This window comes from Micromonospora sp. NPDC085948, assembly GCF_040686315.1.
Taxonomy (GTDB): domain Bacteria; phylum Actinomycetota; class Actinomycetes; order Mycobacteriales; family Micromonosporaceae; genus Micromonospora.
The window spans coordinates 1-226,703 of sequence record NZ_JBFBJW010000009.1 but is presented as its reverse complement, the minus strand read 5'-3'; the positions used below and the strand labels follow the sequence as shown (position 1 = coordinate 226,703).

At 72.7% G+C, this 226,703-nt stretch carries 207 protein-coding genes, 4 pseudogenes and 2 riboswitches (1 of these 213 running past the window's edge); of the genes and pseudogenes, 104 read left to right on the top strand and 107 right to left on the bottom strand.

Annotation, left to right across the window (positions count from 1 at the left end; genetic code table 11):
- The 6 genes from AB0O48_RS23285 to AB0O48_RS23260 form a co-directional block, all read left to right on the top strand.
- Positions 1–785, top strand: the 3' portion of a protein-coding gene (locus tag AB0O48_RS23285) for an SLC13 family permease (protein WP_365068284.1). 424 nt of this gene lie to the left of the window's left edge; the window shows 785 of its 1,209 coding nt (coding positions 425–1,209); its start codon lies beyond the left edge, outside the window; the stop codon is at positions 783–785.
- A 118-nt stretch (positions 786–903) separates the two neighbouring features.
- Positions 904–1,059, top strand: a complete 156-nt coding sequence (locus AB0O48_RS23280; protein ID WP_357249022.1) for a lasso RiPP family leader peptide-containing protein — start codon at positions 904–906, stop codon at positions 1,057–1,059.
- A gap of 19 nt (positions 1,060–1,078) precedes the next feature.
- The gene (locus AB0O48_RS23275) at positions 1,079–1,708 is read left to right on the top strand and encodes an ATP-binding cassette domain-containing protein (RefSeq protein ID WP_357249019.1); all 630 of its coding nucleotides are present in this window, start codon (positions 1,079–1,081) and stop codon (positions 1,706–1,708) included.
- Complete coding sequence (locus tag AB0O48_RS23270) at positions 1,705–2,574, top strand: ABC transporter permease (RefSeq protein ID WP_365068281.1); 870 nt, start codon at positions 1,705–1,707, stop codon at positions 2,572–2,574. Before AB0O48_RS23275 ends, AB0O48_RS23270 begins: the two co-directional genes overlap by 4 nt.
- Before the next feature lie 8 nt (positions 2,575–2,582).
- Positions 2,583–3,728, top strand: a complete 1,146-nt coding sequence (locus AB0O48_RS23265) for an asparagine synthase-related protein (RefSeq protein ID WP_357249013.1) — start codon at positions 2,583–2,585, stop codon at positions 3,726–3,728.
- Positions 3,725–4,006: a PqqD family protein gene (locus AB0O48_RS23260; protein WP_357249010.1), complete on the top strand. Its 282-nt coding sequence runs from the start codon at positions 3,725–3,727 to the stop codon at positions 4,004–4,006. The genes AB0O48_RS23265 and AB0O48_RS23260 overlap by 4 nt, the downstream gene beginning before the upstream one ends.
- A gap of 67 nt (positions 4,007–4,073) precedes the next feature.
- On the opposite strand, the gene AB0O48_RS23255 is transcribed toward AB0O48_RS23260, so the two are convergent.
- The 6 genes from AB0O48_RS23255 to AB0O48_RS23230 all read right to left on the bottom strand — a co-directional run bounded on the left by AB0O48_RS23255 (position 4,074) and on the right by AB0O48_RS23230 (position 12,392).
- Positions 4,074–5,000, bottom strand: a complete 927-nt coding sequence (locus AB0O48_RS23255) for a nucleotidyltransferase family protein (protein WP_357249007.1) — start codon at positions 4,998–5,000, stop codon at positions 4,074–4,076.
- Positions 4,997–5,857 (bottom strand): hypothetical protein, encoded by an 861-nt coding sequence (locus AB0O48_RS23250; RefSeq protein WP_365068278.1) that lies wholly within the window; start codon positions 5,855–5,857, stop codon positions 4,997–4,999. The genes AB0O48_RS23255 and AB0O48_RS23250 overlap by 4 nt, the downstream gene beginning before the upstream one ends.
- An 83-nt stretch (positions 5,858–5,940) precedes the next feature.
- Positions 5,941–8,634, bottom strand: a complete 2,694-nt coding sequence (locus tag AB0O48_RS23245) for a fibronectin type III domain-containing protein (protein ID WP_365068277.1) — start codon at positions 8,632–8,634, stop codon at positions 5,941–5,943.
- Positions 8,635–8,938: 304 nt separating this feature from the next.
- Complete coding sequence (locus tag AB0O48_RS23240) at positions 8,939–9,769, bottom strand: MerR family transcriptional regulator (RefSeq protein WP_357248998.1); 831 nt, start codon at positions 9,767–9,769, stop codon at positions 8,939–8,941.
- A 48-nt stretch (positions 9,770–9,817) separates the two neighbouring features.
- Entirely contained in the window at positions 9,818–11,419 is a 1,602-nt protein-coding gene (locus AB0O48_RS23235) for an asparagine synthase-related protein (RefSeq protein ID WP_357248995.1), read from the bottom strand.
- 4 nt (positions 11,420–11,423) lie between these two features.
- Entirely contained in the window at positions 11,424–12,392 is a 969-nt protein-coding gene (locus tag AB0O48_RS23230) for a DUF5715 family protein (protein WP_365068274.1), read from the bottom strand.
- Between the two features lie 198 nt (positions 12,393–12,590).
- Between AB0O48_RS23230 and AB0O48_RS23225 the strand changes: the two genes are divergently transcribed.
- A complete protein-coding gene (locus tag AB0O48_RS23225; protein WP_357248989.1) occupies positions 12,591–13,304 on the top strand; it encodes a PIG-L family deacetylase in 714 nt (237 codons plus the stop codon).
- On the opposite strand, the gene AB0O48_RS23220 is transcribed toward AB0O48_RS23225, so the two are convergent.
- Genes AB0O48_RS23220 through AB0O48_RS23210 form a run of 3 tightly spaced genes read right to left on the bottom strand, consistent with a single transcriptional unit; the run spans position 13,301 to position 15,946 of the window.
- Positions 13,301–14,104, bottom strand: coding sequence for an isocitrate lyase/phosphoenolpyruvate mutase family protein (locus AB0O48_RS23220; RefSeq protein ID WP_365068271.1), 804 nt, complete (start codon positions 14,102–14,104; stop codon positions 13,301–13,303). The genes AB0O48_RS23225 and AB0O48_RS23220 overlap by 4 nt on opposite strands.
- On the bottom strand, positions 14,101–15,135 hold the full coding sequence (locus tag AB0O48_RS23215) for a cytochrome P450 (protein ID WP_365068269.1): 1,035 nt from the start codon (positions 15,133–15,135) through the stop codon (positions 14,101–14,103). Before AB0O48_RS23215 ends, AB0O48_RS23220 begins: the two co-directional genes overlap by 4 nt.
- Complete coding sequence (locus AB0O48_RS23210; protein ID WP_365068267.1) at positions 15,128–15,946, bottom strand: winged helix-turn-helix domain-containing protein; 819 nt, start codon at positions 15,944–15,946, stop codon at positions 15,128–15,130. The genes AB0O48_RS23215 and AB0O48_RS23210 overlap by 8 nt, the downstream gene beginning before the upstream one ends.
- A 176-nt stretch (positions 15,947–16,122) precedes the next feature.
- Between AB0O48_RS23210 and AB0O48_RS23205 the strand changes: the two genes are divergently transcribed.
- Positions 16,123–16,809 carry a hypothetical protein gene (locus tag AB0O48_RS23205; protein WP_357248977.1) on the top strand — a complete coding sequence of 229 codons (687 nt, stop codon included), beginning with the start codon at positions 16,123–16,125 and terminating at the stop codon, positions 16,807–16,809.
- Positions 16,810–16,882: 73 nt separating this feature from the next.
- On the opposite strand, the gene AB0O48_RS23200 is transcribed toward AB0O48_RS23205, so the two are convergent.
- From AB0O48_RS23200 to AB0O48_RS23160, 9 genes are all read right to left on the bottom strand, one after another.
- Positions 16,883–17,086 (bottom strand): hypothetical protein, encoded by a 204-nt coding sequence (locus tag AB0O48_RS23200; RefSeq protein ID WP_357248974.1) that lies wholly within the window; start codon positions 17,084–17,086, stop codon positions 16,883–16,885.
- A gap of 94 nt (positions 17,087–17,180) precedes the next feature.
- Positions 17,181–17,957, bottom strand: a complete 777-nt coding sequence (locus tag AB0O48_RS23195) for a hypothetical protein (RefSeq protein WP_357248971.1) — start codon at positions 17,955–17,957, stop codon at positions 17,181–17,183.
- A gap of 24 nt (positions 17,958–17,981) precedes the next feature.
- Positions 17,982–18,683, bottom strand: a complete 702-nt coding sequence (locus AB0O48_RS23190) for a hypothetical protein (protein ID WP_365068265.1) — start codon at positions 18,681–18,683, stop codon at positions 17,982–17,984.
- 64 nt (positions 18,684–18,747) lie between these two features.
- Positions 18,748–19,266, bottom strand: coding sequence for a 2'-5' RNA ligase family protein (locus AB0O48_RS23185; protein ID WP_365068263.1), 519 nt, complete (start codon positions 19,264–19,266; stop codon positions 18,748–18,750).
- Positions 19,267–19,344: 78 nt separating this feature from the next.
- The gene (locus tag AB0O48_RS23180) at positions 19,345–19,800 is read right to left on the bottom strand and encodes a hypothetical protein (protein WP_357248962.1); all 456 of its coding nucleotides are present in this window, start codon (positions 19,798–19,800) and stop codon (positions 19,345–19,347) included.
- A 295-nt stretch (positions 19,801–20,095) separates the two neighbouring features.
- Complete coding sequence (locus AB0O48_RS23175) at positions 20,096–20,287, bottom strand: DUF397 domain-containing protein (protein WP_365068261.1); 192 nt, start codon at positions 20,285–20,287, stop codon at positions 20,096–20,098.
- A complete protein-coding gene (locus AB0O48_RS23170; RefSeq protein ID WP_365068259.1) occupies positions 20,278–21,045 on the bottom strand; it encodes a DUF5753 domain-containing protein in 768 nt (255 codons plus the stop codon). The genes AB0O48_RS23175 and AB0O48_RS23170 overlap by 10 nt, the downstream gene beginning before the upstream one ends.
- A gap of 156 nt (positions 21,046–21,201) precedes the next feature.
- On the bottom strand, positions 21,202–21,807 hold the full coding sequence (locus AB0O48_RS23165; RefSeq protein ID WP_357248955.1) for a response regulator transcription factor: 606 nt from the start codon (positions 21,805–21,807) through the stop codon (positions 21,202–21,204).
- Positions 21,804–22,955, bottom strand: a complete 1,152-nt coding sequence (locus tag AB0O48_RS23160; protein WP_357572752.1) for a histidine kinase — start codon at positions 22,953–22,955, stop codon at positions 21,804–21,806. The genes AB0O48_RS23165 and AB0O48_RS23160 overlap by 4 nt, the downstream gene beginning before the upstream one ends.
- A gap of 132 nt (positions 22,956–23,087) precedes the next feature.
- Between AB0O48_RS23160 and AB0O48_RS23155 the strand changes: the two genes are divergently transcribed.
- Positions 23,088–23,960, top strand: a complete 873-nt coding sequence (locus tag AB0O48_RS23155) for a hypothetical protein (protein ID WP_365068256.1) — start codon at positions 23,088–23,090, stop codon at positions 23,958–23,960.
- A 94-nt stretch (positions 23,961–24,054) separates the two neighbouring features.
- Positions 24,055–25,800, top strand: a complete 1,746-nt coding sequence (locus AB0O48_RS23150) for a DEAD/DEAH box helicase (RefSeq protein WP_357248948.1) — start codon at positions 24,055–24,057, stop codon at positions 25,798–25,800.
- A gap of 74 nt (positions 25,801–25,874) precedes the next feature.
- Here AB0O48_RS23150 and AB0O48_RS23145 read toward each other — a convergent pair whose 3' ends face one another.
- Together AB0O48_RS23145 and lon are read right to left on the bottom strand one after the other, a co-directional pair.
- Positions 25,875–26,279: a DoxX family protein gene (locus tag AB0O48_RS23145; protein WP_357248946.1), complete on the bottom strand. Its 405-nt coding sequence runs from the start codon at positions 26,277–26,279 to the stop codon at positions 25,875–25,877.
- Positions 26,280–26,414: 135 nt separating this feature from the next.
- Positions 26,415–28,745 carry an endopeptidase La gene (gene lon, locus AB0O48_RS23140; RefSeq protein ID WP_357248943.1) on the bottom strand — a complete coding sequence of 777 codons (2,331 nt, stop codon included), beginning with the start codon at positions 28,743–28,745 and terminating at the stop codon, positions 26,415–26,417.
- Positions 28,746–28,941: 196 nt separating this feature from the next.
- Here lon and AB0O48_RS23135 point away from each other — a divergent pair, with 196 nt between their 5' ends.
- Together AB0O48_RS23135 and AB0O48_RS23130 are read left to right on the top strand one after the other, a co-directional pair.
- Positions 28,942–29,547, top strand: coding sequence for a response regulator transcription factor (locus tag AB0O48_RS23135; RefSeq protein WP_357248940.1), 606 nt, complete (start codon positions 28,942–28,944; stop codon positions 29,545–29,547).
- A 141-nt stretch (positions 29,548–29,688) separates the two neighbouring features.
- Positions 29,689–30,036, top strand: a complete 348-nt coding sequence (locus tag AB0O48_RS23130) for an Lsr2 family protein (protein WP_357248937.1) — start codon at positions 29,689–29,691, stop codon at positions 30,034–30,036.
- Between the two features lie 127 nt (positions 30,037–30,163).
- Here AB0O48_RS23130 and AB0O48_RS23125 read toward each other — a convergent pair whose 3' ends face one another.
- On the bottom strand, positions 30,164–31,405 hold the full coding sequence (locus AB0O48_RS23125; RefSeq protein ID WP_365068249.1) for a hypothetical protein: 1,242 nt from the start codon (positions 31,403–31,405) through the stop codon (positions 30,164–30,166).
- Positions 31,406–31,689: 284 nt separating this feature from the next.
- On the bottom strand, positions 31,690–32,571 hold the full coding sequence (locus AB0O48_RS23120) for a DUF2726 domain-containing protein (protein WP_365068246.1): 882 nt from the start codon (positions 32,569–32,571) through the stop codon (positions 31,690–31,692).
- Positions 32,572–32,733: 162 nt separating this feature from the next.
- On the opposite strand from AB0O48_RS23120, the gene AB0O48_RS23115 reads away from it, so the two are divergent.
- From AB0O48_RS23115 to AB0O48_RS23090, 6 genes and pseudogenes are all read left to right on the top strand, one after another.
- A complete protein-coding gene (locus AB0O48_RS23115; protein WP_357248928.1) occupies positions 32,734–32,925 on the top strand; it encodes a hypothetical protein in 192 nt (63 codons plus the stop codon).
- Positions 32,922–33,236: an Asp23/Gls24 family envelope stress response protein gene (locus AB0O48_RS23110; protein ID WP_357248925.1), complete on the top strand. Its 315-nt coding sequence runs from the start codon at positions 32,922–32,924 to the stop codon at positions 33,234–33,236. Before AB0O48_RS23115 ends, AB0O48_RS23110 begins: the two co-directional genes overlap by 4 nt.
- 1 nt (position 33,237) lies before the next feature.
- Complete coding sequence (locus tag AB0O48_RS23105; protein WP_357572745.1) at positions 33,238–33,759, top strand: DUF6286 domain-containing protein; 522 nt, start codon at positions 33,238–33,240, stop codon at positions 33,757–33,759.
- Positions 33,756–34,316 (top strand): hypothetical protein, encoded by a 561-nt coding sequence (locus tag AB0O48_RS23100; protein WP_357248919.1) that lies wholly within the window; start codon positions 33,756–33,758, stop codon positions 34,314–34,316. Before AB0O48_RS23105 ends, AB0O48_RS23100 begins: the two co-directional genes overlap by 4 nt.
- Before the next feature lie 34 nt (positions 34,317–34,350).
- Positions 34,351–34,581 (top strand): annotated as a pseudogene (locus tag AB0O48_RS23095) (hypothetical protein); the annotation flags it as partial.
- Positions 34,563–35,666, top strand: a complete 1,104-nt coding sequence (locus AB0O48_RS23090) for a DUF4037 domain-containing protein (protein WP_365068241.1) — start codon at positions 34,563–34,565, stop codon at positions 35,664–35,666. The pseudogene AB0O48_RS23095 and the gene AB0O48_RS23090, both read left to right, overlap by 19 nt.
- 106 nt (positions 35,667–35,772) lie before the next feature.
- On the opposite strand, the gene AB0O48_RS23085 is transcribed toward AB0O48_RS23090, so the two are convergent.
- Positions 35,773–36,696 carry a TerC/Alx family metal homeostasis membrane protein gene (locus tag AB0O48_RS23085; protein WP_365068324.1) on the bottom strand — a complete coding sequence of 308 codons (924 nt, stop codon included), beginning with the start codon at positions 36,694–36,696 and terminating at the stop codon, positions 35,773–35,775.
- Positions 36,697–37,013: 317 nt separating this feature from the next.
- Here AB0O48_RS23085 and AB0O48_RS23080 point away from each other — a divergent pair, with 317 nt between their 5' ends.
- Complete coding sequence (locus AB0O48_RS23080; protein WP_357248913.1) at positions 37,014–37,406, top strand: FKBP-type peptidyl-prolyl cis-trans isomerase; 393 nt, start codon at positions 37,014–37,016, stop codon at positions 37,404–37,406.
- 168 nt (positions 37,407–37,574) lie between these two features.
- Here AB0O48_RS23080 and AB0O48_RS23075 read toward each other — a convergent pair whose 3' ends face one another.
- Positions 37,575–37,961: an STAS domain-containing protein gene (locus tag AB0O48_RS23075; RefSeq protein ID WP_365068237.1), complete on the bottom strand. Its 387-nt coding sequence runs from the start codon at positions 37,959–37,961 to the stop codon at positions 37,575–37,577.
- 156 nt (positions 37,962–38,117) lie between these two features.
- On the opposite strand from AB0O48_RS23075, the gene AB0O48_RS23070 reads away from it, so the two are divergent.
- Positions 38,118–39,134, top strand: a complete 1,017-nt coding sequence (locus AB0O48_RS23070) for an SMP-30/gluconolactonase/LRE family protein (protein ID WP_357248907.1) — start codon at positions 38,118–38,120, stop codon at positions 39,132–39,134.
- Between the two features lie 57 nt (positions 39,135–39,191).
- On the opposite strand, the gene AB0O48_RS23065 is transcribed toward AB0O48_RS23070, so the two are convergent.
- Positions 39,192–40,460 (bottom strand): Ig-like domain-containing protein, encoded by a 1,269-nt coding sequence (locus tag AB0O48_RS23065; RefSeq protein ID WP_357572742.1) that lies wholly within the window; start codon positions 40,458–40,460, stop codon positions 39,192–39,194.
- A 669-nt stretch (positions 40,461–41,129) separates the two neighbouring features.
- Between AB0O48_RS23065 and AB0O48_RS23060 the strand changes: the two genes are divergently transcribed.
- Both AB0O48_RS23060 and AB0O48_RS23055 read left to right on the top strand, forming a co-directional pair.
- Complete coding sequence (locus tag AB0O48_RS23060; RefSeq protein WP_357248901.1) at positions 41,130–42,083, top strand: sugar phosphate isomerase/epimerase; 954 nt, start codon at positions 41,130–41,132, stop codon at positions 42,081–42,083.
- Positions 42,084–42,103: 20 nt separating this feature from the next.
- Positions 42,104–44,191, top strand: coding sequence for a PQQ-dependent sugar dehydrogenase (locus AB0O48_RS23055; RefSeq protein WP_357248898.1), 2,088 nt, complete (start codon positions 42,104–42,106; stop codon positions 44,189–44,191).
- A gap of 96 nt (positions 44,192–44,287) precedes the next feature.
- Here the strand turns inward: AB0O48_RS23055 and AB0O48_RS23050 are convergent, their stop codons facing one another.
- The 4 genes from AB0O48_RS23050 to pdhA all read right to left on the bottom strand — a co-directional run bounded on the left by AB0O48_RS23050 (position 44,288) and on the right by pdhA (position 49,728).
- Complete coding sequence (locus AB0O48_RS23050; protein ID WP_365068322.1) at positions 44,288–45,967, bottom strand: right-handed parallel beta-helix repeat-containing protein; 1,680 nt, start codon at positions 45,965–45,967, stop codon at positions 44,288–44,290.
- Positions 45,968–46,103: 136 nt separating this feature from the next.
- Positions 46,104–47,543, bottom strand: coding sequence for a dihydrolipoamide acetyltransferase family protein (locus AB0O48_RS23045; protein WP_357249648.1), 1,440 nt, complete (start codon positions 47,541–47,543; stop codon positions 46,104–46,106).
- Complete coding sequence (locus tag AB0O48_RS23040) at positions 47,528–48,532, bottom strand: alpha-ketoacid dehydrogenase subunit beta (RefSeq protein ID WP_357572788.1); 1,005 nt, start codon at positions 48,530–48,532, stop codon at positions 47,528–47,530. The genes AB0O48_RS23045 and AB0O48_RS23040 overlap by 16 nt, the downstream gene beginning before the upstream one ends.
- Positions 48,529–49,728, bottom strand: coding sequence for a pyruvate dehydrogenase (acetyl-transferring) E1 component subunit alpha (gene pdhA, locus AB0O48_RS23035; RefSeq protein WP_357249642.1), 1,200 nt, complete (start codon positions 49,726–49,728; stop codon positions 48,529–48,531). Before pdhA ends, AB0O48_RS23040 begins: the two co-directional genes overlap by 4 nt.
- Before the next feature lie 106 nt (positions 49,729–49,834).
- Between pdhA and AB0O48_RS23030 the strand changes: the two genes are divergently transcribed.
- Both AB0O48_RS23030 and AB0O48_RS23025 read left to right on the top strand, forming a co-directional pair.
- Complete coding sequence (locus AB0O48_RS23030; RefSeq protein ID WP_357249639.1) at positions 49,835–50,308, top strand: Lrp/AsnC family transcriptional regulator; 474 nt, start codon at positions 49,835–49,837, stop codon at positions 50,306–50,308.
- 74 nt (positions 50,309–50,382) lie between these two features.
- A complete protein-coding gene (locus tag AB0O48_RS23025; RefSeq protein WP_357248895.1) occupies positions 50,383–52,551 on the top strand; it encodes an acyltransferase family protein in 2,169 nt (722 codons plus the stop codon).
- A 19-nt stretch (positions 52,552–52,570) separates the two neighbouring features.
- Here AB0O48_RS23025 and AB0O48_RS23020 read toward each other — a convergent pair whose 3' ends face one another.
- From AB0O48_RS23020 to AB0O48_RS23005, 4 genes are read right to left on the bottom strand one after another with little or no spacing between them, the layout of a single operon-like run.
- Complete coding sequence (locus AB0O48_RS23020) at positions 52,571–53,542, bottom strand: DNA primase small subunit domain-containing protein (protein WP_357248892.1); 972 nt, start codon at positions 53,540–53,542, stop codon at positions 52,571–52,573.
- A 36-nt stretch (positions 53,543–53,578) separates the two neighbouring features.
- Positions 53,579–54,871, bottom strand: coding sequence for an acyltransferase (locus AB0O48_RS23015; RefSeq protein WP_357248890.1), 1,293 nt, complete (start codon positions 54,869–54,871; stop codon positions 53,579–53,581).
- Positions 54,872–54,892: 21 nt separating this feature from the next.
- Entirely contained in the window at positions 54,893–55,867 is a 975-nt protein-coding gene (locus AB0O48_RS23010) for an NAD(P)-dependent oxidoreductase (RefSeq protein WP_357248887.1), read from the bottom strand.
- Positions 55,868–55,890: 23 nt separating this feature from the next.
- Entirely contained in the window at positions 55,891–56,766 is an 876-nt protein-coding gene (locus AB0O48_RS23005) for a glycosyltransferase (RefSeq protein ID WP_365068319.1), read from the bottom strand.
- A 209-nt stretch (positions 56,767–56,975) separates the two neighbouring features.
- Between AB0O48_RS23005 and AB0O48_RS23000 the strand changes: the two genes are divergently transcribed.
- The 3 genes from AB0O48_RS23000 to AB0O48_RS22990 are packed head-to-tail and all read left to right on the top strand — an operon-like array spanning position 56,976 to position 60,163.
- Positions 56,976–58,535, top strand: a complete 1,560-nt coding sequence (locus tag AB0O48_RS23000) for a glycosyltransferase family 39 protein (RefSeq protein WP_357248881.1) — start codon at positions 56,976–56,978, stop codon at positions 58,533–58,535.
- 43 nt (positions 58,536–58,578) lie between these two features.
- The gene (locus tag AB0O48_RS22995; protein WP_357248878.1) at positions 58,579–59,310 is read left to right on the top strand and encodes a histidine phosphatase family protein; all 732 of its coding nucleotides are present in this window, start codon (positions 58,579–58,581) and stop codon (positions 59,308–59,310) included.
- Positions 59,294–60,163, top strand: coding sequence for an NAD(P)H-hydrate dehydratase (locus tag AB0O48_RS22990; RefSeq protein ID WP_357248875.1), 870 nt, complete (start codon positions 59,294–59,296; stop codon positions 60,161–60,163). The genes AB0O48_RS22995 and AB0O48_RS22990 overlap by 17 nt, the downstream gene beginning before the upstream one ends.
- Positions 60,164–60,228: 65 nt before the next feature.
- Here the strand turns inward: AB0O48_RS22990 and AB0O48_RS22985 are convergent, their stop codons facing one another.
- Positions 60,229–61,035, bottom strand: a complete 807-nt coding sequence (locus AB0O48_RS22985; protein ID WP_357248872.1) for an SDR family NAD(P)-dependent oxidoreductase — start codon at positions 61,033–61,035, stop codon at positions 60,229–60,231.
- Positions 61,036–61,181: 146 nt separating this feature from the next.
- A riboswitch (ZMP/ZTP riboswitch) is annotated at positions 61,182–61,271 on the top strand.
- 19 nt (positions 61,272–61,290) lie between these two features.
- On the opposite strand from AB0O48_RS22985, the gene AB0O48_RS22980 reads away from it, so the two are divergent.
- Entirely contained in the window at positions 61,291–62,727 is a 1,437-nt protein-coding gene (locus tag AB0O48_RS22980; RefSeq protein ID WP_357248869.1) for a glycine hydroxymethyltransferase, read from the top strand.
- 120 nt (positions 62,728–62,847) lie between these two features.
- On the opposite strand, the gene AB0O48_RS22975 is transcribed toward AB0O48_RS22980, so the two are convergent.
- The 10 genes from AB0O48_RS22975 to AB0O48_RS22930 form a co-directional block, all read right to left on the bottom strand.
- Positions 62,848–63,099 carry a hypothetical protein gene (locus tag AB0O48_RS22975; RefSeq protein ID WP_357248866.1) on the bottom strand — a complete coding sequence of 84 codons (252 nt, stop codon included), beginning with the start codon at positions 63,097–63,099 and terminating at the stop codon, positions 62,848–62,850.
- 173 nt (positions 63,100–63,272) lie between these two features.
- Complete coding sequence (locus AB0O48_RS22970; protein WP_357248863.1) at positions 63,273–63,590, bottom strand: antibiotic biosynthesis monooxygenase family protein; 318 nt, start codon at positions 63,588–63,590, stop codon at positions 63,273–63,275.
- Entirely contained in the window at positions 63,587–64,837 is a 1,251-nt protein-coding gene (locus tag AB0O48_RS22965; RefSeq protein ID WP_365068317.1) for a beta-ketoacyl synthase N-terminal-like domain-containing protein, read from the bottom strand. The genes AB0O48_RS22970 and AB0O48_RS22965 overlap by 4 nt, the downstream gene beginning before the upstream one ends.
- 23 nt (positions 64,838–64,860) lie before the next feature.
- Positions 64,861–66,135 carry a beta-ketoacyl-[acyl-carrier-protein] synthase family protein gene (locus AB0O48_RS22960; protein WP_357248860.1) on the bottom strand — a complete coding sequence of 425 codons (1,275 nt, stop codon included), beginning with the start codon at positions 66,133–66,135 and terminating at the stop codon, positions 64,861–64,863.
- A gap of 115 nt (positions 66,136–66,250) precedes the next feature.
- Positions 66,251–66,655 carry a cupin domain-containing protein gene (locus AB0O48_RS22955; RefSeq protein ID WP_272611493.1) on the bottom strand — a complete coding sequence of 135 codons (405 nt, stop codon included), beginning with the start codon at positions 66,653–66,655 and terminating at the stop codon, positions 66,251–66,253.
- On the bottom strand, positions 66,648–67,403 hold the full coding sequence (locus AB0O48_RS22950; RefSeq protein ID WP_365068221.1) for an SRPBCC family protein: 756 nt from the start codon (positions 67,401–67,403) through the stop codon (positions 66,648–66,650). The genes AB0O48_RS22955 and AB0O48_RS22950 overlap by 8 nt, the downstream gene beginning before the upstream one ends.
- Positions 67,400–68,842 carry an acetyl-CoA carboxylase biotin carboxylase subunit gene (locus tag AB0O48_RS22945; RefSeq protein WP_357248854.1) on the bottom strand — a complete coding sequence of 481 codons (1,443 nt, stop codon included), beginning with the start codon at positions 68,840–68,842 and terminating at the stop codon, positions 67,400–67,402. The genes AB0O48_RS22950 and AB0O48_RS22945 overlap by 4 nt, the downstream gene beginning before the upstream one ends.
- A gap of 19 nt (positions 68,843–68,861) precedes the next feature.
- Positions 68,862–69,374: an acetyl-CoA carboxylase biotin carboxyl carrier protein gene (gene accB / locus AB0O48_RS22940; RefSeq protein WP_357248851.1), complete on the bottom strand. Its 513-nt coding sequence runs from the start codon at positions 69,372–69,374 to the stop codon at positions 68,862–68,864.
- Positions 69,371–71,089: an acetyl-CoA carboxylase carboxyltransferase subunit alpha gene (locus tag AB0O48_RS22935; protein ID WP_365068217.1), complete on the bottom strand. Its 1,719-nt coding sequence runs from the start codon at positions 71,087–71,089 to the stop codon at positions 69,371–69,373. Before AB0O48_RS22935 ends, accB begins: the two co-directional genes overlap by 4 nt.
- Positions 71,086–71,424 (bottom strand): TcmI family type II polyketide cyclase, encoded by a 339-nt coding sequence (locus AB0O48_RS22930; protein WP_357248845.1) that lies wholly within the window; start codon positions 71,422–71,424, stop codon positions 71,086–71,088. The genes AB0O48_RS22935 and AB0O48_RS22930 overlap by 4 nt, the downstream gene beginning before the upstream one ends.
- Positions 71,425–71,868: 444 nt before the next feature.
- On the opposite strand from AB0O48_RS22930, the gene AB0O48_RS22925 reads away from it, so the two are divergent.
- From AB0O48_RS22925 to AB0O48_RS22905, 5 genes and pseudogenes are all read left to right on the top strand, one after another.
- Positions 71,869–72,666 (top strand): BTAD domain-containing putative transcriptional regulator, encoded by a 798-nt coding sequence (locus tag AB0O48_RS22925; protein ID WP_357248842.1) that lies wholly within the window; start codon positions 71,869–71,871, stop codon positions 72,664–72,666.
- Positions 72,667–72,756: 90 nt separating this feature from the next.
- A pseudogene (locus AB0O48_RS22920) lies at positions 72,757–73,074 on the top strand (TcmI family type II polyketide cyclase); the annotation flags it as partial.
- A gap of 151 nt (positions 73,075–73,225) precedes the next feature.
- Positions 73,226–74,575: an NAD(P)/FAD-dependent oxidoreductase gene (locus tag AB0O48_RS22915; RefSeq protein WP_357248839.1), complete on the top strand. Its 1,350-nt coding sequence runs from the start codon at positions 73,226–73,228 to the stop codon at positions 74,573–74,575.
- Positions 74,576–75,798: 1,223 nt separating this feature from the next.
- Positions 75,799–76,080: pseudogene (locus AB0O48_RS22910) on the top strand (hypothetical protein); the annotation flags it as partial.
- A 334-nt stretch (positions 76,081–76,414) separates the two neighbouring features.
- Positions 76,415–77,572: a low temperature requirement protein A gene (locus AB0O48_RS22905; protein ID WP_357248836.1), complete on the top strand. Its 1,158-nt coding sequence runs from the start codon at positions 76,415–76,417 to the stop codon at positions 77,570–77,572.
- A gap of 20 nt (positions 77,573–77,592) precedes the next feature.
- Here the strand turns inward: AB0O48_RS22905 and AB0O48_RS22900 are convergent, their stop codons facing one another.
- Positions 77,593–78,342, bottom strand: a complete 750-nt coding sequence (locus AB0O48_RS22900; RefSeq protein WP_365068212.1) for an Asp/Glu racemase — start codon at positions 78,340–78,342, stop codon at positions 77,593–77,595.
- The gene (locus tag AB0O48_RS22895; protein WP_357572393.1) at positions 78,339–79,166 is read right to left on the bottom strand and encodes a hypothetical protein; all 828 of its coding nucleotides are present in this window, start codon (positions 79,164–79,166) and stop codon (positions 78,339–78,341) included. The genes AB0O48_RS22900 and AB0O48_RS22895 overlap by 4 nt, the downstream gene beginning before the upstream one ends.
- 253 nt (positions 79,167–79,419) lie before the next feature.
- Here AB0O48_RS22895 and AB0O48_RS22890 point away from each other — a divergent pair, with 253 nt between their 5' ends.
- Positions 79,420–79,626 (top strand): hypothetical protein, encoded by a 207-nt coding sequence (locus AB0O48_RS22890; protein WP_306271566.1) that lies wholly within the window; start codon positions 79,420–79,422, stop codon positions 79,624–79,626.
- A 68-nt stretch (positions 79,627–79,694) separates the two neighbouring features.
- Here the strand turns inward: AB0O48_RS22890 and AB0O48_RS22885 are convergent, their stop codons facing one another.
- Complete coding sequence (locus AB0O48_RS22885) at positions 79,695–80,060, bottom strand: helix-turn-helix domain-containing protein (RefSeq protein WP_357248828.1); 366 nt, start codon at positions 80,058–80,060, stop codon at positions 79,695–79,697.
- Between the two features lie 96 nt (positions 80,061–80,156).
- Here AB0O48_RS22885 and AB0O48_RS22880 point away from each other — a divergent pair, with 96 nt between their 5' ends.
- Positions 80,157–81,059, top strand: a complete 903-nt coding sequence (locus tag AB0O48_RS22880) for an NAD(P)-binding domain-containing protein (protein WP_365068206.1) — start codon at positions 80,157–80,159, stop codon at positions 81,057–81,059.
- 90 nt (positions 81,060–81,149) lie between these two features.
- On the top strand, positions 81,150–82,109 hold the full coding sequence (locus AB0O48_RS22875) for a TIGR03557 family F420-dependent LLM class oxidoreductase (protein ID WP_357248822.1): 960 nt from the start codon (positions 81,150–81,152) through the stop codon (positions 82,107–82,109).
- Between the two features lie 126 nt (positions 82,110–82,235).
- Here AB0O48_RS22875 and AB0O48_RS22870 read toward each other — a convergent pair whose 3' ends face one another.
- The 5 genes from AB0O48_RS22870 to AB0O48_RS22850 form a co-directional block, all read right to left on the bottom strand.
- On the bottom strand, positions 82,236–83,753 hold the full coding sequence (locus AB0O48_RS22870; protein WP_357255700.1) for a hypothetical protein: 1,518 nt from the start codon (positions 83,751–83,753) through the stop codon (positions 82,236–82,238).
- A 173-nt stretch (positions 83,754–83,926) separates the two neighbouring features.
- Positions 83,927–86,023 (bottom strand): amino acid transporter, encoded by a 2,097-nt coding sequence (locus AB0O48_RS22865; protein ID WP_357255702.1) that lies wholly within the window; start codon positions 86,021–86,023, stop codon positions 83,927–83,929.
- An 87-nt stretch (positions 86,024–86,110) separates the two neighbouring features.
- On the bottom strand, positions 86,111–86,512 hold the full coding sequence (locus tag AB0O48_RS22860) for a PH domain-containing protein (RefSeq protein ID WP_365068201.1): 402 nt from the start codon (positions 86,510–86,512) through the stop codon (positions 86,111–86,113).
- Between the two features lie 374 nt (positions 86,513–86,886).
- Positions 86,887–87,657, bottom strand: coding sequence for a DUF5995 family protein (locus AB0O48_RS22855; RefSeq protein WP_357255706.1), 771 nt, complete (start codon positions 87,655–87,657; stop codon positions 86,887–86,889).
- A gap of 135 nt (positions 87,658–87,792) precedes the next feature.
- Positions 87,793–90,687 carry an AAA family ATPase gene (locus AB0O48_RS22850; RefSeq protein WP_365068197.1) on the bottom strand — a complete coding sequence of 965 codons (2,895 nt, stop codon included), beginning with the start codon at positions 90,685–90,687 and terminating at the stop codon, positions 87,793–87,795.
- Between the two features lie 193 nt (positions 90,688–90,880).
- Here AB0O48_RS22850 and AB0O48_RS22845 point away from each other — a divergent pair, with 193 nt between their 5' ends.
- A complete protein-coding gene (locus AB0O48_RS22845) occupies positions 90,881–93,043 on the top strand; it encodes an adenylate/guanylate cyclase domain-containing protein (RefSeq protein ID WP_357572387.1) in 2,163 nt (720 codons plus the stop codon).
- Here AB0O48_RS22845 and AB0O48_RS22840 read toward each other — a convergent pair.
- Together AB0O48_RS22840 and AB0O48_RS22835 are read right to left on the bottom strand one after the other, a co-directional pair.
- Complete coding sequence (locus AB0O48_RS22840) at positions 93,027–93,590, bottom strand: YciI family protein (RefSeq protein WP_357255712.1); 564 nt, start codon at positions 93,588–93,590, stop codon at positions 93,027–93,029. The two genes, AB0O48_RS22845 and AB0O48_RS22840, sit on opposite strands and share 17 nt — an antisense overlap.
- A gap of 55 nt (positions 93,591–93,645) precedes the next feature.
- The gene (locus AB0O48_RS22835) at positions 93,646–94,506 is read right to left on the bottom strand and encodes a class I SAM-dependent methyltransferase (protein ID WP_357572386.1); all 861 of its coding nucleotides are present in this window, start codon (positions 94,504–94,506) and stop codon (positions 93,646–93,648) included.
- Between the two features lie 101 nt (positions 94,507–94,607).
- Between AB0O48_RS22835 and AB0O48_RS22830 the strand changes: the two genes are divergently transcribed.
- Together AB0O48_RS22830 and AB0O48_RS22825 are read left to right on the top strand one after the other, a co-directional pair.
- Positions 94,608–97,892, top strand: a complete 3,285-nt coding sequence (locus AB0O48_RS22830; protein ID WP_357572385.1) for a BTAD domain-containing putative transcriptional regulator — start codon at positions 94,608–94,610, stop codon at positions 97,890–97,892.
- 57 nt (positions 97,893–97,949) lie between these two features.
- The gene (locus AB0O48_RS22825; protein ID WP_357572384.1) at positions 97,950–98,672 is read left to right on the top strand and encodes a hemerythrin domain-containing protein; all 723 of its coding nucleotides are present in this window, start codon (positions 97,950–97,952) and stop codon (positions 98,670–98,672) included.
- A gap of 42 nt (positions 98,673–98,714) precedes the next feature.
- On the opposite strand, the gene AB0O48_RS22820 is transcribed toward AB0O48_RS22825, so the two are convergent.
- The 4 genes from AB0O48_RS22820 to AB0O48_RS22805 form a co-directional block, all read right to left on the bottom strand.
- On the bottom strand, positions 98,715–99,281 hold the full coding sequence (locus AB0O48_RS22820) for a dienelactone hydrolase family protein (protein ID WP_357255720.1): 567 nt from the start codon (positions 99,279–99,281) through the stop codon (positions 98,715–98,717).
- Positions 99,282–99,336: 55 nt separating this feature from the next.
- Entirely contained in the window at positions 99,337–100,443 is a 1,107-nt protein-coding gene (locus AB0O48_RS22815) for a nucleotide disphospho-sugar-binding domain-containing protein (protein WP_357255722.1), read from the bottom strand.
- Positions 100,444–100,484: 41 nt separating this feature from the next.
- Positions 100,485–101,792 (bottom strand): phenylacetate--CoA ligase PaaK, encoded by a 1,308-nt coding sequence (paaK, locus tag AB0O48_RS22810; protein ID WP_357255726.1) that lies wholly within the window; start codon positions 101,790–101,792, stop codon positions 100,485–100,487.
- A gap of 78 nt (positions 101,793–101,870) precedes the next feature.
- Positions 101,871–102,320, bottom strand: coding sequence for a MarR family transcriptional regulator (locus AB0O48_RS22805; protein WP_357255728.1), 450 nt, complete (start codon positions 102,318–102,320; stop codon positions 101,871–101,873).
- Between the two features lie 135 nt (positions 102,321–102,455).
- Between AB0O48_RS22805 and AB0O48_RS22800 the strand changes: the two genes are divergently transcribed.
- The 7 genes from AB0O48_RS22800 to AB0O48_RS22770 all read left to right on the top strand — a co-directional run bounded on the left by AB0O48_RS22800 (position 102,456) and on the right by AB0O48_RS22770 (position 108,992).
- Positions 102,456–103,676 carry an MFS transporter gene (locus tag AB0O48_RS22800; RefSeq protein ID WP_357255730.1) on the top strand — a complete coding sequence of 407 codons (1,221 nt, stop codon included), beginning with the start codon at positions 102,456–102,458 and terminating at the stop codon, positions 103,674–103,676.
- A 142-nt stretch (positions 103,677–103,818) separates the two neighbouring features.
- The gene (locus AB0O48_RS22795; protein ID WP_357572382.1) at positions 103,819–104,577 is read left to right on the top strand and encodes a class I SAM-dependent methyltransferase; all 759 of its coding nucleotides are present in this window, start codon (positions 103,819–103,821) and stop codon (positions 104,575–104,577) included.
- A gap of 149 nt (positions 104,578–104,726) precedes the next feature.
- The gene (locus tag AB0O48_RS22790; protein WP_357255734.1) at positions 104,727–105,203 is read left to right on the top strand and encodes a CrcB family protein; all 477 of its coding nucleotides are present in this window, start codon (positions 104,727–104,729) and stop codon (positions 105,201–105,203) included.
- Entirely contained in the window at positions 105,200–105,562 is a 363-nt protein-coding gene (crcB, locus tag AB0O48_RS22785; RefSeq protein WP_365068184.1) for a fluoride efflux transporter CrcB, read from the top strand. Before AB0O48_RS22790 ends, crcB begins: the two co-directional genes overlap by 4 nt.
- Before the next feature lie 78 nt (positions 105,563–105,640).
- On the top strand, positions 105,641–106,165 hold the full coding sequence (locus AB0O48_RS22780; protein WP_357255738.1) for a PadR family transcriptional regulator: 525 nt from the start codon (positions 105,641–105,643) through the stop codon (positions 106,163–106,165).
- The gene (locus tag AB0O48_RS22775; protein WP_357255740.1) at positions 106,162–106,842 is read left to right on the top strand and encodes an ABC transporter ATP-binding protein; all 681 of its coding nucleotides are present in this window, start codon (positions 106,162–106,164) and stop codon (positions 106,840–106,842) included. Before AB0O48_RS22780 ends, AB0O48_RS22775 begins: the two co-directional genes overlap by 4 nt.
- Complete coding sequence (locus tag AB0O48_RS22770; protein WP_365068179.1) at positions 106,839–108,992, top strand: FtsX-like permease family protein; 2,154 nt, start codon at positions 106,839–106,841, stop codon at positions 108,990–108,992. Before AB0O48_RS22775 ends, AB0O48_RS22770 begins: the two co-directional genes overlap by 4 nt.
- Positions 108,993–108,995: 3 nt before the next feature.
- On the opposite strand, the gene cobA is transcribed toward AB0O48_RS22770, so the two are convergent.
- The 12 genes from cobA to cobN all read right to left on the bottom strand — a co-directional run bounded on the left by cobA (position 108,996) and on the right by cobN (position 125,483).
- Positions 108,996–110,711, bottom strand: a complete 1,716-nt coding sequence (cobA, locus tag AB0O48_RS22765) for a uroporphyrinogen-III C-methyltransferase (protein WP_365068176.1) — start codon at positions 110,709–110,711, stop codon at positions 108,996–108,998.
- Positions 110,708–111,304 (bottom strand): precorrin-8X methylmutase, encoded by a 597-nt coding sequence (locus AB0O48_RS22760; protein ID WP_357255746.1) that lies wholly within the window; start codon positions 111,302–111,304, stop codon positions 110,708–110,710. Before AB0O48_RS22760 ends, cobA begins: the two co-directional genes overlap by 4 nt.
- Entirely contained in the window at positions 111,301–111,570 is a 270-nt protein-coding gene (locus AB0O48_RS22755) for a 4Fe-4S binding protein (protein WP_357255748.1), read from the bottom strand. The genes AB0O48_RS22760 and AB0O48_RS22755 overlap by 4 nt, the downstream gene beginning before the upstream one ends.
- Positions 111,567–113,312: a precorrin-3B C(17)-methyltransferase gene (cobJ, locus tag AB0O48_RS22750; RefSeq protein WP_357255749.1), complete on the bottom strand. Its 1,746-nt coding sequence runs from the start codon at positions 113,310–113,312 to the stop codon at positions 111,567–111,569. The genes AB0O48_RS22755 and cobJ overlap by 4 nt, the downstream gene beginning before the upstream one ends.
- On the bottom strand, positions 113,309–114,628 hold the full coding sequence (gene cbiE / locus AB0O48_RS22745) for a precorrin-6y C5,15-methyltransferase (decarboxylating) subunit CbiE (protein ID WP_365068315.1): 1,320 nt from the start codon (positions 114,626–114,628) through the stop codon (positions 113,309–113,311). The genes cobJ and cbiE overlap by 4 nt, the downstream gene beginning before the upstream one ends.
- A gap of 5 nt (positions 114,629–114,633) precedes the next feature.
- On the bottom strand, positions 114,634–115,785 hold the full coding sequence (locus AB0O48_RS22740) for a cobalt-precorrin-5B (C(1))-methyltransferase (RefSeq protein WP_357255751.1): 1,152 nt from the start codon (positions 115,783–115,785) through the stop codon (positions 114,634–114,636).
- On the bottom strand, positions 115,782–116,615 hold the full coding sequence (gene cobM, locus AB0O48_RS22735) for a precorrin-4 C(11)-methyltransferase (protein ID WP_365068170.1): 834 nt from the start codon (positions 116,613–116,615) through the stop codon (positions 115,782–115,784). Before cobM ends, AB0O48_RS22740 begins: the two co-directional genes overlap by 4 nt.
- Positions 116,612–117,424, bottom strand: a complete 813-nt coding sequence (gene cobI, locus AB0O48_RS22730; RefSeq protein ID WP_357572379.1) for a precorrin-2 C(20)-methyltransferase — start codon at positions 117,422–117,424, stop codon at positions 116,612–116,614. Before cobI ends, cobM begins: the two co-directional genes overlap by 4 nt.
- The gene (locus AB0O48_RS22725) at positions 117,421–118,776 is read right to left on the bottom strand and encodes a cobyrinate a,c-diamide synthase (protein ID WP_357255757.1); all 1,356 of its coding nucleotides are present in this window, start codon (positions 118,774–118,776) and stop codon (positions 117,421–117,423) included. The genes cobI and AB0O48_RS22725 overlap by 4 nt, the downstream gene beginning before the upstream one ends.
- Positions 118,770–119,381: a cob(I)yrinic acid a,c-diamide adenosyltransferase gene (gene cobO / locus AB0O48_RS22720; RefSeq protein WP_357255759.1), complete on the bottom strand. Its 612-nt coding sequence runs from the start codon at positions 119,379–119,381 to the stop codon at positions 118,770–118,772. The genes AB0O48_RS22725 and cobO overlap by 7 nt, the downstream gene beginning before the upstream one ends.
- A gap of 76 nt (positions 119,382–119,457) precedes the next feature.
- Entirely contained in the window at positions 119,458–121,716 is a 2,259-nt protein-coding gene (locus tag AB0O48_RS22715) for a VWA domain-containing protein (RefSeq protein WP_365068313.1), read from the bottom strand.
- Positions 121,717–121,814: 98 nt separating this feature from the next.
- Positions 121,815–125,483 carry a cobaltochelatase subunit CobN gene (gene cobN, locus AB0O48_RS22710; protein WP_365068165.1) on the bottom strand — a complete coding sequence of 1,223 codons (3,669 nt, stop codon included), beginning with the start codon at positions 125,481–125,483 and terminating at the stop codon, positions 121,815–121,817.
- 330 nt (positions 125,484–125,813) lie between these two features.
- Positions 125,814–125,943, bottom strand: a riboswitch (cobalamin riboswitch).
- A 280-nt stretch (positions 125,944–126,223) separates the two neighbouring features.
- Between cobN and AB0O48_RS22705 the strand changes: the two genes are divergently transcribed.
- Positions 126,224–126,484 carry a DUF5919 domain-containing protein gene (locus tag AB0O48_RS22705; RefSeq protein ID WP_357255763.1) on the top strand — a complete coding sequence of 87 codons (261 nt, stop codon included), beginning with the start codon at positions 126,224–126,226 and terminating at the stop codon, positions 126,482–126,484.
- Positions 126,481–127,320, top strand: coding sequence for an inositol monophosphatase family protein (locus tag AB0O48_RS22700; protein WP_365068162.1), 840 nt, complete (start codon positions 126,481–126,483; stop codon positions 127,318–127,320). Before AB0O48_RS22705 ends, AB0O48_RS22700 begins: the two co-directional genes overlap by 4 nt.
- A 216-nt stretch (positions 127,321–127,536) precedes the next feature.
- On the opposite strand, the gene AB0O48_RS22695 is transcribed toward AB0O48_RS22700, so the two are convergent.
- A complete protein-coding gene (locus AB0O48_RS22695; RefSeq protein ID WP_357255766.1) occupies positions 127,537–127,872 on the bottom strand; it encodes a hypothetical protein in 336 nt (111 codons plus the stop codon).
- 119 nt (positions 127,873–127,991) lie between these two features.
- On the opposite strand from AB0O48_RS22695, the gene AB0O48_RS22690 reads away from it, so the two are divergent.
- From AB0O48_RS22690 to ileS, 6 genes are all read left to right on the top strand, one after another.
- Positions 127,992–128,573: an RNA polymerase sigma factor gene (locus AB0O48_RS22690; protein ID WP_357255768.1), complete on the top strand. Its 582-nt coding sequence runs from the start codon at positions 127,992–127,994 to the stop codon at positions 128,571–128,573.
- A complete protein-coding gene (locus AB0O48_RS22685) occupies positions 128,566–129,279 on the top strand; it encodes a hypothetical protein (protein ID WP_357255770.1) in 714 nt (237 codons plus the stop codon). Before AB0O48_RS22690 ends, AB0O48_RS22685 begins: the two co-directional genes overlap by 8 nt.
- A gap of 67 nt (positions 129,280–129,346) precedes the next feature.
- A complete protein-coding gene (locus AB0O48_RS22680; RefSeq protein ID WP_357255772.1) occupies positions 129,347–129,886 on the top strand; it encodes a hypothetical protein in 540 nt (179 codons plus the stop codon).
- 19 nt (positions 129,887–129,905) lie between these two features.
- A complete protein-coding gene (locus tag AB0O48_RS22675; protein ID WP_365068156.1) occupies positions 129,906–130,718 on the top strand; it encodes a metallophosphoesterase in 813 nt (270 codons plus the stop codon).
- Positions 130,719–130,738: 20 nt separating this feature from the next.
- Positions 130,739–131,401, top strand: a complete 663-nt coding sequence (locus AB0O48_RS22670) for a hypothetical protein (protein WP_357255776.1) — start codon at positions 130,739–130,741, stop codon at positions 131,399–131,401.
- A gap of 279 nt (positions 131,402–131,680) precedes the next feature.
- Positions 131,681–134,827, top strand: coding sequence for an isoleucine--tRNA ligase (ileS, locus tag AB0O48_RS22665; RefSeq protein WP_365068153.1), 3,147 nt, complete (start codon positions 131,681–131,683; stop codon positions 134,825–134,827).
- A 19-nt stretch (positions 134,828–134,846) separates the two neighbouring features.
- Here ileS and AB0O48_RS22660 read toward each other — a convergent pair whose 3' ends face one another.
- Positions 134,847–135,743, bottom strand: coding sequence for an aldo/keto reductase (locus AB0O48_RS22660; protein WP_357255779.1), 897 nt, complete (start codon positions 135,741–135,743; stop codon positions 134,847–134,849).
- A 79-nt stretch (positions 135,744–135,822) separates the two neighbouring features.
- Positions 135,823–137,091, bottom strand: a complete 1,269-nt coding sequence (locus AB0O48_RS22655) for an MFS transporter (RefSeq protein ID WP_357255780.1) — start codon at positions 137,089–137,091, stop codon at positions 135,823–135,825.
- A 161-nt stretch (positions 137,092–137,252) separates the two neighbouring features.
- On the opposite strand from AB0O48_RS22655, the gene AB0O48_RS22650 reads away from it, so the two are divergent.
- Positions 137,253–138,242 carry a LacI family DNA-binding transcriptional regulator gene (locus tag AB0O48_RS22650; protein WP_357255782.1) on the top strand — a complete coding sequence of 330 codons (990 nt, stop codon included), beginning with the start codon at positions 137,253–137,255 and terminating at the stop codon, positions 138,240–138,242.
- A gap of 58 nt (positions 138,243–138,300) precedes the next feature.
- Here AB0O48_RS22650 and AB0O48_RS22645 read toward each other — a convergent pair whose 3' ends face one another.
- Positions 138,301–139,425: an FUSC family protein gene (locus AB0O48_RS22645; protein WP_357255784.1), complete on the bottom strand. Its 1,125-nt coding sequence runs from the start codon at positions 139,423–139,425 to the stop codon at positions 138,301–138,303.
- Positions 139,426–139,538: 113 nt separating this feature from the next.
- Positions 139,539–140,165, bottom strand: coding sequence for a TetR/AcrR family transcriptional regulator (locus AB0O48_RS22640; RefSeq protein WP_357255786.1), 627 nt, complete (start codon positions 140,163–140,165; stop codon positions 139,539–139,541).
- Positions 140,166–140,231: 66 nt separating this feature from the next.
- Here AB0O48_RS22640 and AB0O48_RS22635 point away from each other — a divergent pair, with 66 nt between their 5' ends.
- Positions 140,232–141,395 carry an FAD-dependent monooxygenase gene (locus AB0O48_RS22635; protein WP_365068147.1) on the top strand — a complete coding sequence of 388 codons (1,164 nt, stop codon included), beginning with the start codon at positions 140,232–140,234 and terminating at the stop codon, positions 141,393–141,395.
- Here the strand turns inward: AB0O48_RS22635 and AB0O48_RS22630 are convergent.
- Positions 141,392–141,832 (bottom strand): NUDIX domain-containing protein, encoded by a 441-nt coding sequence (locus AB0O48_RS22630; RefSeq protein ID WP_357255790.1) that lies wholly within the window; start codon positions 141,830–141,832, stop codon positions 141,392–141,394. The two genes, AB0O48_RS22635 and AB0O48_RS22630, sit on opposite strands and share 4 nt — an antisense overlap.
- Positions 141,833–142,006: 174 nt before the next feature.
- On the bottom strand, positions 142,007–142,987 hold the full coding sequence (locus tag AB0O48_RS22625; protein ID WP_365068143.1) for an adenosine deaminase family protein: 981 nt from the start codon (positions 142,985–142,987) through the stop codon (positions 142,007–142,009).
- A gap of 237 nt (positions 142,988–143,224) precedes the next feature.
- Between AB0O48_RS22625 and AB0O48_RS22620 the strand changes: the two genes are divergently transcribed.
- The 6 genes from AB0O48_RS22620 (at position 143,225) to AB0O48_RS22595 (ending at position 147,625) form a co-directional block, all read left to right on the top strand.
- Positions 143,225–144,013 carry a DUF3153 domain-containing protein gene (locus AB0O48_RS22620; protein ID WP_365068140.1) on the top strand — a complete coding sequence of 263 codons (789 nt, stop codon included), beginning with the start codon at positions 143,225–143,227 and terminating at the stop codon, positions 144,011–144,013.
- Between the two features lie 145 nt (positions 144,014–144,158).
- Entirely contained in the window at positions 144,159–144,494 is a 336-nt protein-coding gene (locus AB0O48_RS22615; protein WP_357255689.1) for a hypothetical protein, read from the top strand.
- 11 nt (positions 144,495–144,505) lie between these two features.
- The gene (locus AB0O48_RS22610) at positions 144,506–145,114 is read left to right on the top strand and encodes a glycine zipper family protein (protein ID WP_357255687.1); all 609 of its coding nucleotides are present in this window, start codon (positions 144,506–144,508) and stop codon (positions 145,112–145,114) included.
- Entirely contained in the window at positions 145,111–145,809 is a 699-nt protein-coding gene (locus tag AB0O48_RS22605) for a carboxypeptidase-like regulatory domain-containing protein (protein WP_365068136.1), read from the top strand. Before AB0O48_RS22610 ends, AB0O48_RS22605 begins: the two co-directional genes overlap by 4 nt.
- Before the next feature lie 27 nt (positions 145,810–145,836).
- Positions 145,837–147,141 (top strand): phage tail sheath subtilisin-like domain-containing protein, encoded by a 1,305-nt coding sequence (locus tag AB0O48_RS22600; protein ID WP_365068133.1) that lies wholly within the window; start codon positions 145,837–145,839, stop codon positions 147,139–147,141.
- A gap of 1 nt (position 147,142) precedes the next feature.
- Positions 147,143–147,625, top strand: coding sequence for a phage tail protein (locus AB0O48_RS22595; RefSeq protein WP_357572371.1), 483 nt, complete (start codon positions 147,143–147,145; stop codon positions 147,623–147,625).
- Positions 147,626–148,192: 567 nt separating this feature from the next.
- On the opposite strand, the gene AB0O48_RS22590 is transcribed toward AB0O48_RS22595, so the two are convergent.
- Positions 148,193–148,459: a hypothetical protein gene (locus AB0O48_RS22590; protein WP_357572370.1), complete on the bottom strand. Its 267-nt coding sequence runs from the start codon at positions 148,457–148,459 to the stop codon at positions 148,193–148,195.
- Between the two features lie 490 nt (positions 148,460–148,949).
- Here AB0O48_RS22590 and AB0O48_RS22585 point away from each other — a divergent pair, with 490 nt between their 5' ends.
- The 10 genes from AB0O48_RS22585 (at position 148,950) to AB0O48_RS22540 (ending at position 157,724) form a co-directional block, all read left to right on the top strand.
- Positions 148,950–149,132, top strand: a complete 183-nt coding sequence (locus tag AB0O48_RS22585) for a hypothetical protein (RefSeq protein WP_357572369.1) — start codon at positions 148,950–148,952, stop codon at positions 149,130–149,132.
- Positions 149,132–149,998 (top strand): hypothetical protein, encoded by an 867-nt coding sequence (locus tag AB0O48_RS22580; RefSeq protein ID WP_357255680.1) that lies wholly within the window; start codon positions 149,132–149,134, stop codon positions 149,996–149,998. Before AB0O48_RS22585 ends, AB0O48_RS22580 begins: the two co-directional genes overlap by 1 nt.
- Positions 149,995–151,587, top strand: a complete 1,593-nt coding sequence (locus AB0O48_RS22575) for a contractile injection system protein, VgrG/Pvc8 family (protein ID WP_365068127.1) — start codon at positions 149,995–149,997, stop codon at positions 151,585–151,587. The genes AB0O48_RS22580 and AB0O48_RS22575 overlap by 4 nt, the downstream gene beginning before the upstream one ends.
- On the top strand, positions 151,587–151,925 hold the full coding sequence (locus tag AB0O48_RS22570) for a hypothetical protein (RefSeq protein WP_357255676.1): 339 nt from the start codon (positions 151,587–151,589) through the stop codon (positions 151,923–151,925). Before AB0O48_RS22575 ends, AB0O48_RS22570 begins: the two co-directional genes overlap by 1 nt.
- Entirely contained in the window at positions 151,922–152,356 is a 435-nt protein-coding gene (locus AB0O48_RS22565; RefSeq protein ID WP_357255674.1) for a GPW/gp25 family protein, read from the top strand. Before AB0O48_RS22570 ends, AB0O48_RS22565 begins: the two co-directional genes overlap by 4 nt.
- Positions 152,353–155,004, top strand: coding sequence for a putative baseplate assembly protein (locus AB0O48_RS22560; protein ID WP_365068123.1), 2,652 nt, complete (start codon positions 152,353–152,355; stop codon positions 155,002–155,004). Before AB0O48_RS22565 ends, AB0O48_RS22560 begins: the two co-directional genes overlap by 4 nt.
- The gene (locus AB0O48_RS22555) at positions 154,985–155,500 is read left to right on the top strand and encodes a phage tail protein (RefSeq protein WP_357572366.1); all 516 of its coding nucleotides are present in this window, start codon (positions 154,985–154,987) and stop codon (positions 155,498–155,500) included. The genes AB0O48_RS22560 and AB0O48_RS22555 overlap by 20 nt, the downstream gene beginning before the upstream one ends.
- Entirely contained in the window at positions 155,497–156,426 is a 930-nt protein-coding gene (locus tag AB0O48_RS22550; protein WP_357572365.1) for a hypothetical protein, read from the top strand. The genes AB0O48_RS22555 and AB0O48_RS22550 overlap by 4 nt, the downstream gene beginning before the upstream one ends.
- Positions 156,423–156,884 carry a hypothetical protein gene (locus tag AB0O48_RS22545; protein ID WP_357255667.1) on the top strand — a complete coding sequence of 154 codons (462 nt, stop codon included), beginning with the start codon at positions 156,423–156,425 and terminating at the stop codon, positions 156,882–156,884. Before AB0O48_RS22550 ends, AB0O48_RS22545 begins: the two co-directional genes overlap by 4 nt.
- 72 nt (positions 156,885–156,956) lie before the next feature.
- On the top strand, positions 156,957–157,724 hold the full coding sequence (locus AB0O48_RS22540; protein WP_365068118.1) for a hypothetical protein: 768 nt from the start codon (positions 156,957–156,959) through the stop codon (positions 157,722–157,724).
- A gap of 64 nt (positions 157,725–157,788) precedes the next feature.
- Here AB0O48_RS22540 and AB0O48_RS22535 read toward each other — a convergent pair whose 3' ends face one another.
- Positions 157,789–158,163: a cupin domain-containing protein gene (locus AB0O48_RS22535; protein WP_357255664.1), complete on the bottom strand. Its 375-nt coding sequence runs from the start codon at positions 158,161–158,163 to the stop codon at positions 157,789–157,791.
- A gap of 111 nt (positions 158,164–158,274) precedes the next feature.
- Positions 158,275–159,408 (bottom strand): LacI family DNA-binding transcriptional regulator, encoded by a 1,134-nt coding sequence (locus AB0O48_RS22530; RefSeq protein ID WP_365068114.1) that lies wholly within the window; start codon positions 159,406–159,408, stop codon positions 158,275–158,277.
- Positions 159,409–159,743: 335 nt separating this feature from the next.
- Here AB0O48_RS22530 and uxaC point away from each other — a divergent pair, with 335 nt between their 5' ends.
- The 5 genes from uxaC (at position 159,744) to AB0O48_RS22505 (ending at position 166,445) form a co-directional block, all read left to right on the top strand.
- Positions 159,744–161,177 carry a glucuronate isomerase gene (uxaC, locus tag AB0O48_RS22525; protein ID WP_365068111.1) on the top strand — a complete coding sequence of 478 codons (1,434 nt, stop codon included), beginning with the start codon at positions 159,744–159,746 and terminating at the stop codon, positions 161,175–161,177.
- Positions 161,174–162,478, top strand: coding sequence for an enolase C-terminal domain-like protein (locus AB0O48_RS22520; protein WP_365068108.1), 1,305 nt, complete (start codon positions 161,174–161,176; stop codon positions 162,476–162,478). The genes uxaC and AB0O48_RS22520 overlap by 4 nt, the downstream gene beginning before the upstream one ends.
- Complete coding sequence (locus tag AB0O48_RS22515) at positions 162,469–163,959, top strand: mannitol dehydrogenase family protein (RefSeq protein WP_365068105.1); 1,491 nt, start codon at positions 162,469–162,471, stop codon at positions 163,957–163,959. Before AB0O48_RS22520 ends, AB0O48_RS22515 begins: the two co-directional genes overlap by 10 nt.
- 114 nt (positions 163,960–164,073) lie before the next feature.
- Positions 164,074–164,802 (top strand): HD domain-containing protein, encoded by a 729-nt coding sequence (locus tag AB0O48_RS22510; RefSeq protein WP_365068102.1) that lies wholly within the window; start codon positions 164,074–164,076, stop codon positions 164,800–164,802.
- A 149-nt stretch (positions 164,803–164,951) separates the two neighbouring features.
- Positions 164,952–166,445, top strand: a complete 1,494-nt coding sequence (locus tag AB0O48_RS22505) for an FAD-binding oxidoreductase (RefSeq protein WP_357255652.1) — start codon at positions 164,952–164,954, stop codon at positions 166,443–166,445.
- A 102-nt stretch (positions 166,446–166,547) separates the two neighbouring features.
- On the opposite strand, the gene AB0O48_RS22500 is transcribed toward AB0O48_RS22505, so the two are convergent.
- Both AB0O48_RS22500 and AB0O48_RS22495 read right to left on the bottom strand, forming a co-directional pair.
- The gene (locus tag AB0O48_RS22500; RefSeq protein WP_357255650.1) at positions 166,548–166,895 is read right to left on the bottom strand and encodes a barstar family protein; all 348 of its coding nucleotides are present in this window, start codon (positions 166,893–166,895) and stop codon (positions 166,548–166,550) included.
- Positions 166,896–166,955: 60 nt separating this feature from the next.
- Complete coding sequence (locus AB0O48_RS22495; RefSeq protein ID WP_357255697.1) at positions 166,956–167,327, bottom strand: ribonuclease domain-containing protein; 372 nt, start codon at positions 167,325–167,327, stop codon at positions 166,956–166,958.
- Positions 167,328–167,723: 396 nt separating this feature from the next.
- Between AB0O48_RS22495 and AB0O48_RS22490 the strand changes: the two genes are divergently transcribed.
- Entirely contained in the window at positions 167,724–168,545 is an 822-nt protein-coding gene (locus tag AB0O48_RS22490) for a hypothetical protein (protein WP_357255648.1), read from the top strand.
- A gap of 241 nt (positions 168,546–168,786) precedes the next feature.
- On the opposite strand, the gene AB0O48_RS22485 is transcribed toward AB0O48_RS22490, so the two are convergent.
- From AB0O48_RS22485 to AB0O48_RS22460, 6 genes are all read right to left on the bottom strand, one after another.
- Positions 168,787–169,356, bottom strand: coding sequence for a peroxidase (locus AB0O48_RS22485; RefSeq protein ID WP_365068097.1), 570 nt, complete (start codon positions 169,354–169,356; stop codon positions 168,787–168,789).
- Between the two features lie 123 nt (positions 169,357–169,479).
- Positions 169,480–169,764 (bottom strand): hypothetical protein, encoded by a 285-nt coding sequence (locus AB0O48_RS22480; RefSeq protein ID WP_357572357.1) that lies wholly within the window; start codon positions 169,762–169,764, stop codon positions 169,480–169,482.
- Entirely contained in the window at positions 169,761–170,102 is a 342-nt protein-coding gene (locus AB0O48_RS22475) for a DUF559 domain-containing protein (protein ID WP_365068310.1), read from the bottom strand. The genes AB0O48_RS22480 and AB0O48_RS22475 overlap by 4 nt, the downstream gene beginning before the upstream one ends.
- Before the next feature lie 79 nt (positions 170,103–170,181).
- On the bottom strand, positions 170,182–170,730 hold the full coding sequence (locus tag AB0O48_RS22470) for a hypothetical protein (RefSeq protein WP_365068094.1): 549 nt from the start codon (positions 170,728–170,730) through the stop codon (positions 170,182–170,184).
- Between the two features lie 183 nt (positions 170,731–170,913).
- Entirely contained in the window at positions 170,914–171,555 is a 642-nt protein-coding gene (locus AB0O48_RS22465; RefSeq protein WP_357255640.1) for a TMEM175 family protein, read from the bottom strand.
- Between the two features lie 47 nt (positions 171,556–171,602).
- Positions 171,603–173,381, bottom strand: coding sequence for an ABC transporter ATP-binding protein (locus tag AB0O48_RS22460; RefSeq protein ID WP_357255695.1), 1,779 nt, complete (start codon positions 173,379–173,381; stop codon positions 171,603–171,605).
- A 94-nt stretch (positions 173,382–173,475) separates the two neighbouring features.
- Here AB0O48_RS22460 and AB0O48_RS22455 point away from each other — a divergent pair, with 94 nt between their 5' ends.
- Complete coding sequence (locus tag AB0O48_RS22455) at positions 173,476–173,907, top strand: MarR family transcriptional regulator (protein WP_357255638.1); 432 nt, start codon at positions 173,476–173,478, stop codon at positions 173,905–173,907.
- A gap of 90 nt (positions 173,908–173,997) precedes the next feature.
- Entirely contained in the window at positions 173,998–175,782 is a 1,785-nt protein-coding gene (locus AB0O48_RS22450; protein WP_357255636.1) for an N-acetylglutaminylglutamine amidotransferase, read from the top strand.
- Positions 175,783–175,792: 10 nt separating this feature from the next.
- On the opposite strand, the gene AB0O48_RS22445 is transcribed toward AB0O48_RS22450, so the two are convergent.
- Positions 175,793–176,926 carry a glutamate--cysteine ligase gene (locus tag AB0O48_RS22445; RefSeq protein ID WP_357255634.1) on the bottom strand — a complete coding sequence of 378 codons (1,134 nt, stop codon included), beginning with the start codon at positions 176,924–176,926 and terminating at the stop codon, positions 175,793–175,795.
- A 127-nt stretch (positions 176,927–177,053) separates the two neighbouring features.
- Between AB0O48_RS22445 and AB0O48_RS22440 the strand changes: the two genes are divergently transcribed.
- Entirely contained in the window at positions 177,054–178,409 is a 1,356-nt protein-coding gene (locus AB0O48_RS22440) for an FAD-dependent oxidoreductase (RefSeq protein WP_357255632.1), read from the top strand.
- 107 nt (positions 178,410–178,516) lie between these two features.
- On the opposite strand, the gene AB0O48_RS22435 is transcribed toward AB0O48_RS22440, so the two are convergent.
- Positions 178,517–181,153, bottom strand: coding sequence for a discoidin domain-containing protein (locus AB0O48_RS22435; protein ID WP_357572352.1), 2,637 nt, complete (start codon positions 181,151–181,153; stop codon positions 178,517–178,519).
- 309 nt (positions 181,154–181,462) lie between these two features.
- Positions 181,463–182,662, bottom strand: coding sequence for an ROK family transcriptional regulator (locus AB0O48_RS22430; RefSeq protein ID WP_357255628.1), 1,200 nt, complete (start codon positions 182,660–182,662; stop codon positions 181,463–181,465).
- Between the two features lie 237 nt (positions 182,663–182,899).
- Between AB0O48_RS22430 and AB0O48_RS22425 the strand changes: the two genes are divergently transcribed.
- The 4 genes from AB0O48_RS22425 to AB0O48_RS22410 all read left to right on the top strand — a co-directional run bounded on the left by AB0O48_RS22425 (position 182,900) and on the right by AB0O48_RS22410 (position 187,499).
- Positions 182,900–184,198, top strand: coding sequence for a sugar ABC transporter substrate-binding protein (locus tag AB0O48_RS22425; protein WP_357255627.1), 1,299 nt, complete (start codon positions 182,900–182,902; stop codon positions 184,196–184,198).
- Between the two features lie 70 nt (positions 184,199–184,268).
- Positions 184,269–185,261: a sugar ABC transporter permease gene (locus tag AB0O48_RS22420; protein WP_357255625.1), complete on the top strand. Its 993-nt coding sequence runs from the start codon at positions 184,269–184,271 to the stop codon at positions 185,259–185,261.
- On the top strand, positions 185,254–186,093 hold the full coding sequence (locus AB0O48_RS22415) for a carbohydrate ABC transporter permease (protein WP_357255623.1): 840 nt from the start codon (positions 185,254–185,256) through the stop codon (positions 186,091–186,093). Before AB0O48_RS22420 ends, AB0O48_RS22415 begins: the two co-directional genes overlap by 8 nt.
- 29 nt (positions 186,094–186,122) lie before the next feature.
- Complete coding sequence (locus AB0O48_RS22410) at positions 186,123–187,499, top strand: GH1 family beta-glucosidase (RefSeq protein ID WP_357572350.1); 1,377 nt, start codon at positions 186,123–186,125, stop codon at positions 187,497–187,499.
- 82 nt (positions 187,500–187,581) lie between these two features.
- On the opposite strand, the gene AB0O48_RS22405 is transcribed toward AB0O48_RS22410, so the two are convergent.
- Positions 187,582–188,178, bottom strand: a complete 597-nt coding sequence (locus AB0O48_RS22405) for a nucleotidyltransferase family protein (RefSeq protein ID WP_365068081.1) — start codon at positions 188,176–188,178, stop codon at positions 187,582–187,584.
- Positions 188,179–188,289: 111 nt separating this feature from the next.
- Here AB0O48_RS22405 and AB0O48_RS22400 point away from each other — a divergent pair, with 111 nt between their 5' ends.
- The 8 genes from AB0O48_RS22400 to AB0O48_RS22365 all read left to right on the top strand — a co-directional run bounded on the left by AB0O48_RS22400 (position 188,290) and on the right by AB0O48_RS22365 (position 196,056).
- On the top strand, positions 188,290–188,787 hold the full coding sequence (locus AB0O48_RS22400) for a 2Fe-2S iron-sulfur cluster-binding protein (protein WP_357572400.1): 498 nt from the start codon (positions 188,290–188,292) through the stop codon (positions 188,785–188,787).
- Complete coding sequence (locus tag AB0O48_RS22395; RefSeq protein WP_357572348.1) at positions 188,784–189,767, top strand: xanthine dehydrogenase family protein subunit M; 984 nt, start codon at positions 188,784–188,786, stop codon at positions 189,765–189,767. The genes AB0O48_RS22400 and AB0O48_RS22395 overlap by 4 nt, the downstream gene beginning before the upstream one ends.
- Positions 189,764–191,854, top strand: a complete 2,091-nt coding sequence (locus AB0O48_RS22390) for a xanthine dehydrogenase family protein molybdopterin-binding subunit (protein ID WP_365068077.1) — start codon at positions 189,764–189,766, stop codon at positions 191,852–191,854. Before AB0O48_RS22395 ends, AB0O48_RS22390 begins: the two co-directional genes overlap by 4 nt.
- Positions 191,855–191,881: 27 nt before the next feature.
- Positions 191,882–192,247, top strand: a complete 366-nt coding sequence (locus tag AB0O48_RS22385) for a metalloregulator ArsR/SmtB family transcription factor (protein ID WP_357255614.1) — start codon at positions 191,882–191,884, stop codon at positions 192,245–192,247.
- Positions 192,247–192,888 carry an SRPBCC family protein gene (locus tag AB0O48_RS22380; RefSeq protein ID WP_357255611.1) on the top strand — a complete coding sequence of 214 codons (642 nt, stop codon included), beginning with the start codon at positions 192,247–192,249 and terminating at the stop codon, positions 192,886–192,888. Before AB0O48_RS22385 ends, AB0O48_RS22380 begins: the two co-directional genes overlap by 1 nt.
- A gap of 61 nt (positions 192,889–192,949) precedes the next feature.
- Positions 192,950–193,459 (top strand): NUDIX domain-containing protein, encoded by a 510-nt coding sequence (locus tag AB0O48_RS22375; protein ID WP_357255609.1) that lies wholly within the window; start codon positions 192,950–192,952, stop codon positions 193,457–193,459.
- Between the two features lie 193 nt (positions 193,460–193,652).
- Positions 193,653–194,462: an SAM-dependent methyltransferase gene (locus AB0O48_RS22370; RefSeq protein ID WP_365068072.1), complete on the top strand. Its 810-nt coding sequence runs from the start codon at positions 193,653–193,655 to the stop codon at positions 194,460–194,462.
- A 22-nt stretch (positions 194,463–194,484) separates the two neighbouring features.
- Positions 194,485–196,056, top strand: a complete 1,572-nt coding sequence (locus tag AB0O48_RS22365) for a nucleotidyl transferase AbiEii/AbiGii toxin family protein (protein ID WP_357572345.1) — start codon at positions 194,485–194,487, stop codon at positions 196,054–196,056.
- Positions 196,057–196,188: 132 nt separating this feature from the next.
- On the opposite strand, the gene AB0O48_RS22360 is transcribed toward AB0O48_RS22365, so the two are convergent.
- The 3 genes from AB0O48_RS22360 to AB0O48_RS22350 form a co-directional block, all read right to left on the bottom strand.
- Entirely contained in the window at positions 196,189–198,135 is a 1,947-nt protein-coding gene (locus tag AB0O48_RS22360; protein ID WP_357255693.1) for an ABC transporter ATP-binding protein, read from the bottom strand.
- A 77-nt stretch (positions 198,136–198,212) separates the two neighbouring features.
- Entirely contained in the window at positions 198,213–199,670 is a 1,458-nt protein-coding gene (locus tag AB0O48_RS22355) for an ATP-binding protein (RefSeq protein ID WP_357255603.1), read from the bottom strand.
- A 43-nt stretch (positions 199,671–199,713) separates the two neighbouring features.
- Positions 199,714–201,372, bottom strand: a complete 1,659-nt coding sequence (locus AB0O48_RS22350) for an FAD-dependent oxidoreductase (RefSeq protein WP_357255601.1) — start codon at positions 201,370–201,372, stop codon at positions 199,714–199,716.
- 151 nt (positions 201,373–201,523) lie between these two features.
- Between AB0O48_RS22350 and AB0O48_RS22345 the strand changes: the two genes are divergently transcribed.
- From AB0O48_RS22345 to AB0O48_RS22335, 3 genes are all read left to right on the top strand, one after another.
- Positions 201,524–203,761 carry a hypothetical protein gene (locus AB0O48_RS22345; RefSeq protein ID WP_365068066.1) on the top strand — a complete coding sequence of 746 codons (2,238 nt, stop codon included), beginning with the start codon at positions 201,524–201,526 and terminating at the stop codon, positions 203,759–203,761.
- Between the two features lie 25 nt (positions 203,762–203,786).
- Positions 203,787–204,278, top strand: coding sequence for an SsrA-binding protein SmpB (smpB, locus tag AB0O48_RS22340; protein WP_088948483.1), 492 nt, complete (start codon positions 203,787–203,789; stop codon positions 204,276–204,278).
- Positions 204,279–204,406: 128 nt separating this feature from the next.
- The gene (locus AB0O48_RS22335; RefSeq protein ID WP_179783419.1) at positions 204,407–204,799 is read left to right on the top strand and encodes an SCO5389 family protein; all 393 of its coding nucleotides are present in this window, start codon (positions 204,407–204,409) and stop codon (positions 204,797–204,799) included.
- 710 nt (positions 204,800–205,509) lie between these two features.
- On the opposite strand, the gene AB0O48_RS22330 is transcribed toward AB0O48_RS22335, so the two are convergent.
- The 3 genes from AB0O48_RS22330 to AB0O48_RS22320 all read right to left on the bottom strand — a co-directional run bounded on the left by AB0O48_RS22330 (position 205,510) and on the right by AB0O48_RS22320 (position 208,009).
- Positions 205,510–206,430 (bottom strand): hypothetical protein, encoded by a 921-nt coding sequence (locus tag AB0O48_RS22330; RefSeq protein WP_357571549.1) that lies wholly within the window; start codon positions 206,428–206,430, stop codon positions 205,510–205,512.
- A gap of 13 nt (positions 206,431–206,443) precedes the next feature.
- On the bottom strand, positions 206,444–206,776 hold the full coding sequence (locus tag AB0O48_RS22325) for a hypothetical protein (RefSeq protein WP_357251416.1): 333 nt from the start codon (positions 206,774–206,776) through the stop codon (positions 206,444–206,446).
- A 279-nt stretch (positions 206,777–207,055) separates the two neighbouring features.
- Positions 207,056–208,009 carry a heme o synthase gene (locus AB0O48_RS22320; protein ID WP_357251414.1) on the bottom strand — a complete coding sequence of 318 codons (954 nt, stop codon included), beginning with the start codon at positions 208,007–208,009 and terminating at the stop codon, positions 207,056–207,058.
- A 266-nt stretch (positions 208,010–208,275) separates the two neighbouring features.
- Here AB0O48_RS22320 and tkt point away from each other — a divergent pair, with 266 nt between their 5' ends.
- From tkt to pgl, 6 genes are all read left to right on the top strand, one after another.
- On the top strand, positions 208,276–210,414 hold the full coding sequence (tkt, locus tag AB0O48_RS22315) for a transketolase (RefSeq protein ID WP_357251411.1): 2,139 nt from the start codon (positions 208,276–208,278) through the stop codon (positions 210,412–210,414).
- Positions 210,415–210,429: 15 nt separating this feature from the next.
- Complete coding sequence (gene tal / locus AB0O48_RS22310) at positions 210,430–211,605, top strand: transaldolase (protein WP_357571548.1); 1,176 nt, start codon at positions 210,430–210,432, stop codon at positions 211,603–211,605.
- Positions 211,606–211,642: 37 nt separating this feature from the next.
- A complete protein-coding gene (locus tag AB0O48_RS22305; RefSeq protein ID WP_357251405.1) occupies positions 211,643–213,292 on the top strand; it encodes a glucose-6-phosphate isomerase in 1,650 nt (549 codons plus the stop codon).
- A gap of 2 nt (positions 213,293–213,294) precedes the next feature.
- Positions 213,295–214,848: a glucose-6-phosphate dehydrogenase gene (gene zwf / locus AB0O48_RS22300; RefSeq protein ID WP_357251403.1), complete on the top strand. Its 1,554-nt coding sequence runs from the start codon at positions 213,295–213,297 to the stop codon at positions 214,846–214,848.
- The gene (locus tag AB0O48_RS22295; protein ID WP_357251400.1) at positions 214,845–215,861 is read left to right on the top strand and encodes a glucose-6-phosphate dehydrogenase assembly protein OpcA; all 1,017 of its coding nucleotides are present in this window, start codon (positions 214,845–214,847) and stop codon (positions 215,859–215,861) included. The genes zwf and AB0O48_RS22295 overlap by 4 nt, the downstream gene beginning before the upstream one ends.
- Positions 215,862–215,998: 137 nt before the next feature.
- Positions 215,999–216,769 (top strand): 6-phosphogluconolactonase, encoded by a 771-nt coding sequence (pgl, locus tag AB0O48_RS22290; RefSeq protein ID WP_357251398.1) that lies wholly within the window; start codon positions 215,999–216,001, stop codon positions 216,767–216,769.
- Positions 216,770–216,779: 10 nt separating this feature from the next.
- On the opposite strand, the gene AB0O48_RS22285 is transcribed toward pgl, so the two are convergent.
- From AB0O48_RS22285 to rapZ, 8 genes are all read right to left on the bottom strand, one after another.
- Positions 216,780–217,121, bottom strand: coding sequence for an RNA polymerase-binding protein RbpA (locus AB0O48_RS22285; protein ID WP_357251395.1), 342 nt, complete (start codon positions 217,119–217,121; stop codon positions 216,780–216,782).
- Positions 217,122–217,261: 140 nt separating this feature from the next.
- Positions 217,262–217,522 (bottom strand): preprotein translocase subunit SecG, encoded by a 261-nt coding sequence (gene secG / locus AB0O48_RS22280; RefSeq protein ID WP_355033235.1) that lies wholly within the window; start codon positions 217,520–217,522, stop codon positions 217,262–217,264.
- Positions 217,523–217,617: 95 nt separating this feature from the next.
- Positions 217,618–218,409, bottom strand: a complete 792-nt coding sequence (tpiA, locus tag AB0O48_RS22275) for a triose-phosphate isomerase (RefSeq protein WP_357251392.1) — start codon at positions 218,407–218,409, stop codon at positions 217,618–217,620.
- Positions 218,410–219,666, bottom strand: coding sequence for a phosphoglycerate kinase (locus AB0O48_RS22270; protein ID WP_357251389.1), 1,257 nt, complete (start codon positions 219,664–219,666; stop codon positions 218,410–218,412).
- The gene (gap, locus tag AB0O48_RS22265) at positions 219,663–220,667 is read right to left on the bottom strand and encodes a type I glyceraldehyde-3-phosphate dehydrogenase (protein ID WP_357251386.1); all 1,005 of its coding nucleotides are present in this window, start codon (positions 220,665–220,667) and stop codon (positions 219,663–219,665) included. The genes AB0O48_RS22270 and gap overlap by 4 nt, the downstream gene beginning before the upstream one ends.
- Positions 220,668–220,932: 265 nt before the next feature.
- The gene (gene whiA / locus AB0O48_RS22260) at positions 220,933–221,913 is read right to left on the bottom strand and encodes a DNA-binding protein WhiA (protein WP_238681773.1); all 981 of its coding nucleotides are present in this window, start codon (positions 221,911–221,913) and stop codon (positions 220,933–220,935) included.
- 54 nt (positions 221,914–221,967) lie between these two features.
- Entirely contained in the window at positions 221,968–223,074 is a 1,107-nt protein-coding gene (locus AB0O48_RS22255; RefSeq protein WP_357571547.1) for a 2-phospho-L-lactate transferase CofD family protein, read from the bottom strand.
- Complete coding sequence (gene rapZ, locus AB0O48_RS22250; protein WP_357571563.1) at positions 223,071–223,973, bottom strand: RNase adapter RapZ; 903 nt, start codon at positions 223,971–223,973, stop codon at positions 223,071–223,073. The genes AB0O48_RS22255 and rapZ overlap by 4 nt, the downstream gene beginning before the upstream one ends.
- Before the next feature lie 251 nt (positions 223,974–224,224).
- Between rapZ and AB0O48_RS22245 the strand changes: the two genes are divergently transcribed.
- Together AB0O48_RS22245 and recQ are read left to right on the top strand one after the other, a co-directional pair.
- Complete coding sequence (locus tag AB0O48_RS22245) at positions 224,225–224,569, top strand: hypothetical protein (protein ID WP_355033230.1); 345 nt, start codon at positions 224,225–224,227, stop codon at positions 224,567–224,569.
- A gap of 79 nt (positions 224,570–224,648) precedes the next feature.
- Positions 224,649–226,490, top strand: coding sequence for a DNA helicase RecQ (gene recQ, locus AB0O48_RS22240; RefSeq protein ID WP_357571546.1), 1,842 nt, complete (start codon positions 224,649–224,651; stop codon positions 226,488–226,490).
- A gap of 121 nt (positions 226,491–226,611) precedes the next feature.
- Here recQ and AB0O48_RS22235 read toward each other — a convergent pair.
- Positions 226,612–226,703: pseudogene (locus AB0O48_RS22235) on the bottom strand (phytochelatin synthase); the annotation flags it as partial.

Sequence of the window (226,703 nt, the reverse complement as noted above, 5' to 3'; positions counted from 1 at the left end):
CCGCGAGTTTGCTGCTGCCGGTGTCGAACCTGACAAACCTGCTGGCCGCCGACCGGGTCGGGTTGTCCCCGTTGGCCTACGCCGAGCGGATGGCGCTGCCGCAACTCGCCGCCGTGGCGGTCACCATGGCGCTGCTGTGGTACGCGTGGTGGCGGCGGGACCAACCGGTCGGCGGGCGTTTCGTACCGCCGGCCCGGCACGTGCCGCCGGATCCGGTGCTGCACCGCGTCGCGCTCGCCGGCTGTCTGCTCTTCGTCGCCGGCATCCTCGCCGGGGTGGAGATCGGTCTGGCCTCCACGGTCGCGCTCGCGCTGGTGCTCGTCGGGTTCGTCGTCCGCTCCCCCGCCACGCTGCGCCCGAAGCTGGTGCCGGTGCGGCTGCTGCTCTTCGTCGTCGGTCTGTTCCTGGTGGTGCAGACCCTCGGGCAGCACGGGTTGGACGACCTGGTCGGCGGCCTGCTCGGCAGCCACGGTGGAACGCTCGGCGAACTGCGTGCCGGCGGTACGGGCGCGTTGCTGGCCAACCTGGTCAACAACCTGCCGGCCTACCTGGCCGGCGAGTCGGTGCTGCCGCCCGGCGAGCACACCCGCCTACTGGCGCTGCTGATCGGCACCAACGTCGGCCCGCTGGCCGTCCCCTGGGCGTCGCTGGCCACCCTGCTGTGGTTCGAGCGGTGCCGGGCGGCCGGGGTGACGGTGCCGATGCGGCGGTTCGTGCTGACCAGCGCGCTGCTCGCGGTGACCGGCACGGTCGCGGCGGTCGGCGCGCTCCTGCTGGCTAGTTGAGCCACTATTGAATGGTTCTCACTCTCTTGCGGTGTTTGACCCACCGATACGTGTTATCGACCGGAAGCGCGAGATGACCGTTTATGCTGGTTCGACACCGATCCGAGTAGGAGAACCGATGACAGCGCAGCACGAACTGGACACAGCCCAGACGACCCCTTCGGACTACCGCCCGCCGACGATCCAGCGCCTGGGCACCCTCGCCGAGTTGACCAAGGGCGGCACCGTCGGCCCGGACGACGGCCTGGGCGGCGGCGGCGACGGTTCGCTCTGACCCGTCACCGCCCGCCATCGTGGGAGGACCGCCGCTGCTCACGATCCGCCGGGCACAGCGCCGGTTCGGTCGTCGGGTGATCTTCACCGACCTGGACCTCGACGTCCCGGTCGGTGCCCGGCTGTTCCTGGGCGGCAACAACGGCTCCGGCAAGACCACGCTGCTGCGGTGCCTGTCCGGCACGCTGACCCTCAGCGCCGGACAGGCCACCGTCGGCGGCCACCAGGTCGGGTCACTGCCTGCCCGGCGCCTGACCGCTGTCTGCCTCGCCCCGGAACAGGGCCTCTACGAGCAACTGTCGGCACGGGAGAACGTGACCCTCGTGGCCCGACTCCGGCTGCCCCGGCGAGCCGTCCGCGCGGCCGTCGCCCGGGTCGAAGCCGAACTGGACGTGGCCGGCTACGCGACCGTGCCCGTGCAACGGTGCTCGGCGGGGATGCGGGCCCGGGTCAGCATCGCGCGGGCTCTCGTCGCCGAGCCCGCGCTGCTGCTGCTCGACGAGCCGGGCCGCTCCCTCGACGAGACGTCACGGCTGCTGTTGTGGCAGGCGCTCGACCGGCGGCCCGAGCTGACCTGCGTGATCGCGTCGCACCTCGCCGACGACCGCGACCGGTGCCAGTCCGCCCTGACCCTCCCGGCCCTCCGATGACGACGCCGACCACGCCGGCCGTCTCGGCCGCGACCACCAGCCGACCGGTCGGCCGCCGGGCCGCCGGCGCCGGTCCGGTCGCGATGATCCTCGCGCTGGTCCGCCGTGATCTCGGCGACCCCCGGCAGTTCCGGCTGCCGCTGCTGCTGGACCTCGCCTTCGGGGTGGTGAACCTGGTCGTCTTCCTGTTCATCTCCCGGGTGCTCACCCCGTCGGCGGGCACCGACCTCGCCCGCTCGCCCAGCTACTTCGACTTCGTGGCGGTCGGCATCACCTTCCTGCTCGTCCTCCAGGCCGCCACCACGCAGCTGACCGGCCGGGTCATCCGGGAACAGCGCAGCGGGACGCTGGAGGTGCTGGCCGCCCAACCCGTGCCGGTCACCGCGCTGGCCATCGGGACGGCCGGCTACCCGTTCCTGTTCGCCCTGCTGCGCTCCTGCGTCTACCTGGCCATCCTCGGCACCGTGCTCGGCCTGCACACCGACCGGGCCGACTGGTGGGGAGTCGCGGTGCTGCTGATCGCCGGTACCGCGTCGGTGCTCGGCATCGGCATCGCGCTCGCGGCGTTCACCGTCGCCGTCGGGCACGGCGACGCCGCCGCCCGGCTGTTCGTCGTCGGGCTCACCTTCGTGTCCGGCACGTACTTCCCGGTCTCCGAACTTCCCGGCCCCCTGCCGGAGCTCGCCGTGGTGCTGCCCAGCCGGATCGCCCTGGACGGCCTGCGCTCCGCGCTGGCCGGCGGCGACTGGGCCTGGTCGGCAGGCGCGCTGCTCGGTGCCACCGCGCTCCTGCTGCCGCTGTCGAGCTGGGCCTTCGCGGGGGCGCTGCGGGTCGCCGCCGGCCGCGGCGCCCTGAAACGCGATTGAGGTACGACATGCTCCGTCCCACACCGTTCGACCTCGCCACCGGAACGCTGCTCGGTGTCGGCCCGCCACGGCCGCGTCGGCCCGTGCCGGTGGGCGTACCGGACCCGTTGGGTGCGCTCGACGCCGCCGTGCTGGCCGGTCTGACCCGCCCACCGTGTGTGGTGAGCTTCTCCGGTGGGCTGGACTCGTCGCTGATCCTGGCGGTGGCCGTCCGGGCGGCCCGCCGGGAGGGGCTGCCGGACCCGGTCCCGGTGACCTGGCGATTCGGCGGGGCTCCCCGGGCGGACGAGTCGGACTGGCAGCAGCGGGTGATCGGGGCGCTGGGGATCGGGAGGTCCTGGCAGATCCTGCGGGCCGACGACGACCTGGACCTGGTCGGGCCGGTGGCCCGCCGGCTGCTGCACCGCCACGGGGTGGTCCATCCGGTCAACCTGCACCTGCACCTGCCCATCGCCGAGTTGGCCACCGGCGGCTCGCTGCTCACCGGTGCGGGCGGCGACCAGATCCTGGCCGGGTGGCGTCGCCCACCGGCGACCTCGCTGCGCGGCCGGCTGTGGTGGCTGCGGCACGCCGCGCGTACCCGGCAGGGGCCGGCGGAGACGTTTCCGTGGCTGCGGGCGACCGTCGCCCGGGAGGCGCACCGCGCACAGCGCGCGGAGCAGCGTGCCGAACCGCGTCGCCTGGGACAGCGGATCGCCTGGCACACCCGGCGGCGGGACCTCCGAACGACCTGCTCGGCCCTGGCCGCGCTGGTCGCCGAGCACCGGGCGACCGCGATCCAGCCGCTGCTCGACGAGGGATTTCTGGCCGCGCTGACGATGCGGTACGGCGGCCACCGGAACATCGGCCGGGACCGGCTGCTGACGGAGATCGTCCAGGGCGCCCTACCGGCCGAGGTCACCGCGCCGCGCCGCAAGGCCCGCTTCCTCGAGGTGTTCTTCCGGACGCCGACCCGGGAGTTCGTCAGCTCCTGGGACGGCGCCGGCGCCGACGAGGAGTTGGTGGACACGGAGGCGCTCCGGGCGCTCTGGTCGCGCTGGCCGATCCCCGGCGGCACCGCCAGCCTGGTCCAACAGCTCTGGCTGGCCGCCAACCCGCCCGACTCCGCCCGCCGGCCGGAGCGTTCCGACATCGACGTGGAGGTCACACCGTGACAGAGCAGGAGATCGTGCACCGGGTCGACCCGGACCGGGTGGCCTGGCGGGTCGCCGGTGACGAGGTGGTCGTGCTGGACACCCGCAACTCGGTCTACTTCGGGCTGGACGCCACCGGCGCGTTGCTGTGGCGACGACTGGCGACCGGCGCCACAAGTGCCGAGCTGGTCACGGCACTCGTGGAGACCGCCCCGGTGGACCGGGAGCGGGCCCGCGCCGACGTGGCCGCGTTCCTGGCGGACCTGCGCGGGCACGGGCTGCTGGTCGAGCGTCCCTGACCGACGCCGTCGGCCGGACGGGGACGACAGGCGACGCCGGGCGGGTTGACGGCGCACCCGCCAGGGGTCAGCCGCGATGGCCGCGCCGGGCCGCGCGGACCTCGCCCAGCGCGGCCGGAAGTCGTCCGGCGTTGCGGGCCAGCCGGCCCAGGTGCGCCAGCAGCAGCCCGACCGGGCCACGTCGGGCCAGCGGGCTGGCGTGCCGCATCGACGCCGGTGTCGGGAACAACCGCGGGCCGAGGTGCCGCAGGCGGTCGACCACAGTGGGCAGTTCGGCGAGTTGCGCGAGCGTCAGGGCAGCGGGTGAGGCGCGGTGGGCGCGCAGCCACAGCGCCGGCGTGCCCTGCCGGGGCAGGGCCAGTGTGCCGGCCAGGGTCGCGCCGGCCGGCGTCAGGCGCAGGCCGAGCGCGAACGACGGCAGCGCGCCGGTCCGCGCGGCGAGGTCGGCCGCCGCTCGCCAGGTGTCGACGGGAAAGACCGCAAGCGCCCGCAGCAGGTCGGCACGCGGCCGGTCGGAGCGACCCGGTGCGGCGGCGTGCAGGGCGACCAGCAGGGCAGTGCCCGCCTCGTCCGGCACGGTAACCAGGCCGCCGGCCAATCTGATCCGTTCCGCCGAGCCCCACAGCCCGGTCCACAACGCCTCCGCGTCGGCGACCCCGTGGAAACCGCGGTGCAGGTCGACGGTGAGCGCCAGCGGGCCGGGCATCCGCCAGGGGCGCTCGTACCAGTGCGTCCGGTGGTCGGGCCGCCCCTCGGGGAGCGCGCTGGAACAGCCGAGGTCGGCGAGCGCCCGCTGCGCGGCGTCGAACGAGGCGGGGGCGACCAGCAGGTCGATGTCGGTGTAGACCCGGTGCCCCTCCTGGCCCAGCCGGCGCGCCAGCCCGGCCCCCTTGAGCAGGACGGCCTCCACCCCCCGGTCGGCGAGTGCGGCGGTGACGCCGACCGCGGCCCGGTCGAGGCTCAGGCAGCGGACCGCCTCCGGCCGGGCGCTCACCGGGTCGCTCCCACGGCCGAGGTGGCGGTGACGGCGTCGGCCAGCAGCCGGTGGGTGTCGGCGAGGGCGGCCCAGTCGCGCGGCCGGGTCAGCTCCCACGCCGGCAGGGCGGCGAGCGCCAGCAGCGCGGCCGGGTCGGAGGGCAACTGCCCGAACGACCGCCGGCCGGCGAGCCGGGCCAGCAGGGTGGCGCCGGGCAGCCGGGTCAGGGTGACCGTGGCCCCCCAGCGCAGGAACAACCAACCGCCCAGCGGTACGCGGGGCGCGATCGGCGGCAACCCCACCCGCAGCAGGGTGCCGGCCCGGACCGGCCGGGTGGGCAGGCCCACCCCGGGCACCGGCTGCCGCAGGTCGACACAGCGCGGGCCGGCGAAGGCGTCGCCGCCGTCGACGACGAGGATGTCGTCGGTCAGGATCGGCACACCCCCGGCGGCGAGGGCCGCGAGCAAGCTGCTCTTGCCGGCGGTACGCGGGCCGAGCACCGCCCAGGACCGGCCGCCGAGCACGAACGCGCCACTGTGGAACGTCTCCCGACCGGCCCACCTGTTGACTGTGGTCGCCACCGGGGCGAGGTACGGGTGGGCCAGCACGTCCGGGGCGAGCGGCGGCCCGTAGAAGGTGGCGGTGCCGCGCACCCGGTCGACGGCGAGGGTTCGCCCGTCGGCGAGGATCCGCGTGCCCCGCCGGTCGTCCAGGGGCACCGGTGGTGGTGGCGGTTCGTGCACTTGACCGACCCGGACGGTGGGCCAGTCGAGGGCGGCGCCCTCGGCCGGGGGCAGCTCGGACAGCCCGTCCAGGCCGTGCACCAGCAGCCCGTAGACACCGCGGCCGGGTGTCGGCATGATCTCCCCGCTCATCGTCTGCTCAACGGTCCTGGACGGCGACGCGATGCGGGTGGCGCTCGTGGAGACGCGCCACCCGCACCCCGATGCGGTGAGTGTCAGCGCAGGGTGCCCCTGTCGACGCTCACCTTCTGCGACTCCTTCAGCCGCTTGGCGTCCGCCGCGCGCTGCTTTGTCGCCTTGGCGCCCTTCGCCGACGTCGCGATCGTGGGGACGACGCCCCCGCCGATCGCGTCGACGTCGTACGCCACCCAGAACGATCCGGGGGTGTCCACCGCGAAGCTCAGCGCGATGTGGATCGACGCGCCCGGTGCGAGCCCACCCAGGTCGATGGGGATCGTCAGGGTCGTGCCCAACCCGCCACCCGGCGGGCTGGTGGCCGGCGTGTCCATGGACAGGTTGCGCACGAACAGCGTCCGACCGTCACTGATGGTGATCGAGGCGGTCGCGTTGACCGGGTTGACCAACCGCAGGTTGGAGTGCACCTGCGGCGACGACCCACCGGGGTACGGTGCGCCGTTCTCCGCGCTCAGCGACGTGATCCGGATCCGCGCCTGGGTGATCGGCGCGGACGACCGGTTGGTCAGCGTCCGGCGGATCACCAGGCTGTTGGGTGTGCGGACCCGGTTCGGTGCGGCCGACGCCGCCACGTTCGGGTCGAACAGCGTCGACTGCATGGCGGCGTTCTGCTGGTAGGTGCCCAGCGTGTTCTGCGGTGAGGGGCTGCCGAGGGTGGACGGCACCCCGTTGATCGGCCCGAGCACCGTGGCGACGAGTCGGAAGTCGGCCACGTTGTTGGCGGTGTCCTTCAGGTTGCCCCCGATGCGGAGTCGGTTCCAGGCGTAGGGGACGAACGGCGGCGAGTTGAAGGCGGGCAGTGGTGGGCCTTCGGAGAAGCCCGGTGTCGACCCGGCCCGGTCGGTGACCGTGTGCGCCGCGTCCGGTGCGACGAGCCGGAAGCCGCCCTGGCCGAGGCTGGGGACGACGAGGTCGGGTTGGATGTTGAACAGGGAGTAGTTGGTGGCCGCGATCAGGTAGCCCCGCTTGGGCGGCAGCGGCCGCGCGCTGCCCGGGATGGTGATGGACAGCCCGCCGGGCGCCTCGACCTTGAACCCGGCGATCGGCAGGTTGATCGCCGTGCCGTTGACGATCGAGACGAACTGGTCGGCAAGGCCGCTGATGCCGGACTGCGCGAACTGGTCGATGACCACCTGGCGGGGTGCGGCCGAGACCTCGATGACGACCTCGTTGGACACCGCCTCGCCGAGCGGGCCGGTCCCGTCGTACTGCGCCCGGAACTGGTTGTGCCCGAACGCCGGCACGTAGATCTGGAAGGTGGCCACGTTGAGCGACAGCGGGAAGGTGCCCAGTGGGGTCTCCACCCCGTTGGGCAGCTCGTCGATGAGTGTCACGCTGCCCTCGGCGACGCCGGGACCGACGATGACCTGGAACTGCACCGAGTTGCCGAAGTTGGTGGCGTTCGTGGACACGCTCAGCGTGGCCACGCTCTTGGGCTGGATCAGGATCCGGATCGGCCGGTTGGCGGCGAAGCCGTTGGCGTCGGTCACCCGGACCGTCGACGGGTAGGCGCCGACAGTTGTCGGCCGGCCGGACAGCAGGCCGGTCGTCGGGTCGAGGGTGAGCCCGGGCGGCAGTGACCCGACGGGCAGCGACCAGGTGAACGGCCCGGTGCCGCCGATCACGTTGAGCTGCTCGGAGTAGGGGGCGTCGACCTCACCCAGCGGCGGCGCCGGGAAGTTCAGGAGGGGCGCCTTGTTGACCACCAGGCTGATCAGCCGGGTGCCGGTCTCGCCGGCCGCGTCGACGACCCGGATCACCACCGGGTAGACCCCGGCGGTGGTCGGGACGCCCGAGATGCCGTTGGTGACGGGGTTCAGCGAAATACCGGGCGGCATGGTGCCCGAGTCGACGCTCCACAGGTACGGCGGCACCCCGTGGGTGATGTTCAGGGTTGCGGTGTACGCGATCCCGACCGTCGCGTCGTTCGGGTGGTTGAACAGCAGCGTCGGCGAGACGTTGGCGATCACCTCGTCCGACGGGGCGGACTCGGGGCCGGTGCCCTGGGAGGTGCGGGCCGCCACCGTGAACCGGTAGGCGGTGGTGGGGAACAGACCGGTGACCGTGTTGGTGGTGGCCGCCCCGAAGGTCTGGGCGGGCTGGCGCACGCCGTTGACCCAGGGGGTGACGATGTAGCCAGTGATGGGTGAGCCGCCGTTCGGGCCAGGCGTCCAGCTCAGCAGGGCCGTGGCGGTGTCGGCGGTGACCGCGATGATGGTCGGCGCGCCGGGCAACGCCATGATCTTGGCACCGGCGGAGCGCTTGCTGGCCGGGCCGACGCCCTCGGCGTTCTTCGCGGCGACCGTGAAGGTGTAGGTGGCCTTGGCGGTCAGACCCTCGATCTTCTGGGTGGTCGTCGACGCGTCGAAGGTGACGGTCTTCGCCTTCTTGCCGTTGCGGTACGCGGTGACCAGGTAGCCGGTGAGGGCCGAGCCGCGGTCAGCCGGCGCCTTCCAGTTCACCGTGGCCGTCCCGGCACGCCAGGACGCGGTGGGCCGGGCCGGGGCGGCCGGTGGCTGCGCCGGGGCGGCCAGCTCGGCGATTCGCTCCATGGTGACGGCCGGCGCCGCCACCGGCGCGGACACGGGTGTGGGGGTGCGACTCGGGGCGCGGGCCGAGGCCGCCGTGGGTGCGACGAGCAGGCTGACGAGCAGCGCCAGGATTGCGGCGCAGGCCGTGACGGCCCGTGGACGGGCACGGAGCACTGGGGACATGGATGTTTTCTCCCTCTCCCGGGGATGAGGGCCACCGCGGGCGGGGGGAGGAGACAGGCGACCGGCTGATCGTGCGTGGCGGCCACGCGCCTGATCCCCCCGGCCGCAGGGCGACTGGCGGAAATTCGACCGTCACGCACGGAATGGCTTTCACGTGTTGAGTGACGGATCTCTATCCACTCCTACCAGTTTTCCCAGGTCAGGCCATTTTCGGGCGGGGAAAGTGTCCAGCCATGGGCGAAGGCTGTCCGAATTCCGACTGCCGAGGCGTCCTTTTGCGGCGGACGCGACGGCAGGGCCGCGGTCAGTCCCGGCGCACCGCGAGCTGAAGCTCGGTGACGCCTTTCTCCGGCTGCTCCGGGCAGTAGTCCAGGTACACCTCGCGGGCGAAGCCGTCGGCGCGGTAGCCGTTGTCGTCGATCCAGCGGGCGAGCACCTGCATGCTCTGCTCGACGTCGTCCATCGCGCCGTGATGGACGATCGTCGCGGCGGCGCCCAGCGCGGGAAGGTCGCGTACCTCGACGTCGGGAACACTCGACGCGCCGATGGCGACGGTCACCCCGGCGTGCACCAGCACGGCGTCGCCGTCGCCGGGCGCGGCCGGCTCGTACCAGGCGATCGTCGGTCCGGTCGGGGTGATGCCGGCGTCGGCCAGTCGGCGGAACAACTCCGGGTAGAGCGGCCCGATCACCGGGCCGATGTCCTGGCTCTGGTAACTCGGCGCGAGCGCGGTCAGCTCCGCGACACGCACCGGTGCGACCTCCTTCAGGACGACGTCCTGCGTGCTCATGGTGCCCTCCGACTCGATCATCCGGAGCCTCGCCTCGACCGCCGCCAGCCGGGCGGCGTCCGCGGCCAGTTGCTCTTCCAACTGGGTACGCCGCAGCCGCAGCATGCCGCGCAGCTCCACCACGTCGACGGCGTCGTCGACGATGACCCGCACCTGCTCGAGGGTGAGGCCCAGCTCCTTCAGGGCGATCACACGGTTGAGCCGGCGCAGCTGGTCCGCGCGGTAGAACCGGTATCCGGTGTGGGCGTCGACGGCGGCCGGACGCAGCAGCCCGATGCTGTCGTAGTGGCGCAGCATCCGCACCGACACCCGGCCCAGTCGGGCGAAGTCTCCGATGGTGAACATGGTCCCCTCACGCTCGTCCCTGACACGGTGTCAGAGTCAAGCGGGGGGTCAACCGACCGACGAGCGCCGGGCCGGGCGCGGGCCGACCAACCGGCGCACCATCGGCGCGGCGTTCCACGTGGCGGCGCCGACCAGGTCACGGGCGTGCTCCAGGACCGTGTAGTCGGGCCGGTCCAGCCCGTCGGCGATGGCCCGGTCGAGGTCGTTGCCACACCGGCTCAGCACGGTGTCGAAGTCGCGGCGCACCGGCTCCTGAAGGTCGTAGCCGAAGGAGCGGTGCAGCCGGGCGAAGAGCGGCTTGTAGAGCCGGACCCGCTCGTGCAACCCCGACGAGTACGACATCGGGTTCTTCGGCCGCCGCAGGATGTAGTCGGGCAGCACGTCGGCGAACGCCCGCCGGACGATCCACTTCTCCTGCCCGTCGCGCAGTTTCAGGTGCAGCGGCAGCCGCATGGCCAGCTCCACCACGCTCAGGTCGAGGAAGGGCACCCGGGCCTCCACCCCGTACGCCATGGCGGCCCGGTCGACCCGCTGCAACTCGGTGCGGCACAGGTTGCGGATCCGGTGCAGGAACAGCCGGCGCGCCGCGGCCGGGCCGACCTGGTGGTACATCGGGTACCCACCGAACAACTCGTCGGAGCCGTCGCCGGTCAGCACCACCTTGATGCCCAGGTCCCGCAGGCGCCGGAAGATGGGGACCGACACGACGGCGTTGATGATGTCGCCGTACTCGGTCAACTCGGAGATCCGGATCGCCTCGCGCACGTCGGCGAGCCGGATGTCGCGCGGGCGCAGCTCGACCACGACGTGCGGCACGTCGAGGTCGGCGGCGAGCCGCCGGGCGTACGCGACGTCGGGGCTGTCCGCGACGCCGACCGTCACCGCGACGCAGTCCGGGTGGATGTCGCGCACCTGCCGCAGCATCAGCGAGCTGTCCAGCCCACCGGAGAGCACCACCCCGACGGTCAGGTCGGTCTCCACCCGCATCCGGATGGCGTCGCTGAGCGCGGCACGGACGAGCAGGGCGGCCTCCTCCGGGTCGTCGATGACCGGCAGGCCCGCGCCGATGGTGAGCAGGTCGACGTACGGGCTGAGGCGGACGTGCCCGTCCGCCTCCACCCACCCGTGGTGCCCGGGCGGCACCTCGACGATCGGCGCGCCGTGCCCGACCAGCGCCTTGACCTCGGAGGCGAGGTGCAGGCAGCCGGGCCGACGGGACCAGTACAGCGGTTTGACCCCGAGTGGGTCGCGGGCCAGGTAGGCCCGGCCGGTGCTGCGCTCCACGGCCGCGAACGCGTACTCGCCGCGCAGTCGGGTCACCGCCGCCTCGCCCCACTGCTGGAACGCGGCGAGCAGCACCTCGGTGTCACCCTCGGTGCGGAACGCCTGACCGAGGCGGGTCAGTTGCGCGCGCAGCTCCCGGTAGTTGAAGATCTCGCCGTTGAAGCAGAGCAGCCAGCGCTCGTCGGTCGAGGTCCACGGTTGCACCGCCCGGTCCCGGTCGACGACGCGCAGGCGGCGGGTGCCGGCGAGCAGCCCGCGCTCGGAGCGGGTTTCGGTGACCTCGCCGCGCGGGGCGAGGACGGCGAGCATCCGCCGGAAGGTGGCCGGGTCGGCCTCGGGGCCGATGCTCAGGGCGATGCCGCACACTGGCTCAGACCCCCATCTCGGCCTCGTACGCGCGGCGGAGGCGACGCCGGGCGGCGGGCGCGAGGCACAGGTGCCACGCCTGCCCCTCGTCGATAACGTTGAGCTCACCGGCCTCCTGCCGGGCCAGCAGCAGGTCCGCCAGCGCCTGGCGCGCGCCGAACCGTTCGAACCAGCTCAGCTCGACGTCGACGGAGTAGCCGAGGCAGTGCCCGCTGGGCAGCATGGCGGCGTAACCCAGCCGGCGCAGCCGGTACTGGTGTTCGGCACTGCGGACCAGGCTGGTCACCCACAGCGGCGGGGTGTTCGGCGGTGCGGCGGCGGCGAACTCCCGCGCGAGGTCGTTGAGCAGCGCCACCACCTCCCGGCGGGCGCGCCGGAACAGCAGCCCGGCGGTCTGCGGGGCGGCGTCCGGGCGCAGTCGACGTCGCAGCCCGCGGGCGGCGCGGCCCAGCAGGGTCGCGGGTTGCTCCTGGTAGCGGAACCGCAGCAGGTCGCGGCGGCGCAGCCACTCCAGGTCGACCAGCTCCGCGCTGCCGTTGACCTGGTCGTCGGTGACGAACGTCGGGGCGTCCTGCCACCACAGCACGTCGATGCGGGAGAGCAGGTAGATCCGCACCAGCGCGCCGAGGTCGCGCGCCGAGGTGCGCTCGTTGGGCTGGTAGCGGGCCATCTCCAGCAGCAGCGTCTCGCGCGCCCCGAGCAGCCCCTGGGGGGTGGCGTCGAGGACGGCGGCGAGCGCCGGCTCCCGCAACCGTTCGTCGACGAGCACCTGGCGGGCCCGGGTGCTCGCCGCGTCGGCCAGGGCGCCCACCTCGATCAGCAGTTCGGCGACGGCGGCCCGGTAGGCGGCCAGGTCGGGCTCGTCGGCGGCCCGGCGGCGCGGGGTGATGCCGGAGGGCCGGCGGCGGGGCGGCGCGGTGGGTGAGACGGGCGAACCAGGTTGCTGTCCCGGACTACGGCTGGGCACTCGCATGACGGGGGTCCCTTCTCCGCTCGCGGCACTGGGTGGATCGCCCTGAAACCACCGTAATCAGCCGGACCGGGATGGATCGAACAATCCTCCGATTCACCCCTAACGGAGCTGACCTCGCGCTGGCCGCTACGCCGAACGGCGGCACCTGGCATACCAGCGAGTGATCAGACGCTGACGGAATGCCGCCATACTTCGTCAATGGCTGACGACATCGCACCGGCACGATGGGCGGGGGAGGCTTCCACCTCGATGACGGCGAACGACCCGGTTGGCGAGGTGAATCCCTTCGCGACAACCGCACTGCGGACCGCTCTGGTGATCGTCGCGCACCCGGACGACGAGGCACTGCTCTGCGGCGGCACCATCGCCCGGATGACCCAGGCCGGGATGGACGTCCACGTCGCCTCCCTGTCGCGCGGGAGTCAGGGCCGGGACAAGGCGTTCGACGCCTGCTGCGAGATCCTCGGGGCAACCGGCGAAGTGGGCGACCTGGCCTCCAACGACCTGCGGACCGGCGGGGACCTGGTCACCATCACGGACGCGTTGATCGACGCCCGCCGCCCGGACGTGGTGATCACCCACGGTCCCGGCGCCGGGCAGAACCAGGACCACAACGCGATCTGCCACGCCGTGCGGATCACCGTCAGCCGCAGCCGTCACCCGACGATGCTCCTGCTCGGCCACCCGACCTTCGCCACGACCGACTTCCGCCCGACCTTCTTCGTGGACGTCACGAACGTCTGGTGCGCCAAGATGAAGGCGCTCGCCGCGTACCGGCAGATCCTCGATCGGGACTACATGACCGAGGAGTACCTGCGGGTCAAGAGTCGGTGGTGGGCACAGGTGGCCGGCCGCGACCGAGGGCTGTGCGAGGCCTTCGAGGTCGGCCTGTGGCGTCCCGCGCCGGCCTAGCCCCGGTCCCGCTGGTCAGGTGCCAGGCCCTGCACCTCGGCGTACGACGGCAGCCCCGACGGGCTGACCGGCGCGCCCGCGCGGGCCCCGTCGGCGGCGGCGACGGCTGCGGCGAGCGCGGCCCGAAACAGCAGGGAGCCGGTGCTGACCCGGGCGACGCCGGCCCCGCCCAGCTCGTCCAGGGACGGCCCGCCCGGCTGGTACAGCGCGTTCAGCGGAGCGTCGATCCGCTCGCCGAGCACACGCAGCGTCCCCAGGTCGACCGTGCCGGGCACGAAGATCCCGTCCGCCCCGGCGGCCCGGTAGGCACGGGCGCGGGCCAGGGTCCGCGGCAACGGGTCCGGCACCCCGAGCCACCACGTGTCGACGCGGGCGTTGACGAACAGGTCCGGCACCGCCGCCTTCACGGCCGCGACCTTCTCGGCGACGCCCGCCGGATCGGCAAGGGTGCCGTCGGCGCACCCGTCCTCCAGGTTGATCCCGACCACGCCCAGCCCGGCCAGCTCCGCCACGTACCCGGCGACCGCCGCCGGGTCGTCGTCGAACCCGGCCTCGACGTCGACGCTGAGCAGCACCGGCAGGCGGGCCAGCCGGCGGGTCAGGGCCAGGGTCTCCCCCGCGGTGGCCGCGGCGCCGTCGGGTCGCCCGGCGGCCGCGGCGACCCCGAGGCTGGTGGTGCCGATCGCCAGGTGCCCGCGCGCCGCGAGGGCCGCCGCCGACGCGTGGTCCCAGGCGTTCGGCAGCAGCAGGGGCCGGCCGCCGTGATGCAGGGCGCGGAACTCCGCACGCCGATCGGTCATCCGACGCTCACCTCCAGGGTCGTCGCCACCGCCAGGGTCGGGTGCGGCTCGTGGCACAGCGGGACCCGGGTGCGCTGGCAGCGTTCGCGCAGCACGTCGAGCACCCCGGTGGCGAGGGCCAGGGCGTGCCGGTCGCCGGGGCAGCCGCGCTCCCCCGCCCCGAAGGTCAGCAGATCAGCGCCGGGCCGGCCCGGTCGGAACGCCGCCGGCTCGGCGAACACCGCCGGGTCCCGGTTCGCCGCGTCGAAGCGGAGAAGCACCGGGCTGTCCGCCGGCAGTTCCCGCCCGCCCAGTCGCACCGCGCTCGCGGTAACGCGCCGGGTAGCCCGCACCGGCGGGTCGAGCCGCAGCACCTCGGCCAGCAACTCCGCCGTCCGCACCGCGCCCGCACCGTCGCCGCCCGGCAGGGGCAGCAGGTGGTGGGCGGCGGCGCCGATCAGACCGGCGGTCGCGTCGCACGCCTGGACCAGCAGGCCGATCACGTTCGCGCGTACCTCCGGCGCCGCCGGCGGCACCTCCGCCAGCAGCGTCGCCACCGCCCGGTCGGCCCTCCGGGCCAGTGCCACGTCAACCCCCGGGTGGTACGCCGCCGCGACGACCGCGACCGCCGTCCCGGCGGCTGCCGGATCGGCGAGACCGAGACGATCGGCCAGCACCCGCAACGGCACCGACCGGGCCAGTTCACGCATGACGTCGAGGCGGTCACCGGCGCGGTCCAGGACGGCGCCGGTCAGCCGGGCCGCCTCCTGCCGCAGCTCGTCCGGGTCGAGCGCGTCCAGCGCGGTGACCACGATCGAGCGGCGCTCGGCGTGCCGTCGCGGTGAGCTGAACCTGCTCACCGAGGCACGCAGCCAGGCGAGCGTGCCGGGCGGGCCGCTCTCGACCGCCGGAACCCGGAAGGCCGTATCGGTCAGCGCCGCCCGTACGTCGGCGTGCCGCGTCACCCACCAGCCGCGCTCCGGCGCGAACGAGGGCGGGCCGCACGCCGGCGTTCCGGCGGCGGGTGCGATGTCGGGCCAGGTGTCAGTCACCGCCCGACGGTAGAACCCGAATTCTTCGGCCCCCGCCGAACGATCCCGCCCGGCCCGCGTACCGGGCGGGCGGGTCAGGCGCGGCCGCTGCCGGGGGCGGGGTGGGCGCGAGGGTCGACGCGGGGACGGCAAGGGTCTCGGCCAGCGCGGTGCGGCCGGTCGGGGTGAGTCGGACCGCGCGACCGGCGCCCGCGGTGATCCAGCCCAGGTCGCTGAAACGGCCGCGCAGCGCCGCGCCGAGCGCTCCGGCCAGGTGCGGGCGACGCTCGGTCCAGTCCAGACAGTCGCGGACCACCGGGCGTCGAGCGGTGCGCAGGACATCCACCGGTACGCCCAACCCGGCCGCCCACGCCCAGCCCTCGGCGGTCACCGTCAGGCCGCTGGAGCGGTCCAGTCGTCCGTCGGCCACCAACGCGTCGTACATCAGCACGCCCACCCGTCCGGCCAGGTGGTCGTAGCAGGTCCGGGCGTACGCCAGGGCGGCGCTGGTGGTGGCCGCGCGCAACGACCCGGCGGGCGCCGGTGGTGCCGGAGCGTGCCCGGCCAGATCCTCGATCAGCTGGGCCACCGACGGCCCGGCCAGCCGCAGGTAGCGATGCCGGCCCTGCCGCTCCTCGACCAGCAGGCCGCCGTGAACCAGCCGGGTGAGGTGGTCGCTGGCTGTCGACGGCGCGACACCGGCTCGCCGGGCCAGCTCGCCGGCCGTCCAGGCCCGACCGTCGAGCAACGCCACACAGATGCCGGCCCGGGTGCCGTCGGCCAGCAGGGCCGCCAACTCGGCCATGCCGCGGCCCTCGGTGCCACCACTCATGCCGCCATCATCGCCCCGACGAGCGCCGCACCGACCACCCGGGTCCGACGCGGTCCGCCCGGGGTGGTCGGACGAACCGACGCGCTTGCCTGCCGCCCTACTCTGAAGGAGCCACGACGCCACTTCGGCAAGTCGGGGCCCTAGCGCCCGCAGCCCGGGCGGATGGAAGCAGCCGCATGAACTGGACGACGTTCAGAAGCGCCCGCACCCCTCGCCGACTCCGCGCCGTGGCCGACCTGCGTTTTCCGGCCAGCGCGCGCGAGCATCTCCGGAACCGGTACCCCCATCTCAGCGACGACGACATCGCCGTCGTCGAATCCGCGACCCGGCAGTGGTTCCGGCTCGCCGTCCGCCAGAGCGGTGCGCAGCTGGCGATGCCGTCGGTGGCCGCGGGCGAGCTGTGGCAGGCGTTGACGCTGCACACGCAGGACTACGCCACCTTCTGCGAGGCGGCGTTCGGGCGACCTCTGAAGCACGAGCCGAGGTTCGCGGCGAGCGGTGACCCGACCGACGCCGGTCACCGCACCCTGCTGCTCGCCACGCTGAACCACGCACGCCGCGACGAGGGAGGTGACCCGGCCAGCCTTCCCCTGCTGTTCCGGGTCGACCACGAGCTTCGGATCCCGGGCGGCAGTCGCTACCTGGCCGACTGCGGAGGCCGAGGTGAATGCTTCCCGGTTGCCGAACGGGTCTGCCTGCAACACCTCGGCGGGCTCGGCAAGCGACCCAAGCCACGCGGCATCCGCGGCGATCTGCCCTTCCTCGACGGCCGCCACGGCTACGCCGGCGGTTCCGGCGGCGTGGGTGGCGGTGACTTCGACGGCGGGAGCGGCGGGGGCGGCGACGGCGGGGGCAGCAACTGACCCCGGCCATCCGCCGAGCCCGCTCGCCCCAAGGGCCTGCGCCGACGCACCCGGGACGGTCCGCGCCGCGGGCCTAGTGGGCGCGGCGCTCCGCGTCCGCGTGCCACCAGGCGGGTGGGCTGGGGTTGGTGGCCGTAGCGGTCGGCTGGTCCGGGTGCAGGCCGAGTCCGCGCAGCGCGGCAGCCTGGACACGGATGCCGACCCAGCCGTGCCAGCGACCGTCAGCGCCAACGCCACAGGCCAGGTCGACGCGGATCGCGTCGGCCTCGAGGGGCATCCAGTCGATGCCCCGATCACGTAGTCAAGCGCGGACGGCGGCCATCGGCTGCGGGCAACCCCGGGTGTTCGGATAGGCCGCGACGGTGACCCACTCAGTGTCCGGAACGTTCATGGCGACCATGATCCCTGCTGTCGTCGGGCTCCGGAAGTGCGATCCGCGGGTAGTGCCGGCGCAGGTGGCGGATCAGGCGGGCAACGAGTCGGGCGCGGACCCGCTGCACGAGGCTCGGCTTGCGGAGGCGGGTCTGGTCGGGCAGGTCATTCCAGGTCAGTTTCCGCCGAGCGGCGAGTTCCAGCAGGGCCGGATCGACCCAGGCGGGCTCCTCCGCCTCGTTCCACTCGCCCAGGTCCGTGATCGCCGCTCGCAGCCCTTCGCGTTCTTGCGGGTCGGCGGCCCGTTCCGCTGCCTGTGCGAGGGCGGCCTCCGCCGCTGCCGCCCGGATGGAGAACAGGCTCAGGAGGTCTCTCGCGGCACGACGGACCTCGGGTTCCGCCGCGTTGAGCAGCGCGGCGAAGACCGGCACCGCGTCCTGCACAGCCCGATGGCTCGCGCTTTCCAACGTCACGGTCTCACCCTGGTAGCGGACCGTGGATTCCGACGGCGCACCTGCCGCGCAGATCTCCGCGAGCACCCGGAGGCCGCACACCTGGCCGGCGGCGCTCCAGCCGGGCAGGGCGCGGACGATCTCAGCGGCGACCCAGGGCGCCGCCTCGTAGAGGATTCCTTGTGGTGCCACCTCGCAGGCGAGGTGGCGGAAGGCGTCCGCGCCGGCGGAGCTGCCCGCGTCGAGGTCAAGCCGGCTGATGGCAGCGGGCAACGTCGTTGCCCAGCCCGATGCCGCGCGCAACGAACCCCAATCGACAATCACCGACCCACGGTACGTGGCGACCGGTCACCCCCGTCGTCGCCGCTGCCGCCAGCCCACCGAGGCGCGTACGGCCAGCCGGCAGGCGTCGACCAGATCCGCGTCGAGTTCGACGGCGTGCCGAGCCTGGTACTCGGCCGGCAGCGACACCTTGCGGTCCTCGGACGCGACCCGCTCGACCCAGCCGCCCCGGAGCACGTGCGGCGTGAGCACCCGGTCCGCGCTGTCCAGGTCGGCAAGGAGCGTCGGCAGGTCGATCCGGTCCGGTGGAGCGCCGCCGAGCCCCGCGAAGATCCTCTCGTACGGGCCGCCCTCGTACCCCACCGTGGACGAGACGCCCAGCAGCACCCGACCCTCGGCCGGCGGGCCGACCGCCGGTGGCACCTCGCCGGCCCGCAGGGCGTGGAACGGAAGCATGGCGAACCACCCGTGCGCCGACCAGAGGATGAGCGTCCTGGCGGGCGGGCTGACGTGCACCCGCCACGCGTCGCCGCGCACACCCGTCCAGTCCGGCCACCGCCGGCAGAAGTAGTCACCGACACCACTCGCCCAGCGGCAAGCCAGACCCGACTCCCGCAGGCACCTGAGGTGGCACTGGCCGTACCGGTCGTCGGTGCCGGACCGGTCCGGACCGAGGAAGTACGGCGCCAGGTAGAAGTCCTGACCCGACAGCCCCAGCGACAGCCGGCCGCAGAAGCAGCACTGCTCAGGGACACCCGCGTCGCGCACCTGAACCTCGTGGGAACCGATATCCCGCACCCGGAACCCCCGCTCCGACGATTGGGCGCTGACCCTAGCGGAGCCGGGTCAGCGGCGTCACCGTCCGGTCCGACCCGTCGTAGCTGCGGGCGGCGTCGAAGTCCCCCGTCGGGCGCTGCCCGCCCGCGACGCCCCGGGCCACCCGCAGGTCCGCGTCGCGGAACCGCAGGGCCAGGCTCAGGTGCGGCACCCACGCCCCCGGGGCGTGCCACGGGCGGTGCCCGTCGGCCTCGGCGAGGACGTCCCAGACGGCGGCGTGCAGCCTGGTCAGCGCCGACGTCGGCCGGACGAGCCAGACCAGCGGGGCGCTGCCGTCGAGGACGACGACGCGGTCGAGCGCGACCGGCACCGGCAGCGCGGCGTCGAACACCTCGGCCAGGCGGTACTCGACCCCGGGCGGAAACTCGTCGACGGCGGCGAGGGTCAGGTGCGGCCGGTTGGTCGGATGGATGTTGCGCGCCAGGCTGGGCAACCCGGCGGCCGCCAACCGCTGCCAGACTGCCCGGACCGCGACCTCCAGGCCAGGCGAGCAGACCAGTTCCACCGTACGCACGCGCCCACGCTAGCCCGACCGTCCCCGTCATCCGGACGGATCGGCGTCCCGGTTCGTGAGCGCCGCCGGATTGTTCGCTCAGGCAAAGAAGATCTCGTCGGGACCCACGGCGTCTGCACGCTCCCCCAGCAGCGGGGACGGGTCAGCCGGCGAGATACCGACCTCGGCCCAGTAGACCCGGCCGGCCACGACATAGTCCGTGGCCCGGTCGCGGTCGAGGAGGAACATCGTCCCGTAGGGCCAGCGCATCCCGACCCGTTCCTCTTCGGCGGCCTTCTGCTCGGCGGACGCAACCCGGAGCTCGAACCGGCGGCACACGTCCGGAACGCAGATCCGCGAGACGTCGTGGAACACCAGGTCCAGCACCCGGAGGTCGTCGTCGCCCTCCTGGTCGCCGATGATGCCCCGCAGGTGCAGCTTGCTGTGACCGACGTCCATCGACCACGGCTTGACCACTCCCTCGATCCGCAGGGGCAGATCACCGTGGACGATCCGGGGCCCGCCGAACTGCCGCCGCCAGTCCGCGGCGTTCACCGCGCGCCCCTCGCCGTCTCGTCAGTCGTCCAGTTGTCGCCGCAGGGACCTGCCCGCCCGCCTCGCGCGGCGGGGCAGCCAGAGCCCGCCGACAACCAGCAGGACAATGAGAAGGAGGAGCAGCCAGCGCATCTCGGCCTCCGATTCAGGACTCCCAGGACACCTCGGATGTCGCTCCTGATTGCCCGGTCACCGGCCACCCCTAAACCGGCACGCCATCGGACGACGCCCGACGGGGCGAAGGCCGCCAGTGATCAGGGCCAGGGGTGGCGCGATCCCACGCCACGACGCACACCTAGCGCTGGGCTCGCGTGAAAGCGACGAAGCCTCGCCACGCCTCCGGCGCGAAGGCCAACGTCACGCCGTCACGGTCCTTCGTGTCCCGAACCAGGACGACGCCCGGAAGGTTGTCGGCGACCTCCACGCACGCTCCACCGTTGTTGCCGCTCTTGGTGCTCTTGCGCCACCGCGCACCGGTCACGTCCATGATGATGCCGCTTCCCTGAGCAGGTCTAGGGACTGTCCGCGCGAGAGGGTTTCCCCGCGAATGCGTTCCCATCGTCGGTCCAGGGTAGCAATTTCTGCCTGCTGCTCGGTTATCTGCGCCTGCGCCTGGCCATCGATGTGGGCGACGCGCCCGCCGCCGTCCAACTCGGCGACGATGAACGGCCCACCCAGGCCCGGGTACATGCCGACTGCGGTCGGCACGACGTAGACCTGCACCGACGGCAGTTGCGCACACGCGACGAGATGCTCGCACTGCTCGCGCATGAGATCTCGATCGCCGTACGCCGAACGCCGCACCACGGCCTCGTCCAGCACGGCGATCAGGAGTGGGGGCTGGTCACGGTGGAGGACGGCCTGCCGTCCGATGCGTGCCTGCACGAGATGATCGACGTCCTCGCCGGACAGCGACTCCCCCGCCAGCGTCGCCCGCGCGTACGCCTCGGTCTGCAGGAGACCAGGCACCCAGGCCAACTCGAACCAACGTAGCGAAACCGCCTCACGTTCGATGTCGGCCCACGGCCGGAACCATGCAGGCTCGCGCCGCTTCAGGACGTCCGGCCACAGGTCGATCACCTCCCGGCCGAGGATCGCCGCGACCTGGGCACGGTGTCGTGTCTGCGGAATCCGTCCCGGGTTTGCCCAACGGGCCGCCGTCTTCGGATCGACACCGGTCTGAGCGGCGAGAGAGTCGGCGGTCTCACCACGTTGGGTCATGGCTTCCACGACGGCGTGATTCATCCTCTGTCCTCCCGGGATATCCCGAACACCCACTGACCATAGTGCGACGCAGCGTGATGACGTCGCAACGCTCGGCGGGGTGTTGGTTGACGGCGTGGTCGTCACCGCGGCACGCCCGCACCAGGACACGGCGGTGGCGGGTCGCCACGCAAGCGGTCAGAGCCAGCCGTTGTCCCGGGCGGCGCGGACCGCCTCGGCCCGGTCGGCCGCGCCGAGCTTCTGCACCGCGGCGGACAGGTGGTTGCGGACGGTGCCGATGGACAGGTGCACCCGGCGGGCGATCACCGCGACCGGGGCGCCGAACTCGGCCAGCCGCAACGTCTCCAGTTCCCGGGGCGTCAGCGGGCACGCGGGCAGGGTCAACGCGTCGGCGGCCAGCGACGGGTCGACGTACCGGCCGCCGGCGTGCACCCGGCGGATCACGTCGGCGAGCGCGCCGCCCGGCGAGCCCTTGGGCACGAAACCGCGCGCCCCGGCGGTCAGCGCCTGCCGCAGGTGCCCGGGACGACCGTGCCCGGTCAGCACGACCACCGCGCACTCCGGGCGGACCCGGGTCAGCTCGGCGGCCACCGCGATGCCGTCCAGGCCGGGCATCTCCAGGTCCACCACCGCCACGTCCGGGCGGTGCGCGAGCGTCGCGGTCACCGCAGCGGCTCCGTCGGCGGCCTGGGCCACCACGTCGATGTCCGGTTCGAGGCCGAGCAGCGCGGCGACCGCGACCCGGATCAGGTCCTCGTCGTCGGCGAGCAGGACCCGGATCACGACGGCACCGGTACGGTCGCCTCAAGGGTGAACACCCGGTCCTCCCGGCGGACCCGCAGCTCTCCCCCGGCCGCGGCCAGCCGGTCGGCCAGGCCGCGCAGGCCGTGGCTGTGCTCGTCCGGACCGTTGTCGTCGGCACCGTCGTTGGCGATTGTCATCCTGGCCCCGTTCTCGTCCCGGTCGATGTGGATCCGGCACCACTCGGCCCGGCTGTGCCGGAGCACGTTGGTGCCCGCCTCGCGCAGCACCGCCGCCAGTTCGGTGGCGGCCGGCTGCGGTAGGTCGACGTCTGGCGGCACCGTGCAGCGCACCCCGCAGGAGCGCAGCACGTCCGCCACGGCGGCCAGTTGCTCGCCGAGGTCGACGGCCCGGTAGCCGTGCACGCTCTCGCGGACCTCGGTGAGCGCGGAGGCGGCAAGCCGTTGCACCTCGGCGGCCTCCCGCCCAGCCCGCTCCGCGTCGACGGGTGCGAGCCGCGCGGCGAGTTCGGCCTTCAGCGCGATCACGGTGAGACTGTGCCCCAGCAGGTCGTGCACGTCCCGGGCGAAGCGCAGCCGCTCCTCGGCGGCGGCCAGCCGGGCCTGGGCGGTCTGACCCTGCCGAGCCTCCACCAGCAGACCCCAGAACCAGACCTGGAACCAGTTGACCGCGGCCACGCCCACCCCGACGCCGCCGGTCACGGCCACGGACCGCCCCAGGGACCCGCCGGTCCACCAGGCCACCGCCGCCGAGACGAGCAGGGTGCCGGCGATGACCGCCAGCGCCCCCGGGAGGCGGACCAGCAGGGGGGCCATCCCCACCAGGGAGGCCCCGATCCACGCCCAGGTCGGCCAGGCCCCGGCCGCGACCGGGGCCACCGACGGCACGGTCAGCGCCGCCACGACGACCAGCCCGAACTGGGCGCGACGTCGCCACCGGTGCGCGAGCCAGGGGGTGACCGCCGCGTACAGCACAGCGGTCTGGGTGGCCGCGAAGACGAGGATCCCGACCGCGCCGAGCACGACGCGGACGGCGGACGGCTCCCGGGTCAGGCCGACCGCGGGCAGCAGGACGGCCGCCCACACGCCGGTGGCCAGCGACAGCAGCGTCGCCTGCCGAGCCCGGTGCAGCCGTCGGTCCGCCCGGGGGGTCACCGCCTCGCTCGCCACGCACCGATCCTAGGACCGCCCGGCACCCGGTCCACCCATGCGAGACGTCACGGTTGAACCGTGCGAACCGCACGGGATTTCCGTGCTCAACGAGCCTGCCGACCGCGCCGGGACACCGGCAGGGTCAACGGCATGGAAAACACACGGGTGTACGCGGACAGCATGGTCGTACCGTCTCCCGCGCCGACGCCGGCAGCGCCCGGCGCCGGCACGCGGCGGCTGTGGTGGCATCTGGTCGAGATGGCGCTGGCGATGGTCGGCGGGATGCTGCTGCTCGGGCCCCTGTGGGACGCTGCCGGCATCCTGCTCGGGCTGACCGGGACGCTGGGCCGGCCAGACGTCGCCGCGCTGGTGATGGCCACGAACATGACGGTCGGGATGACGGTGTGGATGCGCTACCGGGCGCACCACTGGCGGGGGGTCGTCGAGATGGCCGCGGCGATGTACGTGCCGTTCCTGTTGGTGCTCGTACCGTTCTGGGCCGGCCGGCTGGCTGGCGACGCCCTGATGCTCGGCGGTCACCTGCTGATGGTGCCGGCGATGGTGCTGGTGGCGGTGCGTCATCGGCACGAGACGCCGGTGGCGGTACGCCGGCATCCGGCCGTGACGGCGCTGGCCCACCACTGGCCGGCCGGTCTGGCGCTGTTGCTGACCGTGGAACTGTGGGTCGACCCGAGGATGCTCAGCCCGTGGACGATGCTGGTGCTGCCCGGCGGGTACCTGCTGATCGGCCTGGTCCGACGCACCCTGCACGGGCCGGGCGTGCTCGCCACCCAACTGGTCGGCCTGGTCGTCTGGGTGGGGCTGACGCTGACCGCGGTCAGCGTCGGGGGTCAGGTGGCCGCGTGGCTGGTGGCGTTGGGCTGGCTGGTGCACGCCGGGTGGGACCTGGTCCACCACCGCACCGGCCGGGTGGTGCCACGCGGGTACGCCGAGTGGTGCGGCGTGCTCGACGTCACGCTGGGAGGCATCATGATCGTGGCAATCCTGACCGGCGCCGTCTGACGGGGGCGACCCTGTGGGGGTGCCGCTGGTCGCCGATCGCGCTCTTGTGGCGGTCGGCGCAGCGGCCTGGACGGCGTAATGAAAGGCTTGGCCCATGAGTTCCGCACCTGCACAGCACGACGCACCGATCGACGCACCGATTGACGCCACCCCCGACGGCACCGACGAGGTGAGCGCCTTCACCGACCTCGGGCTACGCGCCGAACTGCTGGGCGCGCTCGCCGCCCTCGGGTACGAGGAGCCGACCCCCATCCAGCGGGAGGCGATCCCGCCACTGCTGGAAGGCCGGGACCTGCTGGGTCAGGCGGCCACCGGCACCGGCAAGACGGCGGCGTTCGCGCTGCCGCTGCTGAACCTCATGACGCCCCACCGCCGCGACGGCGACCCGGTGGCGCTGGTGCTGGTGCCGACCCGGGAGCTGGCGGTGCAGGTCTCCGAGGCGTTCCACCGATACGGCAAGGACCTGGGTGCGCGGGTGCTGCCGATCTACGGTGGGCAGCCGATCGGGCGGCAGTTGCGGGCCCTGGACAGCGGCGTCGACGTGGTCGTGGCCACCCCGGGTCGGGCCCTCGACCACATCGCCCGGGGCACCCTGCGCCTGGGCGGGCTCGCCACGGTGGTGCTCGACGAGGCCGACGAGATGCTCGACATGGGCTTCGCCGAGGACATCGAGGCGATCCTGGAGCACGCTCCGGCGCAGCGTCAGACGGTGCTCTTCTCGGCCACCATGCCGTCGCGCATCGACGGGATGGCCCGCCAGCACCTGCGCGAGCCGGTCCGGATCGAGATCGGCCGGGAGCAGACGGTCGCCGGTGAGGCGCCCCGGGTGCGACAGAGCGCCTACATCGTGACGCGGGCACACAAGCCGGCCGCGCTGGGCCGGGTGCTGGACGTGGAGTCCCCCACCGCGGCGATCGTGTTCTGCCGCAGCCGCGAGGAGGTCGACCGGCTGACCGAGACGATGAACGGTCGGGGTTACCGCTCCGAGGCGCTGCACGGCGGGATGAGCCAGGAGCAGCGCGACCGGGTGATGGGCCGCCTGCGGGCGGGCACCGCCGACCTGCTGGTGGCCACCGACGTGGCGGCCCGTGGGCTGGACGTCGAGCAGCTCACCCACGTGGTCAACTACGACGTGCCGTCCGCCCCCGAGTCGTACGTGCACCGGATCGGTCGGGTGGGCCGGGCCGGCCGCGAGGGCGTGGCGATCACCCTCGCCGAGCCGCGTGAGCACCGGATGCTCAAGACCATCGAGCGGGTGACCGGTCAGCGGATCACCATCGACAAGATCCCCACCGTGGCCGACATGCGGACCCGGCGGTTGGAGATGACCCAGGCGGCGCTGCGGGAGAGTCTGCTGGAGGACGACCTCGACGGGTACCGGGTGATCGTGGAGACGCTCACCGACGAGTTCGACCTGATGGAGGTCGCCCTCGCCGCCGTGAAGCTGGCCCACGAGGTGACGTCGCCGGGCTCCGACGACGAGGTGGAGATCCCGCAGGTGCCGGTGCGCGGTCCGCGCGAGGGTCGACCGGAGAGCGGCGGCCGGGGCGGCGACCGGCGGGGCGGGGGCCGGCCGCGCTCGGGCGGCGGCAACACCGTCCAGGTCTTCGTCGGCCTGGGCCGGCGGGCCGGGGTGCGCCCGCAGGATCTGGTGGGCGCAATCACCGGGGAGACCGGGATCCGTGGCCGGGACATCGGCTCGATCGAGATCGCCGACCGGTTCTCGTTGGTGGAGGTGCCGCAGGGGGTGGCCGACGAGGTGATCTCCGGGCTGCGGCAGAGCACGATCAAGGGCCGCAAGGCCACGGTGCGCCGCGACCGCGGGGGCGACGAGCGCTGAGCCCGCCGCCGGCGACCGCCGGCCTGAGCACGCCGCCGGCGACCGCCAGGCACGACGGTCGCCGGCGCTGCGGTTCAGAGGGAGTACGGGCCGAACCGTCCCCAGGCGACCACCGCGGCGAGGATGAGCAGCACGGCGCACACGATCGCGCCCTGAACCTCCCTGCGACGCTCGGCCGCCGTGTCGTACGTCTTCCGGTCGCGCAGGTGCACCAGGATGCCGCCGGCCATGACGATGACCAGCCCGACGGCGGCCAGCGGGGTGAGCACGGTGGCGATGCCGGTGAGCGGGGGCAGCACCAGCCCGAGGGCCGCCAGCACCTCGACCGCGCCCAGCGCCTTCACCTGGGTCGGCGGCACCGGGTCCACCCAGCCCATCCGGTCGCGCAGCTTCTCTTTGGGCTGGGTCAGCTTGGCCAGGCCGGCGCCGAGGAAGACGACAGCGAGCAGGATCTGGATGATCCCGAGCACCAGGTTCACGGGGGTTACCTCCGGGGGCACCGCCTCGCGGCGGAGAGGTGGTTGAGGGTTCAGCCGAGACAGTAGACCTGTTCCGCGTACGCCAAGGACCCCCGCCGTCTGCGCTGACGGCGGGGGTCCTTGGTGGTCGGAGCGTCAGACCTTGAAGAGCGCCGGCCCGTCAAGCGTCGTGACGTCGGCCGGGCGCAGCGCCAGGGCGAGCACGTCGGCCACGTCGGCCAGGGTGTGCACGGTCAGCGCCTCGCGCACCTCGGCCGGCAGGTCGTCCAGGTCGGGCTCGTTACGCGCCGGGATGATCACCTCGGTGAGACCGGCCCGGTGCGCGGCGAGCAGCTTCTGCTTCACCCCGCCGATCGGCAGCACCCGACCGGAGAGCGTCACCTCGCCGGTCATCCCGAACTCGGGGCGGACCGGCCGGCCGGTGACCAGCGACGCCAGGGCCGTGACCATGGTGATGCCGGCGCTCGGGCCGTCCTTGGGCACCGCGCCCGCCGGGAAGTGGACGTGGATCCGGCGTCCGGCCAGGACGTTCGGGTCGATGCCGAACCGGCGCCCGTTGGAGCGCAGGTACGACAGGGCGATGTGCGCCGACTCCTTCATCACGTCGCCGAGCTGGCCGGTCAGGGTCAGCCCCGGCTCGCCCTCCATGCTCGTCGCCTCGATGAAGAGCACGTCGCCACCGGCGCCGGTGACGGCGAGGCCGGTCGCCACGCCGGGCACGGCGGTACGCTCCGCCGACTCCGGGGTGAACTTCGGCCGTCCCAGATAGGTGGCGAGGTTGTCGGTGTCGACGCGTACCGGCGTCGGGTCGGTCGCCAGCGTCACCGCCACCTTGCGCAGGATCTTGGCGAGGCCACGCTCGAGCTGCCGGACTCCGGCCTCCCGGGTGTACTCCCCCGCGATCAGCGCCAACGCCTCGTCGGCGATCTCCACCTCGTCGGCGGTCAGCCCGGCCCGCTCCCGCTGCCGGGGCAGCAGGTGGTCGCGGGCGATGGCGACCTTCTCGTCCTCGGTGTAGCCGTCCAGGGTGACCAGCTCCATCCGGTCCAGCAGCGGGCCGGGGATGGACTCCACCACGTTGGCGGTGGCCAGGAACAGCACGTCGGACAGGTCCAGGTCGACCTCCAGGTAGTGATCCCGGAAGGTGTGGTTCTGGGCGGGGTCGAGCACCTCCAGCAGGGCGGCGGCCGGGTCACCGGCGTAGCCGGCGGCCAGCTTGTCCACCTCGTCGAGGAGCACGACCGGGTTCATCGAGCCGGCCTCGCGCAGCGCGCGGACGATCCGACCGGGCAGCGCGCCGACGTAGGTGCGCCGGTGACCGCGGATCTCCGCCTCGTCGCGGACGCCGCCGAGCGACACCCGGACGAAGTTGCGCCCGAGCGCGCGTGCCACGGACTCGCCGAGGCTGGTCTTGCCGACCCCGGGAGGGCCGGCGAGGGCGAGCACCGCGCCGGAGCCGCGACCGCCGACCACACCGAGGTTGCGCTCGGCCCGCCGGTTGCGCACGGCCAGGTACTCCAGGATGCGGTCCTTCACGTCGGCCAGGCCGGCGTGGTCGGCGTCGAGCACCGCCCGGGCCGCGGCCAGGTCGGTGTTGTCCTCGGTACGCGTGCCCCACGGCATTTCGAGCACGGTGTCGAGCCAGGTGCGGATCCAGCCGGCCTCCGGGGAGGCGTCGCTGGCCCGCTCCAGCTTGCCGACCTCGCGCATCGCCGCCTCGCGGACCTTCTCCGGCAGCTCGGCGGACTCGACCCGGGAGCGGTAGTCGGCCGAGCCGTCCGGCTCGTCCTCACCCAGTTCCTTACGGATCGCGGCGAGCTGCTGGCGCAGCAGGAACTCCCGCTGGGACTTCTCCAGCCCCTCGCGGACGTCACTGTTGATCTGCTCGGTGACCTCCTGCTCGGCCAGGTAGTCCTTCACCCAGCCGACCAGCAGCTCCAGCCGGGCGGTGACGTCCGGCGCGCCGAGCAGCTCGGTCTTCTGGTCCAGGGTCAACCAGGGTGCGTAGCCGGCGGAGTCGGCCAGCTCGGACAGGTCGGTCATCCGCTCCACCGCGTCGATGACCTGCCAGGCGCCTCGCTGTTGGAGCACGGAGGTCACCAGGGCGCGGTACTCGCGGGCGAGTTCCCGGGCGCGGCCGGCGGGAGCGGGTTCGTCGAGTTCGGTCGCCTCGACCCAGAGGGCGGCGCCCGGGCCGGGCACGCCGGAGCCGATCCGGGCCCGGGACAGGCCACGGATGACGGCGGCGGGCTCACCCTCGGGCAGCCGGCCAACCTTCTCGATGGTGGCGACGACGCCGACCGGGCCGTACTCGCCGTCGATGCGCGGCACGGCCAGCAGCTGGCGATCGCCGGTCGCCCGGGCCGCGTCGATCGCGGCCTGGGTGGTCGGGTCGAGGGTCACCGGGATGACCATGCCGGGCAGCAGCACGGCGTCGGTCAGGGGAAGTACCGGAAGAGTTGCCATCGAACACCTGCTATCGCGTTGAGTTGAGCGTGTCTCACTCAAGTAACAAAGCGTTCCCCTTGTTCCGGACTGTGACCCAGACCACTCCAGGGAGGGTTCCACCCGACTTCCCTCGTTCGGTGCGTACCCGCATGATCGGTACCCGCTGGGGAACGGCGCAGACATGCCGGGAGCAGCAACCCTTCGACTCGTCGTCGTGGACGATCACGCCCTCTTCGTCCGCGGGCTGGAGTTACTGCTTCCGATCACCACCGACGGCCGGGCCGAGGTGGTCGCGTCGACCGGCGACGCCGCCGCCGCGGCAGCGCTGACCAGCCGCTGCCGGCCCGACCTGGTCCTGGTCGACCTGCACATGCCGGCACCCGGCGGGATCCGGGCGGTGGCCGCGATCAGGCGGACCACCCCACGGGTACGGGTGGTCGCGATGTCCGGTTCCGTCGACACCGCTCCGGCGGTGGAGGCGCTGCGGGCCGGCGCCGAGGGGTTCCTGCCGAAGACCAGCGAACCGGAGGAACTGCTGCCCCCGCTGCTGGCCATCCTCGATGGCTGGGCGGTGCTCCCCGCCGAGTTGCTCCGTGCCATGCTGCGCCCCGCACACGCCACGTCCGTCGACCTGGACGGCGAGGAACGGCGACTGCTGCGCGCGATCGCCGCCGGCCGTACGACAGTCGACATCGCCGAGGAACTGCACGTCTCGGAACGGACGGTGAAACGGATGACCGCCGCGTTGCTGCGCAGGCTGCGGGTGTCGAACCGGGCCGAGGCGGCCGCCGTGGCCGGGCACACCGGCCTGCTCGATTGAGGGTTCCGTCATCGCACCGATTCACGGTTTTTTTCGGTACGGGAATCACGACGCGCCGAATGGGACGCATATTGTTGCGGATTACCGGGGTGATAGGTCAGACTTTGGACACATCCCGCCGGACACAGGGAGTAATCGGCAATGGCGAGAAAAGTAATCACGGTCCTGACCGACGACCTCGACGGCGGCAAGGCCGACCGGACGGTCGAGTTCAGTCTCGACGGAGTGGCCTACACGATCGACGTCTCGGACGAAAATGCCGGCGTCTTGCGCAAGTCGCTGGATCCGTACATCAATGCGGGTCGGCGGATCGGGCGCGGCCCGGTGGAGAGCACCCGATCGATCCGGAGGCCCGGACGACCCGTCGGTGCCGGAATGGATCGGGAGCAGAACCGGGCCATCCGGGAATGGGCCGTCAAGAACGGCTACAAAATTTCCGAGCGGGGTCGGATCCCGGTTGAGGTCGTCGAGGCGTACAAGGCGCGCTGACACGTACGTTGCCGACGGGGTCCCGCTGTGACGGCGGGACCCCGTCGGATTGTTCCGGCACGACACGACGGTGGCCGGTCACCCAGGGTCATCGCCCGGGTGACCGGCCACCGCCGGTCGTGCTGGGTCAGTTGACGGTGATCCGTACCGAGTCGAAGGCGGGGGTCTGGTTGGCCCGCTCCATCATCGGCAGGCGGTGCGAGCCGTCACCGGCCCAGACGGAGCACTGCGCGGTACCCGACTCCGGCAGGCCCGGAATCTGGATGGTCACCTCGTCGGGCTGGGCACCACCGCGGCCGTCCTCGGTCGCGACGAAGAACGCGGGCACCTCCTGCGGCTCCGGCGGGGCGGTCAGACTGTCCAGCATCCGGCAGGCGGTGTGGAAGTGACCCCGGACCAGGCCCTGGGCGTTGAGCAGCGAGCTCTCCACGTAGTAGCCACCCTGACCGGCGGCCAGGAAGCGGTCCCGGATCAGGTTGCGGGTGCTGACCCGCAGGGTGAAGGCCTGGTTCTGGCCGACCTGCTGGGGGAACTGGGTAATCAGCAGGGACGGGTTGTTGGCGGCGGCGCCGACCTCACCGAACTCGGTGCTCACGCAGCGGTTGCCGATCTGGAAACCGTCGTGCGGCTGGAGCCGGCTCTCGTCGCAGTCGTTGGCCAGCACGCCGAGCCCGGCGCCGGGGGCGTTGCCACCGTTGTTGCCGCCACCGTTGTTGCCGCCACCGGGAGTGGTGGTGGGCGTGCCGCCGCCGTTGTTGCCGGTCGGCTGCACCTGACAGTCGGCGAGCTGCGCGAGGCCCTGCGGCCGAGGTCCGACCCGGTCGATCGCGGTCGTGATCCGGTCCAGCACCGCGCGCCGCTTGCCGGCCAGCGGCTGGAGGATGGCGTTACGGATGAACGCCTCACCCTTGTTGCCCTCGGCGGCCAGCCGGCGGTCCGCCTCGGCGATCTGGGCCTGCAACTGGGCGAGACCGCGATCCACCTCGGCCCGCGCCTGGGCCGGCACCTGCGGCAACTTCGCCGTCACATCCGGACACGCGATGGCCGTGCCGGTGCCCACCGTGCCGTCCTTGCCGTCCTCGCACTCGGGGACCGACTGCTGTCCGTCACCCCAGTGGTTACGCACCCACCGGCCGTTCTGCCAGGTCCGGCTGGTCGAGGCGCCGCCAGCCGGCGCGGTCGAACCCGGGCTCGGCTCCACGCACTGTCCGGCAGCCGGACGCGGCTTATTTGTCCGCCGGTCCTGGGCCGACGAAATCTGGGTCACGGCGACGACTCCGCCGAAGACCACGAGCGTGCCGACAACGGCCAGCAGACGCTTGCTCCGCGCGTTGCCGGATGGCCGGCTCGCCCGTGTGGACCTGCGCATCGAATTGCTCTCCTTCTCGATCCGGTAGTGGATTCCTGCCCTCGGCGGACCGACGGATGTGAGAGGGCACGCCACGGCGGTGAGCACCGTGACCTACCCGGGTAATGCGTCGATGGCCGACGATGCCCTTTCCGCACCGTCTCCCGCGCCCGGCGGACGCGGATGGGGAGATCCTGTTCATTCGCGCAGGAGTACGGGACGGCGACCGGGAAGGTTCAACCGTCGGGCAGGAAATTGCCGGGGCCGGATCCGGAGCCGGTGTCAGCAGGAAGAACGGGCGCCGGTCAGTCGGCGCAGAGGTGGTCGAAGGCGAACCCGCCGACCAGTTCGTCACGGCGGCGGCTCAGCGCGACAATCTGCGCGGTCAACTCGGCGCGGGGCAACAGGTCAGTGCCGGCGTTCGTGCGCAGCCGCTCCCCCACCGCGACGGTGGCGAGATCCTCGGCCAGTTGGGCCGCGTTGATGCCGCAGGAGAAGCGGTGCTCGGTCACCGAGACCCGCTCGACGAGGCACGCGTCGGGGCGGACCTGCACCCAACTCCACCCCTGTGCCGTCCCGTCGGCCCACCGCACGTGCAGTCCTCGCACGATCGGGTCGGCAACCCGTCCCGCCACGTACGCGTCGACCACCGCCGCGCGGCTCAGCGCGCCGAGGTCGTTGACCGGCCCGGTACGGCCGTCCGGTAACCGACCGAGGATGTCCCGGAAGCTCACCGGGGCCGGGTCGTCCCCATCGACGGTCGCCCCGGCGCCGCCCGCCACGTAGGCGCGTGCGTCGATCACGTACTCCACGAGGCGCCGGCCGTGCTCGGCGGCCCGCAACGTGGGCGACCCGATCCGCAGCACGGGCAGGCCGGCGGCCGCGCTCACCGCGTCGGTGAGTCGCTCGACGCGCTGCTGCGCCGAGCCGGCGGAGGCGACCGGCCCCATCTGCACGGCGACGATCGCCCGGCCGGTGTCGGCGGCGCAGATCACGAGGTCGAAGCTGGCACGGCTGGCCGAACTCCACTGACTGCCGGTGACCCCGGGCGGGCGACCCTGGACCAGATCGCTGAGCCGAAGTGCCGGGTGGACCCGGTGGCCGGCGCGACCGAACAGCGGCTCGCGTCCGCCGTCGGCGGGCAGCGCCCGCAGCCAAGCGCGGTCGTCGCTGCCGATGCTCGTCATCTGCCTGATCCATCCGCCGGTCGGTCGAGCCGGGCCGAGTCTAGGTGCTCGATCATGGGACTCCGAGTCGGGCTGTGACCTGAATCACAGACGACCGACGTTCCAGGGACGCCCGACGGGTGTATCCAGCCACCGCCGGTACCGGACCGGCCGGAGGTGAGCATGTCGCGACAGCAGTTCGGCTTCCTCGCCGGGTTTCTCGCCGTGGCGGTCTGGGCACTCGCCGGCATCGGCGTGGCCGCCCTCGCCGTGCTCGCGGGCCTGCTCGGCTGGCTGGTGGTCCGGGTGCTCGACGGTGACCTCACGGTGACCGGCCTCGGCGACCGCCACCCGCACCCGCGGCGCCGCCGATGACCACCCACCCCGCCGACGCGGCCGAGGTCGCGCGGATCGCGGTCCAGACGGCCGGCCACGTGCCGGGCGTGTCCGTCGTCCGCCCGGCGGCGGTCCGCCTCGACGACCGGTCCGTCGGCCTCGACCTACACCTGATCACCTGGTACGGGCACAGCGTGCCCGCCATCGCCGAGACGGTCCGGGCGGTGGTCGCCGACCGGGTGGCCGCCAGCACCGGGCTCCGCGTGGCGGTGGTGACAGTCACCGTGGACGACCTGCTCGTCCCGGGCGTCGACGTCTCCGCCGCCCCCGCGACCGCCGAGGGCGGCTGAGATGCGCAGCGTCAACCGGATCGCCTCGCTGCTGCTGGCCACCGCCCTGCTCGTCGGCGGGACGCTGGTGGCCGTCCAGGCACTGCTCCTCGCCCTGCACCGGCCGGCGCCACTGGACCCCACCGGCTGGCTCGACGCCCTGAGCGGCACCCGGTGGCGCGACCCGGTCGTCCAGGCGGTGGCCGGCGGCGCCGTACTGCTGGGCCTGGCCATCCTGGTCGCCCAACTGCGCCCCTGGACGCCCGCGCGGTTGCGCACCGACGACCGCGACGGCTGGCACCTGCACCGGCGCAGCGTGGAGCGGCGGCTGGCCGACGCCGCCAGCGCGGTGCCGGGCGTACGCCGCGCCCGGGTCCGGGTCCGACGGCGCGGCGGCCAGTGGCGCCCCCGGGTGCGCGCGACAGGTGACCCGGCCGCCCGGGCGGAGATCGAGTACGCGGTGCACCAGGAGTTGCACCGGCTCACGGCGCCCCGCTCCGGCCACATCGACGTCCGGCTCCAACCCCGCCGGCGCCCGGCATGACCAACGCCGGACACCGCCTGCTGTGGACAGTCGTCGCGCTGCTGTTGGTGGGAGGCGGCGCGGTGACGCTGGCGGCCGGCCACGGCAGCCTGCCCGGCGCCGATCCACAGGCGGTGGTGCTCAGCGTCGGGCTGCTGGAACGGTGGCGGATGGCCACACCGTGGAGCACCCTGGCGGCGGCGGTCGGCGGGGCGCTGGTCGCCCTGGCCGGGCAACGCCTGCTGGCCCGGGAGGTGCGACGACCCGCCGGTACGCTGCGCGGCACCCTGAGCCACCCCGGGCGACGACCGGGCCGGACCCGGCTGGCCGCCGACGTCCTCACCGACGCGCTGGTCCGCGACCTGACCGGCAACCCCGGGGTACGCCGGGCCCGCGTGGTGCTCACCGGCGAGCCGCCGCACCCCGACGTGTGGATCCGGGTGGACCTGACCGCCGACGCGACGACCGCGGGTGTCCGCGAGCACGTCCGCGCCGCCGTCCGCCGGTTCGCGGCGACGACCGACTGCCAGCCGGCGCACCTCGACGTGACCGCCCACATCGAACCGGGCCGGCCCTGACCGACGCCCAGCCGGCCCGGCGCCGAACCGGGCCGACCTGTCGATCGCCGCGATCCGCGAAGACCGCATCCTCGACGGGGCCCACGCCACCAGCGGCGATGTTCGCCGCCTGGCCGACCTGTTCGGCCTGAGCATCCAAGTTGGCACCCGCTACACCGGCGTCGTGGCCACCCGGCCCTCACCGACGATCGGGCTTGCCCCGAAACAGCGGAAATCCGTCGCCGACGATCGGTCCGCGCTGCGAGGATGCCGAGCGTGTCCGTGAACTTCATCTCCGGCGTCGAGCTGTCCCGGCGGCTCTACGCCGACGCGGTCCAGCCCTTGCTGTCTCGGCACCTCCCCGACGTCACCCACAGCGCGGCGTTGATCGGCGCCGGATCCGAGGTCCTCGGGTTCGACACACAGCGCTCGACCGACCACGACTGGGGTCCGCGACTGCACCTGTTCCTCACCGCCGAGAATCTTGCCCGCCACGGCACCGGAATCGACAACCTGCTCAGCGAACGGCTGCCCGCCACGATCGCCGGCTATCCCACCAGCCTGGTCCCCACCGACCACGGCACCCGCCACCTGCGGCACACGACCGGACGCGCCCAGCACGGCGTCGTGATCGCCGAACTCGGCGACTGGCTGACCGGTCACCTCGGCTTCAACCCGCTGAACGGCATCACAACCCGAGACTGGCTGGCCACCCCGACCCAGACCCTGGCAGAGGCCACCACCGGCGCCGTGTACCACGACGGAATCGGTGTCCTGCACACGGCGCGGCGAGCGCTGGCCTGGTATCCCGACGACGTGTGGCGCTACGTGCTCGCCTGTCAATGGCAGCGCATCAGCCAGGAGGAAGCATTCGTCGGCCGCTGCGGCGAGGTCGGTGACGAACTCGGCTCGGCGGTCGTGGCCGCCCGCCTGGTCCGCGACCTCATGCGGCTGCGCCTGCTGATCGGCAAGACCTACCCGCCCTACAGCAAATGGCTCGGCACCGCCTTGACCCGCCTGCCCGACACCGACCAACTCGCCGCCACACTGGCCGCCGCGCTGGCCGCCGACAACTGGCGTGACCGCGAGCACCACCTCGTGACCGCCTACGAGGCCACCGCGGCCCAGCACAACGACCTCGACCTGACCGCGCCAGTCGACCCGCGCGCCCGGCTCTATCACGACCGGCCCTTCCGCGTCCTGCACGCGGAACGCTTCACCAAGGCGCTGATCCGCGCCATAACCGACCCCGCCCTGCGAGCACTGCCGCTGACCGGAGCCATCGACCAGTTCGTCGACAACACCGACGCACTCGGCCACCACACCCGCAGCCGTGCGCTTACCGCCGCCCTCTACCCGCCCGACCAGTAGCGAACACGCACCGTTTGCCGACAAGCAGGAGCTTCAGTAATTCCGAATCCGAGAGCTCTCGACCGGTAGTGGTCGGCTGAGGCGGGCGGTCCGGCGGGTCAGCGGATCAGCGGTCGACGCCGGGTCGGCGCGCGGCCACGACGCTGGCCCCGATGGAGATCGCCAGGGTCGCCACCACCACCGCGAGTGTCGACCAGACCGGCAGCTTGCCCACCGGCGTCTCGGCGAGGATGAGCTTCAGCCCCGCGAAAGCGAGCAGCAGCGCGAGCCCGTACCGCAGGTAGCCGAACTGGCGTAGCAGGCCGGCGAGGCAGAAGTAGAGGCTGCGCAGTCCCAGTACGGCGAACGCGGTCGCCGTCCACACCAGGAACGTGTTCGTGGTGATGGCGAGGATCGCCGCCACCGAGTCGATGGCGAAGACCACGTCGGTGGCCTCGATGGCGACGAGCGCCACCAGAAGCAACGTCGCGACCCGCCGGCCGGCGACCCGAGCGGTGAACCTGTCGTCGTGGTAGCGGGCGTCGGTGGGCACCAGCCGTCGGAAGAGTCGGACCACGACGTTGCGGTCCGGGTCGACGTCCGGTTTACCGCGGACGGCCAGCCGCCAGCCGGTCCAGATCAGGAAGGCGCCCAGCACGAACCCGGCCCAGGTGAGCCGGTCCAACAGTTCGGCGCCGGCGAAGATGAACAGCAGGCGGAAGACGAGCGCCCCGACGACACCCCAGAACAGCACCTTGTGCTGAAAACCCGGTGGCACACGGAAGTAGCCGAAGAGCAGGGCGAAGACGAACACGTTGTCCACCGAGAGCGCCTTCTCCAACAGGTAGCCGGAGAAGTACGCGATGGCCGGGTCGCCGCCGAGGCCCCACCAGAGGACCAACCCGAACAGCAGACCCGCGCCGATCCAGACGGCGCTCCAGAGCACCGCCTCGGGTAGCTCGATGACGTGGTTGTCCCGGTGCAGGAGCACGTCCACGGCGAGCAGCGCGGCGATCAGCGCGCTGGTCGCCGCCCAGGCCCACAGCGGCACCGTGACCGTCGCCTCAGCCACCGGTGCCCTCCGCCTCGACCACGGCCCACCCAACCCGCGGACCGCTTTCGAGCCTAAGGGTGCGCCCCCGCCCCCACCGGGGCTCCGAGGAAGTCGGTCCCGCCCGCCGATCTTGCACTTACTGCCCCGACGAAGGGCGTGAATACGGGCATACCGGCGACCGAAAGTGCAAGATCGACGCATGGTTGGGGTGGGGCTGGGGTCGGGGTGGGCGGGTCTGCCGCACATCGGTGGGGGGTGATCCGGCAGGATCGAGGTGACCGGACACATCAACCGACACGGCAGGAGATCCCCGCATGAACCAGGCAGCAGGCGCCTCATCCGGCAAGCCCGAGGTGGGTCCGATCGAGGGTGCGCCGCCGGCCGACCTCGTGATCGAGGACATCACCGTGGGTGAGGGACCGCAGGCCGAACCGGGCCAGCTCGCCAGCGTGCACTACGTCGGCGTGTCACACTCCACCGGCGGCGAGTTCGACTCGTCCTGGAACCGGGGCGAGGCGTTCGAGTTTCCGCTCGGCGGCGGTCAGGTCATCGCCGGCTGGGACCAGGGCGTCGTCGGCATGCGCGTCGGCGGCCGCCGTCGTCTGACCATCCCGCCCCACCTGGGGTACGGCGACCGCGGCGCGGGCGGCGTCATCAAGCCGGGCGAGACGCTCGTGTTCGTCGTCGACCTGCTCGGCGTGCGCTGACCGACGCTCGGGGGGTCGTCGGCGCGTGCCGACGGCCCCGCAGGTCGGATCGCTCGGAGGTCGCCGGCGCGTGGCGACGGCCCCGCAGGTCGGATCGCTCGGGGGTCGTCGGCGCGCCGACGGCCCCGGGGCGGTCTCCTCGGATCGCGGGGGCCGCTCCGGGTCAGGTCAGGCGGCCAGTTGCAGGTGCTCCGGCTCGACTGTCGGGCGACGGGCGGCCTCGACGACCCGGGCCGGCTCCAGGATCGGCATCACCCGGTGCAGGCCGGTGGCGCGCAGTACCCGGGCCACGACCGGGCTCGGGTCGACCAGGACCAGTGCGCCACCACACGCCCGCACCCGCAGGTGCGCGGCGAGCAGCGTGCGGACGCCGGCGGCGGAGAGCAGCCGCAGCCCGGACAGGTCCACCTGGAGCACCGGACGGGCCGGCACCGACCACAGCGCGGACCGGAAGGCGGCCACCGTGGCGATGTCGACCTCGCCGGCCACCCGCACGAGGACCATCTGGTCACTCACGCTGACCTGCACGTCCAGCCGGTCGTTCCGCTCTCCCATGCCGAGAAATCTAGCCGCACCCACCGACAGTTTCGGCCTCTGCCGGAGTGATTCCGGGTACGCCCAGGGTCTTACCCCGAGGCTCTCCCCATCCTCCTCGGGGTGGAGGTCGTGTCGATCATCGGTCGGCGGCCGCCGGCGGTGGAGGATGGGCCGATGCTGGTCCCTCGTCCCCGGCCGCCCCGGTTGATCCGTCCCGTCCGTGAGCCGGCCACCACGCCCCCGCCGTTGGCCGGGGAGTGGGCTCCGACGGACCAGAGGCTCGACCGGGCCGAGTTGCTGCCTCTGCCCGAGGGCGCCGTCGGCCCGGAGGACGTGCTCGTCGACGACGCCGGCCGGGTGATCAGCGGCGACGAGGACGGCCGGCTCTGGTGCTGGCCGGTCGACGCGCCGGTCGGCACCCGCCCCCGACTGCTGGCCGAGACCGGTGGCCGACCGCTCGGCATCGAGTTGGACACGTCCGGCGAGGCTCTCGTCGTCTGCGACGCGTACCGGGGGTTGCTGCGGGTGACGCCCGACGGCGCGGTCCGCGAACTGACCGGGACGGCACCCCTGGTGCACCTGGCCAACAACGCGACGGTGGCGCGCGACGGCACCATCTACTTCACCGACTCCTCCGACCGGTTCCCGGTCTCGCACTGGAAGCGGGACCTGCTGGAGCATCGCCCCAACGGTCGGGTGCTGGCCCATCATCCGGGCAGCGGCCGCACCGACGTGGTGGCCGACGGGCTGTACTTCCCCAACGGGATCGCACTGACCCCGGACGAGTCGGCGCTGATGCTCGTGGAGACCAGCACCCACCGCCTGCTCCGCGTCGACCTGGGCGGCGGCGTCCGGGTGCTCGCCGACCTGCCCGCGTACCCGGACAATCTCTCCGCCGTCGGCGACGGGACGTACTGGATCGCGTTGCCCAGCCCACGGGTGCCGATCGCCGAGCGGCTCCTGCCGCACCCGCGACTGCGTCAGATCGCCGCGTTGCTGCCCGACGCGTTGCAGCCGCAGCCGCGCCGCTACGGGCTGGTCGCGCTCGTCGACGGCGCGGGCGCGGTCCGCCGGACGCTGCACGGCCCGGCCGGGCGGTACCGGATGATCACCGGGGTACGCCAGCACGGCGGGCGCCTCTGGCTGGGCAGCCTGGTCGGGCCAGGGGTGGCCCGCGTACCGCTGGGCTGACAGGTCCGGGCCGGCCCGTCGTGGCGGCGGGCCGGCCCGGGTGTCGGCGCCGGTGTCTCAGCGACCGCTGACCGAGGGCGCCGGGGCGGGCGAACCGCCGGCCACCGCGCCCGGGTGCGCCGGAGCGACAGGTGCGGGCTTGAGGCCGGGCGGCACCGGCAGGGCGCTGCCCCGGACGAACTCGTCCCAGCTCACGTTCCACGCGGTCCAGCCGTTGCCCGGCTGCAACTCCACCTCGGTGCCCTTGACGGTGATCAGGTCACCGACCTGCGTCATCCCCATCAACCAGTCGGCGGCGGTGGCGGAGACGTTCGCGCAGCCATGCGAGACGTTGGTGTTGCCCTGGTCGCCCTCCGACCAGGGCGCGGAGTGGATGAACTCACCACCCCAGGTGTAGCGCTGGGCGTCGTCGACGTCGACCACGTAGCCACCGTTCGGCTCACCCCGGGTGTCGAAGGTGGTCCGCTCGTGCTTCTCCATGATCACCATCTTGCCGCTGGAGCTTGGCGTGCTCGGCTTGCCCAGGCTGACCGGGATCCGCTTGATCTGCTTGCCGTCCCGCAGCACCGTCATCTGCTTGGTGGCATTGTCGATCTCCAGCGCCGTCTGGCGTCCGATCTTGGAGGTGGCCCTCCGCTCGGCGTCGCCGACCCGGTCCTTGCCGATCGGCAGGCCCTCGAGGCCGGCCCGGACACTGATCGTGGTCCCCGGCTTCCAGAAATCGGGCGCCCGGTAATAGACCTGACTACCGTCCTCGATCCACGACCAGGTGCCCGGCTGCGGCGGATTCGTCTTCACGAACAACCGCCGCTGGACATCTGCTCTGGCCTCTTTCGGAATTGCCGGGTCGAACGCGACGGTTACCGGCATCGCGGTGCCGTACGTCCGATTGCCCACGAAATAGAGAGTGCTGGTGATCTGCGGTTTGGTCGATCTGGCCATGGTGGTGAACGACGTGGTGCGGGTGGTGGTCGCACCGGAGTCCCCGGTCGCGGTCACCTCGGCGGTGTACGTCCGCCGCGGTTGCAGGGGCGCCGTCGGCACCCAACCCGAGCCGTCCTCGCGCGGCTCGGCGCCGACCTGCTTGCCCTTGTCGTCGGTGAGGCGTACCCCGGTGACCCGTCCACCCGTGACCACGGTGCCCACCTCGGCGCTGACCGGGACGTCGCGGGCCTTGTCCGCCGGCGTCACGGCGAGTTCCGGGCCGGCGACGTGGTCCTTGGCCGAACCATTGGCCGGATCCCGGTCGGCGGTGCACCCACCCAGGACGAGTGGTGCGGCTGCGATGGTTACCGCCAACAGCGTCAATCGCCGCCTAGACGTCATGTTCAGTCCCCCCCGTTTCGACTTCCCTCCGCCACATTCTCACCTGCTCAGCAGGCATATCCGTCGCATTCCGAAATAATCGGCGGCGCATTTACCGACGCATTTTCCGGTGATGTTCCAGTTGGCGGATCAGGCGTTCAACCGACAGGTCTCTGGCCCTCTGCTCCGCTTGAGCCGGGCGGGTGCGGTCGTCCCGTTCGTGATCGACTCGGCGTCGGTGCAGCCGGGGCGTCGGTACGTCCCGATGCCGCGAGTTGCCTGAGCGCGAGTGGATCATGCCGGGAAGCGCGGCGATGCCGCTCGGGTCCCGGGTGGATCACGCTCGGTTCGCGGCCGGGTCGGGTCCGGTGAGATCGGGTCCGCGCACCTCGGGGCCGGACTTTTGTCGACTGGAGCGAAACTTCTGCCGAACGCGACGAAGCTTTGCCTTCGTCCGGGGGCAAGGGTAAGGTCACTTTCCAGATAGAGGGTTGCCCATTAGTCGATCAGCCTGCCGCCACCCCTGCCGGGTTGCCGTGTTCCGCCCCCGACGGGGGGCCGGGCCGCACCGGAGCGCCGTCCTCACCGTCCAGCCGAAGCCCGCCTTCGGCCGGTTCGGCGCGCCCGGGTGGCGACAGCCAGGTCGACCGCCGCCGACGGCGTACCTGCCGTCAGGAAGGGACCACCACCATGGATCAACAGCTCAACCCACCGACACCGACGTCCGAGCCGATCAGCCGGCGCGGAGTGCTGCGCGCCGCGACCGTCTCCGCCGCCGCCGTCGGCACCGCCGGCCTGCTCGCCGGCCCGGCCACCGCCGCCCCCGCCGCCCCCGCCGCGCAGGCTCGGCGTCGGGTGCCGGTCGACCGGATCAGCATCCAGCTCTACACCCTGCGCGATCAGCTCACCGCAGACCTGCCCGGCACCCTGGACGCGTTGCGCCGGATCGGCTACCGGCGGGTGGAGCACGCCGGATTCGTCGGACGCACCGCCGCGCAGTTCCGGGCCGCGCTCGACGAGGCCGGGCTGCGATCCACCTCCGGGCACACCGGCATCCCGCAGCCCTTCGACGCCGCCACCTGGGAGCAGGCCCTCGAGGACGCCAACGTCGTGGGCTGCAAGAAGATCGTCCACCCCTACTTCGGTCGGGACGCCAACGGTCAGGCGATCCGGGACCCCAACGTCTACCGGGCCCTGGCGCGCGACCTGAACAAGGCCGGCCGGCTGGCCGAACGCGCCGGGCTCGACTTCGGTTACCACAACCACCAGCTGGAGTTCACGCCGCTGACCGACGGCTCGACCGGCTTCGACATCCTCACCGGGCAGACCGACCCGCGCCTGGTCCACTTCGAGCTCGACCTCTACTGGACCTGGCGGGGGGCGCACGACCCGGTCGACGTGATCCGGGCCAACCGCGGCCGGATCCGCCAGGTGCACGTCAAGGACCTCGACGTCGAGGGTGGCTTCGCCGACCTCGGCGACGGCCTCATCGACTTCGGCCGCATCTTCGCCCACGAGCGGGAGGCCGGCATCGAGGAGTACATCGTGGAGCGCGACGACGCGGGCACCGCGCCACGCTCCCCCGCCGACGCCCTGGACACCGCACGGGTCGGCTTCGACTTTCTCGCCTCACTCCGGTACTGAAACACCTCGGGGGACAATTGATGAACAGAACCGCATTCGTGTCTGCCCTGCTGCTGGTGACGGCCGGTCTCGCCGTACCGCCGGCGGCCGCGGCCGCCGCACCGGCCCCGCCGCCGGACAGCAGCTTCCAGAAGGTGACACTCAACGACTTCCCGGGCGAGCCGATGAGCCTCGCCGTCCTGCCCGACCTGCGGGTGCTGCACACCTCCCGCACCGGCGAGGTCCGCATCCACGACCCGCGCACCGGGCTGAACACCCTCGCCGCCGACATCCCGGTGTACGAGCACGACGAGGAGGGCTTGCAGGGGGTCGCCATCGACCCGAACTTCGCCCAGAACAAGTGGGTCTACCTCTACTACTCGCCGCCCATGGACACGCCGGTGGACGACCCGGCCACCCCGGGCGTCAACGAGGGCGACGCGCCGGAGACCGGCACCGCAGCGGACTGGGAGCCCTTCAAGGGCGCGCTGCGACTGTCCCGGTTCAAGCTGGAGGGGACGAAGCTCAACCTCGCCAGCGAGCAGCAGATCATCGACGTGCCGACCGACCGGGGCATCTGCTGCCACGTCGGCGGCCAGATCGACTTCGACAGCAAGGGCAACCTGTACCTGTCGACGGGTGACGACAGCAACCCGTTCGCCTCCGACGGCTACGTCCCGATCGACGAGCGGGCCAACCGCCACCCGGCGTTCGACGCCCAGCGCACCTCGGCCAACACCAACGACCTGCGCGGCAAGCTGCTGCGCATCAAGGTGAAGAACGGTGGCGGTTACACGGTGCCCGCCGGCAACCTGTTCAAACCGGGCACGGCGCAGACCCGCCCGGAGATCTACGCGATGGGGCTGCGCAACGCGTTCCGCTTCTCCGTCGACAGGCGTACCGACAACGTGTACGTGGGCGACTACTCCCCGGACGCCTCCAACCCGAACCCGGCGCGCGGACCGGCCGGGCACGGCCGCTGGATGCTCGTCGACAAGCCGGCGAACTACGGCTGGCCGTACTGCGTGACGCCGACGATCGCCTACCGCGACTACGACTTCGCCACCGGCCAGTCCGGCGCCAAGTTCAACTGCGCGCGCCCGGTCAACGACTCACCGCACAACACCGGCAAGCGCGTGCTGCCGCCGGTCGAGCAGCCGCAGGTCTGGTACGCGGCAGCCCCCTCGGCCGAGTTCCCGCAGCTGGGCACCGGCGGCATCTCTCCGATGGGCGGCCCGGCGTACAACTACGACGGGACCAGCACGTCGCGTACCCGCTGGCCGGCCTACTACGACGGGGTGCCGCTGTTCTACGAGTGGAGCCGGGACTACATCAAGGAGTTCCGCCTCGACGAGGATGGCGACGTCGCGGACATCCTTCCGGTGGCGCCGTCGCTGGTGGTGGACAACCCGATGGACATGGAGTTCGGCCCGGACGGCGCGCTCTACGTGCTGGAGTACGGTGACGGCTACTTCGCCGAGAACCCGGACGCCCAGCTGTCCCGGATCGACTTCGTCCGGGGCAACCGGACGCCGATCCCGAAGATCAGCGGCACGCCGACCGTTGGGCAGGCCCCGCTGACCGTCGCGTTCTCCAGCGCCGGCACCACCGACCCGGACGGTGACACGCTCAGCTACGCGTGGGACTTCAACGCGGACGGTTCGGTGGACAGCACCAACCCGAACGCGACCTGGACGTTCTCGAAGAACGGCTCGTACACGCCGACGCTGAAGGTGACCGACCGCACCGGACGGTCCGCCTCGGCATCACTGCCGCTGGTGGTCGGGCCGACCGCGCCGGTGGTCGAGTTCGTCACCCCGGAGGCTGGGCAGCCGTTCCAGTTCGGGCAGACGGTCGCGTACGAGGTGAAGGTCACCGACGACCTGCCGGTGGACTGCTCCAAGGTGAAGGTCACCTACGTGCTCGGGCACGACGAGCACGGGCACCCGCTCTCCACCTCGACGGGTTGCTCCGGAAGCATTCCCACCTTCCTCGACAGTGGGCACAGCGGTGCGGACAACCTGACCGCCGTGTTCGTCGCGGAGTACACCGACGCGGGCTCGCCCGCGCAGTCGGGCTCGGCCGAGGTCGTGCTGGACCCGACCCCGGTGGCCGGTCTGGCCGGCTGACCAACCCACGATGACAGCGGCGGCGGCCGGATCACTCCGGTCGCCGCCGCTCGTCGTTCAGCTCCGGTCTCGCCGGGACCACCGACGGGTCGCCGCTCAGGTCCACTCACTGTCGACGTGGTTGTCCCGCCAGCGCCCGCCCACCGGCGGGGTGTCCAGGAGCATCCCGTCGCCGGCGTTGCCGGCCAGGTCGTTGTCCTCGACCCGGCAGTCCACGCAACTGCCGCGCTCGGTGATCCACAGCCCGTGCGTCTGGGTCTGGTAGTCGTGGTTGTCCCAGATCCGGTTGCCCCGAACCGTGGCCGAGTCGAACGGCGCGTCGATCGTGATCCCGGCCCGCCGCTCGGGTGCGGGCGACAGTTCGTATCCGATGCCGGGCGGCGGCACGTCCCCGCTCCACGCGGTGAACCCGTCGGGGCGTACCGGGGCGAGGGTGAGTTCGTCGCCGGTGTTGGAGGCGACCATGGCGACGGCTCGTCCGACCCGTAGGACCTTGCCCCGGTGCCCGTCGTGCGGCCAGTTGGCCGACCGGTCCACCAGACACCGTTCGCTGTAGCGGACGGCGTCGCCGGTACCGCCGGCCCCCTCGGCACACTGCCGCCCGTTGTTGCGGATCCGGTTGTTGAGCAGCACCGCGTCGGTCATCTGGTGGTCGATGCGGACCGCGTCCAGGCCGTTGCCCCAGAACTCGTTGCTCTCGATGACCACGTCCCGGATCGAGCCCTGGTAACCGCGTCCGAGGTCGTGCGCGTGATAGCCGTGCCGCCCGTTGCCGCTGATCCGGTTGCCCCGCACGGTGTACGGGCCGGGGCTGTTGCCGATGCTGACCCCGTCGCGCATGTTGCCGTCGATGACGCAGTCGGTGAGCAGCCCACCCCGGCCGGCCACCGACGAGGTGCCCTGCGCCGACACGTCGAACCCGGTCTCCAGGTTGCCGGTCATCGTGCAGGCGGAGACGATCAGACCGTCCGCGCCCCAGTCGGAGATGCCGAACCGGTTGCCCTGGCTGTGACAGCCGATGATCCGGTAGCCGCGCGGCGGCGGCCAGTAGTCCTTCTGCAACTCCAGGAAGATGCCGTTGGTGCCGTTGGCCAGGGTGGTGCAGTTGGCGATGGTCAGCCGCTCCACCGTGCCCCACCCGCCGACGCCGACGCCGATGCCGGCGCCGCCCATCTGCTCGCCGTTGTCCAGTCGGCCGCAGCCGACCACCACCACCCCGTCGATCAGGGAGTCCTGGAGGAAGTCGCAGCCCAGCCCGGTGGCTGCGGTGTGGTGGATGTAGAGGTTGCGGAAGACGCCGCGCACCACGTACTGAAGGCCGAGGCCCTTGGCCAGGTAGTTGTACTCGGCCATGGCCACCCCGGACCCGTCGATCTGGAAGTCGGCGAAGGTGCAGTCGGCGATGTGCCGGTCCCGGTCGGCGCCGTGCTGCACGGTGGTCCAGAAGGCCAACGGGGTCGGGTCGGCCCGGTTGCCCTCGTTGCTGAGCATGAACCGCGTCGCCGCCGGGCCGGCCCCGATCAGCGACACACCGCTGCGCCACACCGTGCCCGCGTCCCGGATCGAGTAGATGCCCGGTGGGCAGTAGATGACCCGGGCCCGCCCGTCCGACGCGTACCCGGCGCCCAGGCGGTCCACGAGGGCAGCCAGCGCCGGCTGGTCGTTCGTCGCGCCGTCGCCGGTCAGCCCGTACTCCAGCGCGTCGCAGTAGAGCGGCGCGCCGGCCGAGGCGGGCCGTCGTACCCGGACCGAGTTCAGTAGCAGCTCGTTCGCCACGGCCACAGGCCGGCTCCCTTCGACACGTTCGGTGCGCTCCGGCGGGGCCGCCTTCCCGATGACGCCGCCGGGAAACCCCGGGCGTGCGTCGGTCCCGGCGCCGAGGGGGCAGCGCCGGGACCGAGGGGGTACGCCGTCAGACGGCGGCGATCAGCAGCGCCGGGCGCTCCACGCAGTCGGCGACGTGCCGCAGGAAGCCACCGGCCACCCCACCGTCGCAGACCCGGTGGTCGAAGGTGAGGCTGAGCTGGGTCACCTTCCGGACGGCGAGTTGCCCGTCGACCACCCACGGCTTGTCCACGATCCGGCCGACGCCGAGCAGCGCCGCCTCCGGGTGGTTGATGATCGGCGTGGAGCCGTCGACGCCGAACACCCCGTAGTTGTTGAGCGTGAACGTGCCACCGGTCAGTCGGGCCGGCGGGAGGCTACCCGCCCGCGCGGCGGCGGTGGTCGCCGCCAGTTCGGCGGCCAACTCGGCGGTGGTGAGCCGCTGGGCGTCGCGCAACACCGGCACCAGCAGACCCCGGTCGGTCTGCGCGGCGATGCCGAGGTGCACCCCGGCGGACTGGACGATCCGCTGCGCCTCGGTGTCCACCCGGGCGTTGAGCTGCGGGAACCGGCGCAGCCCGCTGAGGCAGATCCGGGCCAGCAGGGCCAGGATGCTCACCGGGGCGTCCGGCGTCGCCGCGTTGATCGCGGCCCGGGTCTCCAGCAGCCCGGTGGCGTCCACGTCGACCCAGATGGTCACCTCCGGGATCTCCCGTCGGCTGCGGGAGAGCTTGTCGGCGATGGCCTTGCGAACACCGGTGAGCGGGATGATCACGTCGTCGCCCCCGGACGGCACCGGCGCGACGGGGGCGTCCGGCACGGCGGCGAGCCGGGCGGCGGGCACGGCCAGCGCCGATTCCACGTCGGCCCGGCGGATCACTCCACCGGGACCGGTGCCCCGCACCGCGTTCAGGTCGACGCCGCGCTCCCGGGCCAGTCGCCGCACGATCGGCGAGATGACCAGGGCGGCCGGCGCCGGGTGGCCGGACGCGTCGCCCGTACCCGAGGCACCGCCGGCAGCCGCGCGGATCCCACCGGTCGGGGCAGCACCACCGGGCGAGGCGATGTCGGTCCGCGCGGGGTCGGTCCGCGCGGGGTCGGTCCGCGCGGGGTCGGTCGGTTCGGGAGCGAGCGTCAGCCGGGGCCGGCGCCGGCGGCGGGTGGCGCCGCCGTGGCCCGTGCCGTAGCCGATCAGCACGTTTCCGGAGCCGGCCTGCTCCTCCTCGCGGTAGGTGGCGTGCCCGGCGGGCTCGTCACCGCCGTCCAGCGGCGCGATGGTGATCAACGGTTGGCCGACCGGGCGTACCTCACCGGCCGCGCCGTGCAGGGTGACGACCCGGCCGGCGTACGGGCAGGGCACGTCCACGACCGCCTTGGCGGTCTCCACCTCGACCACGCTCTGGTCGACGGTGACCACGTCGCCCACCGCGACCCGCCACTCGACGATCTCGGCTTCACTCAGCCCCTCGCCCAGGTCGGGCAGGAGGAAGACCTGCGTGCGCGCGACCGTGGTCATGCCGCCGCCCAACGCGCGTCCGGCTGGTCGTCCCACTGGAGTCGGGCCACCGCGTCGAGCACCCGGTCCACACCGGGCAGGTGGGTGTGCTCCAGCATCGGCGCCGGGTACGGGATGTCCAGCCCGGCGACCCGCAGCACCGGGGCGTGCAGCGCGTGGAAGCAGCGCTCCTGCACCCGGGCGGCGATCTCCGCGCCGACCCCCGCGAAGCCCTGCGCCTCCTGGATCACCACGCACCGGCCGGTACGGCGGACCGAGGCGGCGATGGTCTCGTCGTCGAACGGCACGATGGTGCGGACGTCCACCACCTCCAGGTCCCAGCCCTCCTCGCGGGCGGCCTCGGCGGCCTCCAGCGCGACCGGCACCGCCGGCCCGTACGCCACCAGGGTCGCGTCGCGGCCGGGGCGGCGCACGACGGCCCGGCCGAACGGCTCGGTCCGCGTCGGCAGGACCGCGTCGGCGCTGCCGAAGTAGAGCTTCTTGGGCTCCATGAAGACCACCGGGTCGGGGTCGTCGATCGCCTCGCGCAGCAGCGAGTACGCGTCCTCGACGGTCGCCGGGGTGACCACCTTCAGGCCCGGGGTGTGCGCGTAGTACGCCTCGGACGAGTCGCAGTGGTGCTCGACCCCGCCGATCCCACCGGCGTACGGCACGCGGATGACGATGGGCACGCTGAGCTTGCCCCGGGTCCGGTTGCGCAGCTTCGCCACGTGCGAGGCGATCTGCTCGAACGCCGGGTACGCGAACGCGTCGAACTGCATCTCGACCACGGGCCGCAGACCGGACATGGCCAGGCCGACGGCGAAGCCGACGATGCCGGCCTCGGCGAGCGGGGTGTCGAAGCAGCGGTCCTCGCCGAAGCGGGCCTGGAGGCCGTCGGTGATCCGGAAGACGCCACCGAGCGCGCCGACGTCCTCACCGAAGACGACGACCCGCTCGTCGGCGGCGAGGGCGTCGGCGAGCGCCGCGTTGAGGGCCTTCGCCATGGTGGTGGCCATCAGGCGTCCCTCTCCTCGTCGCGGGCGGCGGCCAGCTCGGCGCGGACCTGCTCGCGCTGTTCGATCAGCTGCGGGGTGGGCTGGGCGTAGACGTGGTCGAAGAGGCTCAGCGGGTCCACGTTGGGCTGCTCGTTCATCCGGGTCCGCAGGTCCGCCGCGTACGCCTCGGCCTGCTCGGCGACCTCGGCGACCGCCGCGTCGTCGAGCACCCCGCGGGCCCGCAGGTAGGTCTCCAGCCGGGCGACCGGGTCGCGGTCGCGCCAGGCGTCGACCTCGGCGCCGTCGCGGTAGCGGCTGGCGTCGTCGGCGTTGGTGTGCGGTTCCATCCGGTAGGTGTGCGCCTCGACGAGGAACGGCCCGTTGCCGGCGCGGGCGTGGGCGACCGCGCGGGTGAGCACGGCGAGCACGGCCACCGGGTCGTTGCCGTCGACCTGCTCGCTGGGTACGCCGTAGCCGACGCCCTTGTAGGCCAGCGACGGCGCGGCGGTCTGCCGCGACAGCGGGACGCTGATGGCGTAGCGGTTGTTCTGCACGAAGAAGACCACCGGCGCCTTGAACACGGCGGCGAAGTTGATCCCCTCGTGGAAGTCGCCCTCGCTCGTCGCGCCGTCGCCGATGAAGGCCAGCGCCACGGTGTCCCGACCCTGGTACGCCTCACCGTGCGCGAGGCCGGCGGCGTGCACGCACTGGGTGGCGAGCGGGGTGCACTGCGGCGCGGTGTGCACCTCGGTCGGGTCGTAGCCGCAGTGCCAGTCGCCGCGCAGCAGGGTGAGCACCTCGACCGGGTCGATGCCCCGGGCAACCAGCGCCATCGACTCACGGTAGGTGGGGAAGACCCAGTCGGTGTCGCGGACCGCGAGCGTCGCGCCGACCTGGCACGCCTCCTGGCCCCGTGAGGACGGGTAGACGGCCAGCCGGCCCTGCTTGGTCAGGGCGGTCGCCTGGGTGTCGAACCGGCGGCCGAGCACCATCCGGCGGTACAGCTCGCGCAGCACCTCGACGGGTGGTTCCGGATAGTCGCCGCGGGCGGGCAGTGGCGTGCCGGTGGGGTCGAGCAGGCGGACGGGTTCGGTGTTCGGCAGCAGCGGGCGCGCCGGGTCGGGCGGGGTGGCCGCTCGACGCGTACGCGGGGATGCCCTGCGGACCGCCTGGGGAGTGGTCGTCACGGCGGAACCTCCTGGGACGTGTGGTGAGCCTATGCTTCCGCGTGTCGGATGATTGACTCAAGATCCACGCAGAACGCGGGACGGTTGGCACGCGGAGGGGGTCACAGTGAGCCAGGAGAGCGGCGACGACGCGGACCGGGTGGCGGGATCGGGACGATCGGTTCGAGCCCTCGACGAGGTGGACCGGCGGATCCTCGACGAGCTGGTCCGGGACGGGCGCACGTCGGTGCGCACCCTGGCCGAACGGATCCACATCTCCCGTACCAACGCGTACGCGCGGGTGGAGCGGTTGCTGCGCGACGGGGTGATCACCGGGTTCCACGCCCAGGTGGCGCCCGAGGCGGCCGGGTTGGGCACCTCGGCGTACATGGCGTTGACGATCGAGCAGAACACCTGGCGGGAGGTGTCGGCCGAGCTGGCCCGGGTGCGCTACGTCGAGCACGTGGCGTTGCTCAGCGGCGAGCACGACGTGCTTGCCCTGGTCCGGGCGCCGGACAACGCCGCCCTGCGGGATGTGGTGTTGGACCGGGTGCAGCGCATCGCCGGGGTGTTGTCGACACGGTCCTGGCTCGTCTTCGAGGAGTTCGGCGGAACGCAGAGCCCGTGGCAATAGAGGCCATAACACGAATTCATTAGCACGATGATGAAATAGGCGAATTACCGTAGAGCGCCGCTACTATCCGCGACGTGGCTATATCGAATGAGTTGTGGGAGCAGGCCCGGGTCGCCGCCCCGCCACCGACCAGGCCGACGTCGACCAGGCCGACGGCACCCGGTGCGCGGTCCTTCCGCGGGGACATCGAGGGCCTGCGGGCGGTGGCCGTGCTGCTGGTGCTCCTCGGTCACGCCGGCGTGCCGTACCTGCCCGGCGGTTTCGTCGGTGTCGACGTGTTCTTCGTGATCTCCGGCTTCCTCATCACCGGCCTGCTGCTGGAGGAACTCGACCATCGTGGACGGCTGTCGCTCACCGACTTCTACGCCCGCCGAGCGAAGCGCCTGCTGCCGGCCGCCGCCACCGTCCTGCTCGCGACCCTGGTGCTCACCTACTTCTTCCTGCCTCGCGGCCGCTGGTCGTCCACCGCCTGGGACGTCATCGCCAGCGCCTGCTACGCCATGAACTGGCGGATGGCCGCGCAGTCCGCCGACTACGTGGCCGCCAACGACGCCGCGAGCATCGCCCAGCACTTCTGGTCCCTCGCCGTCGAGGAGCAGTTCTACCTGGTGTGGCCCCTGCTGCTGATCGCCCTCGGGTGGTTCGCCCGCCGCCGGGGCCACGGTGGCCGCGGTCTCTACCTGCTCGGGTTGGCGCTGATCGCCCTCCCCTCGTTCGCCTGGGCGCTGTACGTCTCGCCGACCGACCCCTCGGCGTACTACGTCACCACCACCCGGATGTGGGAGTTGGCCCTCGGCGGCGCCGTCGCCGTCACGGCGATCTGGTGGAGCCGGTCACCGCGCCTGGTCGCCGTCCCGCTGGCGTGGGCCGGGCTGATCGCCGTCGGCGCCTCGGCCGCGCTGATCACCACGGAGGCCGGCTTCCCCGGCTACGTCGCGCTCGGCCCCACCCTCGGCACGGCCACGGTGATCGCGTTCGGGCCGGCCGCCGGTCGCGCCGGGCCCGCTCTCCTGCTGGGCCGGCAGCCGCTGCGCTATGTCGGCGGGATCTCCTACTCGCTGTACCTGTGGCACTGGCCGGTGCTGATCGCCGCGCAGGCGCACTTCGGTGACCTCGGTGTCGGCCCCGCGCTCGCCGTCGTGGCCGCCTCGGCGGTCCCCGCCGCGCTCACGTACCACTTCGTCGAGAACCCGGTCCGCCGGTCGCCCACCCTCGCCGACCGGCCCGCCGCCGCCCTGCGCATCGGTGCCGTCTGCACCGGCGCGGCCGCGCTCGCCGGCCTGACCTTCCAACTGGCCATTCCGACAACGACGGGTACGACACCCCCGTCGGTCATCATGGGCCAGGTGCCCGGAGGCTCCCCACAGGCGACGCCACCGGCCGCGCCCGGCGCCGCCGCGCTCGGCACATCCCCCCGCACCAGCCGGGCCGGGGTGCCCGTCGACAAGGTCGCGTCTATCACCCCCGAGCCGGCGCGCGCGGCCCGGGACGCACCGCTGTTGCAGGCGACGAAGAGTTGCCACGTGTCGCTGGAGTCCGCCACGCCGGAAGTCTGTGTCTACGGGAAGATGAACTCGGCGACCACGATCGCGCTCGCCGGCGACTCCCACGCCGACCAGTGGGTCCCTGCCATGCGGCTGGCGGCGGAGACCAACGGCTGGCGCCTCGCCACCTACACCAAGGGCGGCTGCCCGTTCCTGACGGCGGAGATCTCCCTGAACGACAGGCCCTACTCGGCCTGCACGGAGTGGAACAGGAAGGTGCGGGAGACATTGGTCGGCGCGGGCCGCCCCGACCTGCTGGTCGTGACCCACGCCGAGTACCCGGTCCACGGCGAGCCGGCCACGAAGTGGCGGTCGGCGCTGGTCCGGGAGCTGCGCAAGACGTGGAGCGGCATGATCGCGGAGAAGGTGCCGGTGGTGGTCCTGCGGGACACGCCGCTGCACCTGAAGGACGTCGCCGAGTGCGTGTCGAAGAACCCGAACCGCCTGACGAAGTGCGCCGACAGCCGCGACGAGGTCCTGGGCCGCGGGGGCGGTCCGGCCCAGGAAGAAGCGGCCGACGGGTTGTCCGGCGCCCACCTGATCGACCTGAACGACTGGATCTGCCCCGCGGACCGATGCGCCCCCGTCATCGGAGGGGTGCTCGTCTGGCGCGACGCGCACCACCTGAGCGCCACGTACTCGACGACGCTCGCACCCCAGGTGGGCGCCGCGCTCAAACCCGTGCTCGCCGAGCTGTGACCCGCCGGGCTGGCGGACCTCACCGTTCGGGTGGGGCCTCCAGCCCGTCCCGGTCGGCCAACGCCAACAGCGGCTCCAACGAGTGCCGGTCGCCGTCCAGCCCGGCGTGCGGGTCGCCGCGCTCGGCGAAGCGGGCCGGCATGCTGAGCACGTCGAAGTCCTCCGGACGGGCGTCGTCCAGCTCCGCCCACTCCAGCGGCGCCGACACCAGCGCCTGCGGGGTCGGCCGGATCGAGTACGCCGACGTCACCGTGTGGTCGCGGGCCATCTGGTTGTAGTCGATGAAGACCGGCCGGTCGCGTTGGTCGCGCCACCAGGTGGTGGTGACCAGCTCCGGGAGCCGGCGCTGCATCTCCCGGCCCAGGGCGAGCACCGCCCGGCGACACTCACCGAAGCTCCACCGCGGCTCGATCGACAGGTAGACGTGCAGGCCCCGCCCGCCGGTGGTCTTCGGGTAGCCGGTCATCCCCAGCTCGGCGAGGAACGCGTTGACCTCGCGGGCCACCGGCACCACCTGGTCGAAACCGACGCCGGGCATCGGGTCGAGGTCGATGCGCAGCTGGTCGGGTCGCTCCACGTCGGCGGCGGTGACCGGCCAGGGGTGAAACCGCAGGGTGCCCAGGTTGGCCGCCCAGATCACCACGGCCAACTCGCTGGGCGCGACCTCGTCGGCGGTCCGGCCACTGGGGAAGGTGATGTGCGCGGTACGCACCCAGTCGGGCGCGCCCGCCGGCAGCCGCTTCTGGTAGAACGCGTCGCCCCGGTTGGTCTGCCGGGTGGCGATCGTCGCGCCCTCGAAGACGCCACGCGGCCAGCGCTCCAGCATCGTCGGCCGGTCCCGCAGGGCGCGCAGGATCCCCTCACCCACCGACAGGAAGTAGCGGACCACGTCCAGCTTGGTCAGCCCACGCTCCGGGAAGTACGGCTTGTCGGGGCTGGAGACGCGGACCAGCCGCTCCCCCACCTGAATCTCCTCCGCCACCGTGGCCACGCCCCCGAGCGTACGGCTCGGGGGCGGGCCGGCGGGTTAGCGGCCGGGAACCAGTGTGGCGGGTTGCTGTGGCAACTCCTGGGTCGGGCCGCCGACCTGCGCCGGCGGCTCCTCGGCCACCGCGGTCTGCTGCTCGACCGGCACCCGCTGCGACGACCGGCGGGCCACGAAGCCCGGCGTCCAGTCCTTCAACCGCAGCGCGGGACGCTCGACCAACTTCCAGGACAGGAACGCGGCGGCGAACGCGACCGCCACCGACATCGCCGCGAACGGCACGTAACCCCAGCGGCTCCAGCCGAGGCTCGTCATCACCTGTTGGAGGACGAACCCGTAGATGTAGATGCCGTACGAGTAGTCGTTCTTGCGGCCCACCCAGTGCAGTTGGCGGGGCATCCGCACCGACAGCCAGACCAGCAGGTACGCGAACGCGGGCAGCCCGATGACGAAGAAGCCACCGAAGAGCAGGGACAATCCGAGCGCCACCGCCGAACCGATGCCCAGCGCGTCGTTGATCGGCACCCGCTCGCGGTAGAGGTCCAGGGTCGCCCCGGCGGCGAAGAGGAAGCCCAGGTAGACGATGTAGTGGAAGGTCATGGTGCCGACCAGCGGCGACACGAAGCTCCAGCTCGCCGTCGACACCGGGCCGCTGATCCGTCCGGAGCTGACCCAGTCCTGCAGGATGCTCAGGTAGAGCGCGACGGTCAGGAACAGCACGAACCGCCGGGCGTTCCGCAGCACCGCCGTCACCGCCAGCACGCCCACCATGACGTAGCAGAACATCTCGTACTTCAGCGACCACAGCGCGCCGTTGAAGACGCTGTAGTTGACCTTCTCGCCCCACGGGGTGGTGTCCGTGAACAGGTCCCGGACGCCGTACTGACGGACGCCGGTCCACCAGTTGGCCTGCAGGTAGGCCAGCGGGCCGCCCCGGTCCCAGGGGTTGTCGAAGAACCCGGCGATGGTGCCGTGCTCGCGCAACGCGACGAGCGGGGCGATCACCAGCGCGCTGACCAGCAGGCAGACCCAGAGACCGGGGAAGATCCGCAGGGCCCGGTGCCAGGCGTAACGGAAGATGCCGGTACGCCGGGCGCTGCGGGTGATCAGCAGGCCGGACAGCACGAAGAAGCCGTACACGGCCATGGTGCCGACGTTCGTCTGCCGACCGGTCAGGTAGTAGCCCAGGTCGTTGGCGCCGAAGCCGAGCGGCTTGGAGTGTGACAACACGACGCCGACGGCGAGGCAGAGCCGGATCAGCCCGATGCCGTTGCTCCGGCCGGAGAGCAGGTCGGCGAGGGTGCCCCGGGACCGGATGAGAGCGGGGGTGGTCATGCGCTCAGGAACCTCTCGGCATCAGGCGGGCACATCGGCGCCGGCGTGCTCCCACAGCTGCTTCATCTCGGTGTGCAGGTCGTCGCTCGGCGACCAGCCGAGCACCTCGGCGGCCAACCCGATGTCCAGCCGCTGCCAACTGGTCTCGGCGGGACCGGTCTGCTCGGCCTCGACGAGGTCGGTCGGCACCTCACTGACCTCGATGAGGAGCCGGACCATATCACGCGCGCTGGCCGCCACACCCCGACCAATGTTGATCACACGACCGGCCGCGTCGGGACGGGTCGCGGCCAACTGCACGGCGGCGACCACGTCACCGAGACCGATGAAGTCACGCCGGGAGCCGAGCGGAGCCAGCTCCAACCGGGCTCGCTCACCGGCCCGCTGGGCGTCGCGGAGCCGGCCCGCGACCACCCCGAGCAGGCTGTGGCCGGGCTGGCCGGGGCCGATGACGTTGCCGACCCGCAGCGTGACGCCCTCGATCAGACCCTGCCGGTCCGCCGCGGTGACCGCCTCGGTGCAGCGCACCTTGAACTCGCCGTACGGCATCACGGGCGCGGGGGTCAGCCGCTCGGGCATCGACGTGTCGACCGGGACCAGCCCGTACTCGTGCACGCTGCCCATCTGGAGCACCCGGACCCGCCCCGGCAGTCGGCCCGCGGCCGCCAGGAGCCGCTCGACCAGGGTGACGTTCACCGCGAGCATCTGCGCCTCGCTCAGGCCCCACATCCCACCCGCCGCGTTGATCACCACGTCCGGGGCGAGGTCACGCAGCACCGCGGTGATCTCGTCGACGTCGGCGGCGGCGAGGTCCAGTGCGCGGACCTGGACACCCGGGCCGATCGTCTTCGGGGTACGCGCCACGGCGACCACGGTGTGCCCCTGGTCGGCCAGGGCGCGGCAGATCGGGCGGCCGAGGAATCCGGTGCCGCCGAGCACCACCACCCGGACGGGCGGTTCGGCGTGCTCCGCCGGACGTCGTGGTCGGACGGTCATGGCGCTCCTCTGGCTCTCGTCGGTCATCGGCCCGGCCCGAACGCGTGCCGGGACAGACTGCGTACGCCGGACATCTTGCCGGAGAGGACCGCCGTCGGCAGCAGGGTGATGGCGTGCAGTCGGGACGAGGTGTAGCTGCGGGCCGCCCGAGCCGCCCGCGGCCAGCCCTGCTCGTCCATCCGCCGGGCGACGTCGAGGAAGAACGCCCGCGCCTCGGTGAACCGGGAGCCGTTGACCGCGTCGGCGGCGGACTTGCTGACCGCGTGCCGCCGGTACTGGAAGCAGAGGGTGTTGTCGATCGCCATCTGCTCACCACGCTGGATCAGGTCGATCACCAGGGCCAGGTCCTGGATGACCTGGAACTCCTCGCGGAAGCCGACGGCCTTGATCGCGTCCGTGCGCCAGCACATCGACGGAAAGTAGAACCAGCAGCCCCGTAGCAGGCTGGCTGCCAGGTCCTCGCCGCCCATCAGCTCGCGGGAGTCGATCCGCGGGGCGTAGATCCGCCGCTTCGCCTCGTCGACGATGGTGTTGACCACCGTGCCGTTGGCGTCGATGATCTCGACCCCCGGCTGGATCATGCCGACGCCCGGGTACTGCTCGGTCACCGATCGCACGGTGGCCACGTAGTTGGGGTGCATGATGTCGTCCGTGCCCATCATCACCAGGTACTCGTGCTCGGCGAGGCCGACGCACTTGCGGTAGTTGGCGGTGATCCCGAGATTGTGCTCGTTGCGCTGGTAACGGACCCGCTCGTCGTCGATGCCCGCGAACCACTCGGGCACACCCGGCTCGGTGCCGTCGTCGACCACGGTGAGGCGCCAACCAGGGTCACTCTGCGCCATCACGCTGCGCACCGCCGCCTGCATGAGGGGCACGCTTCCGTAGTACGGCAGCATAATGTCGACAATCATTGGGTCGGTAGGCCTCACTGTGCGTGGTGGAAATGCGCGACGGGCGCGGCCACATTATCAGGCCCACCCCCACGATCGGCCAGCGCCGAACCGGGCGGCGCGCCCACCCCGAGCGCACCGAGTCACCGCCCGACGCCCGACTTCGCGGGCGCTATCATCGTCGCGCCCCGTAACCCGCCCCCGATCGGACGCCGATGTCGAACCGCGCCGTCGCCATGGACGCGCAGCCCGCGCAGACCGACGGGAAGAATCCGCCCCGGCCCGCCGAGCCGGACCGCCAGCCGGTCCCCCTCGCCCGCCGGCTGGCACTCAGCGTCTGGTTCTGGCCGACCGCGTTCGCCGCGCTCGTCGTCGGGTGGCGGATCGGCAGCCCGGAGATGTGGCACGACGAGTTGGTCACCATCGACGTGGCGACGCGCTCCACCGGACAGATCCGGGCCATGCTGGCGAACGTCGACGCCGTGCACGGGGCCTACTACCTGTTCATGCACGCCTGGACGACGCTGTTCGGCACGAGTCCCGTCGCGGTACGTCTGCCGTCGGCGCTGGCCATGACCCTGGCCACCGCCTGTGTGGCGTTGGTGGGGCGCCGGCTCTTCGATCACGCGACCGGTGTCGCGGCCGGCTTCGTCTTCGCCCTGGTGCCCACGGTCACCCGGTTCGGGCAGGAGACCCGTTCGTACGCCTTCGTCGTCCTGGCCTCGGCGGCGGCCACCCTGTTCCTGCTCCGCGCGCTGGAGCGGCCCCGGTGGCAGCGCTGGGTGGCGTACGCGCTCGCGGTGGCCGGCATCGGCCTGGTCAACGTGGTGGCGCTGACCCTCCTGCTCGGGCACGGCACGGTCGTGCTGATCCACACCTGGCGGCAGCGCCACCGGTGGCCGCTGGTCTGGTTCCCCCTCGCCGCCGTCGCCGGGGTGGCGATCGCCGCGCCGGCGATCCTGCGGGGCATGACACAGGCGGGCCGGCAGATCAGCTGGATCCCGGACCTCTCACCCTGGACGGTCTGGGAGCAGGCGTACGGCTCGACGCTGCTCGCCGCCGCGGTGACCGCGCTGGCCACGGTGGGTCTGCTGACCCACCTGCGCGGCGACGCCCTGCATCGGGCGGTGAGCGTGACGCTTGTGGCCGTGCTGCCGGTGCCGGTGATCCTGCTGGCCTCGACCGGCGAGATCAACTACTTCTTCTCCAAGTATCTGCTGTTCCTGCTGCCGGCCTGGGCGGTGCTGGCCGGCGCCGGCATCACCGCGCTGCGCTGGACCCCGCTGATGGCGGCGGGGCTCGTGGTCGTCGCCGCGCTGTCCATGCCCGGTCAGCTCGCGCTGCGCGGCGAGTACTCGCACGGCTGGTACACCTACCCGCGGACACGCGCCTTCGACCCCCTGTCCTACTCCCAGGCGGCCAAGGTCATCGAGGCCGGCTACGAGCCCGGGGACGGCCTCGTCGTGGGCGGTGTCTGGTGGTGGATGACCGAACCCGGGGTGCGGTACTACCTCCCGGAGGACATCTCCCCGCGCAACGTGTTCCGGCAACGGACGGCGGCCCAGCGCAACGAGCTGTACGGCACGGACTGCGCCGAACCGGCGGGCTGTCTGCGTGACGAGCCACGGCTCTGGTTGGTGTCGCCGACGGTCACCGACGCACCGTTCAACGGACTGTCGAGGGAGCGGGCCGACCTGCTCGGCAAGCGCTACCAACTGGCCCGGATGACCCACGTGACCGGGCTGACCGTCTCCCTCCTGCAGCGGCGCGGCTGACCCGCCGCGATTACCGCCGCCGGCACCCGGGTAGGGGGTCGGCATGGCGGAACTGGCGACCCTCTGGATCATCCGACACGGTGAGAGCACCGCGAACGTGGCGGCGACCCACGCCGAGGCGTCCGGCGAGGAGCTGATCGGGCTCAGTCACCGCGACGCCGACGTGCCGCTCTCCCCCACCGGTGCGGAGCAGGCCCGTGCCACCGGCCGCTGGTTGGCCGAGCTGCCGCCGGAGCGCCGGCCGGACGTGGCGGTGGTCTCGCCGTACCTGCGGGCGGTGTCCACCGCGGAGCTGGCGCTGCGCGGCACCGGCGTGCCGGTGAGCCGCGACGAGCGGCTGCGCGACCGGGAGCTGGGCATTCTCGACGGCCTGACCGGGCGCGGGGTGCGTCGGCGTCACCCGGACGAGGCCGAGCGCCGGGAGCGGCTCGGCAAGTTCTACTACCGGCCGCCCGGCGGGGAGTCCTGGACCGACGTGGCGCTGCGACTGCGCACGCTCCTCGGCGACCTGCGCCGGGACCACGAGGGCCAACGGGTCCTGCTCTTCGGCCACGACGCGCTTGTCTTCCTGCTGCGTTATCTGGTGGAGGGGCTGACCGAGGAGGAACTGATGGCGCTGACCCGCCAACACGTGATCGCGAACTGCTCGATCACCGACTGGTCCGCCGACGCCCAGGGCCGGCTGACGCTTGGCGGGTTCAACGAGGTCGGTCACCTGCACCGGCAGGGCGCCGAGCCAACCAGGGAGGACGAGATCCATGCCGAACCGGTCTGACGTTCAGGTGATCACACCGGGGCTGCTGCGGGAATGGGCGCTGCCGGTGCCGGTCGGCGGCAAGGAGAGCCGGGGCACCGTGCTGGTGGTCGGCGGCTCCCGTTTCACCCCCGGTGCGGTGCTGCTCGCCGGGGTGGCCGCGCTGCGCGCCGGCGCCGGGGTGCTCCAACTGGCCGCCGCCGAGTCCACCGCGGCCACGCTGAGCATCCAGGTGCCCGAGGCGCTCGTGGTCGGGCTGCCGGAGACCTCCGACGGCGCGGTCGCCGCGGACCGGGACGGCCAGCTCGGCGAGCTGGTCGCGCAGGCCGACGTGGTGGCCCTCGGTCCCGGACTGAAGGCGATCGACGAAACCAACCGCCTGCTGAGCCTGGTCCTGGACGCGGCCCGACCGCGCACGTCACTGGTGCTCGACGCGTACGCCCTCGGCGCGCTCAGCCATGCGCCGGACCTGCTGGTCGGCTCGGGCCGGCCCGTGGTGCTCACCCCGAACGTCACCGAGGCCGGGCACCTGCTCGGCCGGGAACCGGGCGACGACCTGGACGCCGAGGCGGCCGAGCTGGCCGCCCGTTACGAGGCGGTCGTCTCGCTCTACGGGCACGTGGCCGCCCCGGACGGGCGGGGTTGGCGGGAGGAGAGCGGCGACGCCGGGCTGGGCACCTCCGGCAGCGGGGACGTGCTCGCCGGGTTGCTGGCGGGGTTGTTGTCCCGGGGCGCCGACCCGGCGCAGGCCGCCTGCTGGGGCTCGTTCGCGCACGCGGTGAGCGGGCAGCGGCTGATCCCCCGGTACGGCCGCATCGGCTTCCTCGCCCGGGAGTTGCTCGACGAGATCCCCGGAACGCTGTCGATGGTCTGATCAGCCGCGAGGGGCCCGGCGTGCTGCCGGGCCCCTCGTCGTGCGTCACCTCACGAGGACCGGGGTCAGCTACCGGAACCCGGCTCGGCCATGTGCCGATGCTGCTCGGACTTGAGCTTGTCGGGGATGATCTTGCCCGCGGCGGTCTGCACCTTGTTCATCAGCGACCCCGCGGTGATCGTCTGATCGCCCTTCATCAGCGCCTCGAAGCCCTGCGCGGCGACCTTCGCCGGGTCGTCCTTGGAGCCGGAGCCGACCCGGGTGTCCTCCATGTCGGCCCGGTCGAAGAACTCCGTGTCGGTCGGCCCGGGCATCAGCGCGGTCACCGTGACGCCGGTGTCCTTCAGCTCGTTGCGCAGCGCCTCGGCGAAGGACTGCACGAACGACTTCGACGCGTTGTAGACCGCCTGGAACGGCCCCGGCATGGTGGAGGCGATCGACGAGGTGAACAGCACCCGACCCGCGCCCCGCTCCACCATGCCGGGCAACAGCCGCTTGGCCAGGTGCACGGTCGAGCGCACGTTGAGGTCGACGATCTCCAACTCGTCGCGCAGGTCGGTACCGCCGACGAAGGCGCCGCCGGCGCCCCGGCCGGCGTTGAGCGCCAGGGCGGCCACCGGACGCCCGGTGGCGGCGATCGCCGAGGCCAACTCCTCCACGCCCTGCTCCCGGGCGAGGTCGACGCGGACGGGCTGGACCTGGGGGCCGCCGTCGCGGCGCAGCTTCTCGGCCGCCGAGGAGATGCCGTCGTCCTCGGCGGCCACGACCAGGTCGAACCCGTGCTCGGCGAACTGCACGGCCAGCTCGTACCCGATTCCGCTGGACGCTCCGGTCACCACGGCGAGCGGTCGGTCGGTGGACGGTGTGGTCATGATGGGTGACTCCTCTCGGGCGGGTGGCGGTCGTACCGGCAGTGGTAACCGCTCCCTTCCGTGTGCCCCGACGTCGGCCGCTCAACCCTGCCGACGCGTGGCGTACGGAGGTCGCCCGGGACGGCCCCGGCCGGCCCGGTAGGATCGGCGCGGGCCGTTACTGGCGCGTGGGGATGGACAACCATCGGGGAGCGGCCCCGTCACGAGGACGTTTGCCGAGCGCCTGGGCCTTCCCGCACGTCTGTTGGAGGTCGCATGTCGCACAACGCCGAGTCCACCGCATTCCGGAGCGCCCTTGAGGTGATCCGGGCTGTCGAGCCGCGGGTGGCCGACGCCATCGGCGCCGAGCTGACCGACCAGCGGGAGTCGCTCAAGCTCATCGCCAGCGAGAACTACGCCTCCCCGGCGACGCTGCTGGCCATGGGCAACTGGTTCAGCGACAAGTACGCCGAGGGCACCGTCGGCCGCCGCTTCTACGCCGGCTGCCAGAACGTCGACACCGTCGAGGCGCTCGCCGCCGAGCACGCCCGGGAGCTGTTCGGCGCCGCGCACGCGTACGTGCAGCCGCACTCGGGCATCGACGCCAACCTGGTCGCCTTCTGGGCGGTGCTGGCCGACCGGGTGGAGTCCCCCGCGCTGAAGAAGGCGCAGGTCCGCCACGTCAACGACCTCACCGAGGCCGACTGGTTCACGCTGCGCCGCGAGCTGGGCAACCAGCGGATGCTCGGCATGTCGCTGGACGCCGGCGGCCACCTCACCCACGGCTTTCGGCCGAACATCTCCGGCAAGATGTTCGACCAGCGCAGCTACGGCACCGACCCGACGACCGGCCTGATCGACTACGACCGGGTCGCCGAGGCGGCCCGCGAGTTCAAGCCGCTGATCCTGGTCGGCGGCTACTCGGCGTACCCCCGGAAGGTGAACTTCCGGATCCTGCGGGAGATCGCCGACTCGGTCGGCGCCACCTTCATGGTCGACATGGCGCACTTCGCCGGCCTGGTGGCCGGCAAGGTGTTCACCGGCGACTTCGACCCGGTGCCGCACGCGCACATCGTCACGACCACCACGCACAAGTCGCTGCGCGGTCCGCGCGGCGGCATGGTGCTCTGCCAGCCGGAGCTGGCCGACCAGGTGGACCGCGGCTGCCCGATGGTGCTCGGTGGTCCCCTGCCGCACGTGATGGCCGCCAAGGCCGTCGCCCTCGCGGAGGCTCGCCGCCCCGACTTCGCCGACTACGCCCAGCGCATCGTGGACAACGCGCAGGCGCTCGCCGAGGGGCTGCTGCGCCGGGGCGCGAAGCTGGTCACCGGTGGCACCGACAACCACCTGGTGCTGATCGACGTGTCCGGCTACGGGCTCACCGGTCGGCAGGCCGAGCAGGCGCTGCTCGACTCGGGCATCGTCACCAACCGCAACTCGGTCCCGCAGGACCCGAACGGGGCCTGGTACACGTCCGGCATCCGGATCGGCACCCCGGCGCTGACCACCCGGGGCCTGGGCACCGCCGAGATGGACCAGACCGCGGATCTGATCCACACCGTGCTGACCCAGACCACGGCCGGCGCCAACGCCGACGGCACCCCGTCCAAGGCGAAGTACGTGCTCGACGCCGACCTGGCCGACAAGATCGCCCGGCAGGCGACCGACCTGCTGGCCCCCCACCCCCTCTACCCGGGCATCAACCTGGCCTAAGGGTCAGACCACGTCGGCTTAGGCCACGTCGATCATGGAGTTGTGGTGCCCGGAACGGGACGGTAGGCGGCTTTCGTCCCCCACCACAACTCCATGATCGACGAGAACCGGCTTGCGGCGTCACTCCAGGGGGCGCTTCAGGTGGTAGCGGTGGACCTCGGTGCTGCCCTGGACGTTGTTCACGTCCTCGGCCGCGGAAACCAGCTCCCACCCCTCCCGACCGGCACGGTTGAGGTGCGCGATGGCGGTGTCACCGAAGGCGGTGATGTCCTTGCGGGACCCGTCCGGGGCGTACCAGACGAACGAGACGTGGAAATTGCGGCCCTGTCCCTGATAACGGCGAACGAGCAGGGCGTACTCCCAGGCAATCATGCGGACATTATGACCGTCCACCCAGGACCGGCCCACGCCGGCCGTCGCGCATTGCCATCCGGTGAACGCGGTGCGTCAACCCGCGGGTGGTCGCCCCGCGATCGGCCCGGCCCGGCGATCACCTCCGACGACCGTCGCGGCCCCCACCCGGGGAGATCGTGCGTGCGGGAACGTCAGACCAGCGCGGGTGTCTGCGCGTGGATGTGGAAACGCAGCGAACGGGCGTCGGTGAAGCACTCCCGCATCGGGCGTACCAGGTCCCGATGCTCGGGGCTGCGCTCCCAGGCCTCGAAGTCGGCCAGGGTCACCCACTCACTGGTGATCAACCACTGCTCCGGGTCGGTCGACGAGCGGCACACCTGGTCGACCAGGTGTCCCGGCACCCCGTCGGCGACCAGGTGCCGCACCTCCTCGTAGGCGGCGAGGAACTCGTCGGTGCGTGGCACCGGGACCCGCACCAGGAACACGACCCGCGCCCGCTGTCCACTCATGGCGTCTCTCCCCTCATCGGCACGGCCCCGCGCAGGACCAGCGCACTGTTGAACCCGTCGAAGCCCCGCGCGCAGACCAGCGCGAGTCGGCTGCGCGGCTGGCGGTGCTCGCGCAGGAAGTCCAGTTCGCACCCCTCGGCGACCTCCTCCGGGCCGGCCGACGCGGGCAGCGTGTCGTGCGCGAAGGCGAGCAGCGCGGTGGCCACGTCCAACGCCGAGCCACCCTGGTACGCCCGCCCGGTCAGCGGCTTCTGCGTCGTCACCGGGACCGGCCGCTCGGCGAACACGGCGCGCAACGCCTCGGCCTCGCTGCGGTCGTAGCGGGGCACGCCGAGGGCGTCGGGCAGCACGACGTCGATACCGGCCGCGGCGACGCCGGCCCGGTCCAGGGCCAGCCGCATCGCCCGCGCGTACTGGGTCGGGTCGCCGGCGCTGTCCGCGGTGGTGTGCGCGGCGTCGTGGGTGGAGCCCCAGCCGCTCACCTCGCCGTAGACGCGGGCGCCCCGGGCGAGGGCGTGCCCCAACTCCTCCACCACGAACACCGCGCCTCCCTCGGCCGGCAGGTAGCCGCTGGCCGAGGCGTCGAACGGCCGGTACGCCCGCTGCGGATCGGAGACGTCACTGAGCAGCCCGGACCGCAGTTGGCACGCCAACGCGTACGGGCTCAGCGGGCACTCGGTGGCCCCGGCGATCACCACCGGGGTGCCCCGGCGTACCGCGCGGGCGGCGTGCGCGAGGCTGTCCAGCCCGCCGGCGGCCTCCGCGACCAGCACCCCGCTCGGTCCCTTGAACTGGTGGTGGATGGACAGTTGCCCGACGCTCGCCGCGTAGAACCAGGCGATCGACTGGTACGCCCCGACCGTGCGCGACGATCCGCCCCACAGCCGTTGCAACTCCCGCTGGCCGAACAGGTTGCCCCCGGACGAGCTGGCCAGGGTCACCGCGTAGCCGTACGGGTCGGGGGCCCGCTCGGGCAGGCCGGCGTCGGCCAACGCCAACCCGGTCGCGGCGAAGCCGAGGTGCGTCCACCTGTCGGTCTGCACCACCTGCCGGCTGTCCGCGTACGAGTCGGCGGTGAAGCCGGGCACCTCCCCGCCGAATCGCGTCGGATAGCCGGCCGGGTCGAACAGGGTGATCGGTCCGGTCCGGCGGGTGCCGGTCAGCACCGTTCGCCAGTGCGCGTCCACGCCGATGCCACTCGGTGCGACCACGCCGATGCCGGTCACCACCGCCCGCGCGGCGCTCACGCCGCCACCGGGCCGAACGGCGCTCACGCCGCCACCGGGCCGGCCGACCGGCGGAACACCATGGCCGACTGGAAGCCGCCGAATCCACTGCCCACCGACAGGGCCACGTCCACCGGGACCTCCCGCGCCTCGTTCGGTACGTAGTCCAGGTCGCACTCCGGGTCCCGGGTGCTCCAGTTGGCCGTCGGTGGCACCACGCCGAACTCGATCGCGAGGGCGCACGCCGCCATCTCGATCGACCCGATCGCGCCGAGCGAGTGCCCGACCATGGACTTGATCGAACTGATCGGCACCCGGTACGCGGCCTGGCCCAACGCCCGTTTGAACGCGGCCGTCTCGTGCCTGTCGTTCTGCTTGGTACCCGAGCCGTGGGCGCTGATGTAGGACACCTGCTCGGGCAGGATCCGCCCCTGTTTCAACGCGTCGGTCACGGCGAGGCTCATCTCCAGGCCGTCCGGACGCAGCCCGGTCATGTGGTAACCGTTGCTGCGGCTGGCGTAGCCGGCCACCTCGCAGTAGATGTGCGCGCCCCGCCGGCGGGCGTGCCCGAGCTCCTCCAACACCAGCACCGCCCCGCCCTCGGCCAGCACGAACCCGTGCCGGTCGGCGTCGAACGGGCGGGAGGCGTGCGCCGGGTCGTCGTTGTCCGGGCTGGTCGCCTTGATCGCGTCGAACGAGGCGACGGTGACCGGCGAGATCGGCGAGTCCGCCGCGCCGGCCAGCATCACGTCCGCCTCACCGTCCACGATGAGCTGGTGGGCGTAGCCGATGGCGTCGATGCCGGAGGTGCAGCCGGTGGACACCACCTGCGCCGGGCCGTGCAGCCCGTGCCGGCAGGCCACGTCGGCGGCGAGGCTGCTGGGCACCAGCGCCTGGTAGAGGTACGGGCCACCGCGCGTGGCATCGACCAGCCAGCGCTGACCGTGCTCGCTGACGGTGACGTACTCCTGTTCCAGCGCCATCGTGCCGCCCACGGCGGTGCCGAGCACCACCCCGGCCCGGTCCCGCTCGGCGTCGGTGAGCACCAGTCCGGCGTCGGCGACGGCCTCGACGGAGCAGGCCAGCGCGAACTGCACGTACCTGTCGGCCCGGCGTTGTTCGGCCTCGGTGAGCCCCGCGGCGGTCGCGTCGAAGTCGCATTCCGCGGCGATCTGCGACCGGAACGCCGACGGGTCGAAGAAGCTGATCCGCCGGGTGGCGGTCCGCCCCTCGGTGATGGTCTTCCAGAACCGGTCCCGGCTGGCGCCGCCGGGCGCGACCACCCCGATCCCGGTCACCACCGTGCGGCGTCCGCTCACGACGTCACCTCGGTTCGCGACTGCGGGGCTCGCAAGCCCGGCGCGCTCCTCGCGCTCACCCACGCCACCTCGGTTCGCGACTGCGGGGCTCGCAAACCCGGCTCACTCCTCGCGCTCACGACCCACCGCGCTGTTCGGCCAACTCGGTGTCGACGTGACCCAGCTCCGGGCGGGGGGCGAGCGGACCCAGGTGGAAGACCACCTCGGCCGGTTCGACGCCGGTGTTGCGGAGTCGGTGCCGCACGTTCACGGGCACGAACAGGGCCTCACCGGCGGCCAGCAGCGTCGGCTGGTCGTCCAGGTCGACGGTGATCGCGCCGCGCACCACGTACAGGAACTCCTCGCTGTACGGGTGGTAGTGCTCGGCGATCCGCTCCCCCGGCGCGAGGGCGGCGACCCCGAGGAAGCCCGAGGTGCTGCCGACCGTGCGGGGGCCGAGCAACACGCGCAGCTCACCGCCGCGTCGCCGGTCGGCGGGTACGTCCCCGGCGGCGATCGGCCGGGTGCTCAGGTCACTCATCGTCGGCCTCCGTCGGCTCGGTGCTGGTCAGGGGGGCGTCCTGGTCGGCGCGCTGCCGGGCGATCCGTTCCACCCGATCCTTGATCACCGTGAGTTGGATGACGCTGTTGGTGTTGATCCGCTCGGTCATCGCGGCGTTGTCCAGCGGCGCGGTCGGCTTCATCGCGAAGTCCTGCGTCCAGGTCATCCGGGTGCCGCCGGCCTCCTCGGTGTAGCGCCAGTGGATCCGCATGTACTCGAACGGCCCGGTCTCCACCCGGTACGCCCGCACCTGCCTGCTCACCGGGTCGGAGGTGCGCTCGCTGACCCAGCTCCAGGACACCCCGTTCTCGTCGGGGTACATGGTGAGCCGAAACCGCACGGTGTGGCCCTCGCGGTGCAGGATGTCCACCACGGCGTACTCGGTGAACAGTTCGGTCCAGTTCGCCACGTCGTTGGTGACCTCCCAGACCAGCGCCAGCGGCGCGTCGATGACCACGCTGTTCTCGGTGTGCCCGGGTGGGTCGACGCGGCGGGCGACCAGGTCGGCCACCGCCGGGATGCTCAGCTCCCCGGCCTGCTCGGGGATGCTCACCTGCCACCGGTCGGCGACGACCGCGGAGAGTTCCAGCAGTGCGAGGGAGTCCATCCCCAGCTCTTCCAGCGACGCGGCGGGCGCCCGGGCCGCCGCGTCGGGGTCCAGCCCGCAGTGCGCCACCAGGATGTCGGTGATCTCGGCGGTCATCGGGCGACCATGGGTGACGGTCATCGGGTCCTCCTGAGGGTCGTGTCGGGTTCCGCGGCGGGCGCGGGGCGCGGAGCGGGGGTGGCCGTCGACCGCCGCGCGGCCGCCGCGTCGGGCGCGGCGAGCAGACGGTCGACCAGGCCGGTCGTGTAGCGGCCCTTGCGGAATGCGGCGTCGTCGAGCACGCGCCGGACGAACGGGATGGTGGTGTGGACGCCCGGCCCGGCGATGTCGAACTCGTCCAGGGCCCGTTCCAGCCGGTTGAGGGCCAGCTCCCGGTCCGGCGCCCAGACGATCACCTTGGCCAGGAGCGAGTCGTACCAGGGGCCGACGAGGTAGCCGGCGCTGGCGTGGGTGTCCACCCGGGTGAACGGGCCGCCGGGTGGGGTGAACCGTTCCAGCCGGCCGGGGGTTGGTGCGAAGTCCCGGTCGGGGTCCTCGGTGTTGACCCGGCACTCCACCGCGACGCCGTGCAGGCGGATCTCCTCCTGTCGCCAGCGCAGCGGCACCCCGGCGGCGATGTGCAGTTGCTCGTGCACCAGGTCGATCCCGGTGACCATCTCGGTGACCGGATGCTCCACCTGGATCCGGCAGTTGATCTCCAGGAAGTGGAACTTCTCCTCGGCGTCGACAAGGAACTCCAGGGTTCCGGCACCGACGAAGCCGACAGCCAACGCGCCCCGAAGGGCGGCCTCGGCGATGGTGTCGAGAACGGCGGCGGACAGCGCCGGGGCGGGCGCCTCCTCGACCAGCTTCTGGTGCCGGCGCTGCACCGAGCAGTCCCGGGTGCCCAGGTGCACCCCGTTGCCGTGGGAGTCGCAGAGCACCTGCACCTCGACGTGTCGCGCCTCGGTGAGGTAGCGCTCGACGTACACCCGGTCGTCGCCGAAGGCGGCCTGGGCGGCGGCCCGGGTGCGGGCGTACGCCCGGCGCAGCTCGCCCGGCGTCCGTACGACGGTCATGCCGCGACCGCCTCCGCCGGCGGCGGCCTTCACGATCACCGGGTAGCCGACTGCCGCGGCGACCTCCGCCGCCGCGGCGGCGGTGGGCACCGGTGCGACGCTGCCCGGCGACAGTGGCAGGCCGGCACGGCTCAGCAGTGCCCGCGCCGAGGACTTGTCGGCCAGCGCGGCCATCACCGCCGGTGGTGGGCCGATGAAGGTCAACCCGTTGTCCACGCAGATCTCGGCGAAGTCGGCGTCCTCGGAGAGGAAGCCGTAACCGGGGTGCACGGCCTGCGCGCCCACCTGCCGGGCGGCCTCCACGATCGCGGCCGCGTTCAGGTAGCTGCGCCGACTCGACGCGGGCCCGATCCGGACCGCCTGGTCGGCGAGGCGGACCACCGGCGAGTCGGCGTCCGCCGCGGAGTAGACGACTGCGGTTCGCACACCCAGCTCCTTGCAGGCGCGCAGCACCCGCAGGGCGATCTCGCCCCGATTGGCGATCAGCACTGTCTCGAACATGGTCAACCACCCTGCGCCGTCATGCCGGGTCCAGCTCGACGAGCGGCTGGTCGTACTCCACCGGGTGGCCGTCCTCGACGAGGATCGCGACCACCCGACCGGCGCGATCGGCGGTCACCTCGTTCATCAGTTTCATCGCCTCGACGATGGCGACCGGTTGGCCCGGACGGACCAGGTCGCCCACCGCGACGAACGGCCTCGCGCCGGGCTCCGACGCGCGGTAGAAGGTGCCGACGACGGGTGCCCGCACCGCGGCCCGGCCGGGCGCCGGTGGCGGGGCCGGTGGCGGGCCGGCGGGCCGCGCGGCCTCGGCAGACCCGGGAGGTACGTCCGCACGGGCCGGCTCCTCCGGGTGCCACTCGACCTCCAGCACCGCCGGCCCGCTGCGTAGCCGGATCCGGCGCACCGGCCCGGCCAGTTCGGCGATCAGGTGTTGTGCCTGCCGGCGCAGGCCGGCGAGCGCCTCCTCGCCCTCCACCCCGGCCTCGTGGGGCACCTCGACGGTCGACACCGTCGTGTCCCCGGCGCTCACCGGGCACCCGCCCGAGTGCCGGCGCGTGCCATCCCGAACCGGCGGAAGCGCTGTCGACGCAGGCGGACCAGCATGGCGGGCGGCACGTCCAGCAGCGGCAGCAGGTTGCTCAGCAGGGCCGCGCGCAACCGGCGGGCGGTCTCCGCCGGGTCGCCGTGCGCGGCGGTGGTCGGCTCCGGCACGACCTCGTCGACCACCCCGAGTCGGCGCAGGTCGGGCGCGGTCAGCTTGAGCGCGCGGGCGGCCTGCGGCGCCGCCGAGCGGTCCGGCCAGAGGATGGCGGCGCATCCCTCTGGGCTGATCACCGAGTAGACGGCGTTCTCCAGCATCAACACCCGGTCGGCGACGGCCAGGGCCAGTGCGCCGCCGCTGCCCCCCTCTCCGGTGATCACTGCCAGCACGGGGGTGGGCAGCACGGTGAGGGTGAGGATGTTCTCCGCGATGGCCGCCGCCTGGCCCTGCTCCTCGGCGCTCACCCCGGGGTCCGCGCCGGGGGTGTCCACCAGCGTGATCACGGGCAGGCCGAGCCGGGCGGCGAGGCGCATCAACCGCAGCGCCTTGCGGTGCCCGGCCGGGCTGGCCATGCCGAAGTTGCGGGCCACCAACTCGGCGGTGGTGTGCCCCTTCTGGTGGCCGATGACCATCACGTGCCGGTCGGCCAGCCGCGCCACGCCGCCCACGACGGCCGGGCAGTCTCCGCCGATCCGGTCGCCGTGCAGCTCCAGGAACCCGTCGAAGACCGAGTCGAGGTAGTCCAGTGTGGTCGGCCGACCGGGGTGTCGCGCCAGTCGGACCGTGTCCCACGCGTCGCGTACCGCCGGGGTGTCACCTCCGCCCGCCGGGGCCGCGTCGGCGAGGCGCTCGCGACACGCCGCCGGGTCCTGCCGGGGTACGGGCGGACGGGCCGGGCGGGCGGCGCGGGTGGCGGCGAGCAGCGCCCCCAGCCGTGCCCGCAGTGACCGGCGCTGCACCACCATGTCGACCTGACCGTGGCGGAGCAGGACGTCGGCGCTCTGAAAGCCCTCCGGCAGCGCCCGGCCGGTGACCTGGCGGATCACCCGGGGACCGGCGAAACCCATCCGCGCGCCGCTCTCCGCGAGGACCAGATCGGTGTTGGTGGCGAACGACGCGGCCACCCCGCCGTAGGTCGGGTCGGTGAGGACGCTCACGGTGAGCAGTCCCGCCTCGCGCAGCGCGGCGATGGCCTGGCTGACGGTGGCCATCTGCATCAACGACAGCACGCCCTCCTGCATCCGCGCCCCGCCGGAGGCGGTGACCAGGATGAGTGGGACGCGGTCGTCCAGCGCCCGTTCGGCGGCCCGGGTGATCAGCTCCCCCACCGCGCAACCCAGGCTGCCGCCCAGGAAACGGAAATCCATCACCGCCAGCACGGCCGGGTGAGCGCCGATGGTGGCGGTGGCGCAGACGACCGCCTCGGCCAGTCCGGTGCTGGCGCGGGCGGCGCTGAGCCGGTGCGGGTACGGCAGCACGTCGACGAAGTCGATCGGGTCCGTCTCGGGAAGCTGGTCGGGCAACAGCCGCAGCGACCCCGGGTCGACAAGCTGACGCAGGCGTTCCGGGGCGCCGAGCCGGGCGTGCTCCCCACACTCCGGGCAGACATCCAGGTTGCGACGCAACCGTTTGCGGTAGAGCAGGCTGGCGCAGCCGGGGCAGCGGGACCAGAGCTGCTCCTCCCGTGGCGCGGTGGCGGTCACGACCGCCGCCGGGGGTCCGGGGCGTCGAACCGGTAGAAGCACCGCGCCATCGCGTCCCGCGGTGAGCGCCAGGTGGGCAGGTACGGCGACACGTACGGGCGCAGGCGGTCACTGACCCGGATGAACTCCGGGTGACCCCGGGCGCCCTCCACCGCGTCCGCTGCCGGATGCTCGGTCTCGAGCAGGTGCACATAGAGATCGTGGAGCCGGTACAGCGAACGGTGCCGGACGCCGACCAGGCGCGGCAGCTCCGTCGCGTCCGACTCGGCGAAGATCTCGGCGACCCGCTCCTCGGCGGTCGGATCCACCTTCGCGACGATCAGTGATCGGTCCATACTGCTCCTCCCCCACGGCGTCCGGGCGGCGACGGGTGTGCCCGGACGCGCTGGACGACTGCGGACACGATGCGGCAGTCCTCGTCACGGCGGCGTCACCGTGGCGCACCGGTCAGCGACGTAGGACGGTGACGCTGCGTTGACGCAGCCTGTGTACCAGCTATGCGTACGCTGCATCCCACACGGGCGGACCGACGGACGTTTCCGCAGTTCAGAACCGATCTCAGGTTGACTGTCGGCCAATAGAACATTCACCGCGGCGTTGACTCACCGTTACTGCTATTGATAATCTTCACGGTGGTCAGCCCGGCCGCCCCGGCGGGCGGGGCCGCCCCCGGCAGCCGTGGGCCGCGCCCCCACCGCTGGGGCCGACAGTGGCGTCACGGGCAACCGATCCGGGACACAGCAGACAGTCGGGACGAGCGTTCCGCAGGGGGTGCCGCCGTGACCGCTGACCCGTCCGTGCCGACCGCCGGGGCGCCGCCCGGGGAGGGCGTCTCCCTTCACCTGCTCGGTGGTTTCCGCCTGTTGTGCGAGGCGGTGCCGGTCGTGGTGCCCCGCGGGCTGCAACGGGTGATCGCCCTGATCGGGCTGCGCCCCGGCGCCACCCGCAGCCAACTCGCGGGCCTGCTCTGGCCGGACGCGTCGGAGGAACGGGCACTGTCCTCACTGCGCACCGCGCTGTGGCGGCTGCGGCAGGACCCGTGTTGCCCGATGACCGTGGCCAGCGACACCGTACGGCTCGGCCCGACGGTCCGGCTCGACGTCGACGACCTGGTCGGCACCGCGGCCCGCGTGCGGGACGGCGACGACCCGCGCATCGCGGCGGGAGCGCTCGCCGCCGGCCGGCACGACCTCCTGCCCGGCTGGTACGACGACTGGGTGCTGCTGGACCGGGAGAGACTGCGCCAACTGCGCCTGCACATGCTGGAACAGGTGGCCGGGCAGCACCTGACCGCGGGGCGGCACGGTGAGGCCCTCGACGCCGCGTTGGAGGCGATGGCCGCCGAGCCGCTCCGGGAGACGCCGCACCGCCTGGTGGTCCGCATCCACCTTGCCGAGGGCAACGCCTTCGAGGCCGTGCACGCCTTCTACGTCTACCGGGACCTGCTGCGCAGGGAGTTGAGTCTGGAGCCGAGCCCCGCGATGAACGCCCTGCTCGACGACACGCTCGCCCCGATCCGCCAGGCCACCCGCGAGGCCGTCACCGACGGCCCGTCACCGGCGGGCCGGCGTACGTGACGGTGATGTGACAGACGCTGCGGCACGGTAGGCGCACAGAGCACGTGGCGCCGATCCGAGGATCGGGAGGCCACCGGCGGAAGGGGTTCCATGAGTCGTCTACTGATCGTCAGCCGGATCATCCCGGGCGCGGAGGGGCGGGTCGCACAGATCTTCGCCGAGTCCGACGCCACCGACCTGCCCGGTCTGACCGGCGTCACGCACCGATCCCTGTACTGCCTGCACGACCTGTGCGTACACCTGCTGGAGACCTCGGACGACATCGACCCGGACGCCCTCGCCGCGGCCCGCAACCACCCGCTCTTCCAGCAGGTCAACGAGCGGCTCTCCGCGCACACGTCGCCGTACCTGCCGACCTGGCGCTCCCCCCGGGACGCCATCGCCGGCTGCTTCTACCGGTGGGATGCCCCCGACGCGCCCGCGGCACGTCCGGCCAGCACCGACGCGCCCGCGGCGCGTCCAGCCAGCACCGACGTACCTGCGGCGCGTCCGGCCAGCACCGACGCGCCCGCGGTGCGCCCGGCCAGTACCGACGCCGCGGCACAGCCGGCGGGCTGACATGCCCACCCCTCCACCGCACGTCCTGATCATCGGCGCCGGCACGGGCGGGTTGTGCCTGGCGCACGGCCTGCGCCGTGCCGGGATCAGCGTCGCGGTCTACGAACGGCACCGCGACCGCGCCGAAGGGCTGCTCGGCTACCGGGTCGGCATCGGCCCCACCGGTAGCCGAGCGCTGCGGCAGTGCCTGTCCCCGGAGTTGTTCGCCATCTTCCTGGCCACCTGCGCGCGGCCGCCGCACTACTTCAACGTGGTCACCCAGGGGCTCCGCCAGACCGCGTCGTTCGCCCTACGACCGAACGCCGACCCGGTGCACACCGAACACTCGGTGGCCCGGATGGTGCTGCGGCAGGTGCTGCTGACCGGCCTGGACGACGTGGTGCACTTCGACAAGACCTTCACCCGCTACGAGCAACGCGACGACGGCACGGTCACCGCGTACTTCGCCGACGGCACCAGTGCCACCGGCAACCTGTTGGTCGGCGCGGACGGCACCCACTCGGCGGTACGCCGGCAGTACCTGCCGCACGCCGTCACCCGCGACGCCGGCACCATCAACATCGCCACCCGGATCCCGCTCACCGCCTACACCCGCGGCCTCGTCCCGGAGCGGGTCCGTCAGGGCATCTCGCTGATCTTCGGCGTCGGCGGGATGATGGGCGTCCTGCACGTCATGGAGTTCAAGTGGGACGCCCGGCGGGCTGTCAAACCCGACGTCAGCGACGCCGACGCCGCGGTGCTGCGAAACTGGCCCGGCCTGGCCCACGACACCACCACCGACAACATCAACCTCATCATCTGGAGCACCGGCCGCCGATTCCCCGCCGACGTCCTGGAGCGTCGCGGCGAGAATTTGGTGAACGTCGCCCTGGACCTCACCTCCAACTGGCACCCGAACCTGCGGGAGCTGCTGACCCGCGCGGACCCGGCAAGTGCCCTACCGATCAGGGTGTCCACGTCCGAACCGACGCCGCCCTGGAAGAGCAGCACCGTCACCATGCTCGGCGACGCCATCCACACCATGACCCCCGGCCGCGGGGTGGGCGCGAACACCGCGCTGCGAGACGCCCGCCTGCTCTGCGACCAGCTCGGGCACGCCGTGACCGGCGACAAGACGTTGGTGCAGGCGGTCGCCGACTACGAGGCAGCGATGGTGCCGTACGGCGTCGCGCGGGTCGCCGAATCGCTGAACCGCAGCGGCACCAGCGGCGACGACCGGATGTACCGGCCGGTGGTGGGTCGACTCGCGCTGCTCGGCGCGCGCGGCTACTTCGGAGTGACGAGCCGGGTGCCGCGGCTGCGTCGCCGGTTCGTCGACGACTTCCACACCTACGAGGGCGACCAGGACTGAGCTGGACATCGACCCGGGCTCGGCGTCCCCCGCCGGGCCCGGGTCTCGTCGTGCCGGGCCTTTCCGCGCTTCGGTGCGACGCTGCTTGTTCGGTGCGGTGCTGGTTGTTCGCTGCGACGCTGCGTCACTCGGCGGGCACCGCATGACGTGGTCGCCACACCCGGGTCGCCTGCGGCCGATCCTCTCACTTGCCAGCAACACGCGTGTGCGAAGCTGCGGCGAGTTTTTCTCGTACCTTTTCCAACGAGCTGAGAGGGAGGTTCGCCGTGGCGTGGTCTATCGGACACTCGCTGATAGTGGTACTGGCACTGTTGCTGGGCCTGGCCGCCGGGTGGCTGCTGCGCGGCCGGCGGGGCGTGCAGGGTAAGTCGATAGTGGACGGAGATCCCGTCGCCGGCCTGGCCGTGATCGAAGCGCCGACGCCGGCGGCCACCACCGACGAGGCCCGGCCCGCGGCCGCCGTCGACCCGGCCCCCGTCGCGGTCGCCGACGAACCAGTGCCGGTGGACACGGTCAGCGCGCCGGCCGCCGTCACCGGACCGGACAGTGGGCCCACGCCGGTGGAAGTGCCGGCGGAGGCCCCGAGCGCCGTCGACCCGGCCGACATGGCACTGACCGAGGCCCCGCCGCCCGTACCGTCCGACGCGGATGACCTTCCGTCGGAGCCCGTTGTGGAGTCGACCCCCGAGCCGGTCGCGGTCGACGAGCAGCCCGCCCCGGCGGCCGTGATCGCCCCCCGCCAGCCCGCGGACGACCTCCCGCTCGACACCACCCCCGCCGACGAGCCGACCGCGACCGACCCGGCCGACGATGCGGCGACCAAGGCCAGCCCGGCCAACGAGCCGGTCGTGGCCGACCCCGCCGACATGGCGCTGACCGAGGCCCCGCCGTCGGCACCGTCCGACGCGGATGACCCGGCCGACGATGCGGCGACCAAGGCCAGCCTGGCGGACGAGCCGACCGCGACCGACGATGCGGCGAGCCCGGCCGACGAACCGACCGCCGTCAGCCCGCTCGACGAGCCGATCGCGACCAGGCCGGCCGACGGTGTGGCGGCCGAGGCCGCGGTGCCGACGCCGGTGAACGCCGACGCGCCGCACACCGACCCGTCGGACGCCGGCGGCGTGGAAGCAGCTCCGACGGACGCGGACGCCGAGCCGGAGTCGGTGCCGGCGGCGGCGGCGGCCGTGCCTGCGGTCGTACCGCCCGTGGCCGAGACTCCTCCGGTCGTCCCGGCCGCTGCCAGCGACACGGACTCCGGACCGGCCGACGACTTCCGCCGGATCCAGGGGATCGGGCCGAAGATGGCGGCGGCGTTGCAGGACGCCGGTGTGCGCACGTACGTCCAACTCGGTGCGCTGGACGAGGCGGCGCTGCGTGACCTGATCCGGGCCGCCGGCCTGCGCGCCGCATCCGCGCTGGCCACCTGGCCGCAGCAGGCGCGCGTACTCGCCGGTGCCGGCGACGAGATGGCCGCCGTACTCCCGGGCGGCAACCCGTCCTGACGCGCGACATCGAGCCCCCGGTCCACCGTCCGACGCGACGGTAGGCCGGGGGTTCGGCCGTCGAGGTCAGTTCACCACGGACCCAGCCGCCGGCGTGATCGACTCGGGATTCAGAAGACCGGGCCAACCGACCCGGACACCCCGGCTTCCCGGAAGCCGAGTGGATCACCCCCGGTTGGGGGACGCACGGCGAATTCGCGGCCGGGCTGCCGACCGCTCGTTACCGTCCGTTCAGGTGGGCCGGACGGGTCCGTCGAGCCGACCGGTTCCGCAGGAGTAGCCCGTGCACCACGCCGCGCCGGAGCCCGGGTCCCCGCGGTCCCGTCGTCCTCCGGTGCGTGATCCGGAGGCCCCGCGCCGGGTGACCCTCCTCGAACTCTTCTTCGACCTGGTGTACGTGGTCGCCCTGGCGCTCATCTCCCGGGGCATGGTCGACCAACTCGACTGGCACCGGGCCGGACAGGCGCTGATCCTGCTGGCCGCCGTGTGGTGGACGTGGGTGATCACCACCCTGGTCACCGACCTGTACAACCCGGAACGCACCGAGATCAAGCTGCTGATCAGCGCCGTGATGTTCGGCGCGCTGCTGATGACCGCGGCGATCCCGGAGGCGTTCGGCGACCGTGGGCTCGCGTTCGCCGGCACCTACGTGGCGATCCACCTCGGGCGCGGGCTGTTCCTGATGCCGGCCGTCCGCCGCGAACCGCAGACCCAGCGCCGCGCGGCACGCATCTTCATCTGGTTCGCGGTGTCCGCGATCCCGTGGCTCATCGGCGCGTTCGTCAGCGACGACGCCCGCCTGGCGTGCTGGGCGCTCGCGCTCGCCATCGACTACGTCGGCTTCCGGCTCGCGTACCCGGTGCCGGGGCTCGGGGTGGTGCCCGAGCCCCAGCGCAACGTCACCGCGGAGCATCTCTCCGAGCGCTACCAGCAGTTCTTCATCATCGCGCTCGGCGACGCCATCCTGACCATCGGCACCATGTTCAGCGCGGCGCACACCGAGGCGCAGAACATCGGGGTGTTCGCGGTGGCGTTCCTGACCACCCTGCTGCTCTGGCGGATCTACGTGCACAAGTCCGGTCAGCTGCTGCCGATGGCCATCAAGGGGTCCGGGTCACCCAGCAAGTTCCTGTTCACCGCCCCGTACACCCATCTGCTGATGGTGGCCGGGGTGGTGACCACGGCGACCGGGTTCGACCTCGTGCTGCACGAGTCGACCGGACGGACGCCGCCGGCCTGGGCGGCGGTGATCCTCGGTGGCCCGGCCCTCTTCCTGGCCGGCCGGGCCTCCTTCGAGTACGAGGTGTTCAGCCGGGTGTCGCTGTCCCGCCCCGGTGGTGTGCTGGCGCTGCTGACCATCGCGCCCGCCGTGTTGTACCTGCCACCGGTGTTCGCCTCTCTCGGTGCCCTGCTGGTGCTGATCGGAGTGGCCTACGCGGACTTCCGGCGTAGCTACGGCAAACCACCCGAGGCCCCCTCTCCACCGCACTGAACCGGCCGCCGCCCCCCCACTCAGGCCCCGGCGAGCAGCCGTCCGGCGTCCGGCACGTACGGTTCGACACCCAGCCTGGTGAGCAGCTGGTGCACGGTGGCGGTGGCCGCGGTGAGCACCGGACGGCCGAGTCGGGCCTCCACCCGCGGCACCGCCGCCAACGACGGCAGCTGCACGCAGGCGGACAGGACCACCGCGTCCACGTCGGTCACGTCCAGCCGCTGCGCCAGCTCGACCAGGTGAGCGGTGGGGACGCGCCCCACCGCGACGTTGTCCGGCTCGCTCAGGCTCACCGCCTCGGTCACCTGCACGCCGTGCGAGGCCAAATAGGCGACGACGGTCGCGGTCAACGGCGGCAGGTACGGCGCGATCAGGGCCACCCGACGGGCACCCAACGCGTGCAGCCCGGCGACCAGCGCCCCCGCGCTGCTCACCACCGGCATGTCGTGCCCGGCGCGACCGGCCGCCCGGCCCAGCCGCCGCTCGGCCCGTTCGTGCGCGCCGGGCCCCTCGCACATCACCGCCACCAGGCAGGCGTACGCGAGGACGTCGCAGCGGGCGTCGGCCAGCTCGGCGGCGCAGCGGAGAGCGGAGCGGTTCATCCGGGCCAACTCGTCGGGGGTCACCTGACGCAGGCGTACCCGGCTGGCGTGCGTGGTGAATCGGACCGTCGGGTCGACGGTCTCGCGGCGGCGCAGCATGGCCGGGATCTCGGTCTCCATGGTGGTGTTCGAACTGGGCACCACCAGGCCGACGCGGTAACCGCTCACACCAGCGCCCCGGCGTACGCGCGGACCTGCAGTCGTCGCGCGGCGGTGCCACCCAGGCGCACCTGCAACCCGAGCGGCGCGGCGGCGCGGCGGACGTCATCCAGGTGCAGCGATCCGTGCCGGTCCACGGTGAGCACCGGCGGCTCCTCGAGTTCGCCGTCCGACGCGTGGAAGGAGAGCAGGGTGACGGAGGTGGTGAGGTAGCCCGGGTACGCGGCGCGGGCCGCCGACTCGTCCCGGTGGGCGAGCACCACCAGGTCGTCGAGGTGGGCGAAGTCGGCGGCGAGAGCCACGGCCTTCCAGTGCGCCGGTTCCTCGGCCGCGCCGGTGAGATGCCGGGAGCGGTTCGCCGAGGTGATGTAGAGGTGGTCCGATCCGGTCTCGGCGAGCGCCCGCTCGAAGAAGACGTTGGACGGGCAGGTCAGGCCCGGCGCGATCACCTGGGTGGTGCGCAGCCCCTGGTCGACCTGGGTGAGGTGCTCGGGCAGCCGCTCCGCCGCCGGCCCCCGGAAGCCGAACGGCCCGGCGCCGTACAGGCTGTCCATCAGTGCCCGCACCCGGCCGACCGGCAGCCGCGGCGAGATCCGCGTCCAGTCGAACATCCCGGGGATCCGGCCAATCGCGGTGGTGATGCTGCCGACCTGCTCGGCGGGTCGGCCCTTGGCCAGGTTGACCCGGCGGACGGTGGCCGCGTCGGGACGCGTGACGATGACGTAGAAGTTGGCGAACGCCGCCGCGACGACCGCGCCGCGAGCCAGCGCGCGGGCCGCGACCGCGACGTCCTCGGGACGGTCGATGTACAGGGGTGGTGTCGGGGCGTCCATGAGTCCTCCTCGGCGGGGCCGTGAGGCAGTTCTACGTCCGCCGAGCGGCACGGGTGCCGGATCGGTCGTCGATCCGATAGCCGACTCGCGTTACCCCGTGCGAGCGGCCGATCCCGGGCGGTACGCAACGGCGATCGACCTCGGCCGGATGGGGGATCCGGCGCGGCCTCGTCCCGGTCTCCGTTAGCGGCACGACCCGATTGGGTACAACGACTGCACCTCAGATCCACCACATTTCCTTCAGGAGGCAGCGATGCGCGGCACCTCGATACTCGGAGTCATCGTCGTGATCTGGCTGGTGATCGGCGCGGTCGCCGCCGGCCAGCGTGGCTACTACAGCGGCGACGACACCAACTGCGCCGAAGCCGGCACCATCCTGGTCACCATCGTGGCCGGGCCGTTGAACTACATCGGCGCCAACCCCAAGGTCGACTGCAAGCTGCCCGAGCCCTCCAAGTAGGACAGATCTGCACCGGCCCCGCGCCCCCGACCCCCGGGGCGCGGGGCCGGTGTCCGCCTGGGGGTAGCTCAGCCGTCGGAGACGGTGCTCGCTGACGCGCCGACGCGCCTCTCGCTCCCCCAGGCGGCCAGCGGCTCGAGCGCCTCGTTGAGTCGCGTGCCGTCCACGGTCAGCGAGTACTCGACGCGGGGCGGCACCTCGTCGTAGGAGACGCGGTGCACGACACCGTCCCCTTCCATCTCCCGTAGGTGCGAGGCCAGCACCTTCTCGGAGATCCCCGGGAGCAGTCGGCGCAGTTCGCCGAAGCGGCGGTACGGGTGTTCGTGCAGCGCCCAGAGGATCAGCACCTTCCACCTGCCGCCGATCACCTCCATCGCGGCGTCGATCCCGCAGACGTGTCCGTCTGGTGCGCCCGGCCGGTTCAGCGTCGTCATGACCACCCCTTCCGACGTCCTCGCTCACCCGGGGGTAAGCGCCCACTCCGAAGTGCGTACTTGAGCACCGGAGGACTTCTGGCCAGCCTAATCGGCATGACACCGAACGCTGTTGAGCAGACCTCCGTCACGATGCTGGGGCTGGGCGCGATGGGCGCCGCGCTGGCCCGTGCCTGGCTCGTCGCCGGTCACCCGGTCACCGTCTGGAACCGCACCCCGACCCGCGCCACCGTCCTCGCCGGCGAGGGCGCTCGGGTCGCGGCCAGCGCCGCCGAGGCGGTCGCGGCGAACACCCTCGTCGTCGTCTGCCTGTTGCACGACACCTCGGTCGACGAGGCGATGGCCGGCGTGGATCTGACCGGCCGGGACCTGGTCAACCTGACCACCGGCACCCCCGCCCAGGCCCGCGCCCGCGCCGCGTGGGCACACGAGCGGGGTGCCCGCTACCTCGACGGCGGGATCATGGCTGTCCCGCCGATGATCGGCGTACCGGATGCGGGCGGCTTTGTCTTCTACAGCGGCTCGCGGGAACTGTTCGACCGGCACCGGGAGACGCTCGGCGTCCCGGCCGGCACCACCTTCGTGGGCGAGGACCCGGGTTTCGCCGCCCTGTACGACGTGGCCCTGCTCAGCGCCATGTACGGCATGTTCGCCGGGATCACCCACGCCTTCGCCCTGATCCGCGAGGAGGACATCGATCCCGCGGCGTTCGCCGCACTGCTCGCGGACTGGCTCGTCGCCATGGCCCCGACCGCGCACCAGACCGCCGACCGCCTGCGCAGCGGCGACTACACCACGGATGTCGTCTCCACTCTCGGCATGCAGGTGGCCGGCACGCCGACCTTCCTGCGCACCGCCGAGCAGCAGGGTGTCAGCGCGGAACTGCTCAGCCCCTACTTCGCGCTGATGCGCCGTTGCCTGGCCGAGGGCGCCGGGGAGGAGGATCTGGCCGGCCTGGTCGATCTGCTGACGCGCCGCACACCCTCTAGGGCGTCCTAGGAGGCTGGCCTGTGGGTGTCGTCGGTGTTTGCCGACCCGGAGGTCGGGAACCGACCCGCGTCAGTCGGCGGACGAGACCGGGAGCGTGGCATGCAGATCGGCTACAAGCTGGCCGCGGAGGGCTACGGCCCCCAGGAGATCATCCGGCAGGCCGTCCTGGCCGAACAGGCTGGATTCGACTTCGTCGAGATGAGCGACCACTTCCACCCCTGGCTGGACGCGCAGGGCCACTCGTCGTTCACCTGGAGCGTGCTCGGCGCCATCGCCGCCAAGACCAGCACCCTGCGTCTGGCCACCGGCGTCACCTGCCCGACCGTCCGCTACCACCCGGCGATCATCGCGCAGGCCGCAGCGACCATGGCGCTGGTCTCCGACGGACGGTTCACCCTCGGAGTGGGGGCCGGCGAACGACTCAACGAGCACGTGGTCGGGCAGGGCTTCCCCAGCGTCCGGGGCCGGCACGAGCGGCTCCGCGAGGCGCTGGAGATCATCCGGCTGCTCTGGCAGGGCGGCTACCAGTCCTACGAGGGCCGGCACCTGCACCTGGAGGACGCCCGGATCTTCGACCTGCCGGACACCCCGCCGGTGATCGCGGTGGCGGCCAGCGGCGAGGCGTCGGCCCGGCTCGCCGCCGAGTTGGGCGACGGGTTGTTCGCCACCGAGCCGGACGCCTCGATCGTCGATCACTACCGTCGGGCCCGCGGCTCCGGCCCGCGCTACGCCGAGGTTCCGTTGGCCTGGGCCAGTGATGAGGACCAGGCGGTGCAGGCGGTGTTGCAGACCAGCAGATGGATGGTCACCGGCTGGAAGGTGATGAGCGAACTGCCGAACCCGGTCAACTTCGACGCGGCCAGCGCGCACGTGGAGGAGAAACACATCCGCCAGCTCTTCGCCATCGGCCCCGACCCGGAACCGCACGTGGCGAAGGTCCGGTCGTACGTTCAGGCCGGCTTCGACCACGTCGTCCTGCAGAACGCCGGCCCCGACCCGGACGGTTTCCTCGACTTCTTCGCCGGCACCCTCTCCGACCGGCTGCGTGCCATGTCCTGACGCCGCCGGCACGGCCACCGCCCGCACGATCGCAGCGGTACGGCGAAACAGCGGACGGCCGCCCGGACGATCACCACGATCGTCCGGGCGGCCGGCTGTGCGCTCCGGATGGGTGCGCGGTTCGGCTCAGCGGAAGCAGCGCGCGACAGGTACCGCGCTGCCCTCGCAGTTGGTCGGCTCGTTCTCGATGACCACGCTCTCGTCGTCGATCTTGACCTGGGCGTGGGCGGCGAAGATGCCACCGGGCTTCACCGTCGACGCGTTGTGGGTGATCTTGCTGGTGTAGATCGCCACCGAACCCGCGGACGCGTAGATGCCACCGCCGCTGGACGCCGCGCCGACCGCCTCGTTGCGGGTCACGTCGCTGCCGCGGACCAGCAGGTTCGCCTTCTCGGCGTAGATGCCGGCGCCGACGCCGTGGGTGGTGTTGCCGTCGACCACGCTGTCGTCGAGCGGCGTCAGGCCCTTCACGGTGGAGATACCGCCGCCGTTGACGGTGGACGTGTTGCCACGGATGGTCATCGTGCGCATCACCAGCACCGCGTCGGAGTTGGCGGCACCGCCGCCGACCTGCGCGGTGTTGTTCAGCAGCTCGGTGTCGGAGACCTTCGTCCGGGCCGAGAAGCTGGCCAGCCCGCCACCCTGGCCGGCGCTGTTCTGGGTGAAGGAGACGCTCTCCACGTCGGCGGCACCGCGGTAGTTGCCGAGCCCGCCGCCGTAGGCGTTGGCGCTGTTGCGGTGGAACTCCGAGCGCTTCAGCGTCAGCACGCCACCGTTGAGCAGGCCCCCGCCCTTGCCCGCGGCGCCGGAGGCGCTGTTGCCGACGAACGTGGAGTCGGTGACCACCATGTTGCCGTCGTTGAAGATCCCACCGCCGCCGCCCTCGGGGGACAGCGAGGTGCTCTGCGTGACGGTGACCCGCTCCACCACGGCGGTCGCCCCGTGCACCACGTGCACGCTGCCGCCCTCGATGTTCGAGCGGCCGTTGTGCAGTTCCACGTCGCGCAGGGTCAACTCGCCGCCGTCGCGGACGGTGAAGAAGCGGAACGGCGCGGCCTGGGCGTCGCGCGCGATGGTGGCGCCGGCGCCGTCGATCGTGATGGCCTGGTAGATCACCGGCAGGCCAGCGGTGTCGTCGGCCGGGTTGTGCGGCGGCGCATCGGCGTCACCGGGGGTTTCCGCCGCGTCGGCCGCCTCCCGTGCGTCGCGGATCCCGCCGTCGTACTGGTCGGTCTCGTGGAACGCCTCGGTGAGCAGGTAGCGGCACCTGGGCGCGAGTCGCAGGTCCGCGCCGCCCTCGGCGTTGGCCGTCACGAGCGCCGCCACCAGCTTCGCGGCGTCGCAGGGCACCGACACCACGCCCCGCTTGCCGGTGCCCGGGCTGGGGGCAGTGCCCCGTTCGGCGTCGTCCGGGTCGCGCTGCGCCCCGCCCTGGTCGCCGGCACGGCGGTCGTCGTCGCTGCCGGCCGCCGCGCTCAGCCGGCCCAGACCGGGAAGGGAGAGGTCACGGTCGGCCGCGACGGCCACGCCGGTCACGCCGGCCGCTCCCACGACCAGGCTTCCGGCCAGCAACCCGCTGGCCAAGAACCATCGGGACCGGCGTCTGGGTCGGATCTCGCGGTCTCCTCCGTGGTACGTGGACATCAAAGGTGCCTGCCTTCCTGCCTGCAAGACGTGACCGCGCGCCGATCCGGGCGCGGGGGGCTCGACGTAGCGTCGACCGCCAAACGTCACGATAGGTCCGCAATACGGACAGGAAGGTGTGAACGTGAATAGTGCCCCTATTCATCTTTCCACCCCGTCAAACGGGCAGTCGGTCACCCGCCGACGTGGATGCCGGGACGACGCAGCGGGTCCCGCTCGGTCCGCCGGATGATCTCCCGCACCACCGGCGGGGTGTCCCCGCGACCGAGGATGAGATAGCGCGCCAGGTGCGCGATCGGGCTCCCCTCCGACCACTCGAAGTGCGCGTGCGGCCGCACCCCGGTGGCGTCGCGAAGGGCCAACAGGATCGCGGCGATCGCGTTGGGCACGGCGGGGCTGCTGGCCCGCAACACCCGGAAGCCACCCACCTCGATCCCGTGCACCCGCAGCACCTGGCTGAATTCCGACGGGTCGACCACGTCGATCTCCAGGAACAGCACGTCCGCCGCACCGGGCACCGGATTCATCCCCCGCTGCGCCCGTTCCTTGATCGTGTACTCCTTCACCGATCCGCTCTGCCGCTTGTTAGCGATCAGGTGCAGCTGCCCGTCGTGGGCCAGCGACTCGGTGATGAACCGCCGGGCCGGCTCGTCGAACTCGATCCGCTCGGCGCGCAGTTCGGTGGTCCGGGTGACCCGGGAGACCAACGAGACCACGATGATGCCGAGGATGAACAACGCGGAGATGGTGATCCCGTCCGGCTGCTCGATGACGTTCTCCAGCAACGCGTACAGCAGCACCAGGGTCAGCAGTGTGAACCCGACGGCTCCGCCGCGCTGGCGGTGGCGGACCGCGGAGATCGTCACCGCCACCGCGCCGGAGACCATCATCGCCAGGATGCCCGTCGCGTACGCCCCGGCCTGAGCGTTGACGTCGGCGCGGAAGGCGATCGTGATGGCGACGCTGACCACCGTGTAGACGATCACCACCGGGCGCACCGCCCGCGCCCACTCCGGTGCCATGCCGTACGAGGGCAGGTAGCGCGGCACGATGTTGATCAGCCCGGCCATCGCCGAGGCGCCGGCGAACCAGAGGATGAGCACGCTGCTGACGTCGTAGACGGTGCCGAAGGCCTCGCCCAGCTGGGCGTGCGCCAGGAACGCCAGGGCCCGGCCGTTGGCCGCCCCTCCGGGCCGGAACTCCTCCTGCGGGATGAGCGCCGTGGTCACGAATGTCGTCGAGACGAGGTAGACCGACATGATCAGCGCGGCGGTGGTGAGCAACCGGCGTGTGTTGCGGATCCGGGCGGCGAGCCGGGCCTGCTTGTCCGCCCCGTCGGCCCGGACCAGCGGCATCATGCTCACCCCGGTCTCGAAACCGGACAGGCCCAGCACCAGCAGCGGGAACGCCAGCACGGCCGTGAGCAGCACGTGACCCGGCCCGCCGCCGCCCGTGGTCAGCGCGGCGGTCCAGTCCGAAACGATGCCCGGGTCGTCGACGATCCGGGCCAGGGCCACCACGACGATCACCGCGTTGAGCACGAGGAAGACGGCGACCAGCGGGATGGCCACCACCACCGCCTCGCGGAAGCCGAGCAGGAACACCCCGCCGAGGATGAGCAGCAGCACCACGGTGACCACGACCGGGACGGCGGGGCCGTGCAGCGCGTCGGGCAGGTACGGGTTCTCCAACAGGTGCACGGTGGCGTCCGCCGAGGAGAGGGTGATCGTGATGATCCACGAGGTGGCCACGAAGCCGAGCAGCACGAGTACGAAGATCTTGCCCCGCCAGAACGGCAGCAGGCGCTCCAGCATCGCCACCGACCCCTGCCCGTGCGGGCTCTCCTGGGCCACCCGCCGGTACATCGGCAGCATCCCGAACAGGGTGAGCGCGACGATCAGCAGGGTCGCCAGCGGGGACAGCGCACCGGCCGCCACCGCCGCGATGCCCGGCAGGTACGACAGCGTGGAGAAGTAGTCGACGCCGGTCAGGCACATCACCTGCCACCAGGCGTGCCGACGGTTCTGTCCCTCGCCCGCCTCCGGGCCCGGCGGCTGCACCTGGTGCTGGAAGAGCCACCGGCGCAGTGGACTGGCCGGTGGCGCCGACCGCGCCGCCGTCGCCACGCGTTCGGGCACCACGACACCCGGCCGGCCACCCCGGTGCGGGCGGGCCGGATCGCGGGCCGCCCGCAGCGCCGGGTCCGGCCCCGTCGGCGCGTGGCGGCGTCCGCCCCAACGTCGTGGTTTCGCCCGGTGCTCGTCACCCATCGCCAGTCCCACCCTCACAGGTCCTGATCCGACGGTAGGCGGTGGCGCGGGACCCGACCGGCGGAACCGGGCAGGTGGATGGCCAGCTCAGGACAGGTCCGGTACGGCGAGCAGGCGGGCCAGTGCGGGCGGGTCGGCCACGGTCACCGTGGCCGCCGGATGTCGTGGCCGCCCGCCCGGCACCACTGCCGGCACCGGTACGCCGAAGCGCAGGCAGATCCCGCCGGCCGTGCTGCTGCCGAAGCTCGCGCCCCCGTCGGCCAGCGACACGTGTGGCCCGATCACCCGCCACCAGCGGTACGGACCGCTCAGCTCGACGGCTGTCACGTTCTCCCGGTCGGTCCGCAGCTGCCACGGCCCGTACCGGATCACCACATCCCGGTCGGTGACGGCGACCCAGGCCGTCGCCGGGCGAACCCCCAGCAGCGCCAACACCGGGCGGAACAGCGGATCGAAGCGGAACGCGAACCGCGTCGCGGCAGCGGTCATCGCGCACCGGGTCGGACGGTGGGTCGCGGCACCGGGCCACCTGGCCGCAGCGGGCCGGGCCGCGCGGGCCGGGGTCGGGCGGCGGGCCGGCGCCGGGCCAGGACGGTCATGGCGCGGGCGTACCCGTTAAGCGCCCGCCGACACCCCCGACATGCGCCACCGGCGGGACGAGCGCGACGCCCTCCCCCACCGCCGGCCGGCACCCCCCGGGCCGGCCGACGGTGGCAGACGGTCGGCACCCCCCGGAGCCGGCCGGCTGCACCCCTGGGTCGACCGGCCGCGGCCGGCCACCCGAGGGTGGGCGAATCTGATGGGACGCGCCCCCGCGCTCCGCCACCCCCCACGGGGCGGAACGCGGGGACCCCCCGTCCCGGCTACTGCAGAAACGCCCCCAGGGGCGACAGCAGTAGCCGGCCGAGCGCCGCGGCGTTGTCGTCCAACCGCGTGCGCTCACATTCGCGGGCGTCCGGATCGTGCCGGCACCGCCAGATCTTCTGCGCGTTACGCCAGGCGACATTGCGGGTGTACTCGACCAGCTCCCCCTGGTACCAGTCGTCGATGTCGCCGTTGAGCATGTCGATGAGCAGCTGCCACTGCTCCAGATAGCCTCGGCGCAGACCGGGGATCTTGTCCGCGAAGATCTTGTTGATCTCCAGGTAGTCGTGGTGCTGGTCGCTGCCGTCGACCGGCTCCGACTCCAGGTGGTCGAACGTGGTCACCAGCGCGAAGGGCAGGTCGAAGTTGATGTGCGCGTTGACCCCCGCCGCCGCCGACGGCAGCGGACGGGCGTCCGGTCCACGCATCCGCTCGAAGAGGCACGACCACGCCTTCGGGGTGCCCGGGCTGGAGTCGGTCCAGAGCCGCATCGCGTCGAAATACCGCGCGGCGAACTCCACGTCCAGCCGGGACAGGAAGGCCGGGTCGATGAAACGATCCTCGTACAGCCCGTCCAGCACACTGCTGGTGATGGTCAGGTAGAGCCTGTTGAAGTCGGCCAACGGGCAACTGGCCTCCAACGGAGGAAGCCGCACCAGCATGTCCTGAAGTTTGGTGAGGTGGTCGACCACGGCCGGCACGTCCGCGGGATGGTCGGCGAGCAGGTCGACGATGTCCCGGTGCACGGGCCCCCAGACCGGAGCGGTCATCTCTCCTCCATAGTGGTCGGCGGCATCCCCCGCGCCGTCGTCGACGCGGCCCAGCCTTTCAGCCGACACCCACTCACCGAATCAGTAGAACGACGTATCCCGGTACGCACACGCGCCAGTGGACGGTGTGGAACGTCAGCTTCGGACGTTGCGCAACTGGATCGCGCTGGCCTGGACCCGGGTACGGACCTGGAGCTTGTCGAAGATGTGCGACACGTGCACGCCGATGGTCCGCTCGCTGATGAACAGCCGCTGCCCGATCTCCTTGTTGGTCAGGCCCTCCGCGACAAGCGCGAGCACCTCCCGCTCCCGTGCGGTGAGCGGCGCCAACTCGTCGTCGGACGCCTCGGCCGGCGCGCTCCTCGTGCCGCCGAGTACCTCGTGCTCCTCCAGCGACACCCGGGCCCGCCCGGCCAGCTCGCGGATCTCCGAGGTCAGCGGCACCGCGCCCAGCCCCTGCGCCACCCGGTACGCCTCCCGCAGCAGCTTGCCGGCGGTGGCCAGCCGGCTGCGGCGGGCCAGCAACGCCTCGGCCTGCCGCAGCCGCGAGTACGCCGCCGGGTAGGGGTGGTGGCGTCGGTCCCACTCGGCGACGGACGCGGCCCACAGGTCCGGGTCGCTGCTGTCGAGGCGGCTCACCTCGGCGGCGCAGAGCGCCAGGAACCCCTCCACCACCGAGCGCACCGGACCGGCCGCGCCGACGCTCTTGCGGGCCACCCGGTCCGCCACGTCACGCAGCCGGCGCACCACCGTCGGGTCCACCGCCACGGCACGACTGGCGTGCGCCTCGGCCTCGGCTCGCAGGCCGTGCCAGACCAGCGCCGACAGGATCGTCACGTCGTCGGACCGGCTCTCGGTGAGGCCCCGTTGCACCGCCAACCGCGCCACATCGTGGCGGCCTTCCCACATGGCCAGCCCGGCGCGCAGGGTGAGCAGCGGAATGACGTGCCGCGCCCCACCACCGGCGAGCAGGGTCGCCACCGCGTCGAGGTCACGGCTGGCAGCGTCGATGTCGCCGTAGCCCACCGACAGCCGGCACCGGGCCAGCAGCAGCTCGACGGCGTCCGCACCGGACGGTCGGTGCCGCAGGGCGGCGGCGACCACCTTCTCCGCCTCGGCCCACTGGCCCACCCGGAACAGGCCGTTGATGGCGACGGCCAGCAGCCGGGTCTCCCAGGTGCGGCCCAACCCCAGTTCGGCGACCCGCTCGGCGCCACGACGGGCGACCACCACGCCCTCTTCGAGGATGTTCAGTGGCCCGGTCAACAGCTCCGCCAGGTGCAGGTACGCGCAGGCCACATCCTCGGGCTGGCCGGCGCGCTCGGCGGTGTCGAGGGCGTCGCGCATCACCGCGAGCCCCGCGTCCGGGTCCTCCAGGTAGGCGTCGCTGAAGCCCAGTGCCGAGCTGGCCAGCACCACCTCGGTGGCGGAGCCCTCCACGTCGGCGGCCAACGCCAGCGCCTCCCGGGCCCACCTGCCGGCGTCGGCGTAGCGGCCCAGGTGCAGGAGCAGCTCGGCGAGGCGGGCGGCGGCGGTGGCCCGGTCGCGCGGGGAACAGTCGGCGGCGGTCAGCGCCCGCTGGTATTCCTCCTCGGCCAGCGCCGAGCGGCCGGCGGCGGCCAGGTAGCGGGCCCGGCGGATGTGCAGCGCGCTGGGCTCGCCACCCGGCAGCGCGGCCACCTCTTCCAGGAGGACCAGCGCGCGGGCGTGCTCCCCGCAGTGGTGGGCCGCCTCGGCGGCGTTCTTGAGCAGCTCGACCCGGTCCACCGCCAGCGGACCCGGCTCGGCGGCCAGTTGCAACGCCGCCGACCAGTGCCGGTGCGCCTCGGCGTAACCGTGCAGCCGCTCGGCCTCCTGCGCCGCCGCCACCGCGGCCGGCAACGCGCGCGCCGGCTCACCGGCCAACCGCCAGTGGTGCGCCAGCCGGGCCTGGTGCAGCTCACCCGGCGCGGCGGTCAGCGCCTCGGCGTAGCGGCGGTGCAGCCCGGAACGCTCGGCCGGCAGCAGTTCGTGTGCGAGCACCTCGGCAACCAGGCGGTGCCGCAGCCGGTAACCGTCGTCGGCGCCGACCAGCAGCCGGTGGGCCACCGCGGCGCGGGCCGCGTCGATCAGCTCGTCCTCGGGCAACCGCAGCACCTGCGCCAGCAGCCAGTGCTGGACCGGCTCGACACCGGCGGCGACCGCGTGCACCACCGCGTGGGCGTGCTGGGGCAGCGCGTCGACCCGATCGAGGAAGATCTCCCGCAACGTCTCGGACAGGCCGTCGCGGCCGTCGCGGAGATCGCGGGCCAGCTCCTCGATGACGAACGGGTTGCCGCCGCTGCGCTGCCAGATCTGCTCGGCCGCCTCGGCGGGCAGCGTCTTGCCGACCACCGCGGCAGCGAGCTTCTCGGTGTCGGCCCGGCCCAGCGGAGCCAGGTCGAGCACCCGCACCGTACGCAGCCGACGCAGCTCGGTGAGCACCCGGCGCAGCGGGTGCGCGCCCTGCAGCGACTCGGCGCGCACCGCCGCCAGCACGGAGAGCTGGAGGTCGCCGAGCCCGGCCAACAGGTAGAGCAGCAACTGTCGGGTGCTCCGGTCGACCCACTGCAGGTCGTCGAGGATGAGCACCAGTGGTCTGCCCTCGGCGATCAGGTGCAGCCCGCGGCTGGCCCGCTCCAACAACGCGCCCGCGCCGTCCGGGCTGGCGGTCTCGTCGGCGAACATCTGCAGCAGCCCTCGCACCGCGGAGGAGGTGCGGGCGTGCGAGGTGGACAGATCGGCGTCGAAGCGGCGCAGCGCCTGCAACAGCGGGTGCAGCGGGGAGGCGTCGCCGATGTCCAGGCAGCTGCCGGTGAGCACCACGGCACCCTGGGCACGCAGTTGGTCGGCGACCTCACCCAACAGCCGGGTCTTGCCCACACCGCTCTCACCGGTCAGGAAGACGGCGGCGGTCTGCCCGTGCGCGGCGTCACCGTGCAGCGCGGCCCGAACCGTCTGCACCAGCTCGGCCCGGCCCACGAGCGGTGCGGTGTCCCCATCGCTGGCCATGGCACGCAGCCTAATCACAGGTCCCCGAACCGTTCTACGGCCAACTGCCGCTTCTGGTACTCCTCGCGTCGACTTTGCGACAAAAGGTTGCGGGTGGCCGACATACGTCGTTCGGCAGATCCCCGGTCAGCTCAGGGATGTCAATCTCCGGAGGTCACCTGGCATCAGCGGGGGGAAGGGTTGGTGCGAAGCCATGACCACCATCGCTACTACCAGCAGCATCATCGCCGGCGACGCACGGCGGCCCGTGCCCCCGCACTGGCCCGTGCCGGAGGAGAGACGTACTGTCACGGTGCTCTTCGCCGACATCGTCGGCTCCACGGCGTTGGTGAGCCGACTCGACCCGGAGGACGTCCGCGCGATGCAGCGGGTCTACTTCGACACCGTCACCGGCGTGCTGCACCGCTGGCAGGGAGTGGTGGAGAAGTACGTCGGCGACGCCGTGATGGCGCTGTTCGGCGCTCGGCGCTCCGACGGCTTCGACGCGTACCGCGCGGTGCGGGCCGGACTCGAGATCCAGGCCGCGCTGGACCGCCGGCCGATGGTCGGGGACATCCGACTGCGGGTGCGCGTCGGTGTCGCCACCGGCGAGGTCGTGGTCGACCTGGGCGACGCGGTCAGCGGCGGGCACGGCGTGGCCAGCGGCGCGGTGATCACCACCGCGGCCCGCCTCCAGGAGTACGCGCCACCGGGTGCCGTCGCGCTCTGCGCGGCCACCGCACGGGCCACCGCCGGCCTGATCACCCAGCGTCAGCTGCCACCGGTGCCGGTCGCCGGCCGGATGTCGCCGGGACCGCTCTGGCACGCCATCGGCCCCGTCCGACCCGGCCCGGACCGGCACGACGGTCCGCTGATCGGTCGCCGCCGCGAGCTGGCCACGATCCGCGACCAGCTGACCCTGGCCATCCGGGAGCGGAACCCGTGCTGGGTCTCGCTGGTCGGGCCCACCGGCAGTGGCCGCAGCCGGCTGCTGCACGAGTTGACCCGTGGGCTGACCACGGTGGACGGCGCTTCGGTGCGCTGGTCCGTGGAGGCCTGCCAGCCGTACCCCGATCAGGTCCTGGAACCGGTCGCCGAGCTGCTGCGGGGTGTCGCCGGGGTCCGCCGCGGTGACGGCCCGGCGGCGGTCCACGAACGGCTCGTCGCCGCCCTGACCGCCCTGTTCCCACCGGCGCGGGTCGCCGCCGCGGTCCCGACGCTGCAGCGGATGCTGACCAACCCGGACGACTCCGCCGCGGCGATGGCCGGCGCGGCGATCTGCCGCGACGTCCTGCTGCGGCTGGCCACCCAGGCGCCGCTTGTCGTCGCGGTGGACGACGTGGACCGGGCGGCGCCCGCGGTGAGCGGATTCCTCCGGGCGCTGTTCGACGCGGCGACGGCACGGCGGCTACCACTGGCCGTGGTCACCCTGCACCAACCGCAGTGGGCCGACACCCGGCCCGGCCCAGCCCGCCGGATGGCGATCCGACCGCTGACCACTGTGCCGTCCGGGCGACTGCTGCGCCATCTCCTGACCCGGTCCGGTCAGCCGGTGACCCTGGTGGACCGGCTGCTGCCGCTGGTGGGCGGCCGGCCCGGGCACGCGACGGCGTACGTCGCGTCGATCGCGGCCGGGGCCGACCCGGCGGTGCTCCCGCTGCCCGAGGCGGTCCGCCGGACCGTCGGCGCCGAGGTGGACCACCTCGATGGTGAGCGGCGAGCGGTCCTGATGGCCGCCGGTGTCCTCGGCGGCGTGGTCTCCGGCGCGACGGTCGACCGCGCGCTCGGCTGGACGCCCGGCCGGTCCGTGTCGGCACTACGCCGGCTGGTCGCCGCCGGACTGCTCATCCCCCAGCGCACCGGGGGGTACGCGTTCGCCTCGCCCGCGCTGCGCCAGGTCGCCGCCGAGCGGTTGCCCCGCGCGCTGCGGGCCGTCTTCACCCGCCGGGCCGCCGACGCCCCACGCCGCGACACCGCCCTCGTGGCGTTGGCCCCCGCGCCAGGATCCGGCCCGCCGCGCCTCCCCGCCCCGACGATGGCGACTCCGCCGGCCGCGCCGCCCCGCGGAACCAACCGTGCGCCGGGCGTCAACCGGCTCCGAACCGTCGCGCCGGCCGGTGGCGTGCCGCCGACCTCGGCGGTGCCGGCCGCGGTGGCGCAGGCCAATACGGGCGGTCACTGGCCCTCGGCCATCGACCGCATCCCGGTGGCGATCCGCGCGGTGCCCGCCGTGGCGGAGTCGACGAGACCCGGCACCGGCGTCGGCGGGCTGCCCGATCGGGTACGCGCCTTACCCGTCCCACCGTTGATCCGCCAGCCGGACAGCCTGGGCTACGGGCAGCCCGCCTCAGGCGGGTACGTCACGACGAACGACTGACCCCGGGCGGCCGCCCGCCGAACTGCCAGTTGTGCACCTCGACGTCGGCGTACCGGTCCACGGTCAGGATGGCGCGCGCCGCGTCCGGGGTCGGCGCCCGGACCAGCGCGGCGGTGCCGAGCCACGTGTCGCCGTCGTCGGACAGCAGCGGCCCGTACGCGATCAGCTCGTCCGGGTCGGGTGGCACGGGCAGGTCGACGGCCTGCCCCGCGCCGAGGCCGAGCACCAGGTAGCGGTTGCCGCCGTCCCGACCACCGGGGAAGTCCCACATGGTGCGGCCCAGCGTGTTGCGCCATCGGCGCAGCAGCACATCCCGGTACACGCCGGCCTGGTAGTTGGGCTCGTCGAAGGCGAACGTCCGCGCGGCGGCCGGATCGGGCAGGTCGACGATGTGCACGCTGCCGGTGGCGGTGTCACCGGACAGGGTGGGGCCGCGGGCGATCAACTCCTCCGCGTACCGGTCCATGTAGGACCAGTGTTCGGCCAACAACTCGTCGCGCAACGTCCCCGAGTCGGGCCGGTCGCGGTGGTAGCACAGGAATTCCATGCCACGCATTCTCGCCGTGGGGCGGACCGCCGGGTGGCCGGGTGTCGCCCGTGGCCTACGGCACGGACGCCGAGGCCAGCAGCGCCGCGGTCGGCAGGACGAGCAGACCGTCCGCGTCGCGGTAGGCGGCGGTCAGCTCGTCGTACGCGGCACGGATGCGGGTGATCACCTCCGGCGGCTGGGCCGCCAGCACCAGACCCGCCTTGCTGATGCCGTTGGCCGGGCCGCTCCACCAGGCATCGGGGTGGGTGCGGTGCGCCCAGGTGATCGGGTCGCAGCGCGCGTCGGCGAGACCGGCGGCGTCGAGCAGACCCGCGAACCCGTCCGGGGTACGCGGGAAGTCCCGCTCCGCGTCCACCGTCGGCACCGAGGTCGGGCGCTGGACCCCGGCGGCGTCGAACACCGCTCCCCAGAGCCGCTGCGCCTCGGGTGGCGGGTCGGGCCAGATCGTCACCGCGATCCGACCGGCCGGCCGGACGACCCGTCGCAGTTCGCTGATCGCGGCCACCGGATCGCCGACGTGATTGATCACGAAGTTCGCCACGGCCGCGTCGAAGTGCCCGGTGGGAAACGGCAGATAGGGCAGGGCCGCGAGGCGAACCTCGGCGGACGGGACCCGGCCGCGCACCAGCTCGACCATGCTGGGCTCGGCATCGACGGCCACGACGGTGGCGCCCCGAGCGCTCGCCAGCGCGGCCACGGTGCCGGAGCCGGTGCCCGCGTCCAGCACCCGCATGCCCACGGCGACGCCCGCGGCGTCCAGCAACGCCGGGGCGGGATGGGCGCAGAGGGCGGCGAAACTGCCGTCGTACGCCGCCGCGCGCCCGGCCCAGCGCGACCGCTCGTGTTCGTCGAAAGCTGTCGTCGGCACCGCGTCACCCCCGCTCAGGATCTTGCTGGTGGCGACGATATCCAACGGGATCTGCCGGGGTTGCCCCGCGCCCTCGACGCCGCCCGTACCCCCGGTGAGCTGGGTGTCCGATGTCCACCGGCAGCGGTGACTAGGATTGGTCGGTCATGCTGCTACGGGTGCTCGGGCCGCTTGAGGTCGAGGTCGACACAGGCGGACCGGTCGACCTCGGCGGCCCCCGCCAACGCGCCGTGCTCGCGCGGCTGCTGGCGGCCCGAGGCGAGGTCGTCTCCGTCGGTCAGATGATCGAGGACCTGTGGCGGGGTGACGCGCCGCCACGGGCGATCGCCTCCGTCCAGGCGTACGTCTCGCACCTGCGCCGCCTGTTGGAGCCGTCCCGCGAGCGCCGCACGCCGGCGCGGGTCCTGGTCACCGCGCCGCCCGGCTATGCGATCCGGGTGCCCACCGAGGCCGTCGACGCCGGCCGGTTCGAGACGCTGCTCGTCGAGGCGCGCACAGCCAGTGCCACCGATCCGGGTCGGGCGCGGCTGCTGCTGAGCGGCGCGCTCGACCTGTGGCGCGGTCGGGCGTACGCCGAGTTCGCCGGGGAGCCGTGGGCGCAGGCCGAGGTGCTGCGGCTGGAGGAGCTGCGGCTCGGCGCCCGGGAGTCGCTGCTCGACGTGGTCGTGCGGTGCGGCGACGCGGCCGAGGCGGTGGCGGAGGCGGAGGTGCTGACCCGGCAGGCGCCGCTGCGGGAGGAGAGCTGGCGGCTGCTGGCATTGGCGTTGTGGCGGGCCGGCCGGCAGGGCGACGCGCTCGCCGCGCTGCGCCGGGCGCGGGCGACCCTCGTGGACGAACTCGGCCTGGATCCGGGCCCGGCGTTGGTCGAGCTGGAGTCCGCCATCCTGGGCCAACGACTCGACCTGCTCCCACGGGTGGCCGCGGCACGCGTCGACACCGGGCGACCGGCGACCGCTGAGGTGTTCGTCGGGCGGGAGACCGAGCTGGCCGCTCTGGGACGGGCCGCCGCCGAGGCGGTGGCGGGCGGGCCGCGGGTGGCGCTGCTCAGCGGGGAGGCCGGCGCGGGCAAGACGAGTCTGCTCGCCCGCTTCCGGGAGGCGCTCACCGCCCGCGACTGGCTGGTCGCCGTCGGCCGCTGCCCCGAGGTCGAGGGCGCCCCGCCCGCCTGGGCCTGGGTCGAGGCGCTGCGGCAACTCGCCGAGCAGGTGCCGCCGGGTGATCTCGCACCGGCGCTCGTCCCGCTGCTCGGCGGAAGCGCCGGCGAGTCCGGGGGCGACGTCACCGCCGGCCGGTTCCGGCTGCACCACGCCGTTGGCGCCTGGTTGGACGCGGCGGCGATCCGCCGACCGGTCGCCGTCATCCTCGACGACCTGCACGCCGCCGACGCCGAGACGCTGCTCCTGCTGAACAGCGTCATCGAGGTGACCACCGGGGCCGTGCTGGTCGTCGCGGCGCTACGCCCCGCCGACAACCGCGAGCGGCTCGCCGACACGATGGCCGTCCTGGCCCGTCGGTCTCCCCACCGGATCCGGCTGGGTGGCCTGACGACGGCCGAGATCGAGACACTGCTCGGGGCGCTCGCCCGGCGACCCGTCGACGCGGAGACGGTCGCCGCGCTGACCGAGCGGACCGGCGGCAACCCCTTCTACGTACGCGAGTCGGCGCGGCTCCTCGCCGCCGAGGGCACGCTCGTCGCCACCAGCGACGTGCCGGACGGGGTACGTGACGTGCTGCGCCGACGACTGTCGCGCCTGCCGTCGCCGGCGGTCGCGGTGCTGCGCCTCGCCGCCACGCTCGGCCGGGAGGCGGACGTGCCGACACTCCTCGACGCCGCCGACACCGACGAGACCGCCACCCTCGAAGCGCTGGAGATCGGGCTGGCCGCCGGGCTGCTCACCGAACCGGCGCCGGGGCGGGTTCGCTTCGTGCACGGGCTGGTCCGCGACACCATCTACACCGACCTGCCCCACCTGCGCCGCACCCGACTGCACGCCCGGATCGCCGCCGCCACCCGGCGGTTGGCACCCGACGACTATCCGGCCCTGGCGCACCACTACGCCCGTGCGGCGTCGGCCGACACCGCTCCGCTCGCCGTCGACTACGCCATCCGCGCCGCCGAGCTGGCGGAGCGGCGGTACGCGTACGACGCGGCGGTCGAGGTGCTCGGCAACGCCGTCGACGCCGCCGGGTCGGTCACCGGGGATCGCGACGCGCTGCGGGTCGACCTGCTCGGCCGGCTGTTACGCGCCCAGGCTCGGGCCGGTGCGGTGGCCGCCGCCCGGCAGACCCGCGCCCGAGCCGTGGACGTGGCCGTCGCGTCCGGCCGGGACGAGCTGCTGATCGCGGCGTTCACCGCGTGGACCGTCCCCACGCCGTGGCTGACACACGCGTACGGCGTCGTGGACCATCGGGTCGTCGAGCTGCTCAGCCGGCTGTTGCGGTCCGACGACCTGGACCCAGTGGCCCGCTGCCGTGTGCTCGACGCCCTGGCCACCGAGTTGGACGGCGAGTCGGACCCCCGGGGTGTGTCGGCCGGGCGGGAGGCGCTGACGATCGCCCGGCGGCTGGGCGACCCGGAGCTGCGCGCCCTGGGGCTGGCCGCCCGGGTCCGGACCATGAGCTACGAGCGGGAGGCGCCGCACCGTCGGGAGTTGGCCCTGGAGTTGCGCGACCTCGCCGACGAGCACGGGCTGGTGATCTACCGCTGGGTCGCCGAGCAGGTGCTCGCCCACTGCGCCGCCGCGCTCACCGAACCGGCCGAGGTTCGCGCCGCGATCGTCCGACAGGGGTGGCTGGCCGAGACGTACCAGCTCAACGAGGGGCAGGTGATCTACCTGTGCGGGCGGGGTGCCCTCGCGCACATCGCCGGCGACTTCGTCGCCGCTCGCCGACACTACGACGAGGTGGCCGTGCAGATGCGGCGCCAGGGTTCGCTGCACGCCGAGGCCTTCCACTATTTTTCGGTCGGGACCCTGCTGATCAGCCAGGGACGTTTCGGCGAGCATCTGGAGGCGACCCGCCGCATCCGTCGGTCGCTGGGGCCGATCGTGGACGACCTGCTGGCGCTGGCGCTGATCGAGAGCGGACGGGTGGACGAGGCGCGGGCCATGCCGATCGGTCGGCACACCTACCGCCCGGACTACTTCGAGTCGGCGCTGCTCAGCGTACGCGGCATGGTCATCGTGGCCCTGGGTCGGCGAGACCTGGCCCAGCCCGTGATCGACGCCCTGCTCCCGGTCCGCGACCAACTGGCTGGTTTCTCCACCACCGCGGCCGTGGTGCGACCGGTCGCGCTGACGCTCGGGGAGCTGTTCCGGCTGGTGGGACGCACCGAGGAGGCGGCCCGGCACTTCACCCTGGCGGCCGGGGTGGCCCGCCGGTGGGAGTCGCCGCACTGGCTGGCCGAGTCGACGGCCGCGTTGGCCGACTGAACCGGTTACTGGGTTCCAAGCCGATTCCAAGTGCCACCGAGCATGATCAACAGATCTGTGTCAGTTGATTTCCTCGGAAAGGTCACCGTGAACCAGAACCACCGCGAAGCCATGGCCGACGTCCGCGACATGTACATGGCGCACACCGTCTTCCGTCGCGAGTTCGGCCTGCTGCCGCAGCTCGTCCGCGACGTCAGGCCGGGCGACGTCGGCCGCGCGGAGGTCGTCGGCGCCCACGCCGAGATGCTCTGTCACACCCTGCACCTGCACCACGAGGGCGAGGACCTGCTGCTGTGGCCCCGACTACTGGCGCGCGGCGGCGCGGAGGCCGCCGCCATCGTCCCCACCATGGAGGCGCAGCACCACGCCATCGAGGAGGCCCACGCGGCGGTGGTGGCCCTGCTGCCGGGGTGGCGGCGTACCGGGCACGGTGGTGACCACCTCGCCGACGCCTTCGAGCACCTCCGCACCGCGCTGACCGAACACATGGCCATGGAGGAGAGCGAGATCCTGCCGCTGGCCGAACGGCACGTCACCGCCGCGGAGTGGATGGAACTCGGCGAGCACGGGATGGGTAAGACCCCGAAGAAGCGGCTGCCGCTGGCCTTCGGCCTGGCCATGTACGAGGGCGACCCCGAGGTGATCAAGGCGGTGCTGGCGCACGCCCCGCTGCCGGCCCGGCTGCTCATGCCGATCATCGCCCCCCGGCTCTTCGCCGCCCACGCCAAGCGGGTGCACGGCACCGCGACTCCCCCGCGCATCGGCGCCGCCGCACGCTGAGCGAGGCCGGCCACCGACCCAGGCCCCGGGGTCGACGGCTCGTCAGCCGGCAGCGAGGAAGGCCAGCACCCGCGGCCAGGTCTCCGCGTCGGCGCTCGGGGCGTACTCGCTCAGGTCCGGGTCGGTGAACAGGTGCCCCGCGCCGGGATAGCGGAAGACCGTCAACTCGGCACCGGCGTCGGTCATCGCCTGTTGCCACTCGTCGACCTCGTCCGGCGCGTCGTACGGGTCGGGGTCGGCGAGGTGCAGCTGCACCGGTATCCCGGGCCGGACCGCGTCCGGTGCGCCACCGGTGCCGTGCAGCAGAAGTAGACCGGCGGCGGCGGGGCGCTCGGCCAGCAGCGCCCCGGCCACGCCGGCGCCCATCGAGAGGCCGGCGAGCACCGTCTCCGGTGGCAGGTCGCGCAGCGCGGCTCGGGCCCGGTCCAGCACCACGTCGTGGCCGATCTTGTCGAGCAGCGCGAAGCCCTCCTCGACGGTGTCCGTGGCCGGCACGCCGTACAGGTCGGGGGTGCTGACCTGGTGCCCGGCGGCGCGTAACCGGTCGGCGGTCGCGCGCACGGCGGGCCGTAGCCCGTACACGGAGTGGAACAGCAGGACGTGTGACATCACGTCATCCTGCCGCAGTCACGGGTCCGTCCGGTGTGGGCACGCGGGGCGGACGTCAGACCAACGCGGTCAGCCGCGCGACCAGGTCGCTCGGCGGTGGCATCGCGGCGATCTCGCGACTGACCTGGCCCGCGGCGGTACGCAGGCGCTCGTCGGTGAGCAACCGGGTCAGGGCCTGCGCGGTGATGTCCCGGGGGCGCAGCGCCAGGCCGACGCCCCGGCGAGCCAACAGCTCGGCGTTGTGCCGCCGGTCCCCCGGACCCACGGTGGCGAGTTGGGGCAGGCCGGCGGCGAGGGCGCCGAAGGCACTGCCCGCACCGCCGTGGTGCACCAGCGCCGCGCTCGCCGGTAACGCCTCGTCGAGCGGAATCCAGTCGACCACCCGCACGTTCGGGGGCAGCGAACGCGCCGACCGCTCGTCTGGGCGGACCAGCACGATCTCGGCGTCCACGTCGGCGGCGGCGGTGACCACGGCGGGCATCGGACCTCGGTCGCCGGGGCCGGTCAGGGTGCTGCGGGTGACCAGGATCCGGGGCCGGTCGCCCGGCTCGCGCAGCCAGGCCGGCAGCTCGCCGCCGCCGACGTAGGACGTGTAGCGCATCGGCCAACCGCCCTGCGCGGCCACGCTGGGCGGGGCCACGGCGAGGGCTGCGGCGGGTGGCGGCAGCTCGCTCAGGCCGTGCCGGCGTAGTGCGCCACCGAGTCGGACGACGGTGGCGCGGACCAGGTCCCGGCCGTCGAACAGGGCGTTCTCCTGGCGTACGGCCGGCACATCGAGCCGCGCGGCGGCCACCGCGCCGGCGACCGCGAACGGCTCGTGCAGCACCAGATCCGGTCGCCACCGGGTGGCCAGCGCGACCACCGGGTCGGTGAGCTGGTCGTTGAGCGCGCCGAACAGCAGGCCGGCGCCCCGGGTGCCGGCGGTGCCGGCCATTTCGGCGCGCGCGATCAGCGGATGGCGGGGAAAGACCCGCAGCGCGATTCGGCCGAAGTCGAAGCCCGGTGCGATGTCGTGCACCGGCAGACCCGCGTCGGCGGCGGCCAGGCCACCACCTCCGGTGGCCAGCAGCACGTCGTGGCCGGCGTCGCGCAGCGCGACGGCGAGCGGCACCAGCGGGAAGACGTGCCCGACCAGGGGCGCGGAGACCACCAGCACACGCATGGGCAGGATCCTATGTCCAGGACGCGACCGGGCGGGGTGGGTCAGCCGGCCGCTCGCTGGTCGACGATGCGGCGCATCTTGCCCATCGACCGCTCCACCCCGTCCGGGGCGAGGACGTCGACCGCCACGCTCACGCCGATGGTGTTCTTCACCAGCTCCACAAGCGTCGCGCCGGCCCGCTCGGCGGCGTCCACGGCGACGCCGGCCCGCCGCTCCACCCGCACGGTCAGGGTGTCCAGCCGGCCCTGCCGATCGAGGACGCACTGGAAGTGCGGCGACAGCTGCGGGGTCCGCAGGATCAGCTCCTCGATCTGGGTGGGGAAGATGTTCACCCCGCGCACGATCATCATGTCGTCCGTGCGGCCGGTGATCTTCTCGATCCGGCGCATCGGGCGGGCGGTGCCGGGCAGCAGTCGGGTCAGGTCGCGGGTGCGGTAGCGCACGACCGGCATCGCCTCCTTGGTCAGCGAGGTCAACACCAGCTCACCGCGCTCACCGTCGGGCAGCACCACCCCGGTCACCGGGTCGATGATCTCCGGGTAGAAGTGGTCCTCCCAGAGGTGCAGCCCGTCCTTGGTCTCGACGCACTCGGTGGCCACGCCGGGGCCCATCACCTCGGAGAGCCCGTAGATGTCGACGGCGTGGATGTCCAGCCGCTGCTCGATCTCGCGGCGCATGTCCTCGGTCCACGGCTCGGCGCCGAAGATGCCCACCCGCAGGGAGGTGGCCCGCGGGTCGATGCCCTGGCGCTGCATCTCGTCGACGATGGCGAGCAGGTAGCTGGGCGTGACCATGATGACCTCGGGTTCGAAGTCGCGGATCAGCATCACCTGACGCTCGGTCATGCCCCCGGAGACCGGGATGACCGTGCAGCCCAGCTCCTCGGCCCCGTAGTGCGCGCCCAGGCCGCCGGTGAAGAGCCCGTAGCCGTACGCGATGTGCACCCGGTCGCCGGGACGGCCGCCGGAGGCGCGGATCGACCGGGCCATCAGTCGCGCCCAGGTGCGCAGGTCGTCGCGGGTGTAGCCGACCACCGTCGGCCGGCCGGTGGTGCCGGAGGACGCGTGCAGCCGGGCCACCCGCTCCCGGGGTACGGCGAACATCCCGAACGGGTAGTTCTCCCGCAGCTCCGCCTTGCCGGTGAACGGGAAGCGGGCCAGGTCGTCGAGGTCCCGGCAGTCGTCGGGGTGCACCCCGGCCGCGTCGAACGCCCGACGGTAGTGCGGCACGTTGTCGTACGCGTGCCGCAACGACCAGCGCAGTCGGTCGCGTTGCAGGGCGCGCAGCTCGTCGATGCCGGCGCGCTCGATCGGCTCCAGCTCCTCCGGACGAGGGGTGCGGTCCTGCATCGGCTGCCTCCTTGGCGCGGCGGTCCCGGTGGGGCTGCGGGTACCGTACGCTCGCCGTCGCCGGGTCCGGCGGGGCGGTCAGCGGGTGGCCGGCAGCCGGTGCAGGGCGTCGACCAGCGGGGCCAGCTCGGGGGTGGCCTCCGCCTGGGCGAGCGCGTCGCTGAGCACCCGGTCGTGGGTGGGGCGGGTCTGGGCGAGCAGCTCGGAGCCGGCCGGCGTCAGCTCGGTGTAGATCCCGCGCCGGTCGTCGGCGCAGAGGATGCGGGTGAGCAGCCCCCGCTGTTCGAGGCGGGTGACCAGCCGGGTGGTGGCGCTGCCGGAGAGCGCGGCGGCGCGGGCGAGCTGGCTCATCCGCATGTGCCAGCCGTCCTGGCGGGAGAGCGCGTCGAGCACCGTGTACTCGACGACGGACAGGTCGTGGCCGGCCTGCAACTCCCGTTCCAGGGATGTCTCGATCAACCCGTGCAGGGCGGCGAGGGTGCGCCAGCCCTGCGCGCGGATCTCGACCGCGTCGTCGGCGATGCCCATGCCGGCCCTCCTCGGGTGTGCTCTCGACGGCCCAGGCTACCACGCTTGCGCTGATATCCAGCGCGTGCAAGTATTTCGTTGTCGACGCGTGTAGTTGCACGCGCCGAATATCCGCCCCCTCCCGATGGGAAGACCATGTCCGTACGCCACAAGTCCCTGCCACCCGGCCTGATCGCGCTGGCCATCGGCGCCTTCGGCATCGGGCTCACCGAATTCGTGATCATGGGGCTGCTGCCCGAGGTGGCCGCCGACTTCGCCGTCACCGAACCGGTCGCCGGCTGGCTGATCTCCGGCTACGCGCTCAGCGTGGCCGTCGGCGGGGTGGCCCTCACCGCGGCGGTCACCCGACTGCCGCGCAAGCCGGTGCTGCTCGGCCTGATGGTGCTGTTCATCATCGGCAACCTGCTCTCCGCCGTCGCCGGCGACTACGCCGTGATGATGGCCGGCCGGATCGTCGCCGCGCTCTGCCACGGCGCGTTCTTCGGCATCGGCGCCGTGGTGGCCGCCGGCCTGGTCGCGCCGGCCCGCCGGGCGGGTGCCATCGCCATGATGTTCGCCGGTCTGACCATCGCGAACGTGCTCGGCGTGCCCTTCGGCACCTTCCTCGGGCAGCACTTCGGCTGGCGGTCGACGTTCTGGGCGATCACCGCGATCGGCGTGGTGGCACTGATCGGGCTGGCCCTGCTCATCCCGGCCGGCGACACCGCGAACGCCGACCGTCCGGCCGGTGGGCTGCGCGGCGAGTTGCGGGCCTTCACCCACTCGCAGGTCTGGTTGTCGCTGGTGATCACGGTCCTGGGCTTTGGCGGCATGTTCGGCGCGTTCACCTACATCGCCTACACCCTCACCGAGGTCAGCGGCTTCGCCAGCAGCACCGTGCCGTGGCTGCTCGTCCTCTTCGGCGTGGGGCTCTTCGTCGGCAACCTGCTCGGCGGCCGGGCCGCGGACAGGTCACTGTCGCGCACCCTGGTCACCGTCCTGGCGGTGCTCACCGTGGTGCTCGTCGGCTTCGCGCTGACCGCCACGAACCCGGTGCTGACAATCGTCGCGTTGGTGCTGATGGGTGGGTTCGGCTTCGCCACCGTGCCGCCGTTGCAGATGCGGATCATGCACTACGCCCACCAGGCGCCGACCCTCGCGTCCGGGGCGAACATCGCGGCGTTCAACCTCGGCAACGCGCTGGGCGCGTGGATCGGCGGGGTGACGATCGCCGCCGGGCTCGGCTACACCTCGCCGATCTGGGCCGGCGCGGCGCTCACCCTGGTCGGCCTGGGTGTCCTGCTGGCAGCGCTGCGGCTGGCCCGCCGCCAGGAGCCGGCGAACGCCGACGCGGCCCTGGTGGACACGGCGGCCTGACCGGGTAGACGAGCGGACGCGGGGCCGGGCATCCGCCCGGCCCCGCGTCACTCTGATCATCACCCTGCCATCTTCTCGCAATTGCAAGTTATGTGCAACAAGGTCTGGACACCGCGATCGGTACGTAACTAGCCTGCTTGCCATGAGTCCTTACATCTTGGAGCCCTGGTCCTGGCAGGAGAGCTGGGATCGCCAGCAGGAGGCGTTCATGCCGGACCGGGAACACCGGTTCGCCACCATGCTGGACACCGTCGACGCGGTGCTCGACGGGCGGCCGCCGCGCGTGCTCGACCTGGCCGGCGGCACCGGCACGATCTCGCTGCGGACACTGGCGCGCTTCCCCGACGCCGAGGTGACCCTGCTGGACCTCGACCCGGCACTGCTGGCCATCGCCGGGGCCACACTTGCCGACCGGGCCACCATCGTCCCGGCCGACCTCGGCACCCCCGAGTGGCGCGCCGCGCTCCCCCACCGCGACTACGACGCCGTTCTCACCGCCACCGCCCTGCACTGGCTGCCGGCCGACCGGCTCGGGCAGCTCTACGCCGAACTGCGCGACGTGCTGCGGCCGGGCGGAGTCTTCGTCAACGCCGACCACATGCCCGACGACACCCTGCCGGAGCTGACCAAGCGGCTGATGGACCGGGCCCGGGACCGGCGCAACGCCCGGTACGCCGCCGGCGCGGTGCTGTCCTGGTCGGACTGGTGGGAGCGGGCCGGGGCCGACCCGGCGCTGGCCCCGCTGGTCACCCAACGGCAGGACATCTACCCGACCGGGCACAGCCCGGAGTGGAACCCGCCGGCCTCCTGGCACCTGGCCGCACTCACCACCGCCGGGTTCAGCGAGGTCGGCACGGTGTGGCGCGGCGGCCCGGACGCCGCCGTCGCAGCGGTGCGCTGACGCCGCCGTCGCCGCCGTCGCCGGCAGCACGCCAGATGCCGCCGTCGCCGGCAGCACGCCAGATGCCGCCGTCGCCGGCAGCACGCCAGATGCCGCCGTCGCCGGCAGCACGCTCGATGCCGCCGTCGCTGGCACTACGCTGAGGACTCGTGCCAGAGCCATTCGAGCCGCGTACCGACCCCGACGTCGACCTGCGCCTCCCCGCCGACCGCCGCGAGCTGACCGCGCGCCCCGCGACGGTTCTCGCCACCATCGCGGCCGGCGGGGTGCTCGGTGCGCTGGCCCGGGCCGGCCTGCAACACGCCGCCCCGCACCCGCCGACCGGTTTCCCCTGGGCGACGTTCGGCATCAACCTGTCCGGTTGCCTGCTGATCGGGGTGCTGATGGCGACGCTCGGGCACCTCGGCGGTGGGCACCCCCTGGCCCGCCCGTTCCTCGGGGTGGGGGTGCTCGGCGGGTTCACCACGTTCTCCGCCTACGCGGTCGACATCCAGCAGGCGCTGGTCGCGGGCGCGCCGGGCACCGCGCTGGCGTACCTGGCGGCGACGCTGCTCGGGGCACTCGTCGCGGTCGGGCTGGGCGACGCCGCCACCACCGCCCTCCTGGGCCGGAGGGCAACCCGGTGACCGTGCTGCTCATCGCCCTGGGGGCGGCCGTCGGAGCGCCGTTGCGCTACCTCACCGACCGGGCCGTGCAGTCCCGGCACGACTCGGCGTTTCCCTGGGGCACGCTCACCGTCAACGTGGTCGGCTCGCTGCTACTCGGCGTGCTCGTCGGGTGGCCGAGCGGCCCGGCGGTCACCGCGCTGCTCGGCACCGGATTCTGCGGGGCGCTGACCACCTACTCCACCTTCAGCTACGAGACGCTGCGGCTGACCCGGGGCGGTCACCGTCTCCTCGCGCTTGCCAATGTCGTGGGCAGCGTCGTCGCCGGGCTCGCCGCGGCCACCGCCGGCTATGCCCTGGCCCGCGCCCTGACCGGCTGACCTGCACGAATCGCGCCCTGAGCGGGGAACACACCGGAGGTATATACGCGAGGTATACCCCCGGTGTAGTCTCCTCCCATGAGCGTGCCACTGACCCTTCTCGGCCTCCTCGAACGGGAGCCCAGCCACGGCTACGACCTGAAGCGCGACTACGACGCCTTCTTCGGCCGGGGCAAGCCACTGCCGTTCGGCCAGGTCTACTCCACCCTCAGCCGACTGGCCCGCGACGGCAAGGTGGTGATCAGCGACGTCGCGCCCGGCTCCGGCCCCGACCGCAAGCGATACGTCATCACCGACCTGGGCGCGACCGAGGTCCAGCAGTGGCTGACCCAGCCGGTCGACCCGGAGCCGCACCTGCAGACGGTGCTCTTCGCCAAGGTCGTGCTCGCGCTGATGCTCGAACGTCCGGCCGACGAATACCTCGACACCCAGCGCAGCGCGCACCTGCACCGGATGCGCGAGCTCACCGAGATCAAGCGCGCCGGCAGCCTGGTCGACGCGCTGCTGGCCGACCACGGCCTCTACCACCTGGAGGCGGACCTCCGATGGATCGAGATGACAAGCGCCCGGCTGGACGCCCTGCGCAAGGAGGTGCGGCCGTGAGCGTCGTGATCGAAGCACGGGACGTGCAGTTCTCGTTCGGCCAGACGCCCGCCCTGCGGGGCGCAGGCGTGGCCGTCGGCGCGGGCGAGATCCTCGCCATCATGGGTCCCAGCGGCTCGGGCAAGTCCACCCTGTTGCACTGCCTGGCCGGCATCCTCGTGCCCGACTCCGGCGAGATCCTCTTCGACGGGACCCGGATCGACACCATGACCGAGACCCAGCGCAGCAGCCTGCGCCGGGACCGCTTCGGTTTCGTGTTCCAGTTCGGTCAGCTCGTCCCCGAGCTGACCGCCCTGGAGAACGTCGCCCTGCCGCTCCTGCTCAGCGGCGTACACCGCAAGCAGGCGCTGCCGAAGGCGAGTGCCTGGTTCGCGCGCCTGGGCCTGGACGGCCTGGAGCAGCGGCGCTCGGGTGAGCTGTCCGGCGGGCAGGCGCAACGGGTCGCCCTGGCCCGCGGCCTGGTCGCCGAGCCGCAGGTGCTCTTCGCCGACGAGCCGACCGGCGCGCTCGACTCGCTGACCGGCGAGCAGGTGATGGACCTGCTGGTCAGCGCTGCCCGCGAGCAGGGCACGACTGTCATCCTGGTGACCCACGAGGCCCGGATCGCCGCGTACGCCGACCGTGAGGTCATGGTCCGCGACGGGCGCGTGAACGCGCCGGACCGGATCGCCTCATGATCGGCTTCGGGCTCCGCCTCGTCGTGGCCGGCGGCCGGGAGGCGCTGACCCGCCTGCTCGTCATCGCCGCCGCCGTCGCGATCGGCAGTGGGCTGCTGCTGACCACCCTGGCCGGAGTCAACGCCGTCAACGCCCAGCTCACCCGGTACGCCTCGATGTATCCCCAGGCCTCGGCCGGCGACGCCGACCCGCTGTGGTGGTCGACCCGGTTCGACTACTTCCACGGCAAGCAGATCATCCGGATCGACGTCGCCGCTACCGGCGCGACCGCGCCCACCCCGGTCGGTGTCCCGACCACCCCTGGTCCCGGCGAGTACTACGCCTCGCCCGCGTTGCGCGACCTGCTGGCCGCCCACCCGGCCGACCAACTGGGCGACCGCTACCCCGGGCGGGACCTGGGCACCGTCGGACCCGCCGCGCTGACCTCGCCGGACACCCTGCTCGTCATCGCCGGCGGCACGCCCGACCAGGTCGCCAAGCTGCCCGCCGCGAAGCAGGTCACCAGCGTTGGCGACACCCCCGCCCTCCCCGAGACCACGGTGAACCTCATCCTGGGCGTGATCGCCGGCGGGCTGCTGTTCCCGGTGCTGATCTTCATCGGCACCGCCACCCGGCTCAGCGCCGCCCGCCGGGAGCAGCGCTTCGCCGCGATGCGGCTGGTCGGCGCGACACCCCGGCAGATCGCGATCGTCGCCGCGGTGGAGGCGACCGCCGCGGCCGTCGCCGGAACCGCCGTCGGCTTCGGCCTGTTCTACGCGTTCCGCGGTCCGCTCGCGGGCATCCCGTTCACCGGCATGCCGTTCTTCCCCAGCGACCTGTCGCTGGGGATGCTGGACGCCCTACTGGTGGCGCTCGGCGTCCCGGCCGGCGCGGCGGTGGCGGCCCAGGTCTCGCTGCGCCGCGTACGGATCTCGCCGCTGGGCGTCACCCGGCGGGTCACCCCCCGCGCGCCGCGCGCGTACCGGCTGATCCCGGCCCTGCTCGGTGTCGCCGTGCTGTTCTTCGCCATCGGCTTCAAACCGGAAACGTCCGACGGCCAAACCGCGGTGTTCCTGCCGGGCCTGCTGCTCATCATGGCCGGCCTGGTCTTCGCCGGCCCCTGGCTGACGATGGTCGGCGCCCAGGTCATGGCCCGGTACGCCAACCGTCCGGCCACCCTCATCGCCGCGCGACGCCTCGCCGACAACCCGAAGGCCGGCTTCCGGGCGATCAGCGGCATCATGCTCGCGCTCTTCGTGACGAGCGTGGCCGTCGGCGTGATCACCACGATCATCGCCAACCGCGGCCCGGCACCGGTCGGCTCGACCGAGGCGGGACAGGTGTCGCTCTACCTTCCTGAGGATGCACCGGCGACGCCTGACTCGCTCTTCACCGACCTGCGCTCGATCACCGACGTGCGGTCCGCGTTCGCGGTACGCGAGAACCCGGACTGGATGAACACCAGCGAGCCCGGCGTGATCGCGTGCGCCGACATTCCGAGCGCGTTCGGCCGGTGCGCCGAGGGCGCCACCGTCGCCGAGGTGGCGACGAGTCTCATCCCCTTCCGGCAGTCGGCGTCGTCCACCCGGGTCTGGCCCGCTGCGTCGGTCCCGCTCGGCGATCTCCAACGACTGCCGGTGATGTCGATCCTCGTCGACACGGACGGATCAGCAGCCGCCGTCGAACGTTCACGCACCGTCCTCGAGGCCGCCTTCCCGGCCTTCCGGGTGGCGCCGAACGTGCCCGGCGACTTCGAGTCGGACTTCGCCAACACGCTGCGTGGCTGGGAACAGTTGGCAAACGTCGTCATCGTCGCCAGCCTCGCGCTCGGCGGGTGCAGCCTCGCGGTCAGCGTCATCGGCGGTCTCACCGAACGCCGACGCCCGTTCAGCCTGCTGCGCCTCAGCGGCGCTCCGGTGCGCGTCCTGCGCCGGGTGGTGGCGCTGGAGAGCGCCGTACCGATGCTCGCCGTCGCCGCCGTCGCCATCGGGATGGGCCTGCTCGCCGCGCACCTGTTCCTGCGGGCACAGATGCACTACACGCTCGTCGCGCCGGAGCCACGCTTCTACGTGATCGTGGTGATCGGGTTGGCCACCTGCCTCGGTGTCATCGCCTCCACCCTGCCGCTGCTGGAACGCATCACCGGCCCGGAGACCGCCCGCAGCGAGTAGCCGTCAGTCCGTCGGCCCGGTGGTCGTGAGCGCGACCACCGGGCCGAGGACGAAGACGGCCGGCGGACCGATGTCCTCCCGGGCGGCGAGCGCGCCGATCTCGTCCAGCCGGGCCGGCACGGACCGCTGGCCGGGATGCCCGGCGTCCTGCACGGCGAGCACCGGAGTCTCCGGGGCGCGGCCGTGCTCGATCAGCACTGCGGCGATCTTGGCGATGGTGTCGACGGCCATCAACAGCACGACGGTCCCCCGGGCCCGGGCCAGCGCCGCCCAGTCGACGAGCGAGTCGGGGTGCCCGGGGGGCAGGTGCCCGGAGACCACCGTGACGTCATGCGCGACTCCCCGGTGGGTGACCGGCACGCCGGCGAGGGCCGGGGCGGCGAGGGCGCTGCTCACCCCGGGGACCACTGTCACCGGCACGCCGGCCGCCGTGCAGGCCTGCACCTCCTCGTGGCCGCGTCCGAAGACGTACGGGTCGCCGCCCTTGAGCCGGACCACCCGGCGGCCGGCGCGCGCGTGCGTCACCAGGGCCTCGTTGATCGCCTCCTGGGCCATCGACGGGCCACGGGGCACCTTCGCGGCGTCGACCACCACCACGTCCGGGCGCAGTCCGGCGAGCAGCCCCTGCGGGGCGAGCCGGTCGACCACCACCACGTCGGCGGCGTCGAGCAGGGCCTTTCCGCGTACCGTGATCAGGTCGTCGGGTCCCGGCCCTCCGCCGACCACCGCGACCGACCCGGGACCGTGACCGTGGTCGTGGCCCTGATCGTGGTCGTGGTCGTGGTGCTGGCCGTGGTCGTGCCCGTGGTGATGGTGGTGACCGACCGGGTCGTCGGGGTGGTCGTGCGGGCGTTGCGGGCGGCCCACCTTGTCGGCGAAGCCGGGCATCAGCACCCGGTACGCGCAGGTGTCGCAGTTCATCCGGATGTCGCCGCCCAGCGCCTCGGCGTAGCGCTCTCGCACCAGGTCGGCGAGGGCGTCGCAGTCGCCGATCACCTCGGCGACCCGCACGTCCAGGTCGGGGTGGGCGGCGGCGAACTCCGCCGACTGGGCGACGATCCGGTCGGGCAGCACCCCGGCGAACAGGAAGTACGGCGCCACGACGATCCGCCGCGCGCCGAGGCGGCGCAGCCGCTCCAGCACCGCCGGCACCGATGGTTGCGCCAGGGAGACGAACCCCGGCTCGACACCGGCGTAGCCGCGCCCCTCCCAGAGCAGCCGGGCCACCTTGGCCACCTCGGCGTTGGCGTCCGGGTCGGTGGAGCCCCGCCCGATCAACGCCACCCACGTGCCGGCCCGGTCGGCCGTGTCCGGCGGAACCGCACCGGCCAGCGCCGCGTCGGCCCGGTCGGTGCCTGCCAGCGCCGCGTCGATGCGTTCTTCGAGGGCTTCGTGCAGCAGCGGGTGCGGGCCGAGCGGGCGCCCGTAGCGGTAGGTCAGCCCCGGGTGCCGTTCCTGTTCCCGCGCCATCGCGGCGGGGATGTCGCCCTTGCCGTGCCCGGCGGCGGTGAGCACCAGGGGCAGCGCCACAAGCGCCCGGTGCCCGCGCGCGACGAGCGCACCGACCGCGTCGGTCAGCGGCGGGCGGGACAGCTCGATGAAACCGCCCTCGACGTCGCCGACGTCACCGCGCCGGCGGACCCGCTCGACGAGAGCGGCGAACTGGTCGACCCCGGCCGCGCTGCGCGTGCCGTGCCCGACGATGACCAACCCGGTCATGACTTCTCCTCGACGTAGAGCAGGGCGTTGAGGGCGGCGGCGGCGACCGCCGAGCCACCCTTCTCCCCCACGTTGGACACGGCGGGCAGGCCGCTGGCCCGCAGCGCCGCCTTTGACTCGGCGGCACCGACGAAGCCGACCGGCAGGCCGACGACGAGCGCCGGAGCGGCGTCCAGGGTGAGCAGTTCGACGAGCGCGGTGGGCGCGCAGCCGACCACCCACACCGCGCCCGGACCGACCCGGTCGAGGGCGATCCGCACGGCCGCCGCCGAACGGGTGATGCCGGCCGCGCGGCCCAGCTCGGCGGCGGCCGGCTCGGCGACCGGGCAGACCAACTCCTGGCCGGCACGGGTGATGCCGGCGGCGACCATCGCCACGTCGGTGACGACGGGCGCCCCGGCGCGCAACGCGGCCAGCCCCGACTCCAGCGCGGCCTCGTCGCAGACCAGCTCGTCGACGTACGCGAGGTCGGCGCTGGCGTGCACCACCCGCTCGGTCACCGCGCGGCTCAGCGGCGGCAGGTGCGACAGGTCGACGCGTTCGCGCAGGATGCGGTACGACTCGACCTCGATCGGATGCACCACTCGGTTCATCGGGCTCCTCCAGCAGGGTCGGGCTCGACGACGCGGGTCGCGTCAGGGTCAGCGACGACGCGGGTCGCGTCAGGGTCAGCGACGACGCGGGTCGCGTCAGGGTCAGCGACGACGCGGATCGCGTCGACGGGGCAGATCTCCAGGCACTCCAGGCAACCCGTACACCGGTCGGCGCGGACCGTCAGGCCGCCGGCGACCGGCCGGATCGCGTGCGTGGGGCAGGTGAGCAGGCACGCGCCGCAGCCCTGGCAGGCGTCGATCGTCACGAGCGCCACCGGTACCCCCGAGGCGTCACCATCCGGCCGGCGACCAGCCTCGTGTCGCTGTTGCCGACCACCACCACGCTGTACATGTCGACGACGGCCGGGTCGAGGGTGGCCAGGGTCGCGAGGTGGACCCGTTCGCCGGGGCGGCTGGCGTTGCGGACCACCCCGACCGGGGTGTCCGGTGGCCGGTGGCCGGCGAGGATACCGAGCGCCTTGCCGAGCTGCCAGTCCCGGGCGCGGCTGCGCGGGTTGTAGAACAGCGTGACGAAGTCACCCTCGGCCGCCGCGGCCACCCGCCGCTCGATGACCTCCCACGGGGTGTGCAGGTCGGACAGGCTCACGTAGGCGTGGTCGTGGCCGAGGGGCGCGCCGAGCAGCGCGCCGGCGGCCAGCGCCGCGGTCACCCCGGGCACGCCCACCACGTCGATGCGCTCGTCGGCGTACTCCAGGGCGGGGCTGGCCATCGCGTACACCCCGGCGTCGCCGGAGCCGATCAGCGCGACCGCCCGACCGGCGACGGCCTCGGCGACGGCGGCGCGGGCGCGCGCCTCCTCCGCGCCCAGCCCGCTGGACAGCACCCGGGTGCCCGGGCGGAGCACGTCGCGGACCTGGTCGAGGTACTGGTCCAGGCCGACCACCACGGCCGCGCGACGCAGCTCGGCCACCGCGCGAGGGGTGCGCAGGTCGGCGGCGCCGGGTCCGAGCCCGACGACGGCGAGCCGGCCGCGTGGCGCGTGCCGGGCCACCGCCACGGTGGCCATCGCCGTCGCGGTCTTGCCCACCAGCAGCGTGGCGTCGTCCGGCCGGCCGTCCGCGCCGAGCAGGGCCGCGGCCTCCGCCACGCTCGGCGTGCCGACCGCGGCGCGGACCACCTCGCTGGGATGCGGTACGTCGACGGTGGCCAGCCGCGTCGCCGGCCAGGTCACCAGGGGTACGCCGAGCGCGTCGACGGTGCTGCGGATGCCCGCCTCGTCGGCCTTGATGTCGGCGGTGGCCAGGCAGCGCAGGCTCGCCGGGTCGAGGCCGGCCTCGGCCAGCACCCGGTGCAGCAACTCCGCCACCTCGGCGGCCGGTACGCCCCGACTCGCCCCGACGCCGGCGACAAGCGACGGTGGTCGCAGCACGGCGGTCCGCCCGTCCAGCGGCACCACCCGGTCGGTGACCAGCAGCCGGTAACCGGCCCCCGCCGCGCCGCCAGCCTCGTTGTCGGCGGCGGCTTGGGCCTGGACGTTCGGCGGCAGGGCGGGCAGCGGCCAGTGGGCGTCGGCGAACAGGTGGACCGGCTCGCCGTCCAGGATGGCCCGGGACACCGCGGCGACCGCGCCCTGCACGGGCCAGCCCAGGGTGTCCAGCCCCGGCAGACCGACCGTGTCGGTGGCGGTGGTGATCACCGGGCGGGCGTCCAGCAGGGCGCCGACCTGCTCGGCGAGGTCGTTGCCGCCGCCGGCGTGCCCGCCCAGCAGTGCCACGGCGTGCCGAGCCGCCTCGTCGACGACCACCACGGCCGGGTCGCTGCGCTTGTCGGTGAGCAGCGGCGCGAGGATCCGCACCACCGCGCCGGTCGCCAGGAACGCGACCACCGCGTCGCACTCCACCCAGGCGGTCCGCAGCGCGTCGGTGACGCTCTCCCCCTCCACCAGCCGCGCGTGTGGCCAGGCGGCGGCGACGGTGTGCGCGTGTCGGCGGCCGGCGGCGGTGGCCGCCACCAGCCCGATGTGCGCGGGCGGGTTCTGGTGGTTCACGGGCGCTCCCCGGTGAGGACGACCACCGGGTTGGTGGCCGCGAGGCGGATCGACCCACCGGGCAGGTCGGCGAGGCGGGCGGCGGAGAGCTGAGCGCCCTCGACCGTGTAACCGGCGGCGCGCAGCAGACCCACGGCCGGCGCGACCCGGTCCAGGGCGGCCAGGGTGAGCACCACCCGCTCGGGTCGGCGCGCCACCACGGCGGCGAGGACGTCGACCCCGCCGCCGCCGACGAAGACCGCGTCCGGCTCGGGCAGGCCGACCAGCGCCTGCGGGGCTCGACCGGTGACGATCCGCACGTCCACGGCGTGCGCCCTCGCGTTGGCCCGGATGGTCGCGCCGGCCCCGGCGTCCTGTTCGACGGCGAGCACGGCCGCGCCGAGCAGCGCGCACTCGATGCCGACCGAGCCGCTGCCCGCGCCGATGTCCCAGATCAGCCGGCCCAGTCGGGGGCGGAGCCGGGCGACGACGAGGGCGCGCACCTCCGACTTGGTGATCATGGAGTCGCGGTGGGCGTACCGGCTCTCCGGCAACGCCCAGCCCCCGGCCGGGGCGGCGGCCGGCTGGTTGTCGGCGCGCATCCCGCCGCGCGGTCTGGAAACGCCGCCGGCGTCGGCACCGGAAACGGCGTCGGCGTCGGTGTCGGTGTCGGTGTCGGTGTCGGTGTCGGTGAGGCTGAGCAGGACGTGCGGGTCGGCCCAGGTCTCGGCGGCGGCCTGTTCGGGGCTCACCACGCGGATCCGTTCGGCGTCGGTGCCCAGGTGCTCGGCGACAAGCAGGCGGCGGGACCAGCCGATCAGGCCCTCGCCCAGCTCGGTGGCACCGGCGCCGGGCGCGGTCAGCACCGCGACCAGCGGCAGCGCCCGGCAGGCGTTCAGGGCCGGGCGCGGGTCGCGGCCGTGTGCGGTGACCACGGCGGCGCCGTCCCAGGGCAGGCCGGCGCGGGCGAACGCGGCGGCCACACTGGACACCGCCGGCACCACCCGCAGCGGCAGCCCGGCCGCGCGCAGCCGCCGGACGATGCCGAACAGGCCGGGATCCCCGCTGGCCAGCACCACGGCCGGCACCCCGGCGGCGACGGCCTCGGCCAACCGGTGCAGGGCGGGGGCGAGTGGCCCGAGGGTGACGGTGTCCGCGCCGGCCGGTACGGGCACGACGGCCAGGTGCCGGGCAGCCCCGACGACCAGCCCGGCGGCGCCCAGCACCGGTCCGAGGGCGGGGTGTGGCGGTGCGCCGGCGGCGTCCAGGCCGACCACGGTCACGGCGTTCGCCGGGGCCGCCGACGCCCCTGGCGTCGCCGAGGCCCCCGCAACCATCCGCGTCATCGGGACCACCGGCCGGAGGAGGCGACCACGTGCGCGCCGGCGAAGTCGACCATCGCCACGTCCACGGTGACCGTCGGCCCGGCGAAGCGCCGCAGCACCTGGCGGACCCGCTGGCAGAGCAGGTCGCCGGCCGGGGCGAGCAGCCCGGCGGCCTCCCACAGCTCGTACGCGTGCCGCCCGGTGTTCGCCTCGGTCACGGCGGCGACGAGCGTCGGGTCACCACCGGCCTCGGCGGTCACCGCGCCGAGCAGGGACAGGTCCACCTTCGATCGGGTGTAGTGGGTCATCAGGATGCCCGCCGCGAGTTTGGCCAGCTTGCCGGCCATGCCGACGAAGACCACGCCGGTCATCTCGTCACCCACGGCGGCCGTGACGGCGGCCCCGGTGAAGTCACCAACCTCGACGAAGCACACCTCGGGCAGGTCCGGCAGGAGCGCGCGGGCGGCCCGCTCGGTACGCCCGCCGGTGCAGAGCACCACGGTCCGCTCGCCCTGGGCGGCCATCACGTGCACGGCCTGCACGACGCTGGCCCGCCAGGACGCGGTGGAGAACGGGCGCACGATCCCGGTGGTGCCGAGGATCGAGATGCCGCCGAGGATGCCGAGCCGTCGGTTGGTGGTCTTGCGCGCCATGATCTCGCCGCGGGGCACGCTGATCACCACCCGTACGCCGACCTCGCTGAGGTCGACCACCTCGGCCACCGCCTCGCCGATCATCCGGCGGGGGGTGTCGTTGATCGCCGGGCCGCCGACGGCGAGCCCGAGGCCGGGTTTGGTGACCGTGCCGACGCCGGCGCCGCCGGCGAGCCGCAGACCGGGAACATCGGTCCAGTCCACGGTGGCGGTCAGCTCGGCGCCGTGGGTGACGTCCGGGTCGTCGCCGGCGTCCTTGACCACCACCGCCTCGGCGCGAACCGGCGGCGTGCCGGTCAGCTCACAGCGTTCCACTCCGAAGCGCACCCGTTGCCCGGCGGGCAGGCCGATCTCCACGTCCGGCTGGATCTCACCGGTGACCAGCGCGGTGACCGCCGCCTTGGCCGCCGCCGTCGCGCACGCCCCGGTGGTCCAGCCGGTACGCAGCGCGGTGGGCCGGACCTTCGCGGTACGCGGCAGGTCCGGCTCACGCAGCGGCGGCTCGGCGTACGTCATGGTGTGGCTGTCCCCCCGGTGCGGGCGCTGGCCTGGCGGCGCAGCTCGGCGCGGGCGGCCGGCTCGGCCCGGCGGAAGGTGTGGAAGTGCCCGGGGTGGTACAGGTGCGAGCGGGTGCCCTCGGCGGCGAGTGCCGGCCCGACCAGGAAGAGGGTGTGCTTCCACAGCTTGTGCTGCTTGACCGTCGCCTCCAGGGTGCCGACCGTGCAGCGCACCACCAGCTCGTCGGGCCAGGTCGCCTGGTACGCCACCACGGCCGGGGTGTCCTCCGGGTAGCCGCCGGCCAGCAGCTCGGCCTGCACCTGCCCGGAACGGGCGGCGGAGAGGAACAGCGCCATCGTGGTGCCGTGCCGGGCGAAGTCGCGGACCCGCTCACCGGGAGGCATCGGGGTCTTGCCACCTTCGAGGCGGGTGAGGATGACCGACTGGGCCACCTCGGGCACGGTCAGCTCCCGCCCGACGATCGCCGCGACGGCGGTGAACGAGGACACCCCGGGCACGATCTCCACGGCCAGGTCGAGTGCCCGGCACACGTCCAGTTGCTCCTGCACCGCGCCCCACAGCGCCGGGTCCCCGGAGTGGATCCGGGCCACGGTCAGCCCCTGCTCGGCGGCCCGCTGGTAGAGCGGCAGCACGCCCTCGATGGGCAGCTGCGACGAGTCGATGATCTCCGCGTCGGGGCGGGCGTGGTCGAGCACGTCGGCGTGCACCAGGCTGGCCGCCCAGATCACGATGTCCGCCTCGGCGATCACCCGGGCGGCCCGCAGGGTCAGCAGGTCCGCCGCCCCCGGACCGGCTCCGACGAACCACACCTTGCCGTCGCTTGTCACAGTTTTCCTCCTCGGTGCTCGCGGCGGGCCGGGACCAGCAGCGTCGACAGGTACGGCAGGTCGTTCGTGGTCTCGTCGACCGGGCCGATGTGTTCACCGGGCAGCCCCAGACTGCGTCCGAGCACCGCGTCGGAGAGCCGGCCCTGTCGGCGCAGCTCGGCGAGCAACTCCGGGTGCCGCCGCCAGCCCTTGTAGGCGACCACGGTGCCCGGCCCGGCGAGGGCGTCGGCGAACAGCGCCAGGCCGGCGGTGGCCGGCAGCAGGGTGAGCGGTTCGCGTCCCTCGCAGAGCGGGGTGCCGCTGCGCGCGGCCAACTCCTGCATCGCGGTGACGCCGGGGACGGTCGCCACCCGCACCGCCGGGCGCAGCGCGCGGACGCTCTGCGCCAGGTACCCGAAGGTGGAGTAGACGTTGGGATCGCCGATGGTGGCGAACGCCAGGGACCGCGCGCCCGCGTCGATCGCCTCGACCACCACCCGGGCCGCGTCGTCCCAGGCCGCCGCCCGGCGGGCGGTCACCCCACCCCGGTCGTCCAGGGCGAACGGCAGCCGGCGCAGCCGGTCCGCCGCGACGTGGGAGCGCACGGTCGCCTCGGCGCGCCCGGCGTCCGCACCCACCGGCGTCGCGGCGGCGGTCGCGGCGGTCGCGCTCCGGTCGGCCATCACGGGTACGAAGACCAGGTCGGCCTCGCGCAGCACCCGCACCGCCTTGACGGTGAGCAGTTCCGGGTCACCCGGGCCGACCCCCACCCCGGTCAGCGTGGCCTCGCCGGTCCGGCTCGCGTGGGCGCGCTGCGCGTCGGCGCTCATCGGCACGCCTCGACCAGTCGACGGGCCGCGTCCGGGTGACCGGCCCAGTGGGTGTGCAGGTAGGAGGCGTGCACCCGACGGCTCACGAAGCCGTGCGGCGCGTCGTCCCAGCGCCACGCCGGCCGGTCGCCGTGCCCCGGGTCGGTGGTGGTGCGGTGGAACTCGTGGCCGCGTACGCCCTCGCCGGCGCGGGCCACCGGGGAGTCGGTGACGGCCACGGCCTCGCGGTAGCCGAGGGTGAGCCGGCCGGTCATCCGGGCGGTCAGGTCCAGCCGTCCGCACATCGGTACGCCGTCCAGGGACCGCCCGAGGTAGAGCAGGCCGGCGCACTCGGCCACGATCGGCCCGTCGAAGTCGGCCAGCTCGGCGCGGAGCGTGGTGTTGCCGGCCAGCGCCTCCGCGTACGCCTCGGGGAAGCCGCCGCCGATGACCACCGCGCGGGTGCCGGCGGGCAGCGTCGGGTCGCGCAGCGGGTCGACGGTGACCACGTCCGCGCCGGCCGCGGTGAGCAGTTCGGCGGTCTCCGCGTACGAGAAGGTGAAGGCCGGGCCACCGGCGAGCGCGACCCGTGGCCGCTCGACGCCGGCCGGCCCGCCGACGGCGGTGACCGGGTCCCACGCCGGGGCGGTCAGCGGCGGGGCGGTGCGGGCCAGGTCCAGCACGGCGTCGAGGTCCACGGTGGCCTCGACCAGCTCGGCCAGCGCGGTGACGATCGCCAGGGACTCGGGTGCCCGCTCGGCGACCGGGACCAGCCCGAGGTGCCGGGCCGGCGCGGCCACCTCGACGGCGCGGGTGACGGCCCCGAGCACCGGTACGCCGACCTCGGCGAGGGCGTCGCGCAGCAGCGTCTCGTGTCGGGGTGAGCCGACCCGGTTGAGGATCACCCCGCCGATCCGTACGGCCGGGTCGAAGGCGGCCATGCCCAGCGTCAGCGCGGCGGCCGAGCGGCCCTGCGCGGTGGTGTCCAGCACCAGCAGCACGGGCGCGTCGATCAGCCGGGCGACGTGCGCGGTGGAGGCGTAGTCGCGGCGGCCCACGGCACCGTCGTGCAGGCCCATGACGCCCTCGACGACGGCGATGTCGGCAGGTGTCGGGACGCTCGCGCCGTGGCGCAGCAGAGCGGCGATCCGCTCGGCCCCGACCAGGAACGGGTCGAGGTTGCGCCCGGGCCGCCCGGCGGCGAGCGCGTGGTAGCCGGGGTCGATGTAGTCGGGGCCGACCTTGTGCGGGCTGACCGTCAGGCCGCGACGGCGCAGCGCGGCGAGCAGCCCGGTGGCAACGGTCGTCTTGCCGTGGCCGCTGGCCGGCGCGGCGACCACCAGCCGGGGCAGCGCCCAGGGTGCGCTCACCACTCGATGCCCTTCTGGCCCTTCTGGCCGGCGTCCATCGGGTGCTTGACCTTGGTCAGCTCGGCCACCAGGTCGGCGGCGGCGACCAGGCGCGGGTCGGCGTCCCGTCCGGTGATCACGACGTGCTGGAAGCCGGGCCGGTCGGCCAGGGTGGCGACCACCTCGTCGACGTCCACCCAGCCCCACTTCATCGGGTAGGTGAACTCGTCCAGCACGTACAGCCCGTAGCGCTCGGCGGCCAGGTCACGCTGGATCTGCCGCCAACCCTCCAGGGCGTCGGCGGCGTGGTCGGCCTCGCCGCCGCGCTGGATCCACGACCAGCCCTCACCCATCTTGTGCCAGGCCACCGGCGCGCCCTCGCCGGTGCGCTCGTGCACCTCGCCGAGCGCGCGGAAGGCGTTCTCCTCCCCCACCCGCCACTTGGCGCTCTTGACGAACTGGAACACGCCGATCGGCAGACCGGCCGTCCAGGCCCGCAACGCCAACCCGAAGGCCGCCGTCGACTTCCCCTTCATCTGTCCGGTGTGGACGATCAGCAGCGGTCGGTGCCGCCGCTGCCGGGTGGTCAACCCGTCGAGAGGCACCGAACTCGGTTGTCCCTGCGGCATCAGCCCGTCTCCCATCCCGCGTCGGTGTGTCCCGCGATCTTGCGATTTCTGTCGGTCATTTGCGTGCTTCGCCCCGTTATGCCGCGACAGGAAGTGCAAGATCGCGGGCGTGGGGGTGGGTGAGGGCTTCCAGGGGGGTTCGGGGGGCGTTCAGCTGGGTGGCCAGGCGGGTGGCCAGGTGCAGGCGGACGGGGCCGGACTCGCAGTCGACGACCACGCACGGGGCGGCCGTCGCCGCCAGGACCTTCGCGGCTGCTGCCGCGCGGTCGAGCGGGCGGGTGCCGGCGGTGGCTCGGCCGTCGGTGACGATGAGCACCAGCGGGCGACGCTTCGGGTCGCGCAGGCGTTCCAGCCGCAGCAGATCCGCGGCGGCGAGCAGCCCCTCGGCCAGCGGCGTACGCCCGCCGGTGGGCAACTCGGCCAGCCGGGTCGAGGCGGCCAGCACCGACGAGGTCGCCGGCAGCAGGGTCCGGGCGCCGGCACCCCGGAACGCGATCACCGCGACCTTGTCCCGCCGCTGGTACGCGTCGGTGAGCAGGGCGAGGACCGCGTCCTTGACGGCGGTCATCCGCTGCCGGGCGCCCATCGAGCCGCTCGCGTCCACCACGAACAGCACCAGGTTGCCCTCACGTCCCTCGCGAACCGCCTCGCGCACGTCGTCCGGGCGCAGTCGCAGCGGACCGCTGCGCCGGCCCCGGACCGCCTGGTGCGGCGCGGCGGCGCGGATCGTGGCCGGCAGGTGCAGCGCGCCGACCCGGCCCGCCGGCACCCGCGCGCCGGTGGTGCGACCCCGTCCGGTGCGCGCCCGCGACCGCCGGCCCGGCACCCCGTCACCCACGCCCGGCGCGGTGAGCACCCGCGCCTTCAACCCACCCCGGGGTACGGCCACCGACTGGGACTCCCCGCCGCGAGTCGGGTCGTCGTCACCGGTCGCCCATTCCCGGCCGGCGCGCGGGCGCGAGTTCTGACCGTCGTCGCCCCGGTCACCCGACTGGCGCTGCGGCCAGCCATCGGCGCCCTGCTCGCCCTCCTCGCGCTGCGACCAGCCATCGTCGTCGCCCGGCTGGCGCTGCGGCCACCCGTCGGCACCGTCGGGGCCGTCGGTGCGCCCGTCTGGGCCACTGCCGTCGCGCGCCGCTGAGTGCCCGGCCGACCCGGGCGCACCCTGCTCGGCCCCTTCGCCGGTGCCGTCGCCCTGCGGGCCGCCGCCGTTCGGGCCGCCATCGCCGTTCGGGCCGCCGCCGGCCGGGCCGCCGCCGTTCGGGCCGCCATCGCCGGCCGGCCCGCCGCCCCGCGGGCCGGTGTCGTCCGGGCCACGGTCGTCGGGGCCGTCGTCGTCCGGCTCGTCGGGGTGGGCGTCCTGGGCACGCTGCAACGCCTCGTCAAGGCGCTTCTCGTCCAGCCCCGGGGTGTCGAACGGGTCGCGACGGCGACGGTGCGGCAGGGCCAGCCGCGCGGCCACCCGGACGTCGTCGACGGTGACCCGGTCCCGGCCGTGCCAGGCGGCGTGCGCGAGAGCGGCACGGGCGGTGACGATGTCGGCGCGCATCCCGTCCACGTCGAACGCGGCGCACACCTCGGCGATCTGCCGCAGCGCGGCGTCCGGCAGGCGTACCCCGGGAAGCCGGCGGCGGGCGGCGGCCACCTGGGCGGCGATCTCCGCGTCGGCGTCGGCCCAGCGGGCGGCGAAACCGGCCGGGTCGGCGTCGGCGGCGAGCCGGCGGCGGACCACCTCGACCCGCACCTCCGGGTCCCGGCTGGCACCCACCTCCACGGTGAGCCCGAACCGGTCGAGCAACTGCGGACGCAGCTCCCCCTCCTCCGGGTTCATCGTGCCGACCAGCAGGAACCGGGCCGCGTGGCTGACCGAGACACCTTCGCGCTCGACGTGGCTGCGACCCATCGCCGCCGCGTCCAGCAGCAGGTCCACGAGGTGGTCGTGCAGCAGGTTGACCTCGTCGACGTAGAGCACCCCCCGGTGGGCGGCGGCGAGCAGACCCGGCTCGAAGGCGCGGACGCCCTCGCCGAGGGCCTTCTCCAGATCCAGCGAGCCGACCACCCGGTCCTCGGCGGCGCCCACCGGCAACTCCACCAGCCGGGCCGGACGGGTCTCGGCGGTGGCGTCGGCCGGATGCGGCCCGTCCGGGCAGGCAGGGTCCGGCTCGGCCGGGTCACAGCCGAAGCGGCAGCCCGCCACCCGGCGGACCGGGGGCAGCAGCGCGGCCAGCGCGCGCACGGCGGTGGACTTGGCGGTCCCCTTCTCCCCCCGGACCAGCACCCCGCCGATCGCCGGAGACACCGCGTTGAGCAGCAGCGCCAGCCGCATGTCGGCCATGCCGAGCACCGCGCTGAACGGATAGGTCGTGGTCACGGTCACTGGGCCTTCTTTCGTTCGCGACTGCGGGGCTCGCAGAACCGGCTCGCTCCTCGCGCTCACGCCCGGTCCTCCAGGTCGCCCTCGCTGGCCAGGTACGTGTCGCGCAGCCGGTCCAGGGTGGCCGGCTCGGGTTTGGCCCACAGCCCCCGGTCGGCGGCCTCCAACAGGCGCTCGGTGATGCCGCGCAGCGCCCACGGGTTGGACTGCTCCAGGAACTGCCGGGTGGTGTCGTCGAACAGGTACGCGGCGGCCAGGTGCTCGTACATCCAGTCGTCGACCACGCCGGCGGTGGCGTCGTAGCCGAACAGGTAGTCCACGGTGGCGGCCAGCTCGAACGCGCCCTTGTAGCCGTGCCGGCGCATCGCCGCGATCCACTTCGGGTTGACCACCCGGACGCGGAACACCCGCCGGGTCTCCTCGCCCAGCGTGCGGGTGCGCACGTCGTGCGGCATCGCCGAGTCACCCACGTACGCCTGCGGTGACGTGCCGGTGAGGTGCCGGACCATCGCCACCATCCCGCCGTGGTACTGGAAGTAGTCGTCGGAGTCGACGATGTCGTGCTCGCGGGTGTCCTGGTTCTTCACCGCCACCGCGATCCGGGCGAAGGAGCGTTCCATGTCGGCGCGCGCCTCCCGCCCGTCCAGGCCCCGGCCGTAGGCGTAGCCGCCCCACACCGCGTACACCTCGGCCAGGTCGGCGTCGCTGCGCCAGGTCCGGGCGTCGATCAGGGGCAGCAGGCCCGCGCCGTACGCCCCCGGCTTGGAACCGAAGATGCGGGCGGTGGCCCGCCGCTCGTCACCGTGCTCGGCGAGGTCCGCGGCGACGTGCGCCCGCAGGTAGTTGTCCTCGTCCGGCTCGTCCAGGGCGGCGACCCGCCGCACGGCATCGTCGAGCAGCGCCACCACGTGCGGGAACGCGTCGCGGAAGAACCCCGAGATGCGCACGGTCACGTCGACACGCGGCCGGCCCAGCTCGGCGGTCGGCACCACCTCGATGCCGGTGACCCGCCGCGATCGGTCGTCCCACACCGGCCGGCAGCCCAGCAGCGCGAGCACCTCGGCGATGTCGTCGCCCTGGGTGCGCATCGCGCTGGTGCCCCACACGGTCAGACCCACCGAGCGGGGGTACGACCCGGTGTCGGCGAGGTGCCGGGCCAGCAGCGAGTCGGCGAGGGCCACCCCGACGTCCCAGGCGTTGCGGCTGGGAATGGCCTTGGGGTCGACGGAGTAGAAGTTGCGGCCGGTGGGCAGCACGTTGACCAGGCCCCGGGTGGGTGAACCGGACGGGCCGGGCGGCACGAACCGGCCGTCGAGCGCGCCGAGAGTATTGGTCAGCTCGTCGGTGGTCCGGTCCAGCCGGGGCACCAGCTCGGTGGCGGCGAAGTGCAGCACAGCGGCGACGTCCGGGATCGACTGGCCGGTCACCTCGACAACCACCGCGTCGACGGCCTCGGCGTCCCAGCCGAGCGTCTCCATCCCGATAACCAACCGCCGGGCGAGGGCCTCGATCAGGTCGACCGCGTCGGCGGCGGTGCCGGCCGGCCCGTCCACCACGTCGGTCAGCTCCGTGGGCACCGCCAGTCGTTCGCCCGGTGCCGCGAGCAGCTCCTGCTCGTCGAGGGAGTACGCGACGGCGAGCGCCTGCCGCAGGCCGGGCAGGGCACGGGCGCCACCCCAGATCTGCGGGGCGCGCAGCACCGCGAGGACCAGGTTGACCCGGGGCTCACCGGTGGGCGCGTCGGCGAGGATGTGCAACCCGTCGCGGATCTGCACGTCCTTGACCTCGCAGAGGTACCCGTCGAGGTGCAGCACGAACTCGTCGAAGTCGTCCGCGTCGGGCATCGCCTCGGCGTGCAGGTCGTGGTGCAGCTCCGCCGCGCGGACGAGGTCCCAGATCTGCGCCCGCACGGTGGGCACCTTCGCCGGGTCGAGGGCCTGCACGGTGGCGTACTCGTCGAGCAGTTGCTCCAGTTTGGCCAGGTCGCCGTAGGTCTCGGCGCGGGCCATCGGCGGCACCAGGTGGTCGATGACCACGGCGTGCGCGCGGCGCTTGGCCTGGGTGCCCTCGCCGGGGTCGTTGACGATGAACGGGTAGACCAGCGGCAGGTCACCGAGGACCGCGTCGGGGGCGCAGTCGGCGGCCAGGCCGAGGCCCTTGCCGGGCAGCCACTCCAGGGTGCCGTGCTTGCCCAGGTGCACCACGGCGTCCGCGCCGAAGCCGCCGTCGGCGACCGGGGCGGCCAGCCAGCGGTACGCGGCCAGGTAGTGGTGACTCGGCGGCAGGTCCGGGTCGTGGTAGATGGCGATCGGGTTCTCCCCGAAGCCGCGCGGCGGTTGGATCAGCAGCACCACGTTGCCGAAGCGCAGCCCGGCGAGCACGATGTCCCCGCCCTCGGTGTAGAGCTGGCCGGGCGGCTCACCCCAGTGTTCCCGCATCCGTTCCCGCAGCTCGGACGGCACCTGGTCGAACCACCGCCGGTAGGTCTGCCCCGGGATCCGGGCCTCGGCGGCGGCCAGCTGCTCCGGGGTGAGCCACTCCACGTCGTGACCACCGGCGGCGATCAGAGCGTGGATCAGAGCGTCGCCGTCGTCGGGCACCGGCGCGTCGCCCAGGTGGTAGCCGGCCTCGGCGAACGCGGCCAGCAGTCGGACCGCCGAGACCGGGGTGTCCAGCCCGACGGCGTTGCCGACCCGGGAGTGCTTGGTGGGGTACGAGCTGAGCACCACGGCGACCCGCTTGTCGGCGTTGGGCACGTACCGCAGCCGGGCGTGGCGCACGGCGATCCCGGCGACCCGGGCGGCCCGGTCGGCGTCGGCCGCGTAGACCGAGAGGCCGTCGGCGTCGATCTGCTTGAACGAGAACGGCACGCTGACGATCCGGCCGTCGAACTCGGGGATGGCCACCTGCATCGCCGCGTCCAACGGGGACAGCCCCGCGTCGCTGCCGGCCCACTGCTCGCGGGTGCTGGTCAGGCAGAGCGCCTGGATGATCGGCACGTCCAGGGCGGCCAGGGCGCCGACGTCCCAGGCGTCCTCGTCGCCGCCCCCGGAGGCGTCCGCGGCGACCGCGCCACCGGCGGCCAGCACGGTGACCAGCAGCGCGTCGCAGCGGGCGAACAGCCCGAGCGGTCCCGCGCCGGTGGTCAGCCCTCGCAGCGAGCCGCAGAAGATCGGCACCGGGTTGCCGCCGGCGTTGTGGACCGCGTCCGCGAGGACGTCGACGAATTCGGTGTTGCCGGCGAGGGCGTGCGCCCGGTAGAAGACGATGCCCACGGTGGGCCGCTGCGGGTCGGTCGGGTGTTCGCCGTGCACGCCGTACGCGGGGGTGGGCGCGGGCGGGGCGAACCCCTCGCCGGTGAGCAGCACCGTGTCGGAGAGGAACCGGGCGAGCTGCCCGAGGTTGTCCGGCCCACCCTCGACGAGGTACGCCAACGCCTGGGTGACGACCCCGGACGGCACTGTGGAGATGGCCATCAGCTCCGCGTCGGGCAGCGCCTCGCCGCCGAGCACGACCGTCGGCACACCGGTGGCGAGCACCGCGGCGAGGCCGTCCGGCCACGCCTGCCGACCGCCGAGCAGGCGTACGACGACGAGGTCGACCCCGTCGAGCAGGGCGGACACCTCGTCGGCGGCGACCCGCGCGGGGTTGGCGAGCCGGTAGTCGGCGCCGCTGGCGCGGGCGGCCAGCAGGTCGGTGTCGGCGGTGGAGAGCAGCAGGATGCGCACGGCGGGCTCCGGAGAGTGACGCCCTGGCCGCTACGGAGGCGACCTGGACGAAGCGGGTGGGTGCGGCGTCAGCCGGTACGACGGCTCGGCCGGGCTCAGCGACGCGGACGTCGGGGCCGGTCAGCGCCAGACGCCCAGGTCAGCGGTACCGGAAGCCAGCGGTCTGGCACACGCCGCGACGGCCGGGCCGGGACGTGCGGGGCCGGCCGGTTGTGGGCGCGGTGCAGTGCCCGCCAAACGGCTCATGACGATGATCGTCAATGGATGAGACGCTGTGCGTCATCGGGTCCTCCTCGGGTGTCCACGCCCTGGGGTACATCCCGACGGCCGAAGTATCCTGGCTTCCGGATCGACGCTCTCCCCCGGCCTTCCAACCGCAGACACACGGTCGTGACTCACGAGGGGGGATCGCTCCCCGGTGACAGTGGCGGGACCGCGTCGGAATCGCACCGACTTCCTTCACTGCCGTCAGGCCGCGAATGCTGCCACACCCCTCCGCCGCCGGTCAACGCCGGCCCTGGCACCGCCCGGCCCCGCTCATCACATTGACCTGGGAAAATATAGGTGCGCGGGGTTGCCTGACCACGAGACGGCGAGCTGATTGGCCGGTGGCGGAGTGATCCCGCAGAGGGAGCCGAGTGTCTGTGTGACTCCCTCTGGAGCTGATGTCGTAGACGATTCAGCACCCACGGGGTCAGCCCTGGGTTACTCGTGCTCGAAGCGGCGCGGCCGGCGAGTCAGTGACAGCCAGCCGAGAAAACGGGCGTGCACTCCCCGCAGGTGTCCGAGACCACCTGGCCATCGGCGTCTACGACGAGTCCATTCGCGCCAACGTGCTTCTGATTGATGACCGACTCTGCGTCGTCCAGCACTACCTACCGCGGATGCGGGGCGTCGACTGCCCGACGATGGTCATCGAACGCGACACGAGTCCCTCCGGCCTCTACCCGATATTCGACGAGATGTTCACCTCACTCTGGGAGCGCAGCCGCCAGCTATGACCGACCACGCCCGCCTCCTCCCCCTCGCACAGGAGGCCGTTGACCTGGCACACGACCTGATGCGGACGCTCCAGCCCGGCGCGCTGACCTTCAAGGGTGACCGTGACATGGCGTCCGAGGTGGACTACGCCATCGAGCGAGCGGTTCGCGAGCATCTGGCCGCCACGGCGCCCGACATCGGTTTCCTCGGCGAGGAGTATGGCGGCAGCGGCGACGCCACCGAACTGACCTGGGCACTCGACCCCGTCGACGGCACCGTCAACTTCGTCCACGGCTCACCCCTGTGCGCGATCTCCCTCGGCCTCCTGCACGGCACAGACGCCGTCCTCGGCGTCATCGACCTGCCGTTCCTCGGCACCCGCTACCACGCCGTTCAGGGGCACGGCGCCTATGCCGACAACCGACGCATCTGCGCCAGCCAGGTCACCGATCTCCGGGACGCCGTCGTCGCCATCGGCGACTACGCGGTCGGTGCCGACGCCAGCCGGAAGAACGCCGAGAGACTCGCCATCACCGAGCAGCTCACCCGGCACGTCCAACGGATCCGCATGCACGGTTCCGCCGCGATCGACCTCGCCTGGTTGGCGCAGGGCAGGATCGACGCGTTCATCATGCTCAACAACAAGCCCTGGGACACCGTCGCGGGCGTCGTGATCGCCCGAGAGGCCGGTGCGCTCGTCGTCGACGTCGACGGCACGCCCCACAGCGCACACGCTGTCGCCACGATCGGCGGCAACGAGCTGCTCCTACCGCCCGTCCTCACGCTCGTTCAGCGATCACTCGCACGTGCGGAAGGCATGACTGGTCTTCCGCCTCACCCAGCGGATCCCCATTGATCACCTGCCGGTGATCACGCCACCGCTCACATGACGAGAGTGCACGGGCAACAACGGCTCCAACGTCGGGACACCACCTGGTCACAGTCCCGCCTTGTCGATCATGGAGTTGTGGTGGGCGACAAAGCAGCCTTTCGTCGCCAAACTAGGCACCACACCTCCATGATCGACCCCGATATCGGGTCGCTCGGCAGCATGATTCGTGGACGTTTCGCCTCAGCGGGCGTGGCGTTCCGGGTGGGCGCGGCTCCAGGTCCGCATCCGTTCCGGGTAGCCGGTGCGGCCCGCCTCGTACAGCGGCACCGCGTGCTTGCGGGCGATGGACCCGGCCGCGCGGGGGGTGCCGGTACGGCGGCGGATCCACTCCCCGTCGTGGGCGATCGCCACCACCGTGGTGTCCGTCGCGGTGGTCTCCGGCTCCAGGTAGAACTCCACCCCGCGCCGGCTCGTGACGAACGCCTCCAGCGCGGCGAGGTCGTCCCGGGTCGCCTCCCGGTCCAGCTTCGTCGGGGTCGCCTCGGCGCCCCGTGACCGGCGACTGAACCAGCTCATGCCCCACCCCTTCCCTCGACGCCCCTCCAGTGCAGCACCGAATCCTGGCAAGACGCTGCACGCCGGGTGGGAGACAGCTGATCCGACGGGGGTGGAACCCGCCACGCGTGGGCGGTGTCATGAGTGTGACCCGAACGGAGGTTCCCCTGGACGACGAGGCGCTCGTCACCCGCGCTCGCTCCGGTGACCTGGAGGCGTACGACCTCCTGGTCGCCCGGCACACCGCGTCCGCGTACCGGACGGCGTCGCTGCTCGGGGCGGGCTCGGACTCCGAGGACGTCATCCAGGAGGCGTTCGTGAAGGCGTACCGCAAGTTGTCCCGTTATCGGGGCGAGTCGTCCTTCCGGTCCTGGTTGCTCGCGATCGTCGCCAACGAGACCCGCAACCTGCACCGGTCGCGCGGCCGCCGCGACGGCCTCGTCCTGCGTGCCGCGGCGGCGGATCCGACGGCGGAGATCGCCGAGGACGGCGCGGTGGGCGCGGTCCTCGCCGGGGAGCGCCGCGCCGCGCTGGTGCGGGCCCTGCGGCAACTGCCGGTACGCGACCGCGAGGTGATCGTCTGCCGGTTCTTCCTCGACCTCAGCGAGGAGGAGACGGTGGCGGCACTGGGTTGGGCCCGGGGCACGGTGAAGTCGCGCACGTCCCGGGCCCTGGCGAAGCTTCGCGGCCTGCTCGACCGGGAGGAGGTCCGGCATGGGTGACCTCGAACGGGAACTGCGGGACCTGTCCGCCTGGCTGGAGACGCCCGAGCCGCCCGACGTGCGCGCCCAGGTTCGCGGACGGCTGCACCGGCCGGTGCGGCGGTGGCGTCCGCTCGCCGCGGCGGCGCTGGCCGCCCTGCTGCTGGTGGCGGTGTTGCCGCCGACGCGTGCCGCCGTCGCCGACGCGGTGACCGGGCTGCTGCGCTTCGCCGGCGTCAGCATCGCCGTCGCGCCCACGCCGACGGTGCCCAGCGGCGTCGCGTCGCCGTTGCCCGGGCAGCGGGTCGTGGGCCTGGACGAGGCACAACGGAGGGTACGGTTCCCGATCCGCCTGCCGGCGAAGCTGGGTCCGCCCGAGCGGGTGCTGGTCGCCGACCCCGACCCCGCGGGCACCTGCCGGGTCGCGACGCTGCTCTACGACGGCGGTGCGCTGCGCGTCGACGCGTTCGACGGTCGCCTCAACCTGTCGTTCCACAAGGAGGTCATCCTGCCGGGAGCGGACTGGGTCGAGGTCAGCGGCGACTTCGCGGTGTGGGTCGACGGCCCGCACGTGCTGTCGTATGTGGACCGTTCGGGAGTGGTCCGCAAGGAGAGCGCCCGACTTGCCGCCTCGACGCTGATCTGGCAGGACGCCGACGTCAGCTACCGGCTCGAGGGCGCGGTCACCAGGGCCGAGGCGATCGAGATCGCCCGCTCCCTGCGCTAGGAACCGGACGGGCGCGACCGGTGTCCTGAAGATGAGGTGAGTCGTCGACACGTACCGGAGGGTCGAGATGGGTTCATGGGGCCGGCCGCTGCTGGCGGCATCGGTGGTTCTGCTGGCGGGATGCGCGACCGCGACCGACCGTGGGTCGGCCGCGCCGCCCGCCGCCACCGCGAGCGCCGGGAGTAGCGCGAGTGCCGGGAGTTCCGCGAGTGCCGCGACGGGCTGTCATTCGCCGGTCCAGACGGAGTCGCTGCCCGACTGGGCGGACGCCGGGTTCCACGGGAGCAGCCGGGGGCCGCACGTCTTCGGCGCGAAGGGCGACATCGTGGCGGTGCTGTTCGCCCATCCGCTGCGCCAGGTGCGAAGCGACGGGTCGAACAACAAGATCCTGTGGGTGGCCCGTGCCGCCACGACGTCACCCGACCCGACCGCGCCGGCGACCCTGGTGATCACCGCGACGCTGGACGGCACCGCCACCCGGGTGACCCGAGAGGTCGCCGGTGGGCCAGGGCCGTCGATCATCGACATGCCGCAGGCCGGCTGCTGGCATCTCGACCTGCGCTGGTCCGGGCACACCGACACGATGGACCTGGTCTACGCCCCCTGAGCTACGTACCGTGGCGGCCATGGTGAGTCTGCTCGACGGCATGACGCCGCTGTACGTGGCGGCGGACATCCACGGTCACCGGTCGGAGTTCCGGGAGTCCCTTCGCGACGCCGGGCTCGTCGACCACACCGGCCACTGGTCCGGGGGCGGCGCGCGGTTGTGGCTGCTCGGCGACTACGTCGACCGCGGCCCGGACGGGGTCGGCGTCATCGACGACATCCAGCGGCTCGCGGTCTCCGCACGTGAGGCGGGCGGCCACGTCGGGGTGCTGTTGGGTAACCACGAGGCGCAGTTGCTCGCCGCGCACCGGTTCGGCACCAGGCCCGTCGCCGGGTGGGACGAGCCCGGTGGGTTTCAGGGTGGCTGGGCCCGGTTCGGCGGACGTGCAGAGGACCTGCGCCAGCTGACGCCGCAGCATGTCGAGTGGATGACGCGGCTGCCCGCGGTCGCGGTCGTCGACGGGTTCCTGCTCGTGCACTCCGACACCGCCCGGTACCTGGAACTGGGATCCAGTGTGGCCACCGTGAACGCGGCGGTCAGCATGGCCCTCGGCTCCAGCGGCCCCACGGCGTGGCTGGAGTTCTGCGGCCGGATGAGCGATCGGGGTGCCTTTCGCGACGCCGTGCCGACGAACCCCGACGACCCGGTGTCGATGATGCTGCGCACGCTCGGCGGCAGCGTGCTCGTCCACGGGCACAGCACCCTCACCAAGCACTTCGGTGTGGCGCCGCAGGATGTCACCGTCGCGCTGCGGTACGCCGACGACCGAGTCATCGCCATCGACGGCGGCGTCTACGAGGGCGGCCGGATCCTGCTCACTCGACTCCGCTGAACCTGGCTACGCTGCCCGACGTGCTGGACGACGTGCGGACGGCAGCCCGCGACAACGCCGAGTGGTGCGACATCGTCTGCGGCAGCCACGGGCTGGCCGGCCGTACCGACGCCGACGCCTGGTCGGTCCCCCACCGGTCGCCGCCGTGGTATCCGGACGCGGTCACCCTGCGGCCGGGCGTCGACGCCGGGGCCCTGCTGGCCCGGATCGACGCGGGGGACGGCGCGTCGGTGAAGGACAGCTTCGCCGACCTCGACCTGTCCGGGTATGGGTTCCGGGTGCTCTTCGACGCGCGGTGGATCCACCGGCCACCGTCGCCGCCGCCGGCCGACGAACCCCTCACCCCGGTCACCAGCGCCGACGACCTGGCGGTCTGGGCGGCGGCCCACGGCGGTGGGAAGTTGTTCCGCCCCACGCTGCTGGCCGATCCCCGGGTGCGGGTGCTCGCCCGCCGCGACGGCCGGGGTGTGCTCACCGGCGGGGCGGTGCTCAGCGGCGACGGCCCGTACGGCGTCTCCAACCTGTTCACCCGCACCGACAACCCCCGCGACATCTGGCGCGCGGTGTGCGCCACCGTGTCCGACGCGCCGCTGGTCGGCTACGAGACCACCCCGGACCTGGCGGCGGCCCTCGCCGCCGGCTTCACCACCACCGGCCCTCTCCGCGTCTGGCTGCGGGCCTAGCGCACCGGCCACTGGCACGGCGTACGGGCGGCTATGCTGGGCGGCATCGGCACCGATCCGGCCATCACCGGGGAGCCTCCGGAAGAACGGGCAGCTCGACCGCCCCAGTAGAACCGGACGTAGCGGCACGTCACGTCGCGAAATCGAGCGGCGCCCGCACCATCGGGGCGCAAGCGGGGTGGTACCGCGGAGTCCTGGCCATACGCCCGGCGCTTCGTCCCCGTGTGGGCAGTGAGCTGATGCCCGCGCGAGCGGATGTGGAGTGTAGGGAGAACGTCGGTGCCGGACGGTCCGTTGAAGTCGCCATTCGTCCCACTGCCCACCAAGATCGATCTTGGTGGGATGGACCGTGCGGTCATCGAGTGGTGGCAGACCAACAACGTGTTCAACCGGAGCCTGGAGCAGACTGCCGACGGTCCGCCGTGGGTGTTCTACGAGGGGCCGCCGACCGCCAACGGCACGCCGGGCACCCACCACATCGAGGCGAGGGTCTTCAAGGACCTCTTTCCCCGGTACCGCACGATGCGCGGCTTCTCGGTGCCCCGCCGCGCCGGGTGGGACTGCCACGGCCTGCCGGTTGAGCTCGCGGTGGAGAAGGAGCTGGGCCTCAGCGGCAAGCCCGACATCGAGAAGATGGGCATCGCCGAGTTCAACGCCCGGTGTCGCACCTCCGTGCTGCGGCACGTGGACGAGTTCGTCCAGCTCAGCGAGCGGATGGGGTACTGGATCGACCTGGAGCACCCGTACCAGACGATGTCCCCCGAGTACGTGGACAGTGTCTGGTGGTCACTGAAGCAGATCCACCACGCCGGGCGGCTGGTGGAGGACTTCCGGGTCGCCCCGTACTGCACCCGCGACGGCACGACCCTGTCCGACCACGAGGTGGCGCAGGGGTACGAGACCGTCACCGACCCGTCCGTGTACGTACGGTTCCCGGTGCGCGAAGCGGTGGCCGGACACCACGGCGTCGAGCTGCTGATCTGGACCACCACCCCGTGGACCCTGGTGTCCAACACCGCCGTCGCCGTCCATCCCACGGTGACGTACACCCTCGCCCGCACCGAGCAGGGCACGTTCGTCGTCGCCGAACCGCTGACCCGGCGGGTGCTCGGTGACGAAGCGGAGATCCTGGCGACCGTACCGGGGTCGGCCCTGGAGGGGTTGCGGTACGAGCGGCCGTTCGACCTGGTGGACATCCCGGACGCCCACCGTGTGGTCCTCGCCGACTACGTCACGACCGAGGACGGCACCGGCCTGGTGCACCAGGCGCCGGCCTTCGGCGCGGACGACCTCGCCGTCTGCCGCGCCTACGGGTTGCCGCTGGTGAACCCGGTCGCCCCGAACGGGCGGTTCGACGACGGCATCGACCTGGTCGGCGGGGTGTTCTTCAAGGACGCCGACGCGCTGCTCATCGATCGCCTCCGGACCTCCGGTCGGTTGTTCCGGCACGAGCCGTTCGAGCACCCCTACCCGCACTGCTGGCGGTGCCACACCCCGCTGATGTACTACGCGCAGCCGTCCTGGTACATCCGGACCACCGAGGTCCGCGACGAGCTGACCCGGGAGAACGAGAGCACCAACTGGTTCCCGGAGCACATCAAACACGGCCGGTACGGCGACTGGCTGAAGAACAACATCGACTGGGCGGTGTCCCGTTCCCGGTACTGGGGCACCCCGCTGCCGCTGTGGCGCTGCCCGGACAACCACGTGACCGCGGTCGGCTCCCGGACCGAACTCGGGGAGCTGGCCGACGCCGACCTGTCCGAGCTGGATCCGCACCGCCCGTACGTCGACGAGATCACCTTCGCCTGCCCGGACTGCGGCCGGACCGCCACCCGGGTGCCCGAGGTGATCGACGCCTGGTACGACTCCGGAGCGATGCCGTTCGCGTCGGTGGGCTACCCCCACCTGCCGGGCAGCAAGGAGATCTTCGAGCGCACCTACCCGGCCCAGTACATCTGCGAGGCGATCGACCAGACCCGGGGATGGTTCTACACGCTGATGGCGGTGGGCACCCTGGTCTTCGACAGGTCCCCGTACGAGAACGTCGTCTGCCTCGGGCACATCCTGGCCGAGGACGGCCGCAAGATGAGCAAGCACCTGGGCAACATCCTGCTGCCGATCCCGTTGATGGACACCCACGGCGCGGACGCGGTGCGCTGGTTCATGGCCTGCTCCGGCTCACCGTGGTCACCGCGCCGGGTCGGGCCCGGCCCTCTCGACGAGATCGTCCGCAAGGTGTTGATGACGTACTGGAACACGGCGGCGTTCTTCTCCCTCTACGCCGCGAACTCGACGTGGGCACCGGAGCTGGCGCAGCCGGTCGCCCAACGACCGGTGCTGGACCGGTGGATCGTCGGTGCGGTCCACGCCCTCGCCGCCGCCGTGGACGACCGACTGCAGAACTACGACACGGCCCGTGCCGGCCGACTGCTCGCCGACTTCGTCGACGACCTGTCGAACTGGTACGTACGGCGCTCGCGGCAGCGCTTCTGGGAGGGCGACCCGGACGCCCTCACCACCCTGTACGAGTGCCTCGACATCCTCACCCGGCTCCTCGCGCCGTTCATCCCCTTCCTCACGGAGGAGGTGTGGCAGCAGGTCATCCGGCGGGGCGCCGGGTCGGCCCCGGAGTCGGTGCACCTGGCGACCTGGCCGACGCCCGACACCACGGTGATCAGCGCCGAGTTGTCGGCCCAGGTGGCCACGGCGCGGGCGTTGGCCGAGGCGGGCCGGTCCGCGCGTAAGGCGAGCAGCCTGCGGATCCGCCAGCCGTTGAGCCGGGCGCTGGTGGGACTACCGGCCGGCACGGTGCTTCCGCAGGCGTTGCTGGACGACATCGGCGACGAGTTGAACGTCAAGGTCCTCCAGCCGCTCGACTCCCAGAGCGGGGTCATCGACGTGCGGGTCAAGGCGAACTTCCGGACCCTGGGCCGCCGGTTCGGCAACCGCACCCAGCACGTCGCGAAGGCCGTCGCCGCCGTGGCCGCGCGGGAGCTGGTCGACGGTGTCCGGGCGAACGGGACGTTCCCGCTGGTGGTCGACGGCGAGCAGGTCGAGGTGGGCCTGGACGACATCCTGATCACGGAGGTGCCACGAACGGGCTGGGTCGTGGAGTCCCAGCGCGGAGTGACGATCGCTCTGGACACCGAGATCACCCCCGAACTGGCGGCCGAGGGCGTCGCACGCGACGTCGTCCGTACCGTCCAGCAGGCCCGCCGCGACGCCGACCTGGAGGTCGCCGACCGGATCACGGTGTCGATCGCCGCGCCCGCGCAGGTCGCGGCGGCGATCTCCACGCATCAGTTGCTCATCGCGCACGAGACCCTCGCGCGCACGCTGACCGTGGTGGACGCGTTGTCGGAGGGCTTCGCCGGCACCGTGGGCGACGGTCAGGAGATCCTGGTGCACGTCCTGCGGGCCTGACCGCTGCCGGGGCGGACGATCACCGCAGACGGGTCAGATCCTCCGGGGTCAGGCGAAGGGCTCCGGCGGCCACGTTCTGCGCCAGGTGCTCCGGGTCCGCGGTGCCGGGGATGGCGAGCACGTGGGACCCCTGGTGCAGGGTCCAGGCCAGGCGTACCTGCTGCGGTGTGACGCCGTGGGCGCGGGCGACGGCCTCGACGGCCTCGTTCTGCGTGGCGCTCGCGCCCGCCTCCCGACCGGTGCCGGCCAACGCGAAGAACGGCACGAAGGCGATCCCCCGCCGACCGCAGAGCTGGACGAGCTCGTCCTGGTTCCGGTAGGCGTCCACCCCGTAGTTGTTCTGCACACAGACCACCGGCGCGATGTCGGCCACCTCGTCCAGCTGCTCGGGCCGGACACCGGAGAGCCCCAGGTGCCGGATCACCCCGGCGGCCCGCAGTTCGGCGAGCGCGCCGAACCGGTCGGCCAACGGCACCGTGCCGACGCCCCGGCCGAGGCGCAGGTTCACCACGTCGAGCTGGTCGCGGCCGAGCCGACGCAGGTTCTCCTCGACCTGGGCGCGCAACTGCGCCGGGGTGAGCGCCTCGGTGAAGCCCACCTCCGGGTCGTACCCGAAGCCGACCTTGGTGGCGATGACCAGGTCCTCCGGGTACGGGGCGAGCGCCGCGCGGATCAGCTCCGTGGCGTAGCGGGCCGGGCCGGTGCCGACCCGCAGTGCCCCGCCGGGCGAGACGTAGAACGCGGCCGTGTCGATGTGGTTGACCCCCAGCTCGACGGCGCGGCGCAGCAGGGCGACCGCCCGGTCCGGGTCCGGGTTCGCGGTGATCCGCATGGAGCCGAAGCCCATCCGGCGGACGGTGCGGTCGCCCAGGGTCCAGGTGCCCGCCGCGTCGGCGGTGATCTCGTCGGTTGGCATTCGGCGACCCTAGCCAGCGCGGGTACGCGGCGCAGTCGGCCGCGCACCCGATACCGCTCGACGGCGCCGCGGGTTAGTTTTAGTGTGCGGCCGGCGTCGACTCGGCGGTGTGCGGCTCGGCGGTGTGCGGCGGGCGCAGCACCGGCACCAGCAGCAGGGTCGGCAGCAGCAGCAGCGGCACCACCAGCAGGGCACGCAGCGTGCCGACCTGGTCGCCGAGCAGCCCCAGCAGCGGCGGCCCACCCAGGAACGCGGTGTAGCCGATCACCGCGACCACGCTCACCCGTACCGGCGCGTGTGCCTCCTCGTCGGCGGCCGCGCTCATCCCCACCGGGAAGCCCAGCGACGCACCGAGGCCCCACAGCGCGACGCCGACGATCGCCAGCGGCCCCGAACCGGCCAGCACGGCCAGGCCGGCGCCGAGCACGGCGAGCCCGATGGTGCCGGAGAGCACCGGCACCCGCCCCCACCGGTCCAGCGCGACCGTGCCCGCGGTGCGCCCGGCGGTCATGCCGACGACGAAGACCCCGAAGACCGCCGCGCCGGCTGCCTCGCTCAGGTCCCGTCCGTCGATGAACGCGACGGCCAGCCAGTCGTTGGCGGCACCCTCGGTGAACGCCGCCACCAGCACGAACAGCCCGATCAGCAGGGTCCGCGGCTCCCGCCAGGCGGCGAGCTGCGCACGGCGGCGGGCCGCCGGGGTGGCGTCCGCCGGGTCGCCGGTGTGATCGCCCGCGACGGGCAGGAACGTCCGGGAGGCGAGCACGGTGCCGGCCAACACGACCACCGCCACCGCGACGAGGTGCGCGCCGACCGCCACGTCGAACCGGGCCGCACCGGCGCCGAGCGCCGCTCCGGCCACCGAACCGAGGCTCCACCCCGCGTGGAAACGGGGCATGATCGTACGATTCAGGCGCCGTTCCACAGCGGCGCCCTCGACGTTCATCGCCACGTCGCAGGCGCCGGAGCCGTAGCCGAAGGCGACAAGTCCCAGGGCCACGACGGCGAACGACCCGGTCATCGTGGCGCCCAGCCCCGCCACGGTCAGACCGAGCGCGACAAGCACGGTGGCCAGGGTCACGGTGCGGGCCGCGCCGAGTCGCTGCGCGAGCAGGCCGGAGGTGGGCATGGCGAGCAGCGCGCCGACGCTCATCGCCAGCAGGAGCAACCCGAGGCGACCGGCGGAGAGGTCCAACGCCTCACGGACCGCCGGCACGCGGGAGAACCAGCTGCCGACGGCCAGCCCGTTGAGGGTGAAGGTGACAGCGACGCCGTTGCGGGCGAGCAGCACCGCCCGTGCGGGCGGTGCGGTGTCCGGGGTTACGGCTCTGCTGGTGGGGGCGCTCACGGGGTCTTGTCCTCTTTCTCGGGGTGATCTCCTGGCACGATCGCACACCTGAGAGCGCTACCACCACAACCGGCAACCGCCCCTTACCGCCGACGGACCGGCCAGGGCATGATGTGAACAGGCGTTTGTCCGACCGGACGGGCCGCCGCGGGGAGGCGACGATGACGGCAGCGGCACAGCGACCGGCCACTCTCGAGGACGTCGCCCGGGTGGCCGGGGTGTCGCGGTCCACCGCGTCGCGGGTGATCGCCGGCACGGGGTTCGCCTCGCCCGCAGCTCGGGAACAGGTCACGGCAGCCGTCGACCACCTCGGTTACGTGCCGAACCCGGCCGCCCGGGCGCTGGTCCGCGGCGGCGGCCTCCGGCTGGTCGTGGCCGCCCAGGGGGCCAGCCCGGCGGTGCTGGACGACCCGTACGTGCACCAGGTGGTCGGCTCGGCCGCCCGGGTGTGCACACCCGCCGGTGTCGGGGTGGCGCTGCACTGGCTGCCGCTCGGCGACCCGCGCGGCCTGCACCAGCTCGCCGGGGACCGCACCGTGTGCGGGGTGATCCTGGTCAACACCACCGAGGACCTGCTGGCGGCGGTGCCCGGGTCGCTGAGCGGCCGGGTGGTCTCGATCGGAGTCGGCTCGGCGACCGTGCCGTCGTTCGACGTCGACAACGCCGCCGGCTCGGACGCCGTGCTGCGCCACCTGTACGCCTCGGGCCGCCGCCGGATCGCCATGGTGACCGGCCCCCGGTGGCTGCCTTGCGCGCAACGCCCCGTGCAGACGTACCGCCGACTGATGCGCCAGGCCGGCCTGCCGGAGTGGGAGATCACCGGGGACTTCACGGCGGCGCGCGGCCGGGCGGCGGCCGGCGAGGCGCTGCGCCGCTGGGCGGACGTCGACGCGATCTACGCGATCAGCGACGACACCGCGCTCGGAGTGATCGCGGGCCTGCGCGACGCCGGTGTGCGGGTGCCCAGCGACGTCGCGGTGGCCGGCTTCGACGACATTCCGCTGGCCGGGATGACCGCCCCGGCGCTGACCACGGCGAGCCATCCGGTCGGGCGGATCGCCGTCGCCGCGGCCAGCGCCCTGTTGGACGGGCGTCCGGCCGCCCGGGTGACGCTCTTCCCGTCCACCCTGGTGGCCCGCTCCAGCGCCTGACGGCGACGAGATCCCCGGTCCGCGAGTCGACCACGACCCCGGAACGCGTGTGGGGACGTCAGACGGCGGGGAGGCCGAGGGCTTCGTCGACGCGGGCGAGGACGGCGGCGTCGTCCTCCGGGTTGACCCCGCGCAGCAGGTCGATGGCCGTGGCCCGGACCTGACCGATGATCATCGCTAGGGGCAGGGTCGGCGTGGCGCCGAAGAGCTGCCCGGCGGTGTGCACGGCGGCCAACGCGGACTCGTCGGCCCGGCCGCCGTGCCGGTCGGCGGTCTCGTCCTGGCCGTCGAGGTCGGCGGCGAGGGCGGCACCGGCCTGGCGGACGGCCTCGGCCAGGGATCGCAGGGCGGCGCCCAGCTCGGGTGGCGCCGGGGTGTGCAGCCGGCTCAGTGTCACGCCCGCGCGGGCCAGCACCCGGACGTTGCGCACCGCGTAGTCGATCTGCCGGATCGACTCGTCCACGGACCTCAGCCGACCGATGTGCCGGCGCCGACGGACGTTGAGCCGCAGCGCCTCACCGGCGGCCAGCACCCCGTCGCGCAGCCCGTCCACCCGGGCGTCCATTCCCCGGGCCTGGGTCAGCGCCGCGAACGCGGCGGCCTCGTCGCCGCGGTCCAGCGCGTCGGCGATCTCGCCCAGCAGCCCGGCGAGCTCGTCGAAGGTCCGCCGCACCTCGGCGACCAGCGGCGCGAGGGGGTGCCGGGCGTCGACCAGCAGGCTGGCCGCGAGCGCGACCGCGCCGCCGATCAGCGCGTCGACGAACCGGAACGGCACCAACGACCCGTCCGGCGGTGCGACCACCACCAGGTAGAGCGCGGAGACCGCGGCCTGCACCAGCGTCACACCGGTCGCGCCGAAGGCCACCGCGAGGAGAACGGTGAGCAGGATGACGGTGCCGACCGTCCAGGTGCTGCCCGGGCCGAGTGCCTGCACCACCAGGTCCGCGACGAGCACCCCGGCGGCGACCCCGAGCACGACCTCGACGGCTCGGCGAATACGTTGACCGCGCGCCTGACCGAGAACGATCAGCGCCGCGGCCGGCGCGAAGAAGGGCTGCGGGTGCCCGAGCAACCGGGTGGCCAGCAGCCATGCCACGGTCGCCGCGACGGTCGCCTCCAGCACCGGCCGCCAGCCGTGCCGCAGCCGCCCGCCGGCCGTCCGCAGGCCACTGAACCGCACCATCGCCACCCTCCTCGCGCCGCCGGCCCACGACACCCGAGGTGATCGTCTCCCATCACGCGACGGACCTGCTCACTGGGCTGCTCCGGGGTGCGGTCGCGGACCGGGGCGGTGGACTACTGCCCGGTGAGGGCGCGCAGCAGCGTACGGATCGCGGCGCTCAGGTCGGCACGGCTGGCCGGGCTTCCGGGCTGCGGGGCACTGAGCGCACCCGCGCCGACCAGCCGGTCGAAGAGCAGCCCGTCCACGAACGCGACGAACTGGTCGCCCTGCCGATCGGGGTCGGTGGCCCCGGCCCGGGTCAACAGGTCCCGGGCCTGCGCCCGCAGGCCGGTGCCGTGTTGCAGGATGCCGCGCAGCTCGGGCCGGTGCACCGCCTCCAGCAGGCAGGCGTATCGGGCCAGGGTCCGGCTGCGCCCGGTGCTCAACCAGCGGTCGAGCACCTCGGCGACGCCGACGGCGAGGCCGTCGAGATCGTTTCCGTCGAGCCGGGGCGCGACGGTCGGGGGCGGACCGGTCGGCAGGTCGTGGTGCGCCAGGTCGGCCCGGTCCCGTTCGGCGAGCCGTCCCACCACGGCCTCGATCAGCGCCTGCCGGGTGCGCAGGTACGCGGAGGTGGTGCCGGGCGGCATCGCGGCGCGGCCGTCGACCGCCCGGTGGGTCAGCGCTCGCATGCCGCCCTCGGCGATCAACTCGATGGCCGCGTCGGTGAGCGTCGCGATCCGGTTCGCCCGCGCCGTCATGGCACTCCTTCTTCTCGGGGTCCGCAGGTAGTATCACTCTTCTACAGATGTAGAAGGAGGTTCGACATGGACGACGCACACGCGGTCTTGGTGGGCGGCGGGATCGGCGGGTTGAGCGCGGCTCTCGCCCTGCACCGGCACGGGTGGCGGGTCACCGTGCTGGAGCGCGCCGCCGAGCTGCGCGAGGTCGGCGCCGGCCTGAGCCTGATGGCCAACGCGGTACGCGGGCTGGACGCCCTCGGCCTCGGCCCGGCCCTGCGCCGGGGTGGCCACGGCGAGGCACCCGGCGGTGTCCGCGACCGGCACGGGCGGTGGCTGTCCCGGATGGACGCCGCGGAGATGATCCGGCAGCTCGGCACCACGGCGCTCGGTGTGCACCGGGCCACGCTGCACCGCACCCTGCGCGAGGCCCTGCCGGTCTCCTCCCTGCGCACCAACGCCACGGTGGACCACGTCGAGTCCGGCCCGGACCACGCCGAGGTGCGCTACCAGGGACCCGACGGCCCACACACCCTCGACGCCGACCTGGTGGTCGCCGCCGACGGCCTGCGCAGCCGGGTCCGCGCCCAGCTCTGGCCGCACCACCCCGGCCCGGTGTACGCCGGATCGACGACGTGGCGGGCGGCCATCGCGTTCCCGGACCCGATCCCGGCAGCGATCACCTGGGGACCGGGAGCCGAGTTCGGCATGGTGCCGATCGGCGACGGCCAGCTCTACTGGTACGGCGCACTCAACGCCCCGCCCGGCGGCCACGCCCCCGACGAGCTGGCGGTCCTGCGGGAACACTTCGGCGACTGGCACGACCCCATCCCGGCGCTTCTCGCGGCGACCCCACCCGACGTCGTCCTGCGCAACGACATCCACCACCTGGCCGTCCCGCTGCCCTCGTACGTGCGGGGACGGGTGGCGCTGCTCGGCGACGCCGCCCACCCGATGACGCCCAACCTGGGGCAGGGCGCCGGGCAGGCGATCGAGGACGCCGTGGTGCTCGGCGCGGTCTGCGCAGGCGGCGCCGAGGGGGTGCCGGCCGCCCTGGCCGCGTACGACCAGCAGCGTCGACCGCGCAGTCAGTCCGTCGCCCGGGCCTCCCACGTCGCCGGGCGGTTCGGGCAGCAGTTGCACAACCCGATCGCCTTCGCGGTACGCAGCACCGCGTTGCGCCTCATCCCGGCCCGGGTCGCCCTGCGCAGCGCGGCCCGGTACGCCGACTGGCGACCGCCCGCCGGTTAGGCCGACTCCGCGGGGCCCGGGCCGGTGAACGCGGCGGTGTACTCGGGCGCGGCGAGGAACGGGGTCAGCACCTCGACGGTGCCCGGCGTCCAGGGACGACCGTTGAGCACCTCGTCGCCGGGCACGAAGACCATCGCCGCGCCCTCACCGAGCACCACGTCCTCCTGCCCGGCCCGGGTACGGCCGAGAAAGTAGTGCATCTCCCGGTTCAGCTCGGGTCGCGACTGCACGGCGATCAGGCGCAGCGGCCCGTCGGCGCGCAGGCCGGTCTCCTCCCACAGCTCCCGCTCGGCGGCCTGCTCCGGCGTCTCCCCCGCCTCCGCGTGGCCGCCGGGCAGCCCCCACACGTCCGGGTGGTGCATCGCGCCGGCGTCACGCAGTTGCAGCAGCAGCCGCCCGGCGGGATCCACAAGCAGCACACACGCGACGACAATCACCGACCCAGCTTAAGGCTTGTTTCATAAGAACTGGCCGGCCTGCGGCGGGCCCGGACGACGACCGGCGGCGTTGCGGTTTCGCCCGGATACAACACCGGTATCCGGACGAAACCGCGCCTTGCCGGATCGCCGCCCGGACTCCGCCTCGGCTCGACCGCCCTTATGAAACAAGCCTTAGGCGGGTGAACCGCCCCGGTACGCCTGCTCCCCCACCGCCACCAGGCGCGCGTGGTCGGCGGCGTCCCCGAGCAGGCCGCGCAGGCCCGCGGCGTAGGCGGTCGCGGCGGTCACCCCGAGCTGGGCGGCGAAGGCGTACTCGTCGGCCAGGGTGATGTCGAAGATGGCCGGGTCGTCGGTGGACACCGAGCAGGCGACCCCGGCGTCGGTCAGCACGGTCAACGGATGCGGACGGTCCTCGCGGGCCACGCCGAGGCGCAGGTTGGAGGTGGGCGTCACGTCCAACACGACGCCCCGCGCGGCCAACTCGGCGACCAGCTCCGGGTCCTCCACGGCCCGCACCCCGTGCCGGATCCGGACCGCACCCATCGCCAGCACCTCGCGGACCGCCTCCGGCCCGGCCGCCTCGCCCGCGTGCGGCACGAACGGCAGGCCGCCGTCGCGGGCCAGCTCCACCATCCGGCGGTACGGCGTGGTCGGGTACCGCCCCTCGGCACCGGACAGTCCGAAGCCGACCACCCCCTGCCCGGCGAACCGGGTGGCGATGCGGGCCGCGCTCTCGGTGAAGTCGACGTCGTGACCCCGGCAGACCTGCGGGGTCAACCCGATCGACACCCCGTACGACTCGCGGGCCTCGGCCGCCGCGTCGACCAGGGCGGCGAGCAGGTCGGCCCAACCGGACAACCCGAGCCGCTGGTCGGCGTCCACGATCGGTTCCAGGTGGACCGCGCCGTCGCGGGCGGCCTCCGCGGCGTACGCCAGCAGTGCCCGCTGGTAGTCCTGCGGCGTCCGCAGCACCGTGGTCATCGCGTTCCAGGTGGTGATGAAGTCGTACAGGTCGTCGAACCGTCCGGACGTCTCGGCCGGCACCGGGAGGCGATGGCCGTGGGCCAGCGCGGCGAGCAGCGCCGGACGGACCGTCCCCTCCAGGTGGACGTGCAGTTCGATCTTCGGGGTGTGGCGCTGAGCCGGCGTCATCGCGATCCTCGGGGGTCGGCTGAACGGGTGCGCCCAGCCTGTCCCACCCCGACCCGGCTGGCCTCCCCCAGGCGGGGGATCACCACCGGAAAACTGTTCTCGGCCCAAAGCTCCAGGGTAGTCAATTCCGCCCCGATTCACCTCGGTCACATATGACAGTGCGTCGGTACAATCGGCGACTGCCTTGTGACTGATCGCTGACTGCCGATGGTGAAATGGATCACACACACTGAGCCCATGAACAGGAGAGTCAACCGCGGTAAGGCACTCCGCGTCGCGGTGTGTCTCCTTCTGGTGGCGGCGTTGGGTGGCTGCATGCAACTCAACATGGGGCTCACCGTGAACGCCGACGACACGGTCGACGGGCAGTTGCTGCTGACCGCCGAGAAGTCCCTGCTGACCTCGCGAAACAAGAACATCCCGGCAGCCTTCGCGGAGCTGCGGCAGAACATTCCCGCCCTGCCGGCGGGCGAAGAGACCCGGTACGAGGACGACAAACTCTTCGGCGCCCAGATCAGTTATCGCAAGGCGCCACTGGCAGGCTTCGACACGGAGAGCGTAAAACTGGTTCGGGACGGCGACTTGTACCGTTTCACGTTGCCGCTCGATCCGTCGAAATACGGCGGAAAGGTAGCGCAGCAGAATCCGCAGCAACAGCAGGCGTTCCTCAAGCTGATGTCGTTCGAGATCTCGGTGGCATTTCCCGGCCGGGTGATCGACAGCAACGGCACCGTCAACGGCCGCTCGGTCAGCTGGAAGGTCGAACCCAACCAGGACAAGCCGATCGAGCTGCGCGCGGTCGCCGAGGCGCCACCTCGACCGTCCACCTCACCGGTTGCCGCCGGTGACGACGGCGGGATCGGCTGGCCGCTGATCGTCGGCGGCGTACTCCTGCTGCTGCTGCTCGCCGCGGTGGGCGTACTCCTGCTGCGACGCCGGCGGCCGACGGCGCCGGACGCCCCCGGACCGACCTCGCCCGGACCGACACCGCCGGGCCCGCCCGCCGGCGCGCCGGGGCCCGGTTGATCCACCCGGTGGCCGGCTCTGCCGGCCACGCCCGGCCCCGGCCGCCCCGAGACGACGGCGACCGGCCCCGGTGCTCCCACTCGGCAGCACCGGACCTCACCACCACCACATCCCGGTCGCACCATCGCAGAAAAGGGGGATCGTCATGAACGATCTCTTCACCTGGGCAGCCCTGGGCACCATCGCCGGCGCGAGCGCCGCCACCCTCCTGGCCACCAACGTCATCGGCGGGCTGATCGGCCCCAGTGGCGACAAGCTCCGCAAGTGGATCGCCATCGCCATCGCGCTCCTGCTGTCCTACCTCACCGCGGCGTTCGCGGATGAGGTCGGTGGCGAGAAGTGGATCATCGCGTTCTTCAACGCGCTCGTCATCTTCTCCGCCGCGCTCGGCGTCAGCCAGTTCCCGCCCGGCAACCGGCAGGCGACGCCGACCCAACTCGCGAGCGGTCGCGAGCCCAAGATCTTCCGCTCCTGGGTCTGAGGGGTACCGTCATGGTCTTCGGAATTCTCAGCGCGGCGATCCAGGTCATCCTCGGCGCCCTGTTCGGCTTCCTCGCCGGCGGCTCGATCGGACTTCTGGTCGGCGCCGTCGTGGGCCTGCTGGTCGGCGCGGTGTTCGGCTGGGCGGTGGCCTCCGCCGGGGTGTACGCGGCGGACGCCCGCGGCATCTTCCTCTTCGTCGTCGACCACACCTGGAGTCTGCTCAACACGGTCGTCGGCGCCATCTACCTGACCGTGCACCTGGTCTTCGGGCACTCACTGGACCGACCCACCTCGTCGGGCAGCGGCCGGGTCAGCGTGGTGGAGGGGGTCTCGCCCCGCTACGCCACCACCATCGGCACCGTCTGCGCCGGCTCCAGCTCGGGCATCCAACGGCACGAGGACGTGCACATCTTCCAGGGTCGCCTGCTCGGCCCGCTCTACATCCCGCTGGTGCTGGCGAACTACGTGCTGTTCACCATCGCCCCGGTGTGGTTGCTCTACCACGACCACACCAACGCCCCGATCAACCGGTTCACCAGGTACTTCGAGATCGGCGTCTACCCGCACGTGTGGAACGAGGCCATCGCGTACCGGATCCAGGGGACGCCGCCGCGATGACCACCGACGGGCGCGGACCGATCGAGACGGCCACCGCCGAGTTGGCCGCCTGGCTGACCAGTGCCGCGGGGGAACCCGTCCCGGTCGGCCCGCCCCGCACCGGCGGCGACGCCGCCGGGCTCACCCTCTGGCCGCTGGAGCTGCGCCCGGCCCGGCAGACCCGCTCCAGCGGCGTGGTCCGCGAACCGTACCGGTTCACGGTCCGCTACCTGCTCTGCGTGACCGGGCCGGCCGGGTTGCCCCGGCTGGACCGGGTGCTCACCGCCGCGACCCGCGAGGGCAGCTACCCGGTCGTCCTGGAGGCCGGCGATCCGCCACTGTGGGCGGCGTTCGGCGCCGCGCCGCGCCCGGCGCTGCTGATCGACGTACCCGCCCAGGTCGACCACCCGACCCCGGCCGCGCCCCCGGTGCTGCAACCGCTGCGGCTGCGGCACCTGGAGGTACGCACTCTCACCGGCCGGGTGGTCGGCCCCGAGGACCAACCCCTCGCCGCGATGCGGGTCGAGCTGTCGGCCACCGGGTCCGCCACCCGCACCGACACCGACGGGCGGTTCCACCTCGTCGGCGTCCCGCACGACCCCGAACACCCGAGCCCGGCCCGGCTGCGGCTGACCGGGCGTGGGCTCGTCCTCACCGCCGACGTCGACCCCGGCGAACCCGACCTCGTCATCGTCTGCGCGCCACCGACCCACTGACGCCCGCCCACCCGCACAGGAGGATCGATGCCCAGCTACTTCTCCCCCGGCATCTATGTCGAGGAGGTCCCCAGCGGCGCCCGACCGATCGGCCCGGCGAGCACCAGCATCGCCGCCTTCGTCGGACTCGCCCCGAACCACGACGCCCACCTGGGTCGGGCGGTGCCGGTCAACAACTGGACGGAGTTCCTGCGGCTCTTCGCCGACGGAGACCGGGTGGAGAGCACCCCGCTGGCCCGAGCGGTCTTCGGCTTCCTGGACAACGGGGGCGCCCGCTGCTGGGTGGTGAACGTCGGCGAGGGCGGCGCGATCACCGGCACCGGGCAGCGACGCGGTGGCCTGCAACTGCTGGAGGCCATCGACGAGATCTCCATCATCGCCGCACCCGGTTTCCACGACGTGGTGTCGCACGAGGCGCTGCTCAGCATGGCCGAGCGGACTCGCACCATGGTCGCCATCTGCGACCCGGCACCGGACATCGACGACATCGCCGCGCTGACCCGGGTCGCGACGCCGTCCACCGGCAAACCCCCCAAACCCGCCGAGGGTACGGGCGGCGGCGCGGCCGGTCCCGGCGGCGGCGGCTCGGCCGGTTCCGGCGGCGGGTCGGCCGGTTCTGGCGGCGGGTCTGCCCAGCCGGGTGGCTCGGGCGGGCACGAGGGGGCGGCGTACCGGCCCCGGCAGTCCGAGTTCGGCGCCTTCTACTACCCCTGGCTGCGCGTGCGCGACCCGATCAGCGGCGAGCTGGAACTGACCCCGCCGAGCGGGCACCTGGCCGGCATCTGGGCCCGCACCGACGCCCTGCGTGGAGTGCACAAGGCACCGGCCAACGAGCCAGTGCGGGGTGCCGTCGACCTGGGCTACCTGGTCACCCGGCCGGAGCACGACGTGCTCAACCCCAAGGGCGTCAACGTGATCCGCTACTTCGCCGGTGAGGGCATCCGGGTCTGGGGCGCCCGTACGCTCGCCGCCGAAGCCAGCGAGTGGCGCTACCTCAACGTCCGGCGACTCAGCATCGCCATCGAACAGGCCATCGCCAACGGCACCCGGTGGATGGTCTTCGAACCCAACGACTTCACCCTCTGGCGCTCGATCCGCCGCGACATCGGGGCGTTCCTCACCCGGGTGTGGCGCGACGGCGCACTGCTCGGGCGCAGCCCGGAGGAGGCGTTCTTCGTCAAGTGCGACGAGGAGACCAACCCGGTCGACGTCCGCGACGCGGGCATGGTGATCGCCCACATCGGCATCGCGGTCGTCAAGCCCGCCGAGTTCGTGGTGTTCAAGCTGAGCCAGTGGGCCGGCGGCACCGAGACCGAGACGATCGGAGGCTGACATGCCCACCACAGCCACCCAGCAGCCCGGCGCCCCGGTCGACCCGTACCGGGCGTACAACTTCCGGCTGCTCATCAACGGCGTCACCAACGGCCACTTCACCGAGATGACCGGGCTGGAGGTGAACATCCCCGGCCAGCCGTACCGGGAGCACGGCCTGGGCCGGATGCGGATGGTGCCCGGCCAGGCCGAGTACGAGCCGGTGACGCTGCACTTCGGCCTCACCGCCTCCCGCGAGCTGTGGGACTGGGTGAACGCCACCGCGCAGGGCACCCTCAACCGGCGCAACGTCTCGGTGGTGCTGCTCGACTCGGTAGGCACCGCCGAGGTGCTGCGGTGGAACCTGATCGACGCCTGGCCCACCCGGTGGCGTGGCGCGCACCTCAACACCCTCAGCCACGAGATCGCCATCGCCTCGTTGACCCTGCGCTACGAGGGTCTGGAGCTGGAGACCGGCGGTGCCACCGCGCCGACACCCGCGTAGCTGGCTGGCCGGCCGGCTGCGCTCGGCTGCCGGGGCGGTGCAGCGCCTCGCCGGGCGCGTCGAGCCCGCCGAGGACCGTGCGCCCGCCGGGGATCGTGCGCCCGCCGAGCACCGGGCGCCACAGCCGTCGCCGGAGACGTCCGGAGCTCCACCGCGCCGCTTCGGGGAGCCACCGCAGCACTGGCTGGACCTGGTCGCCGCCCACGCGCCCGGCCTGCTGCACGACCTGGACCTCGACCGGCCCGCCGCCGCACCGACGGAGGGGCGCGATGACCCGGCCGACGGCTTCGGCTCCGGCTCGGACTCCGACTCCGGCTCCGACTCCGACTCCGACTCCGGCTCCGGCTCCGGCTTCGGCTTCGGCTTCGGCGATCGAGTCGATAGCGGCGGACCGGACCGGTGGACCGCGGTGACGCGACCACCTCGGGCCGCCGGGGAGGATGCCTGGTTGCCTGATGATCCGGCGGGTCGTCGTGCCCCTGGCATGGTGGACCGTCATGCGCCCGGCACGGGTGGTGGGCACGGCCGCGGAGCCAGCGTGAGCGGCCCGGACCCGGACGCGCACTCCTACCGGCGTGACCGCCCGGCGTTTGCCACACCGGGCACGGTGGGTGACGACGGCACGGTCGGGCACGACGGCACGGTGGACGTGGCGTACGGCGTCAACGGGCCGGAGGCGGTGAGCGGGGTGGCAAGGCCGGACGGGTCGCGGTCGACGGGCGCGACCGGGTCGACGGGCGCGTCGAGGGCAGACGACAGGTCCGGCGGCCCACGGATGGGTGGCACCAGGCCCCGGGGCGGCAACGATGCCTCCGCCGTCGCAGTGATCGCCAACGCGCCCCTCACACCGGGTGCGGGCCGACGTTCGCCAGGCCGGCTGCTGGACGCTTGGCGCCTGCGCACAGCCCGACGGGGCGCGGCGCCAGGACCGGCGCCGGATGACATTCCGGCCACCGACACGAAGGAGCGGCCCCGACTCGGAGAGCCAACCACCCCGGCCAATCCTCGCCTCCGCACCTACCCTGCCGAGATCTTGGAAGATTTCGGCCCCTCCAGGGGCACTTTCCTTCCAAGGTCTACAACCGACTCCGCCGATGTCGGCGGGGCGAGGCCGGACCAGGCGGCAGCTCGGGACGGGCGATCAGCCGTCGGCGGGACGGCTGACGGTGGGGCGGTAGCCCACGGTGGGGCGGCAGCCAGCGGTGGGACGACGGCTGGCGGCGGTCTCTGGCCGGCCCTGCCCGACGAGCGGGCACGGTCGGGGCAGCAGGTTGGTGATCGGGATGGTCAGGGCTCCGTAGCCCGCTACGGTCCGGCCGTCGGTGTGGCCTGGATCGGCTCGGCGCGCCGCGATCCGGGTGCGCAAGGGCCGGAGAGCACTGCCGACGCGACGGCGTTCGACAGGTGGCCGGCGCTGCCCGACGACACCGCGCTGTGGACGGTCGCCGGTACGGCGCTGGACAACGCTCAGCTGACCCGGCTGGACCGGGAACAGGCGGGTGGCTGATGGAACGCGTCGCCTTCCTCATCGACTCCTCTGGCGAGCGCGTGGACTGCCTGCTGAATCCGGAGACGGTGCAGGTGACCCGGCTCGCCGGCGTACGCCAGCGGGGTGCCGGCGACGGGCAGCTCACCGGGTCCGGGCTGGCCGACGACCCGCTGGTCTTCACCGGCGGCGGCCGGACCGAACTGGTGCTCGACCTGCTCTTCGACGTCGACTTCGTCCAGGCGCCGACCCGTCCGGCCGACGTACGGGTGCTCACCCGTCCCCTGTGGATGCTCGCGGAGAACTCGGCCGCCGAGCATGGCTGGCTGCGTCCGCCGCTGGTCCGGCTGGTGTGGGGAAAGACCTGGAACGTGCCCGGTGTGATCATCGCGGTGGCGGAGCGGTTCGACGCGTTCACCGGCACCGGCTCGCCCCGGCGTTCCTGGCTGCGGCTGAAGCTGGTCCGCGCCGCCGAGACGGCCGACCAGGCCGAGGCGGGATTCGCCGAGGAGTTGGCCGCGGCCAGCACCCCGACCGCCGCGCCGGGCAGCGCGGTGATCGCCGCCGGCGACGGCGCGGCCGAGCCGGGCCGTTCCGGTGTGCGCTTCGACCTGCTGGCCAACGACGCGCTCGGCTCGCCGCTGCGCTGGCGCCTGCTGGCCGAGCACAACCGGATCACCGACCCCCTCGCCGTACCGGCCGGCACCACGCTCGCCGTGCCCCCCGCGGCCGGCGTCCGCGCCGGCGGCGTCCCGGGAAGCGGATCGACGGTCGCCGGTGTGCTGGCCGGGATGGCGCAGGCGGTGGCCGGCGCGCTGAGCACCGGCCCCGGCAGCACCGCAGCTGTCGCCTCCGACGGGCGCGGCAACCCCGGGGGTACGCCGTGACAAGCGTCGCGCCCCGGGCCTTGCTCGTCCTGCTCGACGGCGCCGAGCTGACCGGCGCGGTTCGTCAGCGGATCCGCTCGCTGCGGGTGGCGGCACGGCTGGACCAGCCCACGCAGGCGGAGCTCGTGCTCGCCACCTCCGTCGGCGTCGGCGCGTTCGACCCGGCGGTACGCCCCGGCACGGCGCTCGACATCCGACTCGCCGACCACGCCGACGCCCTGTTCAGCGGGGAGGTCACCGCCGTGGAGGTCGAGTACGCCGCCGACGGTACGGCGGTGCTGCGGCTGCGGGCGTACGACCGGCTGCACCGGCTGCGCAAGCGGCAGGGGTTGCGGGTGTTCACCTCGGTGACCGCCGTCGACCTGGCCCGGGAACTGTGCGGCGCGGTGGGGCTCGAGGTGACCGCCGAGGTCGACGGGCCCCGGTTGGACCGGCTGTCGCAGCACCGGCACAGTGATCTGGAGTTGCTGTGCGAGGTGGCCGGCCGGGCCGGGCTGCACCTGGCCGCCGACGGTGACGGGGTCCGGTTGGTCACCCTCGCGGGCTACGGGGAGCCGGTCGCGCTGACCCTCGGCGCGGACGTGCACACCCTGCGCCTGTCCACGAACGCCGACCAGGCCAGCGGTGCCAGTGCCGCGTTGGGCTGGCACCCGCAGCGGGCCGAGGTGATCAGCCAGCAGGCCGACGAGGCACGGTGTGGCCGGCCGGCGTACGACCGACCGGACCCGGCCGACGTGGGTGCCGACGGGGTTCGCACCGCCGTCGACCAGCCGGGGCGCAGCGACGACGAGTTGGCGGCGCTGGCCCAGGCGCGACTGGACACCCGCGCGGCCACGCTGGTCACCGCCGAGGGGGTGGCCGAGGGTGATCCGGCGCTGCGACCGGGCCGACGGATCGACCTGAGCGGTGTGCCCGAGCCGGTCGCCGGGGCGTACGTGCTGACCGAGGTGGTGCACACCGTGGACGGCAACGGACACCTGACCCGGTTCTCCACCGTGCCGCCGGTCGCCCCACCGACCCCGGCCGGCGGTGCGGTGGTCACCCTGGGCACGGTCACCGACGTCGCCGACCCCGACGGGTTGGGCCGGGTCCGGCTGACCCTGCCGGCGTACGGGGACCTGGACGCCGGCTGGCTCGCCGTGCTCTGCCCCGGCGCGGGGCGGGGCAAGGGCCTGGTGGCGCTGCCGGATCCGGACGACAGCGTGCTGGTGGTGCTGCCCGGTGGCGAGCCGGCCTCGGGGATCGTGCTCGGTTCGCTGTTCGGCGCCGTCGAGCCGTACGACGCGGGCATCGACGACGGGAAGGCGCGGCGCTGGACGCTGCGCACCGCCGGTGGGCAGTCGATCGTCGTCGACGACGTGCGGCGCAGCCTGCGGCTGGGCACCGAGGACGGCAGCTATCTGGAACTGACCCCCGACCTGGCCACGCTGCACGCGGCATCCGACCTGGTGATCTCCGCGCCCGGCCGGGCCATGGTGGTCCGCGCCCGCAGCGTGGACTTCCTGCGCGCCGAGTCGACCGAGGACCCGACCACCGCGGCGCGGCAGGCCCGAACGCTGGCCCGCGCCCACCACGAAGGAGGCGGCTGATGCGCTGGATCCACCGTGACTCCGTGATCACCTGCGATCACGACGGCCGGGTCGAGAACCGACCCTCGCAGCAGTGGGTGACCGTCACCGGCGTACCTGTGCTTGTCGACGACGACCCGCAGGGGCGCGACATCACGGCCTGTCCCAACTACGGCCCGACGATCAAGCCGTGCGGCAAGACCCTCAGCGTCCGGGTCGGCTACAGCGACTGGCTGCGGGTCGACGGGCACCGGGTGGTGCTGTCGCACCTGGAGGGGTTCACCGACGGCACCCCACCGGGGCTGGTCCACCACACGGTGCGTGACCCGGGTCAGGGGTTCCTCGGGGCGGACCGGTGAGGGCCTTCCGCTTCGTCGGGGCCGGCTTCGACGCCGGGCGCGGCGGCGGCCTGGCACTCACCGCGGCCGGCGGCCTGGCGATGACCGAGGGCGACGAGAGCGTACGGCAGGCGCTGTTCCTGCTCCTGTCGACCACGCCGGGCGAGCGGCTGATGCGACCCGGGTACGGGTCCCGGTTGCACCGACTCGTCTTCGCGCCCAACGACGACACCACGGCCGGCCTGGCCATCCACTACGTCCGGCAGGCCATCGCCCGGTGGGAGCCACGGGTCGAGGTGATCGACGTGGACGCCGGGCCGGATCCGGACGACGCGTGGCGGCTGGTGATCCGGCTGGACTACCGGGTGCGCGCCAGCCTGACGCCCGGGCAGCTGGTCCTGTCCGTGGACCTGCTTCCCGCCGACGAACCCGCGCAGGGAGGACCGTCATGACGTTGCCCGTGCCGCACCTGGACGATCGCGGTTTCCTCGACCTCGTCACCGAGGCCCGGGAACGGATCCGGCAGTCCTGCCCGGCGTGGACCGACCTGTCGGCGCACGACCCCGGGATGGCCCTGGTGGAGGCGTTCGCCCACCTGACCGAGGTGATGATCTACCGGTTGAACCAGTTGCCGGACAAGGCGTACGTCTCGTTTCTGAACCTGCTCGGGGTCACCCGGCACGCACCCACCGCGGCCTGGGCGGACGTCCGGTTCACCCGCAGCGGCAGCGACCGGGCGGCCATCCGGATCCCGGCGGGTCTGCGGGTCGCGGCGGCGCGCGGCGCGGATCCCCGGCCGGTCGTCTTCGTCACCACCGAGCCGACGCTGCTGCCCGCCGACGAGACGTCGGTGACGGTACGGATGCACCACTGCGAACTCGTCGAGGCGGAGTTGCTCGGCGTGGGCACCGGCCAGCCGGGGCAGGTGCTGCGGGCCGCGCACGCGCCGTTGGCGCACACCGCCGAGACGCTGGACCTGCTGCTCGGCGTGGAGGTGCCGGCCGGCACCGTGGAGTTGGGCGCGGCGGCCCGGGAGCACGACGGCCGTACGTTCGAGATCTGGCAGCCGGTGGACAGTTTCGCCGGGCTCGGCCCGCAGGCCAAGGCGTACCTGGTGGACCGTTGCTCGGGCACCGTCACCTTCGCCCCGGCCCTGGACCTGCGACCGCCGGCCGCGCCCGGCGACCCCGCACCACCCGGCCCGGCGCCGGTGACAGTGGCGGCGGTGCCGCCGGCCGGCCGACAGGTCCGGCTCTGGTACCGCGCCGGCGGCGGCCCCACCGGCAACGTGGCGGCGGGCACGCTGACCAGCCTGCGCGACCCGCTGCCCGGGGTACGCGTGGACAACCCCGCCCCGGCGGCCGGCGGCCGGGAGGTGGAGGCGTTGGAGTCGGTGCTGCTGCGCGGCCCGTACGAGTTCTTCGCCCAGCAACGGGCGGTCACCGCCCGCGACTTCGAGGTCCTCGCCACCAGCTCCGGGGCGGTGGCACGGGCGCGGGCGTTCACCCGCGCGGCGGTGTACAGCTTCGCCCGGCCCGGTGAGGTCGAGGTGGTGCTGGTGCCGTACGTGCCGCCGACGGCCCGCCCCGGTGGCCGGTTGCCGGTGACCGTGCTGCGCGAGCACGAGGTGCCCGAGGCGCGTCGCCGGGTGGAGGCGGACCTGGAGGAACGCCGGATGGTCGGCATCCGGTCCCGGGCCACCTGGGCCCGGTTCAAGGCGGTGTCGGTCCGGGCCCGGGTGGTGGTCCGCCGGGAGGAGGACGTGGACGCGGTACGCCGCCGGATCCACGACCGGCTGCACCAGACGCTGAGCCCGCTGCCGACCGCGCTGAACCCGACCGGGTGGCCGTTCGGGGAGCCGCTGCGCGCGTCGAACGTGTACCGACTGCTGGAGCACGCCGAGCCCGGTGTGCGCTACGTCGAGTCGGTCCGGTTCGTGGTCGACGAGGCCCCCGACGCGGGGGTACGCGCCCTCGCCGTCGACCAGTACCAGCCGCGCACCTGGTACGCCGGGCGCGGCCCGGTGCTGTTCCGCTCCAGCAACGGCGGCGCGGGCTGGGAGCCGGCCGGCCGGTTCGACGACGAGACGGTGCTGCGGGTGGCGCCCGCTCCCGCGCCGGTGCGGCCGGGCATCGTCGCGCGCCCCGGCTCGGTGGCCGTGGTGACGCTGCGGTCGTCCGGCGGCTCCCGGGTGCACCTGAGCACCGACCTGGGCGAGACCTGGTCGCTGCTCACCGACCTGGACGCGCGGATCTCCGACGTGGCCTGGCTGGACCGCGACGGCGCGGGCGCGCTCCTGGTGGCCACCGACACCGGCCTGTACGAGGTGTCGTTGCTGCCCGGGGCGGTGCCGTTGCAGATCCTGGTCGACCCGTCCGACGCCGACCGGGGGTTCTACGCGGTGCGCGCGTTCGTCTCGGAGCGGGGCGCGCCGGGGGTGGCGGTGGCCGCGCAGGCCAGCTTCGGGGTGTACCTGTCGACCGCCGGCGGCCGACCGGGCAGCTTCACGCACGTGGGCCTGGCCAACGTGGACAACCGGGTGCTCGCCGTGCAGTACGACGGCCCGGCGACCCTGCTGTGGAGCGGCGCGGGCGAGCCGGACCCGAAGAAGCCGGGACAGGGTTGCCACCGCACCCGGTTGTTCGAGTCCGACGTGAAGTGGCAGCCGGTGCAGTCCGGCTGGGTCGGCGGCACGTGCCGCGACCTGGCGTTCGCCGGCCAGCTCGCGGTGGCGGCGACGCAGAGCGGCGGGGTGCTGCGGCTGGACACCCTGGGCGCGCAGCCGCAGTGGCAGTCGGTGTCGGTCAACTGCGGGTTGCCGCTGCGCGACCGGACCCGGTTCGTGCCGGTGGACGCCATCGCGGTGGGCGGTCCGACAGTCGGCGGCGCGGGCGGTGCGACCGGCGGCACCGGCACGGCGGAGCGGCTGCTCCTGGCCGGCGGCGAACGCGGCGTGCACCGCAGCGCCAACGCGGTGGACTGGACGCCCAGCGCCAACCAGGCCACCGCCGACGTGGTGACCGTCCCGGATACCTGGCTGCTCTGCTCCGGCGAGCACGACATCGAGGTGGTGCGCCAGGATGCGACGTTCGGCGATTGAACGGCTGCTGCCCGCCGCCTACCAGCGGGCCTGTGTGCCCGGCAGTGTGCTCTGGGCGCTGCTGGACGTGATGGAGGGGCTGCACGCCCCGGACGAGGCGATCCTCGCCGAGGTGGACGCCCTGTTCGACCCGTACCGGGCGCCGGACGGGCTGGTCGTGCGGTTGACCCGCTGGGTGGCGATGGACCACGTGGTCGCCTCACCCCGGCCGGACGCGCCCCTGCCGCTGCCGGTGGGACGACTGCGCGACCTGGTGGCCAACGCCGCCCTGCTGGCCCGGTGGCGCGGCTCCCCGTACGGCATGCGGCGGGCCCTGGAGCTGGCCACCGGTCTGCCGGGCTTCGCGATCGACGAGCCGACCGAACGGCCCTTCCACGTCGTGGTGCGGGTTCCCGCCGCCGCCGCCGGCCAACTCGCCGTGATCACCCGCATCGTCGAGGCGGAGAAACCCGCCTCGACCACCGTCGAGATCGTCCTGGAAGAGGAGTCGTCATGACCACCGAATGGGCGGTCGTCGCCGCCGCCGAGCAGTTCACCCTCGACCCGCGCAACAGCGGCGAGCTGACCTTCACCGTCTCCAACCCGGGCGCCGCACCGGACACGGTGGTGTTCGACGTGGCGCCCGGTGACGGCTCCCAGCGGGCGTGGTTCACCGTCGCCGAGCCACAGCGGGTGGTGCAGGGGCAGGGCTCGGTGTCGTTCCTGGTCACCCTCGCCGTGCCCGCGGGCACCCCACCTCGACGCTACGACATGACCGGGTTCGCGTACTCGGCGAACACCGCGCCGGAGGAGAGCTCCCGGTCCAGCGGTCGGGTCACCTACGAGGTACGGGCGGTCGCGCCACCTCGGCGTACCCCGTGGTTGTGGATCGCCGCCGCGGCGGCGTTGGTGCTGGTGGTGGTGGCCGTGGGGGTGGTCCTGCTGACCCGCGACGGCGCGCCGGATCCCGGCGAGCCGCGGGTGGTCACCATCGAGGCGGAGAGCCTGGTGGACGCCGCGGTCATCACGTCGCCGCAGAAGACCAAGGCCGCCGTGGGCGCGCAGCCCAACTGCTGCGCGGTGACCTGGTCCGGGGACAAGCAGCTCTTCTTCACCGGGTTGGCGATCGGCGATCAGGTCACCGTGACGGTGCAGATCCCGGCCGACGGCACCTGGCGCTTCGCGACGGTGCGCACCACCTCGTTCGACTACGCCAACACCGTCTTCACCATCGACGGCAACCAGGTCGGTGGCACGTTCCTCGGCTTCACGCCGACGACGCAGAAGACGGAGTTCCTGGACGTCGGCACCGTCCAGCTCAGTAAGGGGGCACACCAGGTCACACTGCTGGTGGTGGGCAAGACGCAGGGCACCAACCGCTACTTCGCGGGTGTCGACCTGATCCGGTTCAGCGAGGTCGTCGCGCCGGCCGCCGCGCGATGAGTGGCCGGCAGAAGGCGCTGCTGGGGCTGCTCGCCGTGCTGCTCGTGGCGCTGTTCGTGGTCGCGGTCGGCGTGGGCGGCGACGACCGGGGTGATCCGGGTGCCCGGCACGGGTTGGTCGACCGGCTGGGCGTGCTGGGCGGGGAGCGCGCGGCGGTGGATCCGGCCACGGTCGACGCCGACTGCGCCGACCAGACGGGCCGGTTGACGTTCTCCGGCAGGTGCGTGGTGCGGGTCGCCGATCCGGGTGGGCTGCGCACCCTGGTGCTGCGCAGCGCGGCACGGTTCACGGTCGTCGCGCCGGCGCCCGGCGACGCCGACCTCACCATCCGCGACGAGGTCGAGCCGGCGCCCGACGGCACCGGCGCGGTGGCGAAGGTCGCGGTCGACGAGGCCACCGAGGTGGGCCTGATCTGCCCCGGCCTCGGTGGTTGCACGGTCGTCGTGGCCACGTCCTGACCCTGATCGTCACGGTCAGGTCCTGACCCTGATCGTCGCGGCCACGTGTTGAGCTGAGAGGAAGGTGCCGCCGTGGGTGACCTGCGTAAGCCGTTCCTGCTGCTGGCGATGCTCGCCATCGTCCTGGCGATCGGTGTGGAGCTGGGTGCCGGGCTGCTGCTGGGCGGCGCCGACGCCGGCGCGGCCCTCGCCGACACCGCCGGCGCGCTGGAGGTGGACCTCGACGACGTGTCCGGGGTCAGCGAGCCGTCCGGCCGGGCCACCGGCTACCTGGCGTTGATCGACGCGGTGGCGGTCTGGAGCACCGGGCTGTTCTGCCTGGGCATGCTGCTGCCCGAACGCGTGCAGGGCCGGGTACAGGGCATCGCCAGCCTGATCTTCTCGATCATCCTGATCATCGTCGGACTGGTCGCGCTGGTCATCGCGTTCGTGGAGCTGTCCATCATGGTGTCGCTGTTTCTGGCGGTCCCGTTCGGGACGATCGCGTACCTGGCGCTGTGGGGGTTCTTCCCGGTCGGCGAGGCGGCGCTGCTGCTGGGGCTGGTGCTGCTGCTCAAGCTGGTGTGGGCCGGGCTGTTGGTGCTGGCCCAGCCGCGCTTCCTGCAGAACAAGGGCCTCGTCCTGCTGATCCTCACCACCCTGCTGTGCACTGTCGTCCTGGAGTTCCTGCACCACCTGGTGCCGGTGATCCTGGTCAGCATCGTCGACGACGTGGCGGCACTGGTCTTCGCGGTGATCGCGATCATCTGGGGGCTGGTGCTGCTGATCGGGTCGATCCCGGCGATCGTGAAGGCCATCCGGGTGACGGCCGCCCTGCCGGCCCGACGCCCACCCCGGTGATCCCAACGCCCACCCGGGTGTCGTGCCGCCAACTCCATGATCGACGAGGCAGCGCGGCGGCCGGTCACTCCACCTTGGTCAGCAGGGGCTTGCCCTTCTCCACCACGTAGGTGGCCAGCTCCACAGCGATGCCGTCGCCCACGTTGCGGGCCTGGTGGTGGACGCCGTACGGCACGGTCAACGCGTCACCGGCGTTGCACACCACCGGCGGCTGGCCTTCGAGCGTGTACTCCAGAGACCCCTGAAGAACGCAGATGATCTCCTCGCCGGGGTGGAAGTGCTTGAACGGCGGCGAGTCCGGCGTGAACTCCACCCGACTCTGGACGACCTCCCGTCCGGGGATGCTGAGATCGTGTTTCTGCAGATCGACGCGCCACAGTCCGGGCGCCCCCTGCACCGCCGTCGGACTGATGCCCTCCGGTCGATCCTCTCCGCTCATCACGGCCCCCTGTACGCCGTCGCACCGACGGCACCCGCTCCGGTTGGCATGTCGGCTCGAGGATAAGGGGCCGCCGACCGGTCGGGGGCAAGGATGCCGAACGAGGGAGCTTCAGTGCGGTGAGCTGGGGTGATCCGTCGCGCCGGTCGGGATGCGCGGACCTGCGGGGCAGTGCGGGTCCGGGCCGTCCGGTACGGCCAGGGAACGTGCGGATCGGGCGTACGGCCCCGGACCGGTCGAGTTGCGGATGACCAGGTCGGTCGGGAGCATGACCCGCGCGGTGGTACGACGGACGCCGAGCGCCGGGCCGGCACCGGGTCCCCGCGCGCCGCGTGGTGACTCGACGCCCTGTTGCAACAGCATGTCGACGGCCGTCCGGCCGGCGGCACCGGTGGGTGTGGCCACCGTCGTCAGTTTGGGGCGGGTGAGCCGGCTCAGGGTGATGTCGTCGACCCCGACTACGCTCACCTCCTGCGGCACCCGCACCCCGAGCGCGTCCAGCCCTTCGATGAGGCCGATCGCCATCAGGTCGTTGTAGGCGAGCACGGCCGACACTCCGCTGCGTCGCACCTGCTCGGCGACGGCGGCGCCGCCGACCTCGGTGGGCGCGTTCGGGCCGAGCACGGTCAGCTCCGCGCCGCCGGCGCGGGCGGCCGTACCGGCGGCGCGGCGCATCTCCCGGTTGGTCCACGAGTTGCGCGGGCCGCCGAGCAGCGCGATGCCGCGGTGCCCCAGGCCGACCAGGTGCTCGATCGCCGAGCGGGCGCCCTGCCCGATGTCCATCAGCACGCAGGGCAGGCCGGTCACCTGGCGGTTCACCACCACCATCGGCACCTCGCGGCTGAGCTGCTCGATCAGGCTGTTGCTCATCCGCGGGCTGCACAGCAGCACCCCGTCCACCTGCTTGGCCAGCGCGTGGACCAACTCCTCCTCGGCGGTCGGGTCCTCGTTGGTGTCGGCCACGAAGACGTGGTAGTCGCGGTGTCGGGCCTGAGACTCCGCCGCCTTGATCAGCGGCGGGAAGTACGGGTTCGCGATGTCCGCGATGATCAGCCCGAGGTTGTGCGTCCGCCCGGTGATCAGGGCTCGGGCGGCGCGGTTCGGCCGGTAACCCAGGTCCTCCGCGCAGGTCAGCACGCGGACCCGGGTGTCCGGGTTGACCAGGTGCGGGGCGGAGAAGGTGCGGGACACGGTGGAGATGTGCACACCGGACGCCCGGGCGACGTCCCGGATGGTGACGGGCACGGCTGACCCTTCGTCCGAGGTGGCGGCGGTGCCGTGGGTGTGGCCATTAATGCAAACGGTTGCAGCATTGTCAATTGTCGATAGTCACGGGGGTTGTCCAGCACGGACACGCCGATCCGTGATCCGCGGCCGTACGAAATCGGTGATCGCCGTCGGTTGACGCAGTCGCATTGATCGTGATTACTTCATTGCAAACCTTTGCAGGATCACCGGTAGGCGACCGCAGGTCACCGAGAGCCGGCGGCCGGGTGACCCGTCGCGTTCGACCACCGCCAACCGGTCCAGGTCACCGACCCGCTCACTCCCGCTGACCAGGAGACGAGGAGCCCCTCCCCGTGCCGACGTTCGACCACACCGACCTGCTCCTGCCGCCCGAACCGGGCCAACGCGCGCTGGCCCGGGAGCTGTACGCCCTCGCGGCGGAGCAGCCCATCATCTCGCCGCACGGGCACGTCGACCCGGCCCTGCTCGCCGAGGATCGGCCCTTCCCGGACCCGGCGCGGTTGCTCATCGTGCCCGACCACTACCTGACGAGGATGCTGCTCAGCCAGGGCGTCCCCCCGTCCGACCTGGGTGTGCCCACCCGCGACGGCAGCCCGGTGGAGACCGACGGGCGGGTGATCTGGCGGCGCTTCGCCGCACACTGGCACCTGTTCCGGGGCACCCCGTCGCGGCTCTGGTTGGAGCAGACCTTCCGCACCGTGTTCGGGGTGCACACCGCGTTCGGCCCGGCCACCGCCGACGCGATCTACGACGAGATCGCGGCCCGGCTCGCCGAGCCGGACTTCCGGCCCCGGGCGCTGTTCGAGCGGTTCGGCATCGAGGTCCTCGCCACCACCGAGTCGCCACTTGACGACCTGAGCCAGCACGCCACACTCGCCGCCGACGGCTGGGGCGGGCCGGGCGGCCGGGTGGTCACCACCTTCCGCCCGGACGACGTGGTGGACATGGAGTACGACGGCTGGGCGACGAACGTGGACCGGCTCGGCGAGCGGGCCGGCGAGGACACCGGCACCTACGCCGGCTACCTGGCCGCCCTGCGGACCCGACGGGCCGCGTTCATCGCCGCCGGGGCGACCTCCACCGACCACGGCCATCCCACCGCGCGCACCCTGGACCTGACGCCGGCCGAGGCGGAGCGGCTCTACGACCGGGGCCGGCGCGGCGAGGCGAACGCCGCCGACGCGGAGGCGTTCCGGGCGCACATGCTGATGGAGTTCGCCCGGATGTCGCTCGACGACGGCCTGGTCATGCAGCTGCACCCCGGCGCGGTACGCAACCACAACAGGTGGCTGCACGCCCGGCACGGCCGCGACGTGGGCGGCGACATCCCGCAGGCCACCGAGTACGTGCACGCGCTCGCCCCGCTGCTCGAGCGCTACGGCAACGACCCGCGGCTGCGGCTGGTGCTCTACACCCTCGACGAGGACACCTTCACCCGCGAGTTGGCGCCCCTCGCGGGCGGGTACGCCGCGGTGCTGCTCGGCGCGCCCTGGTGGTTCCTGGACTCCCCCGAGGTGCTGCGCCGGTTCCGGGAGACGGTCACCGAGACCGCCGGCTTCTACAACACCACCGGATTCGTCGACGACACCCGGGCGTTCTGCTCCATCCCGGTCCGTCACGACGTCGCCCGCAGGGTCGACGCCGGCTTCCTGGCCCGGCTGGTCGCCGAGCACCGGCTGCCGATGGACGAGGCCGCCGAGACCATCGTGGACCTGGCGTACCGGCTGCCCAAGCGGGTCTTCAACTTCGGAAAGGTGGAGCGGTGAGCATCACCATCACCTCCGTCGAGGTGCACGACGTGCGGTTCCCGACCGCCGCGCGGGGCGACGGCTCCGACGCGGTCAACCGGGGCGACTACTCCGCGACGTACGTGGAGTTGGGCACCGACGCCGGCCCGACCGGCGCGGGGTTCACCTTCACCAACGGCCGGGGCAACGAGATCACCTGCGCGGCGGTCCGCGCCCTTGCCCACCACGTCCAGGGCCGCACCATCGAGGAGATCACGGCCGAGCCGGTCGCGTTCTGGCGCTCGCTCAGCGCCGACGTGCAACTGCGGTGGCTCGGTCCCGAGAAGGGCGTCATCCACATGGCGACCGGCGCGCTGGTCAACGCGGTGTGGGACCTGCGGGCCACCCTCGCCGGCAAGCCGATGTGGCGGTTCCTCGCCGAGCTGCCCACCGACGACCTCGTGGCCAGCGTCGACTTCAAGCACATCACCGACGCGCTCACCCCGGACGAGGCGGCCGCCATCCTGGACGAAGGACGCGACGGGCTGGCCGACCGGTTGGCCACCCTCGAACGCGACGGCTTCGCGTCGTACACCACCTCGGTCGGCTGGCTCGGCTACCCGGACGACAAGGTGCGGGCGCTGACCCGGCAGGCGTACGCCGACGGCTGGCGGGCGATGAAGATGAAGGTCGGCGGCCCGCTCGCCGACGACCTGCGGCGGGCCCGGATCATCCGGGAGGAGATCGGCCCGGACGCGCTGCTGATGATGGACGCCAACCAGGTCTGGGACGTGGACGAGGCGATCACCGCGATGGCCACCCTCGCGGAGGTGGATCCGTACTGGATCGAGGAGCCGACCCACGCCGACGACATCCTCGGCCACGCCCGGATCGCCCGCGCGGTCACCGAGCTGACCGGTGGCCGGTGTCGGGTCGCCACCGGCGAGGTGGCTGCCAACCGGGTGATCTTCAAGCAGTTGCTCCAGGCGGAGGCGATCGGCGTGATGCAGGTCGACGCCTGCCGGGTCGGCGGCGTCGACGAGGTACTCGCCGAGTTGCTGCTGGCGGCGAAGTTCGGGGTGCCGGTCTGCCCGCACGCCGGTGGGGTCGGCCTCTGCGAGTACGTCCAACACCTGGCGATCTTCGACTACCTGCGGGTGGGCACCGGCCTGGAGGGGCGGATGATCGAGTACGTCGACCACCTGCACGAGCACTTCGTCGACCCGGTCCGCACCCGCGGTGGCCGCTATCTTCTGCCCGAGCGGCCCGGTTACAGCGCCACCATGAAGCCGGCGTCGATCGCCGAGTTCCGCTTCCCGGACGGCCCGGCATGGCGATGACCGTCGGCGCCCGACTCGGCCTGGGCGTGCTGCGCCGACTGCCCGCCGAGGCCCGCCCGCTGATTCGGCCGGGCACGGTCCCGACCGGCGTCGTCCACCTGGGTGTGGGCGCGTTTCACCGGGCGCACCAGGCCGTCTTCACCGAGGCGGCGGTCGGCGCGGCCGGCGGTGACTGGGGCATCGTGGCCGTCGCTCCGCGCAGCACCGCCGTGGTCGAGGCGCTCGCCGCGCAGGACAACCTGTTCAGTGTCAGCACGCTCTCCGCGGCGGGCAGCGGCACCCGGGTGGTGGGCGCTCTCAGCGGCGTACTCCACGCTCCCCGCGACCCGCAGGCGGTGGTCGCGCTGCTCGCCGACCCGGCGGTGCGGGTGGTGACGCTGACCGTCACCGAGAAGGCGTACCAGCTCGATCCGGTGACCGGCCAGCTGTCCCCGGACGCGGCGCTCGCCGCCGACCTGGCCGGCGGCCGACCGCCGACCACCGTGCCGGGGTTGCTGCTGCGCGGGCTGGCCGCGCGGGCCGCCGCGGACGCCGGACCGGTGGCCCTGGTGAGCTGCGACAACCTGCCGGCCAACGGCCGGCGTCTGCGCGGCATGCTCGACCAGACGGTCGGCCGAGCCGCTCAGGTGCCCGCCGGGCTGGCCGAGTGGGTGGCCGGCAACGTCACCTGCCCGGGCACCATGGTGGACCGGATCGTGCCGGCCAGCACGCCGGAGACGATCGAGGCGGCCCGCCGGGCGCTCGGCGTGACCGACCTGGCCGCGGTCGCCGCCGAGCCGTACGCGCAGTGGGTGATCGAGGACGACTTCCCCGGCGGTCGGCCGGGCTGGGAGCAGGCCGGCGCGGTCCTCACCGACGACGCCGGCTCGTGGGAGCGGCTGAAGCTGCGCACCCTCAACGGTGTGCACTCGGCCATCGCGTACCTGGGTGCGCTGGCCGGGCGGGAAACCATCGCCGACGCGCTGGAGATCCCGCACCTGGCCGACGTGCTGCGCCGGCTGATCGCCGAGGACGTCGCGGCCAGCCTCACCCCACCGGACGGCGTCCGGGTGGTCGACTACGGCGAGCAGGTCCTCGCCCGGTTCGGTAACCCGGCGATCCACCACCGCACCCTCCAGGTCGCGGTGGACGGCTCGCAGAAGCTGCCGCAACGGGTCCTGCACACCATCGCCGACCTGCGCGCGGCCGGCCGGTCCGCGCGCTGGAGCGCGCTGGTCGTGGCGTCCTGGTTGCGCTTCGCGCTGGGGTACGCCGACGACGGCCGACCGTTGCCGTTGCAGGACCCGCTGGCCGGGCCGATCCGGGCCGCCCTGGACGCCGGCGCGCACACCCCGGCCGGCGCGGTGGACGCCGTCTTCGCGCTCCGCGAGATCTTCCCGGCGGAGGTGGCCGACGACGACGAGGTCCGCGCCGAGGTGATCGCCTGGCTGACCGCGCTGGGACGCCACGGTGTCGAGGCGACCCTGGCCGGCGCCCGGTGAGGTGGCCGGTCGGCGAGCGCGCGCCAACCGGCCGTCGGCGTTGTCGCGAGATGTCGGGTCGGGTCGGCGACGTACGGGCTCATCGACGTGGGGAAGATCGGCTATAAGTGACGCATGGACTTCCCGCCGCACCTGGGCAGCATGCCGATGCACGCGATCACCGAGATCCACGGCGAACCGGGCCTGCTGGAGCGCTTCCGGTTGGAGGTCCAGCAGTTCGACGACGCCGCCCGCGAGCGGTTGACCGCCGCGCTCGACCTCGCCGCCGAGTTGCACCGCGACGACCGGCGCGTCCGGGAGCCGTACCTCAACCACCTGCTGCGGGTGGCGATCCGGTTGATGCACCACTACCAGGTGCGCGACGTGGACGTGATCGTCGCCGGTCTGCTGCACGACGCGGTCGAGGACCATCCGGTCGAGCTGGCCGGCGGCGACGCGGGCGCCGACCCGACCGCGGCCGCGCTGGCCGCGCTCGCCGCGCGGTTCGGGACGCGCGTCGCGACGCTCGTCGCCGCCGTCACCAACCCGGTGTACGACCCCGAGCGGGACCGCAACACGCAGTATCGGGAGCACCTGGCGGTCAGCCTGGACCGCGAGCCCTGGGCCCGGGTGATCAAGGTGTCGGACTTCACCGACAACGGCGTCGGGGTGATCCACACGGTCGGGCCGAAGGTCGTGTCGTCGGCCCGGAAGTACCGGCCGCTGGTGCCGCTCTTCCGGGACCTGATCGGCCGGCCGGACACACCGTTGTCGGCGGTGGTGAAGAAGCACATCTTCGGCCAGCTCGACCTCGCCGAGGAGCGGTTCAGCGCCATCCTGGACCAGCCCGCGCACCCCAACTGAGCTGCCGCTTCCTCACCCGACCGGGTTCTGTGACAACTTCTCGGATCTTTACCGCCGCCTGCGGCATTACGGTGGTTTTGCGTCAGTTGAGAGGCAAAAGTCCTCTCGATCGAAGTTCTGGCGTAACCCCGATCGAGAGGACTCGGACCATGCGCGACCTTTCTCGTCGCGACCTGCTCAAGGCGACGGCCGTCGGCGCCGGAGCGGTCGCCATCCCCGGAGTGATTGCCGGCAGTTCGGCGTTGGCGGCGGCGGACGGCCCGTCCTTTGGCGGGGAGAAGTTCCCGCCCGCCACGTTGACCGGCCGGATCGTCCGTCCCCAGAGCCCCAACTACGCGGAGGCGAGCCTCGGCTGGGACGAGTTGTTCGTGCGCTACCCGCTGGTGATCGTCTTCGCCCAGGAGACCCAGGACGTCGTCAACGCCCTCACCTGGGCCCGGCAGCACGACGTCGCGCTGCGGGTGCGCAGCGGCCGGCACAGCCTGGAAGGCTGGTCGAACGTCGACAACGGCATCGTGATCGACGTCAGTGAGCTGAAGGACGTCGACATCAACACCGCCAGCCGCACGGCGAAGCTCGGCGCGGGGCTCACCCAGTCCGAGGCGGTCGCCGCACTCGGGGAGTACGACCTCGCGGCGACGACCGGAGGCGAGGGGACCGTCGGCCTGTCCGGTGCGACCCTCGGGGGCGGTCTCGGTTTCCTCACCCGCTACATCGGCATGGCCTGCGACAACCTGATCGGCGTGGAGATCGTCGTCGCGGCGGGGGCCGACGGCGCGAAGGTGCTCCACGTGGACCCGTGGAACCACGCGGACCTGCTCTGGGCGCTGCGCGGCGCCGGAAACGGCAACTTCGGAATCGTCACGTCCCTGACCTACCAGGTGGCTCCGCTGGAGAGCGTCGCCTACCTGCAGGTGACCTGGCCGGGCCTCGACAACCTGCACGACGTCTTCGACACCTGGCAGCACACCGGACCGTTCGCCGACCCTCGTCTCGGCACCCAGGTCGAGGTCCACCCGGACGAGATCCTGCTGTTCGCGGTGCTCGCCGAGGGGTCGGAGACCGAGGCGAGAAGACTGCTCGAGCCGCTCCTCTCGATCGGCAACCCCGAGGTCGTCGTGCGAATCGGCGGCTGGGCCGAGACGTACGCCGGGTTCCAGATCCCGACCGACGAAGATCCGGCGAAGTGGAAGTTCTACTCGCAGTTCACCAGGGAGTTCTTCCCGGCGGAGGCGATCAGCATCGTCCGCCGGTTCATGGAGAAGGCCCCGTCGCCGGACAGCAACTTCTTCGCCCAGGCCTTCGGCCGGGGAGCCCAACGACAGGAGCCCTTCGGCGGCGCGGCGTTCCCGCACCGCGACGCGCTCTTCTACTCCGAGCCCGGCGCGGGCTGGGGCACTCGCGGCGAGCCGGACAGCGACGACGCCGTCACCCCGATCGCCCAGGCCTGGATCGCCGAGTTCAGCCTGGCGATGCGGCCCTACGTGGACGGCGCCTACGTCAACGTGCCGAACATCGGCATGGCGGAGTGGGAGGAGGCCTACTGGGGTCGCAACTTCCCGCGGCTGCGCAAGATCAAGGCAAAGTACGACCCGCACAACGTCTTCCAGTACGAGCAGAGCATCCCGCCCGCGACCCACTGACCTGGACGGCCGGCGGCGAGGGTGACCCCCACCCGCGCCGCCGGCCGCTTCCAACCGCGCCCAGCCCCACGTCGGGATGCGAGTTCCCACCGGTCAAGGGGACTAGGCATGACGCAGGACGACGCGCAGCGGGTGCGGGGCGGTGGTGGCCAGGTCGCCCAACACGGCGAGCAGCAGGACGTACTGACCAGCCGGCTCGTCGGCGAGCAACTCACCGGCGTCGTCGATCAGCAGGGTGAGCGGACCGGCGTCCAGCCGGTCCCGAAGCACGTCGGCGAGGGCGTCCCAGGTGCCACCCAGGTGAGCGGGCAGGGTCAGCGCGTCGGCCAACGCGGCGAAGAGCGCGGGCCTGGTCCGGGTCGTCGCGCCGGCCAGCACCGACGCGCCGCGCACCTCCGGGCACCCGTCCCGGCACACGGTCAACCACCGGTCGTCGTCCGGAGCGACCATCACGTACCTCCCTCGTCTCACCGGTGCCGGCCGGGTCGGACCGGCCGGCACCGGGGGCGGTCAGAGCCGGTAGAAGTCGCTGTAGTGGTTCGGCGAGAACCAGGTGACCCCGGTGCTGCGGTTCACCACGATCCGGTACGCGTCCCGCGCGGCGCCCTGAGTGCGGGGGTAGACGTCGTACTCGTGGTAGGTGGCGTTGGTGGGCAGTTGACCCTCGTAGTTGTAGAACCGGCCGCCGGCGAAGTTGGAGGTGCCACCGCTCCAGGAATACCAGCCACGGCTGGTCGGAAAACCCTTGGCGGACCAGCCGGAGCGGGCGGTGCGGGCGTCCGCGCAGCGGCTGATGGTGCAGGAGCTGTAGACCGCCGCCGAGGCGGAGTCGGTCAACCGGGGGGTGACCACGGACGGACCGACCAGCGCGGCGGCGACCATGGCGAGGAGCAGGGTGAGTGTGGTGGTACGCCGGCGGATCGCGCCGAGCGTGGCCAGCGGGGACACGGGGGTGGACACAGGCTGCCTCCAGACCATCCAGTCCATCGATCCACATGATTGTCGGATCGGGTCCAGTCTCGCCGCTACCGTCCGGCGGTAACACCCCTGGGCACCTCAACTGCTCCACAATGCTCGGTGAACGCCGGATGATCCTCTCCCCGCGGCACCCACGGCGCTTCCCGACGGTGCCGGCCACCGAGGTCGAAAGCCCGGCAGTGACGCGTGGCGTGCCAGCGGGACGGTCCGGTTCGCACCGGTATGCGACGGCGTGGCGACGGGCAAATCCGTCACCGGTTGTTAGCGTGAAACGCGGAACCGTGACCGTGGAGGGGTGCCATGACGGACGCCCCGGACGGGAGGCCAAGGCCGGCGGACCAGTGGCGGCACCGGGGCGTTCGAGGGCTGACCATCGCCCGCGACGCGAGTGTCCGCGGTTGGCGGTGGTGGGCACGAAGCTGGGATCGACTGGTCGCCGCGCTCCAGGACGAGGCGCCCGTCGGATCTGGCGCCGCACCCGCGCCGTCCGGCCCGCTCGTCGAACAACGCGACGTGCCCCGGCTGATCGCGGTCCCGGCCCGCGGGTACGTGTACTCGTTCTACATCCGCGCCACCTTCGCCTGGTCGTCACCGGCGAGCATGCGGGCCGAGGTGCTGAGCTGGTACGTGCAGTACTTCCAGCCCAACGCCATCCAGCGGCTGACCCGGCTCGCCTCCGACGCCGCCCGGGACCTCCCGCCGCACCGGGCCGGGGACCTGGAGTTGGCGTTGCAAGAGGCGCTCGCCGAGGATCCCCAGTGGCACTACCAGCGGGGTGACATCGTCATCACCTGCCGCCCCGACGCCGCCGTCCGGCTCGACGAGCGCATCATGCCGGCGCTCCAGCCGCACGTCGACCGGCTGGTGGAGCTGGAGTACCAGTTCGACGAGCAGCTCCGCAAAGCCCGGTACGCCGAGGAGGTGAGCCGCCAGTGGGCGACGCTCCTGAGCGACCACGCCGAAGACCAGGACATCGCCGACGCCCGCGACCACATGCTCACCGCGCAGAGGGATGCCGCCCGCTGGATCACCGAACTCCTCCGCCGCCACTCCGAGCACCCGACAGACTCGATGAGCGCGCCCCCGATCCCGCCGCAACAGAGCCGCCCCACCGAGCCCTAGCAGCGGCCCTCCGCCCCCGGAGAAAGAGCACGAGTGAGGAAATACCCCCGATCTCCCGGGCGCGGGTCCGCTACCCACAGGTGATTGGCAAGGTGCAGACGGGCGAGGTCGAGGGACTTCCGCCGATTCTTGGCGTTGAATCTCGGCGCGCCATAGACGGATGTACGCGCCGCCTGCATCGACTGATGGTGTCGGATTTCTGATGGACGTGGCCGAAACGATCTGCGCGTTCTCTCTGGGTCTAACCGCCGAAGCTCAGCGCCTGCCGCAGACCCACGTCCAGGCTCTCGTTGTACTGCGGATCGGGCTCCGCCCCGGAAGCACTGAGGACGGTGCTGAAGAAGCATCTGGCGCCGACGGCGAGGATCACGCGGAAGATCTCCGTGTCATCGAGACCGTGACTGCGCAGACCCACGACGTCGGCCTCGGTGACGGAGTTCGCGTCTGCCGCGACCTTTCCGGCGAAGTTGACGACTGCGACCTCCTGCGGGGAGAGACCGGCGCTGCCGTGGTCCGACGCGATGGCGGCGACGGTCGGCGCGTCGAAGAACTTGTCGCGTAGGACCTTTCCGTGTGCCAGGCCGCAGTAGGAGGATCTCAGGGCCCGAGCCGCGGCGAGGGTCACCAACTCATAGCGGCGCAGCTCCATCTCTGCCTTCACCGCACCGTTGAGCTGCTGCCATGCCAGGTACGCCGCCGGGCTGTGCGCGAACAACCTGGTGTAGTTGGGCAGGTAGCCCATTGCCTTCGTGTCCGTGTCGAACATCCGATCGGTGTCCGGCGACTGCTCTGCCTGCTGCAGAAGACTCATCCGACTCCCCCCGTGGTTAACGCGGACGGTACGCGGTCGGGACTGCGGACGCTGTCGGGAAATCGGCCGTGCACGGGGGCCGCTACGTGGCCTCCCGTCAACCCAGTCGACCGGGGCAACCGGTCAGACGGCTGCCGCTGCGCTGCGGTGGGCGTTGACGACCCAGGCATCCGGCAAGGCGATCCACTCGTTGTCTCCCACCCGCACCACCGCGCCGTCCAACTTGGGCAGCAACGCCGGATCCTCCATCGGGCAGAGCAGCCACACGTCTCCCGCCCCGCCGCGCGCCGCATCGACCAGCTCGTGCAGCCGCTCCATCGCCCGGTATGGCACCAGCACCGCCGCGTCGTGCAGGAGCACCGGCCCGTCGGCGGACGAGAGCGAGACGCGCAGGGCCGGCGCGGTCATCTGCCACGCCTGCTCGACGTACTGCCCCAGCTTGATCGCCGCCCGCGACCTCTCCTCGGCGACGTCCGCGCCGAAGCCGGCCGTTCAGGCTCTTGATCTCGATGAGGTAGAGGCCGCGGGGGCGGCAACCAACAGATCGACCTCGTAGGGATGGCCATCGTCTCCCGGCGCACCTCGTCGATCTCGTGTACCAGTCGACGGTGGGCGAACCGGACCACCACGATTCCGATGGTTGCGAGCAGCGCATCCCGGCGCAGGTCGATCTCCCGCTGACGCGGGTCGCCGTGGCTGGTCGCACCGTCGAGTTCGAGGTTGACCCGTTCCCGCTCGGCGAACATGTCGAGGTAGATCGTCCGCCCGACGCTCACCGGCACCTGCCGGCGGAACGCCGGCATGCCGGGGCCCCTGAAGACGTGCTCATGTCCCCAGATCTCCAGCGGGCTGCGGCAGCCGTCGGCGAGCTTGGTCAGCAGTGTTCGGAGCACCCCGGTCGGCGAGCTTCGGCACGGTGTCCAGGGCCGCTGTGAGCCGTTGGGGTGTGGTCAGCCAGTTGTTCACCGCTCGGATCACCGGCGCCCGCCGCTCGGCGGGTGGCAGCATCGGCCAGGAGTCGACAAGTGCCCGCTCGATACGCATGACCGGCAGGTCCCGCCGGACGACGACGTGCGGTGGTCCCATGCTCAGGCCGCAGCGTCGATGTACGACAAGTCCGGGTCGGGTGCGCAGGCTGGCGCTCGCCGGTGTGCTGAGGTGCACCGGCTCACCGGGCGCCGACGGGCGCAACCCCCACAGATCGAGCGCGCTGAGGTGACTGAGCGCGCCGCAGCCGTCTGCCCAGGCGAGGGCCGCGCGCTGACTCAGGGCCGGGCCGAGCCGACTGACGGCAGGGGCGCCGGGTCGATTGTCGAGCAGGTAAACCGCCGCGAAGACCTCGGGCAGCACCACCCCGACCTTCGGCAACCACACCCGCAGCTGCCCTGTGGAAACCCAACCTCCTGTGGACAACGCCCCGCCCAGCTCGACGTCTGCTAGCCGCACTGATCGTTGGCAGCCCAGCAGGGCGGACAACGGCGTGTCGAGTCGCTCAGCTGCCAACGATCAGGGGGACGCGTGTGCAACTGGGAGAACGGGGTGCCTTTGCTGAGGCTGTCATCTCGCCACCTGATTGGTCTCGCCGTACTCGCCACGGATCGGTAGGTAGTAGGCGGGGAGGAAGCCGGCGATGATGGCAACGCCCGCGATCGGCACGAACCCGCCGACGAGGATGCCGGAGCCGATCCAGAGCAGCGCGAGCGCGAATCGGCGACCGATGGCCCGGACGCCGAACGCGCCGAGGGTGGGGTCGAGCAGTTTGGCGCGGCGGAGGTAGAACCAGATGACGTTGAACAGGGCCGCCGCCATCCACAGTGTGCTGCCGTAGACGAGGACCGCGGTGCGCAGTCCCTGCTCCGCACGGAGCGCCCCGGCGAGGAGCGAGGTGGAGAACGGCAGGAACGCGATGACCATCAGGAGCAACGTGTTGAGGAACAGGATTCCCCGGTTGACGTGTCGGACGCGGTCGTACATGACGTGGTGGTTGACCCACACCTGCCCGATGAGCAGGAAGCTCAGCGCGTAGGCCAGGTACGACGACCAGAGCGCCCCGAGGCCCCGCAGGAGGTGCCCGAAGTCTCGCGGCGGTTGGATCTCCAGCACGAGCAGCGTCACGGCGATGGCGAAGACACCGTCACTGAAGGACACCAGCCGACCCGGTTGACGGGTCAGTGGCGGCGTATCCTTCTGGGCGTTCATGCACCGATCATGCTATATGCCGTTTTGGCCCGTGGCTGGGAACCGGCTCAGGCGGCCAGGGTGGCGTAGCGGCCGTTGCGGTTCAGCAGGCTGTCGTGGGTGCCGGCCTCCACGATCCGGCCGTGGTCGAGCACCGCGATCTGGTCGGCGTCGCGCACTGTGGACAGCCGGTGGGCGATGGTGATCGTGGTACGCCCCTCGGCGAGCACGTCGAACGCCCGCTGCACGGCCCGCTCGGTCTCGGTGTCCAGCGCGCTGGTGGCCTCGTCGAGGACCAGGATGCGCGGGTCGCGCAGCAGCGTACGGGCGATGGCGAGCCGCTGCTTCTCACCGCCGGAGAACCGGTGGCCGCGGGAGCCGACCATGGTGTCGTACCCGTCGGGCAGCCCGGCGATCAGGTCGTGGATCTGGGCGGCGCGGGCGGCGTCCTCGATCTCGGTGTCGGTGGCCTCCGGTCGGGCGTAGCGCAGGTTCTCCCGGACGGTGGTGTGCAGCAGGTACGTCTCCTGGCTGACCACGCCGACGATCGCGGCCAGGTCGGCCAGGCGCAGGTCGCGCAGGTCGACGCCGTCGACGGTGAGCCGGCCGGCGGTCGGGTCGTGCAGGCGGCTGACCAGGCCGGCGAGGGTGCTCTTGCCGGAGCCGGTCTCGCCGACCAGGGCGAGGCTGGTGCCGGCGGGCACGTCCAGGGTGATCCCGGCGAGGGCGGCGGTGTCGCTGCCCGGGTAGCCGAAGGTGACGTCCTCCAGGCGCAGGTGTCCGCGTACCCGGGCGGGGTCGAGGCGGACCGGCTCGGCGGGGTCGGCCACGTCGACCGGCAGGTCGAGGTACTCGAAGATCCGGGCGAAGAGCGCCAGTGACGCGGTGAGCGAGACGCCCACGTTGAGCAGGCCCATCAGCGGTCGGAACAGGCCGCCCTGCAGGGCGGTGAACGCGACGAGGGTGCCGATGCTCAGCGTGCCGGCGGTGCCCGGCAGTCCGGCGGCGAGGTAGATGACCGCCGGTACGGCGGCGAAGATGATGCTCATCGAGGCCATCCGCCAGCGGCCGGCCAGCTCGCTGCGCAGTTCCAGGTCGACGAGTCGCTCCGAGGAGGCGGTGAACCTGTCGATCAGCGCGGGGCCGGTGCCGAGGGTCTTGGCGAGCTGCACGCCGCTGATCGACAGGCCCTCCTCGACCGTGACGTTGAGGTCGGCGAGTTCGCGTTGCCGCTGGGCGGTGATCTCGCGGCGCATCCGAGCGACGCGGCGAGTCAGCCAGATCGCCGGCGGCAGCACCACGAGCGAGACGAGGGAGAGCTGCCAGGAGAGCGCGACCATGGCCACGGCGGTGGCGACCACCGTGGTGAGGTTGGCCGCGACGGCGGTGGCGGTCGAGGTGACGACCGACTGCATGCCGCCGATGTCGTTGGTGATCCGCGACTGCACCTCGCCGGTGCGCGTGCGGGTGAAGAAGCCCAGCGACTGGCGCTGGAGGTGGCTGAAGACGTCGGTGCGCAGCCGGTGCATCACCCGCTGCCCGACCTGGGTGGAGATCCAGGTCTGCACGACGCCGAGGGCGGAGGTCACGGCCGCGACGGCGACCATGCCGAGGACCAGCCAGACCAGCAGGGTCACGTCACCCTGCGGCAGGGCGCGGTCGATCACGGTACGCAGGAGGAAGGGAGTAGCCATCGCGATGATCGAGGAGAGCACGATGATCACGGTGACCACTGCCAGGGCGGGCCGGTGGGGAGTGAACAGGCGGCCGATGCGGCGTAGTGACACCTGGCGGGCCTGCGTCTTCTCTTCGGCGCTGAGGGTGCGGCGGCCGCGGTCGCGGCCCATGGGGGTGGGTTCCAAGGGGCACTGCCTTTCCGTCGGATATGCTGAGGTTACCTCAACATGAGGTAGCAACCGCATTGGCTGCTACGGTATTCCGGTGACCGAGGACACCACCGGGACTGGCGACGACGACAGCCTGGCCGAGACGTTCTGGGCCGTGGCGTCCCGTTTGCGACGGCAGACGCGGGAGTCGTTGGCCCCCTGGGACATCACCCCCAGCCAGTCCCGAGCCCTCGGTGTGCTGGGCCGCCACGGTGAGGTACGCCCCGGCACGCTCGCCGAGCACCTGCGCATCGCGGCCCGCTCGGCAACCGAGGTCGTCGACGACCTGCAGACCCGGGGGCTGGTCGAACGCCGACCCGACCCGGCCGACCGGCGGGCGACCCTGGTCGCGCTCACCGAGGAGGGCAAGCGCCTCGGCACCGCCATCCGCACCGCCCGCCGCGCCGAGGCCGATCGCTTCTTCGGCCACCTCAACGACACCGACCGCGCCGAGTTGGCCCGCATCCTGCGCACGCTGCGCGCATAACGACCGCCCGCCCGGGTAGCCAGCGGCCCCCGTCTGGTCGGCGGGACCGGCCAGCAAGGGCCGGGGCGACGGTGACGGGAGGCCCGGCTGATGTGCGGGATCAGCGGGGAGGCGCGCTTCGACGGCCGGTCGCCCGACGCGGCGGCGGTCACCCGGATGACCGAGGCGATGCGCTCACGCGGCCCCGACGACGAGGGCCTGCTCGCCGACGGCTGGGTGACCCTCGGGCACCGCCGGCTGACCATCATCGACCTGTCCGACGCGGGCGGACAGCCGATGGTCCGCGACGACCTGGGCCTGGCGCTGGTCTTCAACGGCTGTATCTACAACTACCCGGAGCTGCGCGAGGAGTTGCAGAACGCCGGGTACGCCTTCGAATCCACAAGCGACACCGAGGTGATCCTGGTCGCGTACGCGCACTGGGGTGAACGCTTCGTCGACCACCTGGTCGGCATGTTCGCGATCGGGCTGGTCGACCGGGTGCGGCGACGGCTGGTCCTGGCCCGCGACCGGCTCGGCATCAAACCGCTCTACCTCGCCGAGACACCTGGGCGGCTCCGGTTCGCCTCCACCCTGCCCGCGCTGCTGCGGGCCGGCGACGTCGACACCGGCATCGACCCGGTGGCGCTGCACCACTACCTGTCCTGGCACTCCATCGTTCCCGCGCCGCGCACCGTGCTGCGCGGTGTGCGCAAGCTGCCACCGGCCACCCTGCGGGTGATCGAGGCGGACGGCCGCAGCCGCGAGGAGGTGTACTGGCGGCCCGACTACGTGCGGGAGCCCGCCGACGCGGGGATGGACGCCGCCGACTGGCGGGCCGCCGTCGGGGACGCGCTGCGCACAGCGGTACGCCGACGGCTGGTCGCCGACGTGCCGGTCGGTGTGCTGCTCTCCGGTGGGCTGGACTCCAGCCTCATCGTGGCGCTGCTCGCCGAGGCCGGCCAGCAGCACCTGCGCACGTTCAGCATCGGCTTCGACAGCCGCGACGGCGAGTCCGGCGACGAGTTCCACTACTCCGACCTGGTGGCCCGCGCGTACGACACCGACCACCACCGGATCCGGCTGGCCGACGACGACCTGGTGCCCGCGGTCCGGCGTGCCGTGCTGGCGATGACCGAGCCGATGGGCAGTCACGACGTGGTCGCCTTCCACCTGCTGTCCGAGCAGGTGGCGCGGCATGTGAAGGTGGCGCAGTCCGGGCAGGGCGCCGACGAGGTGTTCGCCGGCTACGGCTACCACCAGCCCCTCACCGAGGCACCCCGACACAGTGCCGCCGAGACGTTCGCGGCCGCGTTCTTCGACCGCGACCACGACGAGCTGCGCACCATCGTCGGCCCGGCGTACGCGCTGGAGCACGACGCCAGCCGGGAGCTGCTCACCGAACACCTCGCCGCGCCCGGGGCGCAGACCGCGCTGGACGCCGTGCTGCGCCTGGACACCCACCTGATGCTGCCCGACGACCCGGTCAAGCGGGTGGACAGCATGAGCATGGCGTGGGGCCTGGAGGTGCGCACGCCGTTCCTCGACCAGGACCTGGTCACCCTCGCCGCGCACTGCCCCCCGCAGCACAAGGCCGCCCAGAGCGGCAAGGGCGTGCTCAAGGAGGTCGCCCGGGAGGTGCTGCCCGCCGAGGTGATCGACCGTCCCAAGGGCTACTTCCCGGTGCCGGCACTACGCAACGTGGACGGCCCGGTGCGCGAGATGGTCGCCGAGGCGTTGCAGGCGCCGGCCGCGCGCGAGCGGGGACTGTTCCGCCCGGAGTACGTGGCACGCCTGCTCGCCGAGCCGGACCGGGCCGAGGCGGCGGCCGGCAGCAACAAGCTGTGGCAGCTCGGCCTGCTGGAGCTGTGGCTCCAGACCCACGACATCCGCTGAGCGCCGCCGATCACCAGGCCGTGGTGCGGGCGGCCAGGTCGTCGAGGACGGCGCGCACCTCACCGGTACGCTCCAGCACCCGCCGCTGCCGGGCGGCGCCGGTGCCGTCGCGGCGCAGCCGGGCCAGCTGTGCCAACACGTACCCCAGGTCGCCGTGGCGCAACAGGGCCGGCGCGATCACCGCCATCAACTCATCGACGAGCGCCCAGGCTGGCCGGGTGCCGCCGGCGCGCAGGTCGATCAGCTCGCCGTCGAGGCCGTCGTGGGCGGCCCGCCAGTGCGCGGCGGCCACCAGACAGTCACGGATGGGCGGCGCGGTCACCCCGGCACGGACATCGTCGGCGAGGGTGGCGACAAGTGAGCGGACCAGGGCGGCGACCAGCACCGCGTCGTCCACCTCGGTGCAGACGTCGCCCACCCGGATCTCGACCGTCGGGTAGGCCGACGACGGTCGGGCGTACCAGTAGACCATCGCGGCGTCGAGCATGATGCCGGCGGCGATCAGCTCGTCGACGGTCCGGTCGTAGTCGGCCACCGAGTCGAAGTACGGCGTCGGGCCGATGCTGGGCCACCGCTCCAGTTGCATCGACCGCCAACTGGCGTGCCCGGTGTCGTGGCCGTCCTGCAACGGCGAGTTCGTCGTGATCGCCTGCACCACCGGCAGCCACGCCCGCAGGTGATTGCAGACCTGCACGGCCAACTCCCGGTCGGGCAGCCCGACGTGGATGTGGCAGCCGCACACCGCCGGGTCGTGCGCCACCGGCCCGTACCGGCGCGACATGGCGTGGTAGCGCGGCTCGTCGGGGACCGTCCGGTGCGGCTCGGCCACCGGCGTGGCGCCGATCGCCACGAGCCGCGCCCCGGCCGCCGTGGCGGCCTCGGCGGCGGAGTGGCGCAGCGCCACCAGGTGCGCGCGCAGCTCGCCGAGGTCGGCGCAGACCGGGGTGACCATCTCCACCATGCTGTGCCGGAACTCCTGCCGGCTCTGGTCCCGGGCCGGTCCACGCAGCGCGGCCAGTACCTGGTCGGCCACCGGCAGGTTGCGCCCGCTGTCCGGGTCGAGCAGCAGGAACTCCTCCTCGACGCCGAGCGTGAGGGTGGACAGGTCGGGCACGATGCCGGCGGTCGCCGAACGGTATGCCATGACACCTCCCCCACTGCTGCGGCCGGCGCCTCGGTTTCCCGGGCCACCCCGGTGACAAACGCGCGCTCAGGAGAGCAGTGTGCGGGGATGCCGTAGTTGATGCCGTTCGGAGGAGGTTCGGTGAGTCATGGGCCAGGCGGTTGCGGGTAAGCAGAGCGCCGTGACCGACGGCATCCGGGTGGTCGTGGTCGGCGCCGGTTTCTCCGGTCTCGCCGCCGCGCTGGCGCTCAGCCGCGCCGGCGCCCAGGTGCGGGTGTTGGAGGCCCGCGACCGGGTGGGCGGTCGGGTGTTGACCCGTTGGCTGCCCGAGGTCACGCAGCTCGACCTGGGGGCGCAGTGGATCGGCCCGACCCAGGACCGGATGTACGCGCTGGTCGCCGAGCATGGCCTGGCCACCTTCGCGTCGGCGGCCCTCGGCGCGCCCACCCTGCTCTGGGCCGGCCAGCGCCGGGCCGAGCCACCGGCGGACGTCGGCCGGGTGCTCGGCCTGCTCGACGGGTACGCCGCCCGCCTGGACCCGGCCGCGCCCTGGCAGGCGCCGGAGGCCGCGCAGTGGGATCGGACGAACCTCGGCGGCTGGCTGCGCGCGACGGCCGGGGACGACGACACCGCCGACTACCTGGGGCGGCTGCTCGCCGGCGGGCTGCTGGCCACCGGCGCGGACGAGCTGTCCCTGTTGCATCTGCTGTTCTACCTGCGCAGCGCCGGTGGGACCGGTCCGTTGCTGGGGATGGCCGGCGGCGCACAGCAGGACCGGATCGTGGGTGGGCCGCCGGCGCTCGCCGAACGGATGGCCGCCGCCCTGCCCCCGGGAACGCTGACGTTTGCCACCCCGGTGCGGTCGATCCAACAGAGCATCGACGGGGTGACGGCGTGGACCGACACCGGCCGCGTCGCCGCCGACGCCGTGGTGGTCGCGCTGCCCCCGGCACTGGCCGGCCGGATCCGGTACGACCCGCCGCTGCCCGTGCTGCGCGACGGGCTGACCCAGCGGATGCCGATGGGTTCGGCGTTGAAGGTGCACGCGGTCTACGCGGAGCCGTTCTGGCGTGCCGACGGGCTGTCCGGGGTGTCCACCAGCAGCGCCGGCCCGCTCACCGAGACGGTGGACAACTCCACGCCGACCTCGCCGCTCGGCGTGCTGACCGGGTTCAGCTACGCCGGGGAGGCCGCCGCGCTGCGGGGCATGTCCCCCGCGCGGCGTCGGCAGTGCCTGCTGGAGGCGTTCGCCAGCGTGGTCGGGCCGCGCGCCGAAGAGCCGGTGGACCTCGTCGAGTACGACTGGTCGGCCGACGAGTGGACCCGGGGCTGCTTCTGCGGCGCGCTCACGCCGGGCACCTGGCAGACGTACGGTCCGCACCTGCGGGCGCCGGTGGGGCGGGTGCACTGGGCGGGCACCGAGACGGCGACCCGCTGGACCGGCTACCTGGAAGGCGCGGTGCGGGCTGGTGAGCGGGCGGCGGCGGAGGTGCTGGCGGGTTGAGCGGGCACGACCGAGGCCGGCCCGGTCTCGGCGGGACCGGGCCGGCTCGGCCCACGGTGGCGACCCGCGCCAACCCGGCAACCACCGGGCCGGCGCGGGCGCACCGGTCAGGGGTAGGTGGTCAGGTACACCTGCTGGTTGGCCGCGTTCGCGGTGCCACCGGCGTTGTTGATCACCCGGTTGATGGTGCCGACGCCACCGAGCGAGACGGTGACCATGTTGGTGAAGCGCACGTTCGGGTTGGTGGGCACCTCGAAGGCCCGTTCCTCCACGACGGCGGGGTTGACGTTGAAGTAGCTGTAGCTGCCCAGCCCGAACGCCTGGTGGCTGGTCACCGAGTCGGCGACCTTGTACGCGGCGTAGCCCCGGGTCGACCCGTTCATCCAGGCCGCCTGGTTCGGCGGGTCGTACGGCAGTTCGTTCTGGTAGAAGTACGTCCGACCGCCGTTGCCGTTCCAGATGGTCTGGTACTTCTGGTAGTGCTCGACGAAGAGGCCGTACATGGTGACGTTGTCGCCGTTGACGGTGAGCCCGGTGTCGGCGGTGTTCAACGTCCACCCGGTCGGTACGCCGCTGGCGGCGTGGTCGGCCCGCCACAGCCACATGTGGTCACCGATCACGTTGTCGCTGTTGACGGTCAACGTGTTGGTGGCCTTGCCGACGTGTGGCCCGCCGATGCGGAAGAACACGTCGTGCAGGGAGGTCGGGTTGCTGGCGTGGTTCGCCGACGATCCGGACGGCCCGACCTCCATCAGTACCGGCGAGTTGGTCGTGCCGGCCTCGAACATCAGGCCGGCGACCTTGACGCCGTCGACGTCGGCCACCCGCATCCCGACGCTGCCGTTGTCGGCCTGGATGGTGGCCAGGCCGAGACCGAGGATCACCGTGTCGGCCCGGTTGACCTGGATCGGCTCGGTGACGTGGTGCACGCCCGGGGTGAAGAGCAGGTGCTTGCCCTGGGCGAGGGCCGCGTTGATGGTGGCGGCGCTGGTGCCGGCCTGGACGACGAAGAACTGCGACAGCGAGATGGACGAGCCGGCCGGGGTCTTGTTGTACCAGCTGGTGCCCGTCGAGTTGGTGCGCAGCGCCGGCACGAAGACCCGGTACTCGCCGGTGCCGTCGACGTAGAGGAACGGCTTCTCGCGGACCTGTGGGGTCTGCGCGATGACGGTGTGCGACGGGTTGGGGAAGCTCGGCGCGGGAGCGCCGTTGACGCCCTGGAAGACCATGTTCCACACCGAGCCGGTCCAGCCGTTGCCGAACTCGCTGTTGCGGGAGTACCACTGCTGCTGCGAGCCGGAGACGACCAGGCCGTCGACGCGGGTGTCGGCCATCAGGCCGCCGCTGGACCAGCCGTCGCCGCCGTTCCAGAGCTGGATCTGGTTCTGCGCGCCGCGCAGGTGCATCCGCCGGTACGGCGCGGCCTGGGACACCGCCCAGCGCTCCACGGTCTGCCCGGCGGGCAGGGTGACCGAGAGGTTCTCGGCGGCCCGCCAGAAGTTCTGGGTGGCGTTGCCGCCGAACCAGAACGCCTCGGTGCGGACGTGACCGTTGAGGTTGACGTCGTCCGGGCTCATGCCGAGGCCGGCGACCTGGGTGAAGAAGCCGAGGTTGACGTCGGCGGTGTAGGTGCCGGGCTTGAACAGCACCGCGTAGCGCTGCGGGCCGAACTGGTTGGTCTCCTGCTGGGTGAACAGGGTGTTCAGTCGACTCTGGATGGTCGACGTCGGGGTGCTCGGGTCGAAGACGAACGTGTTCGGGCCGAGGTTCGGGTTGCGCGGGTCGGTCGTGTCGACCGGGGGCTCGCTGGTCCCGCCGCCGGTGGTGTTCACCGCCAGCTCCCACAGCGAGTAGCCGTAGGCGGTGCCCCGCGCGGTGCCGTACATCCGCAGGTAGCGGCCGCTGCCGCTGACGGTGAGGGACTGCGTGCCGCCGGTGCCGGTGGTGGTCGAGTAGATCGACGTCCACGTGGACCCGTCGGTCGAGGTCTGGAGCTGGAAGGCCCGGGCGTACGCGGCTTCCCAGGTGAGCACCACCCGGCAGATCGTGCGGGTGCTGCCCAGGTCGACGCGCAGCCACTGCGGGTCGCTGGCGGTGCTGGCCCAGCGGGTGCCGGTGTTGCCGTCGACGGCGGCGGACGCCGCGAGGCCGGCGTCCTGGGTGGACGAGGCGGTCGCCGGGCTGCCCTGGGCGACGTTGGTGCTGCCGCAGGTGGGCGTGGTGCCCCCGGTCTCGCCGTAGACCTGGAACTCCCAGAGCGAGTAGCCGTAGGCGGTGCCCCGGGCGGTGCCGTTCATCCGGACGTAGCGGCCGGCGCCGGTGACGGTGAGGTTCTGGGTGCCGCCGGTGCCGGTGGTGGTCGAGTAGATCGTGGTCCAGGTGGCACCGTCGTCGGAGGTCTGGAGCTGGAAGGCCCGCCCGTAGGCGCCCTCCCAGAGCAGGTTCACCTGGCTGATGGTGGCCCGGGCACCCAGGTCGACCTGGAGCCACTGCGGGTCGCTGAACGCGCTGGCCCAGCGGGTGCCGGTGTTGCCGTCCACGGCGGCGCTGGCGGGGGTGCCGGCGTTCTCGGTGGACGAGGCGGTGGCGGGGCGGCCCTGCGAGAGCAGGGTGGGCGCGGCCTGCGCGGGGGTGGTGGCACCGGCGGGCGTGAGCGCCGCGACCAGGGCCACGGCGAGCCCGACGAGCAGGTGTCGAACCGCCCGTCGGGGACGCGGGCGTACGGATGTTGCACGAGATGTCATGACATCGCCTGTCGATAGGGGGTTACGGATGCCGCGAGGGTGGGATCGGGCTCGCCCCGTGGTGCCGTGGGTGGTGCCGCCGACGCGACGCCGCGGGTCGGAGAGCGCTCTCGTAGGAGTGTTGCGGCGAGATTGCGGCGGCGTCAAGACATCGATCTATAAGTTCGTTATTTATCCCGAGGATTCTTTTTGTGTAATTCGCCGCAGCCGCCGCCGGTCGTGTTCACCCGGTGATCAAGAGGTTTGCGTCATCCCAGGCGTGATTCCTGACGCAAACCTCTTGATCAACAAGGGAGAGGGGGGTGGGGCTCAGCGGCGGACGCCGCCCTCGGTGAGGAAGCGGGCGATCGGCAGCGTGGCGGCGCCCAACGCCACCGCGTCCACGCCGAGGCGGCACAGCTCGATCGACGCCTGCTCGAACGGTTGGCGCAGGGCCTGCCGACCGGCGGCCTCGCGGACGGCCGGCAGCAGGTCGCCCAGCGCCATCGCCGCCCAGCCGCCGAGCACCACCCGCTCCGGGTTGAACAGGTTGATCAGGTTGGCCACGCCCGCACCGAGGTAGCCGGCGGTCTCGTCCAGCACCCGCCGGGCGGTGACCGAGGTGTCGGCGGCGGCGACGAGCGCGGCGAGCTGGGACTCCTCGTCCTCGCCCGGCACCTGTCGACCTCGGCGCGCCTCCCGGTAGCGGTCGATGATCGCCTCCGCGCCCACGTACGCCTCCAGGCAGCCGCGCGCGCCGCACCGGCAGGCCCGGCCGCCGTACACCAGGGTGGTGTGCCCCCACTCCCCCGCGCTGCTGGACGCGCCCCGGTAGGTGGCACCGCCGGTCACCACCGACGCGCCCACGCCGGAGCCGACGAGCGCGAAGACGGCGTGCCGGGCGCCTCGGCCGGCGCCGAACCACATCTCGGCCTGGCCGAGGGTCTTCGCGCCGTTGTCGATGTGCAGGGGCAGGTCGGTGCCCGCGCTGATCAGCCGTTCCAGCGGCACCCGGTCCCAGCCGAGGGCCTGGGCGTGCACGACGGCCTCGACGCCCTGCTCGACGACTCCCGAGACGCCGATGCCGACGCCGAGCACGTCGCCGGGGGCCACCTGCGCCTGACCGGTCACCGCGTCGATGCCCGCCAGCACGTGCCCGGCCACCAGGTCCGGCTCGGTGCGGGCCGGGTCGAGCGGATACTCGACGCTGGCCAGCAGGGTCATCGCGAAGTCGAACAGCTCCACCCGGACCCGGGTCTCACCGACGTCCACGCCCACCAGGAACGCGAAGCGGGGCGCGATCCGCAGCAGCATGCTGGGCCGCCCACCGTCGGACTCGGCGGCCCCGGCCTCGGCGACCAGCCCCTCGTCGATCAGGTCGGCCACCACGTTGCTGACCGCCGGCTGGCTCAGCCCGGTGCTGCGCACCAGGTCCTGTCGGGTGAGCGGGCCGTCGAGGAAGAGCTTGGTCAGCAGGGCGGACCGGTTGCGCAGCCGCACACTGCGGTTGGTGGCACGCGCCAGCTCCACTCGACACCTCGTTCCCGTCGGTCGTTCGAGGCGACTGTAACCGCCTCGTGCTTGACGACCCACCGGCCAACCACTTTAATGACGACATAAATTAAGCCGTGATGTAACTCCCGGGAAACGCCGACGGACCCCGACGGCGCACCCCCGAACCCTGTCCCGCAGCCGGCCACCCGTCGCCCGACCCCTATCGGCGACGGAGGTCGGCGGACCCCCACCACGCACCGGAAGGGCTGACCCGTGTCGAGACGACACCTCGGGATATTCACCGCCGCCGTACTGGCCGCCGCCTCGCTGACCGCCTGCGGCGGCTCCGGCGACGACTCCGCCGCATCGCCCAAGACGCTGACCTACTGGGCCAGCAACCAGGGCGCCAGCCTGGAGGCCGACAAGACGACCCTCCAGCCCGAGCTGGACAAGTTCGAGAAGCAGACCGGGATCAAGGTCACCGTCGAGGTGGTCCCCTGGTCGGACCTGCTCAACCGGCTGCTCGCCGCCGCCGCCTCGGGCAAGGGCCCGGACGTGGTCAACATCGGCAACACCTGGTCGGCGTCGTTGCAGGCCACCGGCGCGCTCGTCGAGTTCGACGACGCCACCCTGCAGGCCGTCGGCGGCAAGGACCGGATCGTGCCCGCCGCGCTCGCCGCCGCCGGCGCCCCCGGCAAGCCGCCGGCCGCCGTGCCGCTCTACAGCATGGCGTACAGCCTGTACTACAACAAGAAGTCGTTCGCCGACGCCGGCATCACCGCGCCGCCGACCACCTGGGAGCAGCTCGCCGAGTACGGCAAGAAGCTGAGCACCGGCGGCAAGTGGGGCCTGGCCATCGAGGGCGCCAACCCGTCGGAGAACGCCCACCACGCGTTCACCTTCAGCCAGCAGTACGGCGGCGAGTGGTTCGACTCGGCCGGCAAGCCGACCTTCGACACCCCGCAGAACGTCTCGGCGATCAAGCGGTACATCGACTTCATGGCCGCCGACAAGATCACCAACCCGAGCAACGCCGAGTACGCGCAGAACCAGTCGGTCTCCGACTTCGCCAACGGCAAGGCCGCCATGCTGCTGTGGCAGTCCGCCGGCTCGAACCTGAAGACGCAGAACATGCCCGCCGACGCGTACGGGGTGGCCCCGGTGCCGTTCCTGGCCAGCCCGCCGGCCGGCGGCAAGAAGGTCAACAGCATGGTCGCCGGCATCAACATGGCCGTCTTCAAGCACACCAAGAACAAGGACGGCGCGCTGAGCTTCGTGAAGTTCATGACCAGCGACGAGGAGCAGACGATCCTCAACAAGACGTACGGTTCGCTGCCGGCGGTGAAGACCGCGGGTTCCGACCCGGCGTTCAGCGCCACCGAGCAGAAGACCATCCAGGAGACCCTGGTCACCACGGCGGCCCCGCTGCCGCAGGTGCCCGAGGAGAGCACCTTCGAGACCCTGGTCGGCACCGCGATGAAGGAGCTGTTCGCGGACGCGGCCAGCGGCAAGCCGGTCACCGAGGCCTCGGTGAAGGCGAAGCTGACCGACGCGCAGCAGAAGATGCGCTGACCCAGGCGTCACCGGTGGCCGTGGTCAGGCGCTGAGCCTGGCCACGGCCACCGCCTCCGAGAGGACCCCGATGGCAACCAGCACCACCGCGCCGGACGCCGACCGGCGCGAACCCCGGGCCGGGTCACCGGCCCGGGAGCCGGCCCGCCGGCCCCGCGGCCCCCGCCGCTCCCTCCTGCCGTACCTGCTGCTCGCCCCGGCCATCGTGCTGGAACTCGCCATCCACGTGATCCCGATGGTGGTCGGGGTCTGGATGAGCCTGCTGGAGCTGACCCAGTTCCACATTCGCAACTGGTCCACCGCGCCCTTCGTCGGACTGGAGAACTACCGGGCGACGCTGGATCTGAACAGCGCCGCCGGCAAGGAACTGCTGCACTCGTTCTGGATCACCCTGGCCTACAGCGTGCTCTCGGTCGGGTTCGCCTGGCTGCTCGGCATCTCGGCGGCGGTCGTCCTGCAGAAGCCGTTCCGTGGGCGGGCGATCCTGCGGGCGCTCTTCCTCACCCCGTACGCCCTGCCGGTCTACGCCGCGGTGATCACCTGGAGCTTCCTGCTGCAACGCGACACCGGCCTGGTCAACCACGTGCTGGTCGACCAGCTCGGGCTGCTCAACGAGCGGCCGTTCTGGCTGATCGGCGACAACAGCTTCTGGTCGCTGCTGGTGGTGTCGGTGTGGCGCAACTGGCCGTTCGCGTTCCTCTGCCTGATGGCCGGCCTGCAGAACGTGCCCGGCGAGATGTACGAGGCCGCCGCGATCGACGGCGCCGGGTTCTGGCGTCGGCTGCGCTCGGTCACCCTGCCGATGCTGCGGCCGGTGAACCTGGTGCTGCTGCTGGTGCTGTTCCTGTGGACCTTCAACGACTTCAACACCCCGTTCGTGCTCTTCGGCGGCTCCGCCCCCGAGCAGGCCGACCTCATCTCCATCCACATCTACCGCAGTTCCTTCAAGACCTGGGACTTCGGCTCCGGCTCGGCCATGTCGGTGGCGCTGCTGCTGTTCCTGATGATCGTCTCGGCCGCCTACCTGCTGATCACCAACCGTCGGAGGGACGACCATGCGTGAGACCGCCGGTGAGCGCTGGGGCCGGCGCATCGTGCTGACCCTGCTCACCCTCTTCGTCGTCATCCCGCTCTACGTGATGGTGACCTCCGCGGCGAAGCCGTTGCAGGACGTGCAGAACGGCTTCACCTGGTGGCCCAGCCGGCCCACGCTGCAACCGTTCATCGACATGTGGAGCACCGTGCCACTGGCCCGGTACCTGGTGAACAGCCTGGTGGTGTCGAGCATCGCGGCGATCTGCTCGGTCGTGGTGGCCATCTTCGCCGCGTTCGCGGTCAGCAGGTACCGGTTCCGCGGCCGGGGCGTCTTCACGGTGACGGTGCTGTCCACCCAGATGTTCCCGGGCATCCTGTTCCTGCTGCCGCTGTTCCTCATCTACGTCAACCTCGGCAACGCCACCGGCATCGAGTTGTACGCCAGCCGTACCGGTCTGGTCATCACGTACCTGACCTTCTCGCTGCCGTTCTCGATCTGGATGCTCGTCGGTTACTTCGACTCGATCCCCCGGGGCCTGGACGAGGCGGCGCAGGTCGACGGCGCCGGGCCACTGCGCACCCTGTTCCAGGTCATCCTGCCGGCCGCCGTGCCGGGCGTCGTGGCGGTCACCGTGTACGCGTTCATGACCGCCTGGGGCGAGGTGCTCTTCGCGTCGGTGATGACCGACGAGGGCAGCCGCACCCTGGCCGTCGGCCTGCAGGGCTACTCCACCCAGTTCAACGTCTACTGGAACCAGATCATGGCCGCCTCGCTCGTGGTCAGCGTCCCGGTCGTCGTCGGGTTCCTGGCCCTGCAGCGGTACTTCGTCGCCGGGCTCACCGCCGGCGCGGTCAAGTGAGTCAGTCAATCCCAGAGGAGACCCGTCCCGTGCCCGACCTGTCCAAGCTGCCACCCGACTTCCTCTGGGGTGTCGCCACGGCGGCGTACCAGATCGAGGGGGCCGTCGACGTCGACGGCCGGGCGCCGTCCATCTGGGACACCTTCTCGGCGACCCCCGGCAAGGTCGAGAACGGCGACACCGGCGCGGTGGCCTGCGACCACTACCACCGGTGGCCCGAGGACTTCGCGTTGCTGCGTCGGCTCGGCGTGGACGCGTACCGTTTCTCGGTGGCCTGGCCCCGGGTGATGCCCGACGGCGTCGGTCGGGTCAACCCCGCCGGGCTGGACTTCTACGACCGGCTCGTCGACACGCTGCTCACCGACGGGATCCGGCCGTTCGTCACGCTCTACCACTGGGATCTGCCGCAGACGTTGCAGGATCGCGGCGGCTGGCCGGAGCGCGCGACCGCCGAGGCGTTCGCCGACTACGCGGCGGTGGTCGCCGCCCGCCTCGGTGACCGGGTCGGCGACTGGAACACGGTCAACGAGCCGCTGTGCGTGTGCTGGATCGGGCACCTGGACGGCACCATGGCCCCCGGCGAGCGGGACCTCACCCGCGCGGTGCACGCCTCACACCACGTGCTGCTCGGGCACGGCCTGGCCACCCAGGCGATCCGCGCCAACGCCACCCGGCCGGCCTCGGTGGGTCTGGTGCTCAACCTCAGCCCGATCGAGGCGGCCACCGACCGACCCGAGGACGTGGCGGCGGCCCGCCGGGCCGACGGGCACGTCAACAGGTGGTGGCTGGACCCGATCCACGGGCGCGGCTACCCCGCCGACATGATCGCCACCTACGGTGTCGAGCCACCGGTACGCGGTGACGACCTCACGGTGATCGCCACGCCCACCGACTTCCTCGGAGTGAACTACTACTTCCGCCAACTGGTGGTCGACGACCCGACCGGCCCGGCCCCGTACGCCCGGCAGGTGCCGGTGCCCGGCTCGGTGGAGACCGCGATGGGCTGGGAGATGTACCCGGCGGGACTGGAACGGCTGCTCGTCGACGTGCACGAGGAGTACCGGCCCGGCCGGATCATCGTCACCGAGAGCGGCTCCGCCTGGCCGGACGAGGTCACCGCGGACGGCCGGGTGGAGGACAAGGAGCGCACCGACCACCTGGAGCAGCACCTGGCCGCGTGCGCGTCGGCGGTGGCCCGGGGGGTTCCGCTGGACGGCTACTTCGTCTGGTCGCTGCTGGACAACTTCGAGTGGGCGTACGGCTACGACAAGCGCTTCGGGCTGGTGCACGTCGACTACGCCACCCAGCGTCGGACGGTGAAGGCGAGCGGCCTGCGCTACGCCGAGCTGATCCGCGCGCACCAGCGGCTCGTCCGGACCACCGGCACCGCGACGCCGGTGGCCTGAACGGCGGCGGCGCGACCGGCCGCCCGGGGTGTCGACCCCGGGCGGCCGTTCCCGTCTCCGTTCGGACGACCCGCCCGCTGGCTCACCCGTCGATGAGGGTGCGCAGCCGCAGCAGGTCGGCCGGGTTGTCCACGTCCAGCGGGGACCCGACGTCGTCACAGGGCACCTCGACCACCAGGTCCGGCCGGTCGCGCAGCAGGTCGCGGGCACCCCGGTCGCCGAGGGCGTAGTAGTCCAGCAGCGTCCAGGTCTCCCGACCCAGCAGCACCGGGTGCCCCGGCCGGCCGGCGTAGGTGGCGACCGCGACGACCGCGCCGTCGGCGTACGCGGCCCGAACCCGGTGGACCGCGACCGGGCTGAGCAGCGGCTGGTCGACGAGGACCACGACCACGGCCGGCACGTGGGCCGGCAGGGAGGCCAGGCCCCGGCGCAGCGACGAGCCCAGCCCGTCGGACCAGCGGTCGTGCCGGACCGACACCGCGCCGGGCAGGGCGGGCATCTCGTCGGCGCCCGCGCCGAGCACCACGTGCACGGGTGCGCAGCCGCCGTCGCCGAGCAGCCGGACCCCGCGCCGCACCAGCGGCTCACCATCAAGCTCGACAAGCGCCTTCGGGAGGCCGTACCGCCGCCCGGCGCCGGCGGCCAGCAGCAGCCCGGCGGTCACCGATGGGTCCGGCACCCGGTCACCTCCTGTGTTATTCGCCCTTATTTGTACCGGTAAAGCTAGTCTGGGCCGGTGCCGGACCGAGCAGAGAACGCGACGACCACCGACGAGCGCCACTCGTCCCGGGTGACGGTCGAGGTCAACGGCGCGACCCGCGCGGTGACCCTGGACAACCGCACCACCCTGCTCGACACGCTGCGCGAGCACCTCGACCTGACCGGGGCGAAGAAGGGCTGCGACCACGGCCAGTGCGGCTCCTGCACGGTGCTGCTCGACGGCCGGCGGGTGAAGAGCTGTCTGGTCTTCGCGGTCACCGTGGACGGCCGGTCGGTGGTGACCGTCGAAGGGCTGGCCGGGCCGGACGAACTGTCCCCGTTGCAGGCCGCGTTCATCGCGCACGACGCGTTCCAGTGCGGCTACTGCACCCCCGGGCAGCTCTGCTCCGCCCGCGGCATGCTCGACGAGGTCGCCCGGGGTTGGCCCAGCGCGGTCACCGACGACCTGAACAGGTCCGCCGAGTTGACCGACGCGGAGATCCGCGAGCGGATGGCCGGCAACCTGTGCCGCTGCGCCGCGTACCCGCACATCGTGGCGGCCGTCCGCGAGACGGCCGCGACGCGATGAGGGCGTTCCGCTACCACCGGCCGGTCGACGTGGCCGACGCGGTCGCCGTGCTCGGCGCGGAACCGCACGCGGCCTACCTCGGCGGCGGCACCAACCTGGTGGACCTGATGAAACTCGGCGTGCAGCGCCCCGACGTGCTGGTGGACGTGACCGGGCTCCCCCTGGACACCGTCGAGGAGTTGCCCGACGGCGGGCTGCGCATCGGCGCGACCGTGCGCAACAGCGACCTCGCGGCCCACCCCGTGGTCCGCCGGGACTACCCGGTGCTGGCCCGCGCCCTGCTCGCCGCCGCCTCCGGACAGCTGCGCAACATGGCCACCACCGGCGGCAACCTGTTGCAGCGCACCCGCTGCGTCTACTTCCAGGACACCGGCAAGGCGTGCAACAAGCGGGAGCCGGGCAGCGGGTGCGCCGCCCTGCACGGCCAGAACCGCGATCTGGCGGTGCTGGACTGGTCCGAACAGTGCGTGGCCACCCACCCGTCCGACCTGGCCGTGGCGTTGACCGCCCTCGACGCGGTGGTGCAGGTGCACGAGACCGACGGCCCCCGCGACCTCCCGATCACCGCGCTGTACCGCGCCCCCGGCACGCACCCGGAACGGGAGACCACCCTGGCCCGGGGCGCGCTGATCACCGCCGTGCGGTTGCCACCGCTGCCGGCCGCGCGCCGCTCGACGTACCTCAAGGTGCGCGACCGGGCCTCGTTCGCCTTCGCCGCCGGGTCGGTGGCCGCCGTGCTGGACCTCGACGGCGACGTGGTCCGCGACGTGCGGCTGGCGTACGGGGCGGTGGCGCACCGGCCGTGGCGGGCGTACCGGGCCGAGGAGGAGCTGCGGGGTCGACAGTTCAGCCCGGAGCTGGCCGGGCGGGCCGCCGACGCGGAGCTGGCCGAGGCCCGCCCGTTGCGGCACAACGGCTTCAAGGTGCCGCTGACCCGGGCCATCACCGTGCGGGCGCTCAGCGAGCTGGCGGCGTCGTGAGCACCGACGCGGTCGGCCACGCGTACCCCCGGCTGGAGGGCCGCGCGAAGGTCACCGGCACCGCCCGGTACGCGGTGGAGTACCCGGTGGACGGCATCACCTACGGCTGGGCGGTGCCGTCCGCGGTGGTGCGCGGCCGGATCACCCGGATCGACACCACGGAGGCGCTGGCGTCGCCCGGTGTGCTGGCCGTGGTGCACCACGGCAACGCGCCCCGGATGGCACCCGGCCCGCAGCCGGAGCTGTGGCTGTTGCAGGAGCCGGCGGTGCACTACCGGGGGCAGTACGTCGCCGTGGTGGTGGCCACCAGCCTGGAGGCGGCCCGGGAGGGTGCCCGGCTGGTCCGCATCGACTACGACGCCGGCCCGCACAGCACCGTGCTCACCGACGACCACCCCGGCCTGTACCAGCCGGACCACGTCAACCCCAGCTACCCGACGGACACCGCCGAGGGTGACTTCGACGCCGGGTACGCGGCGACACCGGTGCGGGTGGACGCCACGTACCGCACGCCGGCGTACCACAACAACCCGATGGAGCCGCACGCCACGACGGCACAGTGGCGCGACGGCCGGCTGTTGGTGCACGACTCCACCCAGGGCGCGTCACCGGTGCGGGCCACCCTCGCCGAGATGTTCGAGCTGCCCCCGGAGTCGATCCGGGTGGTCGCCGAGCACGTCGGCGGCGGCTTCGGCAGCAAGGGGTACGCCAAGTCCTCGGTGGTGCTGGCCGCCCTCGCGGCCCGGCACGTGGACCGGCCGGTGAAGCTGGCGCTGACCCGCCAGCAACTGTTCGGGCCGGTCGGCTACCGCACCCCCACCATCCAGCGGGTCCGCCTCGCCGCCGACACCGACGGGCGACTCACCGCCATCTGCCACGACGCGATCAGCCAGACCTCGACCGTCCGGGAGTTCGCCGAGCAGACCGCCGTCTACACCCGCAGCATGTACGCCGCACCGCACCGCCGCACCACGCACCGGCTGGTCCGCCTCGACGTGCCGACCCCGTTCTGGATGCGCGCCCCCGGCGAGTGCCCCGGCGCGTACGCCCTGGAGTCGGCGATGGACGAGCTGGCCATCGCCGTCGGCGTCGACCCGGTGGAGCTGCGCATCCGCAACGACACCGCGGTCGACCCGGACCAGGGGCGGCCGTTCACCAGCCGCAACCTGGTGTCCTGTCTGCGCGAGGGTGCGCAGCGGTTCGGCTGGACCGACCGGGACCCGACGCCCCGCGCCCGGCGCGACGGGCGCTGGCTGATCGGCACCGGGATGGCCGGGTCGAGCTACCCGGCCCGGGCCCGGCCGTCGTCGGCCACGGCCACCGCCCGACCGGACGGGAGCTTCCTGGTCCGGATCGACGCCACCGACATCGGCACCGGCGCCCGGACGGCGATCTGGCAGGTGGCCGCCGACGCCCTCGGGGTGCCGCCGGAACGGGTGGAGATCCACATCGGGGACAGCGCCCTGCCGACCGCGCCGTTGGCCGGCGGCTCGATGGGCACCGCCAGTTGGAGTTGGGCGGTGATCCGCGCCGCGCAGGCGCTGCGCGACAAGCTGCGCGACGGCGGGCCGCCGACCGGCGAGGTCACCGCCGAGGCGGACACCACCGAGGAGGTGGGCGGGCAGCCCGCCCTGCCCCGGTACGCCTACGGGGCGCAGTTCGTCGAGGTGCGGGTCGACGCGGACACCGGCGAGGTACGGCTGAACCGGATGCTCGGCGTGTTCGCGGCCGGCCGGGTGGTGAACCCGACGACGGCCCGCAGCCAGCTCATCGGCGGCATGACGATGGGGCTGTCGATGGCCCTGCACGAGGAGGGCCTGCTCGACGAGCGGTACGGCGACTGGGTCAACCACGACCTGGCCACCTATCACATCACCGGCTGCGCGGACGTCGAGTCCATCGAGGCGTACTGGCTGGACGAGCGCGACGACGAGCTGAACCCGGCCGGGGTGAAGGGCATCGGCGAGATCGGCATCGTCGGCGCGGCGGCGGCGGTCGCCAACGCGGTGCACCATGCCACCGGCGTGCGGATCCGGGACCTGCCGATCCGACTGGACAAGCTGATCGGGTTATCACGCTTGGCTTAAATAAGCTTCTGCTGATATAACTGTCGCGTGCACGCCTTCGACGTGCTGGGCGATCCGGTCCGGCGCCGCATCCTGGAGCTGCTCGCCACCGGCGAGCAGACCGCCGGCGCGGTCAGCGCGGTGATCCGCGACGAGTTCGGCATCTCCCAGCCCGCCGTGTCCCAACACCTCAAGGTGTTACGGGACAACGGTTTCGCCACCGTGCGGCCGGAGGGCACCCGGCGGCTGTACGCGGTCGACCCACGGCCACTGCGTGAGGTCGACGGCTGGCTGGAGCACTTCCGCCGGTTCTGGACCCCGCCCCTGGCGGCACTCGCCACCGAACTGGCCCGGGGCCGACGCGAGCGCCGGCTGCGCGAGGCAGCCGACCCACCCGACGAGAGGAACACCTGATGTTCGACGCCACCGAGCAGATCAACGCCGTGCGGCGCACGGTCGGCAGCCGCACCCTGGAGGCCGGTGAGGCTCGGGTGACCACGATCAGCCAGACCTACCAGGCGACGGCCGAGGATCTGTGGGACGCCTGCACCAACGCCGAGCGCATCCCCCGCTGGTTCCTGCCGATCTCCGGCGACCTGCGGCTGCACGGCAAGTACGAGCTGCAGGGCAACGCCCACGGCGTCGTCGAGAGCTGCGAGCCGCCGCACCGCTTCACCGCCACCTGGGAAATGGGCGGCGAGGTGAGCTGGATCGAGGTGCGGATCACCCCGGTCGACGACGAGCGGGCACGCCTCGACCTGGACCACATCGCGCACGTCGACCAGGACCGGTGGGCCCAGTTCGGGCCGGGCGCCGTCGGTGTCGGCTGGGACCTCGGGTTCCTCGGTCTCGCCACCCACCTGGCCGGCGACGGCAGCGGGGTCACCCCGGAGCAGGCTGCCGAGTGGAGCGCCTCGCCCGAGGGCCGACGGGCCGTGGAGCTGAGCAGCCGACTGTGGGGTGCGGCGAGCATCGCCGCCGGCACCGACCCCAACGAGGCGAACGCCGCCGCCGCGCGTACCACCGCCTTCTACACCGGCGCCCCGGAGGCCTGAGCCTGAGCGCGGGCGGCGGCGCGGCAGAGTGGGCGGCGGCGGGGGGGGTAACGTGCTGCGGATGACCGGCACGCCGTACTCGCACTGCTCCTACTGCGGCGCCGCCTACCCGCCGGCCGCCGGATGGCCGCGGGTCTGCGCGGCCTGCGGCGAGACCGTCTGGCGCAACCCGCTGCCCGTGGCGGTCGCGGTGCTGCCGGTCCGCACGGCCGACGGCCTGGGTGTCGTGGTGGTCCGCCGGGACATCGAGCCGGCCCGCGGGCTGCTCGCGCTGCCGGGCGGCTTCGTCGAGTACGGCGAGGAGTGGTCCGACGCCCTCGTTCGTGAGCTGCGGGAGGAGACCGGCCTGGTCGCGGCCGCCGAGGACGCCCGACTGCTCGCGGTGCGCGGCGCCCCGCACGGCGGCACGATGATGATCTTCGGAGTGCTGCCCGAGCGAGCGGCCGAGGACCTGCCACCGTCGACGCCGACGGAGGAGGCCACCGAGTGGCTGGTGCTCTCCGACCCGGTCGAGTTGGCGTTCTCCACCCACACGCGGGTCCTGGCCGAGTTCCTGACCGCCACCTCCTGACGTCTCCAGCATCGGATACCCCACCTGCCCACGCGGCCACGGCAAGAGCCTCGATCCATTCTGGTGGCCCGACGACCTCTGACCGTGGCCGTTGCCGCCATCAAGGGTTCCGTCGATCCGCAGTATCATGCGAGCGCCGCCGCGCCGCTAGGCTGCGGCCTCGACATCGCATGGCTGGTAAGAGGAGACGGACATGTCGCAGGACCACGCTGAGCAGCCGGTCGGAGGTTCGGCCGCCAAGCTGGACACGACGGTGCCGCACTCGGCACGGGTGTGGAACTACTGGCTCGGCGGTAAGGACAACTTCGCCCCGGATCGCGAGGTCGGCCAACAGGTACGGGCCGTCTTCCCGGAAATCGTCGAGGCGGCCCGGTATTCGCGCGCGTTCCTCGGACGAGCCGTGACCTATCTCGCCGCGGAGGCGGGGATCCGCCAGTTCCTCGACGTCGGTACCGGCCTGCCCACGGCCGACAACACCCACGAGGTCGCCCAACGGATCACGCCGCAGGCGCGCGTCGTCTACGTCGACAACGACCCGATGGTTCTCGCGCACGCCCGGGTGCTGCTGACCAGCAGCCAGGAGGGTGCCACCCAGTACGTCGACGCCGACCTGCGCGACCCGGAGAAGATCGTCCAGGACGCCCGCGACACACTGGACTTCGGTGCGCCGATCGCGCTGATGCTGCTGGGCGTCATGGGTCACGTCGAGAAGCCGGCCGAGGCCCAGGCCATCGTCAACGCTCTGGTCTCGTCCCTACCGTCGGGCAGCTTCCTGGCGATGTCCGACGGTACGGCTACCAGCGAGCGGGTCATCGAGTCGCATCGGCAGTACAACGAAAGCGGTGCTCTGCCGTACCACCTGCGGGAGGTCGCGGACTTCACGGCGTTCTTCGACGGCCTCGACCTGGTCGAGCCGGGCGTCGTGCCGCTGGGGCACTGGCGGACCGACAGCAGGCCCCCGGCCCCGGTCGATGGCTACTGCGGGGTCGCCCGCGTGCTCTGACGCCCCGGCATAGACTCCGTCGATGCGTGAGGTGTCGGGGGACTTCGAAATCCACATCACTGTCCAAGATCACGAGGCGAACCTGCTGTCTGCCTTCACGGCCCGGCACGGGATGAAGTTCGTGCACATCGTGCTCGACCGGGGCACGTTCGCCTACCAGCCGATGCTCACCCTGACCGGGCGAGGCACGCTGGCCGAGCAGCGGGCCGCGGCGCTGCGCTGGGAACGCGAGGTGCGGGCCGCCGGTATGCAGGTGCGCCGCACGAAGATCGAAGCGGCACCGTGGTGCGTCGGCGTGCCGCAGTCGGACGAGCAGGCGGCGACGGAGCCGAAGGGCCGGTACTTCGAGCATCACCTCAAGCTGCTGCTGACCGGCCCGGCGGTGGCGCAGGTACTGGCGCTGACCGATCTGGTCGTGCCGCACGGGGCGCGGCTGTCCCGCAACGCCCGCCGGGAACGCGCTGACGGTGTGCAGGAACGGTTCGTCAACCAGCGCTGCCACGGCGTCGGGCTCACCACCGCCAAGCAGCGCCTGGACGACCTCGTCGCGGCCCTGGCCGCCGCCGGGCATGAGCCCGTCGCCGTCGAGCAGGAGTACGTCGTGTTCGACGGCAACCCGGCACACGACGACCGCTGGATGGACGTGCCCGAAGGCCGCGTGAACGAGTGGCAGGCGACGCGCGAGAACACCGTGAGGTCCGCACCGGAGGGCATGCCGGGCTTTCCGCCGACCTACCGACCACTGCCCGCCGACGTACCCGTCCGCCAGCGGGCGGCGTTCGATCCGGCGCTCAGGCAGTATTCGAACGCGTACCGGGCTGGTGAGCCCGACTTCCTCGCGGCCGCCACCGGTGAGCGGTGGACCACCGCCCGGCGCGCCGCGATGCGACAGATCCTGGCGGTCATCGCGGCGATCCCCGAGAGCCGCCATCTGGTGCTGCGCGGGAGTGTCCTCCTGCCGGCCCAGGTCGGTGACGGCGCCCGCGAGCCGGGCGACCTCGACTTCGTCGTCGTCCCACACACGATCACCAGCGACAGTGCCGACGCCCGTGCGCTACTCGACGCCGTCAAGGCCGCCGTCCGGGCCACCCCGGATGCCGGCCTGCAACCGGACCGGATCAGCGAGGCCGCCATCTGGACGTACGACCGGGCCGACGGCCGCCGCCTCGTCGTCCCGTTCAGCACGGCCGGGGCGCCGGACGGCCACGTACAGATCGACATCGTCTTCGGCGAACAGCTCCCCCTCCCACCGGAAACGGTCATGCTGCCGGGTGTCGCGGAGCCGATGCTGGCCGCACCCGCCGCGCTGGCGCTGGCGTGGAAGCTGCTGTGGCTGGCCACCGACTCGTATCCGCAGGGCAAGGATCTCTACGACGCAGTTCTCCTCGCCGAAACCACAACCGTCGACCTGGACCTGGTCCGCCGGCTCATGCGACCGGACCTCGCCGTCGAAGCCGACCGCTTCGACGCCGAGACCGTGCTGACCTGGGGCGTCGACTGGGCCAACTTCACCGACGAGTACCCGGGTATCGAGGGCACCGTCGAGCAGTGGACACAGCGGCTGGCGCTGGCCCTCGACCGCGCCTGGGCATAGGGCCTGTGTCAAAGTCCTCGGTGGAGCCGAGCCGTCTGGGGCCGTCGCAGGCCGGCCAGGGACTTTGACACCGGGCCCTGGCCGCCGCGTCGGTCCGCGGCAGCCTCCTCGGCTGGGCTCGGCGCGATCTGGTCAGCGGGTGTCGGCGGGGCGGCGTTCGTCGGTGCCGGTCAGGTAGCCGCTGGCCTGCAGGTCGAACAGCTCACGGTAGAGGCCGCCGGCGGTCATCAGTTCGTCGTGGCTGCCGTGCTGGACGAGTCGACCCCGTTCCAGCACGAAGATCCGGTCGGCGTGCCGGACGTTTGCCAGCCGGTGGGTGATCAGCACGACCGCCCGGTCGGGGCGGCGGCGCAGGTGCTGGAACAGGGCGTGTTCGGCACGCGCGTCCAGGGCGGCGGAGGGTTCGTCACAGATCAGCAGGGCGGCGTCGCGGTAGAGGCCGCGAGCCGCGACGAGCCGCTGCCACTGCCCACCGGACAGCTCGTGACCGTCCTTGAACTCCCGGTCGAGCAGCGTGTCGTAGCCGCGCGGCAGGCCGACGATCATGTCGTGCGCGGCGGCCGCACGAGCCGCCTCCTGCACACTCGGGCCGGACCGGTCCGGTGGGCGGTCGTGCCGGCCGACGCGGATGTTCTGCCCGGCGGTGAACGGGAACTTCCACCACTCCTGGGTCATCACGGCCACCTCGGCGCCCAGGGCGCGCGGGTCCAACTCCGCCGCGTCGACGCCGTCCCAACGGATCACCCCGCCGGTCGGCTGATAGAGGCCCGCGATCAGTTTGGCCAGGGTGGTCTTGCCGGAGCCGTTCTCGCCGACAAGCGCGATCACCTCGCCCCGGCGGACGGTCAGGCTGACCCGGTCCACCGCCGGGGCGTCGGTGTCCGGGTAGCGCAGGCTCACGTCGTCCACCTCGATCACGTCGACACCGTCGGTCACCCGGTTGCCGCCGATCGGCACCCGGGCGTGGGCGCGGGCCAGGAAGTCCTGGTAGTCCTGGTAGTAGAGGGCGTCCTCGTACAGCGAGTTGGTGGCGACGACGGCCACGCCCAGGCTGGTCCGCGCGGACTGCAACGCGAGCAGGGCGGTGGCCGCGGCGGCGAGGGCCACCATCCCACTGAGCAGCAGGCCGCCGAGGACCGCGTACACGCCGAAGGTGGCCAGCCCCGCCACCGTGGCACCGATGACCCGGGTGCCGGTCTGGGAGCGGACCAGCCGCAGCTCGGCGCGGGTCTCGACCGCCATCACCCCGCGATACTCGGCGAGCAGGAAGTCGCGCATCTGGTACGCGCGTACCTCGGCGGCGGTGTGCCGGTTGGCCATCAGGTGGGCCAGCATCCACATCCGGCGTCGCCTGGTGATCCGGGCCAGCATCGCCAGGTACTCCCGGCGGGCCATCCGCACCGCGGTGACCGCCTGGGGCACCGCGGCCAGCAGCAGGCAGGGCAGCAGCAGCGGTTGGATGACGGTCACCGCGACGGCGGTGGCGAGCATCCCCACCACGCCGGTGACCAGGTTGACGGTGTGGTCGACGATGTACGCGGCCTCCGCCATCCCCCGGTCGCGCGCCCGGTCCATCTCCTCGGCGAAGCCGGCGTCGTCGAACGCGGCGAGGTCCACCGCCGTGGTGGCCTCGAACAGCCGCAGCTCCACCTGATAGTTGATCTGCGGGATCAGCCGGGCCTGCGCCCAACCCGCCGCGATGGTCAGGCCGCCGCGCGCCGACACCGCCGCCGCGGCCACGATCAGCGCCGGCAGGGCCGAGCGGACCCGGTCCGGGGTGGGACCGACGGCGAACAACTCGCGCAGCACGCTTGTCGTCGCGAGCAGGCCGAACGTGGTCATCACCCCGGCGGCGATGTTCAGGCCGATGGAGGCGACCGTGTCCCGGCGGTTGGTGGACCAGGCCAGGCCGACCGCCGCCCGGACCAACCGGGGCAGCCGGCGGGCCACCGCCCAGAAGCTGGTGTGCGCGAACTCCTGTGCGTGGTGCAGCCACTCACGATCCTCCAGCTCCGGCAACATCGTGTCCGGTGGATCATCCGGCTGGTCGTTCTCCACGGTGGTGCGCTGGCGTGCCATCGACTCCACGGGACCCTCCTCGGGGGCGGGATCACGAAACGCCGCCCGAGACTACTGCCCGCTACCGCCCGCTGTCTCTAGGTAGCCGGCGCGTCGCCGGGCACCTCCGGTGCGCCCTCCGTGATCGGCAGCAGCACCCGGAACGTGGTCCGTCCCGGCTCGGTCTCCACCCGGATGTCACCGTGGTGCTTGTGCACCACGATCCGGTACGAGATGTCCAGCCCCAGGCCGGTGCCCGCGCCGACCGGCTTGGTGGTGAAGAACGGTTCGAAGATGCGTGGACGCACCTCGGGCGGGATACCCGGGCCGGTGTCGGTGACCTCGACCGCCAACTGGTCACCGACGCGGCCGGTGTGGACGGTCAGCACCCCCTTCTCCCCCATCGCGCCCAACGCGTTGTCGATCAGGTTGGTCCACACCTGGTTCAGCTCGGCCGCGTACGCCGGGACCGGCGGGATGCTGCGGTCGTACTCGCGGACCAGCTTCACCTCGGCGGGGATCTTCCCCTTGAACATCACGAGCGTGGCGTCGAGCAGGTCGTGCACGTCCACCACCCGGTGCGGCGCGCGGTCCAGCTGCGAATACTGCTTGGCGGCGTCCACCAGACCGGAGATCCGGGTGACCGCGTCGCCGATCTCCCGCATCAGCAGCTCGGTGTCGACCGTGTAGGTGAGCCAGCGCACCGCCGCCTCCAGGTCCGCCGCGCCGACAGCGGCCTTGACCTGCGCCAACCAGGCCGCGTCGAGCCCGCCTCCTACCAGGATCGGTGCCAGATCCCAGGCGCCGCCGACGCCGTGCTCCTCCAGCCAGTCGGTGAGGGTGTCCTCGGCATCGGCGGTGGCCATCGGGGTCAACTTCGGCGCGGTGGCCACCCGAGCGACAGCCTCCTCCTGCAACGCGACAAGGCCGTGCAGGGCGGTGCCGTCGAGCCGACCATCGGCGACCATGGCGAGCTTGTGCCGCATCCCGGCGACCCGGTCCCGCAGCACCGAGGTGGCCCGCACCGCCGCCGCGGCCGGATTGTTCAGCTCGTGGGTCAGCCCCGCCGACAGCGAGCCGAGGGCCAGCAGTCGCTCCCGCTCGCCGACGATGGTCTGGCTGTTCCGCAGGCCGAGGAACAACCCCTCCAACAGGTGCATCGGCATCGGGAACCAGGACCGCAGGGCGTGCGCGAAGTCCTCCGCCGGCAGCACGAAGAAGTCCGAGTCGACAAGCGCCCGCATGGTGTTGCGGTAGATCTGGTCGACCTGGTCACCCAGGTACGCCTGGACCGCCCCGCCGTACACGCCGCGCTGGTCGGTGCGGCTGACCTCGATGTCGTCGCCGCGCACCTGGCGGCTCAGCGCCACCGCGCCGCGCACCAGCACGAAGAAGCAGGTCCCGGGCTCCCCCTCGGCGTACACGAGGGTGCCGCCGGCGCGCTGCTCGACCCGGCCGCGTTCGGCCAGCCAGTCGAGCTGCCCCTCGTCGAGGGACTCGAACAGGAACAGGGTGCGCAACTGCGCGGGTGTCAGCCGATCAGACGCGGTGGTCACTGGATCTCCTTCGTTCGCGACTGCGGGGCCTCGCTGAACCGGCTCATTGGGCTTCCAAATAGCGGTGCACGAGCGAGACGGCCATCGCGCCCTCGCCGACGGCCGAGGCGACCCGCTTGACCGACTCGGCTCGCACGTCCCCGGCCGCGAACACCCCCGGAACGCTGGTCTCCAGGTGGTACGGGTCGCGCGACAGCGACCAGCCGGCCGGCCGGCGTCCCCCGGCCAACAGGTCCGGGCCGGTGACGATGAAGCCGCGTCCGTCCCGGACCACCACCCCGTCCAACCAGTCGGTACGGGGCTCCGCGCCGATGAAGATGAACAGCCAGGAGGTGTCGACCGAGCGGGCCTCCCCGGTACGGGTGTCGCAGAGGGTGAGCCGTTGCAGGTGGTCCTCACCCGCACCGCCGACCACGGCCGTGTGCGGGTGCACGGTGATCCGGTCGATCCGCTCCAACTGGTCGATCAGGTAACGCGACATCGAGGCGGTCAGGTCCGCGCCCCGGATCAGCAGGTGCACCCTCGACGCGTACCGGGAGAAGTGCACCGCAGCCTGGCCGGCGGAGTTGGCCCCGCCGACGATGTAGACGTCCTGCTCGACGCAGCTCGGCGCCTCGGTGGCGGCCGCACCGTAGAACACCCCCCGACCGGTGAGGTCGGCCAGCCCGGGAGCGTCCAGCACCCGGTACGACACGCCGGTGGCCAGCACCACGGTGTGCGCCGCGATCTCGGAGCCGTCGCCGAAGCGCAACAGCCGGGCGCCGCCGGCCTCACTCAGACCGACCACCTCCCGGGCACTGAGCAACTCGGCGCCGAACTTGACCGCCTGCCGCCGGGCCCGATCGGTCAACTGCGCGCCCGAGACGCCGTCGGGGAAACCCAGGTAGTTCTCGATCCGGCTGCTCTGCCCGGCCTGCCCGCCGGTCGCCCGCCGCTCGACGAGCACGGTGCGCAGCCCCTCCGACGCGCCGTAGACAGCGGAACCGAGGCCGGCCGGGCCGCCACCGATCACCACCAGGTCGTAGAAGTCCGACGCGGGCACCACGGTGAGCCCTGCCAACGCGGCCAACTCGGCCTCGTTCGGGGCGATCAACGCCTTACCGTCGGCCGTCACCACCAGCGGCACGTCCGCCTCGGTGGCCCCGGCCGCGTCGAGCAGGCGGGCGCCCTCCGGGTCGTCGGAGAGCATCCACCGGTACGGCACCAGGTTGCGGGCCAGGAAGTCACGGACCTTGAACGACGGCGCCGACCAGCGGTGCCCTACGACCCGGATCTCGGCGCTCACCGCGTCCGGGGTGACCGACCATGCCTCCAGCAGCCCGTCGACCACCGGGTACAGCTTCTCCTCCGGCGGATGCCAGGGCTTGAGTAGGTAGTGGTCCAGGTCCACCACGTTGATCGCCTCGATCGCGGCATCGGTGTCCGCGTAGGCGGTGAGCAGCACCCGGCGGGCAGCCGGGAAGATGTCCATCGCCGCTTCCAGGAACTCCACGCCGGTCATCTCCGGCATCCGGTGGTCGGCCAGGAGCAGCGCCACCTGCTCGCCGCGCAGCTTGACCTCCCGCAGCGCGTCCAGCGCCTCCGGTCCGGAGGACGCCCGCAGCACCCGGTAGCGGTCGCCGTAGCGGCGGCGGATGTCCCGGGCCACCGCGCGGGACACCACGGGGTCGTCGTCGACGGTCAGGATCACCGGATTCGCCATGGCGCCATGAAATCACCTGTTGACGGTCGGCCGCACCACGGCCCGGGCTCGGCGGATGGTTGACCGGGTTCGGGATGGGTAAGCCGGGGAGCCGCGTAGGTGGTCGTACGTCGACGACCCGCCCGGCTGCCGCGCACACCTCGGGGGGCCCATGGCGGACGTGTCGCCGACCGGACCGACCACGTCGGGCGGGATCGTGGAACTGCGGGTGCACGGTGTCTCCGGCGCGGGGGCGGATCAGGTGCTGGGCCGGCCGTACGTGCACCAGGTCGCCGGGGACCGCAGCGGCGGGTTCTACCGACCGCGCCCCGGCTACCCGGACTCGACCGGGACGGACGGGGTGACGCTGGAGGCGTACCGGTGGAGTGACCTGCCGTCCGGCACGGCCGTGCGGACGCTGTCGCTGGTGTTCCTGTTGCCCTTCATGCTCTGCAACGTGGCGCTGTGGATGCGCCCGGCGAACACCGCGTCGAAGTTGGGTTTCATGGCGCTGTGCCGGGTGCTCGCCCTCACCCTCACCATGCTCTACGTGCTCTCCATCGTCGGGGTGGCGTTGGACCTGGTCGCCTGGCGCTGCATGGACACCCCGTCGTGCCTGGCCGGGCGGAGCTGGCTGTCCTGGCTCGGCGGACGCCCGCCCGGGCTCCGCCTGGGTGTGCTGGCGTTGGTGCCGGTCGCCGCCCTCGGGTTGGTCTGGTGGCTCGGCGCCCGCCCGGGCCACTCGTTCGACGCGTTCCGCAGCCCGTCGGCCCCGACCTCGAAACACCGGTTGAGCGCGGTCGGCCAGTGGGACGGCGAGCCACTCGTGGGTCGGCTGCGCTCGGTCCACGTCGCGGCGGGATTCGCCACCCTCGACGGCAGCCTGCTGGCCGCCCGCGCCAGCCAACACCGCTCGTGGGTGATGGTGCTCCTGCTGGCGGCCACCGGGGCGGTGCTGCTGGCCTGCCTGGTCCTGCTCACGGTGGTGCCGAGCATCGACCGGACCGACCCGGCGCCCCGGGTGGACGCCCTCTTCCGCGGGCTGCGCACGATCGCCTGCGGCGTGACGATGCTGGTGATCGTGCACGTCGTCATCAGCCCGGCCCCGTGGCCGCGGGGCGGCGCTCTGCCCGGCTACGGAGCGATCGTGGCCTGGCTGTTCGTCAGCCAGATGATGCTGATAACCATCCTCGCCGCGCTGGTGATCTGGCGGCGGGGCGGCGGGCAGCGCGGGGGGCCGCTGCGCGCGTTGGGAGCGCCGGTCTTCGTCACGATCGCGGCCGGTCTCGCCGTGGCGTTCTCCGCCGAGCTGGTCTACCGCGTGGCGGACGTGCTCGATCGCGAGGGCACGACCGCGGACGGGCTGGAGACCAGCCCGCCCCTGGCGTACAAGTGGGCGATCTTCGGGTTTTTCCTGGCGGTGCTGACCGCTCTGCTGGTGGCCGCCCTGGTCACCAGGCTGACCCGGCGCGGGCGGCGGCGGGTAGCCCGGGCGATCGTGACCGCCGACTTCCCGCACGCTCCTCCGGCGGCGGCGGACCGGGTGCGGCGGGTCGAGCGGGCGATCGCCCGGGCCCGGTTCACCGAGCGGCTGGAACCGCTCTCCGTGGTGTACGCCGGGCTGGCGGCGCTCGGCCTGTCCACCAGCGTGCTCGGCCTGCTCCAGCTCCTGCCGGGTGAGCTGGCGCAGCGCTACGTCGGGGTGCCCGAAAGCATGGTCAACTTCCTGATCGGGTCGGGCAGCTACGCGATCGCCCTGATCCTGCTCGGCCTGGTGGTGGGCGGCATCTTCGCGTACCGGACGGCGCAGTTCCGTCGCTACGTGGGTGTGCTCTGGGACCTGGGCACGTTCTGGCCCCGGGCGGCGCACCCGTTCGCGCCGCCCTGCTACGCCGAGCGGGCCGTGCCCGAGTTGGCCAAGCGGATCACCTACCTGGTGGAACAGGGACAGGGCGTGCTGCTGGCCGGGCACAGCCACGGCTCGGTGCTGCTCGCCGCGACGGTGCTGCAACTGCCCACCCGGATCACCGACCGGGTCGCGCTGCTGACCTACGGATCGCCACTGGGTCGGTTGTACTCGCGGCTGTTCCCGGCCTACGCCGACGAGCCGGCGCTGCGGGAGATCGGCGAGCGGGTCGGCTGGCGCTGGATCAACCTGTGGCGCGACACCGACCCGATCGGTGGTTGGATCTTCGCCGCCCACCGACCCGGGACGGCCGAGACGCTGACCGGTCCGGCGGCGATGGTGGACCGCCGGTTGGTCGACCCGCAGGATGTGGTGCCGGCGCCCAGCGACAGCGTTCCCCCGCCGATCCTCGGGCACTGGCCGTGCGAGTCGCAGGACGAGTTCGCCGAGGCGGTACGGGAGCTGACCGGGCGACTGCTCCCCGAACGCCGGACGACCGGCTGAGACGGCGGCCGGATATCGTCGCGGGGTGAGCCCGTCCAAGCAGCCCGAACGCCGGTTGATCGCCTCGAACAAGAAGGCCCGGCACGAGTACACCGTGCTGCGCACGTACGAGGCGGGCATCGTGCTGGTCGGGACCGAGGTGAAGTCGCTGCGCGAGGGGCGGGCCTCGCTGGTGGACGCGTTCGCGCACGAGCGCGACGGTGAGATCGTGCTGTACGGCCTGCACATCGCCGAGTACACCTACGGCACGTGGACCAACCACGCCCCGCGCCGCAACCGCAAGCTGCTGCTGCACCGGGCCGAGATCGACCGGATCCTGGACAAGGTCCGCGAGGGCGGGGTGACCATGGTCCCGCTGTCGATGTACTTCGAGAACGGCTATGCCAAGGTCGAGCTGGCGCTGGCCAAGGGCAAGCGCTCCTACGACAAGCGGCAGACGCTCGCCGAGCGCGACGCGAACCGCGAGATCGCCCGCGAGCTGGGACGACACCTCAAGGGCCACCCCCGCCGGCCCTGATCTGCTGCCACTTCCGGTTTCTGTTCGCGGCGCGCCCGCGGGGTCGTTGACGTCCCTTCATCGACGTGGTCTGCTCAGTCGACGCCGTTAATGAAAACGGTAATCGTTACTCGATGCGGAGGAGAACCATGTCGCTCACCGTCCCGCCCGCCCTGCTCGACGCCGCCGAACGAGGCCCGATCGACGACGAGGCCTTCATCGCCTGCGTCCGCGACTCACTCCCGTACGCCTGGGCCACCGTGAGCCGGGTGGTCGCCGAACTCGAAGCCGGAGACGACGACCTGGCCGACAACGTCGTCCCGCCGCCCACCGACGCCGACCGGGGGCAACTGCTCCGGGCCCTGGCCAGCGACGCGATCCGCGCCGGCCTGGAACGGCACTTCGGCGTACGCCTGGCATTCCAGAACTGCCACCGCGTCGCCGCGTTCCGCCCGTCCGCCGTCGACGGGGAACGCTACCGCCGCTTCGTGTCGACCCGTGGCCAACTGCTCAACCAGTCCCCCGAACTCCGCAACTGCTGAGGATCCCCCTCGGGGCGGGCGGACCCCGCGGCCCGCCCGCCCCCGGGGACCCTGCCGCCCGACGCGCCGCCCCGCGCCCCGCGCCCCGCGCGCCCCGCGCCCCGCGCCCCGCGCGCCCCGCGCCCCGCGCCCCGCGCCCCGCGCCCCGCGCCCCGCGCCCCGCGCCCCGCGCCCCGCGCCCCGCGCCCCGCGCCAAGATCTGCGCAACTTCCCCGATGTTGCTGCCTCCGACGCGCCGGAGCCAGCAACATCCCCGATATTGCGCGAATCTTGGCGACGCGCAGCGCCCCGAGAGGCCGGCAAAGAGTTCGGGGCGTCCATGCCGCCAAGATCGTGCTCGATCCTGGTTCTAGTGGGGTCGGGCGTGCGTGATGCCACTACATCCGAGATGTTGCGTGACCTTGACGGCGCAGACGCTCCGTGCCGGCCGGAACGCAGCAACCCGCCGTCCGCGATCCGGGCACGTGGGTCTCACGGCCGCACGATCCGCACAACTTCGGGGCAGGTGCCTGCCTGCCTGCTCTGATCGACTCGGTTTCCTTGAATCCGCGCCGTCCGGGCCGGTCCGACGGGCCGACTTCCGGAAAGCCGAGTCGATCACACAAGAGCTGAGTCGGTCACACAAGAGCCGAGTCGATCACGGCGAAGCCGAGTCGACAAACAGGGGCCTGCGGGCGCTGTGCCATCGCCGCCGGGCGCTCGGCGGCGGGTCAGGCCTTGCGGGCCAGGTGGGTGGCGATCGCGGTGGCGAGGCGGTCCGGTGCCCCGTCGGCGTACCCGATGAACAGCGACGGCTCGGTCAGCTCCAGCTCGACCAGGACCGGCTCGCCGTCCGGGCCGGGGATCAGGTCGACCCGGGCGTAGAGCAGTTGCCGTGTGCCGCCGGGCACCGCGGCGAGCGTCCGCTCGGCCACCGCCAGTTGTGCGGGTCGGGCGGTACGGGCGCTGATCTCCTCGGCCTTGTAGAGCCCGTCCGGGCCGAGGTCCGGACCGGTGAGCATCGGGCCCTTGCGGATCGCGTGGCTGAAGGCGAGCCCGTCCGGGCCGGCCAGGAAGAGCAGCGCCGTCTCACCCTCGGTGTCGATCGCCCGCAGGTACGGCTGGACCATGGTCACCCGGCCGGCGTCGGAGAGCCGGCGGACGTGTGCGGTGGCCAGGTCCCGGTGTTCCGGGTCGGCCAGGTCGTACCGGCCGGTGTCCTGGCTGCCGGCGCTGACCGCGGGCTTGAGCACGTACTCGCCGGCCTCGGCGGGTGGCTGCCAGCGCTCCCCCGGCTCGACCCACGACGTCGGTACGGTCGGCACCCCGGCGGCGCTCAGCTCGGCGAGGTACCGCTTGTCGGTGTTCCAGCGAACCACGTCGGCCGGGTTGACAAGCGCCGGGACGGTTGCCGCCCAGGCGACGAACTCGTCGCGGCGCAGCGCGTAGTCCCAGGGGGATCGGAGCACGACCAGGTCGAAGGAGGACCAGTCGACGTCGGGGTCGTCCCAGACCTCGGTCGCGACGGAGATGCCACGGGCCCGGAGTGGGGCGAGGACCAGCCGGTCGTCCGGGTCGAGGTCGACGAGGTCGGCACAGGTGGCGAGAGCGACCCGGGGTTCCCCCCGGGTCGACTGGTGATGGGTGGTCAATTGAGCTGGCTGTTCAGCGGGCCATGGTGCGGCGGGCCATCGACCGCCAGAGGTCGTTGCTGGGGCGCATCTGGTCCATCAGTTCACGCTCCCAGGCGTTCTCGACGGTGACTCCCGCCTTGGCGCACGCCTCCCGTGCGGTGACGGTGTCGTCGGCGAACTGGTCGCCCCACTCGCCGTCGGAACCCACCAGCACGATTCGCGCGCCACGCTTGCCGACGTACTCGATGACCGCCTTCGCGCCGCCGTGGCCGGCGGCGAATGCCTGAAGGCTCGCGACCAGGCCCTGGGGTGCCTGCTCGGCGGTCTGCTCGGCCGTCAGCGTCGTATCGGAACCATCTGCCATGACGCGAAGCCTAAGCAGACTCGCACCCGCTCGGGCGAGAACCATGAACCTTTTGTGATGCCAATTACCTAGAGGTTTAACGACGACCACGCGTCACCTGCCCGGTTATATCCGGACTTATGCTCACAAAGATAGCGGCCAAATCGCCGTCCGGCCGACACAGTTGAGTCGATCCGACTCATGCTGAAAGTTACTCTGATGTGACGTTAAACCCGGACAACTCATCCATGGCCATGATTAGTCAGGAGCGCGTCGCCAGGCGCTGCCGGCGAGGACGGGTCAGATCAGCGCGTCGAGCGCGACGGCGAGGAACACGATCGTCAGGTACGTCGTGGACCAGTGGAACAGCCGCATCGGCTTGACCGCCTCGCCGCGAGTCGCGCGCCGGCAGAGTCGGTGCGCCTCGAGCACGAAGATGGCCCCCACCACCAAAGTCGGCACCCCGTAGATCGCGCTGAGCCCCAGCGGCCAGACGGCCAGGGAGGTGAGCACGGTGAGCCAGGCGAAGATCAGGATCTCGGCGTTCACCCGGCGGACCGAGGCCACCACCGGCAGCATCGGGATCCCGGCGCGGGCGTAGTCGTCCTTGTACTTCATGGCGAGCGGGTAGAAGTGCGGCATCTGCCAGAAGAAGACCACCGCGAAGAGCCCCCACGCGGCCGGCGCCAGCGAGCCGGTCACCGCCGCCCACCCGATCAGCACCGGGGCCGCCCCACAGGCGCCGCCCCAGAAGGTGTTCGTCGGGGTGGAGCGCTTGAGCCACAACGTGTAGATGACGTCGTAGTAGACGATCGCGGCGAGCGTCAGCCCGGCGGCGAGCAGGTTGGTGAACGCCGCCATCAGGGCGATCGACACCGCCGCCAGGACCAGACCGAAGACCAGCGCGTTACGCGGTGACACGGTGTGCGCCGGCAGCGGCCGCCGCTTGGTACGCCGCATCAACTGGTCGATGTCCCGGTCGATGTAGCAGTTGAGCACGCTTGCCGCGCCCGCGGCGAGCGAGCCACCGATCAGCACGACGGCCATCAGCCACAGCGACGGGAGCCCGCCGTCGGCGAGCATCATCGCCGGGACGGTGGTGACCAGCAGGAGTTCGACGATCCGCGGCTTGGTGAGCGCCACGTACGCCGACACCATCGCGCGTACGTCCCGCCGGGCCACCGGACCCTCGGCAGCCCGTGCCGGGTGCTGCCCGGCCGGATTGCTCGCGGGGCGCTCGGTGATCATGCTCACGGATTGCCACCTTCCGGCATCGGGCACGGGGAGATCGGATCGGTCGGGACCGCACGGGCCCGCACACCGACCCACACACTACGCGTTGTCGTTTTGGCTGCCCGGCCGACCCGACAACGGTGCGGGCCGTCACACCACCGGGTTGAACCAAGCATCCCGGAACGTCACCTCGCGCACACCATGCGAGATCCCCGGGCGCGCGTTTAGGGACGCTCGATAAGGTCATCGGTGAGGGTTCCGCCCATCTGCCGAGGAGCACAACCATCGTGGCTGCCAAACGACCCGAGCACTCCGCACTGAACTGGTCCGACCTCGATCGCCGGGCCGTCGACACCGTCCGCGTGCTAGCTATGGACGCCGTAGAGAAATCCGGCAACGGCCACCCGGGCACCGCGATGAGCCTCGCGCCCGCGGCGTACCTCCTCTTCAACCGCGTCATGCGGCACAACCCGGCCGACCCGAACTGGCCCGGCCGGGACCGGTTCGTCCTCTCCGCCGGGCACTCCAGCCTGACGCTCTACATCCAGCTGTTCCTGTCCGGTTACCCGCTGAGCCTGGACGACCTCAAGTCGCTGCGGCAGTGGGGCTCGCTCACGCCGGGTCACCCCGAGCACGGGCACACCCCGGGCGTGGAGACCACCACCGGCCCGCTCGGGCAGGGCCTGGGCAACGCGGTCGGCATGGCCATGGCGGCCCGCCGCGAGCGCGGCCTGTTCGACCCCGAGTCCGAGCCCGGCGCGTCGGTCTTCGACCACAACATCTGGTGCATCGTCTCCGACGGCGACATCGAGGAGGGCATCAGCCACGAGGCCAGCGCCCTCGCCGGGCACCAGCAGCTGGGCAACCTCACGGTGATCTACGACGACAACGAGATCTCCATCGAGGACGACACCCGGATCGCCAAGAGCGAGGACGTGGCCGCGCGTTACGAGGCGTACGGCTGGCACGTCCAGACCGTCGACTGGCGCAGCGGCGACGCCGACCAGGGTGACTACCACGAGGACGCCGAGGCGCTGTACGCCGCGCTGGTGGCCGCCCGTGCCGAGTCCGGCCGCCCGTCCTTCATCGCGCTGCGCACCATCATCGGCTGGCCCGCGCCCAACAAGCAGAACACTGGCAAGATCCACGGCTCGGCGCTCGGCGCCGACGAGGTGAAGGCCACCAAGCGGATCCTCGACTTCGACCCGGAGCAGACCTTCCAGGTGGACGAGGAGGTGCTCGCCCACGCCCGCACGGTGATGGGCCGCGGCTCCGACGCCGAGCAGGAGTGGACCGGCGCGTTCGACGCCTGGAAGAAGGCCAACCCGGAGCGCACCGCGCTCTACGAGCGGATGGCTGGTCGCGTACTCCCCGACGGCTGGACCGACGCGCTGCCGGTCTTCCCGGCGGACGCCAAGGGCGTCGCCACCCGCGCCGCCTCGGGCAAGGTGCTGGAGGCCCTCGCGCCGGTGCTCCCGGAGCTGTGGGGTGGCTCGGCCGACCTGGCCGAGAGCAACAACACCACGATGAAGGGCGAGCCGTCGTTCATCCCGGCCGCGCACGCCACCAAGGACTTCCCCGGTCACGAGTACGGGCGCACGCTGCACTTCGGCATCCGTGAGCACGCCATGGGCGCGGTCCTCAACGGCATCGCCCTGCACGGCGGCACCCGCCCGTACGGCGGCACGTTCCTGGTGTTCAGCGACTACATGCGCCCGTCGGTGCGGCTGGCCGCGCTGATGAAGCTGCCGGTCACCTACGTGTGGACGCACGACTCGATCGGCCTGGGCGAGGACGGCCCGACCCACCAGCCGGTGGAGCACCTGACCGCGCTGCGCGCCATCCCGGGGCTGGACGTGGTCCGTCCGGCGGACGCCAACGAGACGGCCTGGGCCTGGCGGCAGGCGCTGGAGCACACCGACCGGCCCACCGCGCTGGCGCTGAGCCGCCAGCCGCTGCCGACCCTGGACCGCGACGTCCTGGGCAGCGCGGAGGGGGTGGCCAAGGGCGGTTACGTGCTGGCCGAGGCGTCCAACGGCAAGCCGCAGGTGATCATCATCGGCACCGGTTCCGAGGTGCAGCTCTGCCTGACCGCCCGGGAGCGGCTGGAGGCCGACGGCACCCCGACCCGGGTCGTCTCGATGCCCTGCCAGGAGTGGTTCTACGAGCAGGATGAGGCGTACCGGGAGTCGGTGCTCCCCCGTGGGGTAAAGGCACGGGTGAGCGTGGAGGCGGGCATCGCGATGTCCTGGCGCGGCATCGTCGGTGATCTGGGCGAGAGCGTGAGCCTGGAGCACTACGGGGCGAGCGCCCCGCACACCGTGCTCTTCGAGCAGTTCGGGTTCACCGGCGACCGGATCGTGGCGGCGGCACACGCCTCGCTGGCCCGGGTGGGCGACATCACCGGTTTCACGACCGGCAACTGAGGGAGCGTGGACGGCATGACGGACAAGTTGAATGAGCTCACCGCCGCGGGTGTGGCGGTCTGGCTCGACGATCTTTCCCGGGTGCGACTGAGCTCCGGCGGGCTGGACGAGCTGCGCCGTGAGAAGCACGTGGCCGGTGTCACCACCAACCCGACGATCTTCGCAAAGGCCCTGAGCGACGCCGACGAGTACAACTGGCAGCTTCGCGACCTCGCCACCCGTGACGTGGACGTGGAAGAGGCCGTACGCATGCTCACCACGTACGACGTGCGGTGGGCCTGCGACGTGATGCGCCCGTCGTACGACGGCAGCGAGGGCGTCGACGGCCGGGTCTCCATCGAGGTGGACCCGCGCAGCGCGCACGACGCGGACAAGACGGTGGCCGAGGCCAAGGCCCTGTGGTGGCTGGTCGACCGCCCCAACCTCTACATCAAGATCCCGGCCACCGAGGAGGGCCTGTCGGCGATCACCGACACCCTCGCCGAGGGCATCAGCGTCAACGTGACGCTGATCTTCGGCCTGGACCGCTACTCGGCGGTCATGGAGGCGTTCCTCACCGGCCTGGAGCAGGCCAAGGCCAACGGCCACGACCTGTCGAAGATCGGCTCGGTGGCATCGTTCTTCGTCTCGCGGGTCGACTCCGAGATCGACAAGAGGCTCGAGAAGGTCGGCTCCGACCAGGCGAAGTCCCTCAAGGGCAAGGCCGCCGTCGCCAACGCCCAGCTGGCGTACGAGCGCTACACCGAGGTGTTCTCCTCCGACCGGTGGAAGGCGCTCGCCGCCGCCGGCGCGCACCCGCAGCGGCCGCTGTGGGCGTCCACCTCGACGAAGAATCCGGACTACCGCGACGTCATCTACGTCGAGGAGCTGATCGCCCCCGGTACGGTCAACACCATGCCGGAATCGGTCATCCACGCGTACGCCGACCATGGCGAGACCCGCGGCGACACGATCACCAGCTCCTACGACGCGGCCCGCAAGGTCTTCGCGGACCTGGAGTCGGTCGGGGTGGACATGGACGACGTGATCGCCACCCTGGAGCGCGAGGGCGTGGAGAAGTTCGAGGCCAGCTGGCAGGAGCTGCTCGACGGCGTCCGCAAGTCGCTGGAGGCGGCGGCCAAGGGCACGGGTGCGCCGAACAAGGCCGCCAAGGGCAACGCCAAGAGCGCCGAGAAGACCGGTGGCGCATGAGCGCGCGAATCAGCAAGTTCAGCGCGGAGGTGACGGCATGAGCGACCTACTCGCAGGACCGGTGGAGGCCGCTGCCGGCCTCGCCGTGTACGGCGCGGACGCGGTCGACAAGTCCGCGCCCGCCTCGACCCGGGACGCGCTGGTCAAGGCCGGCGTCCCGGGCAAGCTGGCCGGCAAGGACGCGAGCCTGTGGGGTCCGGACGCCGAGGCCGAGGCGAAGGTCCGGCTCGGCTGGGTCGACACCCACCAGCGCAGCCGCGAGTTGCTGGTGCAGCTCGCCGAGCTGAAAGCCGAGCTGGCCGACCTGGACCACGTGGTGCTCGCCGGCATGGGCGGCTCGTCGTTGGCCCCCGAGGTGATCACCCGGACGCTGGGCCGGCCGCTGACCGTGCTGGACACCACCGACCCGGGCCAGGTCCGGGCGGCGCTCGGTGACCGGCTGGAACGCACCGTCGTGGTGGTGGCCAGCAAGTCCGGGTCGACGGTGGAGACCGACAGCCACCGTCGCGTCTACTGGCAGGCGTTCCTCGACGCCGGGATGACCGAGGCAGAGGCCGGCCGGCACTTCGTCATCGTCACCGACCCGGGTTCGCCGCTGGAGACCACCGCGACCGAGATGGGCGCGTTCACGGTGCTCGCCGACCCGAACGTGGGCGGCCGGTACTCGGCGCTCACCGCGTTCGGCCTGGTGCCCTCGGCGCTGGCCGGGGTCGAGGTCGCGGAACTCCTCGACCAGGCCGACGCGCTGGCCGCGTCGCTCGGCGCGGACCGGGACAATCCGGCGTTGGCGCTGGGCGCCGCCCTGGGTGCCGCGGCCACGCTGGCCCGGGACAAGGTCGCCCTGGTCTCCGACGGCACCGGCATCGACGGTCTCGGTGACTGGGCCGAGCAGCTGATCGCCGAGTCGACGGGCAAGGCCGGGGTGGGCATCCTCCCGGTGGTCGTGGAGTCGCCGCAGAGCCCCGGCGCCACCGGTGCGGACGTGCTGACGGTCAGCTACGGCGGCTCGCTGGCCCCCGGTGACGTGCCGGGTGGCGGCGCCACCCCGGACGTGGCCGTCAACGGCCCGCTGGGCGCGCAGTTCCTGGCCTGGGAGTACGCGACCGCGGTGGCCGGCGTGGTGCTCGGCATCGACCCGTTCAACCAGCCGAACGTCACCGAGTCCAAGGAGAACACCAACAAGATCCTGGCCTCGGGCCTGCCGGCGGAGTCGCCGTCGTTCACCGAGGGCGCGATCGAGGTGTACGCCCCGCAGGGTGCTCCCGGGGACCTGGCCGGGGTGCTGCGCTGGCTGCTCGACGGGCTGGGCGACGACGGCTACCTCGCGGTGATGGCGTACCTCGACCGGTTCGCCGACGCCGACACGGCCCGGCTGCGGCCGCTGCTGGCGCAGGCGGGCGGTCGGCCGGTCACGTTCGGCTGGGGTCCGCGGTTCCTGCACTCCACGGGCCAGTACCACAAGGGCGGCCCGCAGGTGGGCAGCTACCTCCAGGTGACCGGCGCGGTCGCCGAGGACCTGGCGGTGCCGGGCAAGCCGTACACCTTCGGTGAGTTGCAGGCGGCGCAGGCCGCCGGGGACCGGCAGGCGCTCGCCGGTCGGGAACGCCCGGTGCTGCGGCTGCATCTGACCGACCGTGCCGCCGGTGTCGCCCAACTGCTCGACGCCGCCGGTGATCTGCCGGCGTGAGGATGGACGACGTGACTGAAGCGGAGCGAGGAGGCGGTTCGGTGAACCCGCTACGCGACCCGCAGGACCGCCGGTTGCCCCGGATTCCGGAGCCGTGCGCTCTGGTGATCTTCGGGGTGACCGGCGACCTGGCTCGCAAGAAGCTGCTCCCTGCCGTCTACGACCTGGCCAACCGGGGGCTGCTGCCGCCCGGTTTCGTGGTGCTCGGCTTCGCGCGCCGCGACTGGGGTGACGGCGACTTCGAGACCCTCGCGTGCGAGGCCGCCCGCAAGCACGCTCGTACCCCCTGGCGGGACGAGGTGTGGGCACGGCTGGCCGGCAACATCAAGTTCGTCGGCGGGTCGTTCGACGACGACGACGCCTTCGACCAGCTCGCCTCGACGCTCGACGACCTGCGCCAGACCCACGGCATCACCGGCAACGCGGCGTTCTACTTCTCCATCCCCCCGGCCGCGTTCCCCGTCGTGCTCAAGCAACTGGCCCGCACCGGGATGGCCGACAACGAGAAGTCCGGCGGTTGGCGTCGGGTCGTCGTGGAGAAGCCGTTCGGCAACGACCTGCCCTCGGCGAAGGCCCTCAACGACCTCGTCGACGACGTGTTCACCCGGGAGGACGTCTTCCGGATCGACCACTACCTGGGCAAGGAAACCGTTCAGAACATCCTCGCTCTGCGGTTCGCCAACAACCTGTTCGAGCCGCTGTGGAACTCCAAGTACGTCGACTCGGTGCAGATCACCATGGCCGAGGATGTGGGCATCGGCACCCGCGCCGGTTTCTACGACACGGTCGGCACCGCCCGGGACGTGCTCCAGAACCACCTCCTGCAACTTCTCGCCCTGGTGGCGATGGAGGAGCCGACCAGTTTCGACGCCGACGAGATCCGGGCCGAGAAGCTGAAGGTGCTCAAGGCGATCACCCTGCCCAAGGACGTGGCTCGGGACACCGTGCGCGGCCAGTACCTGCCCGGGTGGGTGGGAGGCGAGCGCGCGGTCGGTTACCTGGAGGAGCGGGACGTCCCCACCGACTCCACCACGGAGACGTACGTGGCGGTGCGGCTGGGCATCCAGAACCGCCGGTGGGCGGAGGTGCCGTTCTACATCCGGGCCGGCAAGCGGCTGCCCCGGCGGGTCACCGAGGTCGCCATCATGTTCAAGAAGGCGCCGCACCTGCCGTTCAACGACGCCGACATGGAGTCGCTGGGCAACAACCAGTTGGTCATCCGGGTGCAGCCGGACGAGGGTGTGGTGCTCAAGTTCGGTTCGAAGGTCCCGGGCACCACGATGGAGGTCCGCGACATCGCGATGGACTTCCAGTACGGCGAGGCGTTCACCGAGTCCAGCCCCGAGGCGTACGAGCGGCTGGTGCTGGACGTGCTGATCGGCGACCGCACCCTGTTCCCGGACGCGGCCGAGGTCGAGCAGAGCTGGCAGGTGATCGACCCACTGGAGCACGCCTGGGTGGGCACCAAGCCGGAGCCGTACCGGGCCGGCGAGTGGGGGCCGCGCGCCTCCGACGAGATGCTGGCCCGCGAGGGCCGCGCTTGGAGAAGAGCATGATCGGGCTCTGGGACACCACCGGCAACGAGGTGGTCAAGGCGCTCGCCGCCGAGCGGCGCAGCGCCGGTGGCGTGGCCAGTGGCATGGCGCTCACTCTCATCGTGGTGGTGGACGAGAAGCGGGTCCGCGAGGCGGAGGCGGCGGCGACGATCGCCGCCGCCGCCCACCCGTGCCGGCTCGTGGTGGTGGTTCGCTCCGAGATCGAGCGGGACCGCAACCGGTTGGACGCGGAGATCGTGGTCGGTGGCCGGCTCGGCCCGTGCGAGGCCGTGGTCACCCGGATGTACGGCCGGTTGGCCCTGCACGCCGAGTCGGTGGTCATGCCGCTGCTGGTCCCGGACGTGCCGGTGGTCACCTGGTGGCACGGCGAGCCGCCGGCGGAGATCGCCACCGACTTCCTCGGGGTGGTCGCCGACCGCAGGATCACCGACTCGGCGCAGGCCGCCGACCCGGTGGAGGCGCTGCGGCAGCGTGCCCGGGACTACGCCCCGGGCGACACGGACCTGGCGTGGACCCGGATCACCCCGTGGCGGACCCTGGTCGCCGGGGCGTTCGACACCGCGAGCGAGCGGGTCGTCGAGGCGACGGTGGTCGCGCCGCCCACCGACCCGACGGCCGCGCTGATGGTCGGTTGGCTGTCCAGCCGGCTCGGCATCACGCCGCACCGGGTGGACTCCGACGAGTTTCCCCGGATGCGGGAGGTGCGGTTGAGCTGCGCCAACGGCGATCAGCTGTCGTTGACCCGCGAGGACAGCATGGCGGTGTTCCGGCGTACCGGCCAGGACGACCGGGCCCTGCCGCTGGTCCGCCGTCCGCTCGGTGACGAGTTGGCGGAGGAGCTGCGGCGTCTGGACGCCGACCAGGTGTACGCGGAGGCGCTGGGCGCGACGGTCGGGCTGCGTGGCTTGGAGCAGCGCCCCGCGCAGCGGGTGCACGTGTGGAAGGATCCGGCCACCGCGCGGCGCGCCGAGGCCGGGGTCACCGCGCACTCCGGCACCAGCGGCGAGAGCTGAGGCCCTGCCGGGGCACGACGTCGGGGCAGGGGCCGGTGTAGACCGGTCCCTGCCCCGGAGCACACCATCTCGGGCGAACCGGTCCGGGCACGACGCGACAGCGACCGCCGCGCGGTCGGGAAACGAAGGCGCATTCCATGAGTGAGGCGAGTGTCGCCGTCCACGCCGACGCCGACCTGCTGGCGCAGGCCGTGGCGGCCCGGTTGCTGGTGAAGCTGCTCGACGCCCAGGCCGACCGGGGCGAGGCCTCGGTGGTGCTCACCGGCGGCCGGGTCGCCGCGGCCGTGTACCGGGCGGTGGCGACGCTGCCCGCCCGCGACGCGGTGGACTGGTCCCGGGTCGACGTGTGGTGGGGCGACGAGCGGTTCCTGCCCTCCGGTGATCCGGACCGCAACGAGACCCAGGCCCGAGCCGCCCTGCTGGGCGTGGTGCCGCTGAACCCGGCCCGGGTGCACCCGATGCCAGCCTCGGACGGCCCGGCCGGCAACGACCCCGAGGCGGCTGCTGCCGGGTACGCGGAGGAGTTGGCGCACGCCGCCCGGCCCGGGCACGCCACGCTGCCGCACTTCGACGTGCTGATGCTGGGCGTCGGCGAGGACGGGCATGTCGCCTCGGTCTTCCCCGAGCACCCGGTGGGCTACGAGACCCGGCCGGTCAGCGCGGTGCGGGGCAGCCCCAAGCCGCCGCCGACGCGGACAACGCTCACCCTGTCGGCGATCAACACCGCCGAGGAGGTCTGGCTGGTGGCCGCCGGCGCCGACAAGGCTCGCGCGGTGGGCATGGCGTTGGCCGGTGCCGGGCCGGTGCAGTTGCCGGCCGCCGGGGTGCACGGGGTGGGCCGCACCCGCTGGTTGTTGGACCGGGCAGCGGCAGCCGACGTACCGGCACGACTGCGCAGCCTGCGCTAGTCGGAGCCGCCTACTCGCCCCGGCGGCGACGTAACGCCGCCAGCGCCTCGTTCAGCAGGGCCTCCCCCTCCTCGGCGGTGCGCCGCTCCTTCACGTACGCCAGGTGGCTCTTGTACGGTTCGGCGCGGGTCCGGCCGGGCGGGTTCTGGGCGTCCCGGCCGGCGGGCAGGCCGCACCGGGGGCAGTCCCACCGGGGAGGCGCCTCGGCGTCCGCGGCGATCCGGATGTCGATCCGGTGGTCGTTGCGGCACCAGTAGGTGACGTCCTGTCGGGGGGCGGGTGCGTGTCGCTCGTCGGGGCGCATGGGCGCGGAACCGACTCGGGCGCCGCGGATGACGTTGCCACTGGGCACGGCTGCTCGCTCCTGTCGTCGGAGGGGACCCGCCATCAAACAGGGGTGGACGGCGGGCGACGCGGTGCAGCGGAGAAAAGCCTGCGCGCGGCCCGTCGAGTGACGGACCGCGCGCAGATTGTACGACTGAACGAGCGTGCTCAGGTGCCGCTGTTCATCTGGAGGCGGAGCCAGAGCCCGAGCCCGACGATGGCGGCGAACCAGACGACGCTCACCAGAACGGTGTAACGGTCCAGGTTTTTCTCTGCCACGGAGGAGCCGGCGAGGCTGGAGCTGACGCCACCGCCGAACATGCTCGACAGACCGCCGCCCTTGCCGCGGTGCAGCAGGATAAGCATGGTGAGCAGAATGCTCGTGATGATCAGCAACACGATCAACGTGTATGCGAACCAGATCGGCATGGCTGGGGTCAGTCCTCTCGTAGCGATCCTCGCCCGGTCTGATCGGGCACGGCGGCACCGACCGGCGGACGGGCGGTGTCCAGGATACCGAGCGATCAGCGAGCGATGTGCTCCGGGAAGCGGCAGATCTGAGCGAATTCCTCCGCGTCCAGGCTGGCGCCCCCCACCAGGCCCCCGTCCACGTCCGGCTGGGCCATGATCGAGGCGACGTTCGACGCCTTGACCGAGCCGCCGTAGAGGACCCGCACCTGGTCGGCGGTCTCCTGGTCGAAGCGCTCCGCCAGTCGCTGACGGACCGCCCCGCAGACCTCCTGGGCGTCCTCCGGCGTCGCGGTCTTGCCCGTGCCGATCGCCCAGACCGGCTCGTACGCGATCACGACCTGCCGCACCTGCTCGGCGGTGAGCCCGGCGAGGCCCCCGTCGAGCTGGTCGGCGCAGTGTGCCACGTGGGTGCCCTGCTCGCGGACGTCCAGCCCCTCCCCCACGCAGAGGATCGGCGTCAGGCCGTGCGTCAGCGCCGCCTTCACCTTGGCGTTGACGAGTGCGTCGTCCTCGTTGTGGTAGGCCCGCCGCTCCGAGTGCCCGACCACCACGTAGGTGCAGCCGAGCTTGGCCAGCATCGGACCGGAGATCTCCCCGGTGTACGCGCCGGACGCGTGTGCGGAGAGGTCCTGCCCGCCGTAGCCGATCAGCAGTTTGTCGCCGTCCACCGCGGTCTGCACCGTCCGCAGGTCGGTGAAGGGCGGCAGCACGACCGTCTCGACCTCGGTGAGCTGCTTCTCGGTGAGGCTCGCCGCCAACTTCTGCACGAGCAGGTTGGCCTCGAGGTGGTTGAGGTTCATCTTCCAGTTGCCGGCCATCAACGGCCGACGGGTGGTGCTCGACATTCAGTTCTCCAGGGCCGCGATGCCGGGGAGGGTCTTGCCCTCGAGGTATTCCAGGGAGGCGCCGCCGCCCGTGGAGATGTGCCCGAAGGACGACTCGTCCAGCCCCAGGGCACGGACCGCCGCCGCCGAGTCACCGCCACCGACGACGCTGAACGCGTCGGCCTTGGTGATCGCCTCGGCGATGCCCCGGGTGCCCGCCGCGAAGGCAGGCATCTCGAACACGCCCATCGGACCGTTCCAGAAGATCGTCTTCGCCGGGGACAGCGCGGCGCTGAAGCCGGCCACCGTCTCCGGGCCGACATCCAGACCGAGCCGGTGGCTCGGGATGCCGTCGACCCGGACCGTGTCGTGCGCGGCATCCGGGGCGAACGCGTCCGCCACCACCACGTCGACCGGCAGCATGATCTTGCCGTTGGACCGCTCCAGCAGGTTGCGGCAGGTCTCGACCATGTCCTTCTCCAGCAGCGAGGTGCCCACCTCCAGGCCCTGGGCCTTGAGGAAGGTGAAGCACATCCCGCCACCGATGAGCAGCCGGTCGACCGTGGGCAGCAGTGCCTCGATCACGGCGAGCTTGTCGGACACCTTCGACCCACCGAGCACCACCACGTACGGCCGCTCCGGGTCGGCGGTGAGCCTGGAGAGCACCTCGACCTCACGCAGCACCAGCCGGCCCGCGACGTGCGGCAACCGGGCCGGCACGTCGAAGACACTCGCGTGCTTGCGGTGCACGGCGCCGAACGCGTCGTCCACGTACGCGTCGCCGAACGCGGCGAGCTGGTCGGCGAAGGCACCCCGCTCGGCCTCGTCCTTGCTGGTCTCGCCCGCGTTGAAGCGCAGGTTCTCCAGAAGGGCGACCTGGCCGTCGGCCAGGTCCGCGACCGTGGAACGGGCGGACTCACCGACGGTGTCGGTCGCGAAGTGCACCGGCGCGCCGAGCAGCTCACCGAGGCGCCCGGCGACCGGGCGAAGGCTGAACTGCGGGTCCGGAGCGCCCTTCGGGCGGCCCAGGTGCGAGCAGACGACCACCTTCGCGCCGGCCTCGACCAGCGCGCCGAGGGTCGGCAGCACCGCGCGGATGCGACCGTCGTCAGCGATCCTCACTCCGTCCGGAGTGCCGCCTTGCGGCGCGGAGGCGGAGTTATGATCGTCGATGGCACCGGACTGCTTGTCGAGCGGGACGTTCAGGTCGGCGCGCACCAGCACGCGCCGACCTGCCACCCCCTCGGCGAGCAGGTCGTCGAGGGTCCGGATGCTCACAGCGAGCTACCGACCAACTTGACCAGGTCGACGAGCCGGTTGGAGTAGCCCCACTCGTTGTCGTACCAGCCGACGACCTTGACCTGGTTGCCAACGACCTTGGTCAGCGGCGCGTCGAAGATGCACGACGCCGGGTCGGTGACGATGTCGGAGGAGACGATCGGGTCCTCGTTGTAGACCAGGATGCCCTTGAGCGGGCCGTCCGCGGCGGCCTTCAGCGCGGCGTTGACCTCGTCCACGGTGGTCTCCCGACCCACGTTGACGGTGAGGTCGGTGACCGAGCCGGTCGGGATCGGCACCCGCAGCGCGTACCCGTCGAGCTTGCCCTTGAGGTCCGGCAGCACCAGGCCGATGGCCTTGGCGGCGCCGGTCGAGGTCGGAACGATGTTCAGCGCTGCGGCCCGGGCCCGACGCAGGTCCGAGTGCGGCGCGTCCTGGAGGTTCTGGTCCTGGGTGTACGCGTGGATCGTCGTCATCAGACCGTGCTGGATGCCGAACGTGTCGTGCAGGACCTTCGCCATCGGGGCGAGGCAGTTGGTGGTGCACGAAGCGTTGGAGATGATGGTGTGCTTCGCCGGGTCGTAGGTGTCGTGGTTGACACCCATGACGACGGTGACGTCCTCGTTCTTCGCCGGGGCGGAGATGATGACCTTCTTGGCCCCGCCGTCGACGTGCGCCTTGGCCTTGGTGGCGTCGGTGAAGAAGCCGGTCGACTCGATGACGACGTCGACGTTCAGGTCGCCCCACGGCAGCTTCGACGGGTCCTTCTCGGCGTACGCCTTGATGGTCTTGCCACCGACGGTGATCTCGTCGGCGGTGGCCTTGACCTCGTAGGGCAGGCGGCCGAGGATGCTGTCGTACTTGAGCAGGTGGGCGAGCGTGCCGTTGTCGGTCAGGTCGTTGACCGCCACGACCTCGATGTCGGCGTCAGACGCCAGCACTGCCCGGAAGAAGTTACGGCCGATTCGGCCAAAGCCGTTGATGCCAACCCGGATGGTCAAGGTCCCATCTCCTCGCGTTCTGGTCCACCGGCTTCAGACAACGGGCCGGCGGGAATGGTGTGCGCCGACCGTTGGAGCCGGCCGCTGACGGTTCATCTCGGCCACCCCGCCGCGCGGTCTGCGGACCTGACCGCCCGAGGCGGTGGGCACAGCGAGGAGTGCCGGTGTCGGCCCCCTTGCCGTACGCAGCGACCCTATCCGAGCGTGCGAGACCACGCCGCGCCGGGTCGTGCTCCCGGGCACACCGTGCGACCCCACCGTCCTATCAGACCACGAGCATGTCGGGCGTGACTGCCGCTTCCGTATCCGGGATGCCGAGGTCCCGGGCGCGCTTGTCGGCCAGGGCGAGCAGCCGGCGGATCCGCCCGGCGATGGCGTCCTTGGTCAGCGGCGGGTCAGCCAGCGCGCCCAACTCCTCCAAGGACGCCTGCCGGTGCTCCAGGCGCAGCCGCCCGGCGTCGGTCAGGTGGTTGGGCGCCTCCTCGGCGAGGATCTCCAGCGCGCGGGTGACCCGGGCGGCGGCAGCGACCGCGGCGCGCGCCGAGCGGCGCAGGTTGGCGTCGTCGAAGTTGGCGAGCCGGTTGGCGGTGGCGCGCACCTCCCGGCGTACCCGACGCTCCTCCCAGGCCAGCACGCTGGAGTGCGCGCCGATGCGGGTGAGCAGCGCGGCGATCGCGTCGCCGTCCTTGACCACCACCCGGTCCACGCCGCGCACCTCGCGGTTCTTGGCGGTGATGCCGATGCGGCGGGCCGCGCCGACAAGCGCCAACGCCGACTCCGGCCCCGGGCAGGTGATCTCCAGAGCGCTGGAGCGGCCGGGTTCGGTGAGCGAACCGTGGGCCATGAACGCGCCCCGCCACGCGGAGACCGCGCAGCAGACGTTCGCCGCCACCACGTGCGGGGGCAGCCCGCGCACCGGGCGGCCCCGCACGTCGAGCAGGCCGGTCTGCCGGGCGAGGGCCTCGCCGTCCTTGACCACCCGCACGATGAAGTGGCTGCCCTTGCGCAGTCCACCGGACGCCAGCACGTGGATCTCGCTGGGATATCCGTAGACCTCGGCGACCTCCCGGCGTAACCGCCGGGCCACCGCCCCCGTGTCCAGTTCCGCCTCCACCACCACGCGGCCGGAGACGATGTGCAGCCCGCCGGCGAAGCGCAGCAGTGCGGCCATCTCCGCCCGCCGACAGCAGGGCTTGGGCACGTCGACCCGACTCAGCTCGTCCTTGACCGCGGCCGTCATCGCCATTGTGCGTCCCCTCACGGACCGGTTCCGGCGTGTCGCCGGAGATTACGTACGTGTCTAACGATCGGCGCCCAGGACAGGCACCAGCGCGGCGCCCAGGGCAGCCGGATCATGGCGGGGAGTGCCGTCGGTGACGGCGACGGGGGCGAGGACCAGGCGGGCACCCAGCGATTCTGCCGCACGTTCGACCGGTTCGGGGTCACCCACCGCCAGGGCATCGGCGAGCACGAGATCCACCTTGAGCTCGGCCAGGTACCAGTGCAGGGCCGCGAGGTGGTCGGCGACCGAGAGCCCGAGGGTCTCCTTCTCCGCGGCGAGGTTCAACGTGACCAGCCGCCGGGCCGAGGTGGACACGATCGCGTCGGCCAACTGCGGCACCAGCAGGTGCGGGAGCACGCTCGTGTACCAGCTGCCCGGCCCGAAGATCAACCAGTCCGCCGCCATGATCGCCTCGATGGCCTCGGCACAGGCTGCCGGGGCGGCGGGCGTGAGGCGCAGCGACTCGACCCGCCCGGTGGTGACCGCCACCTGGTGCTGGCCGCGCACGGTCCGCACCTCGTCGGGGGCGGCCGGGTCGACACCGCGTACCTGCGCCTCGATGCCGACCGGCTGTCGGGACATCGGCAACACCCGGCCGACCGCGCCGAGCATCGCGCCTGCGTGCTCCAGCGCGGCCACCGGGTCACCGAGCAGCTCCATGAGACCGCAGAGCACCAGGTTGCCCACCGCGTGCCCGGCCAGCCCGTCGCCGGGCGCCGCGCACCGGCCGCCCGTACCCTGGCCGCCCGTGCTCTGGTCACGCGGGCCGAGGCCACCGGCGCCCTGGTCACGCGGGCTACGGCCGTCGGTCGCCGCCGGGTCCGGGTCGGCTTCGCCAAGTTGGGGTACGCCGGCCGGCACGGCGGCGAAGCGGTGCTGGAACAACCCGGCGCTGCGTCGGGTGGCCGGGTGGTCGCCGGCCAGCGCCACCAGCGCCTGACGCAGGTCACCCGGGGGCAGTCCACCCCGCTCGGCGCGCAGGCGGCCGCTGGAGCCGCCGTCGTCCCCGACGGTGACCACGGCGGTGATGTCGAGATCGAGTTCGGGTGCGCAGTGGCGCAGCGCCCGCAAGGACGCGGAGAGCCCGTGCCCACCGCCGAACGCCACCACCCGGCGGGCCGTCATTCGCGCCCCAGGTCGCGGTGCTGGGCGTTGGCCGCCAGCCCGGAGTGGCGCAGGCGGCTGGCCAACTCCTCGGCGATTGCCACGCTGCGGTGCTTGCCGCCGGTACAGCCCACGGCGACCGTCAGGTACCGCTTGCCCTCCCGCTCGAAGCCGGCGGTGGTGGCGTTGACCAGGTCGGCGTACGAGGTGACGAAGGCTTCCGCGCCCTCCTGACCCAGCACGTACGCGCTGACCGCCTCCTCCCGACCGGTGTGCTCGCGCAGCTCCGGCACCCAGTACGGGTTCGGCAGGAAACGGGCGTCGAGCACGAAATCGGCGTCCGGCGGCAGGCCGTACTTGAAGCCGAACGACAGCACGGTGACCCGCAGCCGGCGGGCGTCCTCGCCGCCGAACAGCTCCTCGATGCGACGCCGGAGCTGGTTGACGTTGAGGTGGCTGGTGTCGATGATCACGTCGGCCTGGTCACGCGCCTCCTCCAGCAGGCCACGCTCCACGGCGATGCCGTCCGCCAGCCGCCCGTCGCCCTGCAACGGGTGCGAGCGCCGGACGCTCTCGAACCGGCGGATCAACACCTCGTCGTCGGCGTCGACGAAGACCACCCGGGGCGAGAAGCCGCGTTCCTTCAGCTCCCGGATCGCCCCGGCCAGGTCCGTGGAGAAGGCCCGCGACCGGACGTCCAGCACCATCGCGGTACGCCGAGCCGCCCCGCCCGCCTTGAACGCCAACTCGGCCATGTCCAGCATCAGCGCCTGCGGCAGGTTGTCGACCACGTAGTAGCCGACGTTCTCCAGCGCCCGGGCGACAGTGCTGCGGCCACCCCCGGAGACGCCGGTCACCACCACGAGTGTGGTCTCCGACTCGGCCGCCAGCTGCCCGTCCACGGCAACCGGATCGTCGATCCGGTCACCGGCTGCGCGCGCCTCGCTCACCCGTACCCCCAAGCTGTGGCGCCGCGGCCCCCTCGGCCGCGATTGGTCAATCAGCGACTCTATCCCGCCATCCGAGCGGGGGCCGGCACCTGTCCCGGGTCGTCCGGCGACCGACGGTCGGCGGTCGTGCTCCCGACAGTCGTCGGCCTTGATAACGATCAGTAGGCATCAATAAGCTCTTCGTGATCGTCGCAGGTCAGACCGACATCTGGGAGGGTGCGATGCACGACCTTGCGGACAAGAACAAATACATCGGCTTCCTGTTCATGCGGATCAGCCCGGAGTACTTCGCGCTCGGCCGGGAGGGCATCCACGAGGTCTCCGCCGAGCACGCACGGGACCTGGGCCGCTTCGCCAAGCAGCTCACGCACGTCGTGACGACCGGGGTGAACGGCAAGTACGACCAGGTCACGATCGTCGAGGGCGACACCCTCGAGGAGATCAACGCGGCGGCCACCGCGTTCCGGATGGGCGGCAAGGCCCGCTACATCGAGATCGTCGACATCGTGGTCGGGATGAAGGCCCCGCCGCGCGGTCTGGCGAACCGGTCCAGCCAGCCCGGCTGACCGCACCGCCCGCCCGACGCGCCCACCCACTCGGGAGCGCCGGGCGGGTGCTGTCGGGGTGGGCTCGTAGACTCCGCGGATGGCTTCCCCCACCGACCTGCGTACCGAAGGCGCGCTGCCGGTGCTGCGCCGGGTGTTCGGCTACGACGCCTTCCGCGGTTTCCAGCAGCAGGTGATCGACCATGTGGTCGCCGGCGGCGACGCCCTGGTGTTGATGCCCACCGGTGGTGGCAAGTCGCTGTGCTACCAGATCCCGGCCCTGGTCCGCGACGGCGTCGCGGTCGTCGTGTCCCCACTGATCGCGCTCATGCAGGACCAGGTGGACGCCCTCACCGCCGTCGGCGTCCGCGCCGGCTTCCTCAACTCGACCCAGACCCTGGACGCCCGACGCCGGGTCGAGGCCGCCTTCGTCGCCGGCGAGCTGGACCTGCTCTACCTGGCCCCGGAGGCGCTCGGCGTCCGCTCCACCCTCGCCCTGCTCGACCGGGGGCGCATCTCCCTGTTCGCGATCGACGAGGCGCACTGCGTGTCCCAGTGGGGCCACGACTTCCGCCCCGACTACCTCGCGCTGTCGATGCTGCACGAGCGCTGGCCAGAGGTGCCGCGGATCGCGCTGACCGCCACCGCGACAAGCGCCACCCGCACCGAGATCGCCACCCGGCTCAAGCTCGACGACGCGCGGCACTTCGTGGCGAGCTTCGACCGGCCCAACATCCAGTACCGGATCGTGCCCAAGCGGGAGCCACGCAAGCAACTGCTGACGCTGCTGCGCGACGAGCACCCCGGCGACGCCGGCATCGTCTACTGCCTGTCCCGCGCCTCGGTCGACAAGACCGCCGAGTTCCTCGTCACCAACGGCATCGCCGCGCTGCCGTACCACGCCGGGTTGGACGCGGCCACCCGCGCTCGCAACCAACAGCGCTTCCTGCGCGAGGACGGCCTCGTCATGGTGGCCACCATCGCCTTCGGCATGGGCATCGACAAGCCCGACGTCCGATTCGTCGCCCACCTCGACCTGCCCAAGTCCGTCGAGGGCTACTACCAGGAGACCGGCCGCGCCGGGCGGGACGGCCTGCCCTCCACGGCCTGGCTGGCGTACGGGCTGCAGGACGTCGTCCAGCAACGCAAGATGATCGAAACCTCCGACGGCGACCTCGCCCACCGCCGCAACCTCGCCGCGCACCTGGACGCGATGCTCGCCCTCTGCGAGACGGTGCGCTGCCGGCGGGTCCAACTGCTCGAATACTTCGGCGAGACCTCCACGGCAGCCTGCGGCAACTGCGACACCTGCCTCACCCCACCGGAGACCTGGGACGGCACGGTCGCCGCCCAGAAGTTGCTCTCCGCGATCTTCCGTCTCGACCGCGAGCGCAACCAGCGCTTCGGCGCCGGGCACTGCATCGACATCCTGCTCGGCAAACAGACCGACAAGATCAGCCAGCACGGTCACGACTCGCTCACCGTCTTCGGCATCGGCTCCGAGCTGAGCGAGGCGGAGTGGCGGGGCGTGGTCCGACAACTGCTCGCCGAAGGGTTGCTCGCTGTGGAGGGCGACTACGGCACGCTCGCCCTGACCGAGGCGAGCGCCGACGTCCTGGGTCGCCGCCGCACGGTCACGATGCGCCGCGAGCCGGAGAAGCCGGCCTCCAGCCGCTCGTCGAAACCACGCGGCGCGGCCACCGTGGTGGCCGAGCTGACCCCGGCCGCCGCGTCGCTGTTCGAGCGACTCCGGAGCTGGCGGGCGGCCAGCGCCAAGGAGCAGGGCGTCCCGGCGTACGTGATCTTCCACGACGCCACGCTTCGACAGATCGCCAGCGACGCGCCGGGCACGCTGGCCGACTTGTCCCGCGTCAGCGGGGTCGGCGAGAACAAGCTCGCCAAGTACGGCGAACAGATCCTCGGCGTCCTCGCCGTCGACTGACGTCAGCGATGCCGAAGGGCCGAACCCCGTGGGGGTCCGGCCCTTGGCTGGTGCGGCCTTGCCGTGGTGCGGCCTTGCGGTGGTGCGGCGTTGCCGTGGTGCGGCCTTGCTGGTGGGTGGGTCAGCTGGTGGCGTAGCCGCGGGTGGCGATCCAGTCGGCGAGGTGCTCGACGGTGATCCAGTAGGAGGCGGTGTTCGGGTCGGCGGAGTCGG

What these genes read in the sequence shown, in the direction of transcription:
- AB0O48_RS23280 (WP_357249022.1), top strand. Translation starts at nt 904, where the DNA reads ATGACAGCGCAGCACGAACTGGACACAGCCCAGACGACCCCTTCGGAC.
- AB0O48_RS23270 (WP_365068281.1), top strand. Translation starts at nt 1,705, where the DNA reads ATGACGACGCCGACCACGCCGGCCGTCTCGGCCGCGACCACCAGCCGA.
- AB0O48_RS23265 (WP_357249013.1), top strand. Translation starts at nt 2,583, where the DNA reads ATGCTCCGTCCCACACCGTTCGACCTCGCCACCGGAACGCTGCTCGGT.
- AB0O48_RS23250 (WP_365068278.1), bottom strand. Translation starts at nt 5,857, where the DNA reads ATGAGCGGGGAGATCATGCCGACACCCGGCCGCGGTGTCTACGGGCTG.
- AB0O48_RS23245 (WP_365068277.1), bottom strand. Translation starts at nt 8,634, where the DNA reads ATGTCCCCAGTGCTCCGTGCCCGTCCACGGGCCGTCACGGCCTGCGCC.
- AB0O48_RS23240 (WP_357248998.1), bottom strand. Translation starts at nt 9,769, where the DNA reads ATGTTCACCATCGGAGACTTCGCCCGACTGGGCCGGGTGTCGGTGCGG.
- AB0O48_RS23230 (WP_365068274.1), bottom strand. Translation starts at nt 12,392, where the DNA reads ATGCGAGTGCCCAGCCGTAGTCCGGGACAGCAACCTGGTTCGCCCGTC.
- AB0O48_RS23225 (WP_357248989.1), top strand. Translation starts at nt 12,591, where the DNA reads ATGGCTGACGACATCGCACCGGCACGATGGGCGGGGGAGGCTTCCACC.
- AB0O48_RS23220 (WP_365068271.1), bottom strand. Translation starts at nt 14,104, where the DNA reads ATGACCGATCGGCGTGCGGAGTTCCGCGCCCTGCATCACGGCGGCCGG.
- AB0O48_RS23210 (WP_365068267.1), bottom strand. Translation starts at nt 15,946, where the DNA reads ATGAGTGGTGGCACCGAGGGCCGCGGCATGGCCGAGTTGGCGGCCCTG.
- AB0O48_RS23205 (WP_357248977.1), top strand. Translation starts at nt 16,123, where the DNA reads ATGAACTGGACGACGTTCAGAAGCGCCCGCACCCCTCGCCGACTCCGC.
- AB0O48_RS23200 (WP_357248974.1), bottom strand. Translation starts at nt 17,086, where the DNA reads ATGCCCCTCGAGGCCGACGCGATCCGCGTCGACCTGGCCTGTGGCGTT.
- AB0O48_RS23175 (WP_365068261.1), bottom strand. Translation starts at nt 20,287, where the DNA reads ATGGACGTGACCGGTGCGCGGTGGCGCAAGAGCACCAAGAGCGGCAAC.
- AB0O48_RS23170 (WP_365068259.1), bottom strand. Translation starts at nt 21,045, where the DNA reads ATGAATCACGCCGTCGTGGAAGCCATGACCCAACGTGGTGAGACCGCC.
- AB0O48_RS23155 (WP_365068256.1), top strand. Translation starts at nt 23,088, where the DNA reads ATGGAAAACACACGGGTGTACGCGGACAGCATGGTCGTACCGTCTCCC.
- AB0O48_RS23150 (WP_357248948.1), top strand. Translation starts at nt 24,055, where the DNA reads ATGAGTTCCGCACCTGCACAGCACGACGCACCGATCGACGCACCGATT.
- lon (WP_357248943.1), bottom strand. Translation starts at nt 28,745, where the DNA reads ATGGCAACTCTTCCGGTACTTCCCCTGACCGACGCCGTGCTGCTGCCC.
- AB0O48_RS23130 (WP_357248937.1), top strand. Translation starts at nt 29,689, where the DNA reads ATGGCGAGAAAAGTAATCACGGTCCTGACCGACGACCTCGACGGCGGC.
- AB0O48_RS23125 (WP_365068249.1), bottom strand. Translation starts at nt 31,405, where the DNA reads ATGCGCAGGTCCACACGGGCGAGCCGGCCATCCGGCAACGCGCGGAGC.
- AB0O48_RS23120 (WP_365068246.1), bottom strand. Translation starts at nt 32,571, where the DNA reads ATGACGAGCATCGGCAGCGACGACCGCGCTTGGCTGCGGGCGCTGCCC.
- AB0O48_RS23115 (WP_357248928.1), top strand. Translation starts at nt 32,734, where the DNA reads ATGTCGCGACAGCAGTTCGGCTTCCTCGCCGGGTTTCTCGCCGTGGCG.
- AB0O48_RS23110 (WP_357248925.1), top strand. Translation starts at nt 32,922, where the DNA reads ATGACCACCCACCCCGCCGACGCGGCCGAGGTCGCGCGGATCGCGGTC.
- AB0O48_RS23105 (WP_357572745.1), top strand. Translation starts at nt 33,238, where the DNA reads ATGCGCAGCGTCAACCGGATCGCCTCGCTGCTGCTGGCCACCGCCCTG.
- AB0O48_RS23100 (WP_357248919.1), top strand. Translation starts at nt 33,756, where the DNA reads ATGACCAACGCCGGACACCGCCTGCTGTGGACAGTCGTCGCGCTGCTG.
- AB0O48_RS23090 (WP_365068241.1), top strand. Translation starts at nt 34,563, where the DNA reads ATGCCGAGCGTGTCCGTGAACTTCATCTCCGGCGTCGAGCTGTCCCGG.
- AB0O48_RS23080 (WP_357248913.1), top strand. Translation starts at nt 37,014, where the DNA reads ATGAACCAGGCAGCAGGCGCCTCATCCGGCAAGCCCGAGGTGGGTCCG.
- AB0O48_RS23075 (WP_365068237.1), bottom strand. Translation starts at nt 37,961, where the DNA reads ATGGGAGAGCGGAACGACCGGCTGGACGTGCAGGTCAGCGTGAGTGAC.
- AB0O48_RS23070 (WP_357248907.1), top strand. Translation starts at nt 38,118, where the DNA reads ATGCTGGTCCCTCGTCCCCGGCCGCCCCGGTTGATCCGTCCCGTCCGT.
- AB0O48_RS23065 (WP_357572742.1), bottom strand. Translation starts at nt 40,460, where the DNA reads ATGACGTCTAGGCGGCGATTGACGCTGTTGGCGGTAACCATCGCAGCC.
- AB0O48_RS23060 (WP_357248901.1), top strand. Translation starts at nt 41,130, where the DNA reads ATGGATCAACAGCTCAACCCACCGACACCGACGTCCGAGCCGATCAGC.
- AB0O48_RS23055 (WP_357248898.1), top strand. Translation starts at nt 42,104, where the DNA reads ATGAACAGAACCGCATTCGTGTCTGCCCTGCTGCTGGTGACGGCCGGT.
- AB0O48_RS23015 (WP_357248890.1), bottom strand. Translation starts at nt 54,871, where the DNA reads ATGACCACCCCCGCTCTCATCCGGTCCCGGGGCACCCTCGCCGACCTG.
- AB0O48_RS23010 (WP_357248887.1), bottom strand. Translation starts at nt 55,867, where the DNA reads ATGACCGTCCGACCACGACGTCCGGCGGAGCACGCCGAACCGCCCGTC.
- AB0O48_RS23005 (WP_365068319.1), bottom strand. Translation starts at nt 56,766, where the DNA reads ATGCTGCCGTACTACGGAAGCGTGCCCCTCATGCAGGCGGCGGTGCGC.
- AB0O48_RS23000 (WP_357248881.1), top strand. Translation starts at nt 56,976, where the DNA reads ATGTCGAACCGCGCCGTCGCCATGGACGCGCAGCCCGCGCAGACCGAC.
- AB0O48_RS22995 (WP_357248878.1), top strand. Translation starts at nt 58,579, where the DNA reads ATGGCGGAACTGGCGACCCTCTGGATCATCCGACACGGTGAGAGCACC.
- AB0O48_RS22990 (WP_357248875.1), top strand. Translation starts at nt 59,294, where the DNA reads ATGCCGAACCGGTCTGACGTTCAGGTGATCACACCGGGGCTGCTGCGG.
- AB0O48_RS22985 (WP_357248872.1), bottom strand. Translation starts at nt 61,035, where the DNA reads ATGACCACACCGTCCACCGACCGACCGCTCGCCGTGGTGACCGGAGCG.
- AB0O48_RS22980 (WP_357248869.1), top strand. Translation starts at nt 61,291, where the DNA reads ATGTCGCACAACGCCGAGTCCACCGCATTCCGGAGCGCCCTTGAGGTG.
- AB0O48_RS22975 (WP_357248866.1), bottom strand. Translation starts at nt 63,099, where the DNA reads ATGATTGCCTGGGAGTACGCCCTGCTCGTTCGCCGTTATCAGGGACAG.
- AB0O48_RS22970 (WP_357248863.1), bottom strand. Translation starts at nt 63,590, where the DNA reads ATGAGTGGACAGCGGGCGCGGGTCGTGTTCCTGGTGCGGGTCCCGGTG.
- AB0O48_RS22955 (WP_272611493.1), bottom strand. Translation starts at nt 66,655, where the DNA reads ATGAGTGACCTGAGCACCCGGCCGATCGCCGCCGGGGACGTACCCGCC.
- AB0O48_RS22950 (WP_365068221.1), bottom strand. Translation starts at nt 67,403, where the DNA reads ATGACCGTCACCCATGGTCGCCCGATGACCGCCGAGATCACCGACATC.
- AB0O48_RS22945 (WP_357248854.1), bottom strand. Translation starts at nt 68,842, where the DNA reads ATGTTCGAGACAGTGCTGATCGCCAATCGGGGCGAGATCGCCCTGCGG.
- AB0O48_RS22930 (WP_357248845.1), bottom strand. Translation starts at nt 71,424, where the DNA reads ATGGACCGATCACTGATCGTCGCGAAGGTGGATCCGACCGCCGAGGAG.
- AB0O48_RS22915 (WP_357248839.1), top strand. Translation starts at nt 73,226, where the DNA reads ATGCCCACCCCTCCACCGCACGTCCTGATCATCGGCGCCGGCACGGGC.
- AB0O48_RS22895 (WP_357572393.1), bottom strand. Translation starts at nt 79,166, where the DNA reads ATGGACGCCCCGACACCACCCCTGTACATCGACCGTCCCGAGGACGTC.
- AB0O48_RS22890 (WP_306271566.1), top strand. Translation starts at nt 79,420, where the DNA reads ATGCGCGGCACCTCGATACTCGGAGTCATCGTCGTGATCTGGCTGGTG.
- AB0O48_RS22885 (WP_357248828.1), bottom strand. Translation starts at nt 80,060, where the DNA reads ATGACGACGCTGAACCGGCCGGGCGCACCAGACGGACACGTCTGCGGG.
- AB0O48_RS22880 (WP_365068206.1), top strand. Translation starts at nt 80,157, where the DNA reads ATGACACCGAACGCTGTTGAGCAGACCTCCGTCACGATGCTGGGGCTG.
- AB0O48_RS22875 (WP_357248822.1), top strand. Translation starts at nt 81,150, where the DNA reads ATGCAGATCGGCTACAAGCTGGCCGCGGAGGGCTACGGCCCCCAGGAG.
- AB0O48_RS22870 (WP_357255700.1), bottom strand. Translation starts at nt 83,753, where the DNA reads ATGTCCACGTACCACGGAGGAGACCGCGAGATCCGACCCAGACGCCGG.
- AB0O48_RS22865 (WP_357255702.1), bottom strand. Translation starts at nt 86,023, where the DNA reads ATGGGTGACGAGCACCGGGCGAAACCACGACGTTGGGGCGGACGCCGC.
- AB0O48_RS22860 (WP_365068201.1), bottom strand. Translation starts at nt 86,512, where the DNA reads ATGACCGCTGCCGCGACGCGGTTCGCGTTCCGCTTCGATCCGCTGTTC.
- AB0O48_RS22855 (WP_357255706.1), bottom strand. Translation starts at nt 87,657, where the DNA reads ATGACCGCTCCGGTCTGGGGGCCCGTGCACCGGGACATCGTCGACCTG.
- AB0O48_RS22850 (WP_365068197.1), bottom strand. Translation starts at nt 90,687, where the DNA reads ATGGCCAGCGATGGGGACACCGCACCGCTCGTGGGCCGGGCCGAGCTG.
- AB0O48_RS22845 (WP_357572387.1), top strand. Translation starts at nt 90,881, where the DNA reads ATGACCACCATCGCTACTACCAGCAGCATCATCGCCGGCGACGCACGG.
- AB0O48_RS22840 (WP_357255712.1), bottom strand. Translation starts at nt 93,590, where the DNA reads ATGGAATTCCTGTGCTACCACCGCGACCGGCCCGACTCGGGGACGTTG.
- AB0O48_RS22830 (WP_357572385.1), top strand. Translation starts at nt 94,608, where the DNA reads ATGCTGCTACGGGTGCTCGGGCCGCTTGAGGTCGAGGTCGACACAGGC.
- AB0O48_RS22820 (WP_357255720.1), bottom strand. Translation starts at nt 99,281, where the DNA reads ATGTCACACGTCCTGCTGTTCCACTCCGTGTACGGGCTACGGCCCGCC.
- AB0O48_RS22815 (WP_357255722.1), bottom strand. Translation starts at nt 100,443, where the DNA reads ATGCGTGTGCTGGTGGTCTCCGCGCCCCTGGTCGGGCACGTCTTCCCG.
- paaK (WP_357255726.1), bottom strand. Translation starts at nt 101,792, where the DNA reads ATGCAGGACCGCACCCCTCGTCCGGAGGAGCTGGAGCCGATCGAGCGC.
- AB0O48_RS22805 (WP_357255728.1), bottom strand. Translation starts at nt 102,320, where the DNA reads ATGGGCATCGCCGACGACGCGGTCGAGATCCGCGCGCAGGGCTGGCGC.
- AB0O48_RS22800 (WP_357255730.1), top strand. Translation starts at nt 102,456, where the DNA reads ATGTCCGTACGCCACAAGTCCCTGCCACCCGGCCTGATCGCGCTGGCC.
- AB0O48_RS22795 (WP_357572382.1), top strand. Translation starts at nt 103,819, where the DNA reads ATGAGTCCTTACATCTTGGAGCCCTGGTCCTGGCAGGAGAGCTGGGAT.
- AB0O48_RS22780 (WP_357255738.1), top strand. Translation starts at nt 105,641, where the DNA reads ATGAGCGTGCCACTGACCCTTCTCGGCCTCCTCGAACGGGAGCCCAGC.
- AB0O48_RS22770 (WP_365068179.1), top strand. Translation starts at nt 106,839, where the DNA reads ATGATCGGCTTCGGGCTCCGCCTCGTCGTGGCCGGCGGCCGGGAGGCG.
- cobA (WP_365068176.1), bottom strand. Translation starts at nt 110,711, where the DNA reads ATGACCGGGTTGGTCATCGTCGGGCACGGCACGCGCAGCGCGGCCGGG.
- AB0O48_RS22760 (WP_357255746.1), bottom strand. Translation starts at nt 111,304, where the DNA reads ATGAACCGAGTGGTGCATCCGATCGAGGTCGAGTCGTACCGCATCCTG.
- cbiE (WP_365068315.1), bottom strand. Translation starts at nt 114,628, where the DNA reads ATGGTTGCGGGGGCCTCGGCGACGCCAGGGGCGTCGGCGGCCCCGGCG.
- AB0O48_RS22740 (WP_357255751.1), bottom strand. Translation starts at nt 115,785, where the DNA reads ATGACGTACGCCGAGCCGCCGCTGCGTGAGCCGGACCTGCCGCGTACC.
- cobI (WP_357572379.1), bottom strand. Translation starts at nt 117,424, where the DNA reads ATGAGCGCCGACGCGCAGCGCGCCCACGCGAGCCGGACCGGCGAGGCC.
- cobO (WP_357255759.1), bottom strand. Translation starts at nt 119,381, where the DNA reads ATGCCGCAGGGACAACCGAGTTCGGTGCCTCTCGACGGGTTGACCACC.
- AB0O48_RS22715 (WP_365068313.1), bottom strand. Translation starts at nt 121,716, where the DNA reads ATGGCCGACATGCGGCTGGCGCTGCTGCTCAACGCGGTGTCTCCGGCG.
- AB0O48_RS22700 (WP_365068162.1), top strand. Translation starts at nt 126,481, where the DNA reads ATGACCGACCACGCCCGCCTCCTCCCCCTCGCACAGGAGGCCGTTGAC.
- AB0O48_RS22695 (WP_357255766.1), bottom strand. Translation starts at nt 127,872, where the DNA reads ATGAGCTGGTTCAGTCGCCGGTCACGGGGCGCCGAGGCGACCCCGACG.
- AB0O48_RS22690 (WP_357255768.1), top strand. Translation starts at nt 127,992, where the DNA reads ATGAGTGTGACCCGAACGGAGGTTCCCCTGGACGACGAGGCGCTCGTC.
- AB0O48_RS22685 (WP_357255770.1), top strand. Translation starts at nt 128,566, where the DNA reads ATGGGTGACCTCGAACGGGAACTGCGGGACCTGTCCGCCTGGCTGGAG.
- AB0O48_RS22680 (WP_357255772.1), top strand. Translation starts at nt 129,347, where the DNA reads ATGGGTTCATGGGGCCGGCCGCTGCTGGCGGCATCGGTGGTTCTGCTG.
- AB0O48_RS22675 (WP_365068156.1), top strand. Translation starts at nt 129,906, where the DNA reads ATGGTGAGTCTGCTCGACGGCATGACGCCGCTGTACGTGGCGGCGGAC.
- AB0O48_RS22660 (WP_357255779.1), bottom strand. Translation starts at nt 135,743, where the DNA reads ATGCCAACCGACGAGATCACCGCCGACGCGGCGGGCACCTGGACCCTG.
- AB0O48_RS22650 (WP_357255782.1), top strand. Translation starts at nt 137,253, where the DNA reads ATGACGGCAGCGGCACAGCGACCGGCCACTCTCGAGGACGTCGCCCGG.
- AB0O48_RS22645 (WP_357255784.1), bottom strand. Translation starts at nt 139,425, where the DNA reads ATGGTGCGGTTCAGTGGCCTGCGGACGGCCGGCGGGCGGCTGCGGCAC.
- AB0O48_RS22640 (WP_357255786.1), bottom strand. Translation starts at nt 140,165, where the DNA reads ATGACGGCGCGGGCGAACCGGATCGCGACGCTCACCGACGCGGCCATC.
- AB0O48_RS22635 (WP_365068147.1), top strand. Translation starts at nt 140,232, where the DNA reads ATGGACGACGCACACGCGGTCTTGGTGGGCGGCGGGATCGGCGGGTTG.
- AB0O48_RS22625 (WP_365068143.1), bottom strand. Translation starts at nt 142,987, where the DNA reads ATGACGCCGGCTCAGCGCCACACCCCGAAGATCGAACTGCACGTCCAC.
- AB0O48_RS22620 (WP_365068140.1), top strand. Translation starts at nt 143,225, where the DNA reads ATGAACAGGAGAGTCAACCGCGGTAAGGCACTCCGCGTCGCGGTGTGT.
- AB0O48_RS22615 (WP_357255689.1), top strand. Translation starts at nt 144,159, where the DNA reads ATGAACGATCTCTTCACCTGGGCAGCCCTGGGCACCATCGCCGGCGCG.
- AB0O48_RS22610 (WP_357255687.1), top strand. Translation starts at nt 144,506, where the DNA reads ATGGTCTTCGGAATTCTCAGCGCGGCGATCCAGGTCATCCTCGGCGCC.
- AB0O48_RS22605 (WP_365068136.1), top strand. Translation starts at nt 145,111, where the DNA reads ATGACCACCGACGGGCGCGGACCGATCGAGACGGCCACCGCCGAGTTG.
- AB0O48_RS22600 (WP_365068133.1), top strand. Translation starts at nt 145,837, where the DNA reads ATGCCCAGCTACTTCTCCCCCGGCATCTATGTCGAGGAGGTCCCCAGC.
- AB0O48_RS22595 (WP_357572371.1), top strand. Translation starts at nt 147,143, where the DNA reads ATGCCCACCACAGCCACCCAGCAGCCCGGCGCCCCGGTCGACCCGTAC.
- AB0O48_RS22580 (WP_357255680.1), top strand. Translation starts at nt 149,132, where the DNA reads ATGGAACGCGTCGCCTTCCTCATCGACTCCTCTGGCGAGCGCGTGGAC.
- AB0O48_RS22570 (WP_357255676.1), top strand. Translation starts at nt 151,587, where the DNA reads ATGCGCTGGATCCACCGTGACTCCGTGATCACCTGCGATCACGACGGC.
- AB0O48_RS22560 (WP_365068123.1), top strand. Translation starts at nt 152,353, where the DNA reads ATGACGTTGCCCGTGCCGCACCTGGACGATCGCGGTTTCCTCGACCTC.
- AB0O48_RS22555 (WP_357572366.1), top strand. Translation starts at nt 154,985, where the DNA reads ATGCGACGTTCGGCGATTGAACGGCTGCTGCCCGCCGCCTACCAGCGG.
- AB0O48_RS22550 (WP_357572365.1), top strand. Translation starts at nt 155,497, where the DNA reads ATGACCACCGAATGGGCGGTCGTCGCCGCCGCCGAGCAGTTCACCCTC.
- AB0O48_RS22545 (WP_357255667.1), top strand. Translation starts at nt 156,423, where the DNA reads ATGAGTGGCCGGCAGAAGGCGCTGCTGGGGCTGCTCGCCGTGCTGCTC.
- AB0O48_RS22535 (WP_357255664.1), bottom strand. Translation starts at nt 158,163, where the DNA reads ATGAGCGGAGAGGATCGACCGGAGGGCATCAGTCCGACGGCGGTGCAG.
- AB0O48_RS22515 (WP_365068105.1), top strand. Translation starts at nt 162,469, where the DNA reads ATGGCGATGACCGTCGGCGCCCGACTCGGCCTGGGCGTGCTGCGCCGA.
- AB0O48_RS22510 (WP_365068102.1), top strand. Translation starts at nt 164,074, where the DNA reads ATGGACTTCCCGCCGCACCTGGGCAGCATGCCGATGCACGCGATCACC.
- AB0O48_RS22505 (WP_357255652.1), top strand. Translation starts at nt 164,952, where the DNA reads ATGCGCGACCTTTCTCGTCGCGACCTGCTCAAGGCGACGGCCGTCGGC.
- AB0O48_RS22500 (WP_357255650.1), bottom strand. Translation starts at nt 166,895, where the DNA reads ATGGTCGCTCCGGACGACGACCGGTGGTTGACCGTGTGCCGGGACGGG.
- AB0O48_RS22495 (WP_357255697.1), bottom strand. Translation starts at nt 167,327, where the DNA reads ATGGTCGCCGCCGCGCTGGTCGGTCCGTCCGTGGTCACCCCCCGGTTG.
- AB0O48_RS22490 (WP_357255648.1), top strand. Translation starts at nt 167,724, where the DNA reads ATGACGGACGCCCCGGACGGGAGGCCAAGGCCGGCGGACCAGTGGCGG.
- AB0O48_RS22485 (WP_365068097.1), bottom strand. Translation starts at nt 169,356, where the DNA reads ATGAGTCTTCTGCAGCAGGCAGAGCAGTCGCCGGACACCGATCGGATG.
- AB0O48_RS22480 (WP_357572357.1), bottom strand. Translation starts at nt 169,764, where the DNA reads ATGACCGCGCCGGCCCTGCGCGTCTCGCTCTCGTCCGCCGACGGGCCG.
- AB0O48_RS22475 (WP_365068310.1), bottom strand. Translation starts at nt 170,102, where the DNA reads ATGTTCGCCGAGCGGGAACGGGTCAACCTCGAACTCGACGGTGCGACC.
- AB0O48_RS22465 (WP_357255640.1), bottom strand. Translation starts at nt 171,555, where the DNA reads ATGAACGCCCAGAAGGATACGCCGCCACTGACCCGTCAACCGGGTCGG.
- AB0O48_RS22460 (WP_357255695.1), bottom strand. Translation starts at nt 173,381, where the DNA reads ATGGGCCGCGACCGCGGCCGCCGCACCCTCAGCGCCGAAGAGAAGACG.
- AB0O48_RS22450 (WP_357255636.1), top strand. Translation starts at nt 173,998, where the DNA reads ATGTGCGGGATCAGCGGGGAGGCGCGCTTCGACGGCCGGTCGCCCGAC.
- AB0O48_RS22445 (WP_357255634.1), bottom strand. Translation starts at nt 176,926, where the DNA reads ATGGCATACCGTTCGGCGACCGCCGGCATCGTGCCCGACCTGTCCACC.
- AB0O48_RS22440 (WP_357255632.1), top strand. Translation starts at nt 177,054, where the DNA reads ATGGGCCAGGCGGTTGCGGGTAAGCAGAGCGCCGTGACCGACGGCATC.
- AB0O48_RS22435 (WP_357572352.1), bottom strand. Translation starts at nt 181,153, where the DNA reads ATGACATCTCGTGCAACATCCGTACGCCCGCGTCCCCGACGGGCGGTT.
- AB0O48_RS22420 (WP_357255625.1), top strand. Translation starts at nt 184,269, where the DNA reads ATGGCAACCAGCACCACCGCGCCGGACGCCGACCGGCGCGAACCCCGG.
- AB0O48_RS22415 (WP_357255623.1), top strand. Translation starts at nt 185,254, where the DNA reads ATGCGTGAGACCGCCGGTGAGCGCTGGGGCCGGCGCATCGTGCTGACC.
- AB0O48_RS22395 (WP_357572348.1), top strand. Translation starts at nt 188,784, where the DNA reads ATGAGGGCGTTCCGCTACCACCGGCCGGTCGACGTGGCCGACGCGGTC.
- AB0O48_RS22380 (WP_357255611.1), top strand. Translation starts at nt 192,247, where the DNA reads ATGTTCGACGCCACCGAGCAGATCAACGCCGTGCGGCGCACGGTCGGC.
- AB0O48_RS22375 (WP_357255609.1), top strand. Translation starts at nt 192,950, where the DNA reads ATGACCGGCACGCCGTACTCGCACTGCTCCTACTGCGGCGCCGCCTAC.
- AB0O48_RS22370 (WP_365068072.1), top strand. Translation starts at nt 193,653, where the DNA reads ATGTCGCAGGACCACGCTGAGCAGCCGGTCGGAGGTTCGGCCGCCAAG.
- AB0O48_RS22365 (WP_357572345.1), top strand. Translation starts at nt 194,485, where the DNA reads ATGCGTGAGGTGTCGGGGGACTTCGAAATCCACATCACTGTCCAAGAT.
- AB0O48_RS22360 (WP_357255693.1), bottom strand. Translation starts at nt 198,135, where the DNA reads ATGGCACGCCAGCGCACCACCGTGGAGAACGACCAGCCGGATGATCCA.
- AB0O48_RS22350 (WP_357255601.1), bottom strand. Translation starts at nt 201,372, where the DNA reads ATGGCGAATCCGGTGATCCTGACCGTCGACGACGACCCCGTGGTGTCC.
- AB0O48_RS22345 (WP_365068066.1), top strand. Translation starts at nt 201,524, where the DNA reads ATGGCGGACGTGTCGCCGACCGGACCGACCACGTCGGGCGGGATCGTG.
- AB0O48_RS22335 (WP_179783419.1), top strand. Translation starts at nt 204,407, where the DNA reads ATGTCGCTCACCGTCCCGCCCGCCCTGCTCGACGCCGCCGAACGAGGC.
- AB0O48_RS22325 (WP_357251416.1), bottom strand. Translation starts at nt 206,776, where the DNA reads ATGGCAGATGGTTCCGATACGACGCTGACGGCCGAGCAGACCGCCGAG.
- tal (WP_357571548.1), top strand. Translation starts at nt 210,430, where the DNA reads ATGACGGACAAGTTGAATGAGCTCACCGCCGCGGGTGTGGCGGTCTGG.
- AB0O48_RS22305 (WP_357251405.1), top strand. Translation starts at nt 211,643, where the DNA reads ATGAGCGACCTACTCGCAGGACCGGTGGAGGCCGCTGCCGGCCTCGCC.
- zwf (WP_357251403.1), top strand. Translation starts at nt 213,295, where the DNA reads ATGGACGACGTGACTGAAGCGGAGCGAGGAGGCGGTTCGGTGAACCCG.
- AB0O48_RS22295 (WP_357251400.1), top strand. Translation starts at nt 214,845, where the DNA reads ATGATCGGGCTCTGGGACACCACCGGCAACGAGGTGGTCAAGGCGCTC.
- pgl (WP_357251398.1), top strand. Translation starts at nt 215,999, where the DNA reads ATGAGTGAGGCGAGTGTCGCCGTCCACGCCGACGCCGACCTGCTGGCG.
- secG (WP_355033235.1), bottom strand. Translation starts at nt 217,522, where the DNA reads ATGCCGATCTGGTTCGCATACACGTTGATCGTGTTGCTGATCATCACG.
- tpiA (WP_357251392.1), bottom strand. Translation starts at nt 218,409, where the DNA reads ATGTCGAGCACCACCCGTCGGCCGTTGATGGCCGGCAACTGGAAGATG.
- whiA (WP_238681773.1), bottom strand. Translation starts at nt 221,913, where the DNA reads ATGGCGATGACGGCCGCGGTCAAGGACGAGCTGAGTCGGGTCGACGTG.
- AB0O48_RS22255 (WP_357571547.1), bottom strand. Translation starts at nt 223,074, where the DNA reads ATGACGGCCCGCCGGGTGGTGGCGTTCGGCGGTGGGCACGGGCTCTCC.
- AB0O48_RS22245 (WP_355033230.1), top strand. Translation starts at nt 224,225, where the DNA reads ATGCACGACCTTGCGGACAAGAACAAATACATCGGCTTCCTGTTCATG.
- recQ (WP_357571546.1), top strand. Translation starts at nt 224,649, where the DNA reads ATGGCTTCCCCCACCGACCTGCGTACCGAAGGCGCGCTGCCGGTGCTG.